The sequence below is a fragment of the Mesorhizobium sp. P3_A10 genome (genome assembly GCF_056403175.1).
The window spans coordinates 55,788-235,310 of record NZ_JBFUFZ010000008.1 but is presented as its reverse complement, the minus strand read 5'-3'; the positions used below and the strand labels follow the sequence as shown (position 1 = coordinate 235,310).

175 protein-coding genes, 3 pseudogenes and 1 riboswitch (1 of these 179 cut by a window edge) are annotated in these 179,523 nt (G+C 63.3%); of the genes and pseudogenes, 101 read left to right on the top strand and 77 right to left on the bottom strand.

Going from position 1 to position 179,523, the window contains the following annotated elements:
* From AC1DXU_RS26905 to rsgA, 19 genes are all read left to right on the top strand, one after another.
* Window positions 1-2,048: Ig-like domain-containing protein (locus AC1DXU_RS26905; protein ID WP_477373873.1), on the top strand; the 2,048-nt coding region annotated here is incomplete at its 5' end.
* Between the two features lie 60 nt (window positions 2,049-2,108).
* A complete protein-coding gene (locus AC1DXU_RS26900) occupies window positions 2,109-2,480 on the top strand; it encodes a hypothetical protein (RefSeq protein WP_477373872.1) in 372 nt (123 codons plus the stop codon).
* A 129-nt stretch (window positions 2,481-2,609) separates the two neighbouring features.
* The gene (locus AC1DXU_RS26895) at window positions 2,610-3,254 is read left to right on the top strand and encodes a lytic transglycosylase domain-containing protein (protein WP_477373871.1); all 645 of its coding nucleotides are present in this window, start codon (window positions 2,610-2,612) and stop codon (window positions 3,252-3,254) included.
* A gap of 102 nt (window positions 3,255-3,356) precedes the next feature.
* The gene (locus AC1DXU_RS26890) at window positions 3,357-4,556 is read left to right on the top strand and encodes a type 1 periplasmic-binding domain-containing protein (RefSeq protein ID WP_477373869.1); all 1,200 of its coding nucleotides are present in this window, start codon (window positions 3,357-3,359) and stop codon (window positions 4,554-4,556) included.
* Window positions 4,557-4,589: 33 nt separating this feature from the next.
* Window positions 4,590-5,291 (top strand): thermonuclease family protein, encoded by a 702-nt coding sequence (locus AC1DXU_RS26885; protein ID WP_477373867.1) that lies wholly within the window; start codon window positions 4,590-4,592, stop codon window positions 5,289-5,291.
* Window positions 5,292-5,563: 272 nt separating this feature from the next.
* Window positions 5,564-6,316, top strand: coding sequence for a GGDEF domain-containing protein (locus AC1DXU_RS26880; protein ID WP_477319130.1), 753 nt, complete (start codon window positions 5,564-5,566; stop codon window positions 6,314-6,316).
* 502 nt (window positions 6,317-6,818) lie between these two features.
* A riboswitch (guanidine-I (ykkC/yxkD leader) is annotated at window positions 6,819-6,933 on the top strand.
* A gap of 100 nt (window positions 6,934-7,033) precedes the next feature.
* Window positions 7,034-8,098: a putative urea ABC transporter substrate-binding protein gene (locus AC1DXU_RS26875; protein WP_477373865.1), complete on the top strand. Its 1,065-nt coding sequence runs from the start codon at window positions 7,034-7,036 to the stop codon at window positions 8,096-8,098.
* A gap of 32 nt (window positions 8,099-8,130) precedes the next feature.
* Entirely contained in the window at window positions 8,131-9,015 is an 885-nt protein-coding gene (locus AC1DXU_RS26870; RefSeq protein ID WP_477373863.1) for an ABC transporter permease, read from the top strand.
* Complete coding sequence (locus AC1DXU_RS26865; RefSeq protein ID WP_477373861.1) at window positions 9,012-9,821, top strand: ATP-binding cassette domain-containing protein; 810 nt, start codon at window positions 9,012-9,014, stop codon at window positions 9,819-9,821. Before AC1DXU_RS26870 ends, AC1DXU_RS26865 begins: the two co-directional genes overlap by 4 nt.
* Window positions 9,822-9,832: 11 nt before the next feature.
* Window positions 9,833-11,041, top strand: a complete 1,209-nt coding sequence (locus AC1DXU_RS26860; RefSeq protein ID WP_477373859.1) for an agmatinase family protein — start codon at window positions 9,833-9,835, stop codon at window positions 11,039-11,041.
* A gap of 2 nt (window positions 11,042-11,043) precedes the next feature.
* The gene (locus AC1DXU_RS26855) at window positions 11,044-11,583 is read left to right on the top strand and encodes a hypothetical protein (protein ID WP_477373857.1); all 540 of its coding nucleotides are present in this window, start codon (window positions 11,044-11,046) and stop codon (window positions 11,581-11,583) included.
* Window positions 11,584-11,630: 47 nt separating this feature from the next.
* Window positions 11,631-12,224: a HupE/UreJ family protein gene (locus tag AC1DXU_RS26850; RefSeq protein ID WP_477373856.1), complete on the top strand. Its 594-nt coding sequence runs from the start codon at window positions 11,631-11,633 to the stop codon at window positions 12,222-12,224.
* 200 nt (window positions 12,225-12,424) lie between these two features.
* Window positions 12,425-13,195 carry an SDR family oxidoreductase gene (locus tag AC1DXU_RS26845; protein ID WP_477373854.1) on the top strand — a complete coding sequence of 257 codons (771 nt, stop codon included), beginning with the start codon at window positions 12,425-12,427 and terminating at the stop codon, window positions 13,193-13,195.
* A 200-nt stretch (window positions 13,196-13,395) separates the two neighbouring features.
* Window positions 13,396-14,499: a glycosyltransferase family 4 protein gene (locus tag AC1DXU_RS26840; protein ID WP_477373852.1), complete on the top strand. Its 1,104-nt coding sequence runs from the start codon at window positions 13,396-13,398 to the stop codon at window positions 14,497-14,499.
* A gap of 151 nt (window positions 14,500-14,650) precedes the next feature.
* Window positions 14,651-15,382, top strand: a complete 732-nt coding sequence (locus AC1DXU_RS26835) for a DeoR family transcriptional regulator (protein ID WP_477373882.1) — start codon at window positions 14,651-14,653, stop codon at window positions 15,380-15,382.
* A 134-nt stretch (window positions 15,383-15,516) separates the two neighbouring features.
* Window positions 15,517-17,100 (top strand): sugar ABC transporter ATP-binding protein, encoded by a 1,584-nt coding sequence (locus AC1DXU_RS26830; RefSeq protein ID WP_477373880.1) that lies wholly within the window; start codon window positions 15,517-15,519, stop codon window positions 17,098-17,100.
* On the top strand, window positions 17,097-18,092 hold the full coding sequence (locus tag AC1DXU_RS26825) for an ABC transporter permease (RefSeq protein WP_477319110.1): 996 nt from the start codon (window positions 17,097-17,099) through the stop codon (window positions 18,090-18,092). The genes AC1DXU_RS26830 and AC1DXU_RS26825 overlap by 4 nt, the downstream gene beginning before the upstream one ends.
* A gap of 72 nt (window positions 18,093-18,164) precedes the next feature.
* The gene (locus AC1DXU_RS26820) at window positions 18,165-19,313 is read left to right on the top strand and encodes a substrate-binding domain-containing protein (RefSeq protein ID WP_477319108.1); all 1,149 of its coding nucleotides are present in this window, start codon (window positions 18,165-18,167) and stop codon (window positions 19,311-19,313) included.
* A 209-nt stretch (window positions 19,314-19,522) separates the two neighbouring features.
* Complete coding sequence (gene rsgA / locus AC1DXU_RS26815; protein WP_477373850.1) at window positions 19,523-20,548, top strand: ribosome small subunit-dependent GTPase A; 1,026 nt, start codon at window positions 19,523-19,525, stop codon at window positions 20,546-20,548.
* 26 nt (window positions 20,549-20,574) lie between these two features.
* Here the strand turns inward: rsgA and AC1DXU_RS26810 are convergent, their stop codons facing one another.
* Window positions 20,575-21,108 carry a sterol desaturase family protein gene (locus AC1DXU_RS26810; protein ID WP_477373848.1) on the bottom strand — a complete coding sequence of 178 codons (534 nt, stop codon included), beginning with the start codon at window positions 21,106-21,108 and terminating at the stop codon, window positions 20,575-20,577.
* Window positions 21,109-21,302: 194 nt separating this feature from the next.
* Here AC1DXU_RS26810 and AC1DXU_RS26805 point away from each other — a divergent pair, with 194 nt between their 5' ends.
* Together AC1DXU_RS26805 and AC1DXU_RS26800 are read left to right on the top strand one after the other, a co-directional pair.
* Window positions 21,303-21,773 (top strand): NUDIX hydrolase, encoded by a 471-nt coding sequence (locus AC1DXU_RS26805; RefSeq protein ID WP_477373846.1) that lies wholly within the window; start codon window positions 21,303-21,305, stop codon window positions 21,771-21,773.
* 268 nt (window positions 21,774-22,041) lie between these two features.
* A complete protein-coding gene (locus tag AC1DXU_RS26800) occupies window positions 22,042-22,824 on the top strand; it encodes an SDR family oxidoreductase (protein ID WP_477373844.1) in 783 nt (260 codons plus the stop codon).
* A 148-nt stretch (window positions 22,825-22,972) separates the two neighbouring features.
* Here AC1DXU_RS26800 and AC1DXU_RS26795 read toward each other — a convergent pair whose 3' ends face one another.
* The 4 genes from AC1DXU_RS26795 to AC1DXU_RS26780 form a co-directional block, all read right to left on the bottom strand.
* Window positions 22,973-23,413 (bottom strand): hypothetical protein, encoded by a 441-nt coding sequence (locus AC1DXU_RS26795; RefSeq protein WP_477373842.1) that lies wholly within the window; start codon window positions 23,411-23,413, stop codon window positions 22,973-22,975.
* A 112-nt stretch (window positions 23,414-23,525) separates the two neighbouring features.
* Window positions 23,526-24,482, bottom strand: a complete 957-nt coding sequence (locus AC1DXU_RS26790) for a hypothetical protein (protein WP_477373840.1) — start codon at window positions 24,480-24,482, stop codon at window positions 23,526-23,528.
* 160 nt (window positions 24,483-24,642) lie between these two features.
* Window positions 24,643-26,142 carry a helicase HerA domain-containing protein gene (locus AC1DXU_RS26785; protein ID WP_477373838.1) on the bottom strand — a complete coding sequence of 500 codons (1,500 nt, stop codon included), beginning with the start codon at window positions 26,140-26,142 and terminating at the stop codon, window positions 24,643-24,645.
* A 134-nt stretch (window positions 26,143-26,276) separates the two neighbouring features.
* Entirely contained in the window at window positions 26,277-26,918 is a 642-nt protein-coding gene (locus AC1DXU_RS26780) for a glutathione S-transferase family protein (RefSeq protein WP_477373836.1), read from the bottom strand.
* A 184-nt stretch (window positions 26,919-27,102) separates the two neighbouring features.
* Between AC1DXU_RS26780 and AC1DXU_RS26775 the strand changes: the two genes are divergently transcribed.
* The gene (locus tag AC1DXU_RS26775) at window positions 27,103-27,333 is read left to right on the top strand and encodes a hypothetical protein (protein ID WP_477319090.1); all 231 of its coding nucleotides are present in this window, start codon (window positions 27,103-27,105) and stop codon (window positions 27,331-27,333) included.
* A 136-nt stretch (window positions 27,334-27,469) separates the two neighbouring features.
* On the opposite strand, the gene AC1DXU_RS26770 is transcribed toward AC1DXU_RS26775, so the two are convergent.
* Complete coding sequence (locus AC1DXU_RS26770; RefSeq protein WP_477373834.1) at window positions 27,470-27,955, bottom strand: hypothetical protein; 486 nt, start codon at window positions 27,953-27,955, stop codon at window positions 27,470-27,472.
* 222 nt (window positions 27,956-28,177) lie between these two features.
* Here AC1DXU_RS26770 and AC1DXU_RS26765 point away from each other — a divergent pair, with 222 nt between their 5' ends.
* Window positions 28,178-28,543, top strand: coding sequence for a RidA family protein (locus AC1DXU_RS26765; protein WP_477373832.1), 366 nt, complete (start codon window positions 28,178-28,180; stop codon window positions 28,541-28,543).
* Window positions 28,544-28,652: 109 nt separating this feature from the next.
* Entirely contained in the window at window positions 28,653-29,879 is a 1,227-nt protein-coding gene (locus tag AC1DXU_RS26760; RefSeq protein WP_477373830.1) for an amidohydrolase/deacetylase family metallohydrolase, read from the top strand.
* A gap of 192 nt (window positions 29,880-30,071) precedes the next feature.
* Here the strand turns inward: AC1DXU_RS26760 and AC1DXU_RS26755 are convergent, their stop codons facing one another.
* Complete coding sequence (locus AC1DXU_RS26755) at window positions 30,072-31,862, bottom strand: NAD(P)/FAD-dependent oxidoreductase (RefSeq protein WP_477373828.1); 1,791 nt, start codon at window positions 31,860-31,862, stop codon at window positions 30,072-30,074.
* A gap of 421 nt (window positions 31,863-32,283) precedes the next feature.
* Between AC1DXU_RS26755 and kdpF the strand changes: the two genes are divergently transcribed.
* Genes kdpF through AC1DXU_RS26720 form a run of 7 tightly spaced genes read left to right on the top strand, consistent with a single transcriptional unit; the run spans window position 32,284 to window position 40,482 of the window.
* Window positions 32,284-32,373, top strand: a complete 90-nt coding sequence (gene kdpF, locus AC1DXU_RS26750; RefSeq protein WP_081609884.1) for a K(+)-transporting ATPase subunit F — start codon at window positions 32,284-32,286, stop codon at window positions 32,371-32,373.
* 34 nt (window positions 32,374-32,407) lie between these two features.
* Window positions 32,408-34,111 carry a potassium-transporting ATPase subunit KdpA gene (kdpA, locus tag AC1DXU_RS26745; RefSeq protein WP_477373826.1) on the top strand — a complete coding sequence of 568 codons (1,704 nt, stop codon included), beginning with the start codon at window positions 32,408-32,410 and terminating at the stop codon, window positions 34,109-34,111.
* Window positions 34,112-34,118: 7 nt separating this feature from the next.
* Entirely contained in the window at window positions 34,119-34,328 is a 210-nt protein-coding gene (locus AC1DXU_RS26740; RefSeq protein WP_477373824.1) for a hypothetical protein, read from the top strand.
* Entirely contained in the window at window positions 34,325-36,418 is a 2,094-nt protein-coding gene (gene kdpB, locus AC1DXU_RS26735) for a potassium-transporting ATPase subunit KdpB (protein WP_477373822.1), read from the top strand. Before AC1DXU_RS26740 ends, kdpB begins: the two co-directional genes overlap by 4 nt.
* A 12-nt stretch (window positions 36,419-36,430) precedes the next feature.
* Entirely contained in the window at window positions 36,431-36,997 is a 567-nt protein-coding gene (kdpC, locus tag AC1DXU_RS26730) for a potassium-transporting ATPase subunit KdpC (RefSeq protein ID WP_477373820.1), read from the top strand.
* A gap of 60 nt (window positions 36,998-37,057) precedes the next feature.
* A complete protein-coding gene (locus tag AC1DXU_RS26725) occupies window positions 37,058-39,793 on the top strand; it encodes a DUF4118 domain-containing protein (RefSeq protein WP_477373818.1) in 2,736 nt (911 codons plus the stop codon).
* Window positions 39,790-40,482, top strand: a complete 693-nt coding sequence (locus tag AC1DXU_RS26720) for a response regulator transcription factor (protein ID WP_477373816.1) — start codon at window positions 39,790-39,792, stop codon at window positions 40,480-40,482. Before AC1DXU_RS26725 ends, AC1DXU_RS26720 begins: the two co-directional genes overlap by 4 nt.
* Window positions 40,483-40,509: 27 nt before the next feature.
* On the opposite strand, the gene AC1DXU_RS26715 is transcribed toward AC1DXU_RS26720, so the two are convergent.
* Window positions 40,510-40,788 (bottom strand): hypothetical protein, encoded by a 279-nt coding sequence (locus tag AC1DXU_RS26715; RefSeq protein WP_477373815.1) that lies wholly within the window; start codon window positions 40,786-40,788, stop codon window positions 40,510-40,512.
* 131 nt (window positions 40,789-40,919) lie between these two features.
* The gene (locus AC1DXU_RS26710) at window positions 40,920-41,504 is read right to left on the bottom strand and encodes an invasion associated locus B family protein (RefSeq protein WP_477373813.1); all 585 of its coding nucleotides are present in this window, start codon (window positions 41,502-41,504) and stop codon (window positions 40,920-40,922) included.
* Between the two features lie 224 nt (window positions 41,505-41,728).
* Between AC1DXU_RS26710 and AC1DXU_RS26705 the strand changes: the two genes are divergently transcribed.
* From AC1DXU_RS26705 to AC1DXU_RS26690, 4 genes are all read left to right on the top strand, one after another.
* Entirely contained in the window at window positions 41,729-42,034 is a 306-nt protein-coding gene (locus AC1DXU_RS26705) for a hypothetical protein (RefSeq protein WP_477373811.1), read from the top strand.
* A 130-nt stretch (window positions 42,035-42,164) separates the two neighbouring features.
* Window positions 42,165-42,641, top strand: coding sequence for an NUDIX hydrolase (locus tag AC1DXU_RS26700; protein ID WP_477373809.1), 477 nt, complete (start codon window positions 42,165-42,167; stop codon window positions 42,639-42,641).
* Window positions 42,642-43,047: 406 nt separating this feature from the next.
* The gene (locus AC1DXU_RS26695; RefSeq protein WP_477373807.1) at window positions 43,048-43,407 is read left to right on the top strand and encodes a hypothetical protein; all 360 of its coding nucleotides are present in this window, start codon (window positions 43,048-43,050) and stop codon (window positions 43,405-43,407) included.
* The gene (locus AC1DXU_RS26690; protein WP_477373805.1) at window positions 43,404-45,527 is read left to right on the top strand and encodes an EAL domain-containing protein; all 2,124 of its coding nucleotides are present in this window, start codon (window positions 43,404-43,406) and stop codon (window positions 45,525-45,527) included. Before AC1DXU_RS26695 ends, AC1DXU_RS26690 begins: the two co-directional genes overlap by 4 nt.
* Window positions 45,528-45,543: 16 nt before the next feature.
* Here the strand turns inward: AC1DXU_RS26690 and AC1DXU_RS26685 are convergent, their stop codons facing one another.
* Together AC1DXU_RS26685 and AC1DXU_RS26680 are read right to left on the bottom strand one after the other, a co-directional pair.
* Complete coding sequence (locus AC1DXU_RS26685; protein ID WP_477373803.1) at window positions 45,544-46,080, bottom strand: GNAT family N-acetyltransferase; 537 nt, start codon at window positions 46,078-46,080, stop codon at window positions 45,544-45,546.
* A 79-nt stretch (window positions 46,081-46,159) separates the two neighbouring features.
* Window positions 46,160-46,411 carry a YdeI/OmpD-associated family protein gene (locus AC1DXU_RS26680; protein ID WP_477373801.1) on the bottom strand — a complete coding sequence of 84 codons (252 nt, stop codon included), beginning with the start codon at window positions 46,409-46,411 and terminating at the stop codon, window positions 46,160-46,162.
* A 142-nt stretch (window positions 46,412-46,553) separates the two neighbouring features.
* On the opposite strand from AC1DXU_RS26680, the gene AC1DXU_RS26675 reads away from it, so the two are divergent.
* Window positions 46,554-47,009: a DUF2214 family protein gene (locus AC1DXU_RS26675; RefSeq protein ID WP_477373799.1), complete on the top strand. Its 456-nt coding sequence runs from the start codon at window positions 46,554-46,556 to the stop codon at window positions 47,007-47,009.
* Here the strand turns inward: AC1DXU_RS26675 and nth are convergent.
* Entirely contained in the window at window positions 47,003-47,806 is an 804-nt protein-coding gene (nth, locus tag AC1DXU_RS26670; protein WP_477373797.1) for an endonuclease III, read from the bottom strand. The two genes, AC1DXU_RS26675 and nth, sit on opposite strands and share 7 nt — an antisense overlap.
* 22 nt (window positions 47,807-47,828) lie before the next feature.
* Here nth and AC1DXU_RS26665 point away from each other — a divergent pair, with 22 nt between their 5' ends.
* Window positions 47,829-48,323, top strand: coding sequence for a DUF2244 domain-containing protein (locus AC1DXU_RS26665; protein WP_477373795.1), 495 nt, complete (start codon window positions 47,829-47,831; stop codon window positions 48,321-48,323).
* Here the strand turns inward: AC1DXU_RS26665 and AC1DXU_RS26660 are convergent.
* Complete coding sequence (locus AC1DXU_RS26660) at window positions 48,320-49,135, bottom strand: class I SAM-dependent methyltransferase (RefSeq protein ID WP_477373794.1); 816 nt, start codon at window positions 49,133-49,135, stop codon at window positions 48,320-48,322. The genes AC1DXU_RS26665 and AC1DXU_RS26660 overlap by 4 nt on opposite strands.
* Before the next feature lie 115 nt (window positions 49,136-49,250).
* On the opposite strand from AC1DXU_RS26660, the gene AC1DXU_RS26655 reads away from it, so the two are divergent.
* The 4 genes from AC1DXU_RS26655 to AC1DXU_RS26640 all read left to right on the top strand — a co-directional run bounded on the left by AC1DXU_RS26655 (window position 49,251) and on the right by AC1DXU_RS26640 (window position 53,420).
* Window positions 49,251-50,156, top strand: coding sequence for a methylated-DNA--[protein]-cysteine S-methyltransferase (locus tag AC1DXU_RS26655; RefSeq protein WP_477373792.1), 906 nt, complete (start codon window positions 49,251-49,253; stop codon window positions 50,154-50,156).
* A gap of 178 nt (window positions 50,157-50,334) precedes the next feature.
* Window positions 50,335-51,243 carry a ribokinase gene (locus tag AC1DXU_RS26650; protein WP_477373790.1) on the top strand — a complete coding sequence of 303 codons (909 nt, stop codon included), beginning with the start codon at window positions 50,335-50,337 and terminating at the stop codon, window positions 51,241-51,243.
* Window positions 51,240-52,697, top strand: coding sequence for an amidase (locus AC1DXU_RS26645; RefSeq protein ID WP_477373788.1), 1,458 nt, complete (start codon window positions 51,240-51,242; stop codon window positions 52,695-52,697). The genes AC1DXU_RS26650 and AC1DXU_RS26645 overlap by 4 nt, the downstream gene beginning before the upstream one ends.
* Window positions 52,698-52,805: 108 nt before the next feature.
* Window positions 52,806-53,420, top strand: coding sequence for a LysE family translocator (locus AC1DXU_RS26640; protein ID WP_477373786.1), 615 nt, complete (start codon window positions 52,806-52,808; stop codon window positions 53,418-53,420).
* Between the two features lie 154 nt (window positions 53,421-53,574).
* Here AC1DXU_RS26640 and AC1DXU_RS26635 read toward each other — a convergent pair whose 3' ends face one another.
* A complete protein-coding gene (locus AC1DXU_RS26635; RefSeq protein ID WP_477373784.1) occupies window positions 53,575-54,516 on the bottom strand; it encodes a nucleoside hydrolase in 942 nt (313 codons plus the stop codon).
* 144 nt (window positions 54,517-54,660) lie between these two features.
* Here AC1DXU_RS26635 and AC1DXU_RS26630 point away from each other — a divergent pair, with 144 nt between their 5' ends.
* Both AC1DXU_RS26630 and AC1DXU_RS26625 read left to right on the top strand, forming a co-directional pair.
* Complete coding sequence (locus AC1DXU_RS26630) at window positions 54,661-55,086, top strand: Hsp20 family protein (RefSeq protein WP_477373782.1); 426 nt, start codon at window positions 54,661-54,663, stop codon at window positions 55,084-55,086.
* Between the two features lie 76 nt (window positions 55,087-55,162).
* Entirely contained in the window at window positions 55,163-55,420 is a 258-nt protein-coding gene (locus AC1DXU_RS26625) for a BQ00720 family protein (RefSeq protein WP_477319038.1), read from the top strand.
* A gap of 82 nt (window positions 55,421-55,502) precedes the next feature.
* Here the strand turns inward: AC1DXU_RS26625 and ptsN are convergent, their stop codons facing one another.
* The 6 genes from ptsN to lptC all read right to left on the bottom strand — a co-directional run bounded on the left by ptsN (window position 55,503) and on the right by lptC (window position 60,715).
* The gene (ptsN, locus tag AC1DXU_RS26620; protein WP_477249196.1) at window positions 55,503-55,967 is read right to left on the bottom strand and encodes a PTS IIA-like nitrogen regulatory protein PtsN; all 465 of its coding nucleotides are present in this window, start codon (window positions 55,965-55,967) and stop codon (window positions 55,503-55,505) included.
* Window positions 55,968-56,049: 82 nt separating this feature from the next.
* Window positions 56,050-56,634 carry a ribosome hibernation-promoting factor, HPF/YfiA family gene (gene hpf, locus AC1DXU_RS26615; RefSeq protein ID WP_477319036.1) on the bottom strand — a complete coding sequence of 195 codons (585 nt, stop codon included), beginning with the start codon at window positions 56,632-56,634 and terminating at the stop codon, window positions 56,050-56,052.
* A gap of 267 nt (window positions 56,635-56,901) precedes the next feature.
* A complete protein-coding gene (gene rpoN / locus AC1DXU_RS26610; RefSeq protein ID WP_477373780.1) occupies window positions 56,902-58,428 on the bottom strand; it encodes an RNA polymerase factor sigma-54 in 1,527 nt (508 codons plus the stop codon).
* Between the two features lie 199 nt (window positions 58,429-58,627).
* Window positions 58,628-59,446, bottom strand: a complete 819-nt coding sequence (gene lptB, locus AC1DXU_RS26605) for an LPS export ABC transporter ATP-binding protein (RefSeq protein WP_477373778.1) — start codon at window positions 59,444-59,446, stop codon at window positions 58,628-58,630.
* On the bottom strand, window positions 59,446-60,015 hold the full coding sequence (locus tag AC1DXU_RS26600; RefSeq protein ID WP_477373776.1) for an LptA/OstA family protein: 570 nt from the start codon (window positions 60,013-60,015) through the stop codon (window positions 59,446-59,448). Before AC1DXU_RS26600 ends, lptB begins: the two co-directional genes overlap by 1 nt.
* Entirely contained in the window at window positions 60,002-60,715 is a 714-nt protein-coding gene (gene lptC, locus AC1DXU_RS26595; protein ID WP_477373774.1) for an LPS export ABC transporter periplasmic protein LptC, read from the bottom strand. Before lptC ends, AC1DXU_RS26600 begins: the two co-directional genes overlap by 14 nt.
* 304 nt (window positions 60,716-61,019) lie before the next feature.
* Between lptC and sppA the strand changes: the two genes are divergently transcribed.
* From sppA to lhpI, 4 genes are all read left to right on the top strand, one after another.
* Window positions 61,020-61,976, top strand: a complete 957-nt coding sequence (gene sppA, locus AC1DXU_RS26590; protein WP_477373772.1) for a signal peptide peptidase SppA — start codon at window positions 61,020-61,022, stop codon at window positions 61,974-61,976.
* Window positions 61,977-62,058: 82 nt separating this feature from the next.
* Window positions 62,059-62,343 (top strand): integration host factor subunit beta, encoded by a 285-nt coding sequence (locus tag AC1DXU_RS26585; RefSeq protein ID WP_006200394.1) that lies wholly within the window; start codon window positions 62,059-62,061, stop codon window positions 62,341-62,343.
* Window positions 62,344-62,405: 62 nt separating this feature from the next.
* Window positions 62,406-62,750 (top strand): DUF1049 domain-containing protein, encoded by a 345-nt coding sequence (locus AC1DXU_RS26580; protein ID WP_477373770.1) that lies wholly within the window; start codon window positions 62,406-62,408, stop codon window positions 62,748-62,750.
* 34 nt (window positions 62,751-62,784) lie between these two features.
* Window positions 62,785-63,750, top strand: coding sequence for a bifunctional Delta(1)-pyrroline-2-carboxylate/Delta(1)-piperideine-2-carboxylate reductase (gene lhpI, locus AC1DXU_RS26575; RefSeq protein ID WP_477373768.1), 966 nt, complete (start codon window positions 62,785-62,787; stop codon window positions 63,748-63,750).
* Here the strand turns inward: lhpI and AC1DXU_RS26570 are convergent.
* The 5 genes from AC1DXU_RS26570 to AC1DXU_RS26550 form a co-directional block, all read right to left on the bottom strand.
* Entirely contained in the window at window positions 63,740-64,180 is a 441-nt protein-coding gene (locus tag AC1DXU_RS26570; protein ID WP_477373766.1) for an EVE domain-containing protein, read from the bottom strand. The two genes, lhpI and AC1DXU_RS26570, sit on opposite strands and share 11 nt — an antisense overlap.
* Entirely contained in the window at window positions 64,177-64,557 is a 381-nt protein-coding gene (locus AC1DXU_RS26565; RefSeq protein ID WP_477373764.1) for a VOC family protein, read from the bottom strand. The genes AC1DXU_RS26570 and AC1DXU_RS26565 overlap by 4 nt, the downstream gene beginning before the upstream one ends.
* 92 nt (window positions 64,558-64,649) lie before the next feature.
* Window positions 64,650-65,348, bottom strand: a complete 699-nt coding sequence (locus AC1DXU_RS26560) for a helix-turn-helix transcriptional regulator (RefSeq protein WP_477373762.1) — start codon at window positions 65,346-65,348, stop codon at window positions 64,650-64,652.
* Window positions 65,349-65,445: 97 nt separating this feature from the next.
* The gene (gene prfH, locus AC1DXU_RS26555) at window positions 65,446-66,063 is read right to left on the bottom strand and encodes a peptide chain release factor H (RefSeq protein ID WP_477373760.1); all 618 of its coding nucleotides are present in this window, start codon (window positions 66,061-66,063) and stop codon (window positions 65,446-65,448) included.
* Window positions 66,050-67,273, bottom strand: coding sequence for an RNA ligase RtcB family protein (locus AC1DXU_RS26550; protein ID WP_477373758.1), 1,224 nt, complete (start codon window positions 67,271-67,273; stop codon window positions 66,050-66,052). The genes prfH and AC1DXU_RS26550 overlap by 14 nt, the downstream gene beginning before the upstream one ends.
* A gap of 281 nt (window positions 67,274-67,554) precedes the next feature.
* On the opposite strand from AC1DXU_RS26550, the gene AC1DXU_RS26545 reads away from it, so the two are divergent.
* The 7 genes from AC1DXU_RS26545 to AC1DXU_RS26515 all read left to right on the top strand — a co-directional run bounded on the left by AC1DXU_RS26545 (window position 67,555) and on the right by AC1DXU_RS26515 (window position 75,033).
* Complete coding sequence (locus AC1DXU_RS26545) at window positions 67,555-68,634, top strand: RsmD family RNA methyltransferase (protein WP_477373756.1); 1,080 nt, start codon at window positions 67,555-67,557, stop codon at window positions 68,632-68,634.
* Window positions 68,634-69,491 (top strand): TrmH family RNA methyltransferase, encoded by an 858-nt coding sequence (locus AC1DXU_RS26540; protein ID WP_477373754.1) that lies wholly within the window; start codon window positions 68,634-68,636, stop codon window positions 69,489-69,491. The genes AC1DXU_RS26545 and AC1DXU_RS26540 overlap by 1 nt, the downstream gene beginning before the upstream one ends.
* Window positions 69,488-69,976, top strand: coding sequence for a signal peptidase II (lspA, locus tag AC1DXU_RS26535; RefSeq protein WP_477373752.1), 489 nt, complete (start codon window positions 69,488-69,490; stop codon window positions 69,974-69,976). Before AC1DXU_RS26540 ends, lspA begins: the two co-directional genes overlap by 4 nt.
* A gap of 79 nt (window positions 69,977-70,055) precedes the next feature.
* A complete protein-coding gene (gene acuI, locus AC1DXU_RS26530; protein WP_477319004.1) occupies window positions 70,056-71,045 on the top strand; it encodes an acrylyl-CoA reductase (NADPH) in 990 nt (329 codons plus the stop codon).
* A gap of 153 nt (window positions 71,046-71,198) precedes the next feature.
* Entirely contained in the window at window positions 71,199-73,490 is a 2,292-nt protein-coding gene (locus tag AC1DXU_RS26525; RefSeq protein WP_477373750.1) for a hybrid sensor histidine kinase/response regulator, read from the top strand.
* Window positions 73,491-73,788: 298 nt separating this feature from the next.
* Entirely contained in the window at window positions 73,789-74,664 is an 876-nt protein-coding gene (gene olsB, locus AC1DXU_RS26520; protein WP_477319146.1) for a l-ornithine N(alpha)-acyltransferase, read from the top strand.
* Between the two features lie 6 nt (window positions 74,665-74,670).
* Window positions 74,671-75,033, top strand: a complete 363-nt coding sequence (locus AC1DXU_RS26515) for an MmcQ/YjbR family DNA-binding protein (RefSeq protein WP_477319000.1) — start codon at window positions 74,671-74,673, stop codon at window positions 75,031-75,033.
* Between the two features lie 3 nt (window positions 75,034-75,036).
* Here AC1DXU_RS26515 and AC1DXU_RS26510 read toward each other — a convergent pair whose 3' ends face one another.
* Both AC1DXU_RS26510 and grpE read right to left on the bottom strand, forming a co-directional pair.
* The gene (locus AC1DXU_RS26510) at window positions 75,037-75,669 is read right to left on the bottom strand and encodes a trimeric intracellular cation channel family protein (protein ID WP_477373748.1); all 633 of its coding nucleotides are present in this window, start codon (window positions 75,667-75,669) and stop codon (window positions 75,037-75,039) included.
* A 109-nt stretch (window positions 75,670-75,778) separates the two neighbouring features.
* Window positions 75,779-76,414 carry a nucleotide exchange factor GrpE gene (gene grpE, locus AC1DXU_RS26505; RefSeq protein WP_477373746.1) on the bottom strand — a complete coding sequence of 212 codons (636 nt, stop codon included), beginning with the start codon at window positions 76,412-76,414 and terminating at the stop codon, window positions 75,779-75,781.
* A gap of 237 nt (window positions 76,415-76,651) precedes the next feature.
* Between grpE and AC1DXU_RS26500 the strand changes: the two genes are divergently transcribed.
* The 3 genes from AC1DXU_RS26500 (at window position 76,652) to AC1DXU_RS26490 (ending at window position 78,988) form a co-directional block, all read left to right on the top strand.
* On the top strand, window positions 76,652-76,855 hold the full coding sequence (locus AC1DXU_RS26500; RefSeq protein ID WP_477373744.1) for a hypothetical protein: 204 nt from the start codon (window positions 76,652-76,654) through the stop codon (window positions 76,853-76,855).
* A 90-nt stretch (window positions 76,856-76,945) separates the two neighbouring features.
* The gene (locus tag AC1DXU_RS26495) at window positions 76,946-77,968 is read left to right on the top strand and encodes a fatty acid desaturase (protein ID WP_477318992.1); all 1,023 of its coding nucleotides are present in this window, start codon (window positions 76,946-76,948) and stop codon (window positions 77,966-77,968) included.
* 69 nt (window positions 77,969-78,037) lie between these two features.
* A complete protein-coding gene (locus tag AC1DXU_RS26490; RefSeq protein WP_477373742.1) occupies window positions 78,038-78,988 on the top strand; it encodes a phosphoribosylaminoimidazolesuccinocarboxamide synthase in 951 nt (316 codons plus the stop codon).
* 63 nt (window positions 78,989-79,051) lie between these two features.
* Here AC1DXU_RS26490 and AC1DXU_RS26485 read toward each other — a convergent pair whose 3' ends face one another.
* The 7 genes from AC1DXU_RS26485 to cysG form a co-directional block, all read right to left on the bottom strand.
* On the bottom strand, window positions 79,052-79,669 hold the full coding sequence (locus AC1DXU_RS26485) for a DJ-1/PfpI family protein (RefSeq protein WP_477373740.1): 618 nt from the start codon (window positions 79,667-79,669) through the stop codon (window positions 79,052-79,054).
* A gap of 190 nt (window positions 79,670-79,859) precedes the next feature.
* Complete coding sequence (locus AC1DXU_RS26480; protein ID WP_477373738.1) at window positions 79,860-81,464, bottom strand: GMC family oxidoreductase; 1,605 nt, start codon at window positions 81,462-81,464, stop codon at window positions 79,860-79,862.
* Window positions 81,465-81,559: 95 nt separating this feature from the next.
* Entirely contained in the window at window positions 81,560-82,096 is a 537-nt protein-coding gene (locus tag AC1DXU_RS26475) for a DUF934 domain-containing protein (protein ID WP_477373736.1), read from the bottom strand.
* Between the two features lie 165 nt (window positions 82,097-82,261).
* Window positions 82,262-83,026: a phosphoadenylyl-sulfate reductase gene (locus AC1DXU_RS26470; protein WP_477373734.1), complete on the bottom strand. Its 765-nt coding sequence runs from the start codon at window positions 83,024-83,026 to the stop codon at window positions 82,262-82,264.
* Window positions 83,001-84,671: a nitrite/sulfite reductase gene (locus AC1DXU_RS26465; RefSeq protein WP_477373732.1), complete on the bottom strand. Its 1,671-nt coding sequence runs from the start codon at window positions 84,669-84,671 to the stop codon at window positions 83,001-83,003. The genes AC1DXU_RS26470 and AC1DXU_RS26465 overlap by 26 nt, the downstream gene beginning before the upstream one ends.
* Before the next feature lie 51 nt (window positions 84,672-84,722).
* Window positions 84,723-85,028, bottom strand: coding sequence for a DUF2849 domain-containing protein (locus AC1DXU_RS26460; RefSeq protein ID WP_477373730.1), 306 nt, complete (start codon window positions 85,026-85,028; stop codon window positions 84,723-84,725).
* Window positions 85,025-86,476 carry a siroheme synthase CysG gene (cysG, locus tag AC1DXU_RS26455; protein ID WP_477373728.1) on the bottom strand — a complete coding sequence of 484 codons (1,452 nt, stop codon included), beginning with the start codon at window positions 86,474-86,476 and terminating at the stop codon, window positions 85,025-85,027. The genes AC1DXU_RS26460 and cysG overlap by 4 nt, the downstream gene beginning before the upstream one ends.
* A 416-nt stretch (window positions 86,477-86,892) precedes the next feature.
* On the opposite strand from cysG, the gene AC1DXU_RS26450 reads away from it, so the two are divergent.
* Window positions 86,893-87,342, top strand: coding sequence for a host attachment family protein (locus tag AC1DXU_RS26450; protein ID WP_477373726.1), 450 nt, complete (start codon window positions 86,893-86,895; stop codon window positions 87,340-87,342).
* Window positions 87,343-87,531: 189 nt separating this feature from the next.
* Window positions 87,532-89,307: a cation:proton antiporter domain-containing protein gene (locus AC1DXU_RS26445; protein ID WP_477373724.1), complete on the top strand. Its 1,776-nt coding sequence runs from the start codon at window positions 87,532-87,534 to the stop codon at window positions 89,305-89,307.
* 30 nt (window positions 89,308-89,337) lie between these two features.
* Here the strand turns inward: AC1DXU_RS26445 and AC1DXU_RS26440 are convergent, their stop codons facing one another.
* Window positions 89,338-90,147, bottom strand: coding sequence for an AraC family transcriptional regulator (locus tag AC1DXU_RS26440; protein WP_477373722.1), 810 nt, complete (start codon window positions 90,145-90,147; stop codon window positions 89,338-89,340).
* Between the two features lie 105 nt (window positions 90,148-90,252).
* On the opposite strand from AC1DXU_RS26440, the gene AC1DXU_RS26435 reads away from it, so the two are divergent.
* The gene (locus AC1DXU_RS26435; protein ID WP_477373720.1) at window positions 90,253-91,173 is read left to right on the top strand and encodes a zinc-binding dehydrogenase; all 921 of its coding nucleotides are present in this window, start codon (window positions 90,253-90,255) and stop codon (window positions 91,171-91,173) included.
* Between the two features lie 26 nt (window positions 91,174-91,199).
* Here the strand turns inward: AC1DXU_RS26435 and AC1DXU_RS26430 are convergent, their stop codons facing one another.
* From AC1DXU_RS26430 to AC1DXU_RS26395, 8 genes are all read right to left on the bottom strand, one after another.
* Window positions 91,200-91,952: an SDR family NAD(P)-dependent oxidoreductase gene (locus AC1DXU_RS26430; RefSeq protein WP_477305150.1), complete on the bottom strand. Its 753-nt coding sequence runs from the start codon at window positions 91,950-91,952 to the stop codon at window positions 91,200-91,202.
* Window positions 91,953-92,008: 56 nt separating this feature from the next.
* The gene (locus AC1DXU_RS26425; RefSeq protein WP_477373718.1) at window positions 92,009-94,288 is read right to left on the bottom strand and encodes a transglycosylase domain-containing protein; all 2,280 of its coding nucleotides are present in this window, start codon (window positions 94,286-94,288) and stop codon (window positions 92,009-92,011) included.
* Between the two features lie 99 nt (window positions 94,289-94,387).
* On the bottom strand, window positions 94,388-95,260 hold the full coding sequence (locus AC1DXU_RS26420) for a hypothetical protein (RefSeq protein WP_477373716.1): 873 nt from the start codon (window positions 95,258-95,260) through the stop codon (window positions 94,388-94,390).
* Window positions 95,261-95,326: 66 nt separating this feature from the next.
* A complete protein-coding gene (locus AC1DXU_RS26415; protein ID WP_473582237.1) occupies window positions 95,327-95,473 on the bottom strand; it encodes a hypothetical protein in 147 nt (48 codons plus the stop codon).
* 25 nt (window positions 95,474-95,498) lie between these two features.
* Window positions 95,499-95,753, bottom strand: a complete 255-nt coding sequence (locus AC1DXU_RS26410; RefSeq protein ID WP_477318962.1) for a GlsB/YeaQ/YmgE family stress response membrane protein — start codon at window positions 95,751-95,753, stop codon at window positions 95,499-95,501.
* Window positions 95,754-95,920: 167 nt separating this feature from the next.
* Complete coding sequence (locus AC1DXU_RS26405; RefSeq protein ID WP_477318960.1) at window positions 95,921-96,124, bottom strand: hypothetical protein; 204 nt, start codon at window positions 96,122-96,124, stop codon at window positions 95,921-95,923.
* A gap of 55 nt (window positions 96,125-96,179) precedes the next feature.
* On the bottom strand, window positions 96,180-96,800 hold the full coding sequence (locus tag AC1DXU_RS26400) for a ribonuclease D (protein WP_477373714.1): 621 nt from the start codon (window positions 96,798-96,800) through the stop codon (window positions 96,180-96,182).
* Between the two features lie 78 nt (window positions 96,801-96,878).
* On the bottom strand, window positions 96,879-98,264 hold the full coding sequence (locus tag AC1DXU_RS26395) for a M20/M25/M40 family metallo-hydrolase (protein WP_477373712.1): 1,386 nt from the start codon (window positions 98,262-98,264) through the stop codon (window positions 96,879-96,881).
* 412 nt (window positions 98,265-98,676) lie between these two features.
* Here AC1DXU_RS26395 and polA point away from each other — a divergent pair, with 412 nt between their 5' ends.
* A complete protein-coding gene (gene polA, locus AC1DXU_RS26390) occupies window positions 98,677-101,631 on the top strand; it encodes a DNA polymerase I (protein ID WP_477373710.1) in 2,955 nt (984 codons plus the stop codon).
* A gap of 7 nt (window positions 101,632-101,638) precedes the next feature.
* Here the strand turns inward: polA and AC1DXU_RS26385 are convergent, their stop codons facing one another.
* Window positions 101,639-102,043 carry a Fur family transcriptional regulator gene (locus AC1DXU_RS26385; RefSeq protein ID WP_023675234.1) on the bottom strand — a complete coding sequence of 135 codons (405 nt, stop codon included), beginning with the start codon at window positions 102,041-102,043 and terminating at the stop codon, window positions 101,639-101,641.
* A 247-nt stretch (window positions 102,044-102,290) separates the two neighbouring features.
* Between AC1DXU_RS26385 and AC1DXU_RS26380 the strand changes: the two genes are divergently transcribed.
* From AC1DXU_RS26380 to amrB, 5 genes are all read left to right on the top strand, one after another.
* Window positions 102,291-104,507 carry a caspase family protein gene (locus AC1DXU_RS26380; RefSeq protein WP_477373708.1) on the top strand — a complete coding sequence of 739 codons (2,217 nt, stop codon included), beginning with the start codon at window positions 102,291-102,293 and terminating at the stop codon, window positions 104,505-104,507.
* A gap of 114 nt (window positions 104,508-104,621) precedes the next feature.
* Entirely contained in the window at window positions 104,622-104,999 is a 378-nt protein-coding gene (locus AC1DXU_RS26375) for a hypothetical protein (RefSeq protein WP_477373706.1), read from the top strand.
* Window positions 104,996-105,706: a DUF4760 domain-containing protein gene (locus AC1DXU_RS26370; RefSeq protein ID WP_477373704.1), complete on the top strand. Its 711-nt coding sequence runs from the start codon at window positions 104,996-104,998 to the stop codon at window positions 105,704-105,706. The genes AC1DXU_RS26375 and AC1DXU_RS26370 overlap by 4 nt, the downstream gene beginning before the upstream one ends.
* Before the next feature lie 33 nt (window positions 105,707-105,739).
* A complete protein-coding gene (locus tag AC1DXU_RS26365) occupies window positions 105,740-108,745 on the top strand; it encodes a caspase family protein (RefSeq protein WP_477373702.1) in 3,006 nt (1,001 codons plus the stop codon).
* Window positions 108,742-110,427, top strand: a complete 1,686-nt coding sequence (gene amrB / locus AC1DXU_RS26360) for an AmmeMemoRadiSam system protein B (protein ID WP_477373700.1) — start codon at window positions 108,742-108,744, stop codon at window positions 110,425-110,427. Before AC1DXU_RS26365 ends, amrB begins: the two co-directional genes overlap by 4 nt.
* Before the next feature lie 28 nt (window positions 110,428-110,455).
* On the opposite strand, the gene AC1DXU_RS26355 is transcribed toward amrB, so the two are convergent.
* Both AC1DXU_RS26355 and AC1DXU_RS26350 read right to left on the bottom strand, forming a co-directional pair.
* Entirely contained in the window at window positions 110,456-112,261 is a 1,806-nt protein-coding gene (locus AC1DXU_RS26355; RefSeq protein ID WP_477373698.1) for an MORN repeat-containing protein, read from the bottom strand.
* A gap of 187 nt (window positions 112,262-112,448) precedes the next feature.
* On the bottom strand, window positions 112,449-113,531 hold the full coding sequence (locus AC1DXU_RS26350; RefSeq protein WP_477373696.1) for a trypsin-like serine peptidase: 1,083 nt from the start codon (window positions 113,529-113,531) through the stop codon (window positions 112,449-112,451).
* Between the two features lie 395 nt (window positions 113,532-113,926).
* On the opposite strand from AC1DXU_RS26350, the gene AC1DXU_RS26345 reads away from it, so the two are divergent.
* Window positions 113,927-115,015: a S1 family serine peptidase gene (locus AC1DXU_RS26345; protein ID WP_477373694.1), complete on the top strand. Its 1,089-nt coding sequence runs from the start codon at window positions 113,927-113,929 to the stop codon at window positions 115,013-115,015.
* A 77-nt stretch (window positions 115,016-115,092) separates the two neighbouring features.
* On the opposite strand, the gene mgrA is transcribed toward AC1DXU_RS26345, so the two are convergent.
* From mgrA to AC1DXU_RS26310, 7 genes are all read right to left on the bottom strand, one after another.
* Window positions 115,093-116,139 carry an L-glyceraldehyde 3-phosphate reductase gene (gene mgrA / locus AC1DXU_RS26340; RefSeq protein WP_477373692.1) on the bottom strand — a complete coding sequence of 349 codons (1,047 nt, stop codon included), beginning with the start codon at window positions 116,137-116,139 and terminating at the stop codon, window positions 115,093-115,095.
* A gap of 137 nt (window positions 116,140-116,276) precedes the next feature.
* Window positions 116,277-117,422: a Gfo/Idh/MocA family protein gene (locus AC1DXU_RS26335; protein WP_477373690.1), complete on the bottom strand. Its 1,146-nt coding sequence runs from the start codon at window positions 117,420-117,422 to the stop codon at window positions 116,277-116,279.
* Window positions 117,423-117,433: 11 nt separating this feature from the next.
* A complete protein-coding gene (locus tag AC1DXU_RS26330) occupies window positions 117,434-118,180 on the bottom strand; it encodes a sugar phosphate isomerase/epimerase family protein (RefSeq protein WP_477373688.1) in 747 nt (248 codons plus the stop codon).
* Between the two features lie 38 nt (window positions 118,181-118,218).
* Entirely contained in the window at window positions 118,219-119,316 is a 1,098-nt protein-coding gene (locus tag AC1DXU_RS26325) for an ABC transporter ATP-binding protein (RefSeq protein ID WP_477373686.1), read from the bottom strand.
* 5 nt (window positions 119,317-119,321) lie between these two features.
* Window positions 119,322-120,257, bottom strand: a complete 936-nt coding sequence (locus AC1DXU_RS26320) for a carbohydrate ABC transporter permease (RefSeq protein ID WP_477373684.1) — start codon at window positions 120,255-120,257, stop codon at window positions 119,322-119,324.
* Window positions 120,254-121,144: a carbohydrate ABC transporter permease gene (locus tag AC1DXU_RS26315; protein WP_477318927.1), complete on the bottom strand. Its 891-nt coding sequence runs from the start codon at window positions 121,142-121,144 to the stop codon at window positions 120,254-120,256. Before AC1DXU_RS26315 ends, AC1DXU_RS26320 begins: the two co-directional genes overlap by 4 nt.
* Window positions 121,145-121,320: 176 nt before the next feature.
* Complete coding sequence (locus AC1DXU_RS26310; protein WP_477373682.1) at window positions 121,321-122,964, bottom strand: ABC transporter substrate-binding protein; 1,644 nt, start codon at window positions 122,962-122,964, stop codon at window positions 121,321-121,323.
* A 32-nt stretch (window positions 122,965-122,996) separates the two neighbouring features.
* Between AC1DXU_RS26310 and AC1DXU_RS26305 the strand changes: the two genes are divergently transcribed.
* Window positions 122,997-124,052: a LacI family transcriptional regulator gene (locus tag AC1DXU_RS26305; RefSeq protein WP_477373878.1), complete on the top strand. Its 1,056-nt coding sequence runs from the start codon at window positions 122,997-122,999 to the stop codon at window positions 124,050-124,052.
* Window position 124,053: 1 nt separating this feature from the next.
* On the opposite strand, the gene gndA is transcribed toward AC1DXU_RS26305, so the two are convergent.
* The 7 genes from gndA to AC1DXU_RS26270 form a co-directional block, all read right to left on the bottom strand.
* Window positions 124,054-125,481: an NADP-dependent phosphogluconate dehydrogenase gene (gene gndA, locus AC1DXU_RS26300; protein ID WP_477373680.1), complete on the bottom strand. Its 1,428-nt coding sequence runs from the start codon at window positions 125,479-125,481 to the stop codon at window positions 124,054-124,056.
* Window positions 125,482-125,716: 235 nt separating this feature from the next.
* The gene (locus tag AC1DXU_RS26295; RefSeq protein WP_477373678.1) at window positions 125,717-127,354 is read right to left on the bottom strand and encodes a copper resistance CopC/CopD family protein; all 1,638 of its coding nucleotides are present in this window, start codon (window positions 127,352-127,354) and stop codon (window positions 125,717-125,719) included.
* Between the two features lie 56 nt (window positions 127,355-127,410).
* Window positions 127,411-127,929 (bottom strand): YcnI family copper-binding membrane protein, encoded by a 519-nt coding sequence (locus AC1DXU_RS26290; RefSeq protein ID WP_477373676.1) that lies wholly within the window; start codon window positions 127,927-127,929, stop codon window positions 127,411-127,413.
* 40 nt (window positions 127,930-127,969) lie between these two features.
* The gene (locus AC1DXU_RS26285) at window positions 127,970-128,488 is read right to left on the bottom strand and encodes a copper chaperone PCu(A)C (RefSeq protein WP_477373675.1); all 519 of its coding nucleotides are present in this window, start codon (window positions 128,486-128,488) and stop codon (window positions 127,970-127,972) included.
* Window positions 128,489-128,590: 102 nt separating this feature from the next.
* Entirely contained in the window at window positions 128,591-128,947 is a 357-nt protein-coding gene (locus AC1DXU_RS26280) for a DUF2946 family protein (RefSeq protein ID WP_477373673.1), read from the bottom strand.
* Between the two features lie 92 nt (window positions 128,948-129,039).
* Complete coding sequence (locus AC1DXU_RS26275) at window positions 129,040-129,978, bottom strand: GntR family transcriptional regulator (protein ID WP_477373671.1); 939 nt, start codon at window positions 129,976-129,978, stop codon at window positions 129,040-129,042.
* Window positions 129,979-130,040: 62 nt separating this feature from the next.
* Window positions 130,041-130,271 (bottom strand): hypothetical protein, encoded by a 231-nt coding sequence (locus AC1DXU_RS26270; RefSeq protein ID WP_477318909.1) that lies wholly within the window; start codon window positions 130,269-130,271, stop codon window positions 130,041-130,043.
* Here AC1DXU_RS26270 and AC1DXU_RS26265 point away from each other — a divergent pair.
* The 6 genes from AC1DXU_RS26265 to AC1DXU_RS26240 all read left to right on the top strand — a co-directional run bounded on the left by AC1DXU_RS26265 (window position 130,252) and on the right by AC1DXU_RS26240 (window position 137,947).
* On the top strand, window positions 130,252-131,757 hold the full coding sequence (locus tag AC1DXU_RS26265; protein WP_477373669.1) for a UxaA family hydrolase: 1,506 nt from the start codon (window positions 130,252-130,254) through the stop codon (window positions 131,755-131,757). The two genes, AC1DXU_RS26270 and AC1DXU_RS26265, sit on opposite strands and share 20 nt — an antisense overlap.
* A 64-nt stretch (window positions 131,758-131,821) precedes the next feature.
* Entirely contained in the window at window positions 131,822-132,820 is a 999-nt protein-coding gene (locus AC1DXU_RS26260) for an aldo/keto reductase (protein WP_477373667.1), read from the top strand.
* A gap of 316 nt (window positions 132,821-133,136) precedes the next feature.
* Complete coding sequence (locus AC1DXU_RS26255) at window positions 133,137-134,132, top strand: substrate-binding domain-containing protein (RefSeq protein WP_477318903.1); 996 nt, start codon at window positions 133,137-133,139, stop codon at window positions 134,130-134,132.
* Between the two features lie 148 nt (window positions 134,133-134,280).
* Window positions 134,281-135,834 (top strand): sugar ABC transporter ATP-binding protein, encoded by a 1,554-nt coding sequence (locus tag AC1DXU_RS26250; protein ID WP_477373665.1) that lies wholly within the window; start codon window positions 134,281-134,283, stop codon window positions 135,832-135,834.
* Window positions 135,831-136,799 (top strand): ABC transporter permease, encoded by a 969-nt coding sequence (locus AC1DXU_RS26245; protein ID WP_477318899.1) that lies wholly within the window; start codon window positions 135,831-135,833, stop codon window positions 136,797-136,799. The genes AC1DXU_RS26250 and AC1DXU_RS26245 overlap by 4 nt, the downstream gene beginning before the upstream one ends.
* A gap of 131 nt (window positions 136,800-136,930) precedes the next feature.
* On the top strand, window positions 136,931-137,947 hold the full coding sequence (locus AC1DXU_RS26240; RefSeq protein WP_477373663.1) for a zinc-binding alcohol dehydrogenase family protein: 1,017 nt from the start codon (window positions 136,931-136,933) through the stop codon (window positions 137,945-137,947).
* Between the two features lie 277 nt (window positions 137,948-138,224).
* Here AC1DXU_RS26240 and phnF read toward each other — a convergent pair whose 3' ends face one another.
* Complete coding sequence (phnF, locus tag AC1DXU_RS26235; protein ID WP_477373661.1) at window positions 138,225-138,974, bottom strand: phosphonate metabolism transcriptional regulator PhnF; 750 nt, start codon at window positions 138,972-138,974, stop codon at window positions 138,225-138,227.
* Between the two features lie 119 nt (window positions 138,975-139,093).
* On the opposite strand from phnF, the gene phnG reads away from it, so the two are divergent.
* The 12 genes from phnG (at window position 139,094) to phnE (AC1DXU_RS26175) (ending at window position 149,521) form a co-directional block, all read left to right on the top strand.
* A complete protein-coding gene (gene phnG, locus AC1DXU_RS26230) occupies window positions 139,094-139,555 on the top strand; it encodes a phosphonate C-P lyase system protein PhnG (RefSeq protein ID WP_477373659.1) in 462 nt (153 codons plus the stop codon).
* Window positions 139,555-140,166, top strand: a complete 612-nt coding sequence (gene phnH, locus AC1DXU_RS26225) for a phosphonate C-P lyase system protein PhnH (RefSeq protein WP_477373657.1) — start codon at window positions 139,555-139,557, stop codon at window positions 140,164-140,166. Before phnG ends, phnH begins: the two co-directional genes overlap by 1 nt.
* Before the next feature lies 1 nt (window position 140,167).
* Window positions 140,168-141,280: a carbon-phosphorus lyase complex subunit gene (locus AC1DXU_RS26220; RefSeq protein WP_477373655.1), complete on the top strand. Its 1,113-nt coding sequence runs from the start codon at window positions 140,168-140,170 to the stop codon at window positions 141,278-141,280.
* A complete protein-coding gene (locus tag AC1DXU_RS26215) occupies window positions 141,277-142,170 on the top strand; it encodes an alpha-D-ribose 1-methylphosphonate 5-phosphate C-P-lyase PhnJ (RefSeq protein ID WP_477373653.1) in 894 nt (297 codons plus the stop codon). The genes AC1DXU_RS26220 and AC1DXU_RS26215 overlap by 4 nt, the downstream gene beginning before the upstream one ends.
* A complete protein-coding gene (gene phnK / locus AC1DXU_RS26210) occupies window positions 142,167-142,943 on the top strand; it encodes a phosphonate C-P lyase system protein PhnK (RefSeq protein ID WP_477373651.1) in 777 nt (258 codons plus the stop codon). The genes AC1DXU_RS26215 and phnK overlap by 4 nt, the downstream gene beginning before the upstream one ends.
* Window positions 142,944-143,012: 69 nt before the next feature.
* A complete protein-coding gene (gene phnL, locus AC1DXU_RS26205; protein WP_477373649.1) occupies window positions 143,013-143,720 on the top strand; it encodes a phosphonate C-P lyase system protein PhnL in 708 nt (235 codons plus the stop codon).
* Window positions 143,717-144,331, top strand: a complete 615-nt coding sequence (locus tag AC1DXU_RS26200; RefSeq protein ID WP_477373647.1) for a DapH/DapD/GlmU-related protein — start codon at window positions 143,717-143,719, stop codon at window positions 144,329-144,331. The genes phnL and AC1DXU_RS26200 overlap by 4 nt, the downstream gene beginning before the upstream one ends.
* 102 nt (window positions 144,332-144,433) lie before the next feature.
* Complete coding sequence (locus AC1DXU_RS26195; protein WP_477373645.1) at window positions 144,434-145,144, top strand: DUF1868 domain-containing protein; 711 nt, start codon at window positions 144,434-144,436, stop codon at window positions 145,142-145,144.
* A gap of 135 nt (window positions 145,145-145,279) precedes the next feature.
* Window positions 145,280-146,137, top strand: a complete 858-nt coding sequence (gene phnC / locus AC1DXU_RS26190; protein ID WP_477373643.1) for a phosphonate ABC transporter ATP-binding protein — start codon at window positions 145,280-145,282, stop codon at window positions 146,135-146,137.
* A 91-nt stretch (window positions 146,138-146,228) separates the two neighbouring features.
* Window positions 146,229-147,137, top strand: coding sequence for a phosphonate ABC transporter substrate-binding protein (gene phnD / locus AC1DXU_RS26185; protein ID WP_477373642.1), 909 nt, complete (start codon window positions 146,229-146,231; stop codon window positions 147,135-147,137).
* Between the two features lie 57 nt (window positions 147,138-147,194).
* The gene (gene phnE, locus AC1DXU_RS26180) at window positions 147,195-148,151 is read left to right on the top strand and encodes a phosphonate ABC transporter, permease protein PhnE (RefSeq protein ID WP_477373640.1); all 957 of its coding nucleotides are present in this window, start codon (window positions 147,195-147,197) and stop codon (window positions 148,149-148,151) included.
* Window positions 148,152-148,153: 2 nt separating this feature from the next.
* Window positions 148,154-149,521, top strand: coding sequence for a phosphonate ABC transporter, permease protein PhnE (gene phnE / locus AC1DXU_RS26175; protein WP_477373638.1), 1,368 nt, complete (start codon window positions 148,154-148,156; stop codon window positions 149,519-149,521).
* Window positions 149,522-149,789: 268 nt separating this feature from the next.
* On the opposite strand, the gene AC1DXU_RS26170 is transcribed toward phnE (AC1DXU_RS26175), so the two are convergent.
* The 3 genes from AC1DXU_RS26170 to AC1DXU_RS26160 form a co-directional block, all read right to left on the bottom strand.
* Entirely contained in the window at window positions 149,790-150,641 is an 852-nt protein-coding gene (locus tag AC1DXU_RS26170) for a sugar phosphate isomerase/epimerase family protein (RefSeq protein WP_477318867.1), read from the bottom strand.
* Window positions 150,642-150,813: 172 nt separating this feature from the next.
* Complete coding sequence (locus AC1DXU_RS26165) at window positions 150,814-152,004, bottom strand: Gfo/Idh/MocA family protein (RefSeq protein WP_477318865.1); 1,191 nt, start codon at window positions 152,002-152,004, stop codon at window positions 150,814-150,816.
* A gap of 61 nt (window positions 152,005-152,065) precedes the next feature.
* The gene (locus AC1DXU_RS26160; protein WP_477373636.1) at window positions 152,066-153,121 is read right to left on the bottom strand and encodes a sugar phosphate isomerase/epimerase family protein; all 1,056 of its coding nucleotides are present in this window, start codon (window positions 153,119-153,121) and stop codon (window positions 152,066-152,068) included.
* A 398-nt stretch (window positions 153,122-153,519) separates the two neighbouring features.
* Here AC1DXU_RS26160 and AC1DXU_RS26155 point away from each other — a divergent pair, with 398 nt between their 5' ends.
* The 5 genes from AC1DXU_RS26155 (at window position 153,520) to AC1DXU_RS26135 (ending at window position 157,852) form a co-directional block, all read left to right on the top strand.
* Window positions 153,520-154,407, top strand: coding sequence for a sugar phosphate isomerase/epimerase family protein (locus AC1DXU_RS26155; RefSeq protein WP_477318861.1), 888 nt, complete (start codon window positions 153,520-153,522; stop codon window positions 154,405-154,407).
* A 58-nt stretch (window positions 154,408-154,465) separates the two neighbouring features.
* Window positions 154,466-155,635, top strand: a complete 1,170-nt coding sequence (locus tag AC1DXU_RS26150) for a mandelate racemase/muconate lactonizing enzyme family protein (protein ID WP_477373634.1) — start codon at window positions 154,466-154,468, stop codon at window positions 155,633-155,635.
* 2 nt (window positions 155,636-155,637) lie between these two features.
* Window positions 155,638-156,354 (top strand): FadR/GntR family transcriptional regulator, encoded by a 717-nt coding sequence (locus AC1DXU_RS26145; protein ID WP_477373876.1) that lies wholly within the window; start codon window positions 155,638-155,640, stop codon window positions 156,352-156,354.
* Window positions 156,355-156,442: 88 nt separating this feature from the next.
* Window positions 156,443-157,423, top strand: a complete 981-nt coding sequence (locus AC1DXU_RS26140) for a hydroxyacid dehydrogenase (protein WP_477373632.1) — start codon at window positions 156,443-156,445, stop codon at window positions 157,421-157,423.
* 42 nt (window positions 157,424-157,465) lie between these two features.
* Entirely contained in the window at window positions 157,466-157,852 is a 387-nt protein-coding gene (locus AC1DXU_RS26135) for a hypothetical protein (protein WP_477373630.1), read from the top strand.
* An 8-nt stretch (window positions 157,853-157,860) separates the two neighbouring features.
* On the opposite strand, the gene AC1DXU_RS26130 is transcribed toward AC1DXU_RS26135, so the two are convergent.
* Window positions 157,861-159,156 carry an amidase gene (locus tag AC1DXU_RS26130; protein ID WP_477373628.1) on the bottom strand — a complete coding sequence of 432 codons (1,296 nt, stop codon included), beginning with the start codon at window positions 159,154-159,156 and terminating at the stop codon, window positions 157,861-157,863.
* Between the two features lie 121 nt (window positions 159,157-159,277).
* Between AC1DXU_RS26130 and AC1DXU_RS26125 the strand changes: the two are divergent.
* Window positions 159,278-159,623, top strand: a pseudogene (locus tag AC1DXU_RS26125) (GFA family protein).
* Between the two features lie 50 nt (window positions 159,624-159,673).
* Here AC1DXU_RS26125 and AC1DXU_RS26120 read toward each other — a convergent pair.
* The 8 genes and pseudogenes from AC1DXU_RS26120 to AC1DXU_RS26085 all read right to left on the bottom strand — a co-directional run.
* Window positions 159,674-160,021 (bottom strand): annotated as a pseudogene (locus tag AC1DXU_RS26120) (ATP-binding cassette domain-containing protein); the annotation flags it as partial.
* 51 nt (window positions 160,022-160,072) lie between these two features.
* Window positions 160,073-160,513: a hypothetical protein gene (locus tag AC1DXU_RS26115; RefSeq protein WP_455857618.1), complete on the bottom strand. Its 441-nt coding sequence runs from the start codon at window positions 160,511-160,513 to the stop codon at window positions 160,073-160,075.
* Window positions 160,510-161,598 (bottom strand): ABC transporter ATP-binding protein, encoded by a 1,089-nt coding sequence (locus AC1DXU_RS26110; RefSeq protein ID WP_477373626.1) that lies wholly within the window; start codon window positions 161,596-161,598, stop codon window positions 160,510-160,512. The genes AC1DXU_RS26115 and AC1DXU_RS26110 overlap by 4 nt, the downstream gene beginning before the upstream one ends.
* 1 nt (window position 161,599) lies before the next feature.
* On the bottom strand, window positions 161,600-162,538 hold the full coding sequence (locus AC1DXU_RS26105; RefSeq protein WP_023728572.1) for a carbohydrate ABC transporter permease: 939 nt from the start codon (window positions 162,536-162,538) through the stop codon (window positions 161,600-161,602).
* Between the two features lie 3 nt (window positions 162,539-162,541).
* The gene (locus AC1DXU_RS26100; protein ID WP_477373624.1) at window positions 162,542-163,498 is read right to left on the bottom strand and encodes a carbohydrate ABC transporter permease; all 957 of its coding nucleotides are present in this window, start codon (window positions 163,496-163,498) and stop codon (window positions 162,542-162,544) included.
* A gap of 184 nt (window positions 163,499-163,682) precedes the next feature.
* Window positions 163,683-165,107: an ABC transporter substrate-binding protein gene (locus AC1DXU_RS26095; RefSeq protein ID WP_477373622.1), complete on the bottom strand. Its 1,425-nt coding sequence runs from the start codon at window positions 165,105-165,107 to the stop codon at window positions 163,683-163,685.
* Between the two features lie 45 nt (window positions 165,108-165,152).
* The gene (locus tag AC1DXU_RS26090) at window positions 165,153-166,265 is read right to left on the bottom strand and encodes an ABC transporter ATP-binding protein (RefSeq protein WP_477373620.1); all 1,113 of its coding nucleotides are present in this window, start codon (window positions 166,263-166,265) and stop codon (window positions 165,153-165,155) included.
* A gap of 302 nt (window positions 166,266-166,567) precedes the next feature.
* Window positions 166,568-167,251, bottom strand: a complete 684-nt coding sequence (locus tag AC1DXU_RS26085) for a TetR/AcrR family transcriptional regulator (protein ID WP_477373618.1) — start codon at window positions 167,249-167,251, stop codon at window positions 166,568-166,570.
* A 109-nt stretch (window positions 167,252-167,360) separates the two neighbouring features.
* Here AC1DXU_RS26085 and AC1DXU_RS26080 point away from each other — a divergent pair, with 109 nt between their 5' ends.
* Genes AC1DXU_RS26080 through AC1DXU_RS26070 form a run of 3 tightly spaced genes read left to right on the top strand, consistent with a single transcriptional unit; the run spans window position 167,361 to window position 169,858 of the window.
* Window positions 167,361-168,557 carry a Tm-1-like ATP-binding domain-containing protein gene (locus tag AC1DXU_RS26080; RefSeq protein ID WP_477373616.1) on the top strand — a complete coding sequence of 399 codons (1,197 nt, stop codon included), beginning with the start codon at window positions 167,361-167,363 and terminating at the stop codon, window positions 168,555-168,557.
* A gap of 11 nt (window positions 168,558-168,568) precedes the next feature.
* Complete coding sequence (locus AC1DXU_RS26075) at window positions 168,569-169,432, top strand: phosphoenolpyruvate hydrolase family protein (RefSeq protein WP_477373614.1); 864 nt, start codon at window positions 168,569-168,571, stop codon at window positions 169,430-169,432.
* 6 nt (window positions 169,433-169,438) lie between these two features.
* Window positions 169,439-169,858 carry a cupin domain-containing protein gene (locus AC1DXU_RS26070; protein ID WP_477373612.1) on the top strand — a complete coding sequence of 140 codons (420 nt, stop codon included), beginning with the start codon at window positions 169,439-169,441 and terminating at the stop codon, window positions 169,856-169,858.
* A 76-nt stretch (window positions 169,859-169,934) separates the two neighbouring features.
* On the opposite strand, the gene AC1DXU_RS26065 is transcribed toward AC1DXU_RS26070, so the two are convergent.
* The gene (locus tag AC1DXU_RS26065) at window positions 169,935-171,122 is read right to left on the bottom strand and encodes a M24 family metallopeptidase (RefSeq protein WP_477373610.1); all 1,188 of its coding nucleotides are present in this window, start codon (window positions 171,120-171,122) and stop codon (window positions 169,935-169,937) included.
* Window positions 171,123-171,499: 377 nt separating this feature from the next.
* Here AC1DXU_RS26065 and AC1DXU_RS26060 point away from each other — a divergent pair.
* The 6 genes and pseudogenes from AC1DXU_RS26060 to AC1DXU_RS26035 all read left to right on the top strand — a co-directional run bounded on the left by AC1DXU_RS26060 (window position 171,500) and on the right by AC1DXU_RS26035 (window position 177,490).
* Window positions 171,500-173,109: pseudogene (locus AC1DXU_RS26060) on the top strand (ABC transporter substrate-binding protein).
* 272 nt (window positions 173,110-173,381) lie between these two features.
* On the top strand, window positions 173,382-174,368 hold the full coding sequence (locus tag AC1DXU_RS26055) for an ABC transporter permease (protein WP_477373608.1): 987 nt from the start codon (window positions 173,382-173,384) through the stop codon (window positions 174,366-174,368).
* Complete coding sequence (locus AC1DXU_RS26050; RefSeq protein WP_477373606.1) at window positions 174,365-175,195, top strand: ABC transporter permease; 831 nt, start codon at window positions 174,365-174,367, stop codon at window positions 175,193-175,195. Before AC1DXU_RS26055 ends, AC1DXU_RS26050 begins: the two co-directional genes overlap by 4 nt.
* Window positions 175,192-176,208, top strand: a complete 1,017-nt coding sequence (locus AC1DXU_RS26045) for an ABC transporter ATP-binding protein (protein WP_477373605.1) — start codon at window positions 175,192-175,194, stop codon at window positions 176,206-176,208. The genes AC1DXU_RS26050 and AC1DXU_RS26045 overlap by 4 nt, the downstream gene beginning before the upstream one ends.
* Complete coding sequence (locus AC1DXU_RS26040) at window positions 176,205-176,987, top strand: ABC transporter ATP-binding protein (protein WP_477373603.1); 783 nt, start codon at window positions 176,205-176,207, stop codon at window positions 176,985-176,987. Before AC1DXU_RS26045 ends, AC1DXU_RS26040 begins: the two co-directional genes overlap by 4 nt.
* Window positions 176,984-177,490 (top strand): L-2-amino-thiazoline-4-carboxylic acid hydrolase, encoded by a 507-nt coding sequence (locus AC1DXU_RS26035; RefSeq protein ID WP_477373601.1) that lies wholly within the window; start codon window positions 176,984-176,986, stop codon window positions 177,488-177,490. Before AC1DXU_RS26040 ends, AC1DXU_RS26035 begins: the two co-directional genes overlap by 4 nt.
* 1 nt (window position 177,491) lies before the next feature.
* Here the strand turns inward: AC1DXU_RS26035 and AC1DXU_RS26030 are convergent, their stop codons facing one another.
* The 3 genes in view from AC1DXU_RS26030 to AC1DXU_RS26020 are tightly spaced (at most 7 nt apart) and all read right to left on the bottom strand, a layout consistent with a single transcriptional unit that may run on beyond the window.
* Complete coding sequence (locus AC1DXU_RS26030) at window positions 177,492-178,274, bottom strand: DeoR/GlpR family DNA-binding transcription regulator (protein ID WP_477373599.1); 783 nt, start codon at window positions 178,272-178,274, stop codon at window positions 177,492-177,494.
* Between the two features lie 2 nt (window positions 178,275-178,276).
* The gene (locus tag AC1DXU_RS26025) at window positions 178,277-179,080 is read right to left on the bottom strand and encodes an HAD-IIB family hydrolase (RefSeq protein WP_477373874.1); all 804 of its coding nucleotides are present in this window, start codon (window positions 179,078-179,080) and stop codon (window positions 178,277-178,279) included.
* Window positions 179,081-179,087: 7 nt separating this feature from the next.
* A protein-coding gene (locus tag AC1DXU_RS26020) for an iron-containing alcohol dehydrogenase (protein WP_477373597.1) crosses the window boundary here: on the bottom strand, window positions 179,088-179,523 show its 3' end. 857 nt of this gene lie beyond the right edge of the window; 436 of the gene's 1,293 nt are visible here — the last part of the coding sequence; the start codon falls outside the window, past its right edge — the gene reads right to left on this strand; the stop codon is at window positions 179,088-179,090.

Sequence of the window (179,523 nt, the reverse complement as noted above, 5' to 3'; positions counted from 1 at the left end):
TCACCAACGGCGTATTCACCGCCAGCTCCTTCACCACCGCGCTCGGCAATACGCTGAACGTGACCGGCTACAATCCCGCAACCGGCACCGTCAGCTACTCCTACACGCTGCTCGACAATGAGGCCCATGCCACCGGCCTGGCCACCAACAGCCTGTTCGAGAACCTTGCCGTCTCGCTCACCGACCAGGACGGCCAGAACGCCACGGGCACCCTGTCCGTCAACATCGTCGACGACGTGCCGACGGCAGTCGCCGACATCGGCAATGTCAACGAGGGCGCTTTGCTCACCGTGTTGGCAGCGGCGGGCGTGCTCGTCAACGACGTCGCCGGCGCCGACGGGGCCACGATCGATGGCGTACGGGCGGCCGGCGGCAACACCACAACAGCGGTATCGGGCGGTGTCAACACCGACATTGCGGGCCTGCACGGCACGCTGCATCTCAACGCCGACGGCTCCTACACCTACCAGTCGACGGCCCATAGCATCAACGCGAACACCACCGACGTGTTCGTCTACACCATCAAGGACGGCGACGGCGACCTGTCGACGACGACGCTGACCATCAACCTGACCGACGTCAATGATGCACCCGTTGTTGCCAACACCCAGAACTGGATGTCGAGCGACCCGGCGCAGCAAACGCTCAGCACGCCCAGCTATCCGAACGGATATCCGCTGCTGGTCTCGATCCCGACAGACGCGGACGGCGATAACCTCATCGTCACGGCGACAGGAACGATCCCGACCGGGACGTTCTACTTCAACGGTGTGACCTATGTCGCCCTGACCGCCGGAACCGTGCTCTACAATCCGTCCGGCGGCATCAACTTGCTGGACGACCTCGTCTATCGGCCGACCGCATCACAAACCGACACGGTCAACAACAACCTGTCGCTGGACGTCTATGATGGCCACACCCACGTCGCGCAGACGGTCGGCATCCACGAAGTGCCGCCGAACAGCCTGCCCAGCGACACATCACAGATCGGCAATGGCAGCAGCCCGCTTACGTCAGGCAATGATCAGGTCACGACGCTTGCCCTGTCGGCAGCGACAGTGAACGCGATCCTGGCCGATCCACATAGCGCGACGGTGGTGGTTTATACCGACTTCCAGCAACAGCCCAATACGGTACCTATTCCCGTCGGCGAACGAGACCCCGGAGCCTTCAACGACGGCAGCGCCGGCTCTCATCGCGAACAGGAGGTTCAGGTTGAAATCAGAATCGGCACCAATCACTTCGCAGTCGTCGAAGACGATCTGACCGCCGGAACATTCGAGCAGACCTGGTTCTACGATGCGGCCACGGGCCAGATGAAGGCGACAGTAGACTACGATCACGTCTTCCTTCTGGACGCTGGCGGCAATGCCACTGCCACCACGCTTGCCAGCTATTTGATCGCGCATCCGCCGACAGCGGGAGACACATGGACGCTGTCCTATTTCGACAACAACGGCGGCAACTGGCAGGCCCGCAACGTCAACTTCTCGTTCTTCTCGCATGATCCGGGCGACCCCGGCATTGTGGTGAATGGCGATGCGACGCTGGCCGACCAGATCTACGGAACGTCCGGCATCGACAATCTCAACGGCAATGGCGGCAACGACGTCATCATCGGCCGGGGCGGCAACGACTTCATCAGCGGCGGAGCCGGCAACGACCTCATCAGCGGTGGCGACGGCAACGACGTTCTGATCGGGGGTCTCGGCCAGGACACCATGACCGGTGGAGCGGGAGCCGACACGTTCAAGCTCGACGGCCTGGACATCAAGGACCTCATTGTCGACTACAGCGGTGTCGGCGGGCATGGCGACAAGATCGACCTGTCGTCCTTGTTCGACACCGCACCCGGCGGCGCCAATGTCGGCGACTTCGTCAACTACAATGCGGCAACGGGCACGCTCAGCGTCGACGCCAACGGCACCACCGGCGGCGCCAATTTCGTCGATGTCGCGACGCTGCAGAACTTGCCTGCGGCCAACACGATCACGCTTCTCTACGACGATGGCGTAACCCAGCATACAACCACGGCAAACTTGGTCTAACGGCATGGCGCGTGGCCACGCGATCATGTTATACATTGCTAATACCTAGGGGAGCTCATCATGAAACGTTCTGCAAGACTGCTGGTTTCCGCTGCGACGCTGTTGCTGGCAGTCGGGTCGACGGGTTATGCCGCCGACATCATCGAAGGGCCGGTGGCCGACTATTGCCGCACGGTCGGCACGTCGAACCTGGTGCTGAACGACAACATCGTCGATCTCAAGGCCCAGGTGGTGAAACTGATGGACGAGTCGGTCGCCGCCGCCAACAGCTCGGAATGGATCAATTCGTCCCGCCCTGTCTTCGTCTGGGCATCGGAAGCCAAGGTCGCCTGCGGCATGGCTTACGGCTACCTGAAGACAAACTACAAGGACGAAGATACCCTCAACAAATGCGAGTGTTTTCACGATCGCATGGTCGAGTACATGCACTGACCGGAAGGGCGAAGACGCGCCGGTTGGCTGACAATGATAGCCGACGGACCAGTGTTGAGCGCGATCGCTGGAGCGATCGCGTTGGTCGGCTTTGCCACTCAAGCCCACGCCAACTGGTTGGAACGGCCGTTGGCCAGCAGATACCATCAGTCTCCGCCAGTTCGCTGTCTTGCAGCCCAGGAATGGACGCGAGAGACATTCAAGGCGTTTGCGAGCTGTCAGGCATCGATCTACGGCCTGGAGCCGGTGCTGGCGCATGCGGTGATGGAGATAGAAAGCGGGTTCGATCCCGATGTGCACGGCGCCGACGGCGAAGTCGGCCTGATGCAGGTGATGCCGGCAACGGCGCGAATGCTTGGCTTCCGAGGCTCGCTTGATGAACTCGGCCTGCCCGCAACCAACATAGCGCTTGGCGTAAGATATCTTGCGCAGGCAAACAGAATTGCCGCCGGCGACCTGTGCACGACGGTCATGAAGTATCGCGCCGGGCACAATGAAAACAGGTTCTCTGCACTTTCGGTCCGCTACTGCCGGCGTGCGCGCGCGATCCTGGCCAGGGAAGGCTTCGAGGTCACGGGGCCTTTGCCGGTGGCAACATTCGGCTTTTCCGCATTTTCGGCTGGAGAAGACGATGGTGCCTCTGTGCAGGAAAAACGGGTTTGCGTGCGCCGGGTGTTCGTTCCCGGGCCGCGATACATGAAATGCGCCGACTATCGAAGTGCAGGGCAAGCGAGCCGGATCAAGGCGCTCAGAGGCCGGCTCTTCGACGGCTAAACCATGACCCAGGAATTACAAGACGGCGATGCAAGTCCGCCGTAATGTGAGTTGAAGATCAGACCGGGAAGAACATCCGGCGGCATATAGGGTGGAGCATTCATGGAAGCTGGCCGACAGGTCCGTTGTCTGCGGACAGGGGCGATCGCATTTGCACTCGCTGTACTAATGTCGGGTTGCCAGTCGAAAGGCAGCGTTTCCGATGCTCTTGATCCGGCTGCGATTGCCGCGCCAGGAGCGCAAGCTGGCGGCGCTGTGGCCGGTCCGGCCCAGGCGACCCAGTCACTCGGCACCGGCTCGACCAAGATCACGATGCTGCTACCTCTTTCCGCTCCTGGAACCGTGGGAGAAAACGGCAGGAAGATGCTCGATGGCGCCAAGCTCGCTATGGCGGATCTTGGCAACGGATTGCTCACGCTGACGGTCGAGGACACAAAGGGCGACAGCGCGCACGCCAGCGAAATGGCGGTGAAGGCGATCACCACCGAGGCGAAAGTCGTCATCGGCCCGGTTGAACTGCCGTCAGCCCAGCATGTTGCCAAACTGTCGGGATCAACGCGGCCACCGGTGTTGGCGCTGGCCGACAATTTCGCCGGCGGCCCCGGCGTCTATGCCGTGCGCCTCAGCGAAGCCGACAGCGCGGCAGCAGGCGCCGCGGGCCTGGCGGCGAAAGGCAGCAAGAAGTTCGTGCTGCTTGTCGCGGCCGGCGCCGACGCCAGCGGGGTTGAAAAGCGGGTCGCCAACAGCCTCAGCATCTATGGTGCGACGCTGGCGGTCACCATCCCGTATTCGGCCGGCGACGGCGGCACTAAGGCGGTGACCGACATGGGCTCTCTCGTGGACACTCCCGACGCCGTCATCCTCGCCAGCGGAGACGACAGCCCCTCGCAAGTCCTTGCCGCCCTGAAGTCGAAGGGTATCCCGGGAAAGGCAATTGCTGTCGTGGGAACAAACCGCTGGCTGGAGCGCCCGATGGATCCGCTGTTTGAAGGGGCTTATATCGCCACGCTCGATCCGAGCGAAACCGGGCCTATCGCCGACCGCTTCAAGGCCACCTATAATTACCAGGCAGACGTCAACGTCGCCTATGCCTATGATATGGTTGCCCTGACTGCAGGGATTGCCAGCGCGGTCGGACCTGATGGCTTCAGCAAGCAGGTTCTCGAAAATCCGAACGGGTTTCGCGGATCGACAGGTTTGTTCCGCTTTCGCCCAGATGGGTCCAGCCAACGATCGATGCCGTTCTATCGGGTTCAAAAGGGTGCTCTCAAACAGGTTGCGAAATCGACGTCGAGCTTCTGAGCGGGAAGAAGCCTCGGGAACCTGCTCGAGCTGATGGCCAGGCTGGGTCGCAACCACCTGGCGATCACGCTCGGCGGCCTCGAGCTTCTGGCCGGGGTCTTCCTGATCATTCAGGCCGCGGCATGGCTTTCTGTCGATCGACCAGCTCTTGCGCCATCTCTGGATATTGGCGGCGAGCCGGCAACCCGACCGGTCGCGGCCGTTCCCGACGCGCGACGGCGAGCACGCAAGATTGCGCAGGACCTGATCGCTCCACCACCACTTGATCCCTCAGAGATCGAGCGGATCGAGCCTCGTCCGCCACTCAGCGAACTCAGTCTCGCCGTACCTCCGAAAACGCCAATGCCGAACGACTGGCGCGAGATCCTGCTTTACAGTCCGATTGCCACGTCGTCCGCGATTTTCGAATCCATGGGTCGCAAGGTGGTCATCAGCGGGGTCCAGAGCGTCGACCCGGATAGGACCTGTTCGCTTCACGATGTCGCCTCCTGGCCATGCGGCCAGCGTGCACGCGCAGCTTTCAATTCCTGGCTGCGCGGCCGGGCGCTTAAATGCTTCGTGCCGCCGGAAATCGATCGTTTTACCATTGCCGCACCGTGCAAGCTGGGCAACCAGGACGTCGGCGCCTGGCTTGTTTCCAACGGCTGGGCAACGGCCTTGCCGAGCGGCATCTACGGCAAGGCGGAGGCGACGGCCAGGCACGCGGAGATGGGCATATTCGGCCCGCCACGATAGTCGGCTCGCCTTTTTGGAACCTCCATGCAACCATCACCGGACGAAGCTGGAGCAACATCAGCCGGACAAGGGAACCGCGCGGGGTTGTTCAGGTGACGCTGACGATCTTGTTAACCGTCAGGGCGTAATTTTCTTCTGGACAATTTAAGCTCGCCTTGCGGCCAGTTGGGGTCAGAGGTTATTCAGCCCAATTCATCAAATTTTATTGTTTCTTCAGGCCAAAATTGTAACTTGCCGGCCTTATACCAGCCTATCTGACAGGAGATCGGCTAGTGACAAAAGAGATGGCGAACACCTCCCCCCAGGCATGGAAAGGCGTCGCATGGCTGACCTTTCTCGGAACCGCGGGAATTCTGGGGTTTTCTCTTGTCCTCAACTATCTGCTGTTGTTCGCTGAAGGGCTGACGCCATTTGGCCGCAGCATGATCACGGCAATCCTGTTGCCAGTCGTCGTTGGTGTCCCGCTTTTTCTATTCATTGGTTTGAAGCAGATTGAGAGCCGTCGTTATCGACAAGAACTCAACAAGTCGGCAACCTTTGACAGCCTGACAGGCTGCTTGAACGGGGCGGCCTTCACGTCGATGGTTGAAAGGCGAGCAACAAGACCGTCAGCGCCGGGTCCAAGATCGGGTGCCTTCCTGGTCATCCACCCCGAGCATATCAGGTCCATCAATCTGCGCTTTGGTCTCGGATGGGGAGACGAAGCCTTGCGGTTGATAGCGGTGACGATCCAATCGTCGGTGCGCAAGGAAGATCTGGTCGGTCGCATCGGAACTGCCATGTTCGGCGTGTTTCTCCCCGGCGCGACAGAAGCCGACGCCAAGGAAATCGGCGAGCGTATCCGAACCCGCGTGGCGCAAGTCTATTTCGCGCCAAAAGGAACCGAGGATGCCCTGGCTATCAGCGTTGGCGGCGTGGTGTTTGAAAGCGAGCTGCAGTTCGAAGACATGTTCCGATCAGCGGAATCGCTGCTATCCGGCGTCGACCTCGAAACTGGATTTCAATTGTCGCACCTTCACAACTAGCGCCGAAACGATCGCGACGAAATCTCCTCCGGTGACAAAGGGTGCGGCCGGCCGGCTCGTGTCCGCACCGCTGGCGCAACATTCTTTGTAGCAATATTTGCTGAAAGCCTTGGATCGCTTGGCTTGCGGCCGAAAATCGAATCCGGCTCTCTCCGCCAGTTCCGCGATCACGGAATATGAACTGGCCCGACCTCTGCTAGCTTGTTCCTGCAGCGGACTTGATTTCCGCTTGGCCGGCGCTTCGGGAAACCCCAATCCCACCCCCCGCCCCCTGCGGCGCCGGCTATCTTCTTCCTCCTGCCCGGGGAAACGCCTTGGCGCTCTCTCCGAACTCGCCGGGGTGCCAAGCGGCCGCGCGTGCGCCCTGCCCATCCGGCTGCCTAATCTGGCGGCGCAGCGATGATTTTTGCGCCACCGGATGATGCGACTGCCTTCAAATCCAGGCGAAAACAGCCGCAGCGCGGCATTTCCGGACTGGCACGCCCCTTGCTTCGTTGCTGATGTGCAGAGCGTCTAGGGTTCCGGCCGTGTCATCACGGCGCTGGTCCAAGAGACGCGACCGCCAGGGGTGCATTGAAGCATCCGGCGGAACACGGCGGGCCAAAATCCCGGGAGAACCCTGCACGGGTTTGCTGGCGCGAACCTCTCCCGGATGCGCGCTCCGTGAACCCCCAACAGACGTCCGGACGCAATCCGGATCGCAAACAGGGGTACGCAATGCTTCGCAAGCTGGCCGCAATCATCCTCGCCGCGTCACTCAGCCTTCCCTTCCTCGCAGCCGCGCAAGCGGCGCCCAAGAAGGACTTCAAGATCTGCTGGTCGATCTATGTCGGCTGGATGCCCTGGGGCTATCTCTCCGACAGCGGCATCATGAAGAAATGGGCCGACAAATACGGCATCAATGTCGAGATCACCCGCATCAACGACTATGTCGAAAGCATCAATCAATACACTGCCGGCGGCTTTGACGGCTGCTCGATGACCAATATGGACGCGCTGTCGATCCCGGCCGGCGGCGGCGTCGATACGACCGCCTTGATCGTTGGCGACTTCTCCAACGGCAACGACGCCGTCATCCTCAAGGACAAGGACACCCTCAAGGACATTGCCGGCCAGAAGGTCAATCTCGTCGAGCTCTCGGTCTCGCACTATCTGCTGGCGCGCGCGCTGGACACGGTCGGGCTCGCCGAGAAGGACATCACGGTGGTCAACACCTCCGATGCCGATATGGTCGCCGCCTACGGCACCAGCGACGTCACCTCCGTCGTCACCTGGAATCCGCTGGTCTCGGAAATCGCAGCCATGCCGGGCGCCCACAAAGTATTCGATTCGACGCAGATTCCCGGCGAGATCATCGACATGATGGTCGTCAACACGGCGACGCTGAAGGACAATCCGGCCTTGGGCAAGGCGCTGGTTGGCGCCTGGTACGAAGCGATGGCGTTGATGACTTCGGGCACACCCGAAGGCAAGGCGGCCAAGGAAGAAATGGCCAAGGCATCGGGTACCGATCTTGCCGGCTTCGACGCCCAGCTTGCATCGACGGCGATGTTCTTCGAGCCGGCCAAGGCGGTCGCATTCACCAACGGCGCCGAATTGCCGAAGACCATGGATCTGGTCCGCAACTTCTTGTTCAGCCACGGCATCCTCGGCACCAATGCGCCGAGCGTCGACGTGATCGGCATGAGCTTCCCCGACGGCTCGACGCTGGGCGACGCCAAGAACGTCAAATTGCGTTTCGACCCTGCCTACATGGCCCTGGCGGCGGCTGGAACGCTGTAGGGCGCGACATGCTGGCCAAGGGAACCGGCACCATGAACGCTGTGCCCGAGACGGGGGCTGAAGTCGCGCCCCCGCCCCGGCGCAGGCCGAGGGTGCGGCTTCGCCTCATCAACGCGACGGTCTCGCGCGGCGGAGCCTTGCTGCTTGGGGCGCTGCCGTTTGCCGCCGTGGCGATCGCCTATCTCTTGGCTTCGGCGCAAAGACTGGCCGTCAATCCCAGCGACAAGCTGTTGCCCTCCCCGGCACAGATGTGGTCGGCCTTTTTCGACCTGGCGACGGTACCGGACAAGCGTTCCGGCGACCTGATTCTCTGGGCCGACACGTTTGCCAGTCTGATCAGGCTGTTCGCAGGCGTGGGTGTGGCCACGCTCGTCGCACTTTGCCTTGGCGTCGCCATCGGCTTCATCCCGCGCGTCAGGGCCTTTCTGCTGCCCTTCGTCACCGTCGTCTGCGTCATCCCGCCATTGGCGTTGCTGCCGATCCTGTTCATCGCACTCGGCCTCGGCGAAACCGCCAAGATCACCTTGATCGCCGTCGGCGTCGCACCGGTCATGGTGCGCGACATCGCCAACCGGGTGATGGAATTGCCGCCCGAACTCGTCGCCAAGGCGCAGACGCTCGGCGGCAACAGCTGGACCATGGTGCTGCGGCTGGTGCTGCCGCAGGTCATGCCGCGCCTCATCACCTGCGTGCGGCTGGCACTGGGACCGGCCTGGCTGTTCCTGATCGCGGCCGAAGCCATCGCCTCCACGGAGGGACTGGGTTACCGCATCTTCCTCGTTCGCCGCTATCTGTCGATGGATGTGATCCTGCCTTACGTCGCCTGGATCACCTTGCTTGCCGTCATCACCGACTGGCTGCTGGTGCGGCTTTCGCACCTCATCTCCCCCTGGGCTCATCCGGTGCAAAACAAATGAGCCGCATCATCGTCCATGGGCTGGAGAAGAGCTACGGCGATGCCCGCGTGCTGGAGCGCGTCAATGTCACCGCCGAGGCCGGTGAGTTCCTGTCGCTGGTCGGCGCCAGCGGCTGCGGAAAATCGACCTTCCTGCGCATCCTGCTCGGCCAGGAACAGCAGAGCGGCGGAGTGGTCGTTGTCGGCGACCGGCCGATCGTGCCGGAACCGACGCCGCAACGCGGCATCGTCTTCCAGCGCTATTCGGTGTTTCCACATCTGACTGCCCTGCAGAACCTGCTGCTGGTCGAGGACTTTCGCTCTGGCGGGCCGTTCGGCCGTGTCTTCGGCGCCAGGCGCAAAAGCGCCAGGCAACAGGCCGAAACCATGCTGGAACGCGTCGGCCTCGCCCATGCGCGCGATCTCTATCCGGCCTCACTCTCGGGCGGCATGCAGCAGCGGCTGGCGATCGCCCAGACCTTGCTCGGCAGACCGCAGATCCTGCTTCTCGACGAGCCGTTCGGCGCGCTCGATCCCGGCATTCGCGTCGAGATGCACGAACTGCTGACCGAGCTGTGGAGCGAGCACAGCATGACCGTCGTCATGGTCACCCACGATATCGGCGAGGCCTTCAAGCTCGGCACCCGCGTGCTGGTCTTCGACAAGGTGCGCCACGACCCCCAGTTCCCGTCCGCCTATGGCGCGACGATCACCTACGATCTGAAGCTCGACCGCAAGAACCGGGCTTCCGCACGAGACGTGGCCAAAGTGGCCGCGATGGTCGGGACGACCCGACTGGACAGCGCAATTGCGACGACGGCGTCGTGAAGGAGGTTTTCATGCACACAGACAGTCCAGAACGCCGGCATCGCCGCGCCGGGCTCACCGATCGTCAGCCACGCCAGCGTTTCCACCATCCGAACTTCGAAATCCGCGAAATGCAGGGCTGGAAGTCGATCGAGGCGGAAGGAAAGCTGCCCGAGGACGGCTGGCGCAAGGAACAGAAATGGGCGCTGGACATGGGCCTGCCGGGATCGGATTCGATCATCGACAAGTCGATCCCGACATTCGCACGCGGCGAGCTGCCGCATTTCGCCGGCATCAACACCTTCCTCAAGGCGCCCTATGTCGAGAATGTCCGCGATGTCGGCAGATATGACGCCGCCGTCATGGGCATTCCTTTCGACAGCGGCACCACCTACCGGCCCGGAACCCGCTTCGGACCGCAAGGCATGCGCCGCATCTCGGCGCTCTACACGCCGTACAACTATGAGCTCGGTGTCGACCTGCGCGAGCAGATGACACTGTGCGACGCCGGCGACGTCTTCACCATTCCCGCCAATCTCGAAAAGAGCTTCGACCAGATCACCAAGGGCGTCAGCCATGTCGCCTCTTCCGGCGCGCTGCCGATCATGCTGGGCGGCGACCATTCGATCGGATTTCCGTGCGTGCGCGGCATTGCCGACGTGACCTCGAAACGGATCGGCATCATCCATTTCGACCGCCATATCGACATCCAGGAAAAGGATCTCGACGAGCGCATGCACACCACGCCCTGGTACTGGGCGACCAACCTGCCGAACGTCTCGGCAACCAATCTGGTGCAGCTCGGCATCGGCGGCTGGCAGGTGCCCCGCTACGGCGTCGCCGAAGCGAGGAAGCGCGGCACCAACGTGCTGACGATTTCCGACATCGAACAGATGGGGCTGGAGAAGGCGGCGGAGATCGCGCTCGAGCTCGCATGGAAGGACACCGACGCGGTCTACATCTCCTTCGATGTCGACAGCATCGATTGCGGTTTCGTGCCCGGCACGGGCTGGCCGGAGCCAGGCGGCTTCCTGCCGCGCGAGGCGTTGAAGCTGCTCGGGCTCGTTTCGGCGCCCGGCATCTGCGGACTGGAAGTGGTCGAGGTGTCGCCGCCCTACGACACGTCGGACATCACGGCGCTGTTTGGCGTGCGGGTTGTCGTCGAGGCGCTCGGCTCGATGGTCGCCCATGGCAATCTCGGCAAGCACAAATCCATCATCGACAAGCCGACGAGTTTTTGACCATGCATGAGGATCATCATCACCACGACCATGACCTCGGCGACGGCCACCACTATGGGCCGAATGGTCACCATCATCATCCGCACCCGGTCGGCCACAACGGGCCGGCCGGCAAGCCGTTACAATGGCAGACGCCGCACCTGCCGCACGACCATGCGCCCGAACCCGCCGACCCCAGGACGATGGATCTCGACCTCGTCGAGATCGCCTTTCTCGAAGGGTTTTCGCGGGCGCCGGATCCGTCCAGTTTCCTGCGCCTCGCCGGGATTCCCTTTGTCGGCGAAACCGCCGACGGCTCGCGGCTGCATCTTCTGCGCGTCGAGACGCAGGACATGGTCGATGTCGGCGCCGTCATGCCGCTGATCGGCGGCGCCGGCGTGACGTATCATCCGCTGCCCGCGAAACTGACGTCGCGACGGCGGCGTCTGGCCTTCGTCTACCATGACGGCACCGGGCAAAGGCCTCTTGATTTCAGCCAGGCGCGGCTTCTTGCCGACCGATCCGGTGCCGCGCAATTCGCCATGCCGGGATCCGGACAATGAGCTCCGGCTTCCAACCGATCACACCTCTTTCAAACAGGTCCAGAACGATGAAACCAACGCTTTCGATCCTCGGCAGGCTCGCCCTGACCGTCGCCGCAGTCCTCACCCCATCCCTGGCTTTCGCCCACAGCGGTGGCTTCCATGTCCACGGCTTTGCGAGCGGCTTTGAACACCCGATGGCCGGCATCGACCATCTGCTTGCCATGATGGCTGTCGGCATCATTGCCGCCCGGACCGGCGGCAAAGCCATCGTCGTCGTGCCGTCATGTTTTGTCGCGGCGATGATCACCGGCGCCCTGCTCGGCATGGCCGGGATGGGCTTGCCGTCGCTGGAGTCCGGCATCGCTCTGTCGCTGGTAATGTTTGGCGCCATGATGGCGCTCGCCAGACCCTTGCCTCTGGCCGCCGCCGCGTCGCTGGCCGCCCTCTTCGGGCTCTTCCACGGCAACGCCCACGGCCTCGAAATTCCCGAGACGGCCAGCGGCATCGCCTACGCGGTTGGCTTCGTGGTCGCCACTTCGGCCTTGCACGCGACCGGTGCGCTGGCCGCCCTGACGCTTCGGCGCTGGCCGGGCGCCATCCGCACGGCAGGCGTCGGCACCTCATTGGTCGGCGTGGCGCTGGCGGCGCAGATTATCTGAATGGGCCTATGACATCAGCGAGCAACAGGAGGGGAAGGCATGATCAAGCGACTGACCGTTTGGCAGCGCATTCGAAACATGCTGTACCAGATCCTGAAGATCCGGGCTGAGCGGCTCTGATCGCATCCGCCAGAGATCAAACCCGCGACCAGGTTCATGCCGGCCGCGGGTATCTCTGTGCATAGTGAGGCTCGCCGGGCATGAGCATTTTCGACAGATTTTCCTTAGGCGGACGCGTGGCGCTGATCACCGGAGGCGGGCGTGGGCTCGGCTTCGAGATCGCGCGTGCCTTTGCCGAGGCTGGCGCCCATGTGGTTGTCAGCGGACGCAACGCCGCAACGCTCGACAGTGCCGTCGCCGCCCTCGCCAAGGGCGGCGGCAGTGCGCAGGCAGCGGCCTTCGACATGGCCGACATGCAGGCAGGCCGCGCAGTGATCGCGGATATCCGCAAGACCCACGGCAGGCTCGATATTCTCGTCAACAATGTCGGCGCCCGCGATAGGCGGCCGCTCGCCGCCTTCGGCGACGACGAGATCCATGACCTGATCCGGACCGATCTCCTGTCGGCGATCTCGCTGTCGCGCGACGCGGCGGAAATCATGAAGGCGCAAGGTCATGGCCGGCTGATCGCGGTGACTTCGATCTCCGGCGAAATGGCGCGGTCCGGCGATGCCATCTATCCCGCCGCCAAGCAGGGGCTGACCGGCCTGATGCGCAGCATGGCCGTCGAGTATGGCGCGCACGGGGTGACGAGCAACGCCATTGCTCCGGGGATGTTCGCAACCGAGACCAACGCAGCACTTGCCGAAAATCCCGATATGCTCGCCTTCGCCCGCCAGCGGGTTCCGTTGCAGCGCTGGGGACAGCCGCAGGAAATCGCCGGCGCCGCCCTCTTCCTTGCCAGTGACGCGGCTTCCTTCGTCAACGGCCATGTTCTGACCGTGGACGGTGGAATGTCGGTGCAGATGTGACGATCGCCGGGCGGCGAAACCGCGCCCGATTCTCGGCACAATACGCCGATATGCCGTCACGTGAAGTTGATTAAATTCTTTTTCAGTCACGCCGGTTATGATCCCATAGGTTGTTGCAAAATGCATACGCAACCGCTCATGTGCTCGACCGCGAACATGTTGTTTTGGCTGGTTTAAACCGTCGGGACTGAAAGCCTCAGATGCGCCTCGGCATGGCCATTAGCAATTTGTCGACTTATGGCGGGCTGCAGCGGGATTGCATTTCCGTCGCCAGGCACCTTATCGCGGCTGGCCATGACGTCACGATTTTGACGACGGAAATCCGTGGAGCGGCGGCAGATCCAGGCTGTAACGTTCATGTCGTCAAAAGCCATGTGCCGACCAATCCCGGTCGCGATATTGCGCTTGGCAAGACACTGCTGTCTCGCCGTCGGGAGTTCGACCGGATCGTCGGTTTCAACAGATTACCGGATCTGGATATCTATTACTCGGGCGATCGCTCCTATGCCGCGGTAAAGACAGGATTCTGGCGCCCTTTTTCGCCCCGCTATCGCGCCCAGATGCAGTTGGAGCAGGCCTGCTTCGAGCCCCGGAGCCGAACGTGCCTGATCATGCTGACTGCGCATCAGCAAGATGAATATCAGCGTGTCTGGGATACGCCCGACAGCCGATTCCGCCGCATCTCCCCCAATCTTGACCCTGCCCGACGGCTGCCTGGCCTGCGCACCGATGGGACGCGTCAACGTTTGCGGTCCGAACTGGGTATTCCAGAAGAGGCACCCGTCTGGCTGTCGATCGGATCGTCCGCCTGGGTGAAGGGTTTCGATCGCGTTGCGGCCGCCCTGGCAGCCCACCCGGAAACAATCTGGCTTGTCTGCGGAATTGTCCCAAACAGTGACATGGCTCGTTGGCTGCAGGCAAAGGTTGCCGCCCGCGATCGGCAGCGCGTCATATTTGCAGGCATCCGCAGCGATGTGCCCGAACTGATGGCGGCAGCCGATATCCTGCTTCATCCGGCGCGAATTGAAACCGCGGGAACGGTTATTCTGGAGGCACTCGCCAACGGGCTGCCGGTGATTGTCAGCGAGACATGCGGCTTCGCCGCTTTTGTCGAACAGGCGAACGCTGGCGTGGTGCTGAAGGGGGCGTACCTGCACCGTGATCTGATGGACGCGCTTTCAGTTGCGCAGTCGGCGGGCCAACTGGCCGCATGGTCGGCAGCCGGGGCGCGCTTCGGCGCAAACCCGACCTTGTCCAACGGCCATTCGGAGGCAGCCAGGCTTGTTGCCGGGGACCTTTGGTAGCCAAAGCCTGTCGCAGATGTTGTCACGACCCGCCAAAGGACGTTGAAGCCGCCGCATCGGCCTGCGGTGTTGATAAGATTTGACAATCGCTTGCGCGGCGATAACATCTCTTGTCAAATTTATCACAGATTCCAAACAAGAGCAAAAAGACATGACTGCACGCAAGGCCCAGAGGACGGTGAGGTTGATCAACGCGTTGTCGGAACGTCGTGTCATCCATCTGAGCGAGGCATCCGTGCTGCTCGGCGTGTCGGAAATGACGGTTCGCCGGGATGTCGCTGAAAACCCGGAGCATTTCGCCTACCTGGGCGGGCACATCATGTCGGCAGCCCAGATCGAAGCTGACGTTCCTTATGAACTTGCGACCGCCGCCGACAGCCATGCGGCTGCCAAGCGCGACGCCTGCTTGCATGCCGTTCAAAAACTCCGCCCCGACGAAACGATCTTCATCGACTGCGGCACCACACTGGTTCATCTCATCGATCTCATTCCCGAAAATTATCAAATAACCGCAATATGTTATGCAATGAACGTCGCTGAACGCCTGGCCCGCAAGCCCAATGTGACCATCATCATGCTCGGCGGCGTCTACCACCCTGCATCGGCGTCGTTTTCGGGGACCCATGACTTCGACATCCTCACCAGTGTCGGCATAAACGTGGCATTCCTCTCGGCCGCCGGTGTCGACGACAAACGCGGTGCCACCTGCGAGCATTTTCATGAGGCGGTGGTGAAGCAAAAGGTGATGGCTTTGGCGCGCGAGAACTATCTTGTCGTCGACTCGAGCAAGCTTGGCAAACTGAAGCGCGCCTTCTTCTCCCCTGTCGCCGGGTTCGACGCCGTCATCACCGAGCACGGCGAGACGAAGCTGCACGAGGCCTGACCTCTGACGCAAATTTCCGCGTTTGACTTTTCGACGATCTGATGGAAAAGTCACAAAAAAAGTAACAGAAATTGCAAGAAGTTGCCGACCGATGCGACGATCGCACCGGTCAACAGGGAGGCAATGCGGGCGTGATGATCGGACACGGTTCGATTTCACCAGTGTCGGGAACACCCTTGCTGCGCGTCGAGGGCGTCAGCAAGAGGTTTGGCGGCGTGCAGGCGCTGCGCGGTGTGAACCTCGAGATATTGCCAGGCGAAGTGCATGCCCTGCTCGGTGAAAATGGCGCCGGCAAATCGACGCTGATCAAGATCCTCAGTGGCGTGCATATGCATGACGGCGGATCGATCGCGATCGATGGCCGGCCGGTATCGTTCGGCTCACCATCGCAGTCGCGCCAGGCCGGTGTCGCCGTCGTCTACCAGGATTTGAGCCTGGTCGAGTCGCTCTCGGTCGCCGCCAATCTGATGCTCGGGCGCGAGCCGCGCAACCGCTTCGGGTTTCTGAAGAAGCGGCAGCTGATGGAGACGGCGACAAGCTTCCTTCGCGAGCACAAGATTCCGCTCGACCCGCGCGCAACCGTCGGCTCGCTGCCGTTTGCCTATCGCCAGATGACGGAGATCAGCAAGGCGCTGATGGGCGACGTGCGGCTGCTGGTTCTGGACGAACCCACCTCGGCGCTGACCGATGATGAGGAGCGTATCCTGTTCGACGCGATCCGCGCGGTAACCGCCCGCGGCGTTGGCGTGATCTACGTCACCCATCGCCTCAACGAGGTCTTTCGCATCTCGCAGCGCGTGACGGTGTTTCGTGACGGCCTCAACGCCGGAACGTTCGTCACCGCGCAAACCGATATGCGGCAGCTTGTCGGCGCAATTGTCGGCCCCGAGCATGCGGTTCTCCAAGCGGAAGCGGGTGCGACGGATGCCGGATCGGTCGACGCGCGGCAGGGGTCACCATCGCAGGGCAAGACACCCGTGCTTGCGCTTTCCGCAGTCAGCAACGACCGGCTCGACCGCGTCCATCTCGATCTGCACGCGGGCGAGATCCATGGCCTGGCCGGCCTGATCGGCAGCGGCCGCACCGAGATCCTGCAAACCATCTTTGGAGTGCGGCCCGTTCAGAACGGCGATGTGACGCTCGACGGCATCTCCCTGAATAACACGGATACCGCGCAAGCCATCCGGCGCGGCATGGCACTGGTGCCGGAGGACCGCCATGTCCAGGGGCTGGTTCTCGAGCACTCTATCGAGCGCAACCTCACACTGCCGCGACTGCCGGATTTTTCGCGCTGGGGCTGGCTGCAGCATCGCGCTTCGGTCGAGCAGGCCGACGGCGCCATGCGCAAGCTCAAGGTGAAGGCGCCGAACGCTTCGACCACCGTCAAAAACCTGTCCGGAGGCAACCAGCAGAAGGTGGTCTTCGGAAAATGGAACGAGCCGCGCCCGCGCGTGCTGCTGCTCGACGAACCGACGGTCGGCGTCGATGTCGGCGCGCGCGAGGAGATTTACGGCGTCATCCGCACCGCGGCCAAGGCCGGAACCGGCGTGCTTCTGGTTTCGTCGGACCTGGCCGAACTGCTGCTGCTTTGCGACCGCGTCTCGATCGTCGTCGACGGCAGCATCGTCAAGACGATTGCGCGCGCCGATCTCGGCAGCGCGGAGGATCTGCACCACATGGTCCAGCTCTTGCAGTCTTCGGGAGAAAGGGCGGCATGACCGACAGCGAACTGGCCTCTCAGGCGAAACCCGCATCGGCTCAGTCCGCCGGCGGACGCTCGATCCTGCAGCATCTCGTCCAGGGCGAGCGGCCCTACATGCTCTATCTCGCCTTCCTGGTGATGCTGATCGTTTTCAGCCTGGCATCGCCGTGGTTCCTGTCGATCGACAATTTCCTCAACATCGGCCGCCAGACGACTTTGGTGTCGATCATCGCCGTCGGCATGACCTTCGTCATCATCTCCAGACAGATCGATCTGTCGGTCGCCTCGACGCTGGCGCTGTCCGGCATGAGTGCCGCCCTTGCCATGTCGTTCGTCTACAACAGCTGGATCGTCGGCGCCGTGGCCGGGCTTGGCACCGGCGCCCTGATCGGCCTGATCAACGGCGTGCTGACGATGCAGCTCGCCATCCCGTCCTTCCTGGTCACGCTTGGCACGCTCAGCGCCGCGCGTGGCCTGGCGCTGATGGTGACCAACACCAAGCCGGTCATCATCACCAACGAGAATTACTTTGCCATCTTCGGCGAGGGTTCGCTGCTCGGCATTCCGGCTCCGATCATCTGGACGCTGGCGGTGACCGTGGCGGGCATCCTGCTGCTTCACTACAGCGTCTATGGCCGCCGAATCTACGCCGCCGGCGGCAATCCGACGGCAGCACTCTATTCCGGCATCCATATCAAGCAGGTCACGACACTGGCCTTCGTGCTGACTGGTACGCTTGCCGGCCTTGCGTCGCTGGTGCTTTCGGCGCGCTCGCACGCGGCGCGGCCTGACGTCGTCCAAGGCATGGAACTCGACGTCATCGCCTCGGTCATCCTTGGCGGCTGCAGCCTGTTTGGCGGGCGCGGCTTTGTGCTGGGCACACTGCTCGGCAGCCTGATCATCGGCACGCTCAACAACGGGCTGGTTTTGCTGGGCGTCAGCTCATCGCTTCAGCTTGTCATCAAGGGAGCCATCATCGTCGCCGCAGTTGCCTTCACCAAGAGGTAGACCGCCGCGATCCGGGAACGCAAATGCCTCACCCAATCATGGGGCGAGGAGACGACCAACGGAGGAGAAAGCATGCAACATCCATCACGCCTGACCACAATACTGGGCCTGGCGGCGAGCGCACTGGCGCTGTCGACCGTAGTCAGCCTCGCCGAAGTGCCGGCCACCTGCGTTACCGGCGTCGACCTGGCCACGCTCGGCCCGAAGGGCATTGTCGGGCAAGGCCCGAATGGGGAAAAGGCCGCTTCGCCCGACGAACTGGCGCTGACCGACGACGAGGCCGCCAAGGTCAAGGCCGGCAATTTCAAGGTCGGCATTTCCATGCAGACGGTCAATCTCGACTGGTCGCAGCTGCAGGTGCAAGGCATCAGCGAGACGCTGAAGAAATATGGCGTCACCGTCACCGGCGTGGCCTCGGCCGAATATCAGGTGGACAAGCAGATTGCCGACATCGAGAACACCATCCAGCAGCATCCCGACGGCATCATCTCGATCCCGGTCGACTTCACCGCGACGGCGCCGACCTACAAGAAGGTGCAGCAGGCCGGCATCAAGCTGGTCTTCATGGATAGCATCCCGACCGGCCTCAAGCATCCTGAGGATTTTGCCACCATGGTCTCGGCCGACAGCCAGGGCAATGGCCAGATCGCGGCGACGATCCTCGCCTCCTGCATGCCGCAGGGCGGCACGATCGGCCTGGTGAATTTCGGCGTCGACTATTTCAGCACCAATGAGCGCACCAAGGGCGTTTCCGAGTGGATGAAGAAGAACCGTCCCGACATCATCATGAAGCAGGTCGACTTCACCGATCCGTCGAAGGTGTCGCAGATCGCCGGCGACTTCCTGACCGGCAATCCTGATGTGAAGGGCCTGTATGCGGTGTGGGACCAGCCGGCGCTCGATACGCTGTCATCCATGCGCGCCCAGGGCATCGACATCCCGATCGCCACCGTCGATCTCGGCCTGCAATCGGCGATCGAGATCGCCAAGGGCGGTCCGCTCAAGGCCACCGGATCGCAGCGGCCCTACGATCAGGGCGTTGCCGAAGCGCTGGCCATGATGAAGGCGCTGATCGGCCAGACGCCGCCGGCCTGGGTCGGTGTGCAGTCCCTGCCCGTCGTGCAGTCCAACGTGCTGGAATCGTTCAAGACGGTGTTCCACAAGGACCCGCCGCAGGAACTGCTCGACGCCTGCAACAGCGCCAAGCCTGCGTGTAATTGAGCTGTAGTGGGGCGCGGCGGAATCTCCGCCGACGATCAGCAACAAACTTCGGGAGGCTTGGCGATGCCAGGCCTCCCGATTGCTTTTGATGACTTGACGTCGCTTGCCAAATCCCGCCACGCCGCCCATAGAACGGCTCGCATCATCGCCAATCCCGAGAGGCTGTTGTCGCAGCATGTGCCAAGGATACCTCCGATGTCTGTGACGCCTTGGTCAAAGCCGTGACGGACTCCCTCGCAAGCCTGGGCTGGACGGATTTTTTCAGCGATCAGCTTGAGCCCGATGAGACAGGCCTCGTTCCGACGCGCATTGCCACGGTGCACCGTGACCGCCTGGCCGGAATATCGCAGACAGGGCAGACAGATCTGACACTGCCGGCCAATGCCAACACCGGCGACTATGCCGTTGGCGACTGGGTGCTGGTCGAGCCCCACACGCATCTGCTGCAGCGCCGCCTGACCCGGAAGACGGTGCTGGAGCGCCGCACCCAGGGCGGCAGGACCCCGCAGCTGGCCGCGGCCAATGTCGACACGCTGTTCATCGTCACCTCCTGCAATGCCGACTTCAACATCGCCCGGCTCGAACGCTATCTGGCGCTGGCCAACGAGGCCGGAACGACGCCGGTGATCCTGCTGACCAAGGCCGATACGGCTGAAGACGCCGAGGCGTATCAAAGCCAAGCCGCAGCACTGCAGCGCGGCCTGGCGGTGGTGATGTTGAACCCGCGCATATCAGACGCCGCAACCGCTTTAGCCGCCTGGTGCGGCGCGGGCCAGACGGTGGCGCTGGTCGGTTCGTCCGGCGTCGGCAAATCGACGCTGGTCAACACGCTGGCCGGATCGGCGCAGCAATTGCCGCAACAGACCGCCGGCATTCGCGAACACGACGCCAAGGGACGCCACACCACCACCGCGCGATCGCTGCACGCCATTGCCGGCGGCGGCTGGGTGATCGACACGCCGGGAATGCGCACGCTGCAGGTCAGCGACGTCGCCTACGGCATCGACACGCTGTTTGCCGAAATCACCGAACTTGCCCCGCTGTGCAAATTCCGCGACTGCACCCACGTCCACGAACCTGGCTGCGCGGTGCAGGCTGCCTTGAAGGCTGGTACGCTCGCTCCGGAGCGCCTTGCCCGCTGGCGCAAACTGTCCGACGAAAACCAGAACAACACGCCGGTTCAGAGCGGGCCTCGTGGAGCGAAATCCCCCGGCGGTCGCGGAAAGCGGCGTTGATCGGCTGAGGCATACCCCTCGGTCCCTTAGAGCCGCGCCGTGCCAAACACCCTGTCCCAGAAGGCTGACGTCACGCCGAAATTGACCGTTTCGTCGACGTGGTGATGCACCGCATGGCGGCGCTTGAGCGTGTACAGATAGCTCGGATGGGCGGGGTGCCAGTGATGAATGATGTGGTGGGTGCTGATGTACCAGAGGTAGCCCAGCATCAGCCCGCAGCTGACCGCGCTTGCCGTTGAAAAATCCGACACCATCCATACCGGGAAAAACGCGATCAGCGCATGCACGCCGAGGCTGAGCCAGGTCGGCGTGCCCACGGAACTGCGCTCTTCGACATGGTGACGATCATGCAGATCCCTGATGTGGGGAATGTGGTGAAGCACGAACCTGTGCAGGAGATATTCGGTCAGCGTCCACAGACAGAGACACGCAATGACCGTGGCTATCCAGCCTGGCGCATTGCTTTCGCCGGCCTCGCGCAGCCCGGCCACTGCCAGCACGGCGATCACCAGCGGATAGACAACGAAGTCGCTATAGTAGCCGATAAGACCCAGTTGCATTGAGGACGCCCCGGCTAGTCTTTGGCGCTGTAGATTCGCGGCTGCATCCAGATTGCGTATTCTCGGTTGGGGAGCAATACAGATGCGCCTGACATAACGTCGCAATTGGTCGGCATAAGGTATGCATCCAGGGGTTCGGTGACAATCCTCAGGCGCTGCCCGTTGGAACCAGCTTCGCAAACGAGAGTATCGAAATGGTAAAACGCAGTGCGGGATTGCTGATCTACCGTCGGGCCGATGACAATGTTCGGGTGCTGCTGGTTCATCCCGGTGGACCGTTCTGGGCGAAGAAGGACGATGGTGCCTGGTCGATACCGAAGGGCCTCGTCGGCGAGGATGAGGACGAATTGACGGCCGCGCAACGCGAGACCGAGGAAGAGCTGGGCCTTAAGATCGATGGCCCCTTCGCGCGCCTTGGCGACTACAGCCAACCGGGCGGCAAGATCGTCATGGCCTGGTCCGTCGAGGCGCTGACCGAGATCGATGTCGCCACCATCAAGAGCAACAGCTTCACCATGGAATGGCCGCCGAAGTCTGGGTTGATGAAGGAGTTTCCGGAGGTCGACAGAGCAGGCTGGTTCAGCCTGGCAGAGGCCGAGGCAAAAATTCTACAAGGTCAGCGCCCGATACTGTCGGACTTGGCAAAGCAGCTAGAGATCGAGTGATCTCCCCCCTCGTGGGGGAGATGGCCGGCAGGCCAGAGGGGGGCGCGAAGGATCACTGACTGTCCGCAGGATCCGTCTCCGCGCGAAACCCTCAGATGGCCTGCCTGATTGACCGAGAAGTCGGCGGGACAGCGCCCCCCTCTGCCCTGCCGGGCATCTCCCCCACAAGGAGGGAGATCGGCTATCATCCCACGGACCGCCGCTGGCGCAATTGACTGCCGGGAAATTGTCGTTCGATATCTGCAAAATGGAAACTCCAGGAGGACGTATGGAGGTTCGGCTCGACGACAAGGTGGTGCTGGTCACCGGCGCCACGCAAGGCATCGGTCGTGCGATAGCGGAAACGCTTGCGCACAGCGGCGCCGGCGGCCTGCTGATTTCTGGCCGCGAACCAACGCGGGGCAACGCGGTGGCGGCTGAGCTTTCGCAGATCGGCACGCCAACTATTTTCGTCGCCGCTGACCTGGCGGACCCTGACGCACCAGCGCTGCTGGCGGCGGAATGCGTCAGCCGCTTCGGCCGCATCGACGCGCTGGTCAACGCCGCCGGCCTCACTGACCGTGCGTCCTTCGTCGATGCCAGCCTTGACGACTGGGCCTCGCTCTTTGCCGTCAATGCGCGCGCGCCGTTCTTCCTGATGCAGGCGGCCATCGCCGACATGATCAAGCGCGGCCAGGGCGGCGGCATCGTCAACATCCTGTCGGTCAACGCCCATTGCGGCTCGCCAGAACTGGCCGTCTACTCCGCCACCAAGGGCGCGCTGGCGACGCTGACCAAGAACGCCGCCAACGCCCATCGCTTCGACCGCATCCGCGTCAACGGCATCAATGTCGGCTGGACCGACACGCCGGCCGAACGCATCATGCAAGCCGAAACGCTGGGCAACGGTCCGAGCTGGATCGACACGGCCAACGCCGCGCAGCCTTTCGGCCGGCTGCTGAGGCCAAACGACATCGCCAACCTTGCCGTCTTCCTGCTTTCCGACGCGGCCGGGCCGATGACCGGCGCCGTGATCGACCAGGAACAGTCGGTGATCGGGGCAAACCGGTGAGCGCCTTCTGGATCGGGGTAATTGAGGCGCTGTCGCTGGCCGAACCGCTGGTGCTGGTGCAGGATAGTCGCATATCACAGCACCGGCCATACGCGATTGCCCTTAGCCCAAGGCAAGCTTGGCCATCCAGGACGTGACGATCCGACCCTTACTTCAGCGAAATCGCCATGCCGCTGAGATCGGCGTTGATCTGCAGCCCGACCTGCCTGCCCGTGAGTTCGAGCTGGGCGCCCCTGTCATTGGTCATGACGATCACCTGGGCGCCTTTGCCGAGCGCGCCGCCACCGCCCGCCGCCCCGTAAACCCCGGTCGCATCTCGGACCCTGCTGATATGGCGCACGGTACCCCGGAAATACGTCTTGGAAACCCCAAAGGCGAAGCCGCCCGAGACTGCGCCGACCGTGATCGGATAGCTGCGGCCATGGAAGGTCAGCGTGCCCTCGCCTCCGGAGCCGCCGACGAAGAAGGCCGCCTTGTAGACCGCAAAGCGGATCGTGCCGCTGTCGGCATGCGCTGCACTTGCAGCACCGACAGCGCCTGCGGCGATGACGGCTACCGCGAGTGAACGAAAGCTGGATGAAATGTTCATGATGAGAGCTCCACAAAGTTGCCGCTTACCCAACAGCCAGGGCTCGTCGGCGTCGAATCAAACTTGAACAATCTAGCCCGTCATTTGGTTCCGGGCAGGCGCTTCGGGAACCTCACGGTCCCGTACAAATCGGTAGCGGCTGCGGCGGCGGGGCCGGATGATCTTTCTTGTATTGCTCGATGATCGGTTCGAGGGTCTTTCGCGGCCAGAATTTCGGGGCGCCGATTTCCTTCAGGCAGGATGCGTTCCAATAGGCGCCTGACTTCGCTGCCGCGATGTCGCGCGATTCCGGGTAAATGTAGAGCGTCGTCGGGTTGCCCTTCACCATCGCGATCATCTGCTCTGCATCCGCCGGCGACCAGCTGGTGCAGCCATTGCTACGGCCGCCGGGGTAGTCCACCAGCTTGCCATAAGGCACCAAACCGTCATGGTCGGCGTAGGAACTTTTTGGGTTCTTGCGCAGGCACATTCCCTTGAGCAGGCGGGCCGCATGGCCGCCGATCACCCGTTGCCTGGCGTTGCCGGCCTCGCCTTCGCCGTCAAACTGGATGAAGGTGCGCAGCAACGCCGCGTCCTGTTTGCCGCCGGTGCGGTAATAGCCCTTGAACGAGGTTTTCGCCTCGCTGGTCATATAGGCGCCGCCGGCGGTCAATGACGAATCCAGCGCATTGCCGAAGTTTTTCGCGCAGCGTTTTCCGTTCGAGAAATCGGCGATGCCTTTCAGATTGCGGCCGCCGCCGTGACCTGACGAAATCGCTCGAAACGACTGCTCGGCTTCGCAGATGACGTAGTAACGGCGCCCCAGCAAATTGTTGCCAAGATCGCCGGGACGTGTCGCGTCCATGGCGAAATAGCAAGGGTTCTTGACGGCGCCTTGGCTCACCTTCTTCAGGTAGAGCGCGCGCGCCCTGTCGAGCACCACTTGTGCGATCTGGCCTTCGCCCACGCCGACATGCGCCTGCAGCCAGGCCGGCACGGCAGATGGCGCGGCAAAGGATCGGGCCGACGCCGCCAGGGCGACGATGAGCAGGATACCAACGACACCAAGCGGGACAGATCTCAACCGCACCGGATCACTTCTCCTGCCAAAACCGTTTGCGAATCGGAGGCGATCATAAAGCGCCGCGGTCCAATCGGCGAAACACATCTTGTTCAGCGCACGGCGCCGGGAAGAACCGTGGCATGGGCGCCGACGCGGCATAGAGGCCCAAGTAGGCCCGTCCGCCTCGTCATAGAGCCAGACTCGCCTGCCCCGCCTCCTCGGCATTGGGGTCGCCGGGTGCCGTTGCCCAGGCGAGTTCGACCAGCGTCACGGTGCGCCGGCCGAGGCCGTCGAGCTGGCAGACGATGAGGCCCTGCTCCTCGATATAGGTCAGCAGGCGCCGGGCACGGCGCAGCGAGTGCGAGCCATAGGCGCGGGCAATCGCGGCATCGCCCGGGCACGGCCAGCCCTCCTTTGCCGCACGGGCAATCATCATGAACACGCCTTGCATATCCTCGGGCAGCAGCGAGGCGCGCACCGAGACATCCTGCCATGCATCATCCCCCGCCATATCGGAGCCAAGCCCGGCGCGGGCACGTGTCAGCATGCGGCGGAACTCCGGCAGGGCCGGCACGACCGAAGCAAGGCCCTCGATCCGGCAGCGGACGACGAACTCCTGATAAAGCACGCCGAGCACTCGAAAGCCCGCATCGGGCTCCGCCAGCACGGCGCGCAGAATGCGGTCCATGCGCTCACGCCGCTCCGCCAGATCCTCGGCGCTGATCGGCTGCTCCACAACTTCGGGACGGATTTCCCGCGTCGCCGACTTCGCCGCCATCAGTTGATCGAGCAGGTCCGGCGACGAGCGGCGTTGCGGCCGGACAGTTTCCGGCGGCGGCGCCGCCAGGATGATCGCGCGGGCATCTTCCAGCCCCGCTTCCGGCATCGCCATCAGCCGCGGGGTGCCGTTGCGCGGGCTTGTGTCGGTCGGGCCGATGCGCAGGCCCAGCGGACGGCGCGACAGCGCCGGACCGAGCGCCATGAATTGCCCGCGCTCCAGGTCGCGAAAAGCCTCGGCCTGGCGCCGTTCCATGCCGAGAAGATCGGCGGCGCGCGCCATGTCGATATCGAGGAAGGTTCGGCCCATGAGGAAATTGGAAGCCTCGGCGGCGACGTTCTTGGCCAGCTTGGCCAGGCGCTGGGTGGCGATGATGCCGGCAAGCCCGCGTTTGCGGCCACGGCACATCAGATTGGTCATTGCGCCGAGCGAGAGTTTTCGTGCTTCGTCCGACACCTCGCCGGCGACCGCCGGCGCGAACAGCTGCGCCTCGTCCACCACCACCAGCATCGGGTACCAGTGGTCGCGGGCGACCTCGAACAGCCCGCCGAGGAAGGCGGCGGCGCGCCGCATCTGGTTCTCGGCGTCGAGCCCTTCGAGATTGAGCACCGTGGAGACGCGATGCATGCGCGCCCGCTCGCCGGCCGCCTGCAGGCCGCGTTCCGTATGCTCCTCGGCATCGATCACCAGATGGCCGTAGCGGTCACCCAGCGAGACAAAGTCGCCTTCGGGGTCGATGATGGTCTGCTGCACCCAGGGCGCGCTCTGTTCGAGCAGCCGGCGCAAGAGATGCGATTTGCCGGAGCCCGAATTGCCCTGCACCAGAAGGCGGGTCGCCAGCAATTCCTCGAGATCCAGCCTCGCCGGCGCGCCCGCCGTCGTTTGTCCCATCTCGATCGCAACGGTCATGTCGACTCTCCTTGGGGAGAGGGCTTATCAACCTGACCGCGGCCCGTCGAGCGGGCGATCACCGCCCGCCCGGTGTTCCACACCTATGCTGCCAAAGCGCCACACCTCAGCCCCCTACCCCGAGGGAAGGTGCATCAAGCGGGCTTCACCGGCGGCAAAAGCGGCGCCTCCAGCCCGTCGAAGGGATCGCGCCAGGCATCGATGGCTTCGAGCCGGCGATACCAGGCGAGGACGGATGGATAGTCATCGAGCGGCAATCCGGCGACATCGTTGAAGGGCAGGAACGTCGCCATGCGGAAATCGGCATAGGAAACCGACGTCCCGACCAGCCATTGCCGGTCGACAAGCTCGGCTTCGAGGATCGCCGCCGCCATGCGGAACTGTCCCAGCCCCTCCTCGATCAGCTTCTGATCAATCGGGCCAAGTCCGTAGCGCTGCTTGGTGCCGCGCTCGAAATGCACGGTGTCGCAAGCCCTGACGAAGTTTTCCTTGCCCCAGCTCAGCCATCGGATCATCTCGGGCTCGTCGTCGCCGGTGGGCCAGAAATCCGACCGCGCGTCGCGTGACAGCCGGCAGGCTATGGCGTCGGCTTCCCACAGGCTGCCTCCCGAACCTGCCAGTATGGGCAATGCAAGGTTGGGGTTGAGCGGCCGAAACCGCTCGGCCTGCCCCGGCGCCATGGGTGCGGCGAATTCAAACTCGACCTTGGCCTGAAGATAGCGCGCCACCGCGACCGCGAGGCGAGGATTGGGATTGCGGCTGAAGAACAGTTTCATCTCGAGGCCAGTCCTGGACGGGATCGGCTCGACTCTATCACAGACAAGATCGCGCCTTCATCGGCTGAACAGATTTGGCGGCAGCGTGTCGCCAATCTCTCTGGTCGGACCACCATTCCGCTGGCGCAATCCGCCGTTCGGCGTATCATTCAAATGGGGGAGGGTTCATGGCAGGAGGAGGCCAATGAACGTCGTGCCGAGGGTGGCTGTCGTTGACCTGACAGCCCAACAACTTGTTTCATCTGCACTTTCAAAATTCCGCGCCGGCGACACCATATCGACCAGGGCAACACTGGACGCCGTCCGCCGCAGTGCTCCGGCTTGCGAGGACAGCGACGACGAATTGGTCGAGCTGATCGTCATGACGGCAATTGGTAGGACCATGGGGGTCGTATTCGACCATCGGTCCCGATAGCTTTATTTGGCCCGACAGCTTTATTTGGAACGAATACCCCGATTGGGCCGTTCGACCTGAGTTTAACGCAATTCCCAAGGGAAAGCGCTACGCGCTTTTCCCGGGAAAACCGTTTCACACTTTTCCTGGAATTGCTCTAGCTGCCCAGGGGATGCGGCATGTAGCCGACAAAGCCTGCTATCTTCCAACGGCCGGCGACTTTCGTGCAGAAGTAGAGCGTCTGCCATTTCAGCCGGTCGACACTGCCATCGGCCTTGGCGATGGAGCCGTTGAACTTCTTGTGCAGCACGGCGCGGTCACCGTCGACATCGATGTCGCGCATGTTGGTGACACGGAAAATCGCCTCGCGCAGCGGTTCGGCAAACGCCGTCGCCGCCGTCTCCTTGGCCTGGCGCAGCCACTCGTCGCGATAGGCCGCCAGCGTCGGGAACTGCAGCCGCCACGCGTCGGCATCGCTGAGGAAATGCGCGTGCATGCCAAAGAAGCTTGCCGCAACGAAATCGTCCTCGACCATCGACCAGTCCTGGCTGATGAAAGCGTCGATGTCGCGCCGCACCAGCATCTCCCAAAGCGCGTGACGATCGGCATCACCGGCCGGAAACGGATTCTTGTCGTAGGTCATTCCTCGTCTCTCCTGCCTGGACGTTTGCCAACCGCCATGCGCCGTGAACGCGATCCGCCAGCGGCGCGCAAAATGCTGTGCCGTTTGTCGTAAAGCAACACGCATTTCGAAAAATGTTGCTTCCTTACAGGGGCCCCTATGAGGATTAGCCGGAGAGGCGTAGAGGGTCCGGAGGAAACGGGATCGCAGGCGTTCCCGACAAGACTGACAGGAGGCCATTCCTTGCCCAAACAGTGTTTTGGAACATCCCATGTCCCGCTCTCCCCGGCCGTGCGGGCCGGCGATTTCGTCTACGTCTCCGGCCAGGTGCCCGTCGGCAGCGACGGCTTGGTGGTCAACGGCGGCATCGTTGAGCAGACCGAGCAGGTGCTCTCGAACATCAAGGCAGCACTGGCGCTGGCCGGCTGCACCATGGACGATGTCGTCAAGACCACGGTCTGGCTCGAGGACGCGCGCGATTTCGGCGCCTTCAACATTGTCTATGCCAGGCATTTTCCCAAGAATCCGCCGGCCCGCACCACTGTCGAATCGCGGCTGATGATCGACATCAAGATCGAGGTCGAGGCCGTCGCCTACAGGCCGGTCTGAGAGCAAGAGCATGATCCCGAAAAGTGGAAACCGGTTTTCTCGGACAAAAACGGGAACCGTTTTGTCCAGAGATCATGCTCAAACAAAAGATCAACGGAGGCAGGCGCCGATGCAATTCGATCTCCTGGTAAAAGGCGGCCGGCTCATCGATCCGGCATCCGGCCTCGACGCGCCGCGCGATCTCGCCATCGCCAATGGCCGCGTGGCGGCGATCGACACCGACATCCCTGCCGAGCGCGCTGCCCGCGTCATCGACGCCGCCGGCTGCATCGTCACGCCCGGCCTTATCGACCTGCACAGCCACGTCTACTGGGGCGGCACCTCGCTCGGCGTCGATGCGGACCGCCTCGCCGCCAAGAGCGGCACCACCACCTTCATCGACGCCGGCAGTGCCGGCGCCGGCAACTTCCTCGGTTTTCGCCGCCATGTCATCGAACGCTCGAAAGTTCGCATCCTCGCCTACGTCAACATCTCGTTTGCCGGCATCTTCGGCTTCTCGCAGACCGTGTCGGTCGGCGAATGCAGCGACCTCGGGCTCTGCGAACCACGCGAGGTCGTCGCCGCGGTGCGCGAGCACGCCGATGTCGTCGTCGGCGTGAAAGTCCGTTCCGGCAAGCATGCCGGCGGCACCAGCGGTATCGCGCCGGTCGATCTGGCGCTCGAGGCCGCCGACAAGTCAGGCATGCCGCTGATGGCGCATATCGACGAGCCGCCGCCCGGCCGCTCGGAAGTGCTGCCGCGTCTGCGCAAGGGCGACATCCTCACCCATTGTTTCCGGCCGTTTCCCAACGCACCGGTCTTCGCTTCCGGGGCGGTGCGCCCCGACATGCATCTGGCGCGCGAGCGCGGCGTCATCTTCGACATCGGCCACGGTATGGGATCGTTCGACTTCGAGGTCGCCAAAGCGATGCTGAAGGAGGGGCTGGCGCCCGATGTGATCTCGAGCGACGTGCATCTCTACTGCGTCGACGGTCCGGCCTTCGACATCCTGGTCTGCATGTCGAAACTGCTGGCGCTCGGCATGCCGCTGGTCGAGGTCCTGCGCGCCGCCACGCAGCGACCTGCAGAGGCGATCGCCAGACCTGATCTCGGCGCGCTGAAAGTTGGCGGCATCGGCGACGTCGCGGTGTTGCGGCAAATTTCGGGTCGCTTCACCTTCGTCGATGCGGTCGGCGCATCGCTGGTCGCCGAGCAGCGGCTGGTCGCAGACGGCATTGTCATCGGCGGCACATGGTGGCCAAACGAGGCGCCTGACCACAACGAGACCGAACGTTTCGAGCCGCATGCCCAGCATACGCATGTCGAGGTTGCCGCGAGGCATTTTGGGCGTGGGTGATTAGCCAATCTCCCCCCTCGTGGGGGAGATGCCCGGCAGGGCAGAGGGGGGCGCGAAGCAACGCCAACCTTCATTGTTCAGTGTTCGAACAAGACCGGCCGAAGATACAGTCGCAATCAGGTGAGACGTCGGCGGGACAGCGCCCCCCTCTGGCCTGCCGGCCATCTCCCCCACAAGGGGGGAGATCGAACGTCACCGCTGTGCACTACTCGGCGCCCCATAAACCGGCGTCGCAATCCCCTCCATCCGTGCCTTGATCTGCAGCGCCACAAACTTCGAATAAAACCGCGACAGCGCCAGATTGCCGCCCTGGAACCACAACGCTTCCTGCGCGGTCGGCTTCCACATGTTGCGCAATTCACCTTGCCACGGTCCTGGATCACCCTTCACGCCCGAGCCAATCCCCCAGCACGGGCCGATTTTGTCGGCGACCTCGCGCGAGACGATGCCGGCCACGGTCTCGTTCATCGACTGATAGCCGGTGCAGGAGACGATCGCGTCCGCCGCCAGTTCGGTGCCGTCGTCGAAGAGGATCCCTGTCGGCGTCAGCGACTTGATCGCCACGCCGCTGCGCACGCCGATCTCGCCATCGATGATCAATTCCGAGGCGCCGACATCGATGTAAAAGCCCGAGCCGGTGCGGTAGGCCTTCATCAGCAGACCGGTCTCGTCTTCGCCGAAATCGATGGCGAAGCCGGCGCCGCGCAGCCGGTCGTAGAATGCGGCGTCGCGCGCCTTGATGATTTCATAGAGCGCCTGCTGGCCTTTCGGCAGCAGTGCGAACGGCGTCGAGGCGACGATCATGTCGGCCTTCTCGGTGGTGATGCCGCGCGCCAGCGCCTTTTCCGAAAAGATCTCGAAGCCGACCTCCATCAGTGTGTCCGACTTGACCACAGTCGTCGGCGACCGCTGGACCATCGTCACCTTGGCGCCGCTCTCCCACAGATCGACGCTGACATCATGGCCCGAGCTTGCCGCGCCGATGACGGCAACCCGCTTGCCGCGGAATTTCTCGCCGCTGGAATACTGGCTGGAATGCTGCAATTCGCCCTTGAACCGATCAGCACCCGGCAGATCGATCTGCCGCGGCGGACCATAGGCGCCGGTGGCGAAGACAATGTGCTTCGGCTTCAGCGTGATGCGCCGGCCGACGCGCTCCACCTCGACGGTCCAGAGCTTTTCGACCTCGTCATAGCTGGCGCTGATGCACTTCGTCGCGACCCAATAGTTGAGTTCCATGACGCGGGTGTACATCTCCAGCCAGTCGCCCATCTTGTCCTTGGGCGTGAACACCGGCCAGTTTTCCGGGAACGGAATGTAGGGCAGATGGTCGTACCAGACCGGGTCGTGCAGCACGAGCGAGCGATAGCGGTTGCGCCAGGAATCGCCTGGCCGGGCATTCCTCTCGATGATGATCGTGGGCACGCCCAGTTGCCGCAGCCGCGCCCCCAGCATGATGCCGCCCTGGCCGCCGCCGATGACAAGGCAATAGGGCTGTTCGCTGGCGCCGAGGTCACGCGTCTCGCGCGCCCGCGCCTCCGACCAGGTCTCGCGGTCCGGATCGGCCTTGTGGCGCACACCCAGTGCCCGCGCCGGACCTTTGCGCTCCTCAAATCCCTTGAGATCGCTCATCGCCGTGAACAGCGTCCGGCATCGGCCGTCCTGCAAACGCATCACGCCCTGGCCGCGCGCCGATGACGTCTCGAAGGTAAACCAGGCCTCCACCGTGCCTTCGCCCGAGGTGGCTTCGCCGGCGAGTTGCCAGGCGTTTGGTCTGGTCGTCGCCAGCGTCGCGTCCAGCATGGCGACGATCGCGGCGTGGCCTTCCATGGTCTTGACGTTCCAGGTGAAGGTCAAAAGATCGCGCCAATAGCAGTCCTCGACGAACAGACCGGTCACCGCCGTGGCGTCGCCCGCTTCGAGCGCGCGCGCAAAGGCGGAAAGCCATGTGGCCGCCTGTTTCGATGGTGCCATATCGAGCATCTGGTCTTCCCTCATCCTGCACGCCGAGCGCGGCGAAAATCCCCGACCTCCCGGCCTTATCTGCCGTTCGTCGACCCCTAGCATAGTGGCGATAATCCGCTGGCAACAACCCCGAAGCCTGGCGTGCGGCAGTCGGAAATCTTTATAGGAATTTTATATCTTTCTTCTGCGCCCCGTCTCGAACCTTTATGGCGATCGGGTCCATATTCCATCACGAGCAAAACGCTCCTGGCGCCGTCGCTCAAGCCACGGCGAGCCCATTTCATGGAAATTCGACCCTGCCGGCTGCAGGCACCAAGTACAAAGCGCAAGTAAGGAACAGCACAATGGACATCATTGTCATCGGGATCGGGGTTTTGTTTTTCGTCCTGTCCTTCGCCTACGTCAAAGCCTGCGACAGAATTTGAGCGGGGATCACAAAATGCTTGTCGATTATATCCTCGGTGGCGGTGTGACCTTGTTCCTCCTCGCCTACCTGACTTACGCCCTCGTTCGTCCAGAACGCTTCTGACAGCACCTGGCACCAGGCACGGAAAGCACTTTCAATGACTCTCAACGGATGGCTCCAGATCCTCGTTTTTTGCGGGATCATCATTTTGCTGGTGAAGCCGCTCGGCGGCTACATGCACCGCATCTTCACCGGCGAACGCACATTGCTTTCGCCGCTTCTTGGCCCGCTTGAGCGCGGCCTTTATCGCATTTCGGGAACCAGCGAGCGCGAGGAGCAGCACTGGACCGGCTATGCGGCTGCCTTGCTGTTCTTCAACATGGCCGGCTTCCTGGTGCTCTATGCCTTGCAGCGGCTGCAGGGCAGCCTGCCCTACAATCCCGCCGGCATGACATCAGTCGAGCCTGGGCTCGCCTTCAACACCGCCGCCAGCTTCATGACCAACACCAACTGGCAGAACTACGGCGGCGAAAGCACGATGTCCTATCTCGTGCAGATGGCCGGCTTCACCGTGCAGAACTTCCTGTCGGCAGCCACCGGCATCGCCATCGCCATTGCGCTGATCCGCGGCTTTGCCCGGGCGTCGGGCAAATCGATCGGCAATTTCTGGGTCGATATGACCCGCTCCACCCTCTATCTCTTGCTGCCGTTCTGCATCGTCCTGACGCTGGTCTATGTCTGGCTCGGCATGCCGCAGACGCTCGGCGCCTATGTCAACGCGACGACGCTCGAGGGCGCCCGGCAGACCATCGCGGTCGGACCGGTCGCCTCGCAGGTCGCCATCAAGTTGCTCGGCACCAATGGCGGCGGCTTCTTCAACGCCAATGCCGCACACCCGTTCGAAAATCCCGACGCCATCTCCAACCTGATCCAGATGGTGACGATCTTTGCCATTGGCGCTGCGCTGACCAACGTTTTCGGCCGCATGATCGGCAACCAGCGCCAGGGCTGGGCGATCCTCGCCGCCATGGGCGTCATCTTCATCGCCGGCGTCGCCATCTGCTATTGGGCGGAAGCCGCCGGCAACCCGCTCGTCCATGCGCTTGGCATCGACGGCGGCAACATGGAGGGCAAGGAGAGCCGCTTCGGCATTGCCTTGTCGGCGCTGTTTGCGGTCATCACCACGGCTGCGTCCTGCGGCGCGGTCAATGCCATGCATGGCTCCTTCACTGCGCTTGGCGGCATGATCCCGATCATCAACATGCAGCTCGGCGAGGTCATCGTCGGCGGTGTCGGCGCCGGTCTCTACGGCATCCTGATGTACATCGTCGTCGCCGTCTTCGTCGCCGGCCTGATGGTCGGCCGCACGCCCGAATATCTCGGCAAGAAGATCGAGGCCAAGGAGGTCAAGATGGCGATGCTCGCCATTCTCTGCCTGCCGCTGGCGATGCTGATCTTCACGGCCATCGCGGTGGTGCTGCCGACCGGTGTGGCGTCGATGGGGAATGCCGGCCCGCACGGCTTCTCCGAGGTTCTCTATGCCTACACCTCGGCGGCGGCCAACAATGGCTCGGCCTTTGGCGGCCTGACCGGCAACACGCCCTGGTACAACATCACCATCGGCATCGGTATGCTGATGGGCCGCTTCCTGGTCATCATTCCGGCCCTGGCAATCGCCGGCTCGCTGGTGGCGAAGAAGACGGTTCCGGCCTCGGCCGGCACCTTCCCGACCGACGGTCCGTTGTTCGTCGGCCTGCTGGTCGGCGTCATCCTGATCGTCGGCGGCCTGACTTTCTTCCCGGCTTTGGCCGTCGGTCCGATCGTCGAACATCTGGCCGGCATCCATGGGCAGACCTTCTGAGACCGTCATGAGCTGGTTCAACATCACGCGCCGCAAGGCTCGGCCCCGAGCCGACACTGAGGGGGAGGCAACTCCCCCTCCCTTCCCGAGCGTGTCCACATTCCTCGGCCTGGCGGCAGTCATGATCGTGATCTGGCTGCTGGTCTACGGGCCGCCCTTTTCGGCATCCAATCGACCGGTGCCGTCCAACAACAGCGAAGCCGGAGCTTCAAAATGAGTCACGCAAAATCCGCCAGCATCATGGATGCCCGCATCCTGTGGCCCGCTATCGGCGGCGCCTTCAGGAAATTGAACCCGCGCACCTTGAGCAAGAACCCGGTGATGTTCGTCGTCGCTGTCGTCTCGGCGCTCACCACCGTGCTCTTCATCAAGGACCTCGTCACCGGCGGCGGCGATCTCGGCTTCTCGCTGCAGATCATCATCTGGCTGTGGTTCACCGTGCTGTTCGCCAATTTCGCCGAAGCGGTCGCCGAAGGCCGCGGCAAGGCGCAGGCGGATTCGTTGCGCAAGGCGCGCACCGAAACCCAGGCCAAGCTGTTGACCGGCGAGGACCGCACGAAATTCAAGCTGGTGCCCGGCACCAGCCTGAAGGTTGGCGATGCGGTGCTCGTCGAAGCCGGCGACATCATCCCGTCGGATGGTGAAGTGATCGAAGGCGTCGCCTCGGTCAACGAGGCGGCGATAACAGGCGAATCGGCGCCGGTCATCCGCGAATCCGGCGGCGACCGTTCGGCCGTCACCGGCGGCACGCAGGTGCTGTCCGACTGGATCCGCGTGCGCATCACCGCGGCTTCCGGCCACACTTTCCTCGACCGCATGATCTCGCTGGTCGAAGGCGCTTCGCGCCAGAAGACGCCGAACGAGATCGCGCTCAACATCCTGCTCGTCGGCATGACGCTGATCTTCGTGCTGGCGACGGCGACGATCCCGAGCTTCGCCTCCTACTCGGGCGGCTATATCTCGGTGACCGTGCTCGTCGCTTTGTTCGTCACCTTGATCCCGACCACCATCGGCGCCCTGCTCTCGGCCATCGGCATTGCCGGCATGGACCGCCTGGTGCGCTTCAATGTGCTGGCCATGTCGGGCCGCGCTGTCGAGGCAGCGGGCGACGTCGACACGCTGCTGCTCGACAAGACCGGCACCATCACGCTCGGCAATCGCCAGGCGACGCAGTTTCGTCCGGTCAAGGGCGTCACCGAACAGGAACTGGCCGACGCCGCACAGCTTGCCTCGCTCGCCGACGAAACCCCTGAGGGACGCTCGATCGTCGTGCTGGCCAAGGAGAAATACGCCATCCGCGCCCGCGACATGGCAACACTGCACGCCACCTTCGTGCCTTTCACCGCGCAAACCCGCATGAGCGGCGTCGACATCGATGGCTCTTCGGTGCGCAAGGGCGCCGTCGATTCCGTGCTCGCTTTTGTCAACCAGTCGACATCAGCCACACAGGGCACGCGTCCAAGCAGCGACGCCGTGCGCGACCTGCAGGCGATTGCCGACGAGATCGCCAAGTCCGGCGGCACGCCGCTGGCGGTCGAGCGTGATGGACGCCTGCTCGGCGTCGTCCACCTCAAGGACATCGTCAAGGGCGGCATCAAGGAACGCTTCACCGAACTGCGCCGCATGGGCATCCGCACGGTGATGATCACTGGCGACAATCCGATGACCGCGGCGGCGATCGCGGCCGAAGCCGGCGTCGACGACTTCCTGGCCCAGGCAACACCCGAAGACAAGCTGAAGCTGATCCGCGACGAACAGGCCAAGGGCAAGCTGGTCGCCATGTGCGGCGACGGCACCAACGATGCGCCCGCCCTTGCCCAGGCCGATGTCGGCGTCGCCATGAACACCGGCACGGTTGCCGCGCGAGAGGCCGGCAACATGATCGACCTCGATAGCGATCCGACCAAGCTCATCGAGATCGTCGAAATCGGCAAGGCGCTGCTGATGACGCGCGGTTCGTTGACGACCTTCTCCATCGCCAACGACGTGGCCAAATACTTCGCCATCATCCCGGCCATGTTCGCCGTGTTCTACATCGCGCCGGGGCAGACCACCGGCCCGCTGCAAGCGCTCAACATCATGCACCTGGCAACGCCGCAGAGCGCCATTCTCTCCGCCATCATCTTCAACGCGCTGATCATCATCGCGCTGATCCCGCTGTCGCTGAGAGGCGTCAAATACCGCGCCATCGGCGCCGGCGCACTGCTCAGCCGCAACCTTCTTGTCTACGGCCTCGGCGGCGTCATCGTTCCGTTCGTCGGCATCAAGGCAATCGACATGGCCATCACCGCGCTTGGCCTCGCATAAGGAATTACGTTCATGCTCAAGCAAATCAGACCCGCGATCGTCATGATCGTCTTCTTCACCCTCCTGACCGGGCTGGCCTATCCCCTGGGCATGACCGAGATCGCCCAGGCCCTGTTCCCGCATCAGGCCAATGGCAGCCTGATCGAGAAGGATGGCAAGGTCATCGGCTCCGAACTGATCGGCCAGGGCTTCGCCAGCGATAAGTATTTCCACGGCCGCCCCTCGGCTGCCGGCGACGGCTACAACGCCGCCGCCTCCAGTGGCACCAACCTCGGCCCGACCAACCCCAAGCTGATCGACCGCATCAAGGGCGACGCCGAAAAGCTGAAGGCTGAAAATCCGAACCAGCCGGTGCCGATGGATCTGGTCACGACCTCCGGCAGCGGGCTGGACCCGCATATCAGCCCGGAAGCCGCCTATTTCCAGGTCGCCCGGGTGGCCAAGGCCAGAAGCATCGACGAGGCCAAGGTCAAGACGCTGGTCGACAGCCAAATTGAGGGCCGCGAACTCGGCTTCATGGGCGAGCCGGTGGTCAACGTGCTGGCGCTCAACCTTGCGCTGGACGGCGCGAAAGAGTGAATGGTACCGGCCGGGGATCGACAGCATCCCCGGCGCCATTCATGATTGACAAGAATGCCGATGCCGGAAGACCGAAGCAACGAAACCAGACCTTCTCCAGATGCGCTGCTTGATCATGCGGAGCGGGAGGCGCGCGGTCGCCTGAGGATATTTCTCGGCGCAGCACCCGGCGTCGGCAAGACCTACGAAATGCTGATGTCGGGCCGCGCCAGGCTGGCCGACGGCATCGACGTGGTGATCGGCATCGTAGAGACACACGGCCGCAAGGAAACCCTGGCGCTAGTCGAAGGCTATGAAGTCATCCCGCGCCAGAAAGTCGACTACAAGGGCCGCATCCTCGAGGAGATGGATATCGATGCCATCCTCGCCCGGCGCCCTGCCCTCGTGCTCGTCGATGAACTCGCCCACACCAACGCTCCAGGCAGCCGCCATCCCAAGCGCTATCTCGACGTCCAGGAAATCCTGACGCACGGCATCGACGTCTACACGACGCTCAACATCCAGCATGTCGAGAGCCTGAACGATGTCGTCGCCCAGATCACCAAGGTCAGGGTTCGCGAGACTGTTCCCGACTCCATCATCGACCAGGCCGACGACGTCGAGATCATCGACCTCACCCCCGACGATCTGATCAAGCGGCTCGAAGAGGGCAAGGTCTACTTCCCCAACACTGCCCAGCGCGCCATCGAGAACTATTTTTCGCCTGGCAATCTGACCGCACTGAGGGAACTGGCGCTGCGCCGCACCGCCCAGCGCGTCGACGAGCAGCTGCTGATCCATATGCAGGCCCACGCCATCCCCGGACCGTGGGCGGCAGGCGAAAGGGTTCTCGTCTGCGTCGACGCGCGTCCGGGCGGCGCGGCCCGCGTCCGCTATGCGCGCAGGCTGGCCGACCGGCTCCGTGCCCCCTGGACGGCGCTCAATGTCGATACCCCTCGCTCGGCCGCCATGTCCGAGGAGGACAAGGACCGGCTGGCGACGCATCTGCGCCTTGCTGAGCAGCTCGGCGCCGAGGTGACGACCATTCCGGGTCAGAACGTCGCGCAGGATATCGTTCGCCATGCGACGGCGAACAATTTTACCCATATCGTCATCGGCAGGCCGACCCGCTCGCGCTGGCGCGAACTGATCGAAGGCTCGCTGACCTATGACCTCATCCGCAATGCCGGCGACATCAGCGTCCACGTCATTTCCGGAACCGATCGGGACATCGCGGCGACGTCACGGAACGTCAGGACGGCGGACGAGCAGAAGCAGTTCGAGATCTGGCCCTATCTCAAGGCCACAGCCTATGTCGCTGGCTCGCTCGCCTTCGCAGTCCTGCTCGACCAGTTTCTCGACGTCCGCAATCTTGCGATCATCTTTCTCATCGGGGTGCTGACATCGGCGGTGACCGGCGGGCTCTGGCCGGCTCTGTACGCCTGTCTCGTCAGCGCGCTTGCCTTCAACTACTTTTTCCTGGAGCCGCGCTACACGCTGACGATCCGGGACCCGGAGAGCATTGTCGCGCTCGGCGTGTTCCTCGTTGTCGCCGTCATCGCCAGCAACCTGACGGCGCGCGTGCAGCGTCAGGCGGTCGCCGCCCGCGCGCGGGCACGGGCCACCGAGGATATCTATCTCTTTTCAAAGAAGCTCGCCGGCGCCGGCACGCTCGACGACGTGCTCTGGGCCACCGCCTTCCAGATCGCCTCGATGCTGAAGCTGCGCGTGGTGTTGCTTCTGCCCGAAAACGGCACGATCGCCGTCAGGGCCGGCTATCCGCCCGACGACACGCTGGCCGAAGCCGATATCGCCGCAGCACTCTGGGCCTGGGAGCACAACCGCGCCGCCGGACGCGGCGCCGACACGCTGCCGGGCGCAAAACGCCTTTATCTGCCGTTGCGGACCGGGCGCACGGCGGTCGGTGTCGTCGGCCTCGACAACGACAAGCAAGGTCCGTTGCTTACGCCGGAGCAGCAGCGGCTGCTCGATGCGCTTGCCGACCAGGCGGCCGTCGCCATCGAGCGCATCCAGCTCGTTGGCGATGTCGACCGGGCCAAGCTCGCCGCCGAGGCGGACCGCCTGCGCTCGGCGCTGCTGACCTCCATTTCCCATGATTTGAAGACCCCGCTTGCCGCCATAATGGGCGCGGCCGGCACACTGAGGGAATTCGCACCGGCTCTTCCTGAAGAAGACCGGGTGGAATTGCTGTCGACCGTGCTCGACGAGTCGGAACGGTTGAACCGCTTCATCGCCAATCTGCTCGACATGACAAAGATCGAATCGGGCGCCATGGAGCCGAACTACGCCTTCCACTATGTCGGCGACATTGTCGGCTCCGCGCTGCGTCGAGCCAAGAAAATCATCAGCGAGCACAAGACCGAGATAGACATTCCCGCAGACCTGCCGATGCTGCGGCTCGACCCGGTTCTGTTCGAGCAGGTGCTGTTCAATCTCCTCGACAACGCCGCAAAATATGCGCCGTCAGGCTCGACGATCCGGCTGCAGAGCTGGGTCGACAACGGGTCCGTCATCCTGCAGATCATGGATGAAGGTCCGGGCATCCCGCCCGGCGATCTGGAGCGCATCTTCGATACCTTCTACCGGGTGCGCAAAGGCGACCAGGTGCGCGCCGGCACCGGGCTTGGGCTGTCGATCTGCCGTGGCTTCATCGAGGCTATGGGCGGAACGATTGCGGCGGCAAACCGGACCGACCGCTCGGGTGCCGTTTTCACCATCCGGATGCCGGTGCCGACAGAACTGCCCGATGTCGAAGACGCCAATGTAGATGACCAGGATGTGGGCGATTTGCCATGACCAATTCGAACGTCAGCATATTGGTCGTCGATGACGAACCGCCGATCAGAAAACTGCTTCGCGTCGGCCTCGGCAGCCAGGGCTATGCGATCAGCGAAGCGCCCAACGCCAAGGCCGCGATCGAGATCGTGGAGACCGAAAGGCCGGACCTGATCCTGCTCGATCTCGGCCTGCCCGGCATGAGCGGCCACGACCTTTTGCGCAAATGGCGCGACGATGGCCTCGATATTCCGGTGGTCATCCTGTCCAGCCGCACCGACGAAGCCGGCATCGTCCAGGCACTCGAACTCGGCGCCGACGACTATGTCGCCAAGCCTTTCGGCATGAACGAACTGGTCGCGCGCATCCGCGTGGCGCTGCGGCACAAATTCCAGCAGCAGGGCGAGAAACCGGTGTTCCAGACCGGTGATCTCACTGTCGATCTGGTCAAGCGCATCGTCAAGGTCGAGGGCAAGGAGGTAAAGCTGTCGCCGAAGGAATACGACATCCTGCGCATCCTGGTACAGCACGCCGGCAAGGTTCTCACCCACCACTTTCTGCTGAAGCAGGTCTGGGGCGATTCGACCGACGTGCAATATCTCAGGGTCTATGTCCGCCAGCTCAGGCAGAAGATCGAAAAGACCCCCGACCAGCCACGCTACATCACCACCGAGACCGGCGTCGGCTATCGCCTGCGCGAGGTTGATTAGGCCCAGCGGATTGGCCTTGCATCCCAACTACAGTTTACCCGCCCAACGCTGCCAAAGGCCTGTCTTGTGAGCCAAGACCGCGAACAAAATTAACGTGGCGATCCCCGCATAGTGATTTGTGGCAAGGGTTACGATCATGGCTATGGCGATTGCCAGACCAAAGACAAGTCCTGTTCGCAGAGACCAAGGTTTGCCCTTGCCTTGCCAGCTCATCACCAACGTTGTGCCAAGAAAGGCCACGAAGATAAATGTTGGCAGCCCGAAATCGGACCTCCAGAAATCGCGAAAGTAGAAGCCGGCGGCCATGCCTATGCAACTGGCCGAGAACCGCAGAGCCAAGTGCTTCATGCATGCATGATAGAAGGCAAATCTTAACGCGCCGCTGATCAGCTTTTTGGGCTGTCTGACCCTGAACCGGCAGCCAAGGAAAACCGGAGTCAGTCGGCCGACAGTTCCGCGGTCCTGGCAAGCGCACCGGCAAAGCCGTTCAGAGGGATCGAAAAACTGACCGGCTGCAGCGTGTCCGCCGCGACCGCATCGATCTTCAAGGTCGTGCCTGCCGCGAGCAGGGGCGTGACATTGGCATCGAACGTCACCGGCACCAGACAGCCGACCGCCTGGCAGGTGTTGAACTGCAGGCTGCCCTCAAGCTTCTGGTCATCGATCGAAAGCGCAATCCCCTTGGCCAGGGCCAGGCCGAACGGCAGGGCAAGGGTGCCGACGGCATCGTCACCGGTCTTGCTCGACAGTTCTATCGCCAGCAGGCGCTGGTTGGTTTGCTTGTTGAACTGCTGATGCGACAGGCTGCAGACCTTGGTCGTGCCTGAAATCTGGCAATTGACCGTCCAGTCGCCATGGGTCTCGGACAGCGCCGACGCGCCGCCGGGCAGTTGCGGTGGCTTGGCTGCGTCGGCGGCAGGTGCCACCACCTTGTCACCCTTGGTCTGCGCCGCAAACGCCACCGATCCGGCGATGCAGGCCAGACCAAGTATTGCCACGAAATATGCCCGCTTGCTTCTCATCAAGTTCCCCTATTGCCCTGGTTCGGAGCAAGCCATTGAGCCCAGACAGGCGCCGACGCGATAGAGCGGCGAAACGCCCGCTTCCGTCAAGAGCCACGCCGGATTGCAAGGCAGATTCTTGGGGCAACGGTCATCAATTTGGCTGTGATCGACCCTTGACCATGGCACATCCAGACAACCGCCCTATATCTGGGCAATGTTCCGTTTCGTACAGGAATGAATACATGTCGCCGCTTCGCTTTTCGACGGTCTTGATGACGGCAATGCTGGCAACAGCAATGCTGCCGGTTGCAACCTCGTACACCTCGGCACAGGTCGTCATTCCGACAAATCGCAACGCGCTGGTCGACCAAAACGAACTGCAGATGCTGGAAAACAGGCTGCAACGGCAGCAGTTCCAGCAGCAGCAACAGCAGTTCCGCGCCCAGGACCGCGAGATCGTACCGCCGCAACGGCCAGCGGTGCCGGTCATCAAGCCAAGCTGCCAGCTGCAGCCGTCGGGTGGCGGTTTTGTCACCGTATGTCGCTGACAAGCCGGCGCCTTTCATTTATTTAGCCGACTTATGTGCTTGTGATACCGCCTGAGACCAAAGGCGGCTTTGGCTTTTGCAGCAGTGCCTGTTCGCGTTATGGGGCATTGCTTCGACTGGATTTTCACCAATGGCAGCCACCAAGAAGAAAGCAGTCCGCAAGGCAAAGAAGGGCGAGCGGATCCGCCAGGTCGCAGCCATTCCCTTTCGGCTGAGCCAACATGGCGATATCGAGGTCATGCTGGTGACGTCACGCACGACAAAGCGCTTCATCGTGCCGAAGGGTTGGCCGATGAAGGGCAAGAGCGGGCGCAAGGCGGCCATGATCGAAGCCCAGGAGGAAGCCGGTGTCCTCGGCAAGATCGTGAAGCAGCCGGCCGGCACCTATTCATACTGGAAACGGTTGTCGAACCGCTTCGTTCACGTCGATGTCATTGTCTATCTGCTTGAAGTAACCGAGGAACTCGCCGACTGGCAGGAGGCCAAGAGGCGGCAGCGGGCGTGGCTCGCTCCGGCCGACGCGGCGATGCTCATCGACGAGCCGGATCTTTCAACCCTCGTCAGCACTTTGAAAGCACCCGAAACCGTGGCGGCACACCCGGCTTGAGGCCGCCTCAATCGGTCCCGCGCGTCGGCGGCAGCGGGAGCTCGCCAAGGATGACACCGTGGCTCCCTCGAACTTTGCGAAGCTCGTAAAGTAATGTGACGCAGCCGGCTCAACTGCTCTGTCGCCTTGCAGACTCCGGACAACGAATGCATTTTAGAAAAAACGAATACGATAAAACTTTATCTAAACATCTTTTGCCTGACGCAACGTAACATGTGAATTGCCAAGACAAGCGATTCTGTAAGCAAAAAACCCGAAGAGTTTATTGGCCGTTAAGACCGGCATGCTAGTCGGATTGCTGTTGCTGTTTGCAGGGCGACATGAGGCAAGGGCATCGCCCTCATCGACATCTGCATCAGTCGGCAGGCAAGTTCACGGGGGTCATGGCAATCTCCATGGAAGCTCGATGAAGCTTTCGCAGACAGACACCAGCCCCCGTCTTCTCGGGCTCGTCTGGCCATTCATCATTGTCGTCCTTGTCCAGGCCCTGGTCGCCAGCGGCAGCCTCTACACCCTGTCGGCAGTCCGCGCCTATGTCGGCGGCGAAAGCCAGTGGTCGAAGGGCCAAAAACACGCCATCTATTTTCTCAGTCTCTACGCCAACACCGGCAGGGAAGAATTCTTCGGCGAGTACCGCGCAGCCATCGCCATTCCGCTGGCTGACCATTCGGCGCGGCTTGCCCTTGAGCAATCCGAGCCTGACACGGATGCGGCTCGTGTCGGATTCCTGCAAGGCGGAAATCACGCAGATGATCTGACGGGATGATCTGGTTGTTCCAGAACTTCCGCAGCTTCAGCTACCTCGACATCGCCATCCGTCATTGGACCGCCGCCGATAGCATGATCCTCGCGCTCGACCGGCTCGGCAGTGACATACACCAGAAGCTCAGGGAAGGGCCGGCATCGGCGACACAGATCAGCGCCTGGAAGGCAGAGATCCATCGGCTCGATCACCAGATCGGCCCGCTCTCCAAGGCGTTTTCAGACAGCCTCGGCGAAGGATCCCGCTTCATCATGATGGCGCTGATGACGGCCAATCTCGCCACCGCCGCTTTGCTGATCCTGCTGGCCGTATGGCGTACCCGCAAACTCCTGGCGCAGCGCAGGGCTTTCCAGAACGCCCTCAACGCCGAGCGTGAGCGTGCCCAGATCACACTGGCCTCCATCGGCCAGGCCGTCATCAGCACCGGAGCAGACGGATGCCTGGACTATATGAACTCCGTGGCGGAATGTTTGCTGGCATGCCCGCTCGGTGCGGCCAAGGGCAAGCCGGTCGCGTCGCTGTTTCGGCTGGTGGACAAGGACACGGGCGTCGAAGAGCCTCAGTTGATGGAGCGCCTGCTGGCCGGTGAGCCGCACGGCGCCAATGTCCGCCCGCAAATGCTGCAGCGCGCTGACGGCTCACTTGTTCCCGTCGCGCTGACCGGCGCGCCACTCCTCGTTTCCGGCCGCGTCGTCGGCGCGGTCCTTGCCTTCCACGACATGAGGCGCGAACAGGATTACATTGAGCGGCTTTCATGGCAGGCGTCGCACGACGCCTTGACCGGGCTTGTCAACCGCCGCGACTTCGAAAGCCGCCTGGAAAGGGCAATCGCGGAGCTGCAGTCCCGCCAGCATGCGCTGATGTATCTGGATCTCGACCAGTTCAAGCTTGTCAACGATACCTGTGGTCATGCCGCCGGTGATGAGTTGTTACGGCAGATTTCCGTGCTGCTCGGCAATGAACTGCGGCCAGGCGACGTCCTGGCCCGGTTGGGCGGCGACGAATTCGGCGTGCTGCTCCTGGATTGCCAACCGGATCTCGCCGCCGACATCGCCGAACGGCTGCGCGCCACCGTGCAGGATCTGCATTTCGCCTGGGGCGGGAGACAGTTCAACATCAGCGTCAGCATTGGCATGGTTCAGATCACCGACAGCGCGATCACGCTCGAGGAGACCCTGCAAGCCGCCGACGTCGCCTGCTACATGGCCAAGGAAAAAGGCCGCAACCGGGTTCAGTTGCACAGCGACAGCGACATGGCCTTGCGGGAGCGATTCAGCGAGATGGCCTGGGTCCAGCGCCTGCACGCTGCGCTCGAGGAAAACCGTTTCAAGCTTCATGCCCAGGAAATCTGGCCGCTCAACGAGGCCGCGGCGGAGGCCGGCGCTCATATCGAGATCCTGTTGCGTCTGACGGACGAGGACGGCCTCATCGTCTCGCCTGCCAGCTTCATTCCGGCGGCCGAGCGCTACGGCCTGATGCCGTCGATCGACCGCTGGGTGGTGCGCAACACCTTGGGCGTTCTGGCTGCCCGCCTTGCCGATCCGCAAGCCGCTCCCATCGCCACCTGCGCCATAAATCTTTCCGGAGCGAGTTTCGGCGACGAGACGTTCCTCGATTTCCTGCGCGAACAGTTTCTCGCCCACGGCATTCCACCGAAAATGATCTGCCTGGAGATCACCGAGACCAGTGCCATCGCCGACCTCGCCAACGCCATCCGCTTCATTGCAGACTTGCGCCAATTGGGATGCCGCTTCGCCCTCGACGACTTCGGCTCTGGCATGTCTTCCTTCGCCTATCTCAAGCACCTGCCTGTCGACTACCTCAAGATCGACGGCAGCTTCGTCAAGGACATGCTGGAGGACCGCATCGACCGTGCCATGGTCGAGATGATCCATCATATCGGCAAGGTGATGGGCAAGCGCACCATCGCCGAATTCGTCGAAAGCGAGGGCATCGTCGCGGCATTGAAGGAAATCGGAGTCGACTATGCCCAGGGCTTCGCCATCGCCCGGCCGCAACCTTTCGATGCTTCGACGAAATTGCTGACCCCGGGTGCAGCGCCGCCCGCTCCTGACGACGATTTGTGGAGCGCCTTGGCGCGCAAGCTGCGCAAGGTCGGGTGACAGAGGCGCGATCCCTTCACACTCGCCGTTCGAGCAGGATCGTCGCGGCATCGTGATAGGTGGTCCGCAGCAATTCCTTGTAGCCGCACTTTGCCGCGACATTCAGCGAGCCGGTGTTTTCCGGATCGATGATGCAGACGGTTCTCGCGGCGAATGTCTCGTCGCCCCAGGCAAGAACCCGCCCGACGACTTCGCTGGCGAGGCCCTTGCCGTGCGCCTCAGGCGCCAGCGCCCAGCCGGCTTCCGGAATGCCCTCGATCGACGGCACCATGTCTCGCTTCAGATCGTGAAAGCCGGCCTCGCCAATGAAATTACCGGTCGCCTTTTCCTCGATTGCCCAGAAGCCGTAGCCGAGCAGCGACCACAGGCCGGCATGCCGCAGGAAGCGCATCCAGCTTTCCTCTCGCGTCCGTGGCTTGCCGCCAATGAAGCGGGTGACGACAGGATCGGCCCACATGGCAACATAGGCATCGAAATCCTCCAGCCTATGCGGCCGCAGGATGGTTCGTTCCGTCTCGATGACCGGAGCCGATCGTGTTCGATGAGCGCTCATGACATGCCTCGCTGGGGTACGTGGCGACTAGCAAACAGCCTGGGGGATACCAAGGGCCAGCACCCGGTCCGGCCCTATGTCAGCCGCGCCAGACCATGTTCATGTAGACGCCACCGCGCTGCAGTTCGTCGAGCATCTGGTCGACCCGCTTCTGCCTGGTGTCGGGGCGCTTGGCGCGGGCGGTCCAGCCGAGATATAGTCTGGTCGGTCTTCGTAGGTCGCCTTCAATCCCCGCTCTGCGAGAGCGGTTCGGATGTCGTCCAGCATTGGATTGAGCGCGCGTTTCAGTCCGGTCATGCCCAAGATTTAGACCGTCAGGAACTGGCGTCAATGACGCCGATGGCTAGGTCGCGAACGCATGCTGCAGTATGGGAATCATGCCGAACGATGCTACCTTTCGCCAAGGGTTGATTCAGAGTGATCGATTCAGCTGGCCGGTTTCGGCGCAGGCCGTTCAAGCGGAGGGAAAGACCATGGACACCACCGATCTTGTGCTTGCCATCGTCCATCATTTGCTGGTGTTCTCGCTGGCGGGCATCATCGGCGCCGAGTTTGTGCTGATCCGAGGTGACCTGCCTGCCGCGACGCTGAAGCGCCTTGCCGGCATCGATCGCCACTACGGCATCATCGCTGCGCTGATCATCATCGTCGGCATCGGCCGTGTGCTTTACGGCCTGAAGGGCTGGGAATTCTATGTCTACAACTGGGTGTTCTGGGCCAAGATGGCGGCCTTCGCCCTTGTCGGTCTGTTCTCGATCATCCCGACCATCCGCTTCATTTCCTGGAACAGGCAGGCCAGCGCCAATCCCTCTTTCCTGGTGCCGGCAACCGAGCTTGCTTCCGTAAAGACCTACATCCGCGCCGAGGCCTTCATCTTCCTGCTGATCCCGGTCTTCGCGGCCGCGATGGCGCGCGGCTACGGCTACTGATTTTCAGCTGAAGCCGCCGCAAGAGGAGCGATCGGCGCCAACGGCGCTGGAATGCTGGTCGTCTTCTCCTGCGCCTTGCAGATATCGGCGATGACGCAGGCCGGGCAGTCCGGCTTGCGCGCCTTGCAGACATAGCGGCCATGCAGGATCAGCCAGTGATGCGCATGGCGCATATATTCGTCCGGGATGATCCGCAACAGCCCTTGCTCGACCTGTTCCGGCGTCTTGCCGGGCGCCAGACCGAGCCGGTTGCCGATCCGGAGAATATGCGTGTCGACGGCCATCGTGTGCTGGCCGAAGGCCATGTTGAGCACGACATTGGCGGTCTTGCGCCCGACCCCCGGCAATTTGACCAGTTCGTCGCGCTCGTCAGGCACCTCGCCGCCATGATCGCGGATCAGCGCCTGCGACAGCGCGATGACGTTCTTGGCCTTGTTGCGCCAGAGCCCGATGGTGCGGATATGGTCGCCGACCTTGGCTTCGCCCAGCGCCAGCATTTTTGCTGGCGTATCGGCGATCTTGAACAGCGCCCGCGTCGCCTTGTTGACGCCGGCGTCGGTCGCTTGCGCCGACAGCACCACAGCCACCAGCAGCGTGAAGGCGTTGACATGTTCGAGCTCGCCCTTCGGCTCGGGCCGCTGGACGGAAAAGCGCCGAAAGATCTCGTGCACCTCCGCCGCGCTGTAGAGCGAGCCGGACCGCGCCGGCCTGGGACGCGGCTTGGCGTTCGAGCCGTCACGGCGACCGGGTAATTCATTTTTGGGTGCGGACAATTTTTTGGACTTGGGGCTCGCCATTCCCTTCCTATAGTATTCCCGCATGAGCGACACAAACGCCTCATTCCAGGCTGACGAACCCTTCTTCCGGGCGCTGCTGACACCGCACCGCTCGCTGGGCAAAACCGGCTTTGCCATCCTGATGGGCGCGCTGCTGTTCGGCTGGCTGGTGATGGGCGCGTTTTTCCTGTCGCGCGGCGCCTGGCCGGTGTTCGGCTTCTTCGGCCTCGACGTGATTGCCGTCTACATCGCCTTTCGCGCCAACTATCGTGCCGCCCGCGCCCGCGAGGAGGTGTCGGTCTCGCGCACCGCGCTCGACATCCGCAAGACGGCGCCCTCAGGCAAATCCGAAGCGCATCGCTTCAATCCGTTCTGGGCGCGCTTTTCGATCGCCCGCCATGCCGAAATCGGCATCACCAAAATGGCGGTGGAAGCACAGGGACAGAAGGTGCCGATCGGGTCTTTCCTGGATCCCGACTCGCGCGAAAGTTTTGCCGATGCCTTTTCACGCGCGCTGGCAACCGCGAAGACGCGCTAAAACCGATATCGCAAAAGCCTGCCGATTTTGCGCAGCGCCGGAATGTGTATCCAGAGGCGAACAAACAGCTTGGCGAACCAGCCCATGCGGGCAGCGTGTTCGGGTTTATAAGCCGAGATGTCCTCGATGAACCGCAACTTTGGGACGGCCAGCTCCAATTCGTGCGGATCCTCTATGTTCCAGTGGACCTCGGCGCCCGTCGCCCTGAAGGACGGATTGCGGCGCAGCAGCTTCAGGCCGAAACGGCTATAGGCGTCAAACATCAGCTCGCCGCTGGCAAGATGCGAGACGAGGCGCGCTAAGAGGCGTGGCCCCTCCTCGGCCGGAAGATAGGGCGTCAGTCCTTCCATCACCACGACGGCCGGGCGATTGCGGGGCACTTCAGCCAGCCAACCCGGTTCGGTCACCGACGATGCGACCAAGTGGTAATGATCTCGGGACGGGTAAAGCCTGCGCCTGAGTTCGATGACTTCGGGGTAGTCGACATCGAACCACTCGACGCCTGGTGGCGGATTGACGCGGAATATCCGCGTATCGAGCCCACACCCCAGATGCAGCACGATGGCGTCGGGGTTTCTGGCGAGAAAGTCCTGGACGCGGACGTCGAGCGTCTTGGCCCGGATCGCCAGGCCGACGCCCATATTGTTGTCGACCTTGAGCCTTGAAAAATCATAGTCGATCTTGCGCACTGCCTCGTCGGCGAAGTGATCCTTGAGCAGCGAATCCGGCAACCTGCTCTCCAGCGCCTTGCCATAGAGAGTCAACAGCAAGGTTTCCTTTGCCCCGGTCAGATTTACCTTTTCGCCGGTCATGATTGTCCTCTTCAATTCGAAGCTGACTCTATCTGGGTATGCGCGGCAACAAGGCAAGTTTCGGGTGGTGGCAAAGGCCGGGAAGAACGATATTCGCGGTCAAGGAGATATTGCCATGAACGCCCAGATGACCATGAATACGCAGATGAAACCGACAGCCATTCTGCAGAACGACATCACGCCTGAAGGCAGCGACTACGAGGTCGTGCGCCGCGCCATCGAGAAGATCAGCCTCGACTACCGCGACCAGCCCTCGCTCGAGACATTGGCCGAGGAAGTCGGCGAAACGCCGACCGGCCTGCAGAAACTGTTCACCCGCTGGGCCGGCCTGTCGCCGAAGGCCTTTTTGCAGGCCGTCACGCTGGACCATGCGCGCAAGCTGCTCGATTCCGGCATGCCGCTGCTCGAGGCGTCGTTCGAGGTCGGCATGTCCGGCCCCGGCCGGCTGCACGATCTCTTCGTCACCCATGAGGCGATGTCGCCAGGCGACTACAAGACGCGCGGCGCCGGGCTGACCATCCGCTACGGCTATCATATCTCGCCTTTCGGCATCGCCCTGATCATGGTTACAGACCGCGGGCTGGCCGGCCTTGCCTTCAACGATGCCGGCGGCGAGCGCGCGGCTTTCGCCGACATGTCGGGCCGCTGGCCGAACGCCACCTATGTCGAGGACATGTCGGCAACCGCGCCCTATGCCGCCCGCATCTTCGATCCGACGCTGTGGCGCGCCGACCAGCCGCTGCGCGTCGTCATGATCGGCACCGACTTCCAGCTCCGCGTCTGGGAAGCCTTGCTACGCATCCCGATGGGCAAGGCCTGCACCTATTCCTCGATCGCGGCTCGCATCGGCGCTCCGAGTGCAAGCCGTGCGGTGGGTGCCGCGGTCGGCGCCAATCCGATGTCCTTCGTCGTGCCGTGCCACCGGGCGCTCGGCAAGTCCGGCGCACTCACCGGCTACCATTGGGGCCTGACGCGCAAGCGCGCCATCCTCGGCTGGGAAGCGGGACAGACCGCATCCTGAAAAACGGCTCGCATGCAAAGACACCGGCGAAGACTTTTCGCCAGTGTTTTCGTTTCATGGCGAAACGACATCGCTTTGCCAGTGAATGGCGCAACGACAGAACGCTGGCACATCAGCAGGCTCTGGAAAGCAGCGATCTTACAGGATAGCTTCCCGCGCATTCATGAGGAGGCATTCTTTGATCATCGTCATCGGCTCGATCAATCTCGACCTTATCGCCAAGGTCGACCGCTTGCCCGCACCCGGCGAGACGGTCCGCGGCTCAGGTTTCACCACCGCTCCCGGCGGCAAGGGCGCCAACCAGGCGCTGGCCGCCGCACGCGCCGGCGCCAAGGTGCGTATGGTCGGCGCGGTCGGCAAGGATAATTTCGCCACCGAGTCGCTGGCGTTGCTGCGCGACGGCAAGGTCGACCTGTCCGGCGTCGGTGAAACCTTTGCCTCGACCGGCACGGCGCTGATCATGGTCGGCGACAACGGCGAAAACATCATTGCCGTCGCGCCCGGCGCCAATGATTCGGTTGTGCCTGGCGATCTTGCCAAGGCTTTCCTCGGAAAGGGCGATGTCGCGCTGCTACAGCACGAAATCCCGCTGCAGACCGTCGATGCCGCACTGGACGCAGCCCGCGCGGCAGGCGCGATCACCGTGCTCAACACAGCTCCCTTTCGGAGCGAGGCGGCCGCGCTTCTCGGCAAGGCCGACTATGTCGTCGCCAATGAAACCGAATTCGACCTCTATGGCGAAGCGCTGTCGTTGAATGGCCGCGACCGCCCGGCACGGATGCGCGATTTTGCCGGCAAGACCGGCCGCACCATCGTCGTCACGCTCGGCGGCGACGGCGTGCTGGCCGCAACGCCGGAGGATTTCCTGACCGTTCCGGCGCTGAAGATCACCCCGGTCGACACGGTCGGCGCCGGCGACACGTTTTGCGGATATCTGGCCGCCGGCCTGTCATCCGGTCTGCCGCTCGAACAGGCGCTCACCCGTGCCGCAGCCGCCGGTTCGCTGGCCTGCCTGAAGCCCGGCGCGCAGCCGGCGATCCCGCTGGCGGCGGCCGTCGACGCCGCCTTGCAGGCTGCCAAAGCATGATTGGCACGCGTCCTGCCACCAAACACACCGTGCCGCTCGCCGGCGATATCTGCCGGATGTCCGCCGTCGATCTTGCGGACGCGATCAGGCGCCGCCGCCTGTCGGTGCGCGAGGTGGTCGCAGCCTTCCTAGACCGCATCGACGCGGTGAACCCGCTGGTCAACGCGATCGTCTCTTTGCGCGAGCGCGCCGACATTTTGCGCGAGGCCGACAAGGCCGACGCCCACCTGACGCAGGCTGGGCCGGTTGGCTCCCTGTTCGGCCTGCCGATCGCGATAAAAGACCTCGCCATGACCCGCGGGCTGAGGACTAGTTTCGGCTCGCCGATCTTTGCCGATTTCGTGCCGCAGGAGGACGATTTCTTCGTCGATCGCATCCGCAAGGCCGGCGCCATCATCATCGGCAAGACCAACGTTCCCGAATTCGGGCTTGGCTCCAACACCTACAACACCGTGTTCGGCGCGACGCTCAACGCTTTCGATCCGGCCTTGACCGCCGGCGGCTCGAGCGGCGGTGCGGCGGTCGCACTGGCGCTCGACATGGTTCCCGTCGCCGACGGCAGCGATTTTGGCGGCTCGCTGCGCAATCCGGCCGCCTGGAACAATGTCTATGGTTTCCGCCCCTCGCAGGGACTTGTACCCGGCGGCCCGGACCTCGATGTCTTTCATGCCCAGATGGGTATCGATGGGCCGATGGGCCGAAGTGTGCACGACATGGCGCTGCTGCTCGACCAGCAGGCCGGCTACGACCCCCGCGCGCCGCTCTCACATCACAAGCAGGGTTCGTTCCTCGAAGGGCTGCAAACGGCTGCTGCTGGCGGCCGCATCGCCTGGTTCGGCGATCTGGGCGGTTATCTGCCGATGGAAGCCGGCATCCTGCAGCTTTGCGAGGCCGCCCTCGCCCGGTTTGCGGCCGCATCGTTCACAACCGAGCCGCTGGTGCCGGATTTCGACTACGAGGCGCTGTGGCGGGCCTTCGTCACGCTGCGCCAGGCGACCAGCGGCTGCGCGCTGAAAGCCCATTACGACGACCCCGCAAAACGCAGCCTTCTGAAACCGGAGGCCGTGTGGGAAGTGGAACAGGCGCAGCAGCTCACCGCGCCGCAGGTTTACGCCGCCACCGTGCGGCGCTCCTCCTGGCACAAAATGCTGCTGTCGCTGTTCGAACGCTTCGATCTCATCGCGCTGCCGACCGCGCAGGTCTTTCCCTTCGATGTCACCACACACTGGCCAAGCGAAGTGGCAGGACGCGCCATGGACAGCTACCACCGCTGGATGCAGGTCTCGGCCTTTGCCACGCTGGGCGGCTGCCCGGCGGTCAACGTGCCGGTCGGTTTCGACGACCAGGGCCGGCCGATGGGCATGCAACTGATCGGGCGGCCGCGTGGCGACCTTGCCGTGCTGAGAGCGGCAGCGGCCTACGAGGCGACGCTGCCATGGCAGGCTGGCGCCTGAACAGGCGGGTAGCGTTGGCGACGTTTCCACTGGCTTGCACCGGCATCGCCGTCATGTTTTGATCGGGGCTCGCCGCATCGAAGGGCGGCATTCAGTCGAGGAATCCCCATGTCGCTGGAACTCTACGCTGCCTATCTTCTCGCTTGCCTTGTAATCATCCTGGTGCCGGGACCGACGGTCACTCTGATCATCGCCAACAGCATCCGCCATGGCTCGCGCGCCGGCCTCGCCAACGTTGCCGGCACGCAGGCCGGGCTTGCCATCATGATCGCCATTGTCGGCATCGGTCTCAACACGCTGATCACGGGCATGGGCCACTGGTTCGAATGGGTGCGCCTGATCGGCGCCGCCTATCTGATCTGGATGGGCGTGCAGATGTTCCGCTCCAAGGGCACGCTGAATGCCGACGGCACGGCCCGGAAGCCGCGCGGTGGCTTCTTCCTGCAGGGCCTGCTGGTGGCGCTCAGCAACCCGAAAACGCTGGTGTTCTTCGGCGCCTTCTTCCCGCAGTTCATCGCCCCTCAGGGCAATTACACGCTGCAGATCGTGGTCATGGGCCTCACCGCCATGATCTTCGCCGCCGTCTCGGATTCGACCTATGCGCTCGCCTCCGCCCGCGCCGGCCGCCTGCTGTCGGCCAGCCGCATCAAGCTGATGTCCAGGATCAGCGGCAGCTTCCTGGTCGGCGGCGGCCTGTGGCTGGCGTTTTCCAAGGCGAAGTAGGACCTCTTCCCTCACCCCGTTTACGGGGAGAGGGTGGTCGCGAAGCGATCGGGTGAGGGGCGGCGCCGAGGCTGCAAGCATAATGTGAAACGTTTACGCCGCCCCTCATCCGCCTGCCGGCACCTTCTCCTCGTGAACGGGGAGAAGGAAACTCTTAGAGCCGCCCCAACCTCTCCACCAGCAGCGCGAAAAACGTGTCATGGTCGATGTCGCGCATCACCATGGCGTTCTTCGGCCGCTTGGTCACGCCCCACCAGTCGATCACGGTCATGCCCATGGTCAGTTCCGAGGATGTTTCCACCGTGACGTTGCAGTTGCGGCCCTTGAACAGCTCGGGCTTCAACAAATAGGCGATGACGCAAGGATCGTGCAGCGGTCCGCCATCGGTGCCGTATTTCTCTTCGTCGAAGCGTTCGAAGAACTCGAGCATGTCGGCGGTGGCATTGCCGACCCTGGTGCCGAGCGTGCGGAAGGCCTGCGTGCGCTTGGCCGTGGTCAACGCCTTGTGGGTGACGTCGAGCGGCATCATGACGATCGGAATGCCGGATTTGAACACGATATCGGCAGCGTGTGGGTCGACATAGATGTTGAACTCGGCGGTCGGGGTGACGTTGCCGCCTTCGAAGAACCCGCCACCCATCAGCACGATTTCCTTGATGCGCGGCGCGATCTTCGGCTCGCGGATCAGCGCCAGCGCAATGTTGGTGAGCGGCCCGAGCGGGCAGAGCGTGATCGTGCCGCTCGGCGCTTTCATCAGCGTCTCGACGATGAAATCGACCGCGTACTGGTCCTGCAGCTTCATTGTCGGTTCGGGCAGTTGCGGTCCGTTGAGGCCGGTCTTGCCATGCACTTCCTCGGCGGTGACAAGCTGCCGCGCCAGCGGCCGGATGGCGCCGGCATAGACCTTGACCTCCGGCCGTCCCGCCAGTTCGCAGATCTTGCGCGCGTTTTTCTCGGTCAGCTTCAGCGGCACGTTGCCGGCAACAGCGGTGATGCCGACGATCTCCAGTTCGGTGCTGCCGAGCGCCAGCAATATGGCGACGGCATCGTCCTGGCCGGGATCCGTGTCGATGATGATCTTGCGGGCTTTGGGCATTTCATTTCCTTGTCTGGGGAGTCTTTTTGGGCGGGGTTTTTTGACGGCTTGAACTTGGCCGCGGCGCGGACCATATCAAGACCATCGGGAAAAATGCCATCCGGGTTTTTCCAGTTTATGTCGCTCCAAAGAGGACAGTGTAACATGAGCCGAATGACGCCCTTCTCCAGCCCGCTTCTCCTGGGTTTCGATGCCATGGAAAAGACCTTGGAACGACTGGCGAAATCCGGTGACAGCTATCCTCCCTACAACATCGAGCGCCTCAGCGGTGCCGACGGCAAGGCCGAAAGGCTGCGCATCACGCTCGCTGTCGCCGGTTTCGCGGAAAGCGATCTCGATGTCACGACGGAGGAGAACCAGTTGGTCGTGCGCGGCCGTCAGAACGACGACACCGAGCGCGAATTCCTTCACCGCGGCATCGCCGCGCGCCAGTTCCAGCGCTGTTTCGTGCTGGCCGACGGCATGCGGGTGATCGCGGCGGAGCTGAAGAACGGCCTGTTGTCGATCGACCTCGATCGGCCTGACACCGCACGGCTGGTACGAAAAATAAATATATCGGTGAAAGACTGATCTTTGCCGATGGCTCTCATGCGGGATGGCCTGTTGCCCCGGAAAAGGGCGGCGTCTCGCGCCAAGGAGGCTTGAAATGACCAGAACTGACGAAACCATCACCATGACCAGCGGCGAATTCGCCCATCTCGGCGAAGGCTCGGTCGCCTATCTCCGGAAAGTGTCGAGCGACGATTTGCTCGGGCGCTTCCCCGGCCTCGGTGAAATCGAGCCCGGCATGGAGCTATGGGCGCTGTTTGCCGCCAACGGCCAGCCGATCCTGCTTTCCGACGCGCGCGACCGGGCATTGGCCGGCGCCATGGAAAACGACCTGACCACCGTCGCTATCCATTAAGCGAACTGGTTGGCTGAAACAGGCAGGGCCGCTCATCGCGGCCCCCGGCAGACTTTATCGAAAAGCTCAACTCGAAAAAACGTCAGGCTGCGTGCGAGGCCTGCGTATCCGACAGCAGCGCGTGGATTGCCACTGCGTCGCGCGTGCCTCTGACCTTGGCCACCGTGTCGGCATCGCGCAACACCCGCGCGATGCGTGACAAAGCCTTGAGGTGATCGGCACCTGCCCCTTCCGGCGCCAGCAGCAGGAACACCAGGTCGACCGGCTGGTCGTCCAGCGCCTCGAAATCGACCGGCGTCTCCAGCCGGGCAAAAACCCCGGCGATGCGCTTCACCCCGGCGAGCTTGCCATGCGGAATGGCGATGCCGTTGCCGACGCCGGTGGAGCCCAGCCGTTCGCGCTGCAGGATGGTGTCGAACACCTCCCGCTCCGGAATGCCCGAAATTGCCGCGGCCCTTTCGGACAGCAATTGCAGCAGCTGCTTCTTGGAGTTCGCCTTCAACGCCGGCATGATCGCCGGAACGTTGATAAGATCGCTCAGATCCATGCTTGAAATTCCCTTGTTCGCCTGCCGTCGCCAGTCCTCGCCCCTCGCGTGGCTGGCTTCTATCCCTGTGCGACCATAGTCGTTACGCCTGTGCGACTTTGGTCGTGGACGGGTCGATCCAGCCGATATTTCCATCCGGCCGGCGATAGACGATGTTGAGATGATCGTTTCCGGCGTTGCGGAAGACGAAAACCGGGCTGTCCTTGGTGTCGAGCTCGATCACGGCTGACGCCACCGACATGGTCTGCAGCGTCATGGTCGATTCGGCAACGATGGCCGGCGCGAAATTCTCCGGGATGTCCTCGTCGTCATCGGCAAGCGGCGCCATCACCGTATAGGCGATGTCGGTCGGCTCGCCATTGGAGGCCCCCGAATTGTGCGATTTCAGCCGGCGCTTGTAGCGCCTAAGGCGGGTTTCGAGACGATCGGCGGCGGCCTCGAAGGCAAGCGTCGGATCCTGGGCATCGCCCGTTGCCTGCAGCGAAGCGCCGGAATCGAGCCGGATCATGCAATCGGCCGAATAACGCGACCCTGATTTGATTACGGTGACGTGCCCCGAAAAGCCCCGATCGAAATATTTCCCGATCGCCTCGCCGACACGGTCGGTGATGCGCGTACGAAACGCATCGCCAATGTCCATGTGTTTTCCTGATATGCGCAGCTTCATCTGAAAACTGACCTTCCTTGCTCAGGCTTCAAACTGGCCAGAGTTTATACTCGTGGTCCGTGCGCACAAGCTTTGCGGCGTCACTCGCGCCGATTTAAATCCGGACTTTCCGATTGATCACAAGCCGCCTCTTGGCCGTCCCGTGGCCTACGTCGTGACGGACCATTCGCATGCGGGCAATCCAGCCCGTCTCATGCGGGCGGGCTTCTAGCCACTTCATTGCGGCTTGTCAATGAAGCGCGAAAACTGTGGAAATCCAGCCGGCGTTCAGCGCCCCGCGCTGGCCAGCGCGCGCTTTTCGCGCCGCCGCTGCACCGAGGACGGAATGTTCATGCCCTCCCGGTACTTGGCGACCGTGCGCCGGGCGATATCGACGCCATTTTCCCGCAACATATCCACAATCGCGTCGTCGGAAAGCACGTCGACGGGTTTCTCCTCGTCGATCAGCTGTTTGATGCGATCGCGCACCGCTTCCGACGAATGCGCATCGCCGCCGCCCGATGCGGCGATCGAAGCGGTGAAGAAATAGCGCAGTTCGAACACGCCGCGCGGCGTCAGCATGTATTTGTTGGCTGTGACCCGGCTGACGGTCGATTCGTGCATGCCGATGGCGTCGGCCACCGTGCGCAGGTTGAGCGGCCTGAGGTGACGCACGCCATGCATGAGAAACGCGTCCTGCTGGCGCACGATTTCCGAGGCGACCTTGAGGATGGTCTTGGCCCGCTGGTCGAGGCTACGCGTCAGCCAGTTGGCGTTTTGCAGGCACTCGGCCAGAAAGTCCCGTTCCGTCTGGTTTTTCGCCTGCGGCGAAACCTGGGCGAAATAGATGTGGTCGACGAGCACGCGCGGCAGCGTTTCGGCATTGAGCTCCACCGTCCAGCTGCCATCGTTTGCCGCCCGCACTTCGACATCGGCGACGATGGCGTCGCTGGTGCCGCCCGAAAACGCTGTGCCGGGTCGCGGGTCAAGCGCCCGGATTTCGGCCAGCATGTCGAGAAGATCCTCTTCGTCGACGCCGCAAATTCGTTTCAGCGTCTGGAAATCGCGCCGCGCCAGCAGTTCCAGGTTTGCGATCAGCGCCTTCATCGCCGGATCGAACCGGTCGCGCACGACGAGCTGCAGCGACAGGCATTCGGCGAGGTCGCGAGCAAACAGGCCGACGGGCTCGAATGTCTGGCAGACCGCCAGCACCTTGGCCACCGAGGCGGCGTCGGTGCCGAGACGGGCCGCAATCTCCGCCATATCGGCGCGCATGTAGCCGGCCTCGTCGAGGCCATCGGCCAGCTCGCCGGCAATCAGCCGCTCCGCCGGATCGGCAAAGGCAAGGGCAATCTGCTCGCCGACATGCTCGCGCATCGTAATCGCAGCGGCGGCCATGTCGCCGACGTCGAAGCCTTCGCCCGAGGACGCTGAACTGTTGCCGGCGGCCGATTTCCATTGCGCCGTCAGATCAGGCCCTAGCCGCTCGCTCGTGCCGGGATCGTCCTGAAACAGGTTTTCCAGCGACGTGTCGAGCTTGTCCGAGATCGCCTCGGCGCTCCATTGCGTCTCGGCCTCGAACCAGTCGCCCTCGGCAGCGGCTTCGGGTACGGCGTCAGCCTTCTGCGCCTGGTCGCTGACGGCGTCGTCCTGCGGCTCGGCGCGCTCCAGAAGCGGATTGCGCTCGATCTCATCGTCGATGAAGTGTTCGAGCTCCACATGGGTGAGCTGCAGCAGCCGAATCGACTGCATCAGTTGCGGCGTCATCACCAGCGACTGAGATTGTCGTAGCTGTAGTTTGGCAGCCAGAGCCATGGTTCGGTTTCAAACGCCTCGTATACGCATCCAGGACTGTCGGGACAAATTTTCCCTGCCGGTCATAGAAACTGGCCCGGCTTTTGCTTGTCAAGGCAATTGCTAGCAAAAGCCGGTTACCCCGGCGTTAGCGTCTGGAAAAATCGCGGAAAACGATCGAAATCTTCTTGAAAAATCGAATTGGACGGGGATTTCGCGCTTAGAGCGTAAATCCCTCACCGAGATACAGGCGCCGCACATCCGCATTGGCGACCACCTCATCGGCCCGGCCATGCGTCAGCACCTGGCCGGCATGGATGATGTAGGCGCGGTCGATCAGGCCGAGCGTCTCGCGGACATTGTGATCGGTGATGAGCACGCCGATGCCGCGCGCCGTCAGATGGCGCACAAGCTGCTGGATATCGGCGACGGCGATCGGATCGATGCCGGCGAAAGGCTCGTCGAGCAGCATGTAGGCCGGGCGCGTCGCCAGCGCGCGTGCGATTTCAAGGCGTCGCCGCTCGCCACCGGAAAGCGACATCGACGGCGACTTGCGCAAATGGCTGATGTGAAATTCCTCGAGCAATTCGTCCAGCGCCCGCTCGCGCGCCTTGCGGTCCTTTTCGACCACTTCCAGCACGGCGCGGATGTTCTGCTCGACATTGAGGCCGCGGAAGATCGACGCTTCCTGGGGAAGGTAGCCGATGCCGAGACGGGCGCGGCGATACATCGGCATCGAGGTGACGTCGAAACCGTCGATCTCGATCGTGCCTTCGTCGACCGGCACCAGTCCGGTAACCATGTAGAAACAGGTCGTCTTGCCGGCGCCGTTGGGCCCGAGCAGACCGACCGCCTCGCCGGCGCGCACGCCGATGGTCACGCCGCTGACCACCTTGCGGCCCTTGTAGCTCTTGGTCAGGCCTTTCGCGATCAAGGTTCCCTTGAACTTTCCCGCGTCGACGTTGACCGTAGCCGGTGCCGCTAGCTTGCTGGCGGCCCGCCCCGGAAGACGCGCCATCAGCGACGATACGCCGGCCATTAGGGCTTCTTCGGCGGTGGTGTGATCGACATGATGACGCGCCCACCGCAAGCGTCGACCTGGGCCAGGCCGCTCTTCATCTGCACGGTCAGCTTGCAGCCTTTGAGGACGTTGTCGCCCTGAGACAGCACAACCTCCTTGCCGGACAGGACGAGCACTTCGGTTTTCATGTCGAAAGTGCCGCGGTCGCCGGTGGCGATCTGGTCGTTCGATTTGATATAGACCCGGTTGTCGACGTCCAGGTGATCGATGTTGGCCGAGCCTGTCATCGCCGAGGCGTTGGCGGCGGCGCCCTTGGCGGCGTTGGGATCCTTGACATAGTAGACCGTCATCTTGCCGGCCTTGAGCATGGTCGGCCCCTGAATGACCGTGACATTGCCCGTGAACACCGCGAGGCTATCCGCCTGGCGGACCTCGAGCTTGTCGCTTTCGATCTGGATCGGCTTGTCGCCGGACAATTGCAGCCCGGACACCTGACTGGTGCTGGACTGGGCCAGCGATGGCACCAGCCCCAGCAGCAGCAGCGCCGAAGTTGCGGCCACAAGCCGTGTCGAACTACTGGGCCGCATTCGATTCTCCGCTCTTTGCCTGTGCCGCCTTCAGACTGGCGGGATCAATGTTGACGCGCACTTTGTTTTCGAAAACCAGGACCTTGCCATTGTCCTGGACCGACATCTTATCCGCCGTGATACGCGACCCCCCACGGCTGACGTCGACGGGATCGTCCGTCTTCATAGAGCCTTTGCCCATGTCGAGAAAGACCGATTTGAATTTCGCCTCGACGCCATCGGTCGTGGTCACGGTGACGTCGCTGGTCAGGTTCATCGTGTTGCCGGCGCGGTCGTAGATGCCGCGCGTCGCATTGACCATTGCCACATTGTCGGCCGTGAGCGGCACTTTTGCGTTGATGCCCTCGAGATCGATGATGTCCTGCTTGCCGACGTCCTGGATGGCGCGCAAGGCCGTCAGCGAATAGGGCAACTTCTGCTTGGTGAAGCCGTTGAGCTTGGGGTTGGCCATCACCAGCTTGCCGTCGGCATAGGCGGTGCCATCGGCCTGCACCCGGACGGAAATGGGAGCCGCAAGATAGGAGTACACTGGAAAGGCAATGGCGATTAGGGCGGCAGCCAGCGGCACCACGAACTTCAAGACGCGGACACGACGCGAATGGCGCTGCGCAAGGCCAAAGGCGTCGACCCGCACAGTGCCGGGCACCGCAGGAGCCAATACCGTCTCGGCATTGGTCGGTTCATTCGGTCGCGCTAACATAACTGCTTTCTATAAACCCTTGCCCGCCAGACACCGCACATAGGTGGGATGTCGACCTCCGCAAGCAAGCACAAGCGGAGGAAAATCGCAAAAATGTGACGGCTGCTGTTGTACAAACGAAAATGAAGTCAACACAACTGTCCGCACTTCATACCAGATACGGCCGCGCAGCGTTAATTTTTCATCAAGTACCGTTTCGCAGGCGTTGACGATCCCGTGTTTGGCGCGCGCCCGTCAGGAAACGGTAGCCCGGCGCGGACGGTTGCTCTAAAAGCATCTCTTCCCACCGACTATGAGGCTGACCATGGCACTGAGAGCCGACGACCTGATTGACCGCCGCCGCTTGCGGCGCAAGCTGACATTCTGGCGTGTCGCGGCGATCGTTGTTGCAGCAGCCGGGCTGATCGCCCTTTCAGCCTGGGTCTACGGCGACGACTTCGCCGGCGCGAGCGTCGATCATATCGCCAAGGTCAGGATCGAAGGCACCATCACCGAGGACGAGGAACTGATCAAACGGCTGGAGACCATCCGCCAATCCTCGACGGTGAAGGGCGTGATCCTGTCGATCGATTCGCCAGGCGGCACCACGGTCGGTGGCGAATCCATCTACGAGGAAGTGCGCAAGCTCGCCGCCGACAAGCCGGTGGTGGCCGAGGTCGGCACACTCGCCGCGTCCGCCGGCTACATGATCGCAACCGCCACCGACCATATCGTCGCCCGCAAAACCTCGATCGTCGGCTCGATCGGCGTGCTGATCCAGTATCCCGATGTCAGTGGTCTCATGGACAAACTGGGCATCAAGCTCGAAGAGGTGAAATCTTCACCGTTGAAAGCCTCGCCCTCGCCCTTCAAGCCGACCAATGACGACGAGCGCGCCATGGTCCGCAAACTCATCCTCGACAGCTACGACTGGTTCGTCGGCATCGTCGCCGAACGCCGCAAGATGACCCGCGAGGAAGCGCTGGCGCTCGCCGACGGTTCGATCTTCACCGGCCGGCAGGGCGTCGCCAACCGGCTGATCGACGCCGTCGGCGGCGAGACCGAGGCGATCGACTGGCTGGCCACCAAGGGTGTCAATGCCAAGCTCAAGGTGGTGGAATGGAAGAGCACCGAAAAGCGCGGTGCCTTCCTGTTCTCGAAAGCGATGGCGCAGAACATCGGCAGCGCGCTCGGCCTGCCGGTCGCCAGCGGCGACGTTATTGAGGAACTTGGCGCCGACCGCTTGTTTCTTGACGGTCTCGTTTCTGTCTGGCACCCTTGATGAGCCTTCTGGGACGAGTGAAAAAAGCAAATAAAATCATCCTCATAATTTCGACCGCAGTGCTTTCACGGGGACCCCTCTCATGATCAAATCCGAACTTGTGCAAATTATTGCCACGCGCAATCCGCATCTTTTCCTGCGCGACGTCGAAAACATCGTCGGCGCCATATTCGACGAGATCACCGACGCCCTTGCCGAAGGCAACCGGGTCGAACTGCGCGGCTTCGGCGCTTTTTCGGTGAAAAACCGCCCCGCCCGCACCGGGCGCAACCCGCGCACCGGCGAATCCGTCGAGGTCGAGGAGAAATGGGTGCCGTTCTTCAAGACCGGCAAGGAGTTGCGCGAAAGGCTGAACGGCGGCAAATAGGCGCCGCGGGTTCATGGGCCATGCCGGCTGTCGGCACGGCCCGCCTTTCGACAGGAAATACTATGTTCAATCGCTTCTTGCTCATCGTGGTCTTCGTGCCGCTGGCCATCATCCTGATCGCGCTGGCTGTGGCCAACCGCGAACTGGTTGCCTTCACGCTCGACCCGTTCCATCCCGGCAATCCGGCGCTGACGCTGACCTTGCCGCTCTTCATCTTCCTGTTCCTGGCGCTCGCCATCGGCATGATCGTCGGCAGCCTGGCGACCTGGGTCAGGCAGGGCCGCTATCGCAAGCTGGCACGCCAGCGCGGCGTCGAGGCCGAGAACCTTCGCCAGGCGGTCAGCCGCGCACCGGCCGCGCCGCAGGGCCCGGCCCACGGGTCGGCCTTGCCGAAGCCGACGAATTGAAGCGCCTGATCGCGCTTTGTCCACGGAGTTTTTCATGCTGACCATTTCGGCCGCCGAGGTCGACCATGCGCTGACATTTCCCGGACTGGTCGAGACATTGCGCGCGGCCTTTCGTGATGGCGCCGTGCAGCCGGTGCGTCATCACCACACGGTCGAACGGCCCGACGGCGCGGCCTCGACCCTGCTTTTGATGCCGGCCTGGACCGACTTCAACGCCGCGGGCACCTCTGCCGGCGGCCATATCGGCGTCAAGATCGTCACGGTGTCGCCAGACAACAATGCCATCGGCAAACCTGCGGTGATGGGACTTTATCTCCTACTCGACGGCGCCACCGGCGAGCCTGAAGCCTTGATCGACGGCCAGCGGCTGACGCAGTGGCGCACGGCTTGCGCCTCGGCGCTGGCTGCTTCCTATCTCGCCCGCAAGGACGCTTCGCGGCTGCTGGTGGTCGGCGCCGGCGCGCTCTCGCCGTTCCTGGCCAAGGCGCATTCGGCGGTGCGGCCGATCAAATCAATCCGCATCTGGAACCGCACGCCGGCTAATGCCGAGAAGATTGCCGCCGGCTTGCGTGCCGAAGGTTTTGCCGCGCAAGCCGCAGGCGATCTCGACGCCGAACTCGGCCAGGCCGATATCATCTCCTCGGCAACCATCACCACGACGCCGCTGATCCGGGGCGCGCTGTTGCGGCCGGGAACCCATGTCGATCTGGTCGGCGGCTTCACGCCGACGATGCGCGAAAGCGACGACGATGCCATCGCGCGGGCCCGTGTCTATGTCGACACACGTGCCGGCGCCACCAAGGAGGCGGGCGACATCGTCCAGCCGCTGGCCTCCGGCGTGCTGAAAGCGGACGCCATCGTCGCCGATCTGCATGAGCTGACCCGCGGCCAGAAAGAAGGCCGGCAGAGCCCTGACGAGATTACCCTGTTCAAGTCAGTCGGCGCGGCCCTCGAGGACCTCGCCGCCGGCATTGCCGTCTACAAGGCGCTCAAGCCGTAGGATCCTGCTTGATTTCGACCCCCATCGCCTCGGCGATCAGCGAGAAATCATGCGCGCTGACCGCAAACAGGCCGAAGCGCAGCTGATAACCCCAGTTCGACTTGCCGGCGCTGAATTCAAGCCTGTCGAGCAACGGCTTGATCGGCGCCTCTTGCGACTTTGCCCAGGCGACGTCACGCCGGTAGGGCGTGAAGCCACCGCCCATGTGGCCCTGATAGGGTTCGCCATCCCGCACCGTGCCAATGGCGGTGAAGGCCTGCAAGCCGTCCTTCTGGCCTAAAATGGTGGTCGGCGAATAATAGACGATGCCGTCGCCCGGCTTGATGCGGCGAAGCGGTGCAGCCTTGCCGTGATTGACCTGCATGAAGCCGTCTTGCCGGCCGCGCCGCACATGCTCTGCCGAAGCGACCGCGATCCAATGCCCGCTCATTTCTGTTCTCCGTCGTTCAGCCAATAGACGCGCAGCCGATGGTTGTCGGGATCGAGCGCCACGAAAGTGCGGCCGAAATCCAAGTCGGTCGGCGTCTGCAGGATGTTCAGCCCACGCCCGGCCCAATTGGCATGGGTGGCATCGACCGCGTCCGGCGTATCCAGCGCAAAAACGATCTCCGCGCCGCCACCAGCGGTCGCGGCCGCCGGCTCCACCGTATGGCGCGACCACAGGCCGAGCTTGAAGCCGTTGTCGAGCACGAACAGCACGAAGGTCGGCGACGTCTCGACCGGCCGGCGGCCGAGCAGCGCGCTGTAGAAGGCGCCGCTCTGCTCGGGCTTGTCGACATAGAGTATGATGAAGTTGGGGGTGGTCATGTCTGCTCTCCTGGGGTTTCGATTGGAGGAGCATAGGCGGCCCTACTGCCAGATTCTGGCAGCAGTGATTTGCAAACTCGTAAAAAGAAGTGTCACGCGTCAGGCTGGCGCTTTGGCGCATCCAACGTCACGCGCCATTCCTTCAACAACACCTGGCGGCGGCGCGGATAGCGCGTCTCGGTGACGTTGAGCCGGGAGATGCGATCGGCGCGAAAATGCCTGAAATCCTGGCGCGTCTCGCACCAGGCCACCACCACCCGCACCTTGTCGAAGAAGCCGAGCGCAAACGGCCAGACCATGCGCTGCGAAGCAGCACCGCCGGCGTCGCGATAGAGAAAGCCGAGCTTGCGCTCGTTGCGGATGGCTTGCCGCACCAGACCGAGGTCGATGCCTTCGACTGCCTCGATGCGCGGTCCGACCAGCAGCGTCGTCGCATCCAGATCCTCGCGCAAATCGTCCGGCAGCACGGCGGCGATCTTGGCCAGCGCGTCGGTGGCAGCCGCCGAAAGCCGCGAATCCGGCTGCTTGGCGACCCAGCGCGAACCGAGCACGATGGCCTCGATCTCCTCATCGGTGAACATCAGCGGCGGCAGCATGAAGCCGGGCCTGAGCACATAGCCAAGCCCAGCCTCGCCCTCGATCGGCGCGCCCTGTCCCTGCAGCGTGGCAATGTCGCGGTAGAGCGTGCGGATCGAGATCCCCATCTCGCCGGCAAGCGTGCGGCCGCTAACCGGCCGGCGATGCCGGCGCAGGATCTGGATCAGGTCGAGCAGGCGTTCGGAGCGGGACATGATTCTCGATACTTGGGACCAGATCCACGATAGAACCGCACGGGCGCGGCAGGAAGCACGGTTTCCCGTCCGGCAATGCCGCCGCGCCACCCAGAGATCAAAGCCGAAACACCTTGACCTCGTTGCCGCGTTCCAGCGCCTTGTTGGCGATGAAGATGTCCGCCTTGGTCTGTTCGGCCTCGCGGTCGGCGAGAACCCGCAGCATTGCTTCCAACCGCCGCAACGCGATCGCCTTGTTGCGGTGCTGCGAGCGCTCGTTGCGTGCCGTCACCACAATGCCGGTCGGCAGATGCACGGCGCGCACCGCGCTGTCGGTGGTGTTCTGATGCTGCCCGCCGGGACCGCCCGCGCGCAGCGTCTCAAACCGAACGTCGGCAGCCGCGATCGAAGCCTCGACAGGCGCTGCGGCCGCCAGATCCACCGTCTTCACGCCGACAAACCAGTTCTGGCGTTTGTGGCTCGGGCGCACCGGGCTCTTGAAGACGAATTTGACGGTGCCGCAATACTCCGCCGCCAGCGCGGTGGCACCCCCGCCCTCGAGTGAAAGCAGAGCGGATTTGGCGCCATGCCGGTCCGGCCGGTGGCCGAAGGTGACCTCTATCGTGCAACCGCGCCGGCCGGCCTCGGCTTCGATGATGCCAACCAGCGCCATCAGCGCGACGCGGCATTCCACCGGACCGCTGCCGGACGTCACCAGAAGATCAGTCGCGGGCATGGCGATCCCTCCTTCCCTGACGGTCGCGGGTCGGTTTGCTGCGTGTGCGGTCAGGTGGGCCTTCGATGGCCTTCTTGTAGGTCACCAGCGGTTTCATCGCCGCGAGTGCCGTCACCAGGCCCGCCTCGACGAGATCCCGCACCACCTGACCGGCATCCTTGTAGGCGGTTGCCGCCTCCTCGATGACCAGATTGCGATCGTCACAGATCAGCTGTCCGCCCCAGGCGTTTCGCAGCAGGGCGTCCCGCTCCGACCTGTTGCGGCCAACCCGGCCGTGCATCGTGGCGCGGTCATATTTGCGGCCGGCGCCATGCGAAATCCCGCCCAGCGAAGAACCGGTTCCGTCCAGGGCGTGCACGACATAGCTCAGGCTGGCACGCGACCCAGCGATGGGCGCGATGTCTCCGCGGGAAATCGCGGCCGATCCCTTGTGGTGCACAAACCCGTCGCCCCTTGCACGAACAAGGTTGTGCGGGACATCGGTGACCAACCGGACCTCGCTGCGCAGCGCGCTTGCCGCACGCTCCGCGATCAGCCTGCGGTTAAGCGATGCCCATGCGACGCAGAGATCATGCTGGCGGCGCCAGTGCATTCCATCCGTGGAACCGGGATCAAGCCCTGCGGTGATCGCGGACTGGAGGTCGAGCATCTGTCCGAAGACAGAAGTGCCAAGGCCACGTGATCCGGAATGCACCAGCAGATACAGCTTCTGGCGATCGAACAGGCCTTCGCCTGCTGCATCGATCATCTGGTCGACCGCCTGCAACTCGCAGAAATGGTTGCCGCCGCCGATCGTACCCAGCGCGTGCGGATAGAGGTCCGACGGCAGGTTCGAGGCCGCCAGAACCTGGGTCGGATCGAAGACGTCCTCCGCCTCGAGCTGGCGCAGACGCTCGGCCGCCTTGTCGATCCTGAGCTTGCGCAGCGGCAGGTCGAGTTCGAACAGCGACATGCCGCAGCCGATATCATTGCCGATCAGCTGCGGGTGCAGACGCTGCGACAGCACGGCAATGCCGGTCGGGCCGTATTTGCCGGGATGCAGATCCGGAAAAGCCGCAACAGAGGTGACGCCGGGCAGCGCCGCGACGGTTGTCAGTTGCTCGAGCGCCGCGCCCTCGATCCATGTCTGCGGCGAAAAATAGTGCTGGATATGTGCAGCCGGGGCGGCACACGACGAAGAGGGGCCGAGGCCCCCGATAAAATTGCCCATGATAGAACACTTCTGGATACAGATCAGGAATCGGACGCCGTCAGGCATCCGTTCGACCGGCGGCAGTCAGCAAAATGCTGGCTTACGCCGGAACCCTTGCGGGGTGCGCTGTGAAGATGGTCGTCATCTTTCGCTCCCATTCCAGAAACAACAGGCGGCCCTCATAGACGAAGCGGGCAGAAACACAAGTGCGTGGCTGCAACAGCGCGAGCGTCATCGCTTGTTGCGCCGCCGCGGCCCTCATGCCAAAAGCGGCCACTCGGCCCCGGAGACGCTCCTGCTTGAAGTCTTTTCGCGACAAACGCCGCGACAACCGTCCGCCCGCAAAGGGCGGGGCGGAACAGGCACGGCTGCGGCCGGGCGCCGACGCCGTCCGACCGGAAACCAGGCAGCGACACGAGACAAAACCGGACGACCGGTCTGATTCCAAACCCGCGCCGCGCATCCTGTCGCGCCGCTCGGGCGCCCTGCCCTCCGAGCGGCTGCCGCTGATCCTCGAAGTGGCGCCCAATCGGGATTATGCGCTGCTCGACAGCGGCGCCGGCCAAAAGCTCGAGCAGTACGGCCCCTATCGCATCGTGCGGCCCGAGGGCCAGGCGATCTGGCAAAAGGCGTTGCCGGCAAGGGACTGGGACCGTGCCGACGCGATTTTCACCGGCGATACCGACGAAGAAGGCATCGGCCGCTGGCGCTTCCCCGCAACGCCGCTCGGCGAGACCTGGCCGATGAAGCATGATGGCATCGACTATCTCGGCCGCTTCACCTCGTTTCGCCATGTCGGCGTCTTCCCTGAGCAGGCCTCGCACTGGGACCATATGGCCGCATTGATCGCGGCGGCAAAGCGGCCGGTCAAGGTGCTGAACCTGTTTGGCTACACTGGGCTCGCGTCTCTCGTAGCGGCTCGCGCGGGCGCCGAGGTCACCCATGTCGATGCCTCCAAGAAGGCGATCGGCTGGGCTCGCGAGAACCAGGAGATGGCCGGCCTCGGCAGCAAGCCGATCCGCTGGATCGTCGACGACGCCATGAAATTCGTCGAGCGCGAGGAGCGCCGCGGCAGCCGCTACGACATCATCCTGTTCGACCCGCCGGCCTATGGCCGCGGCCCGAAGGGCGAGGTCTGGCAATTGTTCGAGAACCTGCCTGATCTGACCGACCTCTGCCGCGCGATTCTGACGCCGAAACCGCTGGCCGTGGTGTTGACCGCCTATTCGATCCGCGCCTCCTTCTTCGCCATCCATGCCTTGCTGCGCGACACCTTTGCCGGCATGGGCGGCACGGTTGAATCGGGCGAACTGATTATCCGCGAGAAGTCGGCCGGCCGCGCGCTGTCGACCTCGCTGTTCTCGCGTTGGGTGGCCTGATGAACGAGCGGCACGCAGGCGCACCGGGACAGGTCAAGGAAGTCACCAGCCTCGCCAACCCGCTGATCAAGGACATCAAGGCGCTGGCGCAGAAGAAATTCCGCGACCAGCAGAACGCCTTCATGGCCGAAGGGCTGAAACTGGTCATCGACGCGCTCGACCTCGGCTGGTCGATCAAGACGCTGGTCTTCGCCAAGGCCGGGCGCGGCAATGCGGCGGTCGAGAAGGTGGCGGCGCGCACGGTTGCCGCCGGCGGCACGGTGCTCGAAGTCTCCGAAAAAGTGCTGGTCGCCATCACCCGTCGCGACAATCCGCAAATGGTGGTCGGCGTCTTGCAGCAGAAACTGCTGCCCTTGAAGGACATCCGCGCCCGCGACGGCGATGTCTGGGTGGCGCTCGACCGGGTGCGCGACCCCGGCAATCTCGGCACCGTCATCCGCACCGTCGATGCCGTCGGTGCCAAGGGCGTCATCCTGGTCGGCGAAACCACCGATCCTTTTTCCGTCGAAACCGTGCGCGCCACCATGGGCTCGATCTTCGCCGTGCCGGTGACCAAGGCCACGCCGGAAGCGTTTCTCGCCTGGCGTAACAGCTTTTCAGGCCTCGTTGCCGGCACGCATCTGAAGGGCGCGGTCGACTATCGCTCGGTCGATTTCTCCAGAGGCCCGGTGCTGCTGATGATGGGCAACGAGCAACAGGGCCTGCCCGACAATCTGGCCGAAAGCTGCGACAGGCTGCTGCGCATTCCCCAGGCAGGCCGCGCCGATTCGCTCAATCTGGCGGTCGCCACCGGCATCATGCTTTTCGAGATCCGGCGCGGCGCGCTGAAGCTTGCCCCTGAGGATACCAAATCGTGAAATCGTGGTCCCCCTACGTCCTGCTGGCTGTCGCGGCAATCGCGCTCGACCAGTGGGTAAAGCACCTGGTCGAGACCGGTCTCGCCTTCCAGGAAAAGATCGATCTGTTGCCGTTCCTGGCGCTGTATCGCACCTACAACACCGGCATTGCCTTCTCGATGTTTTCATCTTTCGGTGACACCGGCCTGGTGGTGATTGCGGCTCTCGTCGTCGCTTTCGTGCTCTATCTCGCGACGCGTACGCCGTCCGGCCATGTGCTTGCCCGCATCGGCTTTGCATTGATCGTCGGCGGCGCGCTCGGCAATCTCATCGACCGTGCCGTCTACGGCCACGTCATCGACTACATCCTGTTCAACACGCCGGTCTGGTCCTTCGCCATCTTCAACCTTGCCGACGCCTTCATTTCGGTCGGTGCTGCGCTGGTCGTCTTCGATGAACTCATCGGCTGGCGGCGTGAGGCGAAGCCGCACGGTCCGGACGCTTGAACGCCCGGCTCTCTTGAAAGATTGACCGCGCCGGGCTGTCGCCGCACAGTCCACGCACTGCCAGACCGAGGAGACAAAAGTGACCGAGACCTTCAAAGCCATCCTCGTTTCGCGCGACGCCGAGAAGAAGCAGTCGGTGACAGTGACCGACCTCACCGAAGCCGATCTGATGGAAGGCGATGTCACCGTTGCGGTCGAGGCGACGACGGTCAACTACAAGGACGGGCTGGCCATCACCGGCAAGGCGCCGGTGATCCGCCGCTGGCCGCTGGTGCCGGGCATCGATTTCGCCGGCACCGTCATCTCCTCTTCCCATGCCGACTGGCGCAAGGACGACAAGGTGATCTTGAATGGCTGGGGCGTCGGCGAGACGCATTTCGGCGCCTATGCCGGACGCGCCCGCGTCAAGGGCGACTGGCTGGTGCCGCTGCCGGATGGCATGAGTGCGCATGACGCCATGGCGGTCGGCACCGCCGGCTACACCGCCATGCTTTGCGTCATCGCGCTGGAGCGGCACGGCATCGTGCCCGATCGCGGCCCGGTGGTGGTGACGGGCGCCGCCGGCGGCGTCGGCTCGGTCGCGGTCTCGATCCTGTCCAGCCTCGGCTATCATGTCATCGCCTCGACCGGCCGCAACGCCGAAAGCCCCTATCTGATCGACCTTGGCGCGGCGGAAGTAATCTCGCGCGACGAACTCGCCCAGCCGGCAAAGCCGCTGGCCAAGGAGCGCTGGGCCGGCGGCATCGATGCGGTCGGCAGCCACACGCTGGCCAACGTGCTGTCGATGACCTCCTATGGCGGCGCGGTCGCCGCCTGCGGCCTGGCCGGCGGCATGGATCTGCCGTCGAGCGTCGCCCCGTTCATCCTGCGCGGTGTTTCGCTGCTCGGCATCGATTCGGTGATGGCGCCAAAGCCGGTTCGCGTCGAGGCGTGGCGCCGCATCGGCACCGATCTCGACCTTGAGAAACTCGCCAGCCTGTCCACAACCATCGGCTTCGACGGCATCATCGATGCCGCGCACGATATCGTCGACGGCAAGATCAGGGGCCGCGTCGTGGTGGATATGTAGGGCTTACAGGAGCAATTCCGGGAAAAGTGTGAAACGACTTTCCGTCCTGAATTGCGCAAGGACAAACAGTTGGAGCGGGCAAAACCGCACGACCGCTAAAATTCGAACGATCCGCCGCAGTCTTCCATAATCTCTGTTTGATAGGGATTTCGCATGATCGCGGAATCCGGCATCAGGGAGGCGGACAGTGCCGAAGGCATCGACGGGCTGGGCCCCGAGCTGCCGAAGCGGCGGATTCTCGTCGCGCCGCCGCTGGCGCCCGAACTGCCGCCCGCCAACCGTGAGGGCCTGCCCTTCCTGACGGTTGTTGCCATCGCCGTTCTGGCGGGACTGTCGCATCTGACCGGAGCGCCGCTCTACATCACCATCTGCCTGCTGGCGACCGGCATGGCCGGCCTGCTCATGCACCTGCGCGCCAGCCGCACCGAGCGCCGGACAGTGGCCCTGCTCGACGAAGCCACGGCCCGCAGCCGCGCCGAGATCGAGACGCTGGCCGACCGCATGTGGGAGATGCAGGAGAGCGAGGAGCGCTTCCGCGGCCTGATCGACGCACTCGGCGACCTCGTCGTGCATCGCGACCGTGACGGCCACATCGTCTATGCCAACAAGGTTTTTGCCGGCCTTGTCGAAATCGATCAGCGCGACCTTGCCGGCAAGACCCTGACCGAACTCGGCATCGAGGTCGGCATCGTCCCTGATGCCGCCTTTTCGGATCATGAATGCCTGAGTTCCACCGACGTCGCCATCCGCTCGCCGGCCGGGCCGCGCTGGTTCTCGTGGATCGAGCTGTCGGTGCGCGACAAGGACTCGGGCGCCGTCTCGCATCGGGCGATCGCCCGCGACATCACCGCGCGCAAGCGCGCCGAATCGTCACTGATCACCGCCCGCGAACGCGCCGAATATGCAAGCCAGGCCAAATCGCGCTTCCTCGCCACGGTCAGCCACGAAATCCGCACGCCGATGAACGGCATCATGGGCATGGCCAAGCTTCTGGCCGACACCAATCTGTCGCCCGAGCAGCGGACCTATGTCAGCGCCGTCTCGACCTCGGCCAGCGCGCTGCTCGCTTTGATCGAGGATCTGCTCGACTATTCCAAGATCGAGGCGGGCCGGTTCGACCCGGAACCGCAGCCGACATCGCTGCGCGAAATCGCCGACAACATCATCGAACTGATGGCGGCGAAGGCCTTCGCCAAGAACATCGGCCTCGGCTGTCATGTCGAACCCGACGTGCCGCTGATGATCACTGCCGACCCCGGCAGGGTGAGGCAGGTGCTGCTCAACCTCATCGGCAATGCCGTCAAATTCACCGACAGCGGCGGCGTGCTGGTGAGCGTCGCACGGGCGCGCACCGAGACGACCGACCGCATTTGCTTCATCGTTGCCGACACCGGTCCCGGACTGCGCGAGGACGACATGGAGCGCATCTTCGAGGAATTCGAACAATCCGACGGCACGTCGACCCGTGCGCATGGCGGCGCCGGCCTCGGTCTTGCCATCTCCAGGCGCCTGGTGGCAGCCATGGGCGGCACCATTTCGGTGTCGAGCCGGCTCGGCGAAGGATCTGAATTCGTCTTCGAACTCCCGGCCATAGCAGCCACCGAGGCACCGCAAAACCGCCAGAGCATTCTATCGGGCCGGCACGCGGTGATCGTGTCGAAGAACGCCATCGAGGCCGATGCCATCGCCCGCACCATTCGCGCCCATGGCGGCGCCGTCAATCTGGCCGCAACACCGGCCCAAGCGGCGCCTTTTGCCACGGACTGCGACGTGCTTCTGATCGATGCAGCCATGGAAGACAGCGATGGCCGGCTGCTCAAGCGCCTGCGCCAAAGCGGCTTTGCCGATTGCGAGGCCATCACGCTGATCGCGCCGACCGACCGCGGCATGCTTGGCGAATTCCGCGCCAGCGGCTACGCCACCTTCCTGGCAAGGCCGGTGCGCGGCGAGACGCTGTTGCGCGTGCTTTTGACCAGCCATGCCCCGACGCTGCCCCAGCCGCAGCCGGAAAAACGTGGGGCGGCCCCTTTCATTCGTGCCCTCGGCGGCCGCCGGCAAGGCCTGTCGGTGCTGATCGCCGAAGACAACGACATCAACGCCATGCTCGCCCGCGCCACGCTGGTGAAGGCCGGGCATCGCGTGAAAGTGGTCGGCAACGGCAAGGCCGCGGTCGAGGCCGTCACCGAGGCCGGGCTCAAACACCGTTTTGACGTGGTGCTGATGGACCTGCACATGCCGGTCATGGACGGGCTGGATGCGATCGCCGCCATCCGCCGCCACGAGGAGGAAATGGCGGTGCCGCCGGTGCCGATCATGGTGCTTTCCGCCGACAGCCAGGAAAAGACCCGCCACGCCGTGCTCGCGCATGGCGCCAGCGGTTTCGTCACCAAGCCGCTCGATCCCGACGCTTTGGTTCACGCCGTCGAGGGCCAGGTGGCCGCCTGAAATGGCTTCCTGCAACTACGCTCCGCAGAAAATGTAGCCGGCTGACGGCCTTGGAGTGCGGCGCGTCTCATGGCACGCGCACCGACGTTACAGCGCCTTTGGCTTGACGCATGATCCCTCGCGGAACCGAAGGCGGGCGCGGCAAAACAGATTTCGGCTGCCGAAGTCACGCGCCAGCCAGCCGACGAAGTATTGCCCAGCGGGCCGTATCACGGTACTGTCACAATCCTGTTGCACCTACACCGTATCCCCGTGCCAAGAGGGATGGCTCGAAGGAGAATCACTCGTGCATACAGTTATGCCGGAATGTGACACTCGGCCGAACGCCAGCGGCGCACTGCTCGCGGGGCGTAGCGCCGATTCCGTCATAAAAGGCGCTTCACTCGGCCGGATCGGCAACCTCGAAGTGCGGCTCGCCCGCAACGAGGCCGAGATCGCTGCTGCCCAGGAAGTCCGCTACCGGGTATTTTATGACGAGCTTGGCGCCAGGAAGGACCTGTTCAAGGCGCAGGACCGCCGCGACGCCGACCGGTTCGATCCGCTCTGCGACCATCTGCTCGTCTTCGACACCACGCTCTCCGGCCCCGAGCATCGCCGCATCGTCGGCACCTACCGCCTGCTGCGGCAGGAAATCGCGGCAACCGCAGGCGGGTTCTATTCCGAGGGTGAATTCGAGCTGACCAAGCTCATCGCCCGCCATCCCGGCCAGCGTTTCCTCGAACTCGGCCGCTCCTGCGTTTTGCCGGAATATCGCTCGAAGCGCACCATCGAGGCGCTGTGGCAAGGCATATGGGCCTATATCAAGCACTATGAGATCGGCGTGATGACCGGTTGCGCTTCGTTCCACGGCACCGTGCCGGCGGCGCATGCCGAGGCGCTCACCTACCTTGCCCATCACTGCCGGACCAATTCGGCCTGGGACGTACGCGCGGTCACCGGGCGCTATTGCTCGATGGATCTGATGCCGATCGAGGCGGTCAACGCCAAGGCAGCCATCGCGGCGATGCCGCCGCTGGTCAAGGGCTATCTGCGCGTCGGCGCCCGCATCGGCGACGGCTGCGTCATCGACCGCGAATTCTCGACCGTCGACGTGTTCGTCGTCATGCCGGTCAAGGAGATCGGCGCGCGCTACGTCAACTACTATGGCGGGGAAGCCCAGCGCTTCGCCGCCTGACCCCCCTTGAGCAACGATCTTTCCGGCGCCTTCCAGAAACTGCAGCTTGCGACGCGCGGTCTGCCGAACGTTATCGAAACCACATCCTATGGCACGCCGGCGCTGAAGGTCGGCAAGAAGCTGCTGGCTAGGGTCAAGGATGCCGAAACCATCGTCCTGATGTGCCCACTGGACGAGAAGGAGATGCTGCTTGCGGCAGCCCCCGACCTCTATTTCGAGACGGATCACTACAAGGGCTGGCCGGCGATCCTCGTCAGGGTACATCTGATCGCGCCCGACGAATTGCGCCACCGGCTCGAACGCACCTTCATGACGCAGGCGCCCAAGACCCTGCTCAAAGCCTGGCAGGCTGCTCGCGCAGGACAATGATGTTCAAGGAATGTCTTCCGGCCGCCGGCCGGGCCGGCTCTTGTAGGACGGAAACGACCAGCCGAACTTGAGCGCGCCGCCGCGCACCAGGAAAGCCGCGGCAAAGCCGGCGAGGCCTGAGGCGAGTGGTGGCAGCCCGGCGAGATCGCCAAGCGTAAACAGCGCAGCACCGGCAAGCGCCGCACTGACATAGATCTCGGGTCTCAGCAGCACCGATGGCTCGCCGGCCAGGATATCCCTAAGAATGCCGCCGAAGGTGGCTGTGAGCATGCCGGTGATGACCGACACAACAGGCGAACCGGTGATGGCCAAGCCCTTGGCGGCGCCCATCACCGAGAACGCGGCGAGGCCGACGGCATCGAGCCAGAGCAGCAATTTGTAGCGGGATTCGACACGGTGGGCGCTAAAGAAGACCAGCACGGCAACCACTGCGCAGATCAGCACATAATCGCGGTTGGCGACCCAGAACACCGGCAAATTGAGGATGACGTCGCGAAACGTGCCGCCGCCGATGCCGGTGACGCTGGCCAGGAACAGAAAACCGATAATGTCGAGCTGCTTGCGCGAGGCGGCAAGCGCACCCGTCGCCGCGAAGACGGCGACACCGGCATAGTCGAGAAGCTCGATCGGGTTCATGAAAGGCCAGGGGAGTAAGGAAATAGGGTACTAGGGCAGTATGTTTAGCACGAAGCCGCAACGTTGGTACGGCTCCCTTCCCTACTGCCTTACTCCCCTAATGCCCTAATTACGCGTCTCTCTCGGCCTCGTCATTGACAGGCCCCGGCTCGACAGGCGTTTCGCTCGCCACATATTTGGGACCGCCCTTGGCGACGCCGACCATGGCCGGCCGCAGCACGCGCTCGCCGATCGAATAGCCCGGCTGTACGATCTGGACGACGGTGTTGGCCGGCACGTCCGGATTGGGCACCTCGAACATAGCCTGATGGAAATTCGGGTCGAATTTCTCGCCTTGCGGCTCGAGCTTCTTCACCCCGTGCCGCTCCAGCGCCGACAGCATGGCGCGCTCGGTGATCTCGACGCCGTCGATTAGCGCCTTGAACCCGGCATCGCCCGATGCCTTGGCCTCGGCGGGAATGGCGTCGAGCGCGCGGCGCAGATTGTCCGACACCGACAGCATGTCGCGGGCAAAGTTGGCCACCGCATAGGTGCGCGCGTCATGCACGTCGCGCGCGGTGCGGCGGCGCAGGTTTTCCATCTCGGCCGCGACGCGCAGCGCCCGGTCCTTCAACTCTTCGTTTTCCTTCAGAAGCCGCACCAGCGCTTCATAGTCGCCGTCGATGCTGCCTTCGGCGCGCTCGCCGATGGTCTCGGCCGTTTCAATGTCCTCGGGCGCGCGTTCGTCTTTCGTCTGGTCGCTCATCGCCGTTTCCCGTCAGTTCGAATGGTTTGGATTTGTGCCCGATATCGAGGTTTGGCGGTCAAAAATCAAGGGGCAAGCCGTACTGAGGGCCACAGGTCGCGCTTTGCCCGCGCATCGCAAAGACGTTCGATATTAATTCAAATTTTACTGTAATCACCGGCTTTGCTTGCCTGCATGGCGCGATAGGGGAACCATTCCGCTGCCGGAGGAGTTTCGAACCCGACGAAGGATTTTGAAATGACGACCCGCAACAATGGCGACAGGCGCGAAAGTCTTGCTGCCGATATCAGGCGCCAGTTCAGCACCGAGGCAACGACGCGCTTCCTGCGCACCTTGCCGGCGTTCCGCACCGAGGCCGACATTCCCGACCATTTCAGGGAACTGCTCGACCGTCTCGACGGTGTGGAAGGCAGCCTTGCCGGCGGCGACCGGCGGCAATAGGGCCAAGGCTCGCATCGCGCGACAATTACGCACAGTTATTTGGCGTGATCCGCGCCTTGCGGCAGCGGCGGGCTGTGTCTATGCTTCCTGATGAACATGATTTCCCCCGAGGCCGCTGCCAACAGCAGGCGCGCCTGGTTAAAGATTCTGGCGCGCTACAAGAAGCCTGACAGGCGACGCAGCACCGTCGAACTCGCCATCACCCTCATCCCTTTCGTCACGCTATGGGCGCTGTCTTCCGCCGCCTATTCCTATGGCCATTGGTGGGGTTTGATCCTCATCCTCCCGGCGGCAGGCTTTCTGGTGCGGATTTTCATGATCCAGCACGATTGCGGCCATGGCTCCTTCTTCGCCAATCGCTATGCCGACGACTGGATCGGCCGCGCCCTCGGCGTGCTGACGCTGACGCCCTATGATTGCTGGCGCCGCGCCCACGCCACCCATCACGCCAGCGCCGGCAATCTCGACGAGCGCGGCATGGGCGACATCAAGACACTGACCGTCGCCGAGTACCGGCAGATGTCGTGGCGGGGCCGTCTTGGCTATCGTCTCTATCGCCATCCGCTGGTGATGTTCGGTCTCGGGCCGATATGGCTTTTCATTTTTGAGCAGCGGCTGCCGGTCGGCATGATGCGGGGCGGGCTGACGCCCTGGGTGTCGTCCATGGCCACCAATCTCGCCATCGCGCTGGCTGCCGCCATCCTGATCTGGTTCGTCGGTCCCGGCGCCTTCCTGGTCGTCCATCTGCCCATCGTCATCCTCGCCGGTTCGGCCGGCGTCTGGCTGTTCTATGTCCAGCACCAGTTCGAGGAGACGGAGTGGGCGAAGGATTCCGAATGGGAATTCCAGCATGCGGCGCTGCATGGATCGTCCTATTACGACCTGCCGCCGGTGCTGAACTGGTTCACCGGCAATATCGGCGTCCACCACGTGCACCACCTGTCCGCCAAGGTGCCATGCTACCGGCTTCCGGAAGTGCTGCGCGACTATCCGGAACTGCGCGACATCGGCCGCGTCACGCTTCTCGACAGCCTGCGTTGCGTCAAGCTGGCGCTGTGGGACGAGAACCGCCGCAAGCTGGTGTCGTTCCGCGAAGCGCGGATGGCGATTTAGCACCAACAGAAATTTATGGATCGGGCGTAGCGCGAGCCGGATTTTGCAACCGACAAACGATATCCTTCAATGAGCGATCTCCGCGTTCTCACTGATGCCTTCATTCCCGAACTGCCGAACCGCTACAACGGCAAGGTGCGGGACAATTACGACCTGCCGGACGGGCGACGCATCATCATCGCCACCGACCGCATCAGTGCCTTCGACACCATCCTGACCTCGATCCCGTTCAAGGGAGAGATCCTGACGCAGATTGCCCGCTACTGGTTCGAAGAGACCGCCGATATCTGCCCGAACCATGTGCTTGAGTATCCCGATCCGAACGTCGTCGTGGGTACCCGGCTCGAAATCCTGCCGGTCGAAATCGTCGTGCGCGGCTATCTCGCGGGGACCACCAGCACGTCGATCCTGACCAAATACAACAAAGGCGAGCGGCACATGTATGGCACCGTCCTGCCGGACGGGTTGCGCGCCCATGAAAAGCTGCGCGAAGCCATCATCACCCCGACGAGCAAGGCTTTCGATGGCGGCCATGATGAGCCCCTGTCCGAGGCCGAAATAATCGAGCTGGGTCTTCTCACGCCGGCGCAATGGCAGACGGTTTCAAGCTACGCCTTGCAGCTGTTCGCGCGCGGCCAGACGCGCGCTGCCGAGCGTGGCCTGATCCTCGCCGACACGAAATACGAGTTTGGCACCGACAAGGACGGGACGATCGTGCTTGCCGACGAAATCCACACGCCCGACAGCAGCCGCTACTGGATCGCCAAGACCTACGAGCAGGCGCTCGAGAACGGCACGCGGCCGGACAGTTTCGACAAGGATTTCATCCGGTCCTGGGTCTCGGCCCGCTGCGATCCATACAAGGAGCCGATCCCGAGGATACCCGACGAGATTGTCAACCAGACCTCACGGGTTTACGCGCAGGCCTTTGAAGCGATCACCGGCAAGGAATTCGTGCCTGACCTCGCCGGCGACACCGTGCTGGATCGCATCCGCAGCAATCTCAAGCGTTACTTCTGACTGATCCGATTTCCAGGCCGCCGCCGCACCCATGCGGCCCGGCGGTATTGGCAAAATCCCGGATCAGGCCGCCTTGCGCTCTTCGCGCAGGATCTCGCCATGGCGGATTTCGGTGCCCAGCACCTTCAGGCATTCGCGCATGAAGGCGGCCAGCCCAGGCCAGCCCTTGGCCGACACCAGATTGCCGTCGACATGGGCGCCGGTCGGCGCGACATCGATGTAGATGCCGCCGGCCAATGTGACCTCCGGCTCGCAATATTGCAGCGCTGCGACTTCGCGGCCGCGCACCACGCCATCGACCGCGATCAGGATCTGCACGCCGTGGCAGATGGTGAAGATCGGCTTGCCGGTCTCGTGGAAATGCCGCACCAGCGCCTGCACCCGCTTGTCGATGCGGATATATTCCGGCCCGCGCCCGCCCGCCGCATAGACGGCATCGTATTCGTCCGGCCTCACCTCGGAAAACGTCTTGTTGAGGATGTAATCGTGGCCGAGCTTTTCCGTATAGGTCTGGTGCCCCTCGAAATCGTGCAGCGACGTCTTGAGGATGTCGCCCGCCTTCTTGTCAGGGCAGACGACATGGACGGTGTGGCCAACGGCATGCATGGCCTGTTCGAAGACGAAAATCTCGTATTCCTCGCTGAAATCGCCAACGAGCATCAATATTTTCTTGCCTGCCATTCCGATTCCTCCCCTTGGTGCTATTTATTTCGGGTCGCGAAATAATGGCCCTATCCTACGAGCAAGACGGCAAAAGGAAAAGCGTGAATCGCACAATTGGTCTGACCAGATCTTGTGTAGGCCAGGGCGCGCCGGAATTACTTGCTGCCGACGAAACGGCATGATTGGTTTGACCAGAAACAGATGACGATCAGGCGGCCTTGATCATGTCTGCCGCCTTTTCGGCAATCATGATCGTCGGCGCATTGGTGTTGCCGCCGATCAGCGTCGGCATCACCGAGGCGTCGACGACACGCAGCCCCTGCAGCCCGCGCACCCTGAGCTGCGGATCGACCACCGCCATCGCGTCGACGCCCATCTTGCACGTGCCGACCGGGTGATAGATCGTGTCGGCGCGTGCCCTTATATGCGTCATCAATTCGGCATCGCTGGAGGCACCGGCGGTGTAGATTTCCTTGTGGCGATATTTCGCCAGCGCTGGCGCCTCCAGGATGCCGCGCATCATCTTGACCCCCTTGAGCAAAAGGGCGGCATCCCGCTCGTCGGAGAGAAAGCGCGGGTCGATGCGCGGCGGCGCCAACGGATCTGGCGTCGACAGGCCGACCGTGCCGCGCGAATGCGGCCTGAGAACGCAGACATGACAGGAAAAGCCATAGCCCATATGCAGTTTGCGGCCGTGATCGTCGACGATGGCGATGCAGAAATGCAGCTGCAGGTCGGGCCGCTCGATCGCCGGATCGGATTTGAGGAAGGCGCCACCTTCCGCATAGGGCGTGGCGATCATGCCGCTGCCGTCCTTGCGCCAGCGCAACATATGCCGCAGCAGCCCAGGCGTGCCGCGCAGGCCGATGCCCATCAGGTCGGTCTCCCTCGACTTCCAGGCCAGGATGAAATCGAGATGGTCCTGCAGGTTCTGTCCGACACCCGGCAGTTCGTGGACGAGCGGAATGCCGTGCACGGCAAGCTCGGCCGCCGGACCGATGCCGGACAACAGCAAAAGCTGCGGCGATCCGAAGGCGCCGCCGCACAGGATGACCTCGCGCCTGGCTTCCGCCACGGTTTCGCTTTTGCCCATGCGGTAGCGCACACCGGTGGCGCGCTTGCCGTCAAGCACGACGCCGGTGGCATGCGCGCCGGTGATGACGGTGAGGTTCGGCCGGCTCATCGCCGGATGCAGGTAGGCGGCAGCGGCCGAGCAACGCTCGCCGTTGCGGGCCTCGCCCCAGAACTGCGTGACCTGATAGAGCCCTGCCCCCTCCTGCTCCGGCCCATTGAAATCATCGTTGCGGCGGATCTGGTTTTCGCCGCAGGCCTCTACAAAGGCCCTGGCGATCGGGCGCGGCTCCTGCTGCTCGGCAACCCGCAACGGCCCGTCGCCGCCATGCAGCGCGTCGGCGCCGCGCTGATTGCCTTCGGCGCGCCGGAAATAGGGCAGCACCTCGTCCCACGACCAGCCGTCGCAGCCGAGACCGGCCCATTCGTCGTAGTCGCCGCGATGGCCGCGCGTGTACAGCATGGCATTGATGGCGCTGGAGCCGCCCAGCGCCTTACCGCGCGGCTGGTAGCCCTTGCGTCCGCCAAAGCCCTGCTGCGGTACCGTCTGGAAGGCCCAGTTGTTGATCTTCGGCCGGCCCGGCAACAGCGCGATGATGCCTGCCGGAGCGCGGATGAGCAGATCCTTGCCGGCACCACCAGCTTCGATCAGGCAGACCTTTTTCGATGGATCCTCAGAGAGCCTTGCGGCCAGCGTGCAGCCGGCCGAGCCGCCACCGGCGATGACGTAGTCGTAACGCATGAAGACCCTCCCGGCTTCCGGCGGATATTTCCGTCCGGACAGTGAGAGAAGGCCTGATAGGAGCTGTTGTAAAGACGTAGCGAACTACCGCTGCGTCAGCTCGCGCGTTCGCGCCGCCAGGAGTATTTTGGCCCCTTGGGCTCCGGCTCGGCGGTCGGCTGATAATACAGCGGCAGCCCGCCGGTGCGGCCTTCTTCGAGCCGCTTCAAAAGCACCGGATGCGAAACCTCGAATTCGTCGAAGCCCAGCCGCAGCATGTGCGGCAGCTGATCGACGAGAACCTGGCCAGACGCGCGGACCGCGCCCTCGAAATGGTAGCGGCTGCGCAGCAACTCGCCCTTGGAGAAGGAGCGGCCATCGCTGAACGCCGGGAAGGCCAGCGCCACCAGCGACAGCTGGTCGAGCAGGTCGGCGATCTTTTCGAGCTGGTCGCCGGGCTGAAGCAGAACCCCGATGCGCTCCTTGGCCGAGCGCCTGACCTCCGGATCAAGGCCGAGAAACGCCTGCAGCGGCAGGATGAAGCGACCGTTGCCCGACAGCGCCTCGGCGCTTTCGGCATGCGCCCACTCGTCCTCGCGGAAACCGGTCGGGGTCCAGAGGCGGGTGACGATCTCCGGTGTCTGTTCAGTCATCAAGAAATTCCTAAGCTCAAAATAGTCTCAAGGGTGTGTTGAGATTCAGGTCAAGCCGAGCCGAAAATGGTGGCTTCCGAGAACCGGAGCGGAGCGTACTGAAGTACGTGAGCACCGGAAGCGCAGGAAGCCGCCGTTTGCAGGCCGGCTGAACACCAACATACCCTAAAGAGAGGCGTCGGTCAGCGACTTCTCCAGCCCCGACAAATGGATGCCGCACTCGGTCTTGGCATGACCCGCCCAGCGGCCGCTGCGCGCATCGTCGCCCGGCTGCACCGGTTGCGTGCACGGGAAGCAGCCGATCGACAGATAGCCATAGGCGACAAGCGGATTTTCGCGCAGCGCATGGGCACGCATATAGTCGGCCTGGTCGGACGTCGTCCAGCGCGCCAGCGGGTTGATACGAATGCGCGAACCGACCGCCTCGAAGATCGGCAGCGATGCCCGCGTCGCCGCCTGGAAGCGCTTGCGACCGGTGAACCAGGCGCGGAACGGCTCGACGCCGCGCGCCAGCGGCTCGACCTTGCGCACATCGCAGCAGGCGTCGGTGTCGGTCTGGTTCAGATTGCCGGTCGGGTCGATACGCGAAAGCGCCGCCTCGTCGGGGGTGATCACGCGGATGTCGGTCAGCCCGAAATCGGCGACAAGCGCATCGCGATAGCCGAGCGTCTCCTCGAAATGCTTGCCGGTGTCGAGGAAGATCACCGGCAGCGTGCGGTCGATCTCGGCGATCATGTGCAGCAGCACGGCTGAATCGGCGCCGAACGATGAAACGGCGGCGATCTCGCCATGAAAAAGCTCTCTGGCCGAGCGCTCGATGATCTCGAGCGGGGTCAGATGGCCGTACAGCGCGTCCAGCCCCGCTGCTTGCGCAGCGATGCCGGCCTCGACGTCGACGATACGGTCAAGCGGCCTTGGTTTCGCCAGCATAGAGCGCCTCCTTGAACGGCGCGGGACCGACACGGCGGTAGGCGTCGATGAATTTTTCTGTGCGGTCGAGCCGAAGGCCGAGATAGGTTTCGACGATCTGCTCGATGGCGTCAGTGATTTCTTCCGAACTGAAGCCGCGGCCGATGATCTCGCCGACCGACGTGTTCTCGTCGGCCGAGCCGCCAAGTGTCACCTGATAGAGCTCGGCGCCTTTTTTCTCGACGCCCAGAATGCCGATATGGCCGACATGGTGATGGCCGCAGGCATTGATGCAGCCGGAAATCTTCAGCTTCAGTTCGCCGATGTCGCGCTGCCGCTCCAGCGAGGCGAAGCGCAGCGAGATTTCCTGCGCGATCGGGATCGAGCGCGCCGTCGCCAGCGCACAATAGTCGAGGCCCGGGCACGAGATGATGTCGGTGATCAGATTGGAATTGGCGGTCGCCAGCCCGATATCGACCAGCGCGTCGTAGACCGCCTTGAGGTCGGCGCGCGCCACATGCGGCAGGATCAGGTTCTGCTCATGGCTGACACGCAATTCGTCGAAGGAATATTTTTCGGCGATGTCGGCGACCGCTTCCATCTGGCTGTCGGAGGCGTCGCCCGGCGCTTCGCCGATGCCCTTGAGCGAGATGGTCACCGCGGCATAGTCGGGATGGCGATGCGTCAACACGTTCTGGTCGAGCCATTCCGAAAAGCTTTTGGAATCGAGACGGGCCAGCCTGACGGAAGCGTCACCCTCCGGCCGGTCACCGAGCGCTGGTGGCGCGAAATAGGCATCGATGGCGCGAATATCGGCCTCCGGCAGCTTCAACTCGGCGTCCTTCAGTTCCAGCCATTCGGCCTCGACCTGACGGGTGATTTCTTCGACACCGGTCTCGTGGACGAGGATCTTGATGCGCGCCTTGTACTTGTTGTCGCGGCGGCCATAGAGGTTGTAAACGCGCAGGATCGCTGTGCAGTAGGACAAAAGGTCCGCCTCCGGCAGAAAATCGCGGATCTTCTTGGCGACCATCGGCGTGCGACCCTGGCCACCGCCGACATAGACGGCAAAGCCGAGTTCACCGGCTGCATTCTTCTTCAGATGCAGGCCGATATCATGCGTCTGGATAGCGGCGCGGTCGCGCTCCGCACCGGTCACCGCGATCTTGAACTTTCTTGGCAGGAACGAGAATTCCGGATGCACCGATGACCACTGGCGCAGGATTTCCGCATAGGGGCGCGGATCGGCGACTTCATCGGCGGCAGCACCGGCGAAATGGTCGGCGGTGACGTTGCGGATGCAGTTGCCGCTGGTCTGGATGGCGTGCATCTCGACGCTGGCGAGATCGGCCAGGATCGCCGGAATGTCCGACAGCGCCGGCCAGTTGAACTGGATGTTCTGGCGCGTGGTGAAGTGGCCGTAACCCTTGTCGTATTTGCGGGCAATGTGGCCGAGCATGCGTAGCTGCTTGCCGCTCAGCGTGCCGTAGGGCACCGCGATCCGCAGCATGTAGGCATGCAGCTGCAGGTAGACGCCGTTCATCAGCCTGAGCGGCCGGAACTGGTCCTCGGTGATCTCACCGGCAAGCCGGCGCGTCACCTGGTCACTGAACTCGGCGACGCGGGCCTGGACAAAATCGTGGTCGAACTCATCGTAACGGTACATGCTTCGTCTTTCCGGGCGCGTCCGCCCGCTTACCTAAATCAATGTCGTCGTTTATGCCGCCCGGACAGCTTCCGAACGGGCCTGCTTGCCCAGATCGTTGCGGTTGGTCGGGCCGGCGGCGCGGATCTTTTCACGCAGCCGCACCGCCTCGACGATGCCGTCGGCGACGGTCACGTCGATCAGATTGACGTCGACCACTTCGTTGTTGGCGTATGCCTTAGCGCCAATCGCCTCCAGCCGGTCCTCGGCCGCCTTGTCATGGGCGAGATCGGCACTGTCGATCGTCTCCGCCCAGCCGCCATTGGCGTACCAGACGGCGATGCCATCGGTGAGGCGGTTTGCGGTCAGAACCTTCATTGTTCAACTCCTTCGCGCGGCGTGACATCCGCGCGTTCATGCCTGTGTGTCGCCAGCGGTTCGGAACGTTCAAAGTTGGCACCCGCGACCGCATCGCCGATGATGGTCATCACCGGTCCGGTCAGGTCGGCGCGCGCCTCCAGCGATGGCAGGTCGGCGAGCGTGCCGTGAAAGCGGCGGCGATTTTGCAGGCTGGCATTCTCGACCACGGCAACCGCCGTATCCGGCGACAGACCGGCTTCGATCAGCCGTCCGGCAACCTCGGCAGCGACCGAGCGACCCATATAGACGGCGACAGTAGCACCCGAGATGGCGAGCTTGGCCCAGTCGGGCAGCGAATTGCCCTTGAGGTCGTGGCCGGTGGTGAACACCATCGACGACGACACGCCGCGCAAGGTCAGCGGCAGTTCGAAATCGGCGGCGGCGGCAAAAGCCGCGGTGACGCCCGGAACCACATCATAGGCGATGCCGGCATCGCGCAGTGCCGCCATTTCCTCGCCGGCGCGGCCGAACACCAGCGGATCGCCCGACTTCAGCCGCACGACGCGCTTGCCGTCGCGGCCAAGTTCGACCAGCAGCGCATTGATCTCGGCCTGGCTCTTGGAATGGCACCCCTTGCGCTTGCCGACAGGCAGGCGCTCGGCGTCGCGGCGGCCCATGGCGACGATCGCCTCCGGCACCAGCGCGTCATAGACGATGACGTCGGCTTCCATCAGCAGACGATGGGCGCGCAGCGTCAACAGATCCTCGGCCCCGGGGCCGGCGCCAACCAGAGCGATGTGGCCCGATACAGGCGCGTTCGAAAGCAACAGGCCGACAGCCGCATCATGCGCCTGCGAAAGCTCACCGGCCTCCACCGCGCGCGCCGGCGCACCAGCGAAAAAATCGCTCCAGAAACGGCGACGGGCATTGCCTCTCGGCAGCAGCTTTTCGGCGGCACCGCGGAACGAGGCCGCAAGCGTTGCCAGCGGTCCGAGCGACGGCGACAGCATCTGGTCGATGCGGCTGCGCAGCATCTGCGCCAGCACCGGGCCCGCACCCTCGGTGCCGATGGCAATCGCAACCGGTGCGCGGTTGACCAGCGCCGGGGTGAAGAAATCGCAAAGTTCCGGCCGATCGACGGCATTGACCGGTATACCCAGCCGGCGCGCGTCTTCGGCGACGCGGCGGTCGAGCGCCTCATCGCCGCTGGCGGCAAACACCATGACCGCGCCTTCGAGATGCTCGGCATCATAGGCGGCGGCAATGTGGATCGCGTCGCTGTGCGCAATGAAGGTCAGCAGCTCCGGCTCGGCGTTTTCCGCGATGATACGCAGCACCGCGCTCGACTGGCCGAGCAGCCGCGCCTTGGCCAGTGCCTCTTCGCCGCCGCCGACAATGGCCACGGCTTCGCCTTCGACCCGCACGAAGACGGGGAAGGCATTGAGCTTGGGCGTTGCCTGCGGCATGACGAGCAGATTCCTGAACAGTTTGGCAGTTTTACGCGCGGGCGTGAAAAACCAGAAGGAACGCACTCGCGCATCGCTTCGCGGGAAGCAATCGCTTTTCTGCAAGCGTCACAGCCAAGAGAAAAATATTCCACATCCGCTAGAGGGGCGGATTCAAGCTGCTGTTGCAGGCCTTGTTCTGCGGCGCTTTTAGCGGCAGACGGACGGCACCACAAAACAGATTTTTCTAAATTCTACCAATTTGGTAGATTAAAGCCCCCGGCTCTGCCGCTGCCCGCGAAAGCAGTCAAATCGCTTTGGGAAGGGCTGCTGCCGCCTCAGCCGAGCCAATGGAACATTCCCGCTTCGCCACGCGTTGGGCCTTACCGCAACAAATAATCTTTGGCGGCATTTGAACCTTCGACAAGGAGCGCGCGATGAGCAAAATCAACCTGAAACCTGGCCTCTGGGTCATGGTGGCCGATGGCGAAAAAGCGCTGTTCCTGAGGAACGAGGGCGATGGCCTCTATCCGAACCTGCGGCTTGTGCAGGAGATGAAGCAAGACAATCCGGCGACACGAGAGGAAGGCAGTGACAGCCTCATCAGCCACAATGATGGCCCTTCGGCGCAGCGCAGCGCCGGCGAGGACACCGACTGGCAGCGGCTGGGCAAGGAACGCTTCGCCGACGAGATTGCCGACCGGCTCTACAAGCTCGCCCACCACGGCATCTTCGACGAGATCGTCTTGATCGCGCCGCCCTTGATGCTCGGCACCGTGCGCAAGAAGCTGCACAAGGAAGTCAGCGACAAGGTGCAGGCCGAAATTTCCAAGACATTGACCAACCATGCCGTGATCGACATCGAGACCATGCTGCAAGCGGCTTGAATATCCGGCACTCACCGTTCGGCGCGTGCAGCGATTGTGCTGCGCGCGCCTTTCGTTTTTGGCGCCGTTTGCCACCAAATTCGGCCCTGCGGGTTGCGTCGCCGACACCCTCTCCCCCATATTGCAAAGGCAGCGGCTTCGGGCGGTGCACATCCGACATCACAATCTCTGAAAGGCGCTGCATAGACAATGCCGCATGACACGCCCCTCATCGCCACCATCGTCGCCGGTCTGGGGCTGGCTTTCATCTTCGGCGCGCTTGCCAACCGTTTCCGCATCCCGCCGCTGGTCGGCTATCTCGTCGCCGGCGTGCTGGTCGGGCCGAACACGCCCGGCTTCGTCGCCGATGCCGGCCTCGCCAACGAACTGGCCGAGATCGGCGTCATCCTTTTGATGTTCGGCGTCGGCCTGCACTTCTCGCTGAAGGATCTGCTGTCCGTCCGCGCCATCGCCGTGCCGGGCGCCATCGTCCAGATCGGTTTTGCCACGGCGTTGGGTGCTGGCCTTGCCTGGATGCTCGGCTGGTCGCTGGGCGCCGGACTGGTCTTCGGCCTGGCACTGTCCGTCGCCTCGACCGTGGTGCTGTTGCGCGCCTTGCAGGAACGGCGGTTGATCGAGACTGAGCGCGGCCGCATTGCCGTCGGCTGGCTGATCGTCGAGGATCTGGCCATGGTGCTGGCGCTGGTGCTGTTGCCGGCGCTTGCCGGCGTGCTCGGCGGCCAGCCGCAGATCGACGATCATGCGAGCCTTTTGTCGCTGCCCGCGAGCTACGGCATCTGGGGCGTCGTCGGCATCACGCTGGCCAAGGTCGCCGCTTTCGTTGCCGTCATGCTGGTGGTTGGCCGCCGGGTCATTCCGTGGATCCTGCACTATGTCGCCCATACCGGCTCGCGCGAGCTGTTCCGGCTGGCGGTGCTGGCCATTGCGCTCGGCGTCGCCTTCGGTGCGGCCAAACTGTTCGGCGTCTCGCTGGCGCTTGGCGCCTTCTTTGCCGGCATGATCATGAGCGAATCCGAACTCAGCCACCGCGCCGCCGAGGAATCGCTGCCGCTGCGCGACGCCTTCTCGGTGCTGTTCTTCGTCTCGGTCGGCATGCTGTTCGATCCGTTCAGCCTGATGAGCAATGGCTGGCCAATCCTGGCGACGCTGGCCATCATCGTCATCGGCAAGTCGCTGGCAGCCTTCGTCATCGTCATTGCTTTCCGCTATCCGCTCGCCACGGCGCTGATGATTTCGGCAAGCCTTGCCCAGATCGGCGAATTCTCCTTCATCCTGGCCGAGCTTGGCGTCGGGCTGAAGCTGCTGCCCGAGCAGGGACGCGACCTGATCCTCGCCGGCGCCATCCTGTCTATCCTGCTCAATCCGCTGATGTTCCTCGCCCTCGACTGGATGAAGCCATGGCTGGACGCGCGTGGCGCCAAGACTGGACCCTCCGCCGAGGCAAAGCCGATCGGACCGGCGACGGAGCCGGGCCAGGTGGCATCGGTCGCGGCAGCCGTCAACGGGGAAGCGCCGCCCAGGACAAAACTCACCGGCCACACCATCCTGATCGGCTATGGCCGTGTCGGCAGCCTTGTCGGTGCCGCACTCAAACAGGCGGCCCTGCCCTTCCTCGTCGTCGAGGACGCCGACAAGACGCTGGCCAGGCTCAGGGCAGACGGCATCGAAACCGTGTCCGGCAATGCGGCCAATGCCGAAGTGTTCGCCGCCGCCAATTCGGAGGGGGCGAACCGGCTGATCCTGGCCATCCCCAACGCCTTCGAGGCCGGGCAGATCGTGCTCAGGGCACGCGCCGCAAATCCCAGCATCAATGTCATCGCCCGCGCCCATTCCGATGCCGAGGTCGAGCACTTCAAGGGGCTCGGCGCCGACACGGTGATCATGGGCGAACGCGAGATCGCCCGCGGCATTGTCGAGGAAATCCTTGGCCACAAGCCGGAGGCGGCTGAACCGTCCGCGGCCTGACCACGCCCAAGTCTGTCGCAAGCGGGTCGATCAAGCGACAAATGCAGAGCCGCCATTTTGCGCGATATCGCTGAGATATTTTGCCGGCGGCTTGCCAAGCGCCTTCTTGAACATGGTGATGAAGGCCGTGACGGAGCCATAGCCGAGATCGCCCGAAACTTGCTGCACGCTCGCACCTGAGGCCAGCTCCCGTATGGCGACGATCAGATGCAGTTGCTGACGCCAGCGCCCGAAGCTCAAGCCTGTTTCCTTCACGACGAGACGGGCAAGGCTGCTTTCGCTGAGCGCAACGCGACTCGCCCACTCCGCCAGGGTGCTGCGGTCGGCAGGGTCTTGCGCCAACGCGTCGGCGATACGCCGCAAGCGCGGCTCGGCGGAGATCGGCAGATGCAGCTGCTGGACCGGCATGCGCGGCAGTTCTGAGAGCAGGATACGGGTCAACAGCTCGTCCCTCGCCTCATCATCCTCCAGGCCATCGGACAGCTCGACGATCAGTTCGCGCAGTAGCGGCGAGATCGAAACCGTGCAGCATTGGTCCGGCAGATCGGCAGCTCCCGGCTCGATGTAGACGAAGAAAATCCGGGCATTGGCGGTCGCGATGTTGCTGTGCTCCATGCCGCCGGGAATCCACACACCGCAATGCGGCGGCACCATCCACAGACCGCTCGGGACACGGCACGTGACGCCGCCGCCAAGCGCGAAGACGAGTTGGCCTTTGCGGTGCCAATGGGAGGGTACCTCCGCCCGGGTCTCGGGAACGTCGACGCGCACGGCAATCGCCGGCGCGGAAAAATCATCCACATCGAAATCGAGCCAGGGGTAACGGAGAGGTTGTCTCATGGTTGACGACTTTTTGCGACTATTCGCCAGGATAGCTAAATTCTTTGATCGGGGAAGTCGATAGGGTTCGGTGCGTCCACAAACCGGCAGGAAGGTACGACCCCGATGCTCGCCCTGATCATAGCTTCCGATAGCGCCACCGGGCTGAGGCTCGCTGAACTCGACGAGCCTCAGCCAGCCGCGAACGAAGCGCTAGTTTCGGTCCACGCAACCTCGTTGAATCGCGGCGAACTGCGCCTGCTCGCCATACGTCCAGACGGCTGGATACCAGGCCAGGACATCGTTGGAATTGTCGAACGGGCAGCGCCTGATGGCTCCGGGCCGGCCGTCGGCGCCCGAATTGTGGCTTTGGTCGATGAGGCCGGCTGGGCCGAACGTGTCGCCGTCTCGACCGACCGTCTCGCCGTCCTTCCGGATGAGGTCAGTGTCGTTTCCGCCGCCACGCTTCCGGTCGCAGGCACGACGGCGCTGAGGACTTTGCGCCATGGCGGTGACCTCGCGGGACAGCGCGTCCTGATCACCGGCGCAAGCGGTGCCGTCGGCCGTTTCCAGATCCAGATCGCCCGCGAGCAAGGTGCCTCGGTGACTGCGGTTGCCGCCGTCCGGCATGCCGAAGATCTCCGCGGTCTTGGGGCCGGGCAGGTCGTCGAGTCGATCGAACTTGCCCGTGGGCCGTTCTCGCTGATCACCGAGTCGGTCGGCGGCCAAAGCCTCGCACACGCGATCGAACGCGTCGCACCCGGCGGCACCATCGTCATGTTCGGCTCGAGCAGCGGCGAACTGACGCCGATTGGCTTCCGCCAGTTCGTTCCCGGTCACGAGGGCGCGAGGCTCCAGACCTTCGCCTACTACACGTCCGGTCCAGCCATAGGCGCCGACATCGCCTCGCTACTCGCTTTGGTCGCGGCTGGCCGGCTGGAAACCCGCGTGGCCCTGACCGTGCCGTGGACGGACATCGCCCAAGCCCTGGACGCCCTGCGACAGCGCAGCTTCAGCGGCAAGGCTGTTCTCACCATGGCCGGCTGAGCTGCCTCCAGCCTGAAGTCAGCCGCTCACACGTGCTGACCGCCATTGATGTGGATTTCCGAGCCCGTCACATAGGACGCCTGCTGCGAGCACAGGAAGAAGATGATGTCGGCGACTTCGGCCGTCGTGCCCAGCCGCCGCAGCGGTATGGTCTCGACGATCTTGTCGGTGCCCGGCGACAGGATCGCGGTGTCGATTTCGCCGGGCGCTATGGCGTTGACGCGGATGCCGTGCGGACCGAAATCATGCGCCATTTCGCGCGTCAGCGAGCCGAGTGCTGCCTTCGACGTCGCATAGGCCGTACCGGCGAAAGGATGCACGCGGGTACCGGCGATCGAGGTGACGTTGACGATCGAGCCCTTGGCCGCCGCCAGTTCCTTGAAGAGGCCTCGCGCGAGCATGATCGGCGCGAAGAAATTGACCTGGAACACGTCGCGCCAGACATGCATCGGCGTGTCGATCGAGTTCATGCGGCTGTTGCCGTCCTTGAGCTTCGGCGAGATGCCGGCATTGTTGACCAGCGCATGCAGCTGGCCGCCATGCGCTTCCAGCCGATGGCGGATCTCCGAGACGGCGATGCCGACATCCTCCTGATCGGCGAGATCGACCTTGATATGGTCCTCCGGACCGGCCGGCCACGGACAATCCTCGGCAAAGGCCTGGCGCGAGCAGGTGATGACCCGCCAGCCCTCGCGCGAAAAGCGCTTGACCGTGGCATGGCCGATACCGCGGCTGGCGCCGGTCAGCACGATGGTTTTTCTGGTGTCGGTCTCTGCCATGTCGCTGTCTCCAGCCGGACATGTAGCGGAAGGCGATTGCGGTGGCGAGGGGTCGCTTAGCCGCCGCCGAGAATGTCTAGGATAGACGTCTGCCGTTTCTTGGTCGGGCCGCCGACATTGCCGGGCGGCACCGGGTGCTTGATCGAAGCGGTGGTGCCCTCATCGCCCGGCATCGCCAGCCCATCGGCATCGACCGTTTCGGCCGGCCGCGGCGCGCGCGTCGGCGCAGGCGCCTGGGCGACCGGCACTTGCGCCCGTGGCGCCGGCGCGGATTGGCCGACGGACGCCGGCGGCACCGGTGCCGGCTGGGCTGGACCGGATGACGGCATTTCGTCCTGTACGATCGTATCGGCCGGCGTCGACTTCCAGGTTCCGGGCAATGGCCGCACCGGCACGCCCTCATGGGCGGCGACCATGAACTCATGCCAGGCCTGCGCCGGCAGCGCGCCGCCGGTGACCTTCTTCATCGGACTGCCGTCATCATTGCCGAACCACACGCCGGTGGTGAGATTGGCGGTGTAGCCGACGAACCAGGCGTCGCGCGAATTCTGGCTGGTGCCGGTCTTGCCGGCGGCCGGCCAGGCAAAAGCCGCCTTCTTCGCGGTGCCGGTTTCGACCGTGCCGGTCATCATCGAGTTCATCATGCCGACGATCTCGGTCTTGACGACGCGCGGCGCGCTGCCGCCATTGTCGTCAAACAGCACCTTACCCTCGGTGGTCGTCACCCGACGGATGAAATGGATGTCCGGCTTGTAGCCGCCATTGGCGAAAGGCACATAGGCCGAGGTCAATTCCAGCGGCGTCACCTCGGAGGTGCCGAGCGCGATCGAGGTGTTGGCGATCAGGTCGGACTGGATGCCCATGCGGTGCGCCGCCTCGACCACCGCGTCGGGCCCGACTTCCATGGTCAGCTGTGCGGCGACCGAGTTCAGCGATTTCGCCAGTGCGGTCGCCAGCGTCACCTTGCCGAAATACTTGCCGCCGTAATTGTCCGGCGTCCATTTGCCGATCTTGATCGGCGCGTCATTGCGCACGCTATCGGGCGTGCGGCCGGCTTCCAGCGCCGCCATGTAGACGAAAGGCTTGAACGCCGAGCCTGGCTGGCGGCGGGCTTCAGAGGCGCGGTCGAACTGGCTGGTCGAATAGTCGTAGCCGCCGACCATGGCGCGCACGGCGCCGGAATTGTCGATCGACACCAGCGCGCCCTGGCTGACATTGAGTTTTTTGCCGCTCTCGTCGATCAGCCGGCGGATCGACTGTTCGGCGAGCTTCTGCAGGTTCAGGTCGACCGTGGTGTTGACGACGATGTCGCCGCGCACGGCGCCGATCAGGTCGGGCAGTTCTTCCATGATGGTGTCGGCGACGTAGTTTTCCGAACCGGTCCAGTAGGAGGGCGAGCGCGTCGCCGGCGCGCTCATCGCAAACGCCAGTTCCTTGGCGCTGATCTTGCCCTCCTCGCGCATGGCGGCCAGCACCAGCTGTGAGCGCTCCTCCGCCGCCTTCGGGTCGCGCGCCGGCGACAGCCGCGACGGCGCCTTTAACAGGCCGGCCAGAAGGGCTGCTTCCGACAGCGTGACATCGCGCGCGCTCTTGCCGAAATAGCGGCGCGAAGCTGCCTCGACGCCATAGGCGCCGGAGCCGAAATAGACCCGGTTGAGGTACATTTCGAGGATCTGGTCCTTGGTATGCTTGTGCTCCAGCCATAGCGACAGCAGCACCTCCTGCACCTTGCGTTCCAGCGTGCGGTCCGGCGTCAGGAACAGGTTCTTGGCCAGCTGCTGGGTCAGCGTCGAGCCGCCCTGCGAGAAATGACCGCCGAGCACATTGGTCACCATGGCGCGGGAAAGACCGATCGGGTCGATGCCGAAATGCGAATAGAAGCGGCGGTCCTCGATGGCGATGACGGCTTCGGGGATGTAGGGCGACATTTCGTGCAGGCCGACGGCCTCGCCGCCGCTCATGCCGCGATTGGCCAGCAATTGGCCGTCGACGGAAACGATCTTGATGTTGGGGGCGCGGTCAGGGATCGACCAGGTGGTGGCCGCCGGCATTTTGGCGCCGTAATAGACGACGATGCCGGCCACCGCGATGCCGCCCCAGATGGCCATCACGAAGCACCAGTAGAACAGCCGGGCAAGCACCCCGAACAGGCCGCGCCGGTTTCTGCCGCGACCCCGGCGCGACGATTTCGCCTTGGTGGATTTACGTCCTGCGGAGGATTTGCGGTTGCTCGGCACGACGCGATCCTCCTCGCTCACCGAAAAACCGGCCGGGGATTTCGCCCGTGGCGTTCCCTCGAAGCTGGGTTCGATGCGGCTGTCTTTGCGGTTCGCCATGCGCTGCGCTGTCTGTCCCGATGACTATGGCGTTCGGGTTGAAGAGTAGATGCGGCAGTTTAAAGGCGCGTTAAGTTGGCTCAGCCTGGCCGAATGGGATCAGATCGGCGCGAACGTCACATCCGGCGCATCGGCGCCAGCCGCTTGCCGCAGCAGGGCGACGAGCGGTTCGCGCCTGTCGACCTGCGGCTGCTTCCATTGCGAAGCGTTGCCGACATGCAGCCAGCCGTCGATCTCCTTGAAGAAGCCGTCATAGAGGCTGCGGCCGGCTCCGAAGCGGTGCCACTTCTTTTCGGCAAACCGGATCTGGCTCGGATCGGCCGGGCGGTAGAGCACCGGCCAGTTGCCGCCGCCGGCATCCATGTGGAATTTGCCGCTTGGTGCGAAATCCAGCCGCCGCCGCAGCACGCCTGCGTCATAGAAACAAAAGCCCGGCCACAGGAACCAGCCGCCCGGCGTCGGCGTATCGCGGCGCGGATAGCCGTAGAGGATTTTCCCCTGCATCAGCTCGCGAACGGAAAACGCCCTGGTGGGAAAGATATCGTGGTCGATGAAGCCGAACCGCAGCGGCCGGTATTTTCTCACGAAATTGCGCGTGATCCAGTTCAGCGCGAGGCCATGCGAGGCGCTGACATACAGTTTGTTTCTGGGCAGGCCGACATAGGGGACACGCTGTCGCTGGCATAGATCGGCGATTGCCAGCCTGGCCTCGTCATTGCTGCTGTTGTCGAAGACGATGTAGCCGTCGCGCTCAGCCAGGTGCCGGCGCACCAGATAGATCTGCCATTCGATCACGTCCGGCCGGTTGAACGCCACCGTGGCGACCATGGTATCCGAAAACGCCGCCTGCCGGTCATGCAATGCGCTGACAGCCGGCGGCTTTCTCAGGAATCGAAACACCCGCAGCCGGTCGCGAATAGCGTTCGTGAACTTGGGCTGAGGATTGAATCTCAGCCATTCCTCGACGGACATTTTGATCTCGTCGTCGTCCGGCCCTGTCTCGTCGTCGAGGATCAGATCACGCTCCGCAGCATGCGCTTAGTTCTGCTGGATCGAAATGCCCTTGTCGTCGATCTTGAGTTCCACGCCTTTCGGCCTAGTTTGTTCGCGATAGACGTAGATGCCGAGTGCAATGACCACGACAATGAGCGCGCCAATGATGAGATAGAGCGTATTCTGTTTCATGGCGCGCTCTTATCGATATCGAGCCTCACGCTCGCTTCAAGACCTTGACCAGCAGCAACAGAATGACGGCGCCGATCGTGGCGTTGATGATGGAGCCGAGAATGCCGCCGCCGATGGCGAAGCCGAGCCTCGGGAAAAGCCAGCCGGCGATGAACGCGCCGACGATACCAACGATGATGTTGCCGATCAGGCCGAAACCGAAGCCCGAGACGATGAGGCCGGCGAGCCAGCCGGCGATGGCACCGATGATGATGAAGACGAGAAGACTTTCGATACCCATAGCGAGTTCCTCCGCAAGGATGAGGCGACGGAGCGAAGGCTCCGAATCGGCCTCGATTTCAACGGCTTCAGGCTAGAGCAATTCCAGGAAAAGTGTGAAACGGTTTTCCGTCCGGAATTGCGTCAAAATAGAAAGACAGAAAGCAGCTGGTCCCGCCAGCGGCGGCGTCACTCGTCGTCATCGTCGCTAGAAGCAGGCCGCCAGCTGGTCGGCTCGACCTTCTTCTGTGTGTTGCTGTCGACATAGACCCACCAGCCATCGTCGCGATACTGCGCGGGAGATTCGTTGATCACGCCGTCGCTGTCTTTCCATTGGACAGTGATCTTGGAGCCGTCCATTGGCGCGGTGGAGATCGGCTTGCGGTCTGTCATGTCATCCCTCTTTGAGCCGACAGAACGCAGCGGTTGGCGCCTTGGTTCCTGGCTATCAGCTGTGGGCGAAAATATCTTCCTCGCCCCAGCCCATCAGGTCGAGCTTGGCACGCGTCGGCAGGAAGCGGAAGCAGGCGTCGGCTTCCTTGGTCCGGTTCTCGCGCGCCAGCCGCCCGGCCAACACGTCGCGCAGCCGGTGCAGATAGAGCACGTCGGACGCGGCATATTCGAGCTGTTCGGGCGACAGTGTCTCGGCCGCCCAATCCGACGATTGCTGCACCTTTGACAGGCTGACGCCCAGAAGTTCGTTGCAGATGTCCTTCAGCCCGTGCCGGTCGGTGTAGGTGCGCGTCAGCCGCGAGGCGATCTTGGTGCAGAACACCGGTTCGGCCATGACGCCAAAGGCGTTGTAGAGCACCGCGATGTCGAAACGGCCGAAATGGAACAGCTTGGTGATGCCGCGATTTCTGAGCAGGCTGACGAGGTTCGGCGCCTTCTTCTGGCCGGGTGCGATCTGGATGACGTCGGCCGTGCCGTCGCCCGGCGAGATCTGCACCACGCAAAGCCGGTCGCGATGCGGGTTCAGCCCCAGCGTCTCGGTGTCGATGGCCACCGCCCCGACATTGTAGTGCGAGAGGTCGGGCAGGTCATTTTTGTGGAAACGGATGTCGGCCATTGTCTTCTCCGGTCGCGGCGTGCTCCGTCCTCGCCGCGATGTGATGAAAAATCAACAGAAACTTGTCTTTTGGCTCTGTCAGCGCGTCAGCGCATCGAGAATGCGCGCCCAGGAGCGCTGCCCCTTGTGGAAGGAGGTCAGCTCGTATTTCTCGTTGGGCGAATGGATACGGTCGTCGTCGAGGCCGAAGCCGACCAGCAGAGATTCGATGCCGAGATAGGTCTGGAAATCGCCGACCACCGGGATCGAGCCGCCACCACCGGTGGTGACCGCCTGTTTCGCCCATTCGTCGGAGAGCGCGTCCTTGGCCTTGGCCAGGAACGGCGAGTCGTAGGAAAGCTGGATCGCCGGCGAGCCGCCATGCGGGTGGAATTCGACCGAGCAGTCCCCGGGAATGCGCTCCCTGACGAAGGCTTCGAAAGCAGCGCGGATCTTCTCGGGATTCTGCTTGTGGACGAGGCGGAACGACACCTTCGCCGAGGCTTCCGCGGCGATCACCGTCTTGAAGCCCTTGCCGGTGTAGCCGCCGATGATGCCGTTGAACTCGGCGGTCGGCCGTGCCCAGGTCAGTTCGAGCACCGAGCGGCCCTTTTCGCCGGATGGGATCGAAAGGCCAACAGGCCCAAGGAAGGTTTCGGCCGTCTCGCCGAGCGTCTCCCAGGATTTCAGAATCTGCGACGGCGTCTCCTCGACGCCGTCATAGAAGCCGGGAATGGTGATGTGGCCATCCTTGTCATGGATGTCGGCCAGGATTTTCGCCAGGATGCGGATCGGATTGGCGGCGGCGCCACCATAGAGCCCGGAATGCAGGTCGCGGTCGGCGGCCTTGACGGTGATCTCCTCGCCGACCATGCCGCGCAGCGAGACGCAGATCGACGGCGTCTCGCGGTCCCACATGCCGGTGTCGCAGACCAGCGCGAAATCAGTCTTGAGCTCGGCCTTGTTGGCATCGAGGAACGGCTTCAGTGACGGCGAGCCGGACTCCTCTTCGCCCTCGAACAGGATGGTGACGCGGCACGGCAGATTGCCATGCACCTGCTTCCAGGCGCGGCAGGCCTCGACAAAGGTCATCAGCTGCCCCTTGTCGTCAGCCGAACCACGGCCGGTGATCACCTTGTGGCCGGGCGCGACCTCTTTCACCTCGGGTGCGAACGGGTCGTTTTCCCAAAGCTCAATCGGGTCGACCGGCTGCACGTCGTAATGGCCATAGAACAACACATGCGGTGAGCCGGCAGGCCCGTCATGATGCGCAACCACCATCGGATGCCCGGGTGTGTCGCGCACGCTGGCGTCGAACCCGATCAGCTTGAGCTCCGCCACCAGCCATTCCGCAGCCTTGCGGCAGTCGGCGGCATAGGCCGGATCGGTAGAGATCGACTTGATCCTGAGCAGGCCGAACAGCCGCTCCAGGCTCTGGTCGAAATTGCTGTCGAGACGGTCGAGGACGGGGGAAACTGCGGACATCGGGTCAAGCCTTTCGATTCTGAGCGGCAACCCTAACGGCGCGTCTCCAGAACGAAAAGCCCGCGATCATTGGACCACGGGCCACAAACAGCTGTCGCAAGGCAAAAAAATGCCGCCGTGGTGGAGGGGGAACCACGGCGGCGTTTTACTCGAAACGATGCGGCAGCCCGGAGAGGGGGGATAGGCTGCCGCAAGTGTCCGGGATAGGCGGGGGACGGGCCTTGCTCCGGACTCGGCGAAAACTGCCGATGGGTGTTATTTGTGTCTTCGAACGTGGCGTTTCAAGGGCGCCAAAATTACACTTTTGTAACATGTGCGTGAGCCGACCACTCTGTCAGGGTGTTGCTGGAACCAGTGGTTGAAGCCGCCTTTGCCATGGACCGCAGCATCATGCCGCGCTATCCCTGCCGGCATGAAAAAAGGCGATCATCTCTTCCTTATCGACGGCTCCGGCTACATTTTCCGCGCCTATCACGCGCTGCCGCCGCTGACCCGCAAATCCGACGGTCTGCCGGTCGGGGCCGTTTCCGGCTTCTGCAACATGCTGTGGAAGCTGATGCTGGACGCCCGCAACACCGATGTCGGGGTCGTGCCGACGCATTTTGCGGTCATTTTCGACTATTCGTCGAAAACCTTCCGCAATGAGCTCTACCCCGAATACAAGGCCAACCGCTCGGCGCCGCCCGAAGACCTGATCCCGCAATTCGGCCTTATCCGCCAGGCGACCAAGGCCTTCAACCTGCCCTGCATCGAAATGGAAGGCTTCGAGGCCGACGATCTGATCGCCACCTATTGCCGGCTGGCCAGCGAAGCCGGCGGCGACGCCACCATCATCTCCTCCGACAAGGATCTGATGCAGCTGGTTGGCCCGACGGTCGGCATGTACGACCCGATGAAGGACCGCCAGATCGGCGTTCCCGAAGTCGTGGAGAAATGGGGCGTGCCGCCGGAAAAGATGATCGACCTGCAGGCGCTGACCGGCGATTCCGTCGACAATGTGCCGGGCGTGCCGGGCATCGGACCGAAAACGGCGGCGCAGTTGCTCGAACAGTTCGGCGACCTCGACGCACTGCTCGCCCGCGCCGGCGAGATCAAGCAGGACAAAAGACGCGAATCGATCATCGCCAATGCCGACAAGGCGCGCATTTCGCGCCAGCTGGTGACGCTGAAGAACGACGTTCCGGTGACCGACGGGCTCGATGATTTCGTGCTGCACGAGCCCGACGGACCCAAGCTGATCGGCTTCCTCAAGACCATGGAGTTCACCTCGCTGACCCGCCGCGTCGCGGAAGCCACCGCAACCGAGACTGGCGATGTCCAGGCTGTCGCTGTGACGGTCGAGCGCGCCGATACCGCACATGGCCCCGATGTCGGGGCGGGAGTGCCTGTCGCCGAAAGCACGGCGGACACCCGGACAGGCAAAGCGGCGGCGGGCACGCCCAGGGCGGAAGCGGCAAAACAAGGCGACACCCCTTCCCTGCTCTCGGCACTTCGCCTGGAAGCAGCCGGCGCGGGCAAGATCGACACCGGCGCCTATGTCGCCATCCGCGACACCGCCACGCTGAAGGCCTGGATATCGGAGGCGATTGCCACCGGCATCGTCGCCTTCGAGACCGAGACCACCTTGCCCGATCCGATGCAGGCCGAGCTCATCGGCCTGGCAATCGCCACCGCGCCCGGCCGCGCCGCCTATGTGCCGCTGACCCACAAGAGCGGCAACGGCGACCTGCTCGGCGGCGGTGCGCTCGACAACCAGATCCCGGTCCGCGAGGCGCTCGCTCTGCTGAAGCCGTTGCTGGAGGACAAGTCCGTTCTCAAGATCGCGCAGGAGCTGAAATCCGGCCTCGTCGTCATGAGCCGCCACGGCATCGACATCGCGCCCTTCGACGACACCATGCTGATCTCCTATGTGCTCGACGCCGGCACCGGCCACCACACTTTGTCCTCGCTTGCCGACAAATGGCTTGGCCATGCAACGACCCCGCTCAAGGATCTCGCCGGCTCGGGAAGAAGCTCTGTCGGATTCGAGCAGGTCGATATCGACAGGGCAACCGCCTACGCCGCCGGCCACGCCGACGTGACACTCAGGCTCTGGCAGGTGCTGAAGCCACGGCTGGCGGCCAAAGGCCTCGTTTCGGTCTATGAGCGGCTGGAACGGCCGCTGGTGCCGGTGCTGGCCAGAATGGAACAGCGCGGCATCTCCGTCGACCGGCAGATCCTGTCACGGCTGTCAGGCGAACTGGCGCAAGGTGCAGCCCGGCTGGAGGAGGAAATCTACCAGCTCGTCGGCGAGCGCATCAACATCGGTTCGCCCAAGCAGCTCGGCGACATATTGTTCGGACGCATGGGCCTGCCCGGCGGATCGAAGACCAAGACCGGGCAATGGTCGACCTCGGCGCAGCTTCTGGAAGATCTCGCAGCCGAAGGCCACGAACTGCCGCGCAAGATCGTCGACTGGCGCCAGCTCACCAAACTGAAATCGACCTACACCGATGCGCTGCCCGGCTTCATCCATCCCGACAGCAAGCGCGTCCACACCTCCTACGCGCTAGCAGCGACGACGACGGGCCGGCTGTCGTCCTCCGATCCCAATCTGCAGAACATCCCGGTGCGCACAGCGGAAGGGCGCAAGATCAGAACGGCCTTCATCGCCGACAAGGGCAACAAGCTGGTCTCGGCCGACTACAGCCAGATCGAATTGCGCGTGCTCGCCCATGTCGCCGAGATACCGCAGCTGAAACAGGCCTTCGCCGATGGCGCCGACATCCATGCCATCACCGCGTCGGAAATGTTCAACGTGCCTGTCGAAGGCATGCCCGGCGAGATCCGCCGCCGCGCCAAGGCGATCAATTTCGGCATCATCTACGGCATTTCCGCCTTCGGCCTCGCCAACCAGCTGTCGATCCCGCGCGACGAGGCCGGCGCCTACATCAAGAAATATTTCGAGCGCTTCCCGGGCATCCGCGACTACATCGAAGCCACCAAGGCCTATGCCCGCGAACACGGCTTCGTCGAAACCATTTTTGGCCGCCGCATCCATTATCCCGAGATCAGATCGTCAAATCCCTCGATCCGCGCCTTCAACGAACGCGCTTCGATCAACGCGCGCCTGCAAGGCACCGCCGCCGACATCATCCGCCGCGCCATGGTGCACATGGAGGATGCTCTTGATAAGGCCGGACTCTCGGCCCGCATGCTGCTGCAAGTGCATGATGAGCTGATCTTTGAGACGGTGGAAGCGGAAGTCGAGGCGACGATCCCGGTCGTGCGCCGTGTGATGGAGAACGCTCCGATGCCGGCGGTTTCGATGTCGGTGCCGCTGCATGTCGATGCTCGCGCCGCCAACAACTGGGACGAGGCGCACTAAGCCAGGTTCAGGCGGCTTCGGCCAAACACTTGGCGCAGGTGCCGCGGAACTCGATCACCGCTTTCTTGGCGGCGAAGCCGGTCGAACGCACCCATTCGTCCAGCCGGTGGCCGACATCGTGGTCGGAGAATTCGGTCACCTGGCCGCATGTGTCGCAAATGGCAAAGGCGGTCATCGAATGGCTGTGGTCGTGCGGCTCGGCGCAGGCAACGAAGGAGTTGAGGCTTTCGAGCCTATGCACAAAACCGGACTTCACCAGCGTGTCGAGCGCGCGGTAGACCTGCAGCGGCGCGCGAAAACCGCGTTCGCGCAGCTGGTCGAGCAATGTATAGGCGCTGAGCGGCCCGCTGGCGGCCTCGAGCTTCTCGAGCACGCACAACTGGTTCTTCGTCAGCACATCCCTTGCGGCCATGATCCTGTTTCCAACCCGTCTGCGCCGTTGGCAGTCTATTTCTGTGTACGAATGCTTCCTGTGCCACTCAGATAGCGACGAACCGTCATTTTTGCTACTGTTTCTGGCTGACAAAGACGATATCGGCGCCTTCTCGGCTGGAAAGCCCGATTGCGAGACGGGTCGCTGCACAACATTCAAAATGCTGACAAAATCCTCGACGAGGGTTGCGGCACTTGGAAATTCGATCGGGCTTGGGGAAGCAATGATGATCAAATTGACACGACGGACGCTGCTTGTCGGCGCGTCCGCGCTGACGGTTGCCGGCACGCTATCGTTCCGGGCCCTGGCCGCCTCGCGCACCTACCACGCGCTGCTGGTCGCTTGCACCGACTACCCGAACCTGCCGCAGAAGAACTGGCTGATCGGACCCAAGAACGATGCCGGTCTGGTGCGCGACTATCTCTTGAAGAACACGCCCGGCGGGGTGAAATTTGCCGCCGAAAACGTCACGCTGCTCGCCAAGGATGTCGAAGGCGCCAACGGCTTGCCGACGCACGCGGCAATCAAGGCCGCACTTGCCGATCTCGCCGCCAAGGTACAGCGCGACGATTTCGTCTATCTGCATTTGTCGGGCCATGGCGCCCAGCAACCCGAGACGAAGAAGGGCGACGAGACCGACGGCCTCGACGAGATTTTCCTGCCCGTCGACATCGACAAATGGGTCAAGCGCGAAGAGGGCGTGCCGAATGCGCTGGTCGACAACGAGGTTGGCGCAGCACTCGACGCCATCCGCGACAAGGGCGCTTTCGTCTGGGTCGTGTTCGACTGTTGCCACTCCGGCACGGCGACACGCGCCGCCGAGGTCGACGACGAGATGGAGCGCAAGGTCGAGTTCGCCGATCTGGTCGGTGGCGACGCGGCGGCGAAGGCCGCGGCCGTCAAGAGCTATGACGACATCACCGTCGGCGCATCGCGCGGCTTCGACGAGAACGGCGCCCGCAAGCCTGCCTTCAACCTGACCCCGACCGGCGGCGAGCCGATCACCAAGGGCAAGCTGGTGGCCTTCTATGCCGCGCAGACGGTCGAGACGACACCCGAGATGCCGTTGCCCAAGGGCACCGCCGATGCGCCGCGCTTCGGCCTGTTCACCTTCACCATCCTGTCGAAACTGGCCGAGAACCCTGATGTCACCTACCGCCAGCTCGGCCAGGCCGTGCTGCAGCAATACTCGGCCGACAGCCGCACGCGGCCGACGCCGCTGTTCGAAGGCGAACTCGACGCGCGCGTCTTCGGCACCGACAAGACCGACGCGGTCATGCAGTGGCCTGTCGTGATCAAGGATGACGAGGCGACGATCGGCGCCGGACTGCTGCACCGCCTCACCCCGGGCAGCAAGCTTGCCATCCTGCCCTCGGCGCTGTCGCAGCTTTCCGAAGTGCTTGGCTACCTGGAAGTACAGTCGGCCAAGAATCTGGAAAGCCGCGTCAAGCCGGTCGAGTTCGACGGCAAGCCGGCGCTGAAGCTGGCGGACATTCCTGCCAACGCTTATGCACGGCTGGCCGAACTCGCCGTCGACTACAAGCTCGTCGTGGCGAGGCCGGCGGCGACCGCAGGGCTCGACAAGGAAACCGCGCTCGTCAATGCGGTTCTCGACGAACTGGCGGCAAAGGAGAATTCAGGCTTCCACATCGCGCTGGTCGAGCCCGGCAAGAGCGCCGACCTTCGGCTCGCGGTGCTGCGCGAGAATGCCATCGCCGGCGCCGCCAAGGATGCCACCGACAAGCCGGCGCTGTGGTTCCTCACCGCTTCGGGCGACGTGTCGCTGAAGGACGGCAGCAAGCCGCCGCTGATCATCATCCATCCCGATGACCGCGAGAAGCTGGTCGACGCGACCGCCAAGAACCTGACGACGATCTTCCGCGCCACCGGCCTGTCGAGGCTCGCGGCCGCGTCCGACTATCGGCCCGAAGAGGTCAGCGTCGAATTCCAGATCAAACGCAAGGACAGCGACGCGCTGGAGCCACTGCAGGCTTCGACCGTGCCGCGCGTCTCCCCCGGCGACCAGGTGCATGTCCTGGCTCGCAACGAATCGGACGCCTATGTCGACATCAATGTGCTCTATGTAGGCAGCGACTATTCGATCACCCATATCGTCGCCGAACGGCTGGCCCCCGCCAACGGATCGCCGGACGCCGGCTTGAAGGAAGGCCTGCTCGCCTTCACCGACACCAGCTTCGGCATGGAGCGGATGATCGCCGTGCTGACCGAGGCGCCGCCGCAAAGCGAGAAGGAAGATCTGAGCTTCCTCGCGCAGGACGGCGTGCCTTCGGCGACACGCGCGGTCGGCGGGCAAGGCTTCTCCGCCATGCTGACCGACATCGGCATGGCGCCGGCGACGCGCTCGGTGATGAAGCTTGCCGACAAGAGCGGTCCGAAGGGCGCGGTGATGATTTTCCCGATGGAGACGGTGCCCCGCAGCTGAGCCGGACGAGACTGGCCCAGACTGGCATTGCCGTGACGGCCCTTGCGCGGGCATGATATGTGAACATTTGCAGCCCTGGCGCGACGGGGCCGGACGAAACAGACGAGGACATTCGTGACTATCCCAGTTTTTTCCTGGCGCGGAACAGCCATCGGCCTCATTGTCGGGCTGTCGGTCGCCAATGCTTCGGCGGATGAGGCCTGCGGCCTGTGCGCCAAGCAGATCATCACCAATTCCGAGCTGGCGACCTGTTTTCTCGACCAGTACGACCAGATCGCCAAAACCGGCAACGGCGCCGTCGTGGTCGATTTGAGCAACTGCGCCTCGCGCGGCGTGGTCGAGGCCTTGCCGTCACCGAACAAGGCGCCGGCAGAGCCGGACGTGCAGTTCATGATCTCACGCACGCAGCTCGATTGCCTGAAGAAGAAACTGGAGGCGCCCGGCGTCGTGCTGGACCCGACCGCCACAATCGAACTGGAAAGCTGCGGATGAAAAAGCCGGGGGGCAACGCAACACAACAGGCGCTGACGGCGCGAGCGCCGGCAGCGAACAAGAAGCCGGAGACCTTGCCGGAAACCACCGAAGGCTTTCCGTGGCCGAGCGCCCACGAGATCAAGAAGGAATCGAACCCCTTCACCGATCGCGACTGGCGCATGCTGGTCTATGCCTGGGCGGGGTTGGCCGTGCGCCTGGCAATCATCTTCACCCTGGCCTTCTCGGTCTTTCAGTTTCTCGCCAACCAGGATCAGAAGCGCGTCGAGCAGACGATGTCGCTGGTCGAGCTTTGGGAAAGCAAGGACTTCCATGAGGCGCAGCGGGCGCTCAAGGAGCGGCTGGCGGCGCTCAATGCCAAATACGACAATCTGCTGGGCGCCAATCCGACGCCGACCGAGGAACAGGTGTTCAGGCAGCGCATCGGCATCGAGGCGATGACGGAAACTGGCGGCACCATGCCGCTTGCCGATTTCAGCGACAATTTTGATCGCGTCGTCTATTTCCTCAACCGCCTCTCCATCTGCGTCGATGGCAAATTGTGCTCGCGCGAAGTGGCTGACGCTTATTTTCGCGACTATGCGGTTTCCTTCTGGAGCTATTTTGCCGGCTATATAGACAAGGAACGCAAGGCCGGTTCTTCCAACTTTGCCTCGGCGATCGAGACCTATGTGCGCCAGGGGCCGCCTCCGGCTCAGTCCAAATAGCGGCCACACATCATGCCGGGCCGCTCAACCCTTATGCGTGCTCTCCGCTGGCTGGCCGTAGCAGGCACCTTTGCGGTGGCGTCGGCCGTCCATGCCGAAGACGCGCTGGATTTCCACCTCGACCTCAACACCGGCGGCCACAGCGCGCAGGTCAACGACCTTGCCTTCACGCCGGATGGCCAGGAACTGGTCTCGGCGTCGAACGACAAGACGATTCGCATCTGGGACTGGCAAAGCGGGGTGAGCCTGCGCACCATTCGCGGCTATCTCGGGCAAGGCAGCGACGGCAAGATCTTTGCGGTCGCTGTGTCGCCGGACGGCAAGTCCATCGCCGCCGGCGGCTATTTCGGCGCCAGCCTCGGCGACAAGCCGCCCTATGGCGATATCAGGCTGTTCGATTTCGCCACCGGCAAGATCAAGGCGGTTCTGAAGGCCGCCGACTATGCGATCTATGACCTCGCCTTCTCCCCAGATGGAAACACCCTGGCAGCCGGCGGCGCCGACGGCTTCGTCTATCTGTGGCGGGCAGATGGGACATCGGCGACCGGCTGGACGCTGGGCAGCAAACTCGATGCCGATTCCTGGCATATCGACAAGCTGGCCTTCGCCGCCTCGGGAACCCGTCTGGCGGCGACAACCACCGACAACGGCATCCGGCTCTGGGATGTCGCCAAGGGCGAGGAGATCACCTTGCCCGCCGAGGCCGAAGCGTTGCGGGACATCAGCGTCGCCGCGCTCGCGGTGTCGCAGGACGGCAGCCTGTTCGCCACCGGCGACAAGGACGGGCTGGTGCAGCTCTGGCGCGCCGCCGACGGCACGCTCGTCCGCGCCATGCCGAAGCAGGATTTCCTCATCGGCTCGCTGACCTTTGCTTCGGGATCGCGGCTGGTCGCTTCCTGCGGCTATCGCTGTGCCGACAAGCATCGCTCCATCGTCTGGAACACCGACAGCGGCGCGGTCGAGCGCGACTATAGCGGCCATGACGGCACCGTCTTCGCCAGCGCCGCCAATGCCGACGGCTCGCTGGTGGCGACCGCCGGCGGCACCCGCAACGCCATCCAGGTCTGGTACCCCGCGACCGGCGAGCGCAAGGTGCTGCTGCAGGGCGCCGGCGAACCGGTGACCGCGGTCGGCATCGACGCGACGAACGGCGTCATCGCCTGGGGCAATGCCAACCCCTGCCCCGAGCGCGTCTCCTGCCCGGAACGGCAGGGCGGGCTCGACAAGATGCTGGCATTGCCGACGGCGGAGCGTTTCTTCGACAACCCGCAACCGGCGGCCGGACAGGACGCCTATGCGCGGGCGGCTCTGGATGACGGCCAATGGTCACTTCGCGCCGCGCCGGGCGGCAAGGACGGGCTCGAAAATGCGGTGCTGGAAATCGCCAACGGCGGCAAGGTCGCGCGCAGCATCGAAAACGACGCCACCAACGGCTTCGTCCATTCGGCCTACACGCTGATCGAAAACGGGCTTGGCCTGATCACCGGCGGCAATGACGGAACGCTGCTTGAATACAGAACCGCGACCGCCAGGATCTCCGGCGAATTCACCGGCCACAGCGGCGAGATCAACGCCATGGCCGTGTCGGAGGATGCCGGCCTGCTGGTCACCGGCAGCGCCGACCAGACCTTGCGGCTGTGGAACCTGAAGACCCACAAACTGATCGTGTCGATGTTCTTTGCCGGCTCAGAGTGGATCGCCTGGATGCCGCAGGGCTATTATTATTCGTCGGATGAGGGCGACAAGCTGGTGGGATGGCAGGTCAACCAGGGCCGCGACCACGAGGGACGCTTCATCAGTGCCGGTCAGCTGAAGAAATATCTGTGGAGCCCGGAAATGGTGCGCCGGGCGATCATTCTGCGCAGCGCCGAACAGGCGGTCGAGGAGATGCGGCCGGGCGTCGATCAGGAACTGCAGAAGCTGCTGCAGCGCAAGCCGCCGGAATTCGGCCTCAAGCTTGCCGCCGACCAGAGCAATGTCCGCGACGGCTATGTCGCTGTCGAGATCACCGGCGCCAGTGAAGCCGGCGCAAATGTCGCCGGTTTCTCGATCCTGTCGAACAGCCGCAATGTTGGCGACGTCACCGCGCGTTCGGTCGACGGCGGCAAGAACACCATCATCGAAGTGCCGGTCGAGAACGGCGAAAACACCATCCGCATCACCGGCACCAACGAATTCGGCTACCTGACCGAGCGCAGCGTGACGGCGCTGGCCAAGAAAACCGAGAAGCTTGCCAACAAGGGCAAGCTCTTCGTCGCCGTCATCGGCGTCGACAAATATCCTTTCCTCACCGAGGCCTGTGCCGGTCATGCCTGCGATCTGCGCTACCCCGTCGACGATGCGACGGAATTCCTCAACGTGATCGCGCAGAAATCGGCGCCTTTGTTCTCGTCGATGGAGACGCTGGTGCTGGTCAACCGCGAAGTGCTGGACGAGGCGCCCGACAGCGGCAAGGATGTGTTCAGGGTCGCCAGCGCCGAGAGTGTTCTGGAGCCCGATGCGGACACGATCGACGACCAGCTCGCCGATTTCCTCGACAAGCCCGGCGAGAACGACACCACCATCATCTTCGTCGCCGGCCATGGCATCAACATCGATGAGGACTATTATTTCATCCCGACCGACGGCCGCAAACAGGACGCCAAGCGCTGGAAACGGTCTTCGCTGGTCGACTGGTCGGACATCCAGAAGTCTGTCGAACGGGCCAAGGGCATGCGCTTCATGCTGCTCGACACCTGCCATGCCGCCAACGCCTTCAACCCGCGCCTGGAAAAAGATGCACAGGACGCGCGCATCGTCGTCTTCTCGGCCACCGCCGCCAACAACACCGCCGCCGAACTGCCCGAGCTCGGCCACGGCGTCTTCACCTATTCGGTCCTCCAAGGCCTGCGCGGCAAAGCCAAAACCTCCGATGGCGGCGTGACGCTGTTCGGCCTCGCCGACTATATCTCGCGCGAGGTGGTGCGGCTGACCGCCGCGAAGCAGAAGCCGTTCTACTATGTCGGCGGGGTCGAGAACATCGTCCTGGCTGAGCCATGACGGTCCGCCTGCTGGCGCTGGCCATCCTGTCCCTGACCATGCTTGGAGCGGCCTTCGCGGCGCCTGTCGCCTGCCCGCCGGGCAACGAGAACTTTCCCCAATTCTATGACGACGCCGCGTTGTTTCGCGACGCCATCGCTGCAGTCGCCAATGTCGAACCCTCCAACCAGCGGCTGACCGGCATCACCGTGCCGCACCACCTTTTGACCGCCGATCTTGTCGCGCTCGGATTCCATGCGGCGTCCGGTTTCCGCTACAAGCGCATCGTCATCCTGTCGCCGGACCATTTCCACAAGACGCAGAAACTTTTCGCCACCACGACACGCGGCTTCGACACGGTGCTTGGCCCGGTCGCGGCTGACATCGAGGCAGCGCGCCGGCTGGAGACCAACAGCGACATCGTCGAAGACTCCTGCCTGTTCGCCAAGGAGCATGGCGTGCTGGCCATGCTGCCCTTCCTGCATCACTATTTTCCTGAAGCGAAAATCGTCCCGGTGGCGATGTCTGTGAAGGCGCACCGCGACGACTGGGACCGGCTGGCGGAACCCCTGAAAGCGATCGTCGATGACGACACGTTGATCGTCGAATCGACCGACTTCTCCCACTATCTGCCGCAGCACGATGCGCGGCGCTTCGACCAGCAGACGCTGAACATCCTCGCCGCCGGCTCGCTCGACGGCATCGCGGCACTGCGCCAACCGGATCACGCCGATTCGGTCGGCGCGCTCTATATCCAGACCAAGCTGCAGCGGGCGCTGTTTGGCGCCGGGCCACTGGTCATCGCCAACGAGAATTCGCAGGAACACACGAGCGACTATGTCGCGCGGACCACCAGCTATGTCGTGGCGCTGTTCGGCGCCTTCGGTCCCGGCTTCAACAGCCCGACCCGGGCGAAAGACAAGATCTATTACTTTGCCGGCGACGTGAATTTCGGCCGCGCCATGCGCAAGATTCTGGTCCGCGACGGCATCGCCGACCGGATCGTCGACGACGTCCTGGCATTGACCCGGTCGCGGCCGCTGATCGTCAATCTCGAAGGCGTCGTGCTGCCCAATGTACCGGAGGCCATCGACGACATGACGCTGGCGATGCCCGAGGGGCTGGCTGTCGACATGTTGAAGAAATTGCATGTCGCCGCTGTCGGCCTCGCCAACAACCACACGTTCGATCTTGGCCCATCGGGCTATGCCGAAACGTTGCGCGCGCTCGACGCGGCGGGCATTACGCATTTCGGCCAGGGCGAGACGCTGGCGCTGGCCGATCTCGATCTCGTCGGGCTGACCGATATCGACACCAACGGCTCGAAGAACACCGACCTTTTGACGCCCGCTTTGCTCGACCGGCTGCTGCACGAGAATGCCGAGCGGCCGGTGATCGCCTTCGTGCATTGGGGGCGCGAATACAAGACCGAGCCATCAGCGCGCGAGGACATGCTGGCCGACCAGATGCGGTTGCGTGGTGTCTCGGCCATCATCGGCGGCCACCCGCATGTGTCGAGTGAGGCGATCTTGCCGCTCGGCGGCGGCGATGTGGCGGAAGTCTATTCGCTCGGCAATTTCCTCTTCGACCAGAGCGCCGAGCGCTCGTCAGGTTCGATGCTGGAATTGCGCGTCTTCGACCAGGGCACGATCTTTGCCCGGCTCATTCCGCTGCCGAATTATTTCGAGACGGGGCGCAAATAATCGCCTTCCGAAAGTCCGCGCGAATCGCTCAACCGCAGCCGGCCATCTCGCGCGGCAGATAGCAGGCTGCCGGTTCGGTCTTGGTCAGGAACAGCGCCTCCTTCGGCCGGAAATAGAAGAAGGTGACCGGCTTGCTCTCGCGGATGCTGCCGTCGGCGAAGTGGGCGGCGATGCTGAAGCGATGGATTGACGACATCGACGACCACATCTTGAGCCGTGCCGTATAGGCGCTGAGGTTCTTGTTGCCACGCACCGGCATGGGGATGGTGTAGTCCTGCTTGCCGATCGGGAATTCGATGTTCTGATAGCGCATCGCTTCCGGCGTGCCGCCGCCACCATCGCCGCATTCGGCCAATGATTCCGGAATCTCGAACACGACCAGGGTCATCGATATGCGGAACGGCTCGCTCTGCTGCGTGACGTTGCCTTGATCATCCGACCAGGAATAGTCGAACTTGCCGATGGCGTTGACCGTCATTGCCTGGTTGCGGTTGCCGAGATAGTCGGCGACCTCGCCGAACTTGATCTTGTTGGTGAGCTGGCTGCGGCAGACGTTGAGGGCGTCCGCCGACTGGCAGGAAAAGCGTCCGGTTTCGAGGCTCGCAGTATCCACCCCCGCCTCGGCGAGCACATTCTTGATCGACACGTCGGCGCCCTCGCCGACGGTGCCGATGTCCTTGGTGAACGTCCGGCTGGGCTCGCCGGTCGGGTTGTCTTCCTCGTCGACGGTGGTGAACTGCAACGACATCTTCATGTCCTTGGCTTCGCCCCAGCCATTGTTGAGGATCGAGAAATCCGGCCGGAAGCCGACACAGCCGAAATGCTCGACCAGCGACAGCATCGGCTTGCGATAGGCGTCGCTGGCGGCGACCTTCATTTCGAGACTGTCTAGCTTGACCTTCGACCGGTCGGTCGTCTTGAGGTCTACTTCGGCAAAGGCCGGTGCATTCTCCCAGTCCATGCCTTCGTAGACATTGCTGGTGGTGATCTGCCCGGCGCCGTTCCAGCTGTTGTTGTATTCGTCCGAACTCGGGTAGATCGCGATGTCCTCGTCGCGCACCAGATGCTGGTACTGCATGTCCGACTGCTGGGTCATGCGCTGGTCGACGGCAATGCCGATCTCGACCTTGTCGGCATCGCCGCCGCCGGCCTGGGCCTTGAGCAGTCCACCCACCCTGGCGTCGGCCAGCACATCGGGACGCGAGGCGCCGATCTCCTTGCCCATCACCCATTGCGATTCATAGACGGTGCCGCCGGGCAGCCGGGTTCGGCCCTTGCCGTTCTTCAGGCCGTCGACAAACGAGCCGGCAAAGATTTCACCGGTCTTCGACAGCAATCGTCCCGTGCCATTCGGCACGCCGGCGACGAAATCGCCCTCATAGCGATTGCCGTCGGCATCGACATGGATGCCGCGGCCATCGAGTTCACCGGCAACCCAATGACCGTCGAGAATCTCACCCGAGCGCAGCTCGAACCGGCCCTGCCCATCGGGCCGGCCGTTTTTGATCTCGCCGAAATAGCTGGAGTAGACGGTCTTGGGGTCGTAGCTCGCCGAGCCGCGCACCCGCCAGACCAGTCTGCCCTTGCCGTTGACGGTGCCATCGGCGGCGATCGTCCGGTCGGGCGACTGACCGGCTGCCGGCTCCCAGACGAAGTCGAGATCCAGTTCCGGATGGAAGTCCCACACCCGCACGGTTCTGCGCAGCACCGAGCGCGTCTCGCTCTGGTAGAGGATCTGCACCCGCTCGGCCCAGGCGCCGGGCTGCGGCGCACCGCCTTGATTGGCCAAGGCTGGAAAACATGTCAGCGTTGCCAGCATGGATGCGGCCGCCATCGCCCTGATCGCTGAGATCGTCCCTGCCCGCACCATGCCCTCCAACCCCTTGGAAGCTGGAGCGTAAGCGCCGATGCAAGCCGGCGCAAGAGAGCCGCGCCGGCACAAAAAAACGGCGGCGGGAATACCGGCCGCCGGTTTTCTGGATTGCTGTTTCGCGCCTTTTCGGCACGAACAACCGTAGGGTTTATTTGTACAGGCTGTTGATCCACTGCACATTGACGGCGCTGAGGCGCACGGCGGTATTGGCATCCGGGCTTTCAGCCACGTTCACACCGGTGATGACGCGCTGCTTGGCGCCGTTGTCATAGGCATAGACGGAGCTGCCGCTCGATCCCGGATAGGTGTCGCAATCGTACTGGAAATACTCGGCGCCGATGTTTTCGGCATGCACTTCGCAGGTCGCCTTCCACATCGTGCCCATCGGCTTGTCGCCGGGGTAGCCGACGATGTTGGCGGTGAAGTCGCCAAGATCCTCATAGTTGGCATAGCCCAGCCAACCGAGATTGGTGCCGACATCCTGCTTCAGCGTGACGATGCCGAGATCCCACGGGATAACCGAGCCGTAGTAGCCCTGGTAGTTGTCGATGAAGCCCTGGATAATGTAGGCGCTTTCATAGGTGAAGGCGCCGAACGGTGCGTCGTCGGCGGTGCTGCCATTGAGCGCCGGCACGAACAGAATGTCGTCGAGCCAGGCCTTGTCTTCATGGCTGTAGAGGCAGTGCGCCGCGGTGAGCACCGTGCGCGGGCCGATCAGCGTCGCCGAGCAGCTGCCATAGCTGCCGCTCTTCGATTTGCCTTCGAGATAGCCGATCGCGGTGAACGGATAGGTCTTGGTGTTCTTGATCTGCTCGCGGTCGTCCGCCCCGAAGACCTGCCGGCCGGCTTCTTCGCCGCCCGTCAGCCCGGAATTGTCGGACTTCTTTCCGTCGGCTGGTGCATTCAGTTCCTTGATGACAAGGTCCCTCAGCGTGTCACTGGCGTCGACCTTGATGTCCTTGCCATCGGCGGAATGTCCGACGATGCCGTAGGATTTGACTGCCGTCGCCTCGTCGGTCAGCGGCGCTGCCCGGCTGGCTTCGTCTTCGGTCAGTTTCGGCGGCGCGATCGGTTTTGCCCGGCCAGGTTTGTAGTCGCCCGATGTTACATCGCGCATGCTTTCGCCGTTGCCGGCATTCGCGGAGCCTGGATCGGCGGCGAAGGCGGGCATCGACCACATTGCAGTGGAAAGCAATGCGGATAGCAAGATGGTGTTTGTCAGTTTTGTCATGGTGAGACTCTCCCAAAAGTCAGCAAGGAGTGGATCAAAATACAGAAATATTGTCGAGATCGTGGTGGCGCCGAAAAATGATACTGGTTAACCGCAACTGCACCGGATTGTTGCTCGAGTGCGGCCGGCTTGAGGCCCCCGCCAAAAACCACCGCGGCGTTATAGTGCCTAAAATAATCCAACATTGGCAATGACAAATCACTTCCACGTAGCCCGTGGGGGGCTATAGGGTTTTGAGCAGGTTTTGCTCGCGGGCACGATTAGCAAAAGTGGCAGTCGGTTTTATGACCGTTCACGCGCCGATCCGTTTTGGTGCATGGTTCGGCCGCCGGTCCACCGCAGCCGATCATGTGCTGGGCTTGCTTGTTCGGGAACGTTCGTCTCAGGAGGTTCAGGTGAAAATCATCCATCGGTCCAGGCCGATCGCAGCAGCAATGTTGCTTGGCGTCGCGGCCATCTTTCCGGTCGTCAACGCAACAAATGCGGCCGACGACGCCGTCAGGCCGGAAGCGGCGGTCTCGCCGATGAAAGCGGTGGCGGAGGCCAGGGCAAAAGCCCTGGCTGAGAACCCCGATGGCGCCGATCGCGTCTATGGCGGCAATCAGGCCGAGAAAGGCGCCTATCCGTTCCAGGTGGCGCTGCTGACCACCGACAGGCTGGACCCGAGCCCGGCGTCGCAGCCGAACGCGCAGTTCTGCGGCGGCAGCCTGATCGCGCCGCAATGGGTGCTGACGGCGGCGCACTGCCTCAACGACAAGGGCCGGCCGATCTCGCCGGATGCGGTCACCGTGCTGACCGGCGCCACCGACCTCACCGAGGGCAAGCGCTACAAGGTGGTGGAGGTCATCGTCAACGAAGGCTACAGCGAGCAGACGCTGGACAACGACCTTGGCCTGCTGCGGCTGGCCGAACCGACCGACGCGCCGACCATCAAGATCACCCAGGACGCCACGCCCGACACCGGCAAGACGACGGTCATCGGCTGGGGCAAGATGCAGGACGGAACGTTCCCCACGGCGCTTATGGTGGCCGATCTCGATCTCGAGCCGAATGCCGTTTGCAACAGCGGCATCAAGGACATCTACGCGCGTGACTTGAAGGCGGCACTCGACGGTCTCTCCCATCGCATGCGCTATTCGGAAAAGGGCGTCGACGCCGCCGCCAACGCCATTGCCGCCGACATGTCCGATCCGTTGACCAACAACATGATCTGCGCCGGCACCGCCAGCGGCGAGCGCGACGCCTGCAACGGCGACAGCGGCGGGCCGCTGTTCGTCACCGGCGCCGGCGGCCCGGTCCAGGTCGGCATCGTCAGTTGGGGTGAAGGCCCGTCGGACGGCACCGCCGCCTGCGGCCACAAGAACGCCTATGGCATCTACACGCGGCTGGCCAACTACACCGGCTGGATCGAGGAAAAAATGAAGACCCAGGCTCCGGCGCCCACGGCGCCCAAGCCCGGCCTCGGCACCGCCAAAAAACCTTAAGAGTCAGGCTTGAAAACGCCGACGGCGGGAAAACCCGCCGTCGCATTGACCGATAATTTGCCGGCTATCTGTTTCGCCTACTTCCTTGGCGGCCCCTTGCGCTCCGCCGAGGCCGCCCACAGATTGATGTCGGACTCGCGCGCGTAAGTGTCGATCTCGGCGAGTTCGGCATCGCTGAACTCGAGCACTTTCAGCGCCCCAACACAGTCCTCGACCTGTTCCGGCCGGCTGGCGCCGATCAGCGCCGAGGTCACCCGGCCCTTGCGCAGCACCCAGGCCAGCGCCATCTGCGCCAGCGTCTGGCCACGGCGGCCGGCGATCGCGTTCAGCGCCTGGATATTGGCGATGGTCTTGTCGTTGATGAAGGCGGGACGCAGCGACTTGCCCTGTGATGCCCGGCTGCCCTGCGGAATGCCGCCGAGATATTTGTCGGTCAGCATGCCTTGCGCCAGCGGCGAGAACACGATCGAGCCGACGCCGAGCCCTTCCAGCGTATCGAGCAACCCGTCTTCCTCGACCCAGCGGTTGAGCATCGAATAGCTCGGCTGGTGGATGACGCAAGGCGTACCGAGCTGTTTCAGGATATCAGCGGCCTCGCGCGTACGCTGCGAATTGTAGGACGAGATGCCGGCATAAAGCGCCTTGCCCGAGCGCACCGCATGGTCCAGTGCGCCCATCGTTTCTTCCAGCGGCGTATCGGGATCGAAGCGGTGCGAATAGAAGATATCGACATAGTCGAGCCCCATCCGCTTCAGGCTCTGATCGAGGCTGGCCAGCACATATTTGCGTCCGCCCCATTCGCCATAGGGTCCGGCCCACATTTCGTAGCCGGCCTTGGTCGAGATGATCAGCTCGTCGCGGTAGCCGGCAAAGTCCGTCCGCAGGATCTCGCCGAAGGCCGTCTCCGACGAACCGGGCGGCGGGCCGTAATTATTGGCGAGGTCGAAATGGGTGATGCCGAGATCGAAGGCCTTGCGTGCGATCGCCTGCTTGGTCTTGTGTGGCGTGTCATTGCCGAAATTGTGCCACAGCCCGAGCGAGATCGCCGGCAGCTTCAGGCCGGATCGCCCACAGCGGTTATAGATCATTTTTTCGTAGCGATTTTCGGCAGGGACATAGGACATGGGGGTTCCTCTAAATTGAACGGGCCGACAACGGTCACCGCGACGCCGCGGCGAGTCGACCCTGCCCCTCACCCTTTACCCTCTCCCCGCCAGAACGGGGAGAGGGTCTCGTCAAAAATTATCGATAATCGCCGCAGCTACTTCTTCTTCTTCGCCAACAGCCCTTCCGCGTCCTTGACGCCGAGCGCGGCCGGCCGCTCGCAGGTGGTCTGCATGACAACGAACTTGCCGGTCTCGCCAGACTGCAACAGGCCGGTCATCACCTCGACGGCATGCAGCGCCAGCTCCATCGAGCAGCGGTGCGGCCGGCCCTCGGCGATCGCCAGCGCCATGTCGGCGAGACCTGATGTGCGGTAGTTGGCCATCATGCCTTGTCCGTGCATCTCATTGGGAACGCCAAACGGATGCTTCCATTTCGGCAGTTTCTTGACCGGCTTGGCGGCCTCGGTGAAGCGCACGTCGCCGCCGAAGAAATTCGGATCCGGCACGAACACGGTGCCCGACTCGCCATAGAGCTCCATCGGCGCATGGCCGTGCGCCCAGACGTCCCAGCTGGTGTTGAGCGTGATGACCGCACCGTTTTCGAACTCCAGCAGGCCATGGATCGTCGTCGGCGTGTTGACCGGGATCTTTTCGCCCGCGCGCGGCTTCGAAGAAATGGTGCGCTCTTTGGCCGGCGTCGTTGCGAACGCCGCCACCTGCTTCACCGGCCCGATCAGCTGGATCAGATTGGTGATGTAGTAGGGTCCGATATCGAGCACCGGACCAGCACCCGGCTGGAAGAAGAAATCCGGATTGGGATGCCAGTGCTCCATGCCATGGCTCATCACATGGCAGGTGCCGCTGGTGATCTTGCCGAGCTTGCCGGTGTCAATCAGGTCGCGCACCAGCTGATGCGCGCCGCCGAGGAAAGTATCGGGGGCCGAGCCGACACGCAGCCCCTTTTTCTCCGCCCGCGCCTTCAGGTCGAGCCCTTCCTTGACCGACAGCACGAACGGCTTTTCCGAATAGACGTGCTTGCCGGCATCAAGGATTTGCTTCGACACCTCATAGTGGACCGCCGGAATGGTCAGGTTGACGATGATGTCGATGTCGTCGGCCTTGAGCAGTCCTTCGACGGTCTCGGCGCGCAGCTTGAATTCCTTCGCCCGTGCCTTCGCCGCATCCATGTTGATGTCGGCGCAGGCGCGCATCTCGATGCCGCGAAACAGCGGCGCCAGCGAGAAATACGCCTTCGAGATGTTGCCGCAGCCGATGACGCCTATACCAAGTTTCTTTGCCATGCTGATTGCTCCTAGTAGGTCTTGGCGGCTGCGATCGAACGGCGGGCGAAACGCTCGATATCGTTGGGATTGTCCTGTTCCATGACGTAGTATTTGGCGGCGCTGTTGGCGCGCAGCGCCTTGATCAGGCCGGCCCAGTCGATCGTGCCATGGCCGACATCCGACCAGCCGTCTTCATCCAGGCCCTCGCCGGGCTTGGCGATATCCTTGACGTGGACAGCGCTGATGCGCTTGCCATGCTTTTCGATCCACGGCAGCGGATCGACGCCGCCGCGCACCACCCAGGCGACGTCCATCTCCCAGCCGATGTCGGGCGCAGACGACAGGATGTGGTCCTGCGGCACCGAGCCGTCGGCGAGCTTCTTGAACTCGAAATCATGATTGTGCCAGGCAAAGCCGTAGCCGGCCTTTTTTGCGGTTTCACCCACCTTCGCCAGACGCTCGCCAAAACCGCGCCAGCCGGCTGCATCGGCCGGGCGCTGCTCGGCCAGTAGATAAGGGCAAATGAGCAAGGTGACGCCGAGCGCGTCGGCAATTTTGCGCACGCCGTCAAAGTCCTTTTCGAGCGCATCGATCGAAAAATGCCCGGTCGGCATGGCGAGCCCGTTCTTGTCGAGTTCGGCGCGGAACGCCTTGGGGTCGTCATAGACGCCGCCGAAGCCCTCGACCTGGCTGTAGCCGAGCTCGCCCAGCGTCTTGAGCACGCCTTCCCAGGGTTGGAAATTGCGGGCGCTGTAAAGTTGGAATGACCAGTTCATCGTCTCTGTCCGTTTCTTGGGGGATGGGGTCTTGGGTGTTAAATGCGGTTGCCGGTTGCGGCATCGAACAGCGAGGCGCGGGCCGGATCGAAACCGATCCGGATCGGGTCGCCGCTGCGGAGCGTCCTTTCCGCATCGACGCGGAAAGACAAATTATGGCCGCCGAGCTTGGTCCACACCAGCGTATCCGAGCCCATCGGTTCGACGATCTCGACGGCTCCATCGGCGCTGAAAGGCATCGACCGTGCAGCCTCGCCAAAGGCGATGTGTTCGGGCCGGATCCCAAGCACGCACGCACCTGCGGGACGGTCCGTGCTGTCGAAGACATAGCGGTCGAGTGGCACCGAGACACCATCGGTCTTGAACACGGCGCCAGCGCCTGCCTCCAGCTCGCCCTCGAGAAAATTCATCGCCGGCGAGCCGAGAAAGCCGGCGACAAAACGGTTGACCGGACGGTTGTAGATCGTCTGCGGCGCATCGAGCTGCTGGATGACGCCGCCGCGCATGACCGCGATACGGTCGGCCAGCGTCATCGCCTCGATCTGGTCGTGGGTGACGTAGATCATGGTGTTCTGCAGCTTGCGGTGCAGCAGCTTTATTTCGACGCGCAGTTCGGCCCGCAGCTTGGCGTCGAGGTTGGACAGCGGCTCGTCGAACAGGAAGACGTCGACATCGCGCACGAGCGCCCGCCCGATCGCCACGCGCTGCCGCTGGCCGCCCGAAAGCGCGGCCGGCTTGCGCTGCAGCAGCGGCTCGATCTGCAGGATTTCGGCGGCCCGCGCGATGCGCTTGGCAATCTCGTCCTTGGGGATGCCGGCGACCCGCAACCCGAAGGACAGGTTCTTCTCCACCGTCATCTGCGGATAGAGCGCGTAGGACTGGAACACCATGCCGATGCCACGGTCCTTGGGCTCTTCCCAGGTGACGTTCTTGCCCTTGATGAAGATGCGGCCTTCCGAAATGTCGAGCAGGCCGGCAATGCAGTTGAGCAAGGTCGACTTGCCGCAGCCGGACGGGCCGAGCAGCACGATGAATTCGCCTTCGGCGACGTCGAGATTGAGCGCCTGCAGCACCGTCACCGCGCCGAAATTCAGCGACAGGTCCTCAATCGAAACGCTGGTACCGTTCTGCGCCATATCCACTAGCCTTTCACCGCGCCAGCGGCGATGCCGCGCACGAACCATCGTCCGGAGACGAAGTAGATAATCAGAGGCACCGCCGCCGTCAGGATGGTCGCCGCCATGTTGACATTGTACTCCCGCACGCCGGTGGTGGTGTTGACGATGTTGTTGAGCTGCACCGTCATTGGCCAGTTGGACCGCCCGGCGAACACGACGCCGAACAGGAAGTCGTTCCAGATGCCGGTGACTTGCAGGATGACGGCGACGACAGTGATCGGCACAGACATCGGCAGCATGATGTAGAAAAAGATGCGCCAGAAACCCGCTCCGTCGACGCGCGCTGCCTTGAACAGCTCGACCGGTATTGCCGCGTAGAAATTGCGGAACAGCAACGTCAGAATGGGCATTCCGAAGATCGTATGCACGATGATGATGCCGGGAAGGGACGCGAACAGCCCGACCGAGCTCAGTCCGATGATCAAGGGATAGATCACCACCTGATAGGGCACGAAGGCGCCAAACACGAGCAACCCGAAAAGGAAGTTGGCGCCCTTGTATGGCCAGAAGGTCAGCGCGTAACCGTTGATCGACGCACAGATGATCGAGATGACCACGCTGGGCAGGGTGATCTTCACCGAGTTGTAGAAGCCTGGGCTGAGGCCGTTGCAGTCGCGACCGGTGCAGGCATGCAGCCAGGCGTCGGCCCAGGGCTGAAAGGTCGGCTCGCCAGGAAGGTTGAAAAGGTGTCCCAACCTGATCTCCGGCATCCCCTTCAGCGAGGTGACGATCATGATGTAGACCGGGATCAGGAAGAAGAGAGCCGCAACGACCAGGAAGGCATAGAGGCCGATGCGGCCGGCCGATATCCGTCGCGGCTTCGGCCCGACAGGCCCCACACCAGCCTGATCCGGCACTTCCCGCGCAGGCTGAATTGCACTGATCTGGCCGGCGGTCATGTGATCGCTTCCCGATTTCGCCGCCATAGTAGAATTCCGCCGAAGGCCAGCACGATCAGGACTGGCAGCAGCATCATCGTTGCCGCAGCCATGCCCTGGCCGACGTTCTGGCGCACGGTGATGAGCTGGATGACGTAGACTGCCGGCATGGACGTGGCGATGCCGGGACCGCCGCCGGTCATGGCGATCACCAAATCGTAGACGCGCACCACGCTCACGCATTGGAGAACGAAGGCAGTGGCGAAGGCGCCCTTCATCATCGGCGCCACGATGGAAAGGTGCGTGCGCCACGTCGGGATGCCGTCGACCCTCGCCGCTTTCCAGATATCTTCGTCAACGCCGCGCAAGCCGGCAAGCAGGATCGCCATCGTCACGCCCGAGCCCTGCCAGATGCCGGCCACGACCAGCGCGTATATTGCGGTCTCGGCATTGACCAGCGGCGCGAAGCTGAAGCTCGCCCAGCCCAGATTGCGGAGCGCCGCCTGCAGGCCGAGATTGGGGTCCAGCACCCATTGCCACACCAGCCCGGTGACGATCAGAGACATGGCAAAGGGATAAAGGAAGATCGAACGGAACAGGTCTTCCTGGCGGATGCGCTGATCCATGAAAACCGCAAGCAGGTAGCCGAAGACCATGTTGCAGGTGATGGACATCAGGCCGAAGAACCAGATGTTGTTGACCGAGACCAGCCAGCGGCTGTCGGCCCAAAGGCGCCTGTACTGCGCCAGACCGACGAAATCATAGGTGGGGAAGAGCTTCGAACTGGTGAAGGACCACAGCACCGAAAAGCCGATGCCGATCACGAACACGCCGACGGCAACCAGAATCATCGGTATCGTCCCGATGACGGCGGGCAGGTGAAATCTGTGCCTCCAGCTCTTCTGCATCGTCGGTTTTTCTCCGCTTCCACCGACGTAAAAGTCAGCGCTATCCGAACACCGAGCTCTGGACTGCCGCAGCTTCCCGTCCTGCGATTGTCAGCCCGTCGCCGGGAAAAGGCTCTCCCGTCGGGTCGGGGCGAGGCGCCGCCGCAAGGGCGGCGCCTCTGGGTACTGATCGGCTCCTAGTCGGAACTGCCGATGACGGTAGCGAACTTCGCAGTGGCGTCGTCAGCTGTCATGGAGTCGTCCGCGAAGTACTGCGCGACGAGCTCATTGATCTGCTGATTGGTGTTCTCGGTGATGAACCGGTTCGTCGCCGTGACGATGTTGGCCGGGTCTTCCACCGCTTTCAGCGACTTCTGCATGCACGGGTCGGCCGTCGACATGTCGACATCGGCCCGCACGGGCATGGAACCCTTGGCGTTGTTGAAGGCGACCTGAACCTCGGGGCTGATGAGGAGCGCCGCAAGACGCTTCTGCGCTGCTTCGACATCCGCATTGCCCTGCTTGAAGAACAGGATGATGTCGCCGTCGGTGCTGACCACCGGCTTGGCCTCGTTCAGGCCGATCATGCAGCCGAAATCCTTGACCCCGGTCATGCCGGCGGCCGCGAACTCGCCGCGCGCCCAGTCACCCATCACCTGAAGTCCGGCCTTGCCGGTGATCACCAGGTTGGTGGTGTCGTTCCAGTTGCGGTTGGCGTAACCGTCGTCGGTGAACTGCTTCAGGGCCCTCAACTGCGTGAAGACTCCTTTCATCTCGGCGCCGCCGGCAATCTCGGCGCTCTTCTTGGTGTACATCTCGTCACGCTTGGCGACACCGAGAGCCTCGGTAACCATGTCCTGGAAGAGCAACTGGATCTGCCAGCCGTTTCCATCGCCGCCGATGGCGAAGGGAATGAAGCCTGCCGCCTTGATCTTCGGTGCGGCCGCGATGAAATCGGCCATGCTCTTCGGCTCCGGCACGCCCGCTTTCTCGAAGACCGGCTTGGAGTACCAGGCCCAGTAATTGGAATGAATGTTGACCGGAACGCACCACCAGTGGCCGTCAACGAGGCAGGCGCTGCCGATTGCCTTCGGGCGAATGATGTCAGCCCACTTGCCGGCGGTCGCGACGTCGGTGAGGTCGAGCAGCTTGCCGCCCGAAATCAGTTCCTCGTACTGCCGACCGGGATTGAACTGGGCGGCACCAGGCGGATCGTTGCCGAGCACGCGCTGCATGACAGTCGAGCGGGCGGTTTCGCCGAGAGCGATGGCGCTGTCCACCCAGTGGTCGCCCTTGCCGTCATTGTCGAAGGCCTTTGCGAACTGTGAGACCGCAGCCGACTCGCCCTTCGACGTCCACCAGTGAATCACTTCCAGATCGGTCGCGGCCGCCGGACCGGCAAACTGCAGCGCGACCGTCGCTGCCAGCGCCGCAGTCAAAAGTTGATATCGCATTTCGGTTCCTCCCAGAATCTGAAACGTTACAGATTTTCGATACGGCAATTGCGCCGGGCGCGCAACCCCTCCGGCAAAGGCAGTTCGATATTTTTTCGAGCCGCGAACAAATTCGCCCGACCTAACAGGACCCTGCTGCATCGCAATATCCGCAACTGCACTGCAAAAAAGCCATGTTGCAACGCATGAAAGCCGGCAAAAGGCCCGCAGAGACGTCCGCCTCCTCTGCTTTTCAGCGGTTTTTCCATAAGCGCGCACTGCGCCTTCCAGGCCCCCGACCCCCCTCTGAAGCAACGGCAGTGGCAACCTGTAACGTTTCAGTGTATTGAGACTGCCATCGGGCGGAGAGTTGTGACGGCCGCGATGCCGGTGATTGCCGGCATCCACGGCGGCTGCTATGCGCCGGACGGGGCGGGATGATGGACAGGGATCAGACGGGCAAGGACGACGAAGCGTCGGCGCAAGCGCGGCCGACGCTGAAGACGCTCGCCTTCATGACCGGGCTGGGCGTCACCACAGTGTCGCGCGCGCTCAAGGACGCACCTGAGATCGGCGCCGAGACCAGGCGGCGCGTCCAACTCGTCGCCAGACAGATCGGCTATCGCCCGAACCGTGCCGGTGTGCGCCTGCGGACCGGCAAGACCAACGTCATCAGTCTCGTGCTCAACACCGAGCGCGAGATCATGAGCTTTGTCTCCGACATCATCTATGGCGTATCGGAAGTCATCGCCGACACGCCCTACCACCTGATCGTCACGCCCTATTCGCGCTCGCAGGATCCACTGGATCCCATACGCTACCTGGTGGAAACCGGCTCTGCCGACGGCATCATCATTTCGCGCACGCAGCCGAACGATCCGAGGGCTCGCTACCTGCTGGAACGCGGCGTTCCCTTCGCCACGCATGGCCGCACCGATATGGGGTTGAACCACCCCTATCACGACTTCGACAATTACGCTTTCGCGGCCGAGGCGGTGCGCCATCTCGCCGGCATTGGCCGCCGCCGGCTGGCCTTGCTGGCACCACCGGTCGGACTGACCTACCACGGTCACACACTGAACGGTTTTACCGACGCGCTGAGCGAGGTCGGCGCCAGCGAAATCGCCTTCAACACCGTTTCAATCGACCATTCGATCGAGCAGATCAGAATGAGGACCGCCCAGGTGATGCGTCGCGATATCAGGCCGGATGGCTTCGTCAGCAGCGCCGCTGCCGCGACGCTCGCCATTGTCGCCGGCATCGAGGACGCCGGCCTCAAGCTCGGCCGCGACGTCGACGTGGTGTCGAAGCAGTCGTCGGACCTGCTGCATCTATTCCGGCCGGAACTTCTGGTCGTCAACGAGAACTTTCGCCTGGCCGGCGCCGAGCTCGCCCGCTCGGTGCTGGGCTGGATCGGCGGCGCGGAGCCCGGCGCCTTGCAAAGCCTGAGCGTGCCGAGCGAGGTTCTGGCCTCCAGCCGTTCCCTATCCGATTAGGTCAGCCGGCAGCGCCACTGCCCCACGGCCCATGGAACGCGCCGGGACCATCTATGCGTTCAAAACCATGCGCACCGAAGAAATCGCGCTGCGCCTGGATCAGGTTCGAGGTGCCGCGGCCCTGGCGATAGCTGTCGAAATAAGCAAGCGCCGATGACAGCGCCGGCACCGGCGCGCCAGCCTCCGACGCCCTTGCCACGATGCGCCGCAGCGACGGATGCGCCTCCTGCATCAATGCGATAAAGGCCGGCGCCATCAGGAGATTGGTGGCAGCGCCGCCGGTGCTGAAGGCGTCCGCCATGGTGTCCAGCATTTGCGAGCGTATGATGCAACCGGCGCGCCAGATCTTGGCGATGGTCGGCATCGGCAGGTTCCAGTTGAATTCCTTCGACGCGCCGCTCATCACCGCGAAGCCTTGCGCATAGGCGGCGATCTTGCCGGCAAACAGCGCCAGCTCGAGATCCTTGAGCAGCGCGGCCTTGTCTCCGGAAATTTTCGTCACGCCGCTGTTGCCATAGGCCTTTTCGGCGGCCAGCCGTTCATCCTTGATCGACGACAACACGCGTGCGGCAACCGCAGCCTCGATCGCGGTGGCCGGAATGCCGAGCTGCTGCGCCTCGATGACCGACCATTTGCCGGTGCCTTTCTGGCCGGCTCGATCGACGATGATGTCGACCACCGGCTTGCCGGTCTTCGGATCGTCGGCTGCCAGCACCTTGGCGGTGATCTCGATCAGATAGGAGTTGAGCCGGCCCTTGTTCCAATCGGAAAACACGGTGCCGATCTCCTTCGGGCCCATGCCCAGGCCATCGCGCAGAATGCCGTAAATCTCGGCGATCATCTGCATGTCGGCATATTCGATGCCGTTGTGGATGGTTTTGACGAAATGCCCGGCGCCGTCGGTGCCAAGCCAGGCAGCACAGGGCTCGTCCTTGAATTTTGCCGAGATCGCAGTCAGCACGCTTTCAACGCGCTTCCAGGAGTCTTCGGTGCCGCCAACCATGATCGACGGCCCATGGCGCGCACCTTCCTCGCCGCCGGACACGCCCATGCCGATGAAGGTGAGGCCGGAGCCGGACAGTTCGGAAAAACGCCGCATCGTGTCGCGGAAATTGGCATTGCCGGCGTCGATGACGATGTCATTGGCCGACAACACGCCGCGCAAAGCCGCGATCTGCTCATCGACCGGCTTGCCGGCCAGCACCATGATGATGATCGGGCGCGGCGGCCGGATAGCGGCGGCGAGTTCCTCCAGGCTGTAGCAAGGCACAACCATGTTCTTCAGCGCGCCGGCATTCTCGACAAAGGCGTCGGTGCGCGCCCTGGTGCGGTTGAAGACAGCGATGCGGTGCCCGTGCTCGGCAATGTTGAGCGCCAGGTTGGAGCCCATCGTGCCAAGGCCGATCAGGCCGATTTCGGCTTTTTCCATCGTTTCTTCCCTGCTTTCGGATCTTTTGTTGAGGCAGCGTTTTGCCGGGATGTTTGACGGGCCTTCGTGCCTGCGTCAACCGCCTCGCCAAATTGTGTTGAGGCCGCGGCGTGTGAGATTCAGGTCAGGCCGAGCCGAGAATGGTGGTTTCCGAGAACCGGAGCGGAGCGTACTGAAGTACGTGAGCACCGGAAGCGCAGGTATCAGCCGTTCGCAGGCCGGCATCACCTGAATATCACTCGGCGCGGATGTCGATCGGCGCTTCAATCTTTACGATATCGAAGTCCGAGACCAGGATGTCGATCCGTACCGTCCAGCGGCCTGGAACCGGGATGACGAGATCGTCGACGCGCCAGGTGCCGTCGCAGGGTTTGGTCGCCGGACGCTTGATCGGCTCGATGCCCGAATCGGGCTTTGACAACACCAAAGTCACCTGCTTGGCGTCGAGCGGGCCGAAATCGCCGGTCATGATGACCATAGAGGCGGCTACCGGTCCGGTGTGGCCGGGGGTGATATCGAGATCGGCCATCGCCTGCAGCGTGTGGATATGGATCGATGCCGGTTGTGCGGCGGCAATCGCCAGCGCGCGCGGCGGCGGCGTGAAGCGCCAGCCGGCGGCAACGCCGAAGATGGCCAGCATAATCAGCACCTCCATGCAGATCGAACGGACCAGCCTTCGCTGCACTTCCGTCTCGCCGGCTGCCGCCGGCGCCGTGAGTTTCCAGCGGTTGACGGCCGCGAGCGTGAACAGAAAAAGCAGCAGCGCCATCTTGATCAGCAGCAATTCCCCATAGGCGGTGTCGACCAACGCCGCCAGCGTCTGCACCTGGATGACGGCCAGCACGATGCCGGCTGCCGCAAGCACCGCCACGACATAGGGAATCGCCAGCGAGAACCGGCGCAGGAACGGCCCGGCCGCGGCCGGCTGCTGCCTCAAGGCAAGCCCGAGCGGCAGCAGGGCTCCCGCCCAGAAAGCGACGCCGACGCCGTGCAGGAACACCACCGGCCTGGTCAACCATTGCGGTTCGGCCGCACTGGCATGCCCACTGGCGGCAAGGGCGGCACCGACACAGGCCAAGCCGGCAAGAGCGAACAGTTTTGCATCGGCGCGCGGCACGACCAGCGACAGCAAGCCGAGCCCCAGCGCCATCAGCGCGATCAGCACCGTCCAGCCAAAGCTGGTGGTGAGCGCGGTCTGCCAGATGATCGGCTGTGCCAGCCGGACAAGGGGCGCACCGAGCGCATCCAGCCCCTGCAAGCCAAGCGACAGCGGTGCCGCAATCAGTCCGCACAGGATTGCAGCGATGACCAAGCGTTGGCCGGATCGCCCGCTCTTCGCCAGCCAGGCCAGCGCAAAGGCACCGCCGACGCCGAGGAACAGACCGATGTAGAGAAAAACCTTGCCGATCCAGATCGCCGACCTCAGGCCCCAGTCGACGGGTTCGGCGACCACCGGAGCTTGGCTGGGTGCGCCAACGGAAAACAGCAGAGAGCCGCCGACCGGATGGCCGTCGGCGGAAATCACCCGCCAGCTCAGCACATGCGTGCCGGGCTCCAACAGCTCAGGATTGTCGATTGCGACGGTCTGGTCGCTGAGCCGGAAGGACGTCAGCGGAACCGGCGTGCCATCGGGCCGGATCAAGGTCAGCACCAGCGGCGACACCGGTTCGCTGAAGGTCAGCGAGAACTGCGTCGGGCTCTGTGCCAGGACCGCGCCATCGGCGGGGTCGGTCTTGATCAGCGCCGCATGGGCAAAGGCATGATCCGGCAAAGCGATGGCGGCCAGCAGCACGAGCGCGGCCAGCAGGCCAAAGGCAAGCCGCGCCGTCTTGCCAGCCGTGCAGACCGTTCGCAGGAAAGATGCCGTTAGCATATTACCTTCACAAGAACAGCGGCGCGCTCTGCAAACAGGGCGCGCCGCCAGAGAGATCATTTCTTCGGCAACAGCGTGATGCCGGGCGCCGGAAACTCCAGCGCATCCTCATCCTGCCCCACCGCCGGAATCTCTATCCAACGATCGGCAACGCCATCGCATTCCTGCACCACCGGAAAATACAGCTTCCCGCCGGCCGGCAAGTCCGCCGCCAGCGTGCCGCGGAAGACAAACTCGTCGTAGAATTCGTCCGGCAGGCTGCCGCCGCTCCAGTCGACTTCCTTGACGCCATCGGTCACCGCCTGGCCGTAAAGCTGGTAGGATTTGTCGTACTTGCCCTTCTTGGTCTGCAGCGTCCAGCCGGGCTTGGGCATCGGCTTCACCCCGATCACCCCTTCCGGGATTTGCACGCGCACGGCGGTCGTTGCCTTGCCGTCGCAGCCATGCGGCACGCGCAGGATTGCCTTGTAGGTCGAGCCAACCGGCGCCTCCTGGGTTTCGAGCGTGATGTGAGCGAAGGCGGCACTTGAGCCCAGGAAGAAAAACGCGCCGGCGGAGAAAAGATATCTGTTCATGATGGTCTCACTTGAAAACTTGGTTGGCAAAATGATCGGGTCAATCGTTGTCTTCTTGTGGCGCCGGGCTGCCGATGGCTTGCACCGCGAATTTGACCGTCACCGCCCCGGCCTTCTCGAAGGTCAGCGTCGCGGCAAACATCTCGCCTTCCTTTGGCGGCTGCTTCAAATCCATGAACATCACGTGATAGCTGCCGGGCCCCAGGGTGACCTTGCCGCCGGCTGGAATTTCGAGGCCGCCGGCGACCGGCCGCATGGTCATGACACCGTCCTTCACGCCCATCTCATGCAACTCGCCCTTGGCCGAAATGTCCGACGAGATCGAAAGCAGACGGTCCGGCGAACTGCCGGTGTTGGTGATGGTCAAATAGCCGCCAGCCACTTTGGCGCCGGCCGGCGTTGCGCGCGACCAGGGATGCCCGATCTCGATATCGCCGACCTTGAACTCATGCGCGAAGACGGATTGGGCGCCGGCGAACAACAGGGCAAGAACGAAAACGGCAATGCCGAGGCGCTCTTCAAAGCTGCGCAGCAACCGCGAGCGGAAAGAGTGAGACATGATGGCTCCATGGATGAATTGAGAGATCGCGCCGTTGCCGGCCGCGAACAATTTCTGATGTTGGATGAATGCGCCTGCGAAAAGTTCCGCAAGACGAACGGCTCAGGCCGTCGCCGGCGGAGCGCGCGGGTTCGACGGCGAGCGGTCGCGGGCAAAGTCGAGATGCCGGAATGCCGGGACCACAAAGGCGACAGCTTCGAATGAAAGGCTGGCGGACACTATGCCGGCAGTGGGCGGCGGCGCATAGGCAGCTGACACCTTGCTGCAGCCGAGCATGCAGCAAGCCGGCATGTGCTGCTGGTGCGGATCGCCGCCGGGAATCTGGGCAGCGCCCTCATGGGTGCAAATGACGTTGCCGAAGGCATCGAGTTGCGAAGCGTCCGGGCCGGCGCCGAAGGCGAAGGCGCCAAGCGTCGACTGGAGCAGCAGCAGATAGGCCGCGGCGAACGCGGCCAGCATGCTCCATCGTCTCCGCTGGATCTTCAAGAACTGCCTCTCCACGCAACAGCGTAGATACCTAGCACGCGATCAGCGGCCGGAAAATCGCCAAATCACGGCTGCGGCAACGCGGCGCGATCACCAACACCAACGCTAACACTGCGGCCGCCGGTTTCGGGGATCGAGGTCAAAAGCGTGTGGCGCGCCGACTTCAGGTGTTTGCGGCAGGCAGCGTCGACCTTGCCGAGATCGCGCGATTTCAGCGCCGCGATATAGGCCAGGTGCTCCGAGACAGCCACTTCGTTGCGCTCGCGCTCCTGCGCCTTGTTCCACTGATAGTGGTAGTGGAAGATCATCGCGATCACATCGTAGAAATCGACGATGAAGCGATTGAGCGAGGCGCGGTGGATCAGCCGGTGAAAGCGCTCGTCGAGCTCCGAGAATTCGTTGAAGCGGGTGGCGATCTCGCGCGCCAGCAGACGGTGCTCGTCTTCGAGCCGGTCGAGGTCGGCCCAGACCGGGCTGTCTTCCGGCAGAGCGGCAAAGGCGGCGGCCGAGCGCAGTTCGAACATCTCGCGGATTTCTGTCAGCTCAAGGGCGAAGGCGCGGGTGAAGCCCTTCAGCACCCAGTGGCTGTTGCGCCGCTTTTCGATCAGGCCGAAGCGGGAAAAGCGGATCAGGAACTCGCGCACGCTGGTGGTGCCGACGCCGATCTCGCGCGCCAGTTCGAGCTCGTTGATCTGCATGCCGGCCTCGGCGCCGCCGGCCAGCAGCCGCCGCATGAAGGAGCGCTCGATGATCTGCGCCAGCGTGTCGGTCTCTTCCTCTGGGAAAAAGTCGTCCGGCCGCGGCTCGCGCAGAACCGTCTTGGCGCGCTTGTTCCAGGCAATCAGCCCGGTCTCTTCCATGCGCGCCAGGATGGTGCGCACAGTCGTGCGGCTGACCCCAAGCAGCGTGCCCAGCTCCGGCTCCGACGGCAGGCTCTTCGTTTCATCGAGTAGCCGCAGGCAGCGGTTGTAGGCGTCTTTGTAGACGTTGTTGCTCTTCGACATCCCCTGCCCCGTTGCGCGCCGGCGCTTGCGGCCAGCTTGAAGCGCGATATGACAGACATTCCCTAGCGCATGGCACCGAAAATCGGAATCGCTTTCGAAAAAGCATCATGCGCGATTCCAGCTTTGGTTGCAGCGTCGTGCGCCCAAAGGCCGCGCGACACCCAGCGAAAAAACAATTGACGTAAAAATGTTTTTTCACGATAAAAGACAATATCTGTTAACAGGCGCGTGTCAATCCGCCCGCGCATCCCAGGAACACCCAGGAAACTGCCCGTGAACGCCTCAAACAGCATTCTTCTGTCTCCCGCCGACAATGTCGCGGTCGCCAATGGCCGCATCGAGATCGGCACGGTGCTGCCCGGCGGCGCCGTCGCCACCGCGTTGATCGAGCCCGGCCACAAGGTGGCGATCAAGCCGATACCGGCCGGTCAAGCCGTGGTGAAATATGCGCAGGCGATCGGTCGCGCCACGCAGGATATCGCGCCGGGCGAGCATGTTCATTCGCACAATCTGGTCTTTGAAGCCGGGCGTTTGCCGGTCGTGCCGCCGAGCGAGGCCGTGCACGAGACCGAAGCCGACCGTACCAGAACCTTCATGGGTTACCGGCGCGCCGACGGCCGGGCCGGCACCCGCAACTTCATCGGCATCGTCGCCAGCGTCAATTGCTCGGCCACTGTTTGCCACGCAATCGCCGACCAGGCGAACCGCGAGTTGCTGCCCAAATATCCGGGGATCGACGGCTTCGTTCCGATCGTCCATGGCCAGGGTTGCGGCATGAGCGGCACCGGCGATGGCATGATGGTGCTGCACCGCACGCTGGCCGGCTATGCCCGTCATCCGAATTTCGGCGGCGTGCTGATGGTCGGGCTCGGCTGCGAAGTCAACCAGTTGACCCTTTACGGCCAGAAGGGTGTTGCCGCGGGAAAGCGTCACTTCAACATCCAGGACGCCGGCGGTTCGCGCAAATCGGTCGAGAAGGCGATGCTGGTGCTGGCCGAAATCGCCGAGGAAGTCGGCAAACTCGAGCGTGAACCGATCCCGGTCAGCGAGATCGTCGTCGGCCTGCAATGCGGCGGCTCCGACGGCATGTCCGGCATCACCGCCAACCCGGCACTGGGCGCCGCTGTCGACATCCTCGCCGGCGTCGGCGGCATCGGCATCCTCTCCGAGACGACGGAAATCTATGGCGCCGAGCATCTGCTCGCCTATCGCGCCGCAACGCCGGAGATCGCCGCCAAGCTCGATGGCTTTGTGAAGTGGTGGGAAGAGCACGTCGCCAAGCATGGCGCCTCGATCGACAACAATCCCTCGCCCGGCAATAAGCGTGGCGGCCTGACCACGATTCTCGAGAAGTCGCTGGGCGCTGTCGCCAAGGGCGGCCAGACGCCGCTCAACGGTGTCTTCGGCTATGCCGAGAAGGTCACCGGCCACGGGCTGGTGTTCATGGATACGCCCGGTTACGACCCGGTGTCCGCCACCGGCCAGGTTGCCGGCGGCGCCAACGTCATCGTCTTCACCACCGGCCGCGGCTCCTGCTTCGGTTGCCGACCGACGCCGTCGATCAAGGTCGCCAGCAACTCGACCATGTATCACACCATGGAAGAGGACATGGACGTCAACTGCGGCGTCATCGCCTCGGGCGAAAAGACCATTGCCGGCATGGGCCGCGAGATCTTCGAACTGATCGTCGAGACGGCTTCGGGCCGCAAGACCAAGAGCGAGGCGTTCGGCTACGGCGACAATGAGTTCGTGCCTTGGCACCTCGGAGCCACTCTGTAGCCAGCACTACTGACCAGGACATTTGTTTACGAACCGGCCTGTGGCCGGCAGGGGGAGGTTTTGCATGAAGAAACGCCGCATCGGTACAACGGCGCTTGAGGTCACCGAGGTCAGCTTCGGCGGCGCAGCACTCGGCGGCCTCTACCGGGCCTGTCCGCGCGAGGCAGCGATGGAAACGCTGCAGGCCGCCTGGGACGCCGGACTGCGCTATTTCGATACCGCGCCCTTCTACGGCTTCGGCCTGTCGGAGCGGCGCGTCGGCGATTTCCTGCGCGACAAGCCGCGCTCATCCTACGTGCTGTCCACCAAGGTCGGGCGGCTGTTCCGTCCGGTGCCGGAAGACCAGGTCCCCGATCACTCCTATGTCGATCCGCTGCCTTTCGCGCTCGACTACGACTATTCCTATGATGGCATCATGCGCTCGGTCGAGTTCTCCTATGCGCGGCTCGGCCTAAACAGGATAGACATCCTGTTTGTCCATGACATCGGCACCTACACGCATGGCATCGAGAAGACCAAGCTGCACTTTCGCCAGTTTATGGAGGGTGGGCTGAAGGCGCTTGAGGAGCTAAAATCGTCCGGCGTCATTTCCGCCTACGGTCTCGGCGTCAACGAGGTGCAAATCTGTCTCGATGTGCTGCACCAGGCGCCGCTCGACTGCATCCTCTTGGCCAGCCGCTATTCGCTGCTCGACCGCTCGGCCGAAGCCGAACTGCTGCCGCTCTGCCGCAAACAGCAGACTTCGCTGATCATCGGCGGCGTCTTCAACTCCGGCATCCTGGCGACCGGCCCGGTCCCGGGCGCGCATTTCGACTATGCGCCGGCCACAAAGGACATTCTCGACCGCGTCGACGCGATGGAAAAGATCGCTGCCGAAGGCGGCTATCCCTTGGCGGCGGCTGCGTTCCAGTTTCCGTTGCACGAGCCCGTGGTGGCCAGCGTGCTGACGGGCACCGCCAAACCGGCCAATCTGACGCGCAACCTCGAACTGCTCGGCATCGAGGTGCCGGAAACCGAATTTGCCAGATACGCGCCTTACACGATCGTGCAGAAACTCGGCTGATACGCCTCCCGACCGATGTGCGTAATCGCGCGATTGTAAAAAAGAATAAACATTCCATATTGACACAGATATGGAATTATTGTTCCATCTCGTTCGGAGGAGATCGGAAGCGTCGGAACGTGACATTGGGTATCGGCCAGGGAGGCCTGCTTTCTCAGGACCTCACGCAAACGGCACCAAACACCGCTTGCATCGACCGAACCTATGCACTATCAAAACCTGGTAAATGTTTTTTATTGATAAAGTTCTGTTTGGGCCGCGCCTATCCGAATGGAGCTTCCGTAACCTTCACCGGGCGTCCTAGGGAGGAATCCGCATGAAATTCGTAACCAGCATTCTCAACCGCCGCGCCGTCATGGCACTTGCAGCCGCCTCGATGCTTGCCGGCGTGATGCATTCGGCGCCGGCTTCGGCCGCTGACGTGACCATTCCGATCATCGTCAAGGACACCACGTCCTTCTACTGGCAGATCGTTCTGGCCGGCGCCCGCAAGGCAGGCAAGGACCTCGGCGTCAACGTGCCGGAACTCGGTGCCCAGGCCGAGACCGACGTCAACGGCCAGATCTCGATCCTCGAGAACGCCGTTGCCGGCAATCCGGCTGCCGTCGTCATCGCCCCGACCGAGGCCAAGGCGCTCGGCAAGCCGATCGACGAGGCCGCCACCAAGGTCAAGGTCATCGGCATCGACTCCGGCGCCGACTCCAAGGCCTTCACCTCGTTCCTGACCACCGACAACGTCCAGGGCGGCCGCGTCGCCGCTGACGGTCTTGCCGCTGCCATCGGCGCCGCCAATGGCGGCAAGGTCGAGGGCAAGGTTGCGCTGATCACCGCACTGCCGGGCGCCGGCTCGCTCGAGCAGCGCGCGCAGGGCTTCAAGGAACAGCTCAAGGCCAAATATCCCGGCCTTGAATTGGTCGCCGACAAATATGCCGACGGCCAGGCCACCACCGGCCTCAACATCGCAACCGACCTGATCACCGCCAATCCTGATCTCAAGGGCATCTTCGCGTCCAACCTGATCATGGCGCAGGGCGTCGGCCAGGCGATCGCCGAGAACAACCTTGCCGGCAAGGTCGGGCTGATCGGCTTCGACAGCGACGAGAAGCTGATCAAGTTCCTGAATGACGGCGTGATCTCCGGCCTCGTCGTCCAGGACCCCTACCGGATGGGCTATGACGGCATCAAGACCGCACTCGCCGCCTCCAAGGGCGAGAAGGTCGAAGCCAATGTCGACACCGGCGCCAATCTGGTCACCAAGGCCAATATGAAAGAGCCGAAGATCGACGCGCTGCTCAACCCGAAGCTCGACTGAGCATCGACATAGGCGCACTGTTTCCGGGGCATCAAAGCCCCGGAAACATCCAATGCCGCTTGGATATCCGCCGGTTTGAATTACCTTGGCGATGCGGCGGAGCCGCATCGCCAAGTGCCAATCGCAAGGCCGATCTGGGAGGATCGTCATGACGTCGAAAGCGCAGGAACTGCACCCGCACCCAACGCTGGAACCGGGCAGGACGATCCTCGAACTGCATGGGCTGGAAAAGCGTTATCCCGGCACCCATGCGCTGAAGCCGGTCCACCTCGCTTTCAAGGCTGGTGAAATCCACGCCATCGTTGGCGAGAACGGCGCCGGCAAATCGACCTTGATCAAGCTTTTGACCGGCGTCATGCCGCGCACCTCCGGCGATGTCATCTGGGAAGGCAAGCCGGCAGCGCTGGCGACCCCGCACGAAGCGATGGCCCTCGGCATCAATGCCGTGCACCAGGAAGTGGTGTTGTGCCGCCATCTCACCGTTGCCGCCAACATGTTCCTCGGCGAGGAGGACTCGCGCTACGGCATCCTGCAGCAGCGTGCCATGGTCCGGGAAGCCCAGAAGATCATCGACGGTCTCGGCTTCGACCTGCCGGCGCATGTCACCCTCGGCGACCTCACCATCGGCCAGCAGCAGCTGATCGCCGCTGCCCGCGCCACCGTGCGCGGCACCAAATTCCTGATCTTCGACGAGCCGACCGCCTATCTCACCCGCAAAGAGGCCGACCAGCTGTTCACGCTGATCCGCAGGCTGAAGGGCGAAGGCGTCACCATCATCTACATCAGCCATCGCATGGAAGAGGTGTTCGAGCTCGCCGACCGCGTCTCCGTGCTGCGTGACGGCACGCTGGTCGGCACCCGCAACATTGCCGAGACCAACGACGCCGAGCTGGTCAAGATGATGATCAATCGCTCGATCGAGCAGGTCTACCACAAGGAGCATTTTACGCCCGGCGCGATAATCGTCGAAGCGAAGAACCTGTCGGGCAAGGGTTTTGAAAACGTTTCCATGTCGGTCCGTGCCGGCGAGATCGTCGGCCTCTACGGCCTGATCGGCGCCGGACGCAGCGAATTCGTCACCACGCTCTACGGCCGCCACCGCAAGTCGGCAGGCCAAATCCTGTGGGAAGGCAAGCCGGTCCAGGTCAATTCCGAGCACGACGCGATCAAGCTTGGCATGGCGCTGGCGCCGGAAAGCCGCCGCGACCAGGGCCTTTGCCTCAATTTGCCGGTCGGCCTCAACCTCAATCTGCCGATCTACAAGCGCATCTCCAAGAACATGCTGATCTCGGGCGCGAAGGAGAAGGCCGAGGCCGATCGCCAGATCGCCCATCTCAGGATCAAGACGCCGACGCGCGGCGCGCTCGCCTCCAGCCTGTCCGGCGGCAACCAGCAGAAGATCGTCATCGGCAAATGGCTGGCGCACGGCGCCAAGCTGTTCATCTTCGACGAGCCGACGGTCGGCGTAGATGTCGGCACCAAGGCCGAGATCTACCGCCTGTTCGGCGCGCTGTTGTCGAAGGGCGCCGGCATCATCCTGATCTCGTCCTATTTACCGGAGGTCTATGAACTCTCCGACACGCTGCACGTCTTCCGGCGTGGCAAGCTGGTCGCCACGCACGGGTTCCGCACCGCCGACCACGAAGAAATTCTCACGCAGGCGCTCGCCGAGAAACAAGAAAAGCTGGGAGGACAGACATGAGCACCGAAGCAGCAGCAGTCGAAAAACCGAAACGCAATTACAATGCCCTGTTCGGGCTGACGCTGCTGGCGCTGCTGGTCCTGTTGTGGGTCATCCTGTCGGTGTCGACGCAGAGCTTTGCCTCGGGCAACAACATCTCGAACCTTTTGCGCCAGGGCTCGATGATCGCCATCCTTGCGGTGGGTCAGACCTTCGTCATCATCACCGGCGGCATCGACCTGTCCGTTGGTGCCGTGGTCGGCTTTGCCACCGTCATCGCCGCCATGCTGATCAATGCCGGCGTGCCGGTTATCCTCGCCATCCTCATCACCTTGCTGGTCGGCGTCGCCATTGGGCTGTTCCACGGCTTCGGCATCGTCAAGATGGGACTGCCGCCCTTCATCATCACGCTGGCGACGCTCACCTCATTGCGCGGCATCGGCCTCTTGATGACCAACGGCAACTCGATCTCGATCAACAACGACGCTTTCCAGGAGTTCTCGCGCAACTCTTTCCTCGGTGTTCCCAATCTGTTCTGGATGGTGATCATGGTCGGCATCCCGGCCTATATCTTCCTGCACCACAGCCGCTGGGGCCGCTATCTCTTTTCGGTCGGTTCCAACGCCGAGGCCTCGCGCCTTTCCGGCGTCAATGTCCAGCGCACGATCTACATGGCCTACACGCTGTCGGGCCTGTGCGCGGCCTTTGTCGGCGTGCTGCTGGCCTCGCGCATCGGTATCGGCAACCCGACCCAGGCCGAGGGCTGGGAGTTGCAGGCGATCGCCTCCTCGGTCATCGGCGGCACCTCGCTGTTCGGCGCCGTCGGCTCGGTGCACGGCCCGCTGCTCGGGGCCTTCATCCTTGCCACCATCAACAACGGCGCCAATCTTTTGAACGTCAACGCCTTCTGGCAGCGCATCATCACCGGCGTGCTGATCATCGTCATCGTCTACTTCGACGGCCTGCGCCGCCGCGGCGGCAAGTAGTCACCACCGAAATTGATCGCCGGCCCGGCCTCGCCGAGGGCCGGCGATTTCATCAGAGCAATTCCAGGAAAAGTGTGAAGCGGTTTCCGTCCGGAAGTGCGTCAAAACAAAGAAACCGACTGGATTGAAGCATGAAAGCCGTCATTTGCCGCTCGCCCGGCGACCTCGTTCTGGAAGATCGCCCGGCACCTGACGCACCACCTTCGGGCTGGGCGCTGGTCGCGGTGAGCCATGTCGGTATCTGCGGCACCGATTTTCACATTTTCGAAGGCAAGCACCCGTTCCTCGCCTATCCGCGCATCATGGGCCATGAAGTCTCCGGCACCGTGATCGCGACCGGCGAAGGCGTCGAGCTCGCCATCGGCGAACCGGTGATCATCAACCCCTATCTGGCCTGCGGCAAATGCATCGCCTGCCGGCAAGCCAAGCCGAATTGCTGCGTCAGGATCGAGGTGCTCGGCGTGCATCGCGACGGCGCCATGGCCGAACAGATCTTGGTGCCGGCGCAAAACCTTTATCCGGCAAACGGCCTGTCGCTGGCCGATGCCGCCGCCGTCGAATTCCTGGCCATCGGCGCCCATGCGGTGCGGCGCGCGCAGGCTGTATCAGGCGCCCGCGCGCTGGTCATCGGCGCCGGGCCGATCGGTCTCGGCACGGCGCTGTTTGCCCGCATTGACGGTCTTGACGTCACGCTGCTCGACATGAGCAGCGAAAGGCTCAGCTTTGCCGCAAGCGAACTCGGCTTTTCGACGCTCGATGCTTCACAGGATTCTGCGGCCGATCTGGTGCGAGAGGCGACCGGCGGCGAAGGGTTCGACGCGGTTTTCGACGCCACCGGCAATACCGCCTCGGTGCAGTCGGCCTTCGCCCATGTCGCGCATGGCGGGACGCTGGTGCTGGTCAGCGTGGTCAAGGACGACATCACCTTTTCCGACCCTGAATTCCACAAGCGCGAGATGACCTTGATCGGCAGCCGCAATGCCCTGCGTGCCGACTTCGACCATGTCGCCGCCTCGATCCGCAACGGTGCGGTGCCGCTGGCCAAGCTCGTCACCCACCGCACCACGCTCAGCGATACGCCGCGCGACCTCGCAAGATGGGCGCACGAGAAATCCGGGCTGATCAAGGCGGTGATCGAGGTCGGATAAAACGTCCGCTCCGACACGAAATTCGGCGGATCGTTGAGACTTCGGCAGGTCGCATGCCTCGGCAATTTGCCGAAACGCCCATCGCTTCGTCATCCACGGGCGGAGCAAGGAGCGTAGCGACGCGGCGCAGACCCGAGGATCCATGCCGTGATTTCGAGCCGCTGCTTCGGTGCAGAATTCTGGTCCGCTGCGATCCTCGCCCGAGATCGCGGCATGGATCCTTGGGTCTCCGCGACGGAGCTCCGCTCCTGCTTCGCCCAAGGATGACGAAAGTTAGCTACAGCGCCGACAGCTTCAGCTCCACCCGCTCGGCCGGAAAGCGAGACTCGGAAAACTGGATCGGCTTTCCGTCGGGCGTGACGTTGATGGCCACCGTGACCAGCACGATGGCGCCCGGCTGCAGGTCGAGATCGGCAAGATCGGCTGCATCGGCGTGGCGCGCCGACAGAACGGTCGATTGCCGGAGATAGTCGTCTATGCCGAAGCGGGCCAGCGACGCGGTGATCGAACCGGTCTGCGCCATCGCGGCATCGATGCCGGCGAAACGTCTGGCATCGAACCAGCCGGCGGCGCGCGACACAGGCCGTCCGTCAGCTTCGCCGCGTGTCTCCAGCCGGATCACCTCGGCGCCCTTGGCCAGCCCAAGCCCCTCGGCGACACGCTGGCTCGCCGGCTCGACCGATGAGGCGAGCAGCACGATATGCCGCTCCGATGCCTGTCCTTGCAGGCCTTCCGAAAAGCGTGTGCGCGCGCCGATCGGATAGGACAGCCGTTTGCGCGACAGCACGAAGGTGCCGCGCCCCTGCTCAGCCCTGAGCACGCCGTCCTGCACCAGGGCGGCGATGGCGCTGCGCACCGTGTGCCGGTTGACGCCATAGCGTTCGGCCAGCACCACCTCCGGCGGCAGCGCGGCATTCTCGGCAAAATCACCCAGGGCGATTGAATGCAGGATCTGGTCGGCGATCTGCCGCCACAATGAGACGCCGCTGCGCCGCTCGATACTATCAGCCAATTGCTGCCCGGCCATTTTCGCCCCGATCCTTTGCCCCTGTCATCCACCCGTCATGGACACACGCTAGATAATAGATATAATTTGTATAGATGTCTATATCACTAGACAAATTTACGTGAACAGGAGCAGCGACCATGCGAGGACAGGAAGCGCGCGATCAGGCTGAGCGCAAGGCCGTCATGGCGACGCTGGCGCAAGCAAGCGGCGATGACATCGTCCGCCTCTGGAACGCGGCCGGCCTGCCCTCGGAAGCCGAACTTCTGCGCGGTCCCGAAACCGGCCTGGTCACGGTGCGCGGCCGCATCGGCGGCGGCGGCGCCCCCTTCAATGTCGGTGAAGCCACGGTCACCCGCGCCACGGTGCGGCTCGCCTCCGGACAGGTCGGCCATTGCTACGCGCTCGGCCGCGACAAGCAGAAGGCCCGGCTGGCGGCAATCGCCGATGCGCTCTGGCAGGATTCTGCCCACCGCGACGATGTTCAGACCAAGCTCATCGCCCCCTTGCAGGCGGCATTGGTCAAGGCGCGTGAACAGCGTCGCGCCGAGACGGCGGCAACGAAGGTGGATTTCTTCACCATGGTGCGCGGAGAAGACTGATGGACATCGCGACCCAATCGATCGACGGCGGCTTCGCCGATCCGGTGTTCAACGCCCAGACCGTGTTCCGCGCCGTGATGGACGCGATGGCGCGGCCGGGCACCGTGCAACCCCTGTCGGCTTTTGCCCGCCCGCCGGCGCCGCTGACGGGAACCGCCGGCGCCATCGCATTGGCACTGTGCGACAACGACACGCCGCTCTGGCTCGACCCCACCTTGCAGGCCGCCGCGGCGGTCAAATCCTGGCTCGGCTTCCACTCAGGCGCGCCCTTGGCCAACACACCGGCCGACGCGCATTTCGCGCTGATTTCGGCACCTGCCGAGATGATGTCGCTGGACGGCTTTTCGCAAGGCACGCAGGACTATCCCGACCGCTCCACCACGCTGATCCTGCAGGTGAGCGATCTCGTCTCGGGCACCCCGCTTCTGCTCGCCGGCCCCGGCATCGAGGCGACGGCGACCATCGCGCCGGCGCAGATGCCACGCCATTTCGTCGAACAGTGGAAGCAGAACAACCAGCGCTTTCCGCGCGGCGTCGACCTCATCCTGGCCGCACCGGGCGGCATCGCCTGCCTGCCGCGCACGACGCGCATCAAGACGATGGAGGCCTAGCATGTATGTCGCGGTAAAAGGCGGCGAGGCAGCCATAGCCAATGCCCACAGATTGCTTGCCGATCGCCGGCGCGGCGATCGTTCGGTGCCGGCACTTCGCCTCGACCAGATCGTCGAGCAACTGGCGCTCGGCGTCGACCGGGTGATGAGCGAAGGCTCGCTCTACGACCGGGAATTGGCGGCACTAGCCATCGTCCAGGCGCGCGGCGACATGATCGAGGCGATCTTCCTGGTGCGCGCCTATCGCACCACGCTGCCGCGCTTCGGCTACACCAGGGCCATCGACACCGCCACCATGCTGGTCGAGCGGCGCGTGTCGGCGACCTACAAGGATTTGCCCGGCGGCCAGCTTCTCGGCCCGACCTTCGATTACACCCACCGGCTGCTCGATCCCGAGCTTGCCGCCGGCGCCGATGTCGCTGAACCCTTGCAGCGTGCAAGCGAGGCGGAAGCCATGCCGCGCGTGTCGGCGATCCTCGCCCGCGAAGGCCTGATCGAGCCGGATGGCGACATGCCGCAAGACCATGTTCCCGGCGACATCACCCGCGAGCCGCTGGAATTCCCGATGGCGCGTGACATCCGCCTGCAGGCGCTATCGCGTGGCGACGAGGGCTTTCTGCTGGCGCTCGGCTATTCCACCCAGCGTGGCTACGCCCGCAACCACCCCTTCGTCGGCGAGGTTCGCATAGGCGAGGTCGAGCTGGAGCTCGATGTGCCGGAACTGCCCTTCGCCGTGCCGCTCGGCTGCGTCCGCGTCACCGAGTGCCAGATGGTCAACCAGTTCAAGGGCTCGGCCAAGGCGCCGCCCCAATTCACCCGCGGCTACGGCCTGGTCTTCGGTCAAAGCGAGCGCAAGGCGATGGCCATGGCGCTTTGCGACCGCGCGCTTCGCGCGACCGAACTCGGCGAGGATGTCGTCGCTGCGGCCCAGGACGAAGAGTTCGTCATCTCGCATTCCGACAATGTCCAGGCGACCGGCTTCGTCGAGCACCTGAAGCTGCCGCACTATGTCGACTTCCAGGCCGAACTCGACCTCGTACGCCGCATGCGCGCCGAGCACGACGCCCGCGAAAACGCCGGCAAGATGGAAGACAAGCGGGAGGCCGCGGAATGACCGCCCAACAAGCCGAAATCGCCACCTACAACTTCGCCTATCTCGACGAACAGACCAAGCGGATGATCCGTCGCGCGATCCTCAAGGGCATCGCCATCCCCGGCTATCAGGTGCCGTTCGCCTCGCGCGAAATGCCGATGCCTTATGGCTGGGGCACTGGCGGCGTGCAGGTCACCGCTTCGATCATCGGGCCGGACGACGTGCTGAAGGTCATCGACCAGGGCGCCGACGACACCACCAATGCGGTCTCCATCCGCGCCTTCTTCAAGAAGGTCGCCAATGTTGCTGTCACCACCGATACCGCCAGCGCCACCATCATCCAGACCCGCCACCGCATCCCCGAACATCCGCTCAGTGCCGGCCAGGTATTGGTCTACCAAGTGCCGATCCCCGAGCCGCTGCGCTTCCTCGAGCCGCGCGAGACCGAAACGCGCAAGATGCATGCGCTGGAGGAATACGGCCTCATGCATGTGAAGCTCTACGAGGACATCGCCAGGCACGGTCGCATCGCCACCACCTATGCCTATCCGGTGAAGGTCGAGGGCCGCTATGTGATTGACCCGTCGCCGACGCCGAAATTCGACAATCCGAAGATGCACCAGTCACCGGCGCTGCAATTGTTCGGCGCCGGCCGCGAAAAACGCATTTATGCGTTGCCGCCTTTCACTGACGTCGTCAGCCTCGACTTCGAGGACCACCCTTTCGAGGTGCAGACCTTCGACCAGCCTTGCGCGCTGTGCGCGGCCGAGAATGTCTATCTCGACGAGGTCATTCTCGACGACCATGGCGGCCACATGTTCGTCTGCTCCGACACCGACCACTGCGAGAAACGCCGCGAAGAGGGCCATCGCGGTCACCTCTCACCCGAGATGATGGAGCCGGCAGAGTGACCGACGAACCGCTGCTGCGCGTTTCAGCGCTATCCAAATTCTACGGCTCGCGCGTCGGCTGCGAGAACGTCACCTTCGACCTCTGGCCGGGCGAAGTGCTGGCAGTGGTCGGCGAGTCCGGCTCCGGCAAGACGACGCTGCTCAACTGCCTGTCGACGCGGCTGCTGCCCTCTTCCGGCACCGCCAGCTACCGCATGCGCGACGGCCAGTTCCGCGAGCTCTACCGGATGAGCGAAGCCGAGCGCCGCTTCCTGATGCGCACCGACTGGGGCTTTGTCCACCAGAACCCTGCGGATGGCCTGCGCATGACGGTGTCGGCTGGCGCCAATGTCGGTGAGCGGCTGATGGCGGTCGGCGACCGCCACTACGGCAGGATCCGCGCCACGGCTGTCGACTGGCTATCGCGCGTCGAGATCGACGAGGACCGCATCGACGACGAGCCGCGCGCCTTCTCCGGCGGCATGCGCCAGCGCCTGCAGATCGCCCGCAACCTCGTCACCGGGCCGCGGCTGGTGTTCATGGACGAGCCGACCGGCGGCCTCGACGTTTCGGTGCAGGCGCGCCTGCTCGATTTGTTGCGCGGCCTCGTCACCGATCTCGGCCTCGCCGCCATCGTCGTCACTCACGACCTCGCCGCGGCGCGGCTTTTGTCGCAGCGCATGATGGTGATGAAGGACGGGCGTGTCGTCGAAAGCGGCCTCACCGACCGCGTCCTCGACGACCCGCGTGCGCCTTACACCCAACTCCTCGTTTCCTCGATTTTGCAGGTCTAGCCGCATGATCACGAAAAGTGGAAGCCGGTTTTCGGACCAGATCATGCGGCAAAGCAAAGGACTGTAACCATGCCGACGCCTCTTGTGGTTGCCGATGTCGCAAAAAGCTTCACCATGCATCTGCGCGACGGTATCAAACTGCCTGTCGTTGCCGGCGTGTCGTTCTCGATCCGGGCCGGCGAATGCGCCGTGCTTGGCGGCCCCTCCGGCGCCGGCAAGAGCTCGATCCTGAAAATGCTCTACGGCAACTATGCAGTCGACGAAGGTCAGATCATCGTCCAGCACGATGCCGGCCTCATCGATCTCGCAATCGCCAGCCCGCGCACCGTGCTTGCCGTACGCCGGCAAACGATCGGCTATGTCAGCCAGTTTCTGCGCACCGTGCCGCGCGTCTCCGCACTCGATGTCGTCGCCGAACCGCTGGTCGAGCGCGGCGAGGAGCGCGAGGCGGCCAGAGGCAAGGCACGCGCTTTGCTGGCGCAGCTCAATTTGCCTGAAAAACTCTGGGCGCTGCCGCCGGCAACGTTTTCCGGCGGCGAGCAGCAGCGCGTCAACATCGCGCGCGGCTTCATCACCGAACATCCGATCCTGCTGCTCGACGAGCCGACCGCCTCCCTCGACGCCAGGAACCGCGACGTGGTGATCGCGCTGATTGCCCAGAAGAAAGCGGCGGGCGTCGCTCTGCTCGGCATCTTCCACGACCACGACGTGCGCGAAGCGGTGGCCGACCGCATCATCGACGTGACCAATTTCGCTGCCGGAAAAATCGCCGCATGAGCAGGAAACTGTCGGAAGCGCCGCTGGTCCACGAGACGGCGCAGGTCGAGAATTCGAAGCTTGGCCGCTGGACCGAGATCGCCGACCGCAGCCGTGTCTCGGAGAGCATCCTCGGCGACTATTCCTACATGATGCAGGACTGCGCCGTCTGGTGCACGACCATCGGCAAGTTTTCCAACATCGCGGCCAGCGTGCGCATCAACGCCACCAACCATCCGACCTGGCGGCCGACGCTGCACCATTTCACCTACCGTGCCTCGGATTATTGGGACGACGCAGAACACGAGAGCGAATTCTTCGCCCAGCGTCGGGCCAGGCGCGTCACCATCGGCCATGATACCTGGCTCGGCCATGGCTCGACCATCCTGCCCGGTGTCACCGTTGGCGATGGCGCGGCGGTCGGCGCCGGCGCTGTGGTATCGAAGGATGTGGCGCCCTACACCATCGTCGGCGGCGTGCCGGCCAAGCCGATCCGCGAGCGCTTCGACCGCCGCACCGCCGAGCGCTACCAGGCGCTCGCCTGGTGGGATTGGGATCACGCCCGGCTACGTGCCGCCCTCGACGATTTTCGCACGCTTGAGGCTGAGGCCTTTCTGGAGAAGTACGGCTGACATTGCCGCCTTCACATATGTGTCATCGCCACCGACGGGCACGCCCGTTTCATACCCTTGACACATGACTCGGACAGGAGGCGATCTTCCCAGGAGATCGCAATGCTCGACACCGTCAAACCCTCGCTCGCCGGATTCCTCGAAGGCACCAACCCCAACCCTCCAGTGCATCTCGGCACGCGCTACGACAGTGCAGGCAACTTCCTGTTCGAGCCCGGCAACACCGTGGTCAGCCATCTCGAAAACGGCTCGCCTTCCGAAGCGGTGGTTGTCGAGGTGCGGGAACGGATGCGAGCGATGCCGGACGCCGACCGGCTGGCCTTCACGCCCGTCTCCAGCCTGCATATGACGCTGTTCCAGGGCATCATCGAACATCGCCGCCGGCTTCCCTATTGGCCTGGCGACGTGCCCCTCGACACCAGCATCGACGACATGACCCGCCTTTACCTGAACCGGCTAAATGGCTTCGAAGGCCGTGGCGCGTTCAAGGTCAAGGTCGTCGATGTCGTGCCGACCGGCCTGACCGTTGCCGGCGCCACGGACGAAGACAGGGCCGTCATGCGTGCCTGGCGCGATGCGCTGTCGGCGCCGTTCGGCTACCGGCACCCCGACCACGACACCTATGTGTTTCACATCACCTTCGCCTACCAGATCCGGCGCCTTGCCGACGAAAGGGCGGCTGCATGGCAAGACTTGTTCGATGATTGCCTTTCGCTCTTTACCCGGCACGCGCCGGTGATCGAGTTGCGACCGCCGGCATTCTGCAGCTTCAGCGACATGAAGCATTTCGAGGAGTTGTTGATCCTGGGCTGATCGATCCGGATCGATCGCTGATGCCGCGCCTGTGGGCGGTAACAAAACTGACATCAATCCGACACCGCAGGTTCATGGCACTGCGCTAGCGAGGGTTAACAGACCTTCAAACTGCGACTGGACCGGAACCTGCTCATGTCAGCAAGCTCAGCCACGCTTGAAATCCGCGGTGTTACCCGCCGATTTGGCAAGAACACCGCCGTCAGCGTGGTCGACCTGTCGATCCCGCAGGGTCAGATGGTCGGCATTATCGGTCGCTCGGGCGCCGGCAAATCGACCCTTCTTCGTATGATCAATCGTCTCATCGACCCCAGCCAGGGGTCGATTTTTTTTGACGGCGCCGAAGTTTCCAGCCTGCGCGGTTCGCCGTTGCGGCGCTGGCAGCGCGATTGCGCCATGATTTTCCAGCAGTTCAACCTAGTGCCGCGCCTCGACGTGCTGACCAATGTTCTGCTCGGCAAGCTCAATCACCGTTCGACCCTGACCAACCTGTTCGGTGTCTTCTCGCGCAGCGAATGCGCCGAGGCGGTCGCCGCCCTCGAGCGGCTCGACATCGCCCGCACCGCGCTGCAGCCGGCCGGCACGCTTTCCGGTGGCCAGCAGCAGCGCGTCGCCATCGCCCGCGCCATGATGCAGCAGCCGAAGGTGATCCTCGCCGACGAACCGATCGCCTCGCTCGATCCGCTCAACGCCAAGGTGGTGATGGATTCGCTGCAGGACATCAATCTGCGTGAAGGCATCACCGTCGTCACCAATCTGCACACGCTGGACACCGCGCGCAGCTATTGCAACCGCATCATCGGCATGGCCGCTGGCAAGGTCGTGTTCGACGGCCCGCCCGAAGACCTCAACCGCGAAGCCGTGCGTCTGGTCTACGGCGCTGACGCCAACGGCGCCGAGATCTCCGAGGCCATCACCTCCACCAGCATCGCCTACAAGCAAAAGATCGCCGCATCCGCCAGCCCGCTCGAGCCCGCATTCCCGGGATACTGAGATCGGCCAGGATCGCCAGCCAGCGTCAAAGGCACCTGTCAAAATTCGAACGCACCCGGCGCGACGCCGGGACCAACAGGAGAGACATCAAATGTTCAGGAAGATGGTTTTTGGCGCCGTTTCATTGTTCGCCATCGCGGCGAGCGCCGCTCACGCCGCCGATATCAAGGAATTCCGCGTCGGCATCCTTGGCGGCGAGAACGAAACCGACCGGCTGCGCAACTACCAGTGCCTCGCCGATCATCTGAAGACCGAATTCGGCTTCGAAAAAGTGTCGCTGTTCCCGGCTGCCGACTATGATGGCGTCATCCAGGGCCTGCTTGGCGGCACGCTCGATTTCGCCGAGCTTGGTGCTTCCGGCTACGCCAGTATCGCTCTCAAGGACCCGAAGGCGGTCACCCCGATCCTCACCACCCAGCAGACCGACGGCGCCACCGGCTATTATTCGATCGGCCTGGCGCTCAAGACATCCGGCATCACCGACATCAAGTCGGCCAAGGGCAAGAAGCTCGGCTACGCCGATCCGGACTCGACCTCGGGCTACCTGATCCCGCTCACCCAGATCCCCAAGACCACCGGCGCTTCCAACGAAGCCTTTTTCGCCTCCACGCAGTTCAATGGCGGCCATGAGAACAACATCCTCGCCGTCCGCGACGGCAAGGTCGACGTTGCGGTTGACGATTCCTCGGGCATCGGCGACTTCAAGAACGGCTACACCTCCGGCACCTTCCACAAGGAAGTCGCCAAGGGCGCCGTCGACCCCAACGACTTCGTCGAAGTCTGGCGCTCCGGCCTGATCCCGAACGGCCCGCTGGTCGTTCGCACCGAGCTCGGTGCCGACATGACCGCCAAGCTCGCCAACTTCTTCACGCAGCTGCCCAAGAAGGACAAGGCCTGCTTCGAAGGCGTCGAAGGCGGCGATTTCACCGGCTACGTGCCGGTGAAGCCGGACTTCTACAACGTGATCGTCGAAGCCCGTAAAGCCGCGATCGGCGGCTGACGGCATCAGGAAAAAGGGCGGCGTCCTCCAGCGCCGCCCTTTTTGCATGTTCCGGTCATGACCATTTCATCGACAATCCATTCAGACGCGACCCGCCGCATGGCTGACGCCTGGCGGCGCCAGACGTCCTTGCGCCGGCTATACACCGCCATCGGCATCGGCCTGCTGCTCGTCGCCATGCTCGGCACCATGTGGTTCGCCGACGAAGCCAATGCCGGCCACTTCTGGGACCGGCTGCCGCACATACTGGACTTCCTCAGCTGGCTCATCCCCAAGGACTGGAACGATGTCTGGCGGGCGCTGTTCGACGTCGCCTCTCCGCATGACACCGGCACCCAGGAATTCAATTTCCCGCTTGGCCGCGTCTATGTCTGGGGCGGTTTTTACATCCCCGAATATTTCGAGCTGATGCTGACCACGGTCAACACCGCATTGGTCGCCACCTTCATCGGCTTCATCTTTGCCGTGCCGTTCTCCTTCATCGCGGCGCGCAATCTGACGCCGAGCCCAGCGCTCAGGCTCGTCGTCAAGCGCTTCATGGAACTGCTGCGCGCCTTTCCGGAGATTGTCATTGCGGGCCTGTTCGCGGCAATCGTCTCGGTCGGCCCGGTCGCCGCCATCATCGCCATCGGCTTGCATTCGATCGGCGCGCTCGGCAAGCTGTTCTACGAGATCAACGAGAACATCGACATGCGCGCCGAAGAGGGCCTGAGGGCGGTCGGCGCCAACTGGTTCGAGCGCGTGCGTTTCGCCGCGCTGCCGCAAGTGCTGCCCAATTTCATGTCGTATACGCTGCTCCGGATCGAGATCAACGTCCGCATCTCGACCATCATCGGCGCCGTCGGCGGCGGCGGCATCGGCGAGGAGCTGAAGCTTTCCATCTCGCGTGGCTTCGGCGCCAAGACGCTGGCGCTGGTGCTGCTGCTGTTCACCACCATCTTCATCGTCGACCAGTTCTCCGCCTGGCTGCGCCGCAAGCTGGTCGGCGAGCAGGCTTTCATGATGGGGGCCTGACCATGGCCACGATGACCGCCGACGAGATGCTGTCGATCGAGCAGCGCTTCCCGCAGGTGTTCCAGCGGCCTCTGTACAGGCGCTTCGGCCCGCTGTTCCTGTTCGCCGGTATCCTGCTCTATCTCGTCTATGCCTTGTGGTTCTTCAGCCTGCCGCAAGTGCTGAAGGAATCTCATTGGGAGCGCTTGCCGCTCTTCTTGACGCAGTGGATCAGCTACGATTTGCAGCCGGAATTCCGCCTCGACCAGCCTGAGATCACGCCCAAATACCCGCGTTTCTCCGCACTTGGCGAGAATCCCAACCCGGACTGGGTGATCACCAACGCGGACGGTTCCTTCACCATCCTGATCGACGGCACGACGAAATCCGTTACCTTCGACAAGACCAAGGCCACGATTGTTGCCAATGGCCTGACAGTGCCGGTGGCGCTGACCAGCGGCAAGCCGGTGATTTCGGGCCCGGTGCCCGACTGGATCACCGTGCATGACGACGAGGTCGTCGCCAAAATGGGCTTTGCCGGCGAGGTGCGCGTGACCGTCGATCGCGTAAAAGTCCGAAAACGCTTCCTCGGCTGGGCCAATTTCGTCTTCGACACCCGCTCGCCCTTCTTCGGCAAACCGGCTGGTGAAGTGATTTCACTGATCTGGTCCGGACCCGAACTCAAGCCCGGCACCTCGAACCTGGCACTGGCCGGCGACAACATCTGGAACAACGCCCAGTGGCAGCATGGCGACGTCTGGACGAAGCTGTTCCAGACCATCGTCATGGCTTTCCTCGGCACGCTTTTGGGCGGCATCGTCGCCTTCCCGCTCGCCTTCTTCGCCGCCCGCAACATCACGCCCAGCGGACTTCTGAGCCAGGTCCTGAAACGCTTCTTCGATTTCATGCGCTCGGTCGACATGCTCATCTGGGCGCTGTTCTTCACCCGCGCCTTCGGCCCAGGCCCGCTGGCCGGAAGTGCCGCGATCTTCTTCACCGAGATCGGCACGCTCGGCAAGACCTATTCGGAGGCGCTCGAGAACATCGACGACAAGCCGCGCGAAGGCATCCAGTCGACCGGCGCCAACGGCTTGCTGGTGCAACGCTACGGCGTGCTGCCGGAAGTGATCCCCGTCTTCATCAGCCAGACGCTCTACCAGTGGGAATCCAACACCCGGGGCGCCACCATCATCGGCGCTGTCGGCGCCGGCGGCATCGGCCTGAAACTGTGGGAAGCCATGCGCACCAACTCCAACTGGGCCAACGTCTTCTACATGGTGCTGTTGATCCTGCTCGTCGTCTTCGTCTTTGACAACATTTCCAACTTCCTGCGGCGAAGGTTGAGCCGGACGATCCACGACTACAACAGGATCCAGGCCGAGCAGGGGTAGCCAAGCCGAAGCCACCAGTGCCGGCGATCAAGTGACGGCGGCCACCGCGCCTTCGTCATCCACGGGCGAAGCAAGGAGCGAAGCGACGCGGCGCAGACCCGAGGATCCATGCCGGGACGTCTGTGCTAGATGCTTCGGTGCAAAAAGAGGCCCCATTTGCATCCCTTGGCTGCACCGCCGCGGCGCTCGAATGTCGCGGCATGGATCCTCGGGTCTCCGCGTCCGCTACGCTCCCGCTCCGCCCGTGGATGACGAAGGGAGGGTGGCCCTAAGCCGCCTTCTTCCACCCGTTCCGGATATGCTTATACCCGTCGCGATAAACCGCCTCCGGACTCTCCGAGAAATCCCTCCACACCTTGGTCGCCGCCGCCAGATCCTTCAACGAACGCCCGAACGCCTCGATCGTCAGCCAGTCGTCATAGCCACTCTTGCGGATGGCCGAAAATGTCTCTTTCCACGGGATATTGCCCCGCCCCGGCACGCCGCGATCATTCTCCGAGATATGGATATGCACCACATTCCGGCGGTGCTTCGTATAGGCGCCGATCGGGTCGGCTTCCTCGATATTGGCGTGGAACGTGTCGTACATCGCCTTGATGTGCGGCCGGTCGATGGCGTCGATATGCTCCGACAGGTCAGCCATCGTGTTGAGGAGGTAGCATTCGAAGCGGTTGAGCGCCTCCAGCCCGATGGTGACGTTCTTCTTTCCGGCATGGTCGCCGATGGCGCGTTGCGAAGCGACCGAGCGCTTTTTCTCGGCCGCCGTCGGCCCGCTGCCGGAAAAGGCGCCGAGCGTCGAATGCAGCGGACCACTCAATTTGTTGGCGCCGAGCGCCCGGGCACAGTCGATCGCCCATTTCATATAGTCGATGCCGGCCTTGCGGGTCGAAGCGTCAGCCGAGATCAGGTTCATCGCCGGATCGCCCATGGCTGAAACGGCCGTACGCTCCAGCCCGATGCGGTCGAGCAGCTCGCCGAGCTTGCTGTAGTCGTCCGGCGTGCCGGCGAAAATCGGTATCTCGACGCCGTCAAACCCGGTCGCCTTGATGTCACGCAGCAACGGCTCGTGTTTCTTCGACACGGACGTCGTCCACAAAAACATGCACATGCCGATTTTCATCGACGCCCCCTCCCACTAGAATTTCGCGACAAGGGGTATCGAGATTCAGGTCAGGCCGAGCCGAGGATGGCGGGGGCCGAGAACCGGAGCGGAGCGTACTTAAAGTACGTGAGCACCGGAAGCGCAGGAACCTGCCATTCGCAGGCCGGCATCACCTGAATATCGACACCCCTTACAGCTTCGTCCACGCCCCATTCTTCTTCGACGACTTTACGCAGGCTTCGATGAAGGCCATGCCTTCGACGCCGTCCTGGATGGTCGGGAAGACGACATCCTTGCCCGGCTTGCCACCCTTCTTGCGCGCCGCGCGGATCGCGCGCGCGGCCTCCTGGTAGATGTTGGCGAAACCTTCGAGATAGCCTTCAGGATGGCCGGACGGAACGCGGCTGACGCGGCCGGCGACCGGCAGCGCGCCGGCGCCATTGCGGGTGAGCAATTGCTTCGGCTGGCCGAAGGGCGTGTACCAGAGATAGTTCGGGTCGGCCTGCACCCATTCCAGCCCGCCCTTGGAGCCGTAGATGCGCAGCTTCAACCCGTTTTCATGGCCGGGTGCCACCTGGCTGGCCCAGATCATGCCCTTGGCCGGGTGCATCTTGCCGACCGGTTTGAAGCGCAGCATGACGTTGACATTGTCGTCGAGCTGCCGCCCCGGCACGAAGGCGTCGAGATCGGCCGACAGGGAATCGAGTTCCAGACCGGAGACGAAGCGCGCGAGATTGTAGGCGTGCGTGCCGATGTCGCCCAGCGCGCCGCCGGCGCCCGCCTGCTTGGGGTCGGAGCGCCAGGCCGCCTGCTTCTGGCCGGTGGCGGCAAGATCCTCGGTCAGCCAGTCCTGCGGATATTCCGACTGCACGATGCGGATGTCGCCGAGCACGCCCTTGGCCACCATCTCGCGCGCCTGGCGGATCATCGGATAGGCGGTGTAATTGTGCGTCAGCACGAACACCTTGCCGGTCTTTTCGACCACTGCCGCCAGCTTCTTCGCTTCGGCAAGCGTCGTTGCCAGCGGCTTGTCGCAGATGACGTGAATGCCGGCTTCGAGGAAAGCCTTGGCCGCCGGCACGTGCACATTGTTTGGCGTGACGATGGCCACCGCTTCGATGCCGTCGGGACGCTTGGCCTCGGCCTTGGCCATTTCGGCGTAGGAGCCATAGCTGCGGGCGGGATCGAGCCCGAGTTCGGCAGCCGAGGCCTTGGCGCGCTCGGGATTCGCCGACAGAGCGCCAGCGACCAGCACGAAGTCATTATCCAGGCGCGCCGCGATCCGGTGCACCGCGCCGATGAAGGCGCCCTGGCCGCCGCCGACCATGCCGTAGCGGATCGGGCCGCCGCCTCCCGTTTCCGATTTCGATGCGCCGACCATGCTTGTCTCCCTCGTCTTGTGCGTTCTGCTTTTTGGCGTATGCCGCTGCCGGCGAAGCCGGTTAGATTCCCATCATCGCGCGCAGCAGCTTCTTGTCGGTCGTGCCGCCGGCGAAATCGTCAAAAGCTTTTTCCGTCACCCGGATGATGTGGTGCTCGATGAAAGGCGCACCCTCGGCGGCACCATCTTCCGGATGCTTCAGGCAGCATTCCCATTCCAGCACCGCCCAGGAATCGTAGCCATACTGGGTGAGCTTGGAGAAGATGCCGCTGAAATCCACCTGCCCGTCGCCGAGCGAGCGGAAACGCCCGGCCCGGTTGGTCCAGCTCTGGTAGCCGGAATAGACGCCTTGCCGTCCCGTCGGATTGAACTCGGCGTCCTTGACGTGGAATGCCTTGATCCGCTCGTGATAGATGTCGATGAATTCGAGATAGTCGAGCTGCTGCAGCAGGAAGTGCGACGGGTCGTAGTTGATGTTGCAGCGTTTGTGGCCGCCGACCGCGTCGAGGAACATCTCGAAGGTTATGCCGTCGAACACATCCTCGCCGGGATGGATTTCGTAACCAATGTCGACGCCATTGTCCTCATACACATCGAGGATCGGCTTCCAACGCTTGCCGAGTTCGGCAAAAGCCTCCTCGATCAATCCGGCCGGGCGCTGCGGCCATGGGTAAAGGTAAGGGAAGGCTAACGCTCCGCAAAACGATACCGAGGCCTTGAGGCCGAGATTCTTCGACGCCTTGGCGCCGAATTTCATCTGTTCGACCGCCCATTTCTGCCTGGCTTTCGGGTTGTTGTGCACCTCGGGCGGCGCAAAGCCGTCGAACTGCGCATCATAGGCCGGATGCACCGCCACCAACTGTCCCTGCAGATGCGTCGACAGTTCGGTGATCTCGACGCCGGCATCAGCGCAGATGCCTTTCACCTCGTCGCAATAGGCCTTGGAAGACGCCGCTTTCTTGAGGTCGAACAGCCGCGCATCCCAGCTCGGGATCTGCACGCCCTTGTAGCCGAGTCCGGCTGCCCATTTGGCGATCGAGGCCAGCGAATTGAACGGCGCGGCGTCGCCCGCGAACTGCGCCAGAAACAGCCCAGGGCCCTTCATTGTCGTCGGCATCGGCATCCTCTCCCTATTTTTTCACGACCAAGCATAGCGCCGATTGAAAGCGGGGCCAGCCTCTTTGGTCTTTTCGCACTACACACTTGCGCATTGCTATTCTGGTATTACCAAATGCCAAATTCTGGTCAAGCTGTTTGATGCAAGATCGCAGCCATTTGCAGAGCCAGTATCAGCTTACATATTTCAATATAATCAACATGGTAGGCCGCGGGCGAGAGGGCAGGATAGCGCTTCTTGCCGTCCGCGGGAAATTGCTGTAGACCTCCATTCAGGCCCAATTGGTCGAACCAGTTTGAGAAAAATGACTGGAGCGCCTTGGGGAGGAAACTGGCCGCATGCTCCGGTGGGATGCGTCGCAGGCGAACTGGTACAGGCGAATCTGGGAAGGACAGACCATGCATCTTTCGACGCACAACTGGATGCGGGCGGAGCCGTTGGAAACGACGCTCAAGCGGATCAAGAAATTCGGCTACGAGTCGATCGAGATTTCCGGCGAACCCGAGCAGTACAAGACCAAGGAGACGCGCGCGCTGTTGAAGGAGCACGGCATTCGTTGCTGGGGCGCGGTGACGCTGATGCTGGGCGAGCGCAATCTTGCCGCCAAGAACCAGGGCCAGCGCGAGCGCTCGGTGCAGTACGTCAAGGACGTGCTGACCATGGTCAGCGAACTCGACGGCGAAATCATCACGCTGGTTCCCGCGACCGTCGGCAAGGTGGTGCCGGACGGCACCGAGGAAGAGGAGTGGAAGTGGGTGGTCGACGCCACCCGCGAATGCTTCACCCACGCCAAGAAGGTCGGCGTCAAGATTGCGGTCGAGCCGCTCAACCGCTTCGAGACCTATCTGTTCAACCGCGGCGCCCAGGCGCTGGCGCTCGCCGACGCGGTCAGCCCCGAATGCGGTGTCTGCCTCGACGCCTATCACATCCACATGGAAGAATTTAACGTCTATGACGCCATCCGCCAGGTCGGAAAACGCCTGTTCGACTTCCATGTCGCCGACAACAACCGCTTCGCCGCCGGCCTCGGCCAGATCGACTGGAAGAAGATTATCGCCACGCTGAAAGAGGTTGGCTATGACGGCGCGCTGACCAACGAATTCGTCGCCCCGGTCGACCGCACGCCGGCCGCGCCCTATCCCGACATGGTCGAACGCAATCCGGTCGACATTTCGCCGGAGCAACTCAAGTTCATCCAGGACCACGGCTCCAGCGTGCTGACGGAAAAATTCTACACCGACCAGATGCGCATCAACGCTGAAACGCTGCTGCCGCTGATCAAGTAGTCGATCCGTTTGGGAATGAGCCTTTCCGCCCCGACCGGCGGCAAGGCCGGGGATGAACATGCGCATCAGAAACGTCCAGGCCTGGTGGGTCCGCATACCGATCGAAGCCGCGAAGCAGCATCGCAGCGACTTCGGCCAGGTGGCAACGTTCGACGCCGCCATCCTGCGCATCGAGACCGATGACGGGCTGATCGGCTGGGGCGAAGGCAAGAACGCCGCCGGCAGTGCCGGCAGCTATGGCGCGCTCGTCCATATGCTGAACCACGAAGTCGGCCCGCAATTGATCGGCCGCGATCCCGCCGACATCGGCGTCATCTGGGAGATGCTCTACAATGGCGTGCGCCACGACAGCGCGGCGCGTGCCGGCCACGCCATGCCGCAACTGGCGCGCCGCGGCATGAGCGTTGCCGCCATCAGCGCCGTCGACATCGCGCTCTGGGATATACTGGGCAAATCGCTCGGGGTTCCGGTCTGGCAGCTGCTCGGCGGCCGCAAGCTCGACCGCATGCAGGCCTACGCGTCCGGTGGCTGGGCCGCCGCCGACACCATCGGCGAGCAGTTGAAATCCTACATCGCCAAGGGCGGCTTCAAGGCGTTGAAGATGCGCATCGGCGCCATGGATGGCGCCCCGCATATTTCCGCAGCCCGCGTGCGTGCGGCGAGAGCAGCGCTTGGCCCCGATGTCGACCTGATGGTCGATGCGCATGGCACCTACACGGTGGCCGAAGCCAAGCGCTTCATCCATCTCGCCGCCGATCTCGATCTCGCCTGGTTCGAGGAGCCGGTCATCGCCGACGACAAATCGGGCATGGCCGAAGTGCGCGCCTGCGGCTCTGTTCCGATCGCCACCGGCGAAAGCGAGGCGACGCGCTATGCCTTCCGCGACCTCGCAATGCTGAAATCCGCCGACATTTTCCAGCCGGATCCCGCCTTTTGCGGCGGCATCAGCGAAGCCATGAAGATCGGCACCATTGCCAGCGCCTTCAATCTGCGCTTCGCGCCGCATTTATGGGCAGGCGCGCCTTGCTTCTTTGCCGGGCTGCATGTCTGCGCCGCTTCGCCGGCGAGCTTCACCGTCGAATATTCGCTCGGCGCCAACCCGATGATCCATGATCTTATCGAAGAGACTGTCGAAGCAAAGGACGGTATGATAGCGATCCCCGAGAAACCTGGGCTGGGATTCACCATTTCGGAGCGGTTTCTGGAGGCGCACGCGCAACGCTGTTGACGATGAAAGAAAAGAACCTTCTCGCCGAACTCGCCGCCTATCTCTTCTCCCATTCGGACAAGGAGACGGGCCGCACGCCGTCGGAGCGCGAACTGGCGGAGCACTTCGGCGTCAGCCGCGGCCAGATCCGCGAGGCGCTGGCCATTCTCGAAGCCATGCGCATCGTCGAGCGCCGTGCCAAATCCGGCATCTACATCGACACCAAGCAGGCCAGCGTGGAAGCCATGGCGCTTTTCGCCCGCGCCGGCCTGCCGCTTGACCCGATCCAGATCTACGAGACGGTCGAACTGCGCAAGATCCACGAGATCAAGGCAGCCGAACTGGCCTGCTCGCGCGCCACCGAGGAGAATTTCGAGCGGCTGCGCGAGATCCTGAAGGCCTCGGAGGATCGCATTGCCGCCGGCGAAGGCCTGGCCAAGGAAGACCGCGAGTTTCATCTAGAGATCGTGCGGGCGACCAAGAACAGCGTTTTCCACAATGTCTGCAGCGTCTACTACATGATGGGCGAGCTGCGCCTGCCGATCTATTTCAACGATCCCGAGCGCAGCCTGCGCTCGCATGCCGAGCACATCCAGATTTTCGAGGCGCTGCTGCGCCGCGACGGCAATCTCGCCCAGGCGCTGATGAGCGCCCATCTGCAAGGCGCGGAGAGCTACTGGAAGGGCCTGATCGAAGGCCGCGAGGCAGACCCGCAAAGTCCGGCGCTCGAAAAAGCCTAGGCAATTCCAGGAAAAGTGTGAAACGGTTTTCCCGGGGAAGCGCGCAGCGCTGTCCCTGGGGAATTGCTGCTAGACAACCGGGAGCCCTATGCCAAAAATCCTGTCGACGCACACGCTGCATCCGCGCGCCGCTGCCATGCTGGTGGGCGCCGGCGAGCTCGTCATCGCTTCCAATGTCGATGCAGCCACGCTGGCCGCCGAGGCGAGGGACGCCGATATCGTCATCGTCCGCGCGCATCTGCCGCCTGCCCTTTTCGAGGGCGCAACGAAGCTGCGGGCGGCCATCCGCCACGGCGCCGGGCTCGACATGATCCCGATGGAAGCGGCCACCGCCGCCGGCGTGCTGGTGGCCAACGTGCCGGCGGTCAATGCGCGTTCGGTCGCCGAGCACGTGATGTTCGCGGCGCTGGCACTCTCGCGCCGCTTCCGCGTGGTCGATCGCGATCTGCGCGCAAAAGGCTGGCTAGCCGGCCGCGAGCACGCCAATGCCAACAGCGAACTCGCCGGCAAGACCATCGGCATTGTCGGCCTTGGCGCCGTCGGCCAGGCAGTCGGCCATATCGCCGCGCACGGCTTCGACCTCAATGTGGTGGCGACGACGCGCAGCCTGCAGCCTGCGCCCGAAAGGGTCGGCTTCCTGTCGATCGACGCGCTGGTCGAGCAGAGCGACATCATCGTTTTATGCTGCCCGCTGACGCCGGAGACGCGCGGCCTGATCAGCCGCGAGCGCATCGCCCGCATGAAACCGCATACGCTGCTGATCAACGTCTCGCGCGGCCCGGTGATCGACGACGATGCGCTGATCGAGGCTTTGCAACAGGGCCGCATCGGCGGTGCAGCGCTTGACGTCTTTGCGACGCAGCCGTTGCCTCCAGGGCACCCCTATTTCGGCTTCGACAACGTCATCATCACTCCGCACATGGCCGGCATTACCGAGGAATCGATGATGCGCATGGGCGTCGGCGCGGCCGGTGAAACCTTGCTGGTGCTGGCCAACAAACTGCCGGTCAATCTGCGCAATCCCGAAGTGCTCGAGCACTACCGCAAGCGGTTTCCGGCAGGCGTCTGAACGCGCCTCAATTTTCTCGAATTCGCTAGCGACCTTGGCGCCATGTCGAAGATCGTCGCATCAACCCTCATGGCCGTCAGTTTCTGCATCGCAGCGGCGCAGGCTCATGCCGATGGGTTGAGCGGCTATGTGCCCGGCGACAACGGCCTGCGTTGCGTTGTGGCGCCTTGCCCGTCCACCAGCGCGCTCGACCTCGCCACCGGCATGGTCGTCAAGGGCGTGTGGGTCGATATCGACGGCCTGCCGCAGCAGGACAAGGCGCTCGACCTCCCCGACAAGCTCTATGCCGGCAAGCTCGTTGTCGCGGGTACGATCGAGAACCGGCCGCAGAGCTTCAACGGCAAGCAGTACAGCCTGCCGACATTGGTCGTGACCGGTATCGAACGCACAGCCAAGGACAGCGAACGCAAACACTGCTCGTCACGCTGATACGCCGGTCAGCGGCCAAGCCGCCGCTCGACTTCGGCCGCGATACTCAGCAGATCCTGGTCATGGCCGCTGCGCGCGACCAGCATCAACCCGGCAGGCAATTTCATGTCAGGCATCGGCAGCGAGATAGCGCAGAGATCGAACTGGTTGGCGACCTGTGTGTTGCGCAACAGCAGGCCTTCCGCCTTGTTGCGCAGCGCTTCGTCGCTGGCCATTGTGGCGATCAACGGCGCGACGATCGGCACGGTCGGCAGAGCGAGCACATCGATCGACGCCAGACGCTCGGTCATGGCAGCAGCGAGTTCGCCACGACGGCGGATGGTCCTGATATAGACCGATGCGGGAATGGCGAGCGCCCGAGAAAGCGGCCCGCTGACATGCGGGTCCACCGGCACCGATGCACCCACGGATAGCCAGTTCGCATGAACCTCCGCGCCTTCCATCGACGCGATCGAGGCGCGTTTGGTCGCTGCGCGCATCTCGGCAATCAGATCGTCGATCGGCAGGTCGACGACACGCGCGCCGCTTTGGTCCAGCGCACGAATGCATCGCTCGAAGCCTGCCGCGACCTCCAGTTCCGTGTCTTCGAACAGAACGCCGCGCGGGATGCCGATGCGAAGCCCGGCAAGTGAGAGCGGCAACAGCGCCGGCATCTCCCCGCCAGCCATCGCCGCGTCTGCAGCAGCGCATTGGGCGACGGTTCGGGCAAGCGGCCCGATCGAATCCAACGTAGCCGACAGTGGATAGGCGCCGGTGAGCGGCACGCGCCGTGCCGTCGGCTTGAAGCCGACGACGCCGTTCAGCGACGCCGGGATGCGCACCGAGCCGCCGGTATCGGACCCGATAGCGACGTCGCAAGTGCCCTCGCCTACGGACACGCCGGCGCCGGATGACGACCCGCCCGGAATCCGGCTGGCATCCATCGCATTGCCGGGCGTGCCGTAATGCTGGTTGTCGCCGATCGCGGTGAAGGCGAATTCGGTCATGTTGGTCTTGCCGAGGACCACAGCGCCTGCCTGCCGCAACCGGCTGACGACAGTGGCGTCGCGCAAGGCGGGCGCGGTGTTCCTCAGCATCAGCGAGCCGGCCGTGGTTGGCTCGCCGGCGACATCGAACAGGTCCTTGATCGAGACAATTGTTCCGTCGAGCGGTCCAAGCGGCACGCCAATCCTGCGCCGCGCATCGGCGGCATCCGCCGCTGCGCGGGCGGCTTCGGCATAGATCTTGGTGAACACGCGTTCTTCACCAGCACGAGCAGCAAGGCGGGCGAGGATCATTTCGAGGTGGTCACGAACTGACTGCATTTCGGTGTCGGACTCCGGACGCCTTGAACGTCTTAAGGGGGTGCGGCCAGTGCATGGCTTTGCCGAGACTTAACCCGGCGCAGGCGGTTTTGCACCCCTGCCTGACGGAAGGAGGAAGCCGATGCTCTACAAAGGCAGCTGTCATTGCGGCAAGGTCGCCTTCGAGTTCAAAGCCGAGCTGCGTGAGGCCGTGCGGTGCAATTGCTCGATCTGCTTGCGCAAGGGCGCGCTTCTATGCGCCATCCCGCATGACAGTCTCACAGTCCTGGCCTGGGGCGACGATCTCGGCACTTACACATTCGGCAATCATGCGATGGCGCATCGCTTCTGCCGCACCTGCGGCATCCATCCTTTTGCCGAGGATGCGCGCAGGCAGCGAACGCAGCGCCTACATCAACGTCAACTGCGTCGCCGATCTCGATCCGTCCACCTTGTCGATTTTCGACTTCGACGGGCGTGCCGTCTGAGCCGGGCGGTGGCTGCGTGATCCTGCTGATCAACGAGACGCCTTACACCACTTGTCGCCCATCGACATCGCCTCGATCTGGTCGTGGGTGACGAACAGGAAGGTGGCGCCGAGTTGTATCTGCAGGTTCTTCAATTCAGTGCGCAGCGCCTCACGCAATTTGGCGTCGAGCGCCGACAGCGGCTCGTCCATCAGGAACACGCGCGGCTTGCGCACGATTGCGCGACCAATGGAGACGCGCTGCATCTCGCCGCCTGAGAGACGGTCGGTCTTGCGGTCGAGCAGATGCTCGATGCGCAAGGTCCTGGCGGCACGGTCGACGCGGTCCTTGATCTCGGCGTCGGGTCCTCCGGTCAAGCCGGAGGATGACGGCGTGACAGTTGAGAGGGCGACGCACACCGACCGGCGCGGACCGGCGCGAGCGACCTGCAGTATAGCGTCAGCTGCTGATCATCGCGCTGTCTTGTTGAGAGCGGTGACGACCAGCGCGAGAATCACCGCCGCGGCGGCGATTTCCCACACGAAAGCCTGCTTGTAGAAAGGCGGCGTGGCGAGCTGCGCCTTGCCGGCGAGAGTGTTGGGGTCCGGTGGATTGAGGAAGAAGACGCCGTAGAGATGCGCCGCCGTGATCGAAACCAGCAGCGCAATACAGAAGACCAGCGCCACGACCAGCGCTACGGTCACCACACTGCGCACCTTGACGCCCGGCTGGGCCAACGGCAGCAGGTTGTTGATGAGTCCGGCAAGCACCACGAGACCGCTGCCGACCGCGTACAGGCCGATGGAAAAGGGTTGGAAGATCAGCACCAGCGCCATGACGCCGAGGCCAATGATGAAGACCTCGAGGCGGAACGCGCCGGCGCGGCTCATGCCGGAAGAACGGTCGCTCATGACCGCACCGCCTTTCCGGCGCCATCGAAGACATGGGTTTGCCTGGGATCGGGGCGTAGATTCAGCACCTCGCCGACTTTGACCCGCTGGCTTCTCGTCACCACGACGCGGATGTCGGCGCCTGCCGCCGTGCGGGCATGAATAAGGGTTTCGGCGCCCATGGGCTCGATGAGCTCGGCCCGGGCAGAAATGGTGCCACGGTCCCCCGTATCGGTCGCGGTGAAGGCGCGGGGCCGGACACCGATCGTCACCTTGCCGGGCTGCAGGCGCGCGACCGCCGCGTCCGTGCGGATCGCCAGACTAATGCCGGCCACGGTCATGTCCGCCGTGCCATCGGCGAAGGTCTTGAGGTCGGCCCCGAGAAGATTCATCTGCGGCGTGCCGATGAAGCTCGCCACGAAAGCATTGGCGGGCTTGGCAAATACCTCGTGCGGTGAGCCGACTTGCTCGATCAGGCCGTCCTTCATGATGGCGATGCGGTTGGCCATGGTGAGCGCTTCGAGCTGGTCATGGGTCACGATCACGGTCGCTTTGGAGAGGCCCTGCAGCACTTCCTTGATCTGGCCACGCATGGTCTGGCGCAGTTCGACATCGAGACGCGACAAGGGCTCGTCGAAGAGGAAGCAATTGGGGTCGCGGACGATGGCGCGGGCCATGGCGGCGCGCTGCTTTTCGCCCTCGGATATCTGGTTCGGCAGCCGGTCGAGAACGTGCTCCAAGTGGAGGATCGCTGCGACGCGGTTGACGCGGGCAGTCCGCTCAGCCCCGGAAATGCCGTCATGATAGAGCGGGAAGGCGATGTTCTCGGCGATCGATGCCGACGGGTAGAGCGCGTAGAACTGGAACACCATGGCGATGTCGCGCTTTTCGGGCGGCAGGTTGTTCATCACCTTGCCGGCGACGACGACCTCGCCGTCAGTGACGCTTTCCAGCCCGGCGATGACGCGCAAGGTCGTCGTCTTGCCACAGCCGGACGGGCCGAGAAGGCAGACGACCTCACCGGCGGCCACCGACAGGTCAACGTCCTTGACCGCGGTGAAGGAGCCGAAGCGCTTTGTGACTTTGCGGAGTTCGATGGTTGACATCTCAGCGCTTCACCGTGCCGAAGGTAACGCCGCGCAACAGATGGTTTTGCAAGAAGAAGGTGACCAGGAAGACTGGGACGAGGAACAGGGTTTCGATGGCGGCAAGCAAAGTCCAGTCGGTGCCGCGTCCACCCGACGACACGGCCTGGTTCATGGCGACCGGGACCGTCCTCGTGTCGGGCCCCGAGAGCAACAGGGCGAAGAGGAACTCGTTCCAGGTGAGGATCAGGCCGAACACGAACGTGGCGGCGAGCCCGGCAATGACCTGGGGCAGGCAAATCTTGAAGAACACCCGCATTCCGGACGATCCGTCGAGGCGGGCGGCATCCTCGACGTCTGGCGACAATTCATCGAAGAAGCTCTTCATCATCCAGATGGTGAAGGCCAGGTTGAAGGCGGTGTAGAGCATGATGATGCCGAGATACGAGCCCGACAGGCCCACTACGCGGAACATCAGGATCACCGGAATGATCACCACAATCGCCGGCAGCATGCGCGTGGTCAGGATGATGAACAGGTAGGTGTCATTGCCTTTCAGCGGATAGCGCGAGAAGCCGAAGGCCGCCAGGGTGCCGATGACCAGCGCCAGCAGCACCGACGCCGAGGCGATGAAGATCGAGTTGAAGAAATAACGGTCGAATCCTGTCGCTTCCGGGGCACCGCCCGACGTCATCGAGCGGGAAAAAACGGACCCAAAATTTTCGAGCGTGGGCTTGAACACAAAATGGTCCGGAATCAAGCCGAACAGCGACGTGGGCGACAGCGTCGGAGGCACCAGGAGCGCGTCGCCCTGCGGTTTGAAGGCGGTGAATATGATGAACAGCACCGGCAGAAAATAGATAAAGGCGACGACGGCAACGGCGAGCGTCCGCCCCCAGCCGGCCTCGTCTACTCCGCTGGCTCTGCGGAAGCCGAGCTTTCCCAATATCGATTCGGTCACGGGTTAGGCTCCCTGCGTACGGCGGTTTGCGAGGTACAGGTAGAGGTTGGTGAGAACGATCACCATGAACAGCATCAGATAGGAGATCGCGGCGCCCTCACTCGTCTTGTTCTGCTCGTTGGCGATGCGGATCAAGTGATAGGAGATCGTCAGTGTGTCGTTGCCGCCCTTGGTGAGGAGGATGACGAGATCCGCCAGCTTGAATGCCTCGATGGTGCGGAAGAGAAGGGCCAACATCAGAAGGCCGCGGATGTAGGGGAAGGTGATCATCCAGAATTGCCGCCAGCTGGAAATACGGTCGATGGCAGCGGCCTCGTAAAGGTATTTCGGCACCGAGACGAGGCCCGCCAGCACAAGGAGCATGACGAAGGGCGACCACATCCATGCGTCGGCGAAAACGATTCCCGCCACGGCACCGACTTTGTTGCTCATCAGGATGAACTGGTTGCCGGAGATGGAATTGATGACGTAGCTGAGAATCCCGAATGTCGGGTCATAGTAGTAGGTGAAGAACACGCCAGAGGCGACAACCGAAAGCATCATCGGTGTCAGCACCAGGATCAACAAATACTTGCGCAGCGGAAATTGCTTAGCGAACAGGATGGCCAGCAGAAAGCCGACGATCATCTGCGCGGAGACGGTGAACACGACGAACATGGCGGTATTGATCAGCGCGCCCCAAGTCGCGTGAGCAGCGAGATCGTTGGTAAGGATCCGGACGTAGTTCCCGAGTCCGACGAAGCGGATCGTCTGCTGGTTTGCCTGGTAAGCGAAGAACGAAAGGCCCAGCGACCACAGCAGGGGAAAGATATTCATCACAAACAGAACGGCGATTGCCGGAGCGACCAGCAAGGCGCCGAAGTAGTGGCGGCGATACGCGTTGACGGTAAATGCGGCCGCGACCAACGCCGCCATGGCGCCCACCACCCAGAAGGAGACAGCCGCCGGCAAGCCCGCCATTGATATGGCCGACACGACGACAGCGACAGCGATGGCGAGTTTCCAGTTATGGGCAACAACCGCGGTAAGGCGTGGTGTCAGCAGCGTGCTTGAAACAGCGGTCATGGGAGTCCGAAATATGGAGCGCCTGAAGTGGCAATGACGGGGAGCGGCTTTGGCCGCTCCCCGCAGCTATGTCGGAAGGTTACTGGATAAGGCCATCGTTCTTGAGGAGGTCCTCCTGGAACTTGGCGATGTTATCCATGGTGGTCTTGGCGTCCTGCTTGCCAGTGATGGCCAGGTCGTACTGGTCCTGCTGCTGGGTGAGCAGTTCGAAGAACTGCGGCACGTGCCACATGTCCTTCTGCCAGTCGAGCGAGTTCGCCCAGGCGCGGTCCCACGGACGATAGGTCACATACTTCGGATCACTGTAGACCGACTTGATCGCGGACTGGCCGCCGCCGGCCGCGAACTGGTGCTGGATATCAGGCGAGAGCCACCACTTCACGAAGCCCACCGCTTCCTTGATTTGCTCAGGCGTCGTCCAGGTGGTGAGAACGAAAGGCTGCCCGCCGATCTGTGACGTACGATTCACCTTGCCGTCGGGGCCGCGCAGGCCTGGCGCCATTCCGAACACCAGCTTGTCGGCAACCTTCGACGTCTTGGGATCGAGCGAGGCTTCGCCGAGACCGATCCAGTCGATGTTCATGGCCACCTTGCCTTCACGGAACAACTGGTCCGAGACGAAGATGTCCATGGTGCCGGTCTTGACCACCGGCGGCATGTACTTCAGCAATTTGAGGAAATGCTCCATGCCCTCGATGGACTTCGGGGAGTTTACGACGCCTTCGGCATGTCCGGTCGGGGCCTTGGTTTCATCCCAGATGCCGCCGCCATGCTGCCAGACGAACGAGTGGACCGAGCTCGTCGAGAAGTCGTAGCCTTTGCCTGCCTGATAGGCGATGCCGTAGAAATCGTCATCCAGCACCTGGCCGGCGAGCTTGTCGCCCTTCTTGCGCTGGAAGAATTCGCCAACATGCTCGAACGTGTTCCAGTCCATGGCGTCGATTTCTTCGCCGGTGCAGGGCAGCTTCTCATTGTACTTCGCCTTGAAGGCGGCCTGCTCGTCGGCGTTGCAGAGCACGTCCTTGCGGCCGTAGGTGACCAGCACGTCCGGGAACTGCGGGAAGCCGTAGTAGTTCGGCGTGCTGTTGGGATAGGTCGAGTAGGCGTTGAGCACGGCGGGATGCATCGACTCCATCGTCGCCTTGAGTTCCGGGTCGGCATCGATGAGATCGTTGATCTTGCGGAAGTAGCCGCCTTCGACGAAGGCGCCCAGCCACTGCGAGTCCGACACGATGAAGTTGTACTTCTTTTCGCCCGAGGTCAACGAGGCGTTGACGCGGGTGTAGAAATCCGGCCACGGAATGAAGTCCACATCGAGCTTCACGGTATTGCCAGACTTGGGCTTGTACTGCTCGTCGAAGAACTTCTTCATAATGCGGGTCGGGGGCCAATCCGGCACCGCCATCGTCAACGTCACTTCTTCGGCAGAGGCATAGGTCAGGCCTCCCACCAGTAGCGTGGCAGCGAAGCTTGCGGCTGTCGCTAGTCCTTTCACTTTGGTCATCGCGTTTCCTCCCTTGGTTAACCGGATTGCTTCTCGCCGTTCGCGTCAGGTCATTGCCTGGCCGCTCGCGGCGCGGAAGACGTGGATTTTCCTGTTATCGATGGCGATCGATGCCGAATCGCCGGTCCGGATGCTGGCGGCGATCGCTTCCGGCAGCACCATGCGCAACATCTCGCCGCCGGCCACGACCGAGACGATCGTGATGTCGCCGAGCGGTTCGACCAGATGCACCTTCGAGGCAACCCCGGCTTCGCCCTTGGCGGCGAGCCGAATGTCGCTCGGGCGAATGCCGATCAGCGCGGCCTCGCCGGCATCGGCAGTTTTTGGCGCCGTCGCCGGAACCAGAGTCCCTAGCGGCGTGTCGAAAGACCTGGTGTCGGCGCGCACCGAGGCCGTGAACAGATTCATGTGAGGCGAGCCGATCTTGCTGGCGACATAGGTATTGATCGGCTGCTCGTAAAGCTCGTCCGGCGTGCCGATCTGAACGATGCCGCCATCGCGCATGACGGCGATCGCCTCGCCCATCGAGAGAGCCTCGAGCTCGTCGGGCGTGGCATAGATCACGGTCATGCCGAACTGGCGGTGCAGCCGCTTCAGCTCGGCGCGCGTCTCGTGCCGAAGCTTGGCGTCGAGATTGGTGAGCGGCTCATCGAGGAGAAGAATCTTTGGCCGGCGGATCAGGGAGCGGCCGAGCGCGACGCGCTGCTGCTCTCCGCCGGACAGGGTTGCCGGCTTGGCCTTCAGGCGGTGTGTCAGCTTCAGGATCTCGGCGGTCTCTTTCACCCGCTTGTCGATCTCGCCGCGCGCGGCTTTCTCCTCGCGCAGCGGATAGGCGAGATTGTCATAGACCGTGAGGTGGGGGTAAAGCGCGAAAGACTGGAAGACCATCGAGATGCCGCGGCCGGCGATCGGCGCATGGGTCATGTCGCGGCCGTCAATCTCAAGCGTGCCGGAGTCGGCCTGGACGAGGCCGGCGATAGTGCGCAGCGTCGTCGTCTTGCCAACCGAGCTCGGCCCGAAGAGTACGAAGAAGCGGCCTTCGTCGACGGCGAAGCTCAGGTCGTTGATGGCGCGCACGGATCCATAGGCCTTGCTGAGCCCATCGAGGCGCAGCGCAATCCCCTTGCCGGCACTGGCGCGAGGCGACGTCTGCGTCACGATGCGCCACCTCGTGCGGACGGAACACGCGCCATCCGTATGATCCTCCTCGCCCTGCCGAAATGGACTGCGGCTGTCATTCCCGATCCGCCTTTTCTTTCCTAATCTGGTATTACCAATTTGAGAGGCCCGTCAAGCGCTTTCTTGAAATTCGCCGTCACCAAAATAAGCTGAAAACGTCCGCTATATGTTCGTATTTCCTTCATTTTTGGCAGTTCTCCACCTTCATCCCGTTCGCAAAACGCCAATCCCCAAAATTACTGAAATCGCCGACCTTCAAATCTGGTCGAACCAGATTGACGCTATTTCGCTGATGCCGCCGGCGCGATGACTTCTCCTTCGGTCACGGATTCCGCCACGGCGGCGCGCACCAGCGCGCCGGCCGCCCATTGCGCCACCGACCGCATCTTGCGGCTGTCCAGCCCCCATATGTCCTTCAGCACGATGAGCACCTCGACACCGAAAATCATCGACAGCGCTTGCGCCAGGCGCTTGAATTCGCGCGGCGGCAACCGATCCTTGAGCGGTGCGATCGCGTCCTTCAGCAGATCGACGCGATGGCCGCGTGTGAAAGCTGGCTCGCCGCCCAGCGTGCCTGCCTGCCGGCGCGCCCACTGGTCGAGCGACAGCTTCAGCGCCGCCTTGAACGTCGCCTCGAAAGCCTCGATGCGCGGCATGGCGGTGTCGAACAATTCGGCCACCCGGCGCTCGGGATCGGTCGATGCGGATTGCCAGGTGAGGATGGGACCGAGCCCCTCGTCGACCACCGCCTGCACCAAAGCTGCCTGGCTCGGAAAATACCGATAGGCGGTGGCGCGGGAAACCTGCGCGGCCTCCGCGACTTCGCTGACCGAAGGGGTGACGCCAGCCTGCATCAGCCTTGTTGCCGTCTCCAGCATCAACCGTTTTGTGCGCGCACGGGGCCCACGCTCGGCGACCTGGTCAACCTCGTCGTTCACCGCAGCTTGTTGACGTGAGACATCCATGTCAATACGATACGCGCGTCTCAAAAAATTGCAATGGCCTTCGCTTTCCGAAGGGCGAGGCAAAAGAGCCGGCGACAATTTCGAGAGCAGTGACGACCGGGGAAACGCCATGAAGCGCATCTATGTGGTGGGCACTGCCGACACCAAGGGCGAGGAACTCGCCTTCCTGGCCGACGCAATCACGGCGGCCGGTGCGGCCGTTGTCCGCGTCGATGTCGGCACGCGCAGTGCGACCGTTTCGGTCGACATCGCGGCCAGTGAGGTCGCCGCCCACCATCCCGCTGGCCGCGACGCTGCGCTAGGGACAGATGACCGCGGCACCGCGGTCGCCGCAATGGGCGTCGCCTTCGCCCGGTTTGTCCAGTCGCGCGATGACATTGCCGGCGTGATCGGCCTTGGCGGCGGCGGCGGCACCTCGATCATCACAGCGGGCATGCGCGCACTGCCACTCGGCCTGCCCAAGATCATGATCTCGACACTCGCCTCCGGCGACACCGCACCCTATGTCGATGTCTCCGACATCGTCATGATGCCGGCGGTGACCGACATGGCCGGCTTGAATCGGCTGTCGCGTGTCGTGCTGCACAATGCCGCCCAGGCGATATCGGGCATGGCGGCGAAACCGGCGCCGCCGCCCGACGGCAAACCGTCGATCGGCCTCACCATGTTCGGCGTCACCACGCCTTGCGTGACGGCCATCGCCGACCAGTTGCGCTCGACCTATGACTGCATGGTCTTCCATGCCACCGGCACCGGCGGTCGTTCGATGGAAAAGCTCGCCGACAGCGGTCTTTTGTCCGGCGTCATCGACATCACCACCACCGAAGTCTGCGATCTCCTCTTCGGCGGCGTGCTGCCGGCGACCGACGACCGTTTTGGCGCCGTCGCCCGCACCGGACTACCCTATGTCGGTTCGGTCGGCGCGCTCGACATGGTCAATTTCTGGGCGCCGCCGACCGTCCCGGAAAAATATCGCGGACGCCTGTTCTACGAGCACAATCCGAACGTGACGCTGATGCGCACCACAGCGGAAGAAAACCGCGCCATCGGCGAATGGATCGGCACGAGGCTGAGCCTTTGCGATGGTCCCGTGCGCTTCCTCATCCCCGAAAAGGGCGTCTCGGCACTCGACATCGAAGGCGGCGCCTTCTTCGACCCGCAAGCTGATGCCGCTTTGTTCGACGCCATCGAGCGCACGATCAAGCCAACCGCCACCCGCCGCGTGACGCGCTTGCCGCTGCACATCAACGACCCCGAATTCGCCAAGGCTGCGGTCGCCGCCTTCCTCGACATTGCCAGACAGTGAGATCCCCGGACATGGCCGCCATACCGCGCAAGAAAATCCTGGAAAAATTCCGCAAGATGATCGCCGACGGCGTGCCGATTGTCGGCGGCGGCGCCGGCACCGGCCTGTCGGCCAAGGCCGAGGAGGCCGGCGGCATCGACCTCATCATCATCTACAATTCCGGCCGCTACCGCATGGCCGGGCGCGGCTCGGCCGCCGGCCTGCTCGCCTATGGCAACGCCAACGAGATCGTCAAGGAGATGGCCTATGAGGTGCTGCCGGTGGTCAGGAAGACGCCGGTGCTGGCCGGCGTCAACGGCACCGATCCCTTCGTCATCATGCCGCTGCTTCTCGCCGAGCTGAAGACAATGGGCTTTTCCGGCGTGCAGAACTTTCCGACCATCGGCCTGTTCGACGGCCAGATGCGGCAGAGCTTCGAGGAGACCGGCATGGGCTTCGGCCTCGAGGTCGATATGATTGCCGAGGCGCACAAGCTCGACCTCTTGACCACGCCCTATGTGTTCAACCCCGAAGAGGCGCGCGCCATGACCAAGGCCGGCGCCGACATTGTCGTCGCCCATATGGGGGTGACCACCGGCGGCTCGATCGGCGCGACGTCGGCCAAGTCGCTCGACGACTGCGTGCAGGAAATCGACGCCATCGCCAATGCCGCCCGCTCGGTGCGTAAGGATGTCATCCTGCTTTGCCATGGCGGGCCGATCTCGATGCCAGACGACGCCCGCTACATTCTTGACCGCTGCAAGGGCCTGCACGGTTTTTATGGCGCGAGCTCTATGGAGCGCCTGCCGGCGGAAGCGGCAATCGCCAGACAGACCGCGGATTTCAAAGCCGTCACGCTTGGCGCCAGAACGACTGCAAAGAAAAAGAAGGGATGATGAGAGATGGCCGACAAGAGCAAGGTGTTTGTCTACCCTAGGGATGTCAGTGCCTTCGGCTTTGACTGGGGCCGGCTGGCGCTGACCGTCGCTCCCGAGGTGAACGGTGCGGAGCGCTTTTCCGGAGGGGTCGTCGACTTGCCCTCCGGCAAGGGCCACACGCGCCACAATCATCCTGGTGCTGAGGAAATCATCTTCGTCATCTCGGGCCATGGCGAGCAGATGGTCGAGGACGACAAGGGCAATCCGGTGGTAGCCAAGGTCGGTCCGGGCTGCACCATCTATGTGCCGGAAAGCCGCTTTCACTCGACGCTGAACACCGGCGATGGGCCTATGCAGCTATTCGTCGTCTATTCGCCGGCAGGGCCTGAACTGGTGCTGCGGGAGTTGCCGGATTTCAGGCTGATCCCGGTGGCGGGCAAGTGATGAACTTTCCTTCTCCCCGTTTTACGGGGAGAGGTGCCGGCAGGCGGATGAGGGGCGGCGCCGACTTTCGTTTTTGTCAAATCCCGCCCCTGTTCCATCCCCGCCCGCGATCCCCGAACATCACATAGCCGGTCTCGGTGACCGCCAGCGTGTCCTCCAGCTTGATGAAGCCGCGCGTCGGGCTAAGCATGGTCGTCTCGACCGACAGAACCATGTTGGTCTCCAGCGGCTTTGCCGCATAGGTGCCTTCATAGGTCACGGGGTGGTTGGTCATCAGGAACGGCGCCTCATGCGTGATCAGCCCCATGCCGTGGGCGAAAAAATCGGTGTAAGACGCGACCTTCGACGCCTTCAGAACGCTCTCGGCGTGGGAGATCATGTCGCCGCCCAGCGTGCCCGCTCTGACCTTGGAGAAGGCCGCCTGTTGTACCGTCTCGACCTCGGCCAGCAAATCTTCCAGTTCGGCATCCGGTTCGCCCAGAATGCCCATGCGGCAGAGGTCGCCAATATAGCCGTGATAATTGCCGCCGGAATCGATCGACAGCACCTCGCCCTGCTTCCACGCTTGCGGTGAGGCGGCGCGGTTGTGGCTGGCGCCCAGAGTCAGCAGGCAGTATTCGAAATGCGCGCCGCGATTGGTTTCTTCGCGCCGCAGCTGCTCGATGATCTCGGTCTTGGTCGTGCCTTCTCGCGCCCAGCCGATCGTCGCCAGCATGGAATCGGTGATCAGTTCGGAGGCGGTGCGCAGCTTCTCCAGCTCCGCGTCGGTCTTTATGGCGCGCATGCTCTCCAGCATGGCGGTTGCGTCGATCAGCTTGGCGTCCGGCAGCGCCTTGCGGATCAGCGTGTAGGCATCCGACGGCAGAAAACCCGGCTCGATGCCGATGCGGGCGCCCGCCTTGCCGATTTTCGTCAGGTGTTGGACGGCGAGATTGGCGGCGTCGAGTGTGCCCCAGCAGGCGGCGTGCAGCGTCGGCGTCCAGAACGGGTTGTTCTGGTGCTCCGCGCCCTCCATGCGGTTGCCGATATAGGCGGCGTGGTCCAGCCCGCCCTTCTCGTAGACGACGACAGGCAGATAGCGGCTGTGGCCGATCGCATCCATGGCGGCGAAGAAGATGAACTTGTAGCCGCCGAGCAGATACTGCGTGTTGTGCTTGGACGTCGCGAGCAGCACGTCGATGCCCGCCTCCTCCATCAGCCGGTCGACCCTGGCGTGGTCGAACGGGATGTTGCTGACGGCAGTCTTGCCCGGGGCGACGTTCATCTCTCTCTCCCTGAATTCACCAGCCGGTCGGTCGGATCGCCGGCTGTTTTGGTCGTGATGTTCTGGCTGTCGGCCAAATCTGCACCATCTTGCCCGGTCTGGTCCAGCCAGAAACGGGTTGTGAGGGCTCGAAAGCTTAAACCGTCAGCGCCGCCAGCTGCTTCTAGCCAAATCTGGTCTTACCAGATCGGGCGCATTGAGCCGCCCGCCGAAAACTGGTCCAGCGGATGGAATTTTCAAAGCCACATGAAGATGCGCCAATTCCGTCTCTGGCGAAACCCTCGGCATGGCCCATAATCTCGGCCGCATGGATGCTCGCGAGCGTCCAAGGGATATTGGCGCACCCGGCCGGGTCGCGGAGAGGACGGAGTTCGATCATGTCAGATTTCACCATTTCCAGACGCACGATGCTTGCCGGATCAGCCTTGCTGCTGGCCTCTACCGCCATGCCGACGATAGGCTGGACGCAGACGCCGAAAAAGGGCGGACGGCTGGTGCTTGCCGCCGATTCCGAGCCGCGCAACCTCAACCCGGCAATCGTCGCCTCCAACGGCGTCTTCTTCATCTCCAGCAAGATCGTCGAAACGCTGGCCGAGGCCTCCTTCGACGGCAAGGACGGGCTGGAACCGCGGCTGGCGCTCAGTTGGGAAGGTGCGGCCGACGGCCTGTCGGTGACCTTCAAATTGCGCGACGGCGTCAAATGGCATGACGGCAAGCCCTTCACCTCCGCCGACGTCGCCTTCTCGGCGCTGCAGATCTGGAAGCCGCTGCAGAACCTTGGCCGCACCGTGTTCAAAGATCTCGCCGCCGTCGACACGCCGGATGAGCTGACCGCGGTGTTCAAATTCGCCAAGCCGACGCCGTTCCAGCTGATCCGCAACGCCCTGCCGGCGCTGTCGAGCGTGGTGCCGAAGCATATCTATGAGACCGGCGATATCGCCACCAACCCGGCCAACAATGCGCCGGTCGGCACCGGCCCGTTCAAATTCGCCGAATACAAGGCCGGCGAATATTACCGGCTGGCCAGGAACCCCGACTACTGGGGCAAGGATGAACCCTATCTCGACGAAATCATCTATCAGGTGCTGCCGGACCGCACCTCGGCGGCAAGCGCGCTCGAAGCCGGAGAAATCCAGCTCGCCGCCTTTTCCGCGGTGCCCTTGGCCGACCTCGACCGCATCTCCAAGGTGCCCGGTCTCAAGGTGATCACCAAGGGTTACGAAGGCCTGACTTACCAGCTGGTCGTCGAGATCAACCATCGCCGCAAGGAACTGGCCGATGTGAAAGTGCGGCAGGCGATTGCGCACGCCATCGACAAGGATTTCGTCGTCAAGACCGGTTCCTTGGCTATGCCGCGACGGCCACCGGCCCGGTGCCGAAGAACGATCCGCAGTTCTACATCGCCGACGTGCCGACCTATGCCTTCGACGTCGCCAAGGCCAACGCTCTGCTCGACGAGGCCGGTTACAAAAAGGGCGCCGACGGCAAGCGTTTTTCTCTGAAGCTCTTGCCCGCGCCCTATTTCAACGAGACCAAGCAGTTCGGCGACTATCTGCGCCAGGCGCTGGCCGCCATCGGCATCGATGCGCAGCTGGTCAACAACGACTCGCCCGCGCACATCAAGGCCGTCTACACCGACCACGCCTTCGACCTCGCGGTCGGCCCGCCGGTGTTCCGCGGCGACCCGGCGATCTCGACCACCATCCTGGTGCAAAGCGGCATTCCCGACGGCGTGCCCTTCTCCAACCAGGGCGGCTACAAGAACGACGAACTCGATGCCCTCATCACCAAGGCCTCCGAGACGCTCGACACATCGGCTCGCACCGAGCTCTACAAGGAGTTCCAGAAAAAGGTCGCCGCCGACCTGCCGCTGATCAACGTCGCCGAATGGAGTTTCATCAGCGTCGCCAAGGACACGGTAGGGAACATAGCCGACAACCCGCGCTGGGCTGTGTCGAACTGGGCGGACACGTATTTGGCGGGCTAGCACGATCCGCACGGGATGCTTGCGCATCGTTTAGGCGAGTGCTCAGCTTCGGCGATGAGCGTTCCTTCGCGCCCCCCTCTGTCCTGCCGGACATCTCCCCCGCGAGGGGGGAGATCGGCTGTCATGGTCGCCTTCGCAAATCGCCAACGTCGCAGGATGGAGCGCCGCGCTGAAACTGCCAATCTCCCTCCTTGTGGGGGAGATGTCCGGCAGGACAGAGGGGGGCGCCGTAGAGCTCGACTCTCGATGTTTGGCGCGAGCGCCGTTTCCCCATGACCCGCGCCCTCGCCCTCATCCGCCGTCGTCTCGTCGGCAGCATCTTCGTGCTGGCGATCGTCATCATCGGCACCTTCCTGCTGCTGGAACTGGCCCCCGGCGACGCGGTCGACGCCTATATCGTTTCGACCGGTGGCGACGCCGGCATGATCGAATTGCTGCGCCATCGCTGGGGCCTCGACCAGTCGGAGCTCACGCGACTGGCCAACTATCTCTGGGCACTGCTGCATCTCGACCTCGGCCAGTCGGTGACGTTCTCCAGGCCGATCCGCGACGTCATCCTCGAACGCCTGCCCAACACGCTGCTTCTGATGGGCAGCGCCACCGCGCTGTCCTTTGGGCTGGGCTCGGCGCTCGGCATCTATGCCGGCGCCAGACCCGGCAGTTTTCGCGACCGTTTTCTGTCGATCGGCTCGCTGGCGCTCTATGCCGTGCCGGGTTTTTGGCTCGGACTGGTGCTGATCGTCGTCTTTGCTGTCGACCTGCGCTGGTTTCCGATCGGTGGCATCGAGAGCATCGCCTCAAGCAAGACCGGGCTTGCCCGCGCCGCCGATATCGCCGGGCACCTCGTCCTGCCGGTGGCCGCGCTCGGCTTCATCTATCTGGCGCTCTTTCTGCGCATGATGCGCGCCGGCATGGCCGAAGTCTGGCGGCAGGATTTTGTCCTGGCCGCTCGCGCCAAGGGGCTGTCGCGCCGCCGCATCGTGCTCGCCCACGTCGCCCGCAACGCGCTGTTGCCGCTGGTCACCATGCTCGGCCTGCAATCGGCGCAGATGCTCGGCGGCAGCGTCGTCATCGAAAGCGTCTTTGCCGTGCCCGGTCTTGGCAGGCTGGCGCAGGAAGCAGTGGCCGGGCGCGATACCCCGTTGTTGCTTGGCATTATTCTCGTCAGCGCCGTGCTGGTCATCGTCATCAATCTGCTCGTCGACATCGCCTATGCCGTCCTCGATCCGCGCGTCGGCGCCAGCGAGGCCGGTGCATGAGCCCGCTCCGCCGCTTTCTGCGCACCCCGGAGGCCGTCGCCGGCGCCATCATCCTGGCCGCACTGTTTGCCATGGCGCTGTCGGCGTCGCTGTTCTTTCCCGGTGATCCGCAAGCCATTGCCGGACCGGCACTGCTGCCGCCGCTCCAGGACTGGTCGCTGCCGCTCGGCACCGACCGGCTCGGCCGCGACGTGCTGGCCGAGCTTTTCCACGGTGCCCGTACTTCATTGGCGGTCGGGTTGGCGGCGGCTACCGCAGCGTTGGCCATTGGCGCTGTTGTCGGCACGCTGGCCGGCTTTGCCGGCGGTCTCGTCGACGAGGTGCTGATGCGCATCACCGACGCTTTCCAGACCGTGCCGAGCTTCCTGCTGGCTCTGGCCTTCGTCAGCGTCGTCGGCCCGTCGCTCGGCGTCGTCGTCGTGGCCATTGCGCTCGGTGCCTGGACCGGACCGGCGCGTGTCGCGCGCGCCGAAGTGCTGTCGATCCGCGAGCGCGACTATGTCGCCGGCGCCCGCGTCATCGGCATGCATCCGCTGGAGATCGCCTTTCGCGAGGTGCTACCCAATGCGCTGCCACCAGTGCTGGCCTTGTCGTCGGTGATCGTCGCCGCCGCCATCCTCACCGAAGCAGCACTTTCATTCCTCGGCCTCGGCGACCCCAATCGCGTCACCTGGGGCGGCATGATCGCCGAAGGCCGAGCAGTGCTCCGCACCGCGCCCTTCCTGTCGATCATTCCGGGCATCGCGCTGGTGCTCACCGTGCTCGGTGTCTATCTCGCCGGCGAAGGCGTCGTCGAAACGGCCGCGGTGCGAAGGAGCCTGTCGTGACGGCGCTGCTTTCCATCCGAGACCTGACGGTGAGCTATCGGCGCGATGGTGCCGAGGTGGTGGCGCTGAAGACTATCAGCCTCGATGTCGCCGCCGGCGAGCGCCTTGCCATCATCGGCGAAAGCGGTTCGGGCAAGAGCACACTGGCGCTCGCCATTGCAGGGTTGTTGCCGGGGTCAGCCGTGATTGGCGGACGCATCGACTGGTTCTTGCGACAGCCGCGAACGTTTGGCGCCAAGGCACCCCCCTCTGTCCTGCCGGACATCTCCCCCTCAAGGGGGGAGATCACGCACCCATCCCCGTTTTCGCCAATCACCAGCATTGGAGGAATAGCGCCCTCGGCAAAGCTGCCGATCTCCCCCCTAAAGGGGGAGATGTCCGGCAGGACAGAGGGGGGCGCCGTAGAGCGCCAATCTTTTCAACTTCGCGGCGAAGTGCCCCTCCCCGGCCGCGACATCGGCTTCGTCTTCCAGGATCCCTCCGCCAGCCTCGATCCGGTGATGGCGGTCGGCAAACAGATCACCGAGGTCATGTACACTCATCTCGGCCTTGGCTGGCCGGACGCCTATGCGAAGGCCAGGACACTGCTCGAGCGTGTCCGCTTGCCCGATCCGGATGCCGCCATGCGCGCTTTTCCGCACCAGCTGTCCGGCGGCCAGAAGCAGCGCATGGCGATCGCCGCGGCGATCGCTGCCGGTCCGAAATTGCTCATCGCCGATGAGGCGACCAGCGCGCTGGACACCATCGTGCAGGCCGAGATCGCGGCACTGATCCGGCAATTGGTGGCCGAGGATGGCATGACGCTGCTGTTCATCAGCCATGACATCGCGCTGGCCGCCGACCTTGCCGAGCGCATTGCGGTGTTTCGGCACGGCGAACTGGTCGAGATCGGTGCGACGGCGCAGATCATCAACGCCCCGCGCCACACCTACACGCGTTCATTGCTGGATGCCCATCTCGGCCTCGATGCCGAGCCGCTGCTTGGCCGCGCGACTGTCAGGCTCCCGACATGAGCCTGCTGGCGGTTTCCAATCTTTCCAAGCGATATCGCGGCAGTGGCAAACCCGTCGCCGCGGTCGATGACGTCTCCTTTCAGATAGAGCCCGGTGAGACACTGGCGCTGGCCGGGCCTTCCGGCAGCGGCAAGTCGACCATTGCAAGGCTGGTGCTGCGATTGATCGAACCCGATGCCGGTCACATCGAATTCGAGGATAGCAATTTCCTGGCCTTGAACGGAGCTGCCTTGCGCGCCCGGCGCGCGCGCCTGCAGATGGTGTTCCAGGATCCGCTCGCCGCCTTCAACCCGCGCGCCACCGTGGCGCGGGTGATCGACGATCCCTTGCGCATCCACGGCATCGCCTCCCGCGCCGAGCGCCCGCGCCGCATCGCCGCTCTGCTGGAGCGCGTCGGCCTGACCGCCGACCTCGCGCCGCGCGCCATCCATGAAATCTCCGGCGGCCAGCGCCAGCGCGTCGCCATCGCCCGCGCCATCGCGACAAAGCCGTCGCTGATCGTGCTCGATGAAGCCGTGTCGGCGCTCGACGTTTCGGTGCGCGGACAGATCCTGGAATTGCTGCTCGACCTGCAGCGCGAGGAACGTATCGCCTATCTGTTCATTTCGCATGATCTCGGCGTTGTCAGAGCCATTGCCCATCGCATCGTCATTCTCGACGCCGGCCGCGTTGCCGAAATTGGCGACGCGCGTGCCGTGATCGACGCGCCGCAATCGGCGATCGGCAAAGCGCTGGTGGCGGCAGCCCCGAAATTGAAGAGAAGCCAGGACGCATCATGACCGACTTCGAAGCCAGAGCCGAGAACCTGTCGCGCGAACTCGACTCCGCTTTCCGTAACCGGGCCGATCTCTATCGGCTGTTCCTTGATGAACTGACGGCAGAACTTGGTGCCGAAAGGGCCGAGGCGGTCATGATTCGCACCATCGAACAGCGCGGCCGCGAAGTCGCTGCCGTAGCCTTCGCCGGCTTCGGCCCCAACGACGCCCGCGCCATCGGCGAGGCATTTCTCGCCGTCAGCCCGGATGGCGGCCGCATGTATCCGACCGATGTCGAACGCAGCGACGAGCGCATTGCCTTCAAGGTCAAGCGCTGCCCGCTGAAGGATGCCTGGGTCGAGGCCGGTGTTGGCGACGAAAAACTCGCCACGCTCTGCCGCATCGCCGGCGCCTTCGACCGAGGCCTGTTCGAGGCGACCGGCGTGCGCTTCGACAATGTCACCTGGACGCCGGGCCATGGCTCCGGCTGCTGCCATATCGCGCTAACGAACCGGGATGTCGGCTAGATCAGCTGGCCGCGAAAACGTGGATTTCCGTCCCGGCCTCTTCGCTGGCGACGCGCAATTCGGCCTGCGGTTCACGGTCGGTGACGATGTCGGAAATGTCGCGCAGGGCGCACACGCGCTCGAGGCTGGCGCGGCCGAACTTGTCGTTGGTCACCACCAGGACAGTCGACAGCGATCGCGACATCATCGCCCGCTTGACCGCCGCCGCACCGGAGATCATGTCGCTCGGACCATCCGCCGTTACGCCCGACGCGCCGATGATGGCGACGTCGGCATTGTAGCGGTTGACGAACTCGACCGTGTCTTCGCCCAGCACGCTGCCTTCGCGGCTGTCATAGGTTCCCGGACACAGGATGACGCGAAAGGTCGGATTGGCGCCGGCCACCGACGCGACGCCGGTTGAATTGGTGATGATGATCAAATCCCGCTTCAACTGCGAAAGATTGCGCGCCACCTCATAGGTGGTCGAGCCGCCGTCGATCATCACGATCTGGCCTTTCTCGACCAGGCTTGCCGCGCCGCGCCCGATCCGCGCGCGCTCCTCGACCATGGTAAGGCCACGCTCGGAAATCACCGGCTCCGACGTCACCAAAGAGATCGTCGCGCCGCCATAGGTGCGGTTGAGAAGCCCGGCCTCTCCCAGTTCGATGAGATCGCGGCGGATCGTCTCGCCGGCGACGCCGATGCGCCGGGCCAGCTTCGAGATGCGGATGGAGGCGGAACGGCGCACTTCCGAGAGGATGAGCTCGTGACGCTCCTTCTTCGTCAGTCGGCCTGGCTCCATGGCTATTCCCGTTCCTTCACTGCAATCAGCGCCTTCGCAAGCTCGGCAAATCCGTCCGCGCCGCGTCCCCTGGTGACGAAGGCGGGCGACGCCGGAAGTTCGCCGGCGAAGTCGAGGACATTAGCGACGCCGACGCTGTTGGGGAAGAAGCCGAACATCGGTGAGTCGTTTGGACTGTCGCCGACAAAAACAACACTGTCCTTGTCGCGATCGATGTCTATACCGAAACAGTCCCGCAAGAATAGCCGGCTTGTCGACAGTTTGTCATAGCCGCCGAACCAGCCATTGACGTGGATGGACGAGATTTTCGCCGTCGCGCCATGGCGCCGGAATATGTCGACGATCCTCAGCACATCGGCCTTGGGCAGTGGCGGCACATCCTCACGAAAATCGATCGCCAGATCGGCCTCGCGATAGGCTTGATCCGCCGCCACCGCGGCACCTGGAATTTCCGCGAGCACGTCCCGCTCGATCTCCCGCAGCTTCGAGGCATCGGCCTGCCGTTCGGTGGCACTTTTGGCGTAGTGGCGAACGATACGCTTCCTGACGTCGTCATAGCGAAAGTAGAAAGCGCCGTTCTCGCCGATCACGCCGTCCACCGGCCATTGCCGCGCGATCAGGTCGCACCAGCCTGCCGGCCGGCCGGTGACAGGGGCGACGATGAAGCCTGCCTGTTTCAGCCGCTCCAGCGCCGTATAGGCTTTGGCCGGCAGCCGGCCTTTTTCGGTCAGCGTGTCGTCGATATCGGTGAGCACGACGGTGATCTTGCGTCGAGCCTCGACAGTGAAATCCGCCAGGGCGCGCAGCACCCGCTCAGGCCCCTGCCGGCACTGGCGCGAGCGACGACGCCGCAACATCGAGCATGGTGTACCTGTCGCGGATCAGCCGCGCATTGGCGACCGCTTCGTCATAGAACGCAGGCGGTATCGCCACGTCTTGAGGCGTGGTCGGCGCGCCGACCGCAAGCAGGGCCTGCGCGATCTCGCGCGCCGGCCGGGCAACCTTGGCGAGCTTTTCGCGCTGCGACGGCCAATGCCTGGCCAGCATCTTGTTGATGACGTCCGTCCGTTCCCGGTCGAGGATCTTTGGCTTGAACGCAGCCCAGCAGGAGCGCCCGAGCGCCTCGCCAAAAATCGCGGTGAAGCGGTCCGGCGTGTCTGATGTTGGTGACAGCTGCAGCTCTGGCAGTGCCAGCACCCGCTCCTGCAGCCGTGCCATGGTCAGCGTCGTCACCGCGATGTGTTCGCCG

Bases quoted from the DNA above. Each gene is read 5' to 3' on its own strand.
- AC1DXU_RS26365 (WP_477373702.1), top strand. From the start codon at position 105,740: ATGCGTGCTCTCCGCTGGCTGGCCGTAGCAGGCACCTTTGCGGTGGCG.
- AC1DXU_RS26755 (WP_477373828.1), bottom strand. From the start codon at position 31,862: ATGCTCGATATGGCACCATCGAAACAGGCGGCCACATGGCTTTCCGCC.
- AC1DXU_RS26245 (WP_477318899.1), top strand. From the start codon at position 135,831: ATGAGCACCGAAGCAGCAGCAGTCGAAAAACCGAAACGCAATTACAAT.
- AC1DXU_RS26140 (WP_477373632.1), top strand. From the start codon at position 156,443: ATGCCAAAAATCCTGTCGACGCACACGCTGCATCCGCGCGCCGCTGCC.
- gndA (WP_477373680.1), bottom strand. From the start codon at position 125,481: ATGGAAAAAGCCGAAATCGGCCTGATCGGCCTTGGCACGATGGGCTCC.
- AC1DXU_RS26155 (WP_477318861.1), top strand. From the start codon at position 153,520: ATGCATCTTTCGACGCACAACTGGATGCGGGCGGAGCCGTTGGAAACG.
- AC1DXU_RS26890 (WP_477373869.1), top strand. From the start codon at position 3,357: ATGGAAGCTGGCCGACAGGTCCGTTGTCTGCGGACAGGGGCGATCGCA.
- AC1DXU_RS26440 (WP_477373722.1), bottom strand. From the start codon at position 90,147: ATGAGACAACCTCTCCGTTACCCCTGGCTCGATTTCGATGTGGATGAT.
- AC1DXU_RS26035 (WP_477373601.1), top strand. From the start codon at position 176,984: ATGACCGACTTCGAAGCCAGAGCCGAGAACCTGTCGCGCGAACTCGAC.
- AC1DXU_RS26385 (WP_023675234.1), bottom strand. From the start codon at position 102,043: ATGGCCGCAAGGGATGTGCTGACGAAGAACCAGTTGTGCGTGCTCGAG.
- AC1DXU_RS26080 (WP_477373616.1), top strand. From the start codon at position 167,361: ATGAAGCGCATCTATGTGGTGGGCACTGCCGACACCAAGGGCGAGGAA.
- AC1DXU_RS26810 (WP_477373848.1), bottom strand. From the start codon at position 21,108: ATGCAACTGGGTCTTATCGGCTACTATAGCGACTTCGTTGTCTATCCG.
- AC1DXU_RS26510 (WP_477373748.1), bottom strand. From the start codon at position 75,669: ATGAACCCGATCGAGCTTCTCGACTATGCCGGTGTCGCCGTCTTCGCG.
- AC1DXU_RS26435 (WP_477373720.1), top strand. From the start codon at position 90,253: ATGCTCGCCCTGATCATAGCTTCCGATAGCGCCACCGGGCTGAGGCTC.
- AC1DXU_RS26705 (WP_477373811.1), top strand. From the start codon at position 41,729: ATGTCGCCGCTTCGCTTTTCGACGGTCTTGATGACGGCAATGCTGGCA.
- AC1DXU_RS26415 (WP_473582237.1), bottom strand. From the start codon at position 95,473: ATGAAACAGAATACGCTCTATCTCATCATTGGCGCGCTCATTGTCGTG.
- AC1DXU_RS26425 (WP_477373718.1), bottom strand. From the start codon at position 94,288: ATGGCGAACCGCAAAGACAGCCGCATCGAACCCAGCTTCGAGGGAACG.
- AC1DXU_RS26370 (WP_477373704.1), top strand. From the start codon at position 104,996: ATGAAAAAGCCGGGGGGCAACGCAACACAACAGGCGCTGACGGCGCGA.
- AC1DXU_RS26250 (WP_477373665.1), top strand. From the start codon at position 134,281: ATGACGTCGAAAGCGCAGGAACTGCACCCGCACCCAACGCTGGAACCG.
- AC1DXU_RS26135 (WP_477373630.1), top strand. From the start codon at position 157,466: ATGTCGAAGATCGTCGCATCAACCCTCATGGCCGTCAGTTTCTGCATC.
- AC1DXU_RS26645 (WP_477373788.1), top strand. From the start codon at position 51,240: ATGATTGGCACGCGTCCTGCCACCAAACACACCGTGCCGCTCGCCGGC.
- AC1DXU_RS26420 (WP_477373716.1), bottom strand. From the start codon at position 95,260: ATGTCCGTCGAGGAATGGCTGAGATTCAATCCTCAGCCCAAGTTCACG.
- AC1DXU_RS26460 (WP_477373730.1), bottom strand. From the start codon at position 85,028: ATGAAGGTTCTGACCGCAAACCGCCTCACCGATGGCATCGCCGTCTGG.
- AC1DXU_RS26165 (WP_477318865.1), bottom strand. From the start codon at position 152,004: ATGGTCGGCGCATCGAAATCGGAAACGGGAGGCGGCGGCCCGATCCGC.
- kdpA (WP_477373826.1), top strand. From the start codon at position 32,408: ATGACTCTCAACGGATGGCTCCAGATCCTCGTTTTTTGCGGGATCATC.
- AC1DXU_RS26395 (WP_477373712.1), bottom strand. From the start codon at position 98,264: ATGTCCGCAGTTTCCCCCGTCCTCGACCGTCTCGACAGCAATTTCGAC.
- AC1DXU_RS26825 (WP_477319110.1), top strand. From the start codon at position 17,097: ATGACCGACAGCGAACTGGCCTCTCAGGCGAAACCCGCATCGGCTCAG.
- kdpB (WP_477373822.1), top strand. From the start codon at position 34,325: ATGAGTCACGCAAAATCCGCCAGCATCATGGATGCCCGCATCCTGTGG.
- AC1DXU_RS26465 (WP_477373732.1), bottom strand. From the start codon at position 84,671: ATGTACCGTTACGATGAGTTCGACCACGATTTTGTCCAGGCCCGCGTC.
- AC1DXU_RS26630 (WP_477373782.1), top strand. From the start codon at position 54,661: ATGAGCCGAATGACGCCCTTCTCCAGCCCGCTTCTCCTGGGTTTCGAT.
- AC1DXU_RS26785 (WP_477373838.1), bottom strand. From the start codon at position 26,142: ATGACCGTTGCGATCGAGATGGGACAAACGACGGCGGGCGCGCCGGCG.
- AC1DXU_RS26380 (WP_477373708.1), top strand. From the start codon at position 102,291: ATGATCAAATTGACACGACGGACGCTGCTTGTCGGCGCGTCCGCGCTG.
- lptB (WP_477373778.1), bottom strand. From the start codon at position 59,446: ATGGCCGGCGTATCGTCGCTGATGGCGCGTCTTCCGGGGCGGGCCGCC.
- hpf (WP_477319036.1), bottom strand. From the start codon at position 56,634: ATGAAGCTGCGCATATCAGGAAAACACATGGACATTGGCGATGCGTTT.
- AC1DXU_RS26330 (WP_477373688.1), bottom strand. From the start codon at position 118,180: ATGAACTGGTCATTCCAACTTTACAGCGCCCGCAATTTCCAACCCTGG.
- AC1DXU_RS26040 (WP_477373603.1), top strand. From the start codon at position 176,205: ATGAGCCTGCTGGCGGTTTCCAATCTTTCCAAGCGATATCGCGGCAGT.
- AC1DXU_RS26700 (WP_477373809.1), top strand. From the start codon at position 42,165: ATGGCAGCCACCAAGAAGAAAGCAGTCCGCAAGGCAAAGAAGGGCGAG.
- AC1DXU_RS26430 (WP_477305150.1), bottom strand. From the start codon at position 91,952: ATGGCAGAGACCGACACCAGAAAAACCATCGTGCTGACCGGCGCCAGC.
- AC1DXU_RS26275 (WP_477373671.1), bottom strand. From the start codon at position 129,978: ATGTCGAAGAGCAACAACGTCTACAAAGACGCCTACAACCGCTGCCTG.
- AC1DXU_RS26660 (WP_477373794.1), bottom strand. From the start codon at position 49,135: ATGACCGGCGAAAAGGTAAATCTGACCGGGGCAAAGGAAACCTTGCTG.
- AC1DXU_RS26860 (WP_477373859.1), top strand. From the start codon at position 9,833: ATGCACACAGACAGTCCAGAACGCCGGCATCGCCGCGCCGGGCTCACC.
- AC1DXU_RS26130 (WP_477373628.1), bottom strand. From the start codon at position 159,156: ATGCAGTCAGTTCGTGACCACCTCGAAATGATCCTCGCCCGCCTTGCT.
- AC1DXU_RS26640 (WP_477373786.1), top strand. From the start codon at position 52,806: ATGTCGCTGGAACTCTACGCTGCCTATCTTCTCGCTTGCCTTGTAATC.
- AC1DXU_RS26450 (WP_477373726.1), top strand. From the start codon at position 86,893: ATGAGCAAAATCAACCTGAAACCTGGCCTCTGGGTCATGGTGGCCGAT.
- AC1DXU_RS26145 (WP_477373876.1), top strand. From the start codon at position 155,638: ATGAAAGAAAAGAACCTTCTCGCCGAACTCGCCGCCTATCTCTTCTCC.
- AC1DXU_RS26095 (WP_477373622.1), bottom strand. From the start codon at position 165,107: ATGACCAAAGTGAAAGGACTAGCGACAGCCGCAAGCTTCGCTGCCACG.
- kdpC (WP_477373820.1), top strand. From the start codon at position 36,431: ATGCTCAAGCAAATCAGACCCGCGATCGTCATGATCGTCTTCTTCACC.
- phnC (WP_477373643.1), top strand. From the start codon at position 145,280: ATGTCAGCAAGCTCAGCCACGCTTGAAATCCGCGGTGTTACCCGCCGA.
- AC1DXU_RS26055 (WP_477373608.1), top strand. From the start codon at position 173,382: ATGACCCGCGCCCTCGCCCTCATCCGCCGTCGTCTCGTCGGCAGCATC.
- AC1DXU_RS26685 (WP_477373803.1), bottom strand. From the start codon at position 46,080: ATGAGCGCTCATCGAACACGATCGGCTCCGGTCATCGAGACGGAACGA.
- AC1DXU_RS26655 (WP_477373792.1), top strand. From the start codon at position 49,251: ATGAACGCCCAGATGACCATGAATACGCAGATGAAACCGACAGCCATT.
- AC1DXU_RS26560 (WP_477373762.1), bottom strand. From the start codon at position 65,348: ATGTCCCGCTCCGAACGCCTGCTCGACCTGATCCAGATCCTGCGCCGG.
- AC1DXU_RS26870 (WP_477373863.1), top strand. From the start codon at position 8,131: ATGAACGCTGTGCCCGAGACGGGGGCTGAAGTCGCGCCCCCGCCCCGG.
- phnF (WP_477373661.1), bottom strand. From the start codon at position 138,974: ATGGCCGGGCAGCAATTGGCTGATAGTATCGAGCGGCGCAGCGGCGTC.
- AC1DXU_RS26795 (WP_477373842.1), bottom strand. From the start codon at position 23,413: ATGAACATTTCATCCAGCTTTCGTTCACTCGCGGTAGCCGTCATCGCC.
- AC1DXU_RS26845 (WP_477373854.1), top strand. From the start codon at position 12,425: ATGAGCATTTTCGACAGATTTTCCTTAGGCGGACGCGTGGCGCTGATC.
- AC1DXU_RS26290 (WP_477373676.1), bottom strand. From the start codon at position 127,929: ATGAACAGATATCTTTTCTCCGCCGGCGCGTTTTTCTTCCTGGGCTCA.
- grpE (WP_477373746.1), bottom strand. From the start codon at position 76,414: ATGAGCGACCAGACGAAAGACGAACGCGCGCCCGAGGACATTGAAACG.
- AC1DXU_RS26495 (WP_477318992.1), top strand. From the start codon at position 76,946: ATGAACATGATTTCCCCCGAGGCCGCTGCCAACAGCAGGCGCGCCTGG.
- AC1DXU_RS26500 (WP_477373744.1), top strand. From the start codon at position 76,652: ATGACGACCCGCAACAATGGCGACAGGCGCGAAAGTCTTGCTGCCGAT.
- phnE (WP_477373640.1), top strand. From the start codon at position 147,195: ATGACCATTTCATCGACAATCCATTCAGACGCGACCCGCCGCATGGCT.
- AC1DXU_RS26805 (WP_477373846.1), top strand. From the start codon at position 21,303: ATGGTAAAACGCAGTGCGGGATTGCTGATCTACCGTCGGGCCGATGAC.
- amrB (WP_477373700.1), top strand. From the start codon at position 108,742: ATGACGGTCCGCCTGCTGGCGCTGGCCATCCTGTCCCTGACCATGCTT.
- AC1DXU_RS26255 (WP_477318903.1), top strand. From the start codon at position 133,137: ATGAAATTCGTAACCAGCATTCTCAACCGCCGCGCCGTCATGGCACTT.
- AC1DXU_RS26215 (WP_477373653.1), top strand. From the start codon at position 141,277: ATGACCGCCCAACAAGCCGAAATCGCCACCTACAACTTCGCCTATCTC.
- AC1DXU_RS26405 (WP_477318960.1), bottom strand. From the start codon at position 96,124: ATGACAGACCGCAAGCCGATCTCCACCGCGCCAATGGACGGCTCCAAG.
- AC1DXU_RS26900 (WP_477373872.1), top strand. From the start codon at position 2,109: ATGAAACGTTCTGCAAGACTGCTGGTTTCCGCTGCGACGCTGTTGCTG.
- AC1DXU_RS26270 (WP_477318909.1), bottom strand. From the start codon at position 130,271: ATGCTGTTTGAGGCGTTCACGGGCAGTTTCCTGGGTGTTCCTGGGATG.
- AC1DXU_RS26325 (WP_477373686.1), bottom strand. From the start codon at position 119,316: ATGGCGCAGAACGGTACCAGCGTTTCGATTGAGGACCTGTCGCTGAAT.
- AC1DXU_RS26840 (WP_477373852.1), top strand. From the start codon at position 13,396: ATGCGCCTCGGCATGGCCATTAGCAATTTGTCGACTTATGGCGGGCTG.
- AC1DXU_RS26725 (WP_477373818.1), top strand. From the start codon at position 37,058: ATGCCGGAAGACCGAAGCAACGAAACCAGACCTTCTCCAGATGCGCTG.
- AC1DXU_RS26355 (WP_477373698.1), bottom strand. From the start codon at position 112,261: ATGGCGGCCGCATCCATGCTGGCAACGCTGACATGTTTTCCAGCCTTG.
- phnG (WP_477373659.1), top strand. From the start codon at position 139,094: ATGCGAGGACAGGAAGCGCGCGATCAGGCTGAGCGCAAGGCCGTCATG.
- AC1DXU_RS26160 (WP_477373636.1), bottom strand. From the start codon at position 153,121: ATGCCGACGACAATGAAGGGCCCTGGGCTGTTTCTGGCGCAGTTCGCG.
- AC1DXU_RS26665 (WP_477373795.1), top strand. From the start codon at position 47,829: ATGAGCGACACAAACGCCTCATTCCAGGCTGACGAACCCTTCTTCCGG.
- AC1DXU_RS26315 (WP_477318927.1), bottom strand. From the start codon at position 121,144: ATGCAGAAGAGCTGGAGGCACAGATTTCACCTGCCCGCCGTCATCGGG.
- AC1DXU_RS26550 (WP_477373758.1), bottom strand. From the start codon at position 67,273: ATGGGCAATTTTATCGGGGGCCTCGGCCCCTCTTCGTCGTGTGCCGCC.
- phnD (WP_477373642.1), top strand. From the start codon at position 146,229: ATGTTCAGGAAGATGGTTTTTGGCGCCGTTTCATTGTTCGCCATCGCG.
- AC1DXU_RS26470 (WP_477373734.1), bottom strand. From the start codon at position 83,026: ATGCTGGCGAAACCAAGGCCGCTTGACCGTATCGTCGACGTCGAGGCC.
- AC1DXU_RS26675 (WP_477373799.1), top strand. From the start codon at position 46,554: ATGGACACCACCGATCTTGTGCTTGCCATCGTCCATCATTTGCTGGTG.
- mgrA (WP_477373692.1), bottom strand. From the start codon at position 116,139: ATGTCCTATGTCCCTGCCGAAAATCGCTACGAAAAAATGATCTATAAC.
- cysG (WP_477373728.1), bottom strand. From the start codon at position 86,476: ATGCCGCAGGCAACGCCCAAGCTCAATGCCTTCCCCGTCTTCGTGCGG.
- kdpF (WP_081609884.1), top strand. From the start codon at position 32,284: ATGCTTGTCGATTATATCCTCGGTGGCGGTGTGACCTTGTTCCTCCTC.
- ptsN (WP_477249196.1), bottom strand. From the start codon at position 55,967: ATGGATCTGAGCGATCTTATCAACGTTCCGGCGATCATGCCGGCGTTG.
- AC1DXU_RS26740 (WP_477373824.1), top strand. From the start codon at position 34,119: ATGAGCTGGTTCAACATCACGCGCCGCAAGGCTCGGCCCCGAGCCGAC.
- AC1DXU_RS26715 (WP_477373815.1), bottom strand. From the start codon at position 40,788: ATGGCCGCCGGCTTCTACTTTCGCGATTTCTGGAGGTCCGATTTCGGG.
- AC1DXU_RS26285 (WP_477373675.1), bottom strand. From the start codon at position 128,488: ATGTCTCACTCTTTCCGCTCGCGGTTGCTGCGCAGCTTTGAAGAGCGC.
- AC1DXU_RS26775 (WP_477319090.1), top strand. From the start codon at position 27,103: ATGAACGTCGTGCCGAGGGTGGCTGTCGTTGACCTGACAGCCCAACAA.
- phnE (WP_477373638.1), top strand. From the start codon at position 148,154: ATGGCCACGATGACCGCCGACGAGATGCTGTCGATCGAGCAGCGCTTC.
- AC1DXU_RS26695 (WP_477373807.1), top strand. From the start codon at position 43,048: ATGAAGCTTTCGCAGACAGACACCAGCCCCCGTCTTCTCGGGCTCGTC.
- AC1DXU_RS26110 (WP_477373626.1), bottom strand. From the start codon at position 161,598: ATGTCAACCATCGAACTCCGCAAAGTCACAAAGCGCTTCGGCTCCTTC.
- AC1DXU_RS26865 (WP_477373861.1), top strand. From the start codon at position 9,012: ATGAGCCGCATCATCGTCCATGGGCTGGAGAAGAGCTACGGCGATGCC.
- AC1DXU_RS26485 (WP_477373740.1), bottom strand. From the start codon at position 79,669: ATGGCAGGCAAGAAAATATTGATGCTCGTTGGCGATTTCAGCGAGGAA.
- AC1DXU_RS26100 (WP_477373624.1), bottom strand. From the start codon at position 163,498: ATGGCGGGCTTGCCGGCGGCTGTCTCCTTCTGGGTGGTGGGCGCCATG.
- AC1DXU_RS26570 (WP_477373766.1), bottom strand. From the start codon at position 64,180: ATGAGCGGGCATTGGATCGCGGTCGCTTCGGCAGAGCATGTGCGGCGC.
- AC1DXU_RS26050 (WP_477373606.1), top strand. From the start codon at position 174,365: ATGAGCCCGCTCCGCCGCTTTCTGCGCACCCCGGAGGCCGTCGCCGGC.
- AC1DXU_RS26830 (WP_477373880.1), top strand. From the start codon at position 15,517: ATGATCGGACACGGTTCGATTTCACCAGTGTCGGGAACACCCTTGCTG.
- rpoN (WP_477373780.1), bottom strand. From the start codon at position 58,428: ATGGCTCTGGCTGCCAAACTACAGCTACGACAATCTCAGTCGCTGGTG.
- AC1DXU_RS26835 (WP_477373882.1), top strand. From the start codon at position 14,651: ATGACTGCACGCAAGGCCCAGAGGACGGTGAGGTTGATCAACGCGTTG.
- AC1DXU_RS26260 (WP_477373667.1), top strand. From the start codon at position 131,822: ATGAAGAAACGCCGCATCGGTACAACGGCGCTTGAGGTCACCGAGGTC.
- AC1DXU_RS26580 (WP_477373770.1), top strand. From the start codon at position 62,406: ATGTTCAATCGCTTCTTGCTCATCGTGGTCTTCGTGCCGCTGGCCATC.
- AC1DXU_RS26780 (WP_477373836.1), bottom strand. From the start codon at position 26,918: ATGAAACTGTTCTTCAGCCGCAATCCCAATCCTCGCCTCGCGGTCGCG.
- sppA (WP_477373772.1), top strand. From the start codon at position 61,020: ATGGCACTGAGAGCCGACGACCTGATTGACCGCCGCCGCTTGCGGCGC.
- AC1DXU_RS26770 (WP_477373834.1), bottom strand. From the start codon at position 27,955: ATGACCTACGACAAGAATCCGTTTCCGGCCGGTGATGCCGATCGTCAC.
- lptC (WP_477373774.1), bottom strand. From the start codon at position 60,715: ATGTTAGCGCGACCGAATGAACCGACCAATGCCGAGACGGTATTGGCT.
- AC1DXU_RS26480 (WP_477373738.1), bottom strand. From the start codon at position 81,464: ATGCGTTACGACTACGTCATCGCCGGTGGCGGCTCGGCCGGCTGCACG.
- AC1DXU_RS26820 (WP_477319108.1), top strand. From the start codon at position 18,165: ATGCAACATCCATCACGCCTGACCACAATACTGGGCCTGGCGGCGAGC.
- AC1DXU_RS26170 (WP_477318867.1), bottom strand. From the start codon at position 150,641: ATGAAAATCGGCATGTGCATGTTTTTGTGGACGACGTCCGTGTCGAAG.
- AC1DXU_RS26410 (WP_477318962.1), bottom strand. From the start codon at position 95,753: ATGGGTATCGAAAGTCTTCTCGTCTTCATCATCATCGGTGCCATCGCC.
- AC1DXU_RS26280 (WP_477373673.1), bottom strand. From the start codon at position 128,947: ATGCTGGCCGCGTTCGCCGCGGCCTATCTGCTGCTGCTCCAGTCGACG.
- phnH (WP_477373657.1), top strand. From the start codon at position 139,555: ATGGACATCGCGACCCAATCGATCGACGGCGGCTTCGCCGATCCGGTG.
- AC1DXU_RS26200 (WP_477373647.1), top strand. From the start codon at position 143,717: ATGAGCAGGAAACTGTCGGAAGCGCCGCTGGTCCACGAGACGGCGCAG.
- AC1DXU_RS26525 (WP_477373750.1), top strand. From the start codon at position 71,199: ATGATCGCGGAATCCGGCATCAGGGAGGCGGACAGTGCCGAAGGCATC.
- AC1DXU_RS26600 (WP_477373776.1), bottom strand. From the start codon at position 60,015: ATGCGGCCCAGTAGTTCGACACGGCTTGTGGCCGCAACTTCGGCGCTG.
- nth (WP_477373797.1), bottom strand. From the start codon at position 47,806: ATGGCGAGCCCCAAGTCCAAAAAATTGTCCGCACCCAAAAATGAATTA.
- AC1DXU_RS26030 (WP_477373599.1), bottom strand. From the start codon at position 178,274: ATGGAGCCAGGCCGACTGACGAAGAAGGAGCGTCACGAGCTCATCCTC.
- AC1DXU_RS26305 (WP_477373878.1), top strand. From the start codon at position 122,997: ATGGACAGGGATCAGACGGGCAAGGACGACGAAGCGTCGGCGCAAGCG.
- AC1DXU_RS26565 (WP_477373764.1), bottom strand. From the start codon at position 64,557: ATGACCACCCCCAACTTCATCATACTCTATGTCGACAAGCCCGAGCAG.
- AC1DXU_RS26885 (WP_477373867.1), top strand. From the start codon at position 4,590: ATGGCCAGGCTGGGTCGCAACCACCTGGCGATCACGCTCGGCGGCCTC.
- lhpI (WP_477373768.1), top strand. From the start codon at position 62,785: ATGCTGACCATTTCGGCCGCCGAGGTCGACCATGCGCTGACATTTCCC.
- AC1DXU_RS26295 (WP_477373678.1), bottom strand. From the start codon at position 127,354: ATGCTAACGGCATCTTTCCTGCGAACGGTCTGCACGGCTGGCAAGACG.
- AC1DXU_RS26240 (WP_477373663.1), top strand. From the start codon at position 136,931: ATGAAAGCCGTCATTTGCCGCTCGCCCGGCGACCTCGTTCTGGAAGAT.
- AC1DXU_RS26150 (WP_477373634.1), top strand. From the start codon at position 154,466: ATGCGCATCAGAAACGTCCAGGCCTGGTGGGTCCGCATACCGATCGAA.
- AC1DXU_RS26220 (WP_477373655.1), top strand. From the start codon at position 140,168: ATGTATGTCGCGGTAAAAGGCGGCGAGGCAGCCATAGCCAATGCCCAC.
- AC1DXU_RS26490 (WP_477373742.1), top strand. From the start codon at position 78,038: ATGAGCGATCTCCGCGTTCTCACTGATGCCTTCATTCCCGAACTGCCG.
- AC1DXU_RS26850 (WP_477373856.1), top strand. From the start codon at position 11,631: ATGAAACCAACGCTTTCGATCCTCGGCAGGCTCGCCCTGACCGTCGCC.
- AC1DXU_RS26625 (WP_477319038.1), top strand. From the start codon at position 55,163: ATGACCAGAACTGACGAAACCATCACCATGACCAGCGGCGAATTCGCC.
- AC1DXU_RS26075 (WP_477373614.1), top strand. From the start codon at position 168,569: ATGGCCGCCATACCGCGCAAGAAAATCCTGGAAAAATTCCGCAAGATG.
- AC1DXU_RS26195 (WP_477373645.1), top strand. From the start codon at position 144,434: ATGCTCGACACCGTCAAACCCTCGCTCGCCGGATTCCTCGAAGGCACC.
- AC1DXU_RS26445 (WP_477373724.1), top strand. From the start codon at position 87,532: ATGCCGCATGACACGCCCCTCATCGCCACCATCGTCGCCGGTCTGGGG.
- AC1DXU_RS26065 (WP_477373610.1), bottom strand. From the start codon at position 171,122: ATGAACGTCGCCCCGGGCAAGACTGCCGTCAGCAACATCCCGTTCGAC.
- AC1DXU_RS26335 (WP_477373690.1), bottom strand. From the start codon at position 117,422: ATGGCAAAGAAACTTGGTATAGGCGTCATCGGCTGCGGCAACATCTCG.
- AC1DXU_RS26855 (WP_477373857.1), top strand. From the start codon at position 11,044: ATGCATGAGGATCATCATCACCACGACCATGACCTCGGCGACGGCCAC.
- AC1DXU_RS26350 (WP_477373696.1), bottom strand. From the start codon at position 113,531: ATGACAAAACTGACAAACACCATCTTGCTATCCGCATTGCTTTCCACT.
- phnL (WP_477373649.1), top strand. From the start codon at position 143,013: ATGCCGACGCCTCTTGTGGTTGCCGATGTCGCAAAAAGCTTCACCATG.
- polA (WP_477373710.1), top strand. From the start codon at position 98,677: ATGAAAAAAGGCGATCATCTCTTCCTTATCGACGGCTCCGGCTACATT.
- AC1DXU_RS26540 (WP_477373754.1), top strand. From the start codon at position 68,634: ATGAACGAGCGGCACGCAGGCGCACCGGGACAGGTCAAGGAAGTCACC.
- AC1DXU_RS26320 (WP_477373684.1), bottom strand. From the start codon at position 120,257: ATGACCGCCGGCCAGATCAGTGCAATTCAGCCTGCGCGGGAAGTGCCG.
- AC1DXU_RS26115 (WP_455857618.1), bottom strand. From the start codon at position 160,513: ATGAGCGACCGTTCTTCCGGCATGAGCCGCGCCGGCGCGTTCCGCCTC.
- olsB (WP_477319146.1), top strand. From the start codon at position 73,789: ATGCCGGAATGTGACACTCGGCCGAACGCCAGCGGCGCACTGCTCGCG.
- AC1DXU_RS26800 (WP_477373844.1), top strand. From the start codon at position 22,042: ATGGAGGTTCGGCTCGACGACAAGGTGGTGCTGGTCACCGGCGCCACG.
- AC1DXU_RS26875 (WP_477373865.1), top strand. From the start codon at position 7,034: ATGCTTCGCAAGCTGGCCGCAATCATCCTCGCCGCGTCACTCAGCCTT.
- AC1DXU_RS26070 (WP_477373612.1), top strand. From the start codon at position 169,439: ATGGCCGACAAGAGCAAGGTGTTTGTCTACCCTAGGGATGTCAGTGCC.
- AC1DXU_RS26710 (WP_477373813.1), bottom strand. From the start codon at position 41,504: ATGAGAAGCAAGCGGGCATATTTCGTGGCAATACTTGGTCTGGCCTGC.
- prfH (WP_477373760.1), bottom strand. From the start codon at position 66,063: ATGCCCGCGACTGATCTTCTGGTGACGTCCGGCAGCGGTCCGGTGGAA.
- AC1DXU_RS26690 (WP_477373805.1), top strand. From the start codon at position 43,404: ATGATCTGGTTGTTCCAGAACTTCCGCAGCTTCAGCTACCTCGACATC.
- AC1DXU_RS26475 (WP_477373736.1), bottom strand. From the start codon at position 82,096: ATGACTGAACAGACACCGGAGATCGTCACCCGCCTCTGGACCCCGACC.
- AC1DXU_RS26720 (WP_477373816.1), top strand. From the start codon at position 39,790: ATGACCAATTCGAACGTCAGCATATTGGTCGTCGATGACGAACCGCCG.
- AC1DXU_RS26585 (WP_006200394.1), top strand. From the start codon at position 62,059: ATGATCAAATCCGAACTTGTGCAAATTATTGCCACGCGCAATCCGCAT.
- AC1DXU_RS26635 (WP_477373784.1), bottom strand. From the start codon at position 54,516: ATGCCCAAAGCCCGCAAGATCATCATCGACACGGATCCCGGCCAGGAC.
- AC1DXU_RS26400 (WP_477373714.1), bottom strand. From the start codon at position 96,800: ATGGCCGACATCCGTTTCCACAAAAATGACCTGCCCGACCTCTCGCAC.
- AC1DXU_RS26760 (WP_477373830.1), top strand. From the start codon at position 28,653: ATGCAATTCGATCTCCTGGTAAAAGGCGGCCGGCTCATCGATCCGGCA.
- AC1DXU_RS26085 (WP_477373618.1), bottom strand. From the start codon at position 167,251: ATGGATGTCTCACGTCAACAAGCTGCGGTGAACGACGAGGTTGACCAG.